This window comes from Mesorhizobium newzealandense, from assembly GCF_042682145.1.
GTDB lineage: Bacteria > Pseudomonadota > Alphaproteobacteria > Rhizobiales > Rhizobiaceae > Mesorhizobium > Mesorhizobium newzealandense.
Window position 1 is genome coordinate 396,094 of record NZ_JBHUGZ010000030.1, and the last position, 219,480, is coordinate 615,573.

234 protein-coding genes, 2 tRNA genes and 1 pseudogene (2 of these 237 cut by a window edge) are annotated in these 219,480 nt (G+C 62.5%); 134 read left to right on the forward strand and 103 right to left on the reverse strand.

Annotated features, from left to right (window positions below):
• From ACFSOZ_RS35920 to ACFSOZ_RS35960, 9 genes are all read left to right on the forward strand, one after another.
• A protein-coding gene (locus ACFSOZ_RS35920; protein ID WP_379106128.1) for a RelA/SpoT family protein crosses the window boundary here: on the forward strand, positions 1-478 show its 3' portion. 1,751 nt of this gene lie to the left of the window's left edge; the window shows 478 of its 2,229 coding nt (coding positions 1,752-2,229); the start codon falls outside the window, past its left edge; its stop codon occupies positions 476-478.
• Between the two features lie 67 nt (positions 479-545).
• Complete coding sequence (gene pyrE, locus ACFSOZ_RS35925; RefSeq protein WP_379106130.1) at positions 546-1,124, forward strand: orotate phosphoribosyltransferase; 579 nt, start codon at positions 546-548, stop codon at positions 1,122-1,124.
• Positions 1,125-1,137: 13 nt separating this feature from the next.
• Positions 1,138-1,518, forward strand: a complete 381-nt coding sequence (locus ACFSOZ_RS35930) for a VOC family protein (RefSeq protein WP_379106132.1) — start codon at positions 1,138-1,140, stop codon at positions 1,516-1,518.
• Positions 1,519-1,778: 260 nt separating this feature from the next.
• Positions 1,779-2,378 (forward strand): DUF2062 domain-containing protein, encoded by a 600-nt coding sequence (locus ACFSOZ_RS35935; protein WP_379106636.1) that lies wholly within the window; start codon positions 1,779-1,781, stop codon positions 2,376-2,378.
• Complete coding sequence (gene acpS, locus ACFSOZ_RS35940; RefSeq protein WP_379106134.1) at positions 2,375-2,788, forward strand: holo-ACP synthase; 414 nt, start codon at positions 2,375-2,377, stop codon at positions 2,786-2,788. The genes ACFSOZ_RS35935 and acpS overlap by 4 nt, the downstream gene beginning before the upstream one ends.
• 77 nt (positions 2,789-2,865) lie before the next feature.
• On the forward strand, positions 2,866-3,615 hold the full coding sequence (lepB, locus tag ACFSOZ_RS35945) for a signal peptidase I (RefSeq protein ID WP_379106136.1): 750 nt from the start codon (positions 2,866-2,868) through the stop codon (positions 3,613-3,615).
• Positions 3,615-4,361 (forward strand): ribonuclease III, encoded by a 747-nt coding sequence (rnc, locus tag ACFSOZ_RS35950; protein WP_379106638.1) that lies wholly within the window; start codon positions 3,615-3,617, stop codon positions 4,359-4,361. Before lepB ends, rnc begins: the two co-directional genes overlap by 1 nt.
• Before the next feature lie 69 nt (positions 4,362-4,430).
• Positions 4,431-5,357 carry a GTPase Era gene (gene era / locus ACFSOZ_RS35955; protein WP_379106138.1) on the forward strand — a complete coding sequence of 309 codons (927 nt, stop codon included), beginning with the start codon at positions 4,431-4,433 and terminating at the stop codon, positions 5,355-5,357.
• A 208-nt stretch (positions 5,358-5,565) separates the two neighbouring features.
• On the forward strand, positions 5,566-6,453 hold the full coding sequence (locus tag ACFSOZ_RS35960) for an aminoglycoside phosphotransferase family protein (protein ID WP_379106140.1): 888 nt from the start codon (positions 5,566-5,568) through the stop codon (positions 6,451-6,453).
• A gap of 24 nt (positions 6,454-6,477) precedes the next feature.
• Here the strand turns inward: ACFSOZ_RS35960 and ACFSOZ_RS35965 are convergent, their stop codons facing one another.
• Both ACFSOZ_RS35965 and ACFSOZ_RS35970 read right to left on the reverse strand, forming a co-directional pair.
• Positions 6,478-6,954: a hypothetical protein gene (locus tag ACFSOZ_RS35965; protein WP_379106142.1), complete on the reverse strand. Its 477-nt coding sequence runs from the start codon at positions 6,952-6,954 to the stop codon at positions 6,478-6,480.
• A gap of 47 nt (positions 6,955-7,001) precedes the next feature.
• A complete protein-coding gene (locus ACFSOZ_RS35970; RefSeq protein WP_379106144.1) occupies positions 7,002-7,805 on the reverse strand; it encodes a CPBP family intramembrane glutamic endopeptidase in 804 nt (267 codons plus the stop codon).
• A gap of 794 nt (positions 7,806-8,599) precedes the next feature.
• On the opposite strand from ACFSOZ_RS35970, the gene ACFSOZ_RS35975 reads away from it, so the two are divergent.
• The 9 genes from ACFSOZ_RS35975 to ACFSOZ_RS36015 all read left to right on the forward strand — a co-directional run bounded on the left by ACFSOZ_RS35975 (position 8,600) and on the right by ACFSOZ_RS36015 (position 18,562).
• Positions 8,600-9,772 (forward strand): porin, encoded by a 1,173-nt coding sequence (locus tag ACFSOZ_RS35975; RefSeq protein ID WP_379106146.1) that lies wholly within the window; start codon positions 8,600-8,602, stop codon positions 9,770-9,772.
• Between the two features lie 133 nt (positions 9,773-9,905).
• Positions 9,906-10,667: a DNA repair protein RecO gene (recO, locus tag ACFSOZ_RS35980; protein ID WP_379106149.1), complete on the forward strand. Its 762-nt coding sequence runs from the start codon at positions 9,906-9,908 to the stop codon at positions 10,665-10,667.
• Positions 10,664-11,182 (forward strand): PaaI family thioesterase, encoded by a 519-nt coding sequence (locus ACFSOZ_RS35985; protein WP_379106152.1) that lies wholly within the window; start codon positions 10,664-10,666, stop codon positions 11,180-11,182. The genes recO and ACFSOZ_RS35985 overlap by 4 nt, the downstream gene beginning before the upstream one ends.
• 83 nt (positions 11,183-11,265) lie before the next feature.
• On the forward strand, positions 11,266-14,034 hold the full coding sequence (locus ACFSOZ_RS35990; protein WP_379106154.1) for a DUF2339 domain-containing protein: 2,769 nt from the start codon (positions 11,266-11,268) through the stop codon (positions 14,032-14,034).
• Between the two features lie 161 nt (positions 14,035-14,195).
• Positions 14,196-14,714 carry an RNA polymerase sigma factor gene (locus ACFSOZ_RS35995; RefSeq protein WP_023812879.1) on the forward strand — a complete coding sequence of 173 codons (519 nt, stop codon included), beginning with the start codon at positions 14,196-14,198 and terminating at the stop codon, positions 14,712-14,714.
• A complete protein-coding gene (locus ACFSOZ_RS36000) occupies positions 14,711-15,502 on the forward strand; it encodes an anti-sigma factor family protein (protein ID WP_379106157.1) in 792 nt (263 codons plus the stop codon). Before ACFSOZ_RS35995 ends, ACFSOZ_RS36000 begins: the two co-directional genes overlap by 4 nt.
• Before the next feature lie 204 nt (positions 15,503-15,706).
• Positions 15,707-16,813, forward strand: a complete 1,107-nt coding sequence (locus tag ACFSOZ_RS36005) for a peptidase C39 family protein (RefSeq protein ID WP_379106159.1) — start codon at positions 15,707-15,709, stop codon at positions 16,811-16,813.
• Positions 16,810-18,273, forward strand: coding sequence for a RimK family protein (locus ACFSOZ_RS36010; protein WP_379106161.1), 1,464 nt, complete (start codon positions 16,810-16,812; stop codon positions 18,271-18,273). The genes ACFSOZ_RS36005 and ACFSOZ_RS36010 overlap by 4 nt, the downstream gene beginning before the upstream one ends.
• A 16-nt stretch (positions 18,274-18,289) precedes the next feature.
• The gene (locus ACFSOZ_RS36015) at positions 18,290-18,562 is read left to right on the forward strand and encodes a DUF3303 domain-containing protein (protein WP_379106163.1); all 273 of its coding nucleotides are present in this window, start codon (positions 18,290-18,292) and stop codon (positions 18,560-18,562) included.
• Positions 18,563-18,569: 7 nt separating this feature from the next.
• On the opposite strand, the gene ACFSOZ_RS36020 is transcribed toward ACFSOZ_RS36015, so the two are convergent.
• Positions 18,570-19,499 carry a LysR substrate-binding domain-containing protein gene (locus ACFSOZ_RS36020; protein ID WP_379106165.1) on the reverse strand — a complete coding sequence of 310 codons (930 nt, stop codon included), beginning with the start codon at positions 19,497-19,499 and terminating at the stop codon, positions 18,570-18,572.
• A 113-nt stretch (positions 19,500-19,612) separates the two neighbouring features.
• Here ACFSOZ_RS36020 and ACFSOZ_RS36025 point away from each other — a divergent pair, with 113 nt between their 5' ends.
• Positions 19,613-20,503 (forward strand): fatty acid desaturase family protein, encoded by an 891-nt coding sequence (locus tag ACFSOZ_RS36025; protein WP_379106167.1) that lies wholly within the window; start codon positions 19,613-19,615, stop codon positions 20,501-20,503.
• 13 nt (positions 20,504-20,516) lie between these two features.
• Here ACFSOZ_RS36025 and ACFSOZ_RS36030 read toward each other — a convergent pair whose 3' ends face one another.
• The 3 genes from ACFSOZ_RS36030 to ygfZ form a co-directional block, all read right to left on the reverse strand.
• A complete protein-coding gene (locus tag ACFSOZ_RS36030; RefSeq protein WP_379106168.1) occupies positions 20,517-22,658 on the reverse strand; it encodes a putative bifunctional diguanylate cyclase/phosphodiesterase in 2,142 nt (713 codons plus the stop codon).
• Between the two features lie 66 nt (positions 22,659-22,724).
• A complete protein-coding gene (locus tag ACFSOZ_RS36035) occupies positions 22,725-23,360 on the reverse strand; it encodes an HD domain-containing protein (protein WP_379106170.1) in 636 nt (211 codons plus the stop codon).
• A complete protein-coding gene (gene ygfZ, locus ACFSOZ_RS36040; protein ID WP_379106172.1) occupies positions 23,360-24,217 on the reverse strand; it encodes a CAF17-like 4Fe-4S cluster assembly/insertion protein YgfZ in 858 nt (285 codons plus the stop codon). Before ygfZ ends, ACFSOZ_RS36035 begins: the two co-directional genes overlap by 1 nt.
• A gap of 73 nt (positions 24,218-24,290) precedes the next feature.
• On the opposite strand from ygfZ, the gene ACFSOZ_RS36045 reads away from it, so the two are divergent.
• Positions 24,291-25,622, forward strand: a complete 1,332-nt coding sequence (locus tag ACFSOZ_RS36045) for a dihydroorotase (RefSeq protein WP_379106174.1) — start codon at positions 24,291-24,293, stop codon at positions 25,620-25,622.
• A gap of 33 nt (positions 25,623-25,655) precedes the next feature.
• Here the strand turns inward: ACFSOZ_RS36045 and ACFSOZ_RS36050 are convergent, their stop codons facing one another.
• The 4 genes from ACFSOZ_RS36050 to ACFSOZ_RS36065 form a co-directional block, all read right to left on the reverse strand.
• Entirely contained in the window at positions 25,656-26,438 is a 783-nt protein-coding gene (locus tag ACFSOZ_RS36050) for a hypothetical protein (RefSeq protein ID WP_379106177.1), read from the reverse strand.
• 70 nt (positions 26,439-26,508) lie between these two features.
• The gene (locus ACFSOZ_RS36055) at positions 26,509-26,766 is read right to left on the reverse strand and encodes a hypothetical protein (RefSeq protein ID WP_008874920.1); all 258 of its coding nucleotides are present in this window, start codon (positions 26,764-26,766) and stop codon (positions 26,509-26,511) included.
• Positions 26,767-27,132: 366 nt separating this feature from the next.
• Complete coding sequence (locus ACFSOZ_RS36060) at positions 27,133-27,510, reverse strand: TIGR02301 family protein (RefSeq protein WP_379106179.1); 378 nt, start codon at positions 27,508-27,510, stop codon at positions 27,133-27,135.
• A 65-nt stretch (positions 27,511-27,575) separates the two neighbouring features.
• Complete coding sequence (locus ACFSOZ_RS36065) at positions 27,576-28,010, reverse strand: NUDIX hydrolase (protein ID WP_379106180.1); 435 nt, start codon at positions 28,008-28,010, stop codon at positions 27,576-27,578.
• Positions 28,011-28,141: 131 nt separating this feature from the next.
• Between ACFSOZ_RS36065 and ACFSOZ_RS36070 the strand changes: the two genes are divergently transcribed.
• Positions 28,142-28,903 carry an SOS response-associated peptidase gene (locus ACFSOZ_RS36070; protein ID WP_379106182.1) on the forward strand — a complete coding sequence of 254 codons (762 nt, stop codon included), beginning with the start codon at positions 28,142-28,144 and terminating at the stop codon, positions 28,901-28,903.
• 72 nt (positions 28,904-28,975) lie between these two features.
• Here the strand turns inward: ACFSOZ_RS36070 and ACFSOZ_RS36075 are convergent, their stop codons facing one another.
• Complete coding sequence (locus ACFSOZ_RS36075; protein ID WP_111549195.1) at positions 28,976-29,131, reverse strand: hypothetical protein; 156 nt, start codon at positions 29,129-29,131, stop codon at positions 28,976-28,978.
• A 440-nt stretch (positions 29,132-29,571) separates the two neighbouring features.
• Between ACFSOZ_RS36075 and cysS the strand changes: the two genes are divergently transcribed.
• The 8 genes from cysS to ACFSOZ_RS36115 all read left to right on the forward strand — a co-directional run bounded on the left by cysS (position 29,572) and on the right by ACFSOZ_RS36115 (position 36,750).
• Complete coding sequence (gene cysS, locus ACFSOZ_RS36080; protein WP_379106184.1) at positions 29,572-31,008, forward strand: cysteine--tRNA ligase; 1,437 nt, start codon at positions 29,572-29,574, stop codon at positions 31,006-31,008.
• The gene (locus tag ACFSOZ_RS36085; protein WP_379106186.1) at positions 31,005-31,391 is read left to right on the forward strand and encodes a VOC family protein; all 387 of its coding nucleotides are present in this window, start codon (positions 31,005-31,007) and stop codon (positions 31,389-31,391) included. The genes cysS and ACFSOZ_RS36085 overlap by 4 nt, the downstream gene beginning before the upstream one ends.
• 6 nt (positions 31,392-31,397) lie before the next feature.
• Positions 31,398-31,889, forward strand: a complete 492-nt coding sequence (locus tag ACFSOZ_RS36090) for a GFA family protein (RefSeq protein ID WP_379106188.1) — start codon at positions 31,398-31,400, stop codon at positions 31,887-31,889.
• Positions 31,886-32,362: a GFA family protein gene (locus ACFSOZ_RS36095; RefSeq protein WP_379106190.1), complete on the forward strand. Its 477-nt coding sequence runs from the start codon at positions 31,886-31,888 to the stop codon at positions 32,360-32,362. Before ACFSOZ_RS36090 ends, ACFSOZ_RS36095 begins: the two co-directional genes overlap by 4 nt.
• A complete protein-coding gene (gene pip / locus ACFSOZ_RS36100; protein ID WP_379106192.1) occupies positions 32,359-33,315 on the forward strand; it encodes a prolyl aminopeptidase in 957 nt (318 codons plus the stop codon). Before ACFSOZ_RS36095 ends, pip begins: the two co-directional genes overlap by 4 nt.
• Positions 33,312-34,934 carry a citramalate synthase gene (gene cimA, locus ACFSOZ_RS36105; protein ID WP_379106194.1) on the forward strand — a complete coding sequence of 541 codons (1,623 nt, stop codon included), beginning with the start codon at positions 33,312-33,314 and terminating at the stop codon, positions 34,932-34,934. Before pip ends, cimA begins: the two co-directional genes overlap by 4 nt.
• 83 nt (positions 34,935-35,017) lie before the next feature.
• The gene (gene rarD / locus ACFSOZ_RS36110; protein WP_379106196.1) at positions 35,018-35,935 is read left to right on the forward strand and encodes an EamA family transporter RarD; all 918 of its coding nucleotides are present in this window, start codon (positions 35,018-35,020) and stop codon (positions 35,933-35,935) included.
• 128 nt (positions 35,936-36,063) lie between these two features.
• Complete coding sequence (locus ACFSOZ_RS36115) at positions 36,064-36,750, forward strand: glutathione S-transferase family protein (RefSeq protein ID WP_379106198.1); 687 nt, start codon at positions 36,064-36,066, stop codon at positions 36,748-36,750.
• 17 nt (positions 36,751-36,767) lie between these two features.
• Here ACFSOZ_RS36115 and ACFSOZ_RS36120 read toward each other — a convergent pair whose 3' ends face one another.
• The 4 genes from ACFSOZ_RS36120 to ACFSOZ_RS36135 all read right to left on the reverse strand — a co-directional run bounded on the left by ACFSOZ_RS36120 (position 36,768) and on the right by ACFSOZ_RS36135 (position 42,443).
• A complete protein-coding gene (locus ACFSOZ_RS36120) occupies positions 36,768-37,766 on the reverse strand; it encodes a transporter (RefSeq protein ID WP_379106200.1) in 999 nt (332 codons plus the stop codon).
• A 174-nt stretch (positions 37,767-37,940) separates the two neighbouring features.
• Positions 37,941-40,835, reverse strand: a complete 2,895-nt coding sequence (locus ACFSOZ_RS36125) for a class I SAM-dependent methyltransferase (RefSeq protein ID WP_379106202.1) — start codon at positions 40,833-40,835, stop codon at positions 37,941-37,943.
• Between the two features lie 65 nt (positions 40,836-40,900).
• Positions 40,901-42,001, reverse strand: a complete 1,101-nt coding sequence (locus tag ACFSOZ_RS36130) for a glycosyltransferase (RefSeq protein ID WP_379106204.1) — start codon at positions 41,999-42,001, stop codon at positions 40,901-40,903.
• Between the two features lie 151 nt (positions 42,002-42,152).
• Positions 42,153-42,443 carry a hypothetical protein gene (locus ACFSOZ_RS36135; RefSeq protein ID WP_379106207.1) on the reverse strand — a complete coding sequence of 97 codons (291 nt, stop codon included), beginning with the start codon at positions 42,441-42,443 and terminating at the stop codon, positions 42,153-42,155.
• Positions 42,444-42,553: 110 nt separating this feature from the next.
• Between ACFSOZ_RS36135 and ACFSOZ_RS36140 the strand changes: the two genes are divergently transcribed.
• Positions 42,554-43,459, forward strand: a complete 906-nt coding sequence (locus tag ACFSOZ_RS36140) for a LysR substrate-binding domain-containing protein (protein ID WP_379106209.1) — start codon at positions 42,554-42,556, stop codon at positions 43,457-43,459.
• 95 nt (positions 43,460-43,554) lie between these two features.
• Here the strand turns inward: ACFSOZ_RS36140 and ACFSOZ_RS36145 are convergent, their stop codons facing one another.
• Entirely contained in the window at positions 43,555-44,166 is a 612-nt protein-coding gene (locus ACFSOZ_RS36145) for an LOG family protein (protein WP_379106211.1), read from the reverse strand.
• Between the two features lie 111 nt (positions 44,167-44,277).
• On the opposite strand from ACFSOZ_RS36145, the gene ACFSOZ_RS36150 reads away from it, so the two are divergent.
• The 8 genes from ACFSOZ_RS36150 (at position 44,278) to ACFSOZ_RS36185 (ending at position 52,270) form a co-directional block, all read left to right on the forward strand.
• Complete coding sequence (locus ACFSOZ_RS36150; protein WP_379106213.1) at positions 44,278-45,738, forward strand: LysM peptidoglycan-binding domain-containing protein; 1,461 nt, start codon at positions 44,278-44,280, stop codon at positions 45,736-45,738.
• Between the two features lie 337 nt (positions 45,739-46,075).
• On the forward strand, positions 46,076-46,969 hold the full coding sequence (locus ACFSOZ_RS36155) for a LysR family transcriptional regulator (RefSeq protein ID WP_379106215.1): 894 nt from the start codon (positions 46,076-46,078) through the stop codon (positions 46,967-46,969).
• Positions 46,970-47,104: 135 nt separating this feature from the next.
• Complete coding sequence (locus tag ACFSOZ_RS36160) at positions 47,105-47,941, forward strand: SDR family oxidoreductase (RefSeq protein WP_379106217.1); 837 nt, start codon at positions 47,105-47,107, stop codon at positions 47,939-47,941.
• Positions 47,942-47,970: 29 nt separating this feature from the next.
• The gene (locus ACFSOZ_RS36165) at positions 47,971-48,354 is read left to right on the forward strand and encodes a DUF1330 domain-containing protein (protein ID WP_379106220.1); all 384 of its coding nucleotides are present in this window, start codon (positions 47,971-47,973) and stop codon (positions 48,352-48,354) included.
• Positions 48,355-48,446: 92 nt separating this feature from the next.
• On the forward strand, positions 48,447-49,511 hold the full coding sequence (locus tag ACFSOZ_RS36170) for an alpha/beta hydrolase family protein (protein WP_379106222.1): 1,065 nt from the start codon (positions 48,447-48,449) through the stop codon (positions 49,509-49,511).
• Positions 49,512-49,579: 68 nt separating this feature from the next.
• Positions 49,580-49,918, forward strand: coding sequence for an ArsR/SmtB family transcription factor (locus tag ACFSOZ_RS36175; protein WP_379106224.1), 339 nt, complete (start codon positions 49,580-49,582; stop codon positions 49,916-49,918).
• 22 nt (positions 49,919-49,940) lie between these two features.
• Positions 49,941-51,821, forward strand: coding sequence for an ABCB family ABC transporter ATP-binding protein/permease (locus ACFSOZ_RS36180; protein ID WP_379106226.1), 1,881 nt, complete (start codon positions 49,941-49,943; stop codon positions 51,819-51,821).
• Positions 51,822-51,922: 101 nt separating this feature from the next.
• Entirely contained in the window at positions 51,923-52,270 is a 348-nt protein-coding gene (locus tag ACFSOZ_RS36185; protein ID WP_379106228.1) for an antibiotic biosynthesis monooxygenase, read from the forward strand.
• A 9-nt stretch (positions 52,271-52,279) separates the two neighbouring features.
• On the opposite strand, the gene ACFSOZ_RS36190 is transcribed toward ACFSOZ_RS36185, so the two are convergent.
• Both ACFSOZ_RS36190 and ACFSOZ_RS36195 read right to left on the reverse strand, forming a co-directional pair.
• The gene (locus tag ACFSOZ_RS36190) at positions 52,280-53,143 is read right to left on the reverse strand and encodes an SMP-30/gluconolactonase/LRE family protein (RefSeq protein ID WP_379106230.1); all 864 of its coding nucleotides are present in this window, start codon (positions 53,141-53,143) and stop codon (positions 52,280-52,282) included.
• A gap of 97 nt (positions 53,144-53,240) precedes the next feature.
• Positions 53,241-53,924: a lysozyme inhibitor LprI family protein gene (locus ACFSOZ_RS36195; RefSeq protein WP_379106232.1), complete on the reverse strand. Its 684-nt coding sequence runs from the start codon at positions 53,922-53,924 to the stop codon at positions 53,241-53,243.
• Between the two features lie 239 nt (positions 53,925-54,163).
• Here ACFSOZ_RS36195 and ACFSOZ_RS36200 point away from each other — a divergent pair, with 239 nt between their 5' ends.
• Together ACFSOZ_RS36200 and ACFSOZ_RS36205 are read left to right on the forward strand one after the other, a co-directional pair.
• Positions 54,164-54,862, forward strand: coding sequence for a phosphatidylserine decarboxylase (locus tag ACFSOZ_RS36200; protein ID WP_027045332.1), 699 nt, complete (start codon positions 54,164-54,166; stop codon positions 54,860-54,862).
• Positions 54,863-54,865: 3 nt separating this feature from the next.
• On the forward strand, positions 54,866-55,684 hold the full coding sequence (locus tag ACFSOZ_RS36205; RefSeq protein ID WP_379106236.1) for a CDP-alcohol phosphatidyltransferase family protein: 819 nt from the start codon (positions 54,866-54,868) through the stop codon (positions 55,682-55,684).
• Between the two features lie 34 nt (positions 55,685-55,718).
• Here the strand turns inward: ACFSOZ_RS36205 and ACFSOZ_RS36210 are convergent, their stop codons facing one another.
• Positions 55,719-57,941, reverse strand: a complete 2,223-nt coding sequence (locus tag ACFSOZ_RS36210; protein WP_379106238.1) for an AMP-binding protein — start codon at positions 57,939-57,941, stop codon at positions 55,719-55,721.
• Positions 57,942-58,285: 344 nt separating this feature from the next.
• A complete protein-coding gene (locus ACFSOZ_RS36215; RefSeq protein WP_379106241.1) occupies positions 58,286-58,693 on the reverse strand; it encodes a tautomerase family protein in 408 nt (135 codons plus the stop codon).
• 113 nt (positions 58,694-58,806) lie between these two features.
• On the opposite strand from ACFSOZ_RS36215, the gene ACFSOZ_RS36220 reads away from it, so the two are divergent.
• Complete coding sequence (locus ACFSOZ_RS36220) at positions 58,807-59,670, forward strand: LysR substrate-binding domain-containing protein (protein WP_379106244.1); 864 nt, start codon at positions 58,807-58,809, stop codon at positions 59,668-59,670.
• 164 nt (positions 59,671-59,834) lie between these two features.
• Here ACFSOZ_RS36220 and ACFSOZ_RS36225 read toward each other — a convergent pair whose 3' ends face one another.
• The 3 genes from ACFSOZ_RS36225 to ACFSOZ_RS36235 form a co-directional block, all read right to left on the reverse strand.
• Complete coding sequence (locus ACFSOZ_RS36225; protein ID WP_379106246.1) at positions 59,835-60,743, reverse strand: DMT family transporter; 909 nt, start codon at positions 60,741-60,743, stop codon at positions 59,835-59,837.
• A gap of 60 nt (positions 60,744-60,803) precedes the next feature.
• A complete protein-coding gene (locus ACFSOZ_RS36230) occupies positions 60,804-61,691 on the reverse strand; it encodes a DMT family transporter (RefSeq protein WP_379106248.1) in 888 nt (295 codons plus the stop codon).
• Positions 61,692-61,863: 172 nt separating this feature from the next.
• Entirely contained in the window at positions 61,864-63,375 is a 1,512-nt protein-coding gene (locus tag ACFSOZ_RS36235) for a S10 family peptidase (protein ID WP_379106250.1), read from the reverse strand.
• 477 nt (positions 63,376-63,852) lie between these two features.
• Here ACFSOZ_RS36235 and ACFSOZ_RS36240 point away from each other — a divergent pair, with 477 nt between their 5' ends.
• Positions 63,853-64,359, forward strand: coding sequence for an OsmC family protein (locus ACFSOZ_RS36240; protein WP_379106252.1), 507 nt, complete (start codon positions 63,853-63,855; stop codon positions 64,357-64,359).
• A gap of 51 nt (positions 64,360-64,410) precedes the next feature.
• Here the strand turns inward: ACFSOZ_RS36240 and ACFSOZ_RS36245 are convergent, their stop codons facing one another.
• From ACFSOZ_RS36245 to rpsF, 12 genes are all read right to left on the reverse strand, one after another.
• Positions 64,411-64,629, reverse strand: coding sequence for a hypothetical protein (locus ACFSOZ_RS36245; RefSeq protein ID WP_111549227.1), 219 nt, complete (start codon positions 64,627-64,629; stop codon positions 64,411-64,413).
• A 171-nt stretch (positions 64,630-64,800) separates the two neighbouring features.
• A complete protein-coding gene (locus ACFSOZ_RS36250; protein ID WP_379106254.1) occupies positions 64,801-65,430 on the reverse strand; it encodes a hypothetical protein in 630 nt (209 codons plus the stop codon).
• A gap of 79 nt (positions 65,431-65,509) precedes the next feature.
• On the reverse strand, positions 65,510-66,250 hold the full coding sequence (locus tag ACFSOZ_RS36255) for an SDR family NAD(P)-dependent oxidoreductase (protein ID WP_379106255.1): 741 nt from the start codon (positions 66,248-66,250) through the stop codon (positions 65,510-65,512).
• A gap of 48 nt (positions 66,251-66,298) precedes the next feature.
• Positions 66,299-67,768 carry an amidophosphoribosyltransferase gene (gene purF, locus ACFSOZ_RS36260; RefSeq protein WP_379106257.1) on the reverse strand — a complete coding sequence of 490 codons (1,470 nt, stop codon included), beginning with the start codon at positions 67,766-67,768 and terminating at the stop codon, positions 66,299-66,301.
• A gap of 105 nt (positions 67,769-67,873) precedes the next feature.
• Entirely contained in the window at positions 67,874-68,545 is a 672-nt protein-coding gene (locus tag ACFSOZ_RS36265) for a CvpA family protein (protein WP_379106259.1), read from the reverse strand.
• Between the two features lie 85 nt (positions 68,546-68,630).
• A complete protein-coding gene (gene radA, locus ACFSOZ_RS36270; RefSeq protein ID WP_379106261.1) occupies positions 68,631-70,034 on the reverse strand; it encodes a DNA repair protein RadA in 1,404 nt (467 codons plus the stop codon).
• 56 nt (positions 70,035-70,090) lie between these two features.
• Positions 70,091-71,581: a replicative DNA helicase gene (locus ACFSOZ_RS36275; RefSeq protein WP_258592706.1), complete on the reverse strand. Its 1,491-nt coding sequence runs from the start codon at positions 71,579-71,581 to the stop codon at positions 70,091-70,093.
• A 213-nt stretch (positions 71,582-71,794) separates the two neighbouring features.
• Positions 71,795-72,766 carry a small ribosomal subunit Rsm22 family protein gene (locus ACFSOZ_RS36280; protein ID WP_379106263.1) on the reverse strand — a complete coding sequence of 324 codons (972 nt, stop codon included), beginning with the start codon at positions 72,764-72,766 and terminating at the stop codon, positions 71,795-71,797.
• Positions 72,767-73,013: 247 nt separating this feature from the next.
• Entirely contained in the window at positions 73,014-74,312 is a 1,299-nt protein-coding gene (locus ACFSOZ_RS36285) for a class I SAM-dependent methyltransferase (RefSeq protein ID WP_379106265.1), read from the reverse strand.
• Between the two features lie 174 nt (positions 74,313-74,486).
• Positions 74,487-75,071: a 50S ribosomal protein L9 gene (gene rplI, locus ACFSOZ_RS36290; protein ID WP_379106268.1), complete on the reverse strand. Its 585-nt coding sequence runs from the start codon at positions 75,069-75,071 to the stop codon at positions 74,487-74,489.
• 220 nt (positions 75,072-75,291) lie between these two features.
• Entirely contained in the window at positions 75,292-75,540 is a 249-nt protein-coding gene (gene rpsR, locus ACFSOZ_RS36295; protein ID WP_006203718.1) for a 30S ribosomal protein S18, read from the reverse strand.
• Positions 75,540-76,031 carry a 30S ribosomal protein S6 gene (gene rpsF / locus ACFSOZ_RS36300; RefSeq protein ID WP_352868182.1) on the reverse strand — a complete coding sequence of 164 codons (492 nt, stop codon included), beginning with the start codon at positions 76,029-76,031 and terminating at the stop codon, positions 75,540-75,542. Before rpsF ends, rpsR begins: the two co-directional genes overlap by 1 nt.
• Positions 76,032-76,489: 458 nt before the next feature.
• Here rpsF and ACFSOZ_RS36305 point away from each other — a divergent pair, with 458 nt between their 5' ends.
• Positions 76,490-78,136 (forward strand): pilus assembly protein TadG-related protein, encoded by a 1,647-nt coding sequence (locus tag ACFSOZ_RS36305; RefSeq protein WP_379106270.1) that lies wholly within the window; start codon positions 76,490-76,492, stop codon positions 78,134-78,136.
• Positions 78,137-78,184: 48 nt separating this feature from the next.
• Here the strand turns inward: ACFSOZ_RS36305 and ACFSOZ_RS36310 are convergent, their stop codons facing one another.
• On the reverse strand, positions 78,185-80,137 hold the full coding sequence (locus ACFSOZ_RS36310; RefSeq protein ID WP_379106640.1) for an LTA synthase family protein: 1,953 nt from the start codon (positions 80,135-80,137) through the stop codon (positions 78,185-78,187).
• A 253-nt stretch (positions 80,138-80,390) separates the two neighbouring features.
• On the opposite strand from ACFSOZ_RS36310, the gene fabD reads away from it, so the two are divergent.
• The 7 genes from fabD (at position 80,391) to gmk (ending at position 86,947) form a co-directional block, all read left to right on the forward strand.
• Positions 80,391-81,332 carry an ACP S-malonyltransferase gene (fabD, locus tag ACFSOZ_RS36315; RefSeq protein ID WP_379106272.1) on the forward strand — a complete coding sequence of 314 codons (942 nt, stop codon included), beginning with the start codon at positions 80,391-80,393 and terminating at the stop codon, positions 81,330-81,332.
• 60 nt (positions 81,333-81,392) lie between these two features.
• Positions 81,393-82,130 carry a 3-oxoacyl-[acyl-carrier-protein] reductase gene (gene fabG / locus ACFSOZ_RS36320; RefSeq protein WP_379106275.1) on the forward strand — a complete coding sequence of 246 codons (738 nt, stop codon included), beginning with the start codon at positions 81,393-81,395 and terminating at the stop codon, positions 82,128-82,130.
• Positions 82,131-82,342: 212 nt separating this feature from the next.
• The gene (locus ACFSOZ_RS36325) at positions 82,343-82,579 is read left to right on the forward strand and encodes an acyl carrier protein (protein ID WP_006203723.1); all 237 of its coding nucleotides are present in this window, start codon (positions 82,343-82,345) and stop codon (positions 82,577-82,579) included.
• 34 nt (positions 82,580-82,613) lie between these two features.
• Positions 82,614-83,876, forward strand: coding sequence for a beta-ketoacyl-ACP synthase II (fabF, locus tag ACFSOZ_RS36330; RefSeq protein ID WP_379106277.1), 1,263 nt, complete (start codon positions 82,614-82,616; stop codon positions 83,874-83,876).
• A 102-nt stretch (positions 83,877-83,978) separates the two neighbouring features.
• Entirely contained in the window at positions 83,979-85,241 is a 1,263-nt protein-coding gene (gene mltG / locus ACFSOZ_RS36335) for an endolytic transglycosylase MltG (protein ID WP_379106278.1), read from the forward strand.
• 155 nt (positions 85,242-85,396) lie between these two features.
• On the forward strand, positions 85,397-86,287 hold the full coding sequence (locus ACFSOZ_RS36340; protein ID WP_379106279.1) for a YicC/YloC family endoribonuclease: 891 nt from the start codon (positions 85,397-85,399) through the stop codon (positions 86,285-86,287).
• 3 nt (positions 86,288-86,290) lie between these two features.
• Entirely contained in the window at positions 86,291-86,947 is a 657-nt protein-coding gene (gmk, locus tag ACFSOZ_RS36345) for a guanylate kinase (RefSeq protein ID WP_095086392.1), read from the forward strand.
• Between the two features lie 6 nt (positions 86,948-86,953).
• On the opposite strand, the gene ACFSOZ_RS36350 is transcribed toward gmk, so the two are convergent.
• The 7 genes from ACFSOZ_RS36350 to lptF all read right to left on the reverse strand — a co-directional run bounded on the left by ACFSOZ_RS36350 (position 86,954) and on the right by lptF (position 94,955).
• The gene (locus ACFSOZ_RS36350) at positions 86,954-87,247 is read right to left on the reverse strand and encodes a DUF1330 domain-containing protein (RefSeq protein ID WP_379106281.1); all 294 of its coding nucleotides are present in this window, start codon (positions 87,245-87,247) and stop codon (positions 86,954-86,956) included.
• Between the two features lie 67 nt (positions 87,248-87,314).
• A complete protein-coding gene (gene rsmA / locus ACFSOZ_RS36355) occupies positions 87,315-88,148 on the reverse strand; it encodes a 16S rRNA (adenine(1518)-N(6)/adenine(1519)-N(6))-dimethyltransferase RsmA (RefSeq protein ID WP_379106283.1) in 834 nt (277 codons plus the stop codon).
• A gap of 25 nt (positions 88,149-88,173) precedes the next feature.
• Positions 88,174-89,193: a 4-hydroxythreonine-4-phosphate dehydrogenase PdxA gene (gene pdxA / locus ACFSOZ_RS36360; RefSeq protein WP_379106285.1), complete on the reverse strand. Its 1,020-nt coding sequence runs from the start codon at positions 89,191-89,193 to the stop codon at positions 88,174-88,176.
• 10 nt (positions 89,194-89,203) lie between these two features.
• Complete coding sequence (locus ACFSOZ_RS36365; protein WP_379106287.1) at positions 89,204-90,130, reverse strand: SurA N-terminal domain-containing protein; 927 nt, start codon at positions 90,128-90,130, stop codon at positions 89,204-89,206.
• Between the two features lie 99 nt (positions 90,131-90,229).
• On the reverse strand, positions 90,230-92,671 hold the full coding sequence (locus ACFSOZ_RS36370; protein WP_379106290.1) for an LPS-assembly protein LptD: 2,442 nt from the start codon (positions 92,669-92,671) through the stop codon (positions 90,230-90,232).
• Complete coding sequence (gene lptG / locus ACFSOZ_RS36375; protein WP_379106642.1) at positions 92,671-93,756, reverse strand: LPS export ABC transporter permease LptG; 1,086 nt, start codon at positions 93,754-93,756, stop codon at positions 92,671-92,673. The genes ACFSOZ_RS36370 and lptG overlap by 1 nt, the downstream gene beginning before the upstream one ends.
• A complete protein-coding gene (gene lptF / locus ACFSOZ_RS36380; RefSeq protein WP_379106292.1) occupies positions 93,753-94,955 on the reverse strand; it encodes an LPS export ABC transporter permease LptF in 1,203 nt (400 codons plus the stop codon). Before lptF ends, lptG begins: the two co-directional genes overlap by 4 nt.
• Before the next feature lie 352 nt (positions 94,956-95,307).
• Here lptF and ACFSOZ_RS36385 point away from each other — a divergent pair, with 352 nt between their 5' ends.
• Positions 95,308-96,798 (forward strand): leucyl aminopeptidase, encoded by a 1,491-nt coding sequence (locus ACFSOZ_RS36385; RefSeq protein WP_379106295.1) that lies wholly within the window; start codon positions 95,308-95,310, stop codon positions 96,796-96,798.
• A 28-nt stretch (positions 96,799-96,826) separates the two neighbouring features.
• The gene (locus ACFSOZ_RS36390) at positions 96,827-97,276 is read left to right on the forward strand and encodes a DNA polymerase III subunit chi (protein WP_379106297.1); all 450 of its coding nucleotides are present in this window, start codon (positions 96,827-96,829) and stop codon (positions 97,274-97,276) included.
• 6 nt (positions 97,277-97,282) lie between these two features.
• Here ACFSOZ_RS36390 and ACFSOZ_RS36395 read toward each other — a convergent pair whose 3' ends face one another.
• The 3 genes from ACFSOZ_RS36395 to ACFSOZ_RS36405 form a co-directional block, all read right to left on the reverse strand.
• Positions 97,283-97,858 (reverse strand): T6SS immunity protein Tdi1 domain-containing protein, encoded by a 576-nt coding sequence (locus ACFSOZ_RS36395; protein ID WP_379106300.1) that lies wholly within the window; start codon positions 97,856-97,858, stop codon positions 97,283-97,285.
• 571 nt (positions 97,859-98,429) lie between these two features.
• Positions 98,430-98,948, reverse strand: coding sequence for a DUF995 domain-containing protein (locus ACFSOZ_RS36400; RefSeq protein WP_379106302.1), 519 nt, complete (start codon positions 98,946-98,948; stop codon positions 98,430-98,432).
• Between the two features lie 59 nt (positions 98,949-99,007).
• Positions 99,008-99,931 carry a glycoside hydrolase family 26 protein gene (locus tag ACFSOZ_RS36405; RefSeq protein ID WP_379106304.1) on the reverse strand — a complete coding sequence of 308 codons (924 nt, stop codon included), beginning with the start codon at positions 99,929-99,931 and terminating at the stop codon, positions 99,008-99,010.
• A gap of 625 nt (positions 99,932-100,556) precedes the next feature.
• Between ACFSOZ_RS36405 and ACFSOZ_RS36410 the strand changes: the two genes are divergently transcribed.
• The 3 genes from ACFSOZ_RS36410 (at position 100,557) to ACFSOZ_RS36420 (ending at position 103,881) form a co-directional block, all read left to right on the forward strand.
• Entirely contained in the window at positions 100,557-102,437 is a 1,881-nt protein-coding gene (locus ACFSOZ_RS36410; RefSeq protein WP_379106307.1) for a glycosyltransferase family 2 protein, read from the forward strand.
• 76 nt (positions 102,438-102,513) lie between these two features.
• Positions 102,514-103,065: a DUF995 domain-containing protein gene (locus tag ACFSOZ_RS36415; RefSeq protein ID WP_379106309.1), complete on the forward strand. Its 552-nt coding sequence runs from the start codon at positions 102,514-102,516 to the stop codon at positions 103,063-103,065.
• 393 nt (positions 103,066-103,458) lie between these two features.
• The gene (locus ACFSOZ_RS36420) at positions 103,459-103,881 is read left to right on the forward strand and encodes a hypothetical protein (protein ID WP_379106311.1); all 423 of its coding nucleotides are present in this window, start codon (positions 103,459-103,461) and stop codon (positions 103,879-103,881) included.
• On the opposite strand, the gene galE is transcribed toward ACFSOZ_RS36420, so the two are convergent.
• Both galE and ACFSOZ_RS36430 read right to left on the reverse strand, forming a co-directional pair.
• Positions 103,835-104,914 carry a UDP-glucose 4-epimerase GalE gene (gene galE / locus ACFSOZ_RS36425; RefSeq protein WP_379106313.1) on the reverse strand — a complete coding sequence of 360 codons (1,080 nt, stop codon included), beginning with the start codon at positions 104,912-104,914 and terminating at the stop codon, positions 103,835-103,837. The genes ACFSOZ_RS36420 and galE overlap by 47 nt on opposite strands.
• A complete protein-coding gene (locus ACFSOZ_RS36430; protein ID WP_379106315.1) occupies positions 104,911-105,951 on the reverse strand; it encodes a UDP-glucuronic acid decarboxylase family protein in 1,041 nt (346 codons plus the stop codon). The genes galE and ACFSOZ_RS36430 overlap by 4 nt, the downstream gene beginning before the upstream one ends.
• Before the next feature lie 795 nt (positions 105,952-106,746).
• Here ACFSOZ_RS36430 and ACFSOZ_RS36435 point away from each other — a divergent pair.
• The 4 genes from ACFSOZ_RS36435 (at position 106,747) to ACFSOZ_RS36450 (ending at position 109,646) form a co-directional block, all read left to right on the forward strand.
• The gene (locus tag ACFSOZ_RS36435; RefSeq protein ID WP_379106318.1) at positions 106,747-107,358 is read left to right on the forward strand and encodes a hypothetical protein; all 612 of its coding nucleotides are present in this window, start codon (positions 106,747-106,749) and stop codon (positions 107,356-107,358) included.
• Positions 107,355-108,203 (forward strand): 23S rRNA (adenine(2030)-N(6))-methyltransferase RlmJ, encoded by an 849-nt coding sequence (locus ACFSOZ_RS36440; protein WP_379106321.1) that lies wholly within the window; start codon positions 107,355-107,357, stop codon positions 108,201-108,203. The genes ACFSOZ_RS36435 and ACFSOZ_RS36440 overlap by 4 nt, the downstream gene beginning before the upstream one ends.
• A 273-nt stretch (positions 108,204-108,476) precedes the next feature.
• Positions 108,477-108,929, forward strand: a complete 453-nt coding sequence (locus ACFSOZ_RS36445) for a hypothetical protein (protein WP_379106323.1) — start codon at positions 108,477-108,479, stop codon at positions 108,927-108,929.
• Between the two features lie 135 nt (positions 108,930-109,064).
• Positions 109,065-109,646 (forward strand): TetR/AcrR family transcriptional regulator, encoded by a 582-nt coding sequence (locus ACFSOZ_RS36450; protein ID WP_379106326.1) that lies wholly within the window; start codon positions 109,065-109,067, stop codon positions 109,644-109,646.
• Here the strand turns inward: ACFSOZ_RS36450 and ACFSOZ_RS36455 are convergent.
• On the reverse strand, positions 109,618-109,749 hold the full coding sequence (locus ACFSOZ_RS36455; protein WP_379106328.1) for a hypothetical protein: 132 nt from the start codon (positions 109,747-109,749) through the stop codon (positions 109,618-109,620). The genes ACFSOZ_RS36450 and ACFSOZ_RS36455 overlap by 29 nt on opposite strands.
• Between ACFSOZ_RS36455 and ACFSOZ_RS36460 the strand changes: the two genes are divergently transcribed.
• Entirely contained in the window at positions 109,709-110,479 is a 771-nt protein-coding gene (locus ACFSOZ_RS36460) for an EamA family transporter (protein ID WP_465264480.1), read from the forward strand. The genes ACFSOZ_RS36455 and ACFSOZ_RS36460 overlap by 41 nt on opposite strands.
• Positions 110,480-110,582: 103 nt before the next feature.
• Positions 110,583-111,197, forward strand: a complete 615-nt coding sequence (locus ACFSOZ_RS36465) for a LysE family translocator (RefSeq protein WP_379106331.1) — start codon at positions 110,583-110,585, stop codon at positions 111,195-111,197.
• Positions 111,198-111,344: 147 nt separating this feature from the next.
• On the opposite strand, the gene ACFSOZ_RS36470 is transcribed toward ACFSOZ_RS36465, so the two are convergent.
• A complete protein-coding gene (locus ACFSOZ_RS36470) occupies positions 111,345-111,656 on the reverse strand; it encodes a transcriptional regulator (RefSeq protein WP_379106333.1) in 312 nt (103 codons plus the stop codon).
• Between the two features lie 607 nt (positions 111,657-112,263).
• On the opposite strand from ACFSOZ_RS36470, the gene ACFSOZ_RS36475 reads away from it, so the two are divergent.
• Both ACFSOZ_RS36475 and ACFSOZ_RS36480 read left to right on the forward strand, forming a co-directional pair.
• Positions 112,264-112,659: a hypothetical protein gene (locus ACFSOZ_RS36475; protein ID WP_379106335.1), complete on the forward strand. Its 396-nt coding sequence runs from the start codon at positions 112,264-112,266 to the stop codon at positions 112,657-112,659.
• A 459-nt stretch (positions 112,660-113,118) separates the two neighbouring features.
• Positions 113,119-113,715, forward strand: a complete 597-nt coding sequence (locus ACFSOZ_RS36480; protein ID WP_379106337.1) for a glutathione S-transferase family protein — start codon at positions 113,119-113,121, stop codon at positions 113,713-113,715.
• Positions 113,716-113,818: 103 nt separating this feature from the next.
• Here the strand turns inward: ACFSOZ_RS36480 and ACFSOZ_RS36485 are convergent, their stop codons facing one another.
• On the reverse strand, positions 113,819-114,478 hold the full coding sequence (locus ACFSOZ_RS36485) for an outer membrane protein (RefSeq protein WP_379106339.1): 660 nt from the start codon (positions 114,476-114,478) through the stop codon (positions 113,819-113,821).
• Positions 114,479-114,890: 412 nt separating this feature from the next.
• On the opposite strand from ACFSOZ_RS36485, the gene ACFSOZ_RS36490 reads away from it, so the two are divergent.
• From ACFSOZ_RS36490 to ACFSOZ_RS36515, 6 genes are all read left to right on the forward strand, one after another.
• On the forward strand, positions 114,891-115,655 hold the full coding sequence (locus ACFSOZ_RS36490) for an SDR family oxidoreductase (RefSeq protein WP_379106341.1): 765 nt from the start codon (positions 114,891-114,893) through the stop codon (positions 115,653-115,655).
• On the forward strand, positions 115,652-117,721 hold the full coding sequence (gene uvrC, locus ACFSOZ_RS36495; protein WP_379106343.1) for an excinuclease ABC subunit UvrC: 2,070 nt from the start codon (positions 115,652-115,654) through the stop codon (positions 117,719-117,721). Before ACFSOZ_RS36490 ends, uvrC begins: the two co-directional genes overlap by 4 nt.
• Before the next feature lie 523 nt (positions 117,722-118,244).
• Positions 118,245-118,841, forward strand: coding sequence for a CDP-diacylglycerol--glycerol-3-phosphate 3-phosphatidyltransferase (gene pgsA, locus ACFSOZ_RS36500; RefSeq protein WP_379106345.1), 597 nt, complete (start codon positions 118,245-118,247; stop codon positions 118,839-118,841).
• A 1-nt stretch (position 118,842) separates the two neighbouring features.
• Complete coding sequence (gene moaD / locus ACFSOZ_RS36505; protein WP_111549274.1) at positions 118,843-119,100, forward strand: molybdopterin converting factor subunit 1; 258 nt, start codon at positions 118,843-118,845, stop codon at positions 119,098-119,100.
• Between the two features lie 3 nt (positions 119,101-119,103).
• Positions 119,104-119,580 (forward strand): molybdenum cofactor biosynthesis protein MoaE, encoded by a 477-nt coding sequence (locus ACFSOZ_RS36510; protein WP_379106346.1) that lies wholly within the window; start codon positions 119,104-119,106, stop codon positions 119,578-119,580.
• 79 nt (positions 119,581-119,659) lie between these two features.
• Positions 119,660-120,424 (forward strand): YbaY family lipoprotein, encoded by a 765-nt coding sequence (locus ACFSOZ_RS36515; protein WP_379106348.1) that lies wholly within the window; start codon positions 119,660-119,662, stop codon positions 120,422-120,424.
• Positions 120,425-120,561: 137 nt separating this feature from the next.
• Here ACFSOZ_RS36515 and ndk read toward each other — a convergent pair whose 3' ends face one another.
• Positions 120,562-120,984 (reverse strand): nucleoside-diphosphate kinase, encoded by a 423-nt coding sequence (gene ndk / locus ACFSOZ_RS36520; protein WP_013532476.1) that lies wholly within the window; start codon positions 120,982-120,984, stop codon positions 120,562-120,564.
• A 300-nt stretch (positions 120,985-121,284) separates the two neighbouring features.
• Here ndk and ACFSOZ_RS36525 point away from each other — a divergent pair, with 300 nt between their 5' ends.
• Positions 121,285-121,539 carry a DUF2934 domain-containing protein gene (locus ACFSOZ_RS36525; RefSeq protein WP_379106350.1) on the forward strand — a complete coding sequence of 85 codons (255 nt, stop codon included), beginning with the start codon at positions 121,285-121,287 and terminating at the stop codon, positions 121,537-121,539.
• 83 nt (positions 121,540-121,622) lie between these two features.
• Here the strand turns inward: ACFSOZ_RS36525 and ACFSOZ_RS36530 are convergent, their stop codons facing one another.
• Positions 121,623-122,315 carry a glutathione S-transferase family protein gene (locus ACFSOZ_RS36530; RefSeq protein ID WP_379106352.1) on the reverse strand — a complete coding sequence of 231 codons (693 nt, stop codon included), beginning with the start codon at positions 122,313-122,315 and terminating at the stop codon, positions 121,623-121,625.
• A gap of 61 nt (positions 122,316-122,376) precedes the next feature.
• Here ACFSOZ_RS36530 and ACFSOZ_RS36535 point away from each other — a divergent pair, with 61 nt between their 5' ends.
• Positions 122,377-122,889 carry a DinB family protein gene (locus ACFSOZ_RS36535; RefSeq protein ID WP_379106355.1) on the forward strand — a complete coding sequence of 171 codons (513 nt, stop codon included), beginning with the start codon at positions 122,377-122,379 and terminating at the stop codon, positions 122,887-122,889.
• A 49-nt stretch (positions 122,890-122,938) separates the two neighbouring features.
• Here ACFSOZ_RS36535 and ACFSOZ_RS36540 read toward each other — a convergent pair whose 3' ends face one another.
• A complete protein-coding gene (locus tag ACFSOZ_RS36540) occupies positions 122,939-123,556 on the reverse strand; it encodes a GNAT family N-acetyltransferase (RefSeq protein WP_379106357.1) in 618 nt (205 codons plus the stop codon).
• A 75-nt stretch (positions 123,557-123,631) separates the two neighbouring features.
• Positions 123,632-124,573: a LysR substrate-binding domain-containing protein gene (locus tag ACFSOZ_RS36545; protein ID WP_379106359.1), complete on the reverse strand. Its 942-nt coding sequence runs from the start codon at positions 124,571-124,573 to the stop codon at positions 123,632-123,634.
• Between the two features lie 110 nt (positions 124,574-124,683).
• Between ACFSOZ_RS36545 and ACFSOZ_RS36550 the strand changes: the two genes are divergently transcribed.
• The 8 genes from ACFSOZ_RS36550 (at position 124,684) to ACFSOZ_RS36585 (ending at position 132,731) form a co-directional block, all read left to right on the forward strand.
• Complete coding sequence (locus ACFSOZ_RS36550) at positions 124,684-125,517, forward strand: hypothetical protein (protein WP_379106360.1); 834 nt, start codon at positions 124,684-124,686, stop codon at positions 125,515-125,517.
• Positions 125,518-125,562: 45 nt separating this feature from the next.
• Complete coding sequence (locus ACFSOZ_RS36555; RefSeq protein WP_379106362.1) at positions 125,563-126,489, forward strand: DMT family transporter; 927 nt, start codon at positions 125,563-125,565, stop codon at positions 126,487-126,489.
• Positions 126,482-126,685 carry a hypothetical protein gene (locus ACFSOZ_RS36560; RefSeq protein ID WP_379106363.1) on the forward strand — a complete coding sequence of 68 codons (204 nt, stop codon included), beginning with the start codon at positions 126,482-126,484 and terminating at the stop codon, positions 126,683-126,685. Before ACFSOZ_RS36555 ends, ACFSOZ_RS36560 begins: the two co-directional genes overlap by 8 nt.
• Positions 126,686-126,847: 162 nt before the next feature.
• The gene (locus ACFSOZ_RS36565; protein WP_379106365.1) at positions 126,848-127,297 is read left to right on the forward strand and encodes a Ros/MucR family transcriptional regulator; all 450 of its coding nucleotides are present in this window, start codon (positions 126,848-126,850) and stop codon (positions 127,295-127,297) included.
• Positions 127,298-127,434: 137 nt separating this feature from the next.
• The gene (locus ACFSOZ_RS36570) at positions 127,435-129,312 is read left to right on the forward strand and encodes an ABC-F family ATP-binding cassette domain-containing protein (protein WP_379106368.1); all 1,878 of its coding nucleotides are present in this window, start codon (positions 127,435-127,437) and stop codon (positions 129,310-129,312) included.
• Positions 129,313-129,411: 99 nt separating this feature from the next.
• Positions 129,412-129,819, forward strand: coding sequence for an SMI1/KNR4 family protein (locus ACFSOZ_RS36575; protein WP_379106370.1), 408 nt, complete (start codon positions 129,412-129,414; stop codon positions 129,817-129,819).
• Positions 129,820-129,911: 92 nt separating this feature from the next.
• Entirely contained in the window at positions 129,912-130,229 is a 318-nt protein-coding gene (locus ACFSOZ_RS36580; RefSeq protein ID WP_379106371.1) for a hypothetical protein, read from the forward strand.
• Between the two features lie 393 nt (positions 130,230-130,622).
• Positions 130,623-132,731, forward strand: a complete 2,109-nt coding sequence (locus tag ACFSOZ_RS36585) for a molybdopterin-containing oxidoreductase family protein (RefSeq protein WP_379106373.1) — start codon at positions 130,623-130,625, stop codon at positions 132,729-132,731.
• 33 nt (positions 132,732-132,764) lie between these two features.
• On the opposite strand, the gene ACFSOZ_RS36590 is transcribed toward ACFSOZ_RS36585, so the two are convergent.
• Together ACFSOZ_RS36590 and ACFSOZ_RS36595 are read right to left on the reverse strand one after the other, a co-directional pair.
• On the reverse strand, positions 132,765-133,976 hold the full coding sequence (locus ACFSOZ_RS36590) for a flavin-containing monooxygenase (protein WP_379106375.1): 1,212 nt from the start codon (positions 133,974-133,976) through the stop codon (positions 132,765-132,767).
• 3 nt (positions 133,977-133,979) lie between these two features.
• On the reverse strand, positions 133,980-134,459 hold the full coding sequence (locus ACFSOZ_RS36595) for an Lrp/AsnC family transcriptional regulator (RefSeq protein ID WP_379106377.1): 480 nt from the start codon (positions 134,457-134,459) through the stop codon (positions 133,980-133,982).
• A gap of 106 nt (positions 134,460-134,565) precedes the next feature.
• On the opposite strand from ACFSOZ_RS36595, the gene ACFSOZ_RS36600 reads away from it, so the two are divergent.
• The 11 genes from ACFSOZ_RS36600 (at position 134,566) to ACFSOZ_RS36650 (ending at position 145,955) form a co-directional block, all read left to right on the forward strand.
• Positions 134,566-135,774, forward strand: a complete 1,209-nt coding sequence (locus ACFSOZ_RS36600) for a diaminopropionate ammonia-lyase (protein WP_379106379.1) — start codon at positions 134,566-134,568, stop codon at positions 135,772-135,774.
• Positions 135,771-136,997 (forward strand): Zn-dependent hydrolase, encoded by a 1,227-nt coding sequence (locus tag ACFSOZ_RS36605; RefSeq protein ID WP_379106381.1) that lies wholly within the window; start codon positions 135,771-135,773, stop codon positions 136,995-136,997. Before ACFSOZ_RS36600 ends, ACFSOZ_RS36605 begins: the two co-directional genes overlap by 4 nt.
• A 19-nt stretch (positions 136,998-137,016) precedes the next feature.
• Positions 137,017-138,189, forward strand: a complete 1,173-nt coding sequence (locus ACFSOZ_RS36610) for a M20 aminoacylase family protein (RefSeq protein ID WP_379106383.1) — start codon at positions 137,017-137,019, stop codon at positions 138,187-138,189.
• A 143-nt stretch (positions 138,190-138,332) separates the two neighbouring features.
• Complete coding sequence (locus ACFSOZ_RS36615) at positions 138,333-139,130, forward strand: agmatinase family protein (RefSeq protein ID WP_379106385.1); 798 nt, start codon at positions 138,333-138,335, stop codon at positions 139,128-139,130.
• A 289-nt stretch (positions 139,131-139,419) separates the two neighbouring features.
• Positions 139,420-139,632 (forward strand): hypothetical protein, encoded by a 213-nt coding sequence (locus tag ACFSOZ_RS36620; protein ID WP_379106387.1) that lies wholly within the window; start codon positions 139,420-139,422, stop codon positions 139,630-139,632.
• A 110-nt stretch (positions 139,633-139,742) separates the two neighbouring features.
• Positions 139,743-139,916 (forward strand): hypothetical protein, encoded by a 174-nt coding sequence (locus ACFSOZ_RS36625; RefSeq protein WP_379106389.1) that lies wholly within the window; start codon positions 139,743-139,745, stop codon positions 139,914-139,916.
• 73 nt (positions 139,917-139,989) lie between these two features.
• Positions 139,990-142,083, forward strand: coding sequence for an ATP-dependent helicase (locus tag ACFSOZ_RS36630; protein WP_379106391.1), 2,094 nt, complete (start codon positions 139,990-139,992; stop codon positions 142,081-142,083).
• Positions 142,084-142,099: 16 nt separating this feature from the next.
• Positions 142,100-142,894, forward strand: a complete 795-nt coding sequence (gene dapB / locus ACFSOZ_RS36635) for a 4-hydroxy-tetrahydrodipicolinate reductase (protein ID WP_379106394.1) — start codon at positions 142,100-142,102, stop codon at positions 142,892-142,894.
• Positions 142,895-143,044: 150 nt separating this feature from the next.
• Complete coding sequence (locus ACFSOZ_RS36640) at positions 143,045-144,052, forward strand: ABC transporter substrate-binding protein (protein ID WP_379106396.1); 1,008 nt, start codon at positions 143,045-143,047, stop codon at positions 144,050-144,052.
• A 155-nt stretch (positions 144,053-144,207) separates the two neighbouring features.
• On the forward strand, positions 144,208-145,062 hold the full coding sequence (locus ACFSOZ_RS36645; RefSeq protein ID WP_379106398.1) for an ABC transporter ATP-binding protein: 855 nt from the start codon (positions 144,208-144,210) through the stop codon (positions 145,060-145,062).
• A 14-nt stretch (positions 145,063-145,076) separates the two neighbouring features.
• Complete coding sequence (locus tag ACFSOZ_RS36650) at positions 145,077-145,955, forward strand: ABC transporter permease (RefSeq protein ID WP_379106400.1); 879 nt, start codon at positions 145,077-145,079, stop codon at positions 145,953-145,955.
• 21 nt (positions 145,956-145,976) lie between these two features.
• Here the strand turns inward: ACFSOZ_RS36650 and ACFSOZ_RS36655 are convergent, their stop codons facing one another.
• Positions 145,977-147,329 carry a sensor histidine kinase gene (locus ACFSOZ_RS36655; RefSeq protein ID WP_379106402.1) on the reverse strand — a complete coding sequence of 451 codons (1,353 nt, stop codon included), beginning with the start codon at positions 147,327-147,329 and terminating at the stop codon, positions 145,977-145,979.
• The gene (locus ACFSOZ_RS36660) at positions 147,319-147,987 is read right to left on the reverse strand and encodes a response regulator (protein ID WP_379106404.1); all 669 of its coding nucleotides are present in this window, start codon (positions 147,985-147,987) and stop codon (positions 147,319-147,321) included. The genes ACFSOZ_RS36655 and ACFSOZ_RS36660 overlap by 11 nt, the downstream gene beginning before the upstream one ends.
• A gap of 489 nt (positions 147,988-148,476) precedes the next feature.
• Here ACFSOZ_RS36660 and ACFSOZ_RS36665 point away from each other — a divergent pair, with 489 nt between their 5' ends.
• From ACFSOZ_RS36665 to ACFSOZ_RS36675, 3 genes are all read left to right on the forward strand, one after another.
• Positions 148,477-148,710 carry a DUF680 domain-containing protein gene (locus ACFSOZ_RS36665; protein ID WP_379106406.1) on the forward strand — a complete coding sequence of 78 codons (234 nt, stop codon included), beginning with the start codon at positions 148,477-148,479 and terminating at the stop codon, positions 148,708-148,710.
• A 516-nt stretch (positions 148,711-149,226) separates the two neighbouring features.
• Complete coding sequence (locus tag ACFSOZ_RS36670; RefSeq protein WP_379106408.1) at positions 149,227-149,454, forward strand: DUF680 domain-containing protein; 228 nt, start codon at positions 149,227-149,229, stop codon at positions 149,452-149,454.
• 228 nt (positions 149,455-149,682) lie between these two features.
• The gene (locus ACFSOZ_RS36675) at positions 149,683-149,922 is read left to right on the forward strand and encodes a DUF680 domain-containing protein (RefSeq protein WP_379106410.1); all 240 of its coding nucleotides are present in this window, start codon (positions 149,683-149,685) and stop codon (positions 149,920-149,922) included.
• Positions 149,923-149,971: 49 nt separating this feature from the next.
• On the opposite strand, the gene ACFSOZ_RS36680 is transcribed toward ACFSOZ_RS36675, so the two are convergent.
• Genes ACFSOZ_RS36680 through ACFSOZ_RS36695 form a run of 4 tightly spaced genes read right to left on the reverse strand, consistent with a single transcriptional unit; the run spans position 149,972 to position 152,538 of the window.
• Positions 149,972-150,481 carry a SixA phosphatase family protein gene (locus ACFSOZ_RS36680; RefSeq protein WP_379106412.1) on the reverse strand — a complete coding sequence of 170 codons (510 nt, stop codon included), beginning with the start codon at positions 150,479-150,481 and terminating at the stop codon, positions 149,972-149,974.
• A gap of 16 nt (positions 150,482-150,497) precedes the next feature.
• Entirely contained in the window at positions 150,498-151,211 is a 714-nt protein-coding gene (purN, locus tag ACFSOZ_RS36685; protein WP_379106414.1) for a phosphoribosylglycinamide formyltransferase, read from the reverse strand.
• Positions 151,208-152,272, reverse strand: coding sequence for a phosphoribosylformylglycinamidine cyclo-ligase (gene purM / locus ACFSOZ_RS36690; RefSeq protein ID WP_379106416.1), 1,065 nt, complete (start codon positions 152,270-152,272; stop codon positions 151,208-151,210). The genes purN and purM overlap by 4 nt, the downstream gene beginning before the upstream one ends.
• On the reverse strand, positions 152,269-152,538 hold the full coding sequence (locus ACFSOZ_RS36695) for a hypothetical protein (protein WP_379106418.1): 270 nt from the start codon (positions 152,536-152,538) through the stop codon (positions 152,269-152,271). Before ACFSOZ_RS36695 ends, purM begins: the two co-directional genes overlap by 4 nt.
• Before the next feature lie 12 nt (positions 152,539-152,550).
• Here ACFSOZ_RS36695 and ACFSOZ_RS36700 point away from each other — a divergent pair, with 12 nt between their 5' ends.
• The 4 genes from ACFSOZ_RS36700 to hdaA all read left to right on the forward strand — a co-directional run bounded on the left by ACFSOZ_RS36700 (position 152,551) and on the right by hdaA (position 156,160).
• Positions 152,551-153,540, forward strand: coding sequence for a methyltransferase (locus ACFSOZ_RS36700; protein ID WP_379106420.1), 990 nt, complete (start codon positions 152,551-152,553; stop codon positions 153,538-153,540).
• Between the two features lie 136 nt (positions 153,541-153,676).
• Positions 153,677-154,234: a CDP-alcohol phosphatidyltransferase family protein gene (locus ACFSOZ_RS36705; RefSeq protein ID WP_379106643.1), complete on the forward strand. Its 558-nt coding sequence runs from the start codon at positions 153,677-153,679 to the stop codon at positions 154,232-154,234.
• Positions 154,206-155,408: an AI-2E family transporter gene (locus tag ACFSOZ_RS36710; protein WP_379106422.1), complete on the forward strand. Its 1,203-nt coding sequence runs from the start codon at positions 154,206-154,208 to the stop codon at positions 155,406-155,408. The genes ACFSOZ_RS36705 and ACFSOZ_RS36710 overlap by 29 nt, the downstream gene beginning before the upstream one ends.
• 47 nt (positions 155,409-155,455) lie before the next feature.
• Positions 155,456-156,160 (forward strand): DnaA regulatory inactivator HdaA, encoded by a 705-nt coding sequence (gene hdaA / locus ACFSOZ_RS36715; RefSeq protein ID WP_379106424.1) that lies wholly within the window; start codon positions 155,456-155,458, stop codon positions 156,158-156,160.
• Positions 156,161-156,213: 53 nt separating this feature from the next.
• Here the strand turns inward: hdaA and ACFSOZ_RS36720 are convergent.
• Positions 156,214-157,116, reverse strand: a pseudogene (locus ACFSOZ_RS36720) (LysR family transcriptional regulator).
• Positions 157,117-157,248: 132 nt separating this feature from the next.
• Here ACFSOZ_RS36720 and ACFSOZ_RS36725 point away from each other — a divergent pair.
• Positions 157,249-158,115, forward strand: a complete 867-nt coding sequence (locus tag ACFSOZ_RS36725) for an NAD(P)H-binding protein (protein ID WP_379106426.1) — start codon at positions 157,249-157,251, stop codon at positions 158,113-158,115.
• A gap of 21 nt (positions 158,116-158,136) precedes the next feature.
• On the opposite strand, the gene ACFSOZ_RS36730 is transcribed toward ACFSOZ_RS36725, so the two are convergent.
• Positions 158,137-158,213, reverse strand: a tRNA-Pro gene (locus ACFSOZ_RS36730).
• Positions 158,214-158,337: 124 nt separating this feature from the next.
• On the opposite strand from ACFSOZ_RS36730, the gene ACFSOZ_RS36735 reads away from it, so the two are divergent.
• Together ACFSOZ_RS36735 and ACFSOZ_RS36740 are read left to right on the forward strand one after the other, a co-directional pair.
• Positions 158,338-158,643, forward strand: a complete 306-nt coding sequence (locus tag ACFSOZ_RS36735; protein ID WP_109662967.1) for an ETC complex I subunit — start codon at positions 158,338-158,340, stop codon at positions 158,641-158,643.
• Positions 158,644-158,689: 46 nt separating this feature from the next.
• Positions 158,690-158,766, forward strand: a tRNA-Arg gene (locus ACFSOZ_RS36740).
• A gap of 138 nt (positions 158,767-158,904) precedes the next feature.
• On the opposite strand, the gene ACFSOZ_RS36745 is transcribed toward ACFSOZ_RS36740, so the two are convergent.
• The 16 genes from ACFSOZ_RS36745 to ACFSOZ_RS36820 all read right to left on the reverse strand — a co-directional run bounded on the left by ACFSOZ_RS36745 (position 158,905) and on the right by ACFSOZ_RS36820 (position 170,343).
• Positions 158,905-159,063: a hypothetical protein gene (locus tag ACFSOZ_RS36745; protein WP_379106428.1), complete on the reverse strand. Its 159-nt coding sequence runs from the start codon at positions 159,061-159,063 to the stop codon at positions 158,905-158,907.
• Between the two features lie 169 nt (positions 159,064-159,232).
• Positions 159,233-159,358: a hypothetical protein gene (locus ACFSOZ_RS36750; protein ID WP_379106429.1), complete on the reverse strand. Its 126-nt coding sequence runs from the start codon at positions 159,356-159,358 to the stop codon at positions 159,233-159,235.
• Positions 159,355-159,960 (reverse strand): hypothetical protein, encoded by a 606-nt coding sequence (locus tag ACFSOZ_RS36755; RefSeq protein ID WP_379106431.1) that lies wholly within the window; start codon positions 159,958-159,960, stop codon positions 159,355-159,357. The genes ACFSOZ_RS36750 and ACFSOZ_RS36755 overlap by 4 nt, the downstream gene beginning before the upstream one ends.
• Before the next feature lie 639 nt (positions 159,961-160,599).
• Positions 160,600-161,457, reverse strand: coding sequence for a hypothetical protein (locus ACFSOZ_RS36760; protein WP_379106433.1), 858 nt, complete (start codon positions 161,455-161,457; stop codon positions 160,600-160,602).
• A gap of 15 nt (positions 161,458-161,472) precedes the next feature.
• Positions 161,473-163,242 (reverse strand): hypothetical protein, encoded by a 1,770-nt coding sequence (locus ACFSOZ_RS36765; RefSeq protein ID WP_379106435.1) that lies wholly within the window; start codon positions 163,240-163,242, stop codon positions 161,473-161,475.
• A gap of 141 nt (positions 163,243-163,383) precedes the next feature.
• Positions 163,384-163,599: a hypothetical protein gene (locus ACFSOZ_RS36770; protein WP_379106437.1), complete on the reverse strand. Its 216-nt coding sequence runs from the start codon at positions 163,597-163,599 to the stop codon at positions 163,384-163,386.
• A 22-nt stretch (positions 163,600-163,621) separates the two neighbouring features.
• Positions 163,622-164,938, reverse strand: a complete 1,317-nt coding sequence (locus ACFSOZ_RS36775; RefSeq protein WP_379106438.1) for an HK97 family phage prohead protease — start codon at positions 164,936-164,938, stop codon at positions 163,622-163,624.
• A gap of 10 nt (positions 164,939-164,948) precedes the next feature.
• Complete coding sequence (locus ACFSOZ_RS36780) at positions 164,949-165,995, reverse strand: phage major capsid protein (protein ID WP_379106440.1); 1,047 nt, start codon at positions 165,993-165,995, stop codon at positions 164,949-164,951.
• A 77-nt stretch (positions 165,996-166,072) separates the two neighbouring features.
• Positions 166,073-166,279 carry a hypothetical protein gene (locus ACFSOZ_RS36785; protein WP_379106442.1) on the reverse strand — a complete coding sequence of 69 codons (207 nt, stop codon included), beginning with the start codon at positions 166,277-166,279 and terminating at the stop codon, positions 166,073-166,075.
• Between the two features lie 73 nt (positions 166,280-166,352).
• On the reverse strand, positions 166,353-166,577 hold the full coding sequence (locus ACFSOZ_RS36790; RefSeq protein ID WP_379106444.1) for a hypothetical protein: 225 nt from the start codon (positions 166,575-166,577) through the stop codon (positions 166,353-166,355).
• A complete protein-coding gene (locus ACFSOZ_RS36795) occupies positions 166,574-167,704 on the reverse strand; it encodes an AAA family ATPase (RefSeq protein WP_379106446.1) in 1,131 nt (376 codons plus the stop codon). Before ACFSOZ_RS36795 ends, ACFSOZ_RS36790 begins: the two co-directional genes overlap by 4 nt.
• On the reverse strand, positions 167,701-168,066 hold the full coding sequence (locus ACFSOZ_RS36800; protein ID WP_379106448.1) for a hypothetical protein: 366 nt from the start codon (positions 168,064-168,066) through the stop codon (positions 167,701-167,703). The genes ACFSOZ_RS36795 and ACFSOZ_RS36800 overlap by 4 nt, the downstream gene beginning before the upstream one ends.
• The gene (locus ACFSOZ_RS36805; RefSeq protein ID WP_379106450.1) at positions 168,047-168,250 is read right to left on the reverse strand and encodes a hypothetical protein; all 204 of its coding nucleotides are present in this window, start codon (positions 168,248-168,250) and stop codon (positions 168,047-168,049) included. The genes ACFSOZ_RS36800 and ACFSOZ_RS36805 overlap by 20 nt, the downstream gene beginning before the upstream one ends.
• Positions 168,247-168,468 carry a DNA-binding protein gene (locus ACFSOZ_RS36810; protein WP_379106452.1) on the reverse strand — a complete coding sequence of 74 codons (222 nt, stop codon included), beginning with the start codon at positions 168,466-168,468 and terminating at the stop codon, positions 168,247-168,249. The genes ACFSOZ_RS36805 and ACFSOZ_RS36810 overlap by 4 nt, the downstream gene beginning before the upstream one ends.
• Positions 168,469-168,550: 82 nt before the next feature.
• Complete coding sequence (locus ACFSOZ_RS36815; protein ID WP_379106455.1) at positions 168,551-169,060, reverse strand: hypothetical protein; 510 nt, start codon at positions 169,058-169,060, stop codon at positions 168,551-168,553.
• Positions 169,057-170,343: a tyrosine-type recombinase/integrase gene (locus ACFSOZ_RS36820; protein WP_379106457.1), complete on the reverse strand. Its 1,287-nt coding sequence runs from the start codon at positions 170,341-170,343 to the stop codon at positions 169,057-169,059. Before ACFSOZ_RS36820 ends, ACFSOZ_RS36815 begins: the two co-directional genes overlap by 4 nt.
• Before the next feature lie 519 nt (positions 170,344-170,862).
• On the opposite strand from ACFSOZ_RS36820, the gene ACFSOZ_RS36825 reads away from it, so the two are divergent.
• The 4 genes from ACFSOZ_RS36825 to ACFSOZ_RS36840 all read left to right on the forward strand — a co-directional run bounded on the left by ACFSOZ_RS36825 (position 170,863) and on the right by ACFSOZ_RS36840 (position 174,608).
• Positions 170,863-171,081 (forward strand): hypothetical protein, encoded by a 219-nt coding sequence (locus ACFSOZ_RS36825; RefSeq protein ID WP_379106460.1) that lies wholly within the window; start codon positions 170,863-170,865, stop codon positions 171,079-171,081.
• Between the two features lie 191 nt (positions 171,082-171,272).
• Positions 171,273-172,061: a GGDEF domain-containing protein gene (locus tag ACFSOZ_RS36830; protein WP_379106461.1), complete on the forward strand. Its 789-nt coding sequence runs from the start codon at positions 171,273-171,275 to the stop codon at positions 172,059-172,061.
• A gap of 156 nt (positions 172,062-172,217) precedes the next feature.
• On the forward strand, positions 172,218-173,225 hold the full coding sequence (locus tag ACFSOZ_RS36835; protein ID WP_379106463.1) for a glycosyltransferase family 4 protein: 1,008 nt from the start codon (positions 172,218-172,220) through the stop codon (positions 173,223-173,225).
• A gap of 156 nt (positions 173,226-173,381) precedes the next feature.
• Complete coding sequence (locus ACFSOZ_RS36840; RefSeq protein WP_379106465.1) at positions 173,382-174,608, forward strand: anion transporter; 1,227 nt, start codon at positions 173,382-173,384, stop codon at positions 174,606-174,608.
• Here ACFSOZ_RS36840 and ACFSOZ_RS36845 read toward each other — a convergent pair.
• Complete coding sequence (locus ACFSOZ_RS36845; RefSeq protein ID WP_379106467.1) at positions 174,605-175,192, reverse strand: TetR/AcrR family transcriptional regulator; 588 nt, start codon at positions 175,190-175,192, stop codon at positions 174,605-174,607. The two genes, ACFSOZ_RS36840 and ACFSOZ_RS36845, sit on opposite strands and share 4 nt — an antisense overlap.
• A gap of 80 nt (positions 175,193-175,272) precedes the next feature.
• Between ACFSOZ_RS36845 and ACFSOZ_RS36850 the strand changes: the two genes are divergently transcribed.
• The 4 genes from ACFSOZ_RS36850 (at position 175,273) to ACFSOZ_RS36865 (ending at position 179,786) form a co-directional block, all read left to right on the forward strand.
• The gene (locus ACFSOZ_RS36850; RefSeq protein ID WP_379106469.1) at positions 175,273-176,199 is read left to right on the forward strand and encodes a crotonase/enoyl-CoA hydratase family protein; all 927 of its coding nucleotides are present in this window, start codon (positions 175,273-175,275) and stop codon (positions 176,197-176,199) included.
• A gap of 130 nt (positions 176,200-176,329) precedes the next feature.
• Positions 176,330-177,652, forward strand: coding sequence for a serine hydroxymethyltransferase (locus ACFSOZ_RS36855; RefSeq protein ID WP_379106471.1), 1,323 nt, complete (start codon positions 176,330-176,332; stop codon positions 177,650-177,652).
• 73 nt (positions 177,653-177,725) lie between these two features.
• Positions 177,726-178,820: a branched-chain amino acid ABC transporter substrate-binding protein gene (locus ACFSOZ_RS36860; RefSeq protein ID WP_379106645.1), complete on the forward strand. Its 1,095-nt coding sequence runs from the start codon at positions 177,726-177,728 to the stop codon at positions 178,818-178,820.
• A gap of 102 nt (positions 178,821-178,922) precedes the next feature.
• Positions 178,923-179,786, forward strand: a complete 864-nt coding sequence (locus tag ACFSOZ_RS36865) for a LysR family transcriptional regulator (RefSeq protein ID WP_379106472.1) — start codon at positions 178,923-178,925, stop codon at positions 179,784-179,786.
• Positions 179,787-179,891: 105 nt separating this feature from the next.
• Here ACFSOZ_RS36865 and ACFSOZ_RS36870 read toward each other — a convergent pair whose 3' ends face one another.
• From ACFSOZ_RS36870 to ACFSOZ_RS36890, 5 genes are all read right to left on the reverse strand, one after another.
• A complete protein-coding gene (locus tag ACFSOZ_RS36870; RefSeq protein ID WP_379106475.1) occupies positions 179,892-180,200 on the reverse strand; it encodes a cupredoxin domain-containing protein in 309 nt (102 codons plus the stop codon).
• An 11-nt stretch (positions 180,201-180,211) separates the two neighbouring features.
• Complete coding sequence (locus ACFSOZ_RS36875) at positions 180,212-180,736, reverse strand: DUF4142 domain-containing protein (RefSeq protein ID WP_379106477.1); 525 nt, start codon at positions 180,734-180,736, stop codon at positions 180,212-180,214.
• 113 nt (positions 180,737-180,849) lie between these two features.
• Positions 180,850-181,524: an RNA polymerase sigma factor gene (locus ACFSOZ_RS36880; protein WP_379106479.1), complete on the reverse strand. Its 675-nt coding sequence runs from the start codon at positions 181,522-181,524 to the stop codon at positions 180,850-180,852.
• A 101-nt stretch (positions 181,525-181,625) separates the two neighbouring features.
• A complete protein-coding gene (locus ACFSOZ_RS36885; protein WP_379106481.1) occupies positions 181,626-182,714 on the reverse strand; it encodes an HPP family protein in 1,089 nt (362 codons plus the stop codon).
• Between the two features lie 253 nt (positions 182,715-182,967).
• Positions 182,968-184,137, reverse strand: a complete 1,170-nt coding sequence (locus ACFSOZ_RS36890) for a cystathionine beta-lyase (RefSeq protein WP_379106483.1) — start codon at positions 184,135-184,137, stop codon at positions 182,968-182,970.
• Between the two features lie 328 nt (positions 184,138-184,465).
• On the opposite strand from ACFSOZ_RS36890, the gene ACFSOZ_RS36895 reads away from it, so the two are divergent.
• The 8 genes from ACFSOZ_RS36895 (at position 184,466) to ACFSOZ_RS36930 (ending at position 191,450) form a co-directional block, all read left to right on the forward strand.
• Complete coding sequence (locus ACFSOZ_RS36895) at positions 184,466-185,101, forward strand: DUF1326 domain-containing protein (protein ID WP_379106484.1); 636 nt, start codon at positions 184,466-184,468, stop codon at positions 185,099-185,101.
• 9 nt (positions 185,102-185,110) lie between these two features.
• Positions 185,111-185,965, forward strand: a complete 855-nt coding sequence (locus ACFSOZ_RS36900) for a DUF2182 domain-containing protein (RefSeq protein ID WP_379106486.1) — start codon at positions 185,111-185,113, stop codon at positions 185,963-185,965.
• A gap of 99 nt (positions 185,966-186,064) precedes the next feature.
• A complete protein-coding gene (locus tag ACFSOZ_RS36905) occupies positions 186,065-186,370 on the forward strand; it encodes a hypothetical protein (RefSeq protein ID WP_379106488.1) in 306 nt (101 codons plus the stop codon).
• 26 nt (positions 186,371-186,396) lie between these two features.
• Positions 186,397-187,425: an amino acid ABC transporter substrate-binding protein gene (locus ACFSOZ_RS36910; RefSeq protein ID WP_379106491.1), complete on the forward strand. Its 1,029-nt coding sequence runs from the start codon at positions 186,397-186,399 to the stop codon at positions 187,423-187,425.
• Positions 187,426-187,488: 63 nt separating this feature from the next.
• Positions 187,489-188,676 carry an amino acid ABC transporter permease gene (locus ACFSOZ_RS36915; RefSeq protein WP_379106496.1) on the forward strand — a complete coding sequence of 396 codons (1,188 nt, stop codon included), beginning with the start codon at positions 187,489-187,491 and terminating at the stop codon, positions 188,674-188,676.
• A gap of 4 nt (positions 188,677-188,680) precedes the next feature.
• Complete coding sequence (locus tag ACFSOZ_RS36920; RefSeq protein ID WP_379106498.1) at positions 188,681-189,838, forward strand: amino acid ABC transporter permease; 1,158 nt, start codon at positions 188,681-188,683, stop codon at positions 189,836-189,838.
• A gap of 78 nt (positions 189,839-189,916) precedes the next feature.
• Entirely contained in the window at positions 189,917-190,666 is a 750-nt protein-coding gene (locus tag ACFSOZ_RS36925) for an amino acid ABC transporter ATP-binding protein (protein WP_031240865.1), read from the forward strand.
• A 115-nt stretch (positions 190,667-190,781) separates the two neighbouring features.
• On the forward strand, positions 190,782-191,450 hold the full coding sequence (locus ACFSOZ_RS36930; protein WP_379106500.1) for a TIGR02117 family protein: 669 nt from the start codon (positions 190,782-190,784) through the stop codon (positions 191,448-191,450).
• A gap of 30 nt (positions 191,451-191,480) precedes the next feature.
• On the opposite strand, the gene ACFSOZ_RS36935 is transcribed toward ACFSOZ_RS36930, so the two are convergent.
• A complete protein-coding gene (locus ACFSOZ_RS36935; RefSeq protein ID WP_379106503.1) occupies positions 191,481-192,719 on the reverse strand; it encodes an FAD-dependent monooxygenase in 1,239 nt (412 codons plus the stop codon).
• A 19-nt stretch (positions 192,720-192,738) separates the two neighbouring features.
• Positions 192,739-192,984: a zinc-finger domain-containing protein gene (locus tag ACFSOZ_RS36940; protein ID WP_378979043.1), complete on the reverse strand. Its 246-nt coding sequence runs from the start codon at positions 192,982-192,984 to the stop codon at positions 192,739-192,741.
• 146 nt (positions 192,985-193,130) lie between these two features.
• Here ACFSOZ_RS36940 and ACFSOZ_RS36945 point away from each other — a divergent pair, with 146 nt between their 5' ends.
• On the forward strand, positions 193,131-195,332 hold the full coding sequence (locus tag ACFSOZ_RS36945; protein ID WP_379106505.1) for an RNA degradosome polyphosphate kinase: 2,202 nt from the start codon (positions 193,131-193,133) through the stop codon (positions 195,330-195,332).
• Positions 195,332-196,867 (forward strand): exopolyphosphatase, encoded by a 1,536-nt coding sequence (gene ppx / locus ACFSOZ_RS36950; RefSeq protein WP_379106507.1) that lies wholly within the window; start codon positions 195,332-195,334, stop codon positions 196,865-196,867. Before ACFSOZ_RS36945 ends, ppx begins: the two co-directional genes overlap by 1 nt.
• Positions 196,868-196,870: 3 nt before the next feature.
• Here the strand turns inward: ppx and ACFSOZ_RS36955 are convergent, their stop codons facing one another.
• The 5 genes from ACFSOZ_RS36955 to betI form a co-directional block, all read right to left on the reverse strand.
• On the reverse strand, positions 196,871-197,275 hold the full coding sequence (locus ACFSOZ_RS36955) for a DoxX family protein (RefSeq protein WP_379106509.1): 405 nt from the start codon (positions 197,273-197,275) through the stop codon (positions 196,871-196,873).
• Between the two features lie 161 nt (positions 197,276-197,436).
• Positions 197,437-197,856 (reverse strand): DoxX family protein, encoded by a 420-nt coding sequence (locus ACFSOZ_RS36960; RefSeq protein ID WP_111549407.1) that lies wholly within the window; start codon positions 197,854-197,856, stop codon positions 197,437-197,439.
• A 178-nt stretch (positions 197,857-198,034) separates the two neighbouring features.
• Positions 198,035-199,432: a class II fumarate hydratase gene (gene fumC, locus ACFSOZ_RS36965; protein ID WP_379106512.1), complete on the reverse strand. Its 1,398-nt coding sequence runs from the start codon at positions 199,430-199,432 to the stop codon at positions 198,035-198,037.
• Positions 199,433-199,558: 126 nt separating this feature from the next.
• Positions 199,559-200,317, reverse strand: coding sequence for an SDR family NAD(P)-dependent oxidoreductase (locus tag ACFSOZ_RS36970; protein ID WP_379106514.1), 759 nt, complete (start codon positions 200,315-200,317; stop codon positions 199,559-199,561).
• Positions 200,318-200,386: 69 nt separating this feature from the next.
• Positions 200,387-201,049 carry a choline-binding transcriptional repressor BetI gene (gene betI, locus ACFSOZ_RS36975; protein ID WP_379106515.1) on the reverse strand — a complete coding sequence of 221 codons (663 nt, stop codon included), beginning with the start codon at positions 201,047-201,049 and terminating at the stop codon, positions 200,387-200,389.
• Between the two features lie 81 nt (positions 201,050-201,130).
• On the opposite strand from betI, the gene choX reads away from it, so the two are divergent.
• Together choX and ACFSOZ_RS36985 are read left to right on the forward strand one after the other, a co-directional pair.
• A complete protein-coding gene (gene choX, locus ACFSOZ_RS36980) occupies positions 201,131-202,069 on the forward strand; it encodes a choline ABC transporter substrate-binding protein (RefSeq protein ID WP_379106517.1) in 939 nt (312 codons plus the stop codon).
• The gene (locus ACFSOZ_RS36985) at positions 202,066-202,905 is read left to right on the forward strand and encodes an alpha/beta fold hydrolase (protein ID WP_379106519.1); all 840 of its coding nucleotides are present in this window, start codon (positions 202,066-202,068) and stop codon (positions 202,903-202,905) included. Before choX ends, ACFSOZ_RS36985 begins: the two co-directional genes overlap by 4 nt.
• 65 nt (positions 202,906-202,970) lie before the next feature.
• Here ACFSOZ_RS36985 and ACFSOZ_RS36990 read toward each other — a convergent pair whose 3' ends face one another.
• Positions 202,971-203,744 carry an NIPSNAP family protein gene (locus ACFSOZ_RS36990; RefSeq protein WP_379106521.1) on the reverse strand — a complete coding sequence of 258 codons (774 nt, stop codon included), beginning with the start codon at positions 203,742-203,744 and terminating at the stop codon, positions 202,971-202,973.
• A 241-nt stretch (positions 203,745-203,985) separates the two neighbouring features.
• Here ACFSOZ_RS36990 and ACFSOZ_RS36995 point away from each other — a divergent pair, with 241 nt between their 5' ends.
• Positions 203,986-204,582 carry a TetR/AcrR family transcriptional regulator gene (locus ACFSOZ_RS36995; protein ID WP_379106523.1) on the forward strand — a complete coding sequence of 199 codons (597 nt, stop codon included), beginning with the start codon at positions 203,986-203,988 and terminating at the stop codon, positions 204,580-204,582.
• 101 nt (positions 204,583-204,683) lie between these two features.
• Positions 204,684-205,817, forward strand: a complete 1,134-nt coding sequence (locus tag ACFSOZ_RS37000; protein ID WP_379106525.1) for a metallophosphoesterase — start codon at positions 204,684-204,686, stop codon at positions 205,815-205,817.
• Between the two features lie 54 nt (positions 205,818-205,871).
• On the opposite strand, the gene ACFSOZ_RS37005 is transcribed toward ACFSOZ_RS37000, so the two are convergent.
• The gene (locus ACFSOZ_RS37005) at positions 205,872-206,060 is read right to left on the reverse strand and encodes a CsbD family protein (protein WP_379106528.1); all 189 of its coding nucleotides are present in this window, start codon (positions 206,058-206,060) and stop codon (positions 205,872-205,874) included.
• A gap of 190 nt (positions 206,061-206,250) precedes the next feature.
• Here ACFSOZ_RS37005 and ACFSOZ_RS37010 point away from each other — a divergent pair, with 190 nt between their 5' ends.
• The 8 genes from ACFSOZ_RS37010 (at position 206,251) to ACFSOZ_RS37045 (ending at position 209,922) form a co-directional block, all read left to right on the forward strand.
• Positions 206,251-206,904: a glutathione S-transferase family protein gene (locus tag ACFSOZ_RS37010; protein WP_379106530.1), complete on the forward strand. Its 654-nt coding sequence runs from the start codon at positions 206,251-206,253 to the stop codon at positions 206,902-206,904.
• 292 nt (positions 206,905-207,196) lie between these two features.
• Positions 207,197-207,340 carry a hypothetical protein gene (locus ACFSOZ_RS37015; protein WP_379106532.1) on the forward strand — a complete coding sequence of 48 codons (144 nt, stop codon included), beginning with the start codon at positions 207,197-207,199 and terminating at the stop codon, positions 207,338-207,340.
• An 86-nt stretch (positions 207,341-207,426) separates the two neighbouring features.
• Positions 207,427-207,636, forward strand: coding sequence for a cold-shock protein (locus ACFSOZ_RS37020; protein WP_010915421.1), 210 nt, complete (start codon positions 207,427-207,429; stop codon positions 207,634-207,636).
• A 345-nt stretch (positions 207,637-207,981) separates the two neighbouring features.
• Positions 207,982-208,209 (forward strand): hypothetical protein, encoded by a 228-nt coding sequence (locus tag ACFSOZ_RS37025; protein WP_379106535.1) that lies wholly within the window; start codon positions 207,982-207,984, stop codon positions 208,207-208,209.
• Entirely contained in the window at positions 208,209-208,616 is a 408-nt protein-coding gene (locus ACFSOZ_RS37030) for a hypothetical protein (protein ID WP_379106536.1), read from the forward strand. The genes ACFSOZ_RS37025 and ACFSOZ_RS37030 overlap by 1 nt, the downstream gene beginning before the upstream one ends.
• A 1-nt stretch (position 208,617) precedes the next feature.
• On the forward strand, positions 208,618-208,782 hold the full coding sequence (locus ACFSOZ_RS37035) for a hypothetical protein (protein ID WP_379106538.1): 165 nt from the start codon (positions 208,618-208,620) through the stop codon (positions 208,780-208,782).
• 4 nt (positions 208,783-208,786) lie between these two features.
• Positions 208,787-209,170 (forward strand): YkgJ family cysteine cluster protein, encoded by a 384-nt coding sequence (locus ACFSOZ_RS37040; RefSeq protein WP_379106540.1) that lies wholly within the window; start codon positions 208,787-208,789, stop codon positions 209,168-209,170.
• 140 nt (positions 209,171-209,310) lie between these two features.
• Positions 209,311-209,922 (forward strand): LysE family translocator, encoded by a 612-nt coding sequence (locus tag ACFSOZ_RS37045; RefSeq protein ID WP_379106542.1) that lies wholly within the window; start codon positions 209,311-209,313, stop codon positions 209,920-209,922.
• Between the two features lie 19 nt (positions 209,923-209,941).
• On the opposite strand, the gene ACFSOZ_RS37050 is transcribed toward ACFSOZ_RS37045, so the two are convergent.
• Genes ACFSOZ_RS37050 through ACFSOZ_RS37060 form a run of 3 tightly spaced genes read right to left on the reverse strand, consistent with a single transcriptional unit; the run spans position 209,942 to position 211,838 of the window.
• Positions 209,942-210,328, reverse strand: a complete 387-nt coding sequence (locus ACFSOZ_RS37050; protein WP_379106545.1) for a nuclear transport factor 2 family protein — start codon at positions 210,326-210,328, stop codon at positions 209,942-209,944.
• 1 nt (position 210,329) lies between these two features.
• Complete coding sequence (locus ACFSOZ_RS37055; RefSeq protein WP_379106546.1) at positions 210,330-210,791, reverse strand: OsmC family protein; 462 nt, start codon at positions 210,789-210,791, stop codon at positions 210,330-210,332.
• 36 nt (positions 210,792-210,827) lie between these two features.
• The gene (locus ACFSOZ_RS37060; protein ID WP_379106548.1) at positions 210,828-211,838 is read right to left on the reverse strand and encodes a zinc-dependent alcohol dehydrogenase family protein; all 1,011 of its coding nucleotides are present in this window, start codon (positions 211,836-211,838) and stop codon (positions 210,828-210,830) included.
• A 101-nt stretch (positions 211,839-211,939) separates the two neighbouring features.
• On the opposite strand from ACFSOZ_RS37060, the gene ACFSOZ_RS37065 reads away from it, so the two are divergent.
• On the forward strand, positions 211,940-212,548 hold the full coding sequence (locus ACFSOZ_RS37065; protein WP_379106550.1) for a TetR/AcrR family transcriptional regulator: 609 nt from the start codon (positions 211,940-211,942) through the stop codon (positions 212,546-212,548).
• A gap of 92 nt (positions 212,549-212,640) precedes the next feature.
• Here ACFSOZ_RS37065 and groL read toward each other — a convergent pair whose 3' ends face one another.
• The 4 genes from groL to ACFSOZ_RS37085 form a co-directional block, all read right to left on the reverse strand.
• Positions 212,641-214,296: a chaperonin GroEL gene (gene groL, locus ACFSOZ_RS37070; RefSeq protein WP_027042159.1), complete on the reverse strand. Its 1,656-nt coding sequence runs from the start codon at positions 214,294-214,296 to the stop codon at positions 212,641-212,643.
• Between the two features lie 62 nt (positions 214,297-214,358).
• Positions 214,359-214,655: a co-chaperone GroES gene (groES, locus tag ACFSOZ_RS37075; protein WP_006203049.1), complete on the reverse strand. Its 297-nt coding sequence runs from the start codon at positions 214,653-214,655 to the stop codon at positions 214,359-214,361.
• 416 nt (positions 214,656-215,071) lie between these two features.
• A complete protein-coding gene (locus ACFSOZ_RS37080) occupies positions 215,072-215,485 on the reverse strand; it encodes a hypothetical protein (RefSeq protein ID WP_379106552.1) in 414 nt (137 codons plus the stop codon).
• A 429-nt stretch (positions 215,486-215,914) separates the two neighbouring features.
• Positions 215,915-216,541, reverse strand: coding sequence for a TetR/AcrR family transcriptional regulator (locus tag ACFSOZ_RS37085; RefSeq protein WP_379106554.1), 627 nt, complete (start codon positions 216,539-216,541; stop codon positions 215,915-215,917).
• 126 nt (positions 216,542-216,667) lie between these two features.
• Here ACFSOZ_RS37085 and ACFSOZ_RS37090 point away from each other — a divergent pair, with 126 nt between their 5' ends.
• The 3 genes in view from ACFSOZ_RS37090 to ACFSOZ_RS37100 are tightly spaced (at most 13 nt apart) and all read left to right on the forward strand, a layout consistent with a single transcriptional unit that may run on beyond the window.
• Positions 216,668-217,852, forward strand: a complete 1,185-nt coding sequence (locus ACFSOZ_RS37090) for an MFS transporter (RefSeq protein WP_379106556.1) — start codon at positions 216,668-216,670, stop codon at positions 217,850-217,852.
• A gap of 13 nt (positions 217,853-217,865) precedes the next feature.
• Positions 217,866-219,146, forward strand: a complete 1,281-nt coding sequence (locus tag ACFSOZ_RS37095; RefSeq protein WP_379106558.1) for a D-arabinono-1,4-lactone oxidase — start codon at positions 217,866-217,868, stop codon at positions 219,144-219,146.
• A protein-coding gene (locus ACFSOZ_RS37100; RefSeq protein WP_379106560.1) for an alanine racemase crosses the window boundary here: on the forward strand, positions 219,143-219,480 show its beginning. It continues 808 nt past the right edge of the window; the window shows 338 of its 1,146 coding nt (coding positions 1-338); it begins with the start codon at positions 219,143-219,145; its stop codon lies beyond the right edge, outside the window. The genes ACFSOZ_RS37095 and ACFSOZ_RS37100 overlap by 4 nt, the downstream gene beginning before the upstream one ends.

Consider the following 219,480-nt stretch of genomic DNA (forward strand, 5'->3'; position numbering starts at 1 on the left):
GCGCAAGGACAAGGACCAGCCACGCGATGGCGCGGTGCCGATCCGCGGTGTGCGTGGCGACCTGCCGGTGCGTTTCGCGCCGGAAGGAGCGGTGCCCGGCGACCGCATCGTCGGCATCGTCCAGCCGGGCACCGGCATCACCATCTATCCGATCCAGTCGCCGGCGCTGCAGGCCTTCGACGACCAGCCCGAACGCTGGATCGACGTGCGCTGGGACATTGACGAGCGCACCAAGGAACGGTTTCCGGCGCGCGTCTCGGTCACCGCCATCAATGCGCCGGGTTCGCTCGCCGATATCGCCCAGGTCGTTGCCTCAAACGACGCCAACATCCATACGCTGTCGATGGTGCGGACCGCGCCCGACTTCACCGAAATGCTGATCGATCTCGAAGTCTGGGATCTGAAGCACCTCAACCGGCTGCTCTCGCAGCTCAAGGACAATTCGAGCGTCAGCGATGCAAGGCGCGTCAACGGCTAGACCATGATCCCGAAAAGTGGGGGCCGGTTTTCGGAAAAGATCATTGGTCAATCAAAAAGAGGCAGAAATGAACACCGATGAAGTGCTGGGCATTTTCCGCGAGGCGGGTGCTGTTCTCGAAGGGCATTTCATTTTGACTTCAGGCCTGAGAAGCCCGGTCTTTCTACAAAAGGCGCGGGTGTTCATGCATGCCGACAAGACCGAGCGGCTATGCAAGGCACTGGCCGAAAAGATCCGCGCTGGCGTGCCGGGCAAGATCGACTATGTCGTCGGTCCGGCGATCGGCGGGCTGATCCCGGCTTACGAGACGTCGCGCCATCTCGGCGTGCCGGCCATCTGGGTCGAGCGGGAAGGGGGCGAGTTCCGCCTGCGCCGCTTCGAGATCGCCAGAGGCGCGCGTGTCGTCATTGTCGAGGACATCGTCACCACCGGCCTGTCGATCCGCGAGACCATCGAGTGCCTGCGCGAGCTTGGCGCCGAAGTGGTTGCCGCCGCCTGCATCATCGACCGTTCAGCCGGCAAGACCCATGTTGGCGTGCCGCTGATCGCGCTCGCCGAATATGAGGTTCCGGCCTATCCGGCCGACCGTTTGCCGCCGGAACTCGCCGCCATCCCGGCGATCAAGCCCGGCAGCCGCAATATCTGACGGGGAGGCGGAAATGATCGCCGGCATCGATCATTTCGTGCTGACGGTGGCTTCACTGCAAGTGACCTGCGCTTTCTATCAGCGCGTGCTGGGTTTTGAACGCATCGATGCGCCGGGCCGGCCGACAGCGCTGGCTTTCGGCACACAGAAGATCAATGTGCATGAGGTCGCCCGTACCTTCGAGCCGAAGGCGAAGGCGCCGACGCCCGGCTCGGGCGACTTCTGCCTGATCACCGACCGGCCACTGAGCGCGGTCTGCGATCGTCTCGCGGCCAATGGCGTGGTCGTGGAACTCGGGCCGGTCGAACGCGTCGGCGCCCGAGGTCCGCTGATGTCGGTCTATTTCCGCGACCCGGACGGCAATCTGGTCGAGGTCAGCGAATATTTGCCGTAGCCGCTGGCGGCGCTGCGTCTTTCGGCGATGCGATAATGCCGGTTCCTTAAATTCGCCGCGATTGTCCAATGTTCGAAGCGAGGAATGCCGCCCCGAAAGGGCGGCAACAAGCGCGCGCCGCGCACGCGGTGTTTGGTTGTTCTTCCGCCACCGCGTCGTTATATCAAGGGTTGCGATTGCCATTGGGCGATCGTCAAGCGCAAGATGTGTTGCCCCGCCCGGCTGAAAGTGCCGGTGCGGGAGCTGTGGACGGGTATAGAGTGCTTTTTCGACGCCGCAAGCCTGATGGCCTTTTCGAGCGGGTGCGTACCTATCTGTGGCCGCGCCGCTCGTTTTCGCGTTCGTTTCAGTATTTGTCCAAGCGCATCCTGCGGCTGAAGGCCACGCCGCACGCGGTGGCTGCCGGCGTCGCGGCCGGTGTCTTTGCCTCGTTTTTTCCCGTTGGGTTCCATTTTGTCATTGCCTTCGTCCTGTGCTGGGTGATCGCCGGCAACCTGGTGGCTGCTGCCCTCGGCGCGGTCTTTTTCGGCAACCCGCTGACCTTTCCGCTGCTGTGGGGCGCCTCCTGGGAAACCGGTAAGCTGATCCTGCATGACCGCCTGCCGGCGCATGGCCCGCCTGCGCATCTGGGCGAGATGCTGCACAATCTTTCCTTCGCGCAATTGTGGAAACCCGTGCTTGAGCCGATGCTGATCGGCGCGGTGCCGCTCGGGCTGATGTTCGGCCTCCTGTTCTACGCCATCACGCGCTGGGGCATGAACGCTTTCCGCGAGCAGCGGCGCAAACGCCTTGCCGAGCGCGCAAGCCGGCATGGGCAATCGTCTCATCCCGGTGGAACCGTCGGTTCCGCCGCACGATGATCATCGGCATCGGCAGCGACCTGATCGATATCAGACGCATCGAGAAGTCGCTGGATCGTCACGGCCAGCGCTTCATCCAGAGAATCTATACGGAGGTCGAACAGGCCCGATCCGAGAACCGCCGCGCGCGCGCGGCGTCCTACGCCAAGCGCTTCGCCGCCAAGGAAGCCTGCGCCAAGGCGCTGGGCACCGGTCTGGCACAAGGTGTGTTCTGGCGCGACATGGGTGTCGTCAACCTGCCCAGCGGCGCGCCGACCATGGCGCTGACGGGAGGGGCACGGGCGCGGCTGGACAAAATCCTGCCAAAGGGCCATCGGGCGGCAATCCACCTCACCATCACCGATGATTTCCCGCTCGCTCAAGCCTTTGTGATCATCGAGGCGTTGCCCGTCGAAGAAGCGCCACATTGATTGCATCTGACGACCGGCACGACGTTGCCCAGCGCGCGCCGAGACTCTATACCATCCAACGCACAATCGAGGACGACATGAGCGTGGCTGAAAAATCTGAGAAGAAATCCGGCGGCCTTGGCGAGACCGTCAGCGTCATCGTCCAGGCGCTTTTGCTCGCCCTGGTCATCCGCACGCTGTTGTTCCAGCCCTTTTCGATCCCGTCGGGATCGATGCGGCCGACGCTTCTGGAAGGCGACTATCTGTTCGTCACCAAATGGTCCTACGGCTATTCCCGCTACTCGCTGCCTTTCGGCCCCGACATCTTTTCGGGTCGTATCTGGGGCTCCGCGCCGAAGCGCGGCGACGTGGTGGTGTTCAAGTTCCCGCCTGATCCGTCGGTCGACTACATCAAGCGCGTGGTCGGCCTGCCGGGCGACAAGATCCAGGTCAAGGACGGCCAGCTGTTCATCAACGGCGTCGGCGTGCCGCGCGTGAAAACCGGCCAGATCGACAATCCCGACATCACCGAGGAATCGCGCCCAATCGATGTCTACCGGGAGACCTTGCCCAATGGCGTCAGCTACGACACGCTCGACCTGAATTCGAACTCGATCGGCGACAACACCCGCGAATTCGACGTGCCGGCCGGCCATTATTTCATGATGGGCGACAACAGGGACAATTCCGCCGACAGCCGTTTCACTGTCGGCTACGTTCCCGAAGAAAATCTGGTTGGCCGCGCCAATCTTGTTTTCTTCTCGATCGCCGGCAAGGCGAGCCCGCTCGAAATCTGGAAATGGCCGTCGCTGATGCGCGCTTCGCGCCTGTTCCACTTCGTCAATTGATGGCTTTGAAGCGCCCGACAGGTGAAACACTGGCCGGTTTGGTGAAGGCCAAGACCGGCCATGTCTTCAAAGATCTCCGCTTGCTTGAGACCGCACTGACGCATTCCAGCGCGGTCAAGGCGGCCAGCAACAATCAGCGTCTCGAATTCCTGGGCGACCGCGTGCTTGGGCTCGTGGTCGCCGATATGCTGTTCGAAAAGTTTCCTGACGCACCGGAGGGTGAAATCGCGCCCCGCTTCAATGCGCTGGTGGATGCGAAAACATGCTCCGAAATCGGTATCGAAATGCAGCTGGAGGATCTGGTCCGGGCCGACGCTGCCTTGAAGACGCGGTCGCGTGGCTCGGGCGGAAACTATCTGGCGGATGCGGTCGAAGCCCTGATCGCGGCAGTTTATGTTGACGGTGGCATCGACGCCGCGCGGCGCTTCGTCCTGCGTTACTGGGAGCCGCGTTCGCGCACGGTTGTGGCAAAGCCGCTCAATCCGAAATCCGATTTGCAGGAGTGGATTGCCAAGTCCAGCGACGCGCGCCCCGAATATGTGATCGAAAAACGTGAAGGGCCTGATCACCAGCCGGTCTTCACGGTGTCCTTGCAAGTCAGCGGCTTTGCGCCTTCTATCGGCACCGGCGGCTCGCGCAGGGCCGCGGAAGAAGCGGCAGCCTCGGCATTTCTTTTGCGCGAAGGCGTCTGGGCCAACGCATCGGCCCAAAAATCGGAGCCGATTTTTGGAAAGCACGATGCGTAGATTTAAAGTTTTAGAGCGTCCTTTGCGCGTCCAAGTGGACGCGCGGCGCACTAATGAAGGGAGCGCGGCATGACCGCCACCGAAGAGCCGGCTACGGAAGCAGTCGTCACGCACTCCGGCTTTGTCGCCCTGATCGGGGCCCCCAATGCGGGCAAGTCGACACTGGTCAACCAACTCGTCGGTGCCAAGGTATCGATCGTCACGCACAAGGTGCAGACGACGCGTGCCATCGTGCGTGGCATCGCCACGCATGACAATGCGCAGATCGTCTTCGTCGACACGCCGGGCATCTTCAAGCCCAAGCGGCGGCTCGACACCGCAATGGTGACCACCGCCTGGGGCGGCGCCAAGGATGCCGATATCGTGCTGCTTTTGATCGACGCCGAGCGCGGCATCCGGGGCGATGCCGACGCTATCCTCGAACGGCTGAAGGATGTCCGCCAGCCGATGGTGCTGATCCTCAACAAGGTCGATCGCGTCAAGCACGAGGCGCTGCTGGCTTTGTCGGCGGCAGCCAACGAAAGGGTGCCGTTCAAGCGCACCTTCATGGTCTCCGCGCTGACCGGTTCCGGCTGCAAGGACGTGCTCGATTATCTCGCCGAAACCCTGCCGGCTGGTCCCTGGTACTATCCGGAAGACCAGATTTCGGACCTGCCGATGCGCCAGCTGGCGGCCGAGATCACCCGCGAAAAGCTTTATCTCAGGCTGCATCAGGAACTGCCCTATTCCTCCCACATCGAGACCGAGAAATGGGAAGAGAAGAAGGACGGCTCGGTGCGCATCGACCAGACCATCTATGTCGAGCGCGACAGCCAGAAGAAGATCGTGCTCGGCCACAAGGGCGAGACCATCCGCGCCATAGGCCAGGCGGCGCGCATCGAGATCGCTGGTATCCTCGAACAGAAGGTGCACCTGTTCCTGTTCGTCAAGGTGCGCGAGAACTGGGGCGACGACCCCGAGCGCTACCGTGAGATGGGGCTCGAATTCCCGCGCTAACGTGTGTCGATATTCAGGTGATGCCGGCCTGCAAACGGCAGCTTCCTGCGCTTCCGGTGCTCACGTACCCTTGAGTTTCCGCGCTAGAGCAATTCCAGGAAAAGTGTGAAGCGGCTTCCGTCCTGAATTGCGTCGAAACAAGAGAGCAATTCCAGGAAAAGTGTGGAAGCGGTTTTCCGCCCGGAATTGCGTCGAAACAATTGGGTCCATGGACAGCAATCCGAACATCGACACAGTGCTTGTCAGCCGGTTGATCGCCACGCAATTTCCGCGGTGGAAAGATCTTGCGGTCAGGCCGGTCGTGTCTGGCGGCTGGGACAACAGGACCTTTCATCTCGGTGACGAGATGACCGTGCGGTTGCCAAGCGCTGCCGCCTATTCCCTGCAGGTGGAAAAGGAGCATCGCTGGCTGCCCAGACTGGCGCCTCTCTTGCCGCTGTCGATCCCCGTGCCGCTGGCGATGGGGGTGCCTGCCGAAAACTATCCCTGGCATTGGTCCGTCTATGGCTGGATCGAAGGCGAGACGGCAAAGCGGCAGCGTATTGCCAGCCTCCCGCAATTTGCATCAGACCTGGCTGCGTTCCTGGTTGCCTTGCAACGGATCGATGCGACCGGCGGGCCGGCGCCGGGACAGCACAACTTCTTTCGCGGCGGACCACTGACTGTTTATGACGGCGAAGCTCGCGACGCCATCGTTGCCCTCAAGGGCAAGATCGATACGGACGCCGCAAGCGCGGTGTGGGAGGCCGCGGTGGCCGCGACATGGCACGGCGCACCAGTTTGGTTCCACGGTGACGTCAGTTGGGGAAACCTGCTGCTCAGGCAGGGCCGGTTGAGCGCCGTGATCGACTTCGGGACTTCGGGGGTGGGCGATCCCGCCTGCGATCTGGCGATAGCCTGGACGCTGTTCGAAGGCAAAAGCCGGGACGCGTTTCGCGGCGGCCTTCCGGCCGATGAGGCCATGTGGGCACGCGGTCGTGGCTGGACGCTATGGAAGGCGCTGATCACGGTCGCCGGCCACATCGGCGTCAACTCAGGTGAGGTTGAAAAATCCCGCCGTGTGATCGATGAAGTGCTTGCCGACGCGCGCGGATGACGTGATGTCGCCCGGATGGTGGGGCTATATCGGCTGTCCGAGCGCCAGCAACACGCCATTGGCGAGATGCTCTGCGTCGGACGTGTTTTCGAATGGAACGACAGACCTCGCATAGTCGACCGGTGAGAAATCGCCGCCGTCGGCGTTGATCAACGCAGCCTGGCGCCTTGCCGCTTTCATGTTGCCGAGTTGCGCATAACAGGCGGCAAGCCGTGTCCGGATCCATGGCGTCGACCGCGTCGCCAGTTCCAGCGCTTCGGCGGCCGGCCGGTACTCGCCCAGCATGTAGAGCGCCAGCGATCGATCGTACTGGTACCAGTACGGATTGAGCGGGTTGATCCTGATCGCGCGTGCCAACCAGGCAAGCGCCTCGAGCGGCCGCCCGCGCATCGTCAGGAGATGCCCCATCTGCTCGATGCATTCGGAGTCGCCTGGATTGAGCTCGAGCGCAATCCGCAAATGATGCTCGGCCGCTTCGTGGTCGCGCAGGCTGAGCCGCACCAGCGACTGGATGCGGTGCGCGGTCGGACACCGCGCTGATTGCGAGCCTAGGCGGCGCCAGCGGCGGCGAGCTGTGTCCTTGGCCGGCGGACGAAGCTTTCGGTGCCGTAATAGGCGACGATGGCGACGGCGATGATCGCCCAGATGGCCACGCCGATCCACTGCTGCTGCCCATAGTCGCCACCGGTGAACGCCTTGCCGAGGAAGCGCACGCTGTTCTGGTGTGTCACGTGCATGATGAAGGCGAGGAGCACGCTGCCGGTGTTCTGATAGAGCCAGGTGAACACAATTCCCGCCAGCACGACGTTGATCGTGCTGTAGAGGCTGAGGTCGCCGACCAGGCCGAGCGGGAAGTGCCAGATGGCCCAGATCACACCGAGGATCAGGCTGCCGGCCAGTGCTGAATGGCTGGCGAGCAGGCGTGGCGTCGCAAAACCCCGCCAGCCGGGCTCTTCACCGAGCGGGCCGCTGAAGACTGCGTATAGCGCGATGATCGGCAACATTTCGGAGAGGGCCGGAACGTTGCTCCAGGCCGGTGCTGCCGCGCCGAACAGCGGATTGATCAGGATCGAGACCAACTGCGTTCCGAAGGGCAGGCCGAATGCCACCAGGTACCAGAACGGGTGCACCCGCCATTTCACCATCGAGGCGAGGATGGCCTTGACCGAACTCCAGCCGCCGGACAGGGCCGCGACGATGAAGCCGGCGACCATCGGGCCGAAGGTGAACCAGGGAATGCTGTCGCCATCCGACAGCCAGAATGGGATGAAGGCCAGCCAAGTGAGGCCAAGCGCAAGCGAAAAGAAGGCGGTCAGCTGGTGCCTTCGCACCAGGCTCGGGACGGAAGTCATGTCAGGTCCTCTCGGCGGGCAGATTGGTCGTGAGAGGTCGCCGGGCTGCCCGATCGGTCGACATGCATCTGGAACGAGCCAGCCGAATTGCTTGGCAGGCCATGTCGACCGCTTCGGCCTACCCGTCCTTATTGGCGCCAGCACGGCCAAAAATCCCGAGCGGTTTCTGAAAGATTTCCGATATTTCCAGAGGGTGGGGCCGATGTCGCTCGGCTGTCGCGTCGTTACGGGATTGGCGCGCCACCAGCTCACATAGAATCGTCTTCAACGGTTGGCTGCTGTCACAATCAGCACCGCGACGGCGCTCCGGTGAGTTCCGATCGCCCCGGCAAAACCAAAACCGGCAGGGCAGGCATCGCCCGGCATTTCGGCGCAACGCCACAACACGATTGGTGGACGGACACCACCGGATGGTTGGCGGATGAAAAAATATCCAGCTGATTTTCACTAAAATTAGGCGGATAGTCCACATATAGGGCACAATTGTAGAAAGTTCCCACGTAAAAAGGTAGTTAGCCGTGAAACTATCTGGATATATATTGAATATATGACGTTGTTCAAATTGTGCCAATTGCGATCGTGGTAAGTGTTATTTGTGCAACACAGCATTAATCTGTTCTTGGAATCGGATTTATTTCTGGAGTCGTCATTGAAGGCAGAAGATCGATGGGTATGTTCGCCGCTGAAAAGGGCGAGCGGTGCTGGCCTTTTTCGTTGTGGGGGTGAGGCGGGAAAACATTGCCGCCAGCCACAAATCCGAAGCCATTTAAAACTATGACTGGAGAGGTCAGAAAATGAACATCAAGAGCCTTCTTCTCGGCTCAGCCGCGGCCCTGATCGCGGTCAGCGGCGCGCGCGCGGCTGACGCTGTCGTCGTCGCCGAACCGGAACCGGCCGAATACGTCAAGATCTGCGACGTCTACGGCGCCGGCTACTTCTACATCCCGGGCACCGAGACCTGCCTGCGCATCGGCGGCTATGTCCGTTATGACATCGGAGTCGGCGATGCCGGCTCGCTCGATGGTGTCAACCATGTCCCTGACCACCAGAGCGCCGGCGACACGCACTCGGCCTACTACAAGAACACCCGCTTCACGCTGAAGACCTGGACCGGTCAGGAGACCGAGCTCGGTACCTTGAAGACCTACACCGAGACTCGCTTCAACTACGGCAACAGCAGCGGCGACTATCTTAATCAAGCCGCCTCCAATGCAGACGACTGGCAAGGCCGTAACAAGTCTCTCTCGCTGCGTTTCGCCTGGATTCAGCTCGGCGGCCTGCGCGTCGGCAAGGACGATACGGCTTTCGATACGTTCATCGGCTATGCCGGCAACGTCATCCAGGATACGCTGGTTCCGTATGGCGGGCAGGAGAGCAACGTCGTTCAGTACTACTTCGACGCAGGCAATGGCTTCACGGGGATGGTCTCTCTCGAAGAAGGCGCCGGCAAGGTCGGCACCATCGACAGCTATGTTCCGCATGTCGTCGGCGGCTTGAAGTACAAGGGCGACTGGGGTGCGGTCACCGGCGTCGTCGCCTATGACAGCAATTACGAGGAAGTAGCCGGGAAGGTCCGTTTGGACGTCAATGTCAGCAAGGAACTGACGTTGTTCATCATGGGCGGCTACGGCACGGACGACAACCTCAACGACAATGCCGGCAACGCCATCGATGCCAGCGGTCGCGGCTTCTACAAGCAGTGGGGCGGCAACTGGGCAGTCTGGGGCGGCGGCACCTACAAGTTCAACGCCAAGACCTCATTCAACGCCCAGGTCTCTTATGACGACTGGAAGAACCTCGGTATCGCCGCGAACGTTGCCTATACCGTTGTGCCCGGCCTTACGGTCACGGCTGAAGTCGATTACCTCAATGCTGGAAAGTTCGGCGACGCCGACTTCAACAACTGGACCAAGGCCAACAAGAAGAGCAGCGTCGGCGGCATTCTCCGCTTCCAGCGCTCGTTCTAACGGATCGACTGACCTTACCAGGCCGCCCGCAGCTGCTGCGGGCGGTTTTTTTATGCACTGTCCCGCTGCCGGTCTGTCAGGTGCCAAAACCCATACCTTGATTTCGCCACCCAACCGGTGAAAAGCTCCGGAAATGGAATGGCGCGACGAGGGAATCATTCTCGGCACCCGCAAGCATGGCGAAACCAGCGCCATTCTCGAGGTGATGACACGGGCGCATGGCCGTCATCTCGGCCTCGTGCGTGGCGGCCGTTCGCGCAAGCAGCAGCCCGTCCTGCAACCCGGCAATCGCGTCGACCTGTTGTGGCGGGCGCGGCTCGACGAGCATCTCGGCACCTTCCAGGCCGAGGCGATCGAGATGAACGCCGCCCGGCTGATGGACAGCGCGGTGGCCGTCTATGGGCTGCAGACCATGGCCGCGCATCTGCGACTGTTGCCCGAGCGTGACGCCCATGAAGGTCTCTACGAAACGCTTGCCGTGATGATCGTCCATCTCGACGATGCCGACGCCGCCGGCGAACTGGTGGCGCGCTTTGAGCTTCTGGTGCTGGACGAACTCGGCTTTGGCCTCGATCTCAGCCAATGCGCCGCAACCGGCACGCGGCAGGACCTAGCCTATGTTTCGCCAAAATCGGGACGTGCGGTATCGCGCGAAGCAGGCGCGCCATGGCGCGACAAGATGCTGGCCTTGCCTGCCTTCCTGCAGCGCGGCTCCGGCCTGCGCGCGGATCCGGCGGCGGTTGACGACGCCTTCCGGCTGACCGGCTTCTTCTTCACCCGCCACGTCTATGAGCCGCGCGGCATCGAGCCGCCAGACGCCCGCACCGGTTTTCTTGCCGCGCTGCGCAAACACCACGCGCGCGGCAAGGCCACAGCGGGAGAGACCGCGGCATGAGCGAGGTCGAACTTTATCCGGGGCGGGTCTCGCCGCTCGGCCTCGGCACCATTCCACATGCCGACATCCTGAAATACACCGGCCTGGGCCTGCTGCAGCGCATCATCGACGGCAAGTATCCAGCGCCGCCGATCTCCTTCCAGCTGAATTTCGCTTTGACCGAAGTGTCGGAAGGTCGTGCGGTATTCCGTGGCGTGCCCAACGAACGCCACCTCAACCCGCTGGGCAGCGTGCATGGCGGCTGGGCGGCGACGCTGCTCGATTCCGCACTGGGCTGCGCCGTGCAGACGCTGCTCGAAAAGGGTGAGGCCTATACGACTGCGGAGTTCAAGGTGAATTTGACCCGGCCCATCACGCCGAAGACCGGTGAGGTGGTCTGCGAAGGCAAGGTCGTCCACAAGGGTCGCACGCTGGCGGTGTCGGAAGCGACGCTGAAGGATGCAGGCGGCAAGCTGCTGGCTTTCGGCACCGAAACATGCTCGATCTTTCCGGCCGCCAATCTGGCGGCGCGTTGAGTTTTGTGGCCGTTTGGCCGCCGCATTTGAATGTCAGTGAGACTGAACGTCAGTGAAAACTGGCCTGGTTTGGGGGAACCGCCATGTTTGAAAGCCTGATCGGCCTTGTCGCCATCATCGCCTTGTTCGTCATCATTTCACGCCAGCAGAGCCGCATAGGGCTTGTCGAGCGCGAGCTCGGCGCGCTGCGCAGCCTTGTCCTTTCGGGCGCCGTGCCGCCTGCGGCCAAACCGTCCGAACAGGCAGCAACCGACAGCGCGCCGCCCACCGATGTGGCTCCAGCCGTTGCTGCAGCGGCCGATATCGTCTTGCCGGCGGTGGGCGAGCCGGTCGCCGCGCAGGCACCGGTGACTGAGGCAGAAGCCCCAACCGGCGAGGCCGTGTCCGGACCATGGGCGCCAAGTGAGGCGGGGCCGGCGGCAGCAGAACCCGCCGAGCCGGCCGCAGCGGCGAAAGCCGCCCGCCAGTCCGATGTCGAAACGGCACTTGGCACCCGCTGGGCGGTCTGGGTCGGCGGCATCGCGCTGGCGCTAGGCGGCCTGTTCCTGATCCGCTACACCATCGAGGCCGGCATTTTCGGCCCCGGCGTGCGGCTGACCATGGCCGCGGTTCTCGGCCTGGTGCTGGTTGCCGGCGGCGAGTTCATCCGCCGCACCGGCTTCAAGGTGCCAGTGCAAGGTGTCGCCGGCGCCTATATTCCGGCGATCCTGACAGCGGCCGGTGCCTTCATCCTGTTCGGCACCGTCTATGCCGCGCATGGCATTTACGGCTTCATCGGCCCGGCGCTCGCCTTCACGCTGCTCGGCGCCATCGGCGTGGCGACGATCGCAGCCGCCCTGGTCCATGGCCAGGCGCTGGCCGGCATCGGCCTCATCGGCGCCATGGTGACGCCAATGCTGGTTGCCTCGCAGGCGCCCAATCCCTGGGCGCTGTTCGGCTACCTCGCCATCGTGCTTGCGGCCACCGCCGTCATCGCCCGCATGCGCGACTGGAAATTGCTGATGGCGGCGGCCTTTTTTGGCACCGGTGTCTGGACCATCCTCTACATGACCGATGCGCCGGGTGCGAACCTCTCCACCATCCTGTTCATTGACGCCGTCACGCTGGCCGTGCTTGCGTTTGTCTGGCTGGCTCGCCGTGACGCCGAAACCGGACCAGCCAGGGCTTTCGACTGGCCGTCCATCGTGCCTGGCCTGTTCGTCGCATTCTCGGCGCTGGGCCTTTCGGTCGACCCGGTCTTCGCCGCCGCCGGCGATGCCTTGCCGGGCGCCGTGCTGATCGCCGCAATGGTGGCGGTCGCGCTCTATCGCCCGTTGGCGTTGCCGCTCCTCTATGCCGCAGGACTGGTGCCGGTCATGATCTATCTCGGCATCATCCCGCCGACCTCGATCGCCTCCGACTTTTCGGGCGGCGCCTTGGGCGTCGATGGCCTGCCTGTGGCCACGTCCAACGCGTTGACATTGCGCATCGGCATCGCGCTTGGCCTGGTCTTCACAGGCGCCGGCTTCTGGGCCGCCCGCGGGTTCGCCGCCGCGACACAGATCCGCGCCGCCTCATGGGCGGCGTGGGGCGTCATCGTGCCGCTGGTCATCATGCTGGCACTCTGGTTCACCTTCGGCAATCTCGACCGCGACCTTGTCTACGCCGCCGTCGCGGCACTGCTGGTTGTGGTTTTCGCTGCCGGCGGCGAGTGGATCGCACGCAGCGAGGAACCGCTGCTCAAGGGCGGCGTGGCGGTGTCATTTGCCCTGGGCGGTGCGGCCATCGCCGGCCTCCTGATGCTGCATATGGCTTTCGATTCCGGCTGGACCACCATCCTGCTCGGTGCGGCGGCCATCGTGCCGGCGCTGGCGACGCGCTGGCGCTCCTATCCGGTGCTCGGCTGGATTTCGGTTGGCGCGGTGATCGCCGTGCTCGGCCGCGTCGCTTTCGACCCGACCATCGTCGGTGCTGAGTTCCTGTCGACGACGCCGGTGTTCAACTGGCTGCTGCCGGGCTATGGCGTGCCGGCGCTGGCCTTCGGTTTCGCCGCCTGGCAGTTCGCCCGCACCACCAACGGCCGGCCGCGCCTCGCCATGGAAGCGGCGGCGGCATTGTTTGCGCTGCTCACGCTCGCCATGCTGGTGCGCCATGCCATGCATGGCGGCGTCATCGACACAGGTGCGATGACGCTCGCCGAGCAGGCGATCTACACGCTGATCGCCATCGGCGCCGGCGCCATCCTGGTCGCCATCGACATGCGCTCGCCAAGCTCGGTGCTGCGCTATGGTTCGATGGCCGCCGGTGTGGCTTCGGTCGCCCTCATCGTTGTCCGGCATTTCGTGGTGCTGAATCCGCTGTTCACCGACGAATCGACTGGTCAGATCCCGGTGTTCAACCTGCTGTTCCTCGCCTATCTCCTGCCGGCGGTCGCCGCCGGGGGGCTGGCGCTCTATGCCAGGGACAAGCGGCCGAAATGGTATGCGCAGATGCTGGCGCTCGTGGCGGCTGTGCTTGCCTTCGCCTATGCCACGCTGTCGGTGAGGCGGCTGTTCAAGGGCGAGTTCATCGGCCTGTGGAGCGGTCTCGGCCAGCTGGAAACCTACACCTATTCGGCGCTCTGGCTGGTCATCGGCGTGGCGCTGCTCACCGCCGGCGTCTGGCTGAAATCGCAGGTGCTACGCATTGCCTCCGCCGCGCTGATCGCGATCGCCGTACTAAAAGTCTTCATCTTCGACATGTCGGAGTTGGAAGGTGTGCTGCGGGCGTTGTCCTTCATCGGCCTCGGTGCTGTGCTGATCGGCATCGGCTTGTTCTACCAGCGTCTCCTGACGCGCGCGGCAAGGGAGAAAGTATCGGTCGGCGAGCAGTGACGACAGGAGTTCAAATTAGCCGGGAATAAAACGGCCGCGCGCGTCGTTATCTCATTGCTTGGGTGACCGGGGCGGCGGACCGCTTCGCGCTGGCCGCTTGCGCCGCGCCGAGAAGGCGCGTTCAATCGGGATCAACAAGGGCGACCTCAGAACCAGCGGTTATGGACGAAAAGAAGGCAGCAATCCTTGGCGAAATACCGCGACTGCGCCGCTACGCACGCTCGCTTTTGCGCGACCGTGATGCTGCCGACGATCTCGTTCAGGATTGCCTCGAGCGGGCGCTTGTTCGGCTCGACAACTGGCAGACAGGAGAAAGCCCCCGGAGGTGGCTGTTTACGATCATGCATCATTTGTTCATCGACCAGATGCGCAAGGTGAACCGTCGCGGCGAGGCGGCGATGCTGCCTCTGGAAGCGGGCGAGGCGGTGGCCCAGCCGGCCGAGCAGATGGAGAGCATCGCTTCGCGCGAGATCATCGACGCATTGCAGGCGATCAGCCCCGACCGTCGCGCGGCTCTGGTCATGGTCGCCATCGAGGGGTTTTCCTATGCCGAAGCCGCCAACATTCTGGGCGTCCCCGCAGGCACGCTGATGTCGCGCATTGCGCGCGGGCGTGAGGAATTGCGCGGGCTGCTGGACGACACGGCGCGCCGCCGCGCGATAAGGATCGTCGAGAAATGATCCGCCGCGATTTTTCCGAACGTGACATCCACATGGCGCTCGATGGCGAGCTGCCCGGCGACGAGCGCGCTGCTTACGACGCCTGGCTCGACGCCAATCCCGAGATGAAAGCCAGGAGCGCCCGCTTCACCGCGGACCGGGTGGCATTGCAGGCCGCCTTCGCCGGCGTGCTCGACGAAGCCGTCCCAGTGCGGTTGCGCAAGATCGTGCTCGGCGAGACGCCGATCAAGGCTGCGGCGTCACGCTCGCGCTGGTGGCTTGCCGCCGCGGCGGCCGTGCTTGTGGTCGCCGGCGGGCTTGGTGGTTACTTTGCCGGCATCGACGGCATCGGGCAGGAGGATCCGGCGGAAGATCGACTGGCCGAACAGGCAATCGCGGCCCATGTCGTCTTCGCTGCCGAAAAGCGGCATGCGGTCGAAGTGCCGGCCAGCGACAAGGATCATCTGCAGACCTGGCTGTCCAACCGGGTGGGGCTGAAGCTGGTTGCGCCGGACCTGACTGCGAACGGTTTCCAACTGATCGGCGGCCGGCTGCTGCCGGCCGGCGACAGCAAGGCCGCGATGCTGCTCTACGAGGACGACAAGGGCGAGCGCATATCCCTCTTCGTCACGGCGGAATCGGCGCAGAATGCCAAGGGAACCTATGCATCGGCGCAAGACGGTCCCCAGGCCGTCTACTGGCTGGACAAGGGCTATGGTTGCGCCGTTGTCGGCTCGCTGCCGCGCGAGCAATTGGCCGTCGTGGCAAAAAGCGCCTATGGCCAGCTTCTGGCCGGCCTGGCCAGTTGAAAGGCGCGCTTTTGATGGCAACGCCAGTCTATAACAGTGATCCTGTTCAGAGCGTTTTTGCATCGCCGAACTGCTGCCGAATCTGTCACAATTCGGCCCTAATCGAGGTGCGATAGCGCTTTATGGCCATCAGTATTTCGGCTGGTGTCCTGAACGTTTTCGCCTAGGCGTTTCCCACCACCAATCGGGGTTTTCTCAAGCCGCATGCCTGCCGAGATCCGCACGGCCCGCGCGTCTGACGTCGATGATCTCGCCGCCATCGAGAAAGCTGTTTTCCAAAGCGACCGCATTTCCCGTCGCTCCTTCCGCCTGTTCATCGAGCGCGAGACCGCCGAGACGCTGGTCGCCGAAATCGATGGCCGCGTGGCCGGCTATGCGATCGTGCTGTTTCGCAAGGGCAGCGGCGTGGCGCGTCTCTACTCGATCGCCACTGGTCCGTTCTTCGGTGGGCTGGGTGTTGGCCGCGTGCTGCTCGAATCCGCTGAGGATACGGCCTTCGAGCATGGCCGCATGATGCTGCGTCTCGAGGTGCGCGAGGACAACAGCAGAGCCATCCACATCTACGAGCACGCCGGCTATCGCAAGATCGGCCGCGAGCCCGGCTACTATGAGGATGGTGAGGCGGCGCTTCGCTATGAAAAGACCTTGCGCGGCGACATTCCCATCGCCACCAAGGTGCCGTTCTACCAGCAGACCTGCGAATTCACCTGCGGTCCATGCTGCCTGATGATGGCCATGGCCAATTTCGATCGCGGCTTCGTGCCGGATCCGGTCATGGAAATCCGGCTGTGGCGCGAGGCGACGACCGTCTTCATGATGTCGGGACCCGGTGGTTGCGAGCCGTTCGGCCTCGCGGTCTCGGGGTACGAAAGCGGGCTTACGGCGGAGATCTATGTTTCCTTCTACGGCGCGCTGTTCCTGCAGTCGGTGCGCAGCGAGGACAAGCGCCGGGTGATGGAACTGGCCCAGGTCGACTTTCGCCGCCGCGCGGAACTTTACGGCATCCCGGTGAATTACCGTCCATTCACCATTGACGACATTCGCACCGCGATCGCGGAGGGAAAACTGGTGCTGGTGCTGATCAGCGGTTTCCTTATGTTCGGCAAGAAGGTGCCACACTGGGTGCTGGCCATCGGTGATGACGGCGACCACATCCTGATCCACGACCCCTGGGTCGAGGACGAAAGGCAGGAGACCATCCTTGATGCCGCCAATATTCCCGTGCCTTACGGCATCTTCATGAACATGGCGCAGTTCGGCCGCGACGGACTGCGCGCCGCCATCACTCTGGGAAAGCGCGACAGACAATGACCTGGGTCATCCTTACCGGCCGGCAGAGCGATCTCGACCAGGTGGCGACACCGCACAAGATCATCACCAACCGTGACTATCTTGCGCATCCGTCGCTGTTTCGCGGCCAGCAGCCGAAGGTCATCAACCTGTCGAACAACTACGCCTACCAGAGCCGCGGCTACTATGCCTCGCTGCTGGCGGGCTCGCGCGGCCACAAGGTGATCCCGACCGTCGAGACTATGATCGACCTGTCGGAACGCAAGCTCTACGAGCACGCATTGCCGGAACTGGAGCTGGCGCTCAACAAATGCCGCAAGGATCTCGGCGGCGCCTTTCCAACCAAGGTCTGTATCTTCTTCGGCATCGGCCCATCGAAAATCTGGGACCGTTTTGCCAAGCTGTTGTTCGACTGGTTTCGGGCGCCGGCGCTGGAGGTTCACATCAAGGACAGCGCCGAATGGGCCTCGATCCGCAAGATCGGCTTCCATCCGCTGGCGCGGATGACCGAGGACGAGGAAAAAAGCTTCATCCAGTGCCTGGAGACCTACACCAACCGTGAGTGGCGCGACACCAAGGGCCGCACGCCGGCGCGCTATACCTTCGCCACGCTGGTCGATCCGCATGAGGAATTGCCGCCGTCGGAGATATCGTCGCTGCGCTACTGGGCCAAGATCGCCGAAAAGATGGGCGTCGAAATCGAGCCTATCACCAAGCGGGATCTCGCCAAGCTCGCCAACTACGACGCGCTGTTCATCCGCGAGACCACGTCGATCTCCAACCACACCTACCGGTTCGCCCGCCGCGCCCAGCAGGAAGGCATGCCGGTGATCGACGATCCGCTGTCGATGATCCGCTGCACCAACAAGGTCTATCTCAACGAGCTGATGGCCTACAACAAGGTGCCGGTGCCGCCGACGGTGATGATCGCCGGCACCTCGGACCTCGAACTGGCGGCGCAGACACTCGGCTTTCCGCTGGTGCTGAAGATCCCCGATTCGTCGTTCTCGCGCGGTGTCAAGAAATGCGCTGACTTCGAGGAGTTGAAGACGCTTGCCACGGAATGGCTGGAGGATTCCGACCTTCTGATCGCGCAGAAATTCATTCCCACCGAATATGACTGGCGCGTCGGCGTGCTCGGCGGCCAGCCACTGTTTGCCGTCCACTATCTGATGGCTAAGAAGCACTGGCAGATCGTCAACCACAAGGCCAACGGCAAGCCCGACCAGGGCGGCATCAAGACCTTCACGCTGAAGGAAACGCCGGCGCATGTCGTCGAGACGGCGGTGAAGGCGGCGCGCTGCATCGGCGATGGGCTCTATGGCGTCGACCTCAAGGAAACCAAGGACGGCGTCTTCGTCATCGAGGTCAACGACAATCCGAACCTCGACCATGGCTGGGAGGATTCCGGCGAAAAGGACGAGGTCTGGGTGCGGTTGACGCAGTGGTTCCTGGAGCGGCTGGACCGGCCGGGGCGGTAATCACCGGGGGAAAAAGATGCTGTTCATCGTCATCGAGGATTTTACCGGCTGCGATCGCAAGGAGATCTATCGCCGCTTCCGCGACCGTGGTCGCCTGAAGCCGGAGGAGCTTCTCGTGCACCACAGCTGGATCGCGGCGGATATGAGCCGCTGTTTCCTGCTGGTGGAGGCCGATGACGTCACGCTGCTGCAGCGCTGGGTCATCGAATGGGCCGATCTGGTGGAGTTCGAGATCGTTCCCGTGGCGACGAGCAAGGACATGGTCGGGGCATTGAGCGGGCACCTCTGAGCGGCCATCACTGGCCGTCACGGCTCTCGACCAGCACCGGCGATTTGACCGCACGCACGCATTCCTCGATCAGCCACTGGCGAAACGCCGCCACCACATCGCGTCGTGCGCTGCGCTCCGGGATTGTCAGGCAATAGGGCTGGCGCAGCTGCAGCGCCTGGGCAAGGGGCCTGACAAGCCGGCCGTCTTCCAGCGCCTCGGCGCAATAGATCCCTTGCGCCAGCGCCACGCCAAGACCGGAAATGGCAAGATCGAGCGCGGCCCGCGACGAGTTCGCCGACAGGCCGCGCTGGACTGCGCGGCCGAGCTCGATGCCCGCTGCCTCGAACCAGTTGCGCCAGGACGGAAAGGAGGCACCCGTTGGGCCCCAGTCCGTATGTATCAGCGGCAGGCCGGCGAGGCCTTCGGGCTTTATCGCATCGGCAAACCCCGGCGCGCAGACGGGATAGACGGCGTCCCTGACGAGGTCTTCCGTGGGGTGATCGCGATAGTGAGGGCCGTAGGACAGCCTGATATCGATCAACTCGCGGTCGAACGGCACCGGATCGTCGTCACCTCGGAGCGATATATCAACCGCACCGTGGCTTGCAACAAAGCCAGCCAGGCGTTGGGAAAGCCAGCCCATCGCCATGGATGGCGGCACCGACACCACCAGCCGGGGGCGGAACGCGTCGCCGGCAAGCTCACGCGACACGCTGCCGATCTCCTGGAAGGCCATGGTCAGCCGGGGCAGCATCTCCACACCGGCCTCGGTCAGCACGACGCGGCGGTTGACCCGATGGAACAGCTTGCGTCCCATCTGGTCCTCGATGGTCCGGATCAGCTGGCTGACCGCCGCAGCCGAGATGGAAAGCTCTTCGGCGGCGGCAGCGATGCTGCCGGCGCGCGCCGCTGCCTCGAAAGCCTGAAGCCCCCGCAAGGATGGAAATGCGATCATGACGGCTCCAATAGATAAGCTAGGCTTATCTAAATCGCAGAATTCCTCGTTTTCAGAAAGCTTTTTTGTTGATTACGATAGGCTTCCGACATTTTCCAGCCTGGATGACGCCAGTGGACCATCGCGACGTAATTGCATCGTTGACGCAAGAAGAGCGCAATCGCCTGACCGCCAAGTCGGACGTCTCAGGTCTCGTCCAACTTGCCGCCCATTGGGGTGCGATCATCATCATTGGATCGCTGATCGCCGCCAAGGTGCCGTTCTGGCCGCTGCTGATGCTGCCGCAAGGCATCCTGATCGTCTTCCTGTTCACACTGCTGCACGAGACGGTTCATCGCACGGCCTTCGAAACGCAGTGGCTGAACGATGCGGTGGCGCGCGTGTGCAGCCTGGCGATTGCACTGCCTGCGGACTGGTTCCGCTACTTCCATTTCGCCCACCACCGGTACACCCAGGACCCGGAGAATGATCCGGAACTGGCTTTCCCCAAACCAGATACATGGCGGCAATACCTCGTCCATGTCTCCGGCATCCCGACGTGGTGGGGCCATCTCAAGACGCTCTATGGCAATGCGATGGACCGCGGCCGGGAAAGCTACGTTCCGCCAAAGGGCCACGACAAGGTGCGCGTCGAGGCGCGCGCCATGATTGCCTTCTATGCCGTGGTGGTTCTGCTGGCCGTCTATTTCCGGCTTACGGTGCTGCTCTATGCCTGGATTGTGCCGGCCTTGCTCGGGCAGCCATTTCTGCGCCTCTATCTCCTGGCCGAGCACGGCCGCTGTCCGTTCGTCGCCAACATGCTGGAGAACACCAGGACCACGCTGACCAACTGGCTGGTCCGCAAGCTGGCGTGGAACATGCCATTCCATGCCGAGCATCATGCCTATCCCGGCGTGCCGTTTCATCAACTGCCGGAGTTTCATGCGCTGATCGAGCGGCATCTGAAGGTGGTCGAACCGGGCTATGTCAGCTTTCACGACAAATATATCGAGACATTGCGCTGACGGCAGGCCGACTTCAGCCCGCCTGGCTGTGCAACGCGCGCAATTGCAACAGACGCTGGATATCCGCTGCCTTTGACGGCACGCCGATCAGATAGCCCTGCGCCTCGACACAACCGTTGTCACGCAGCATGTCGAGCTGCATCTCGGTCTCGACACCCTCCGCGGTGACGGTGATGCCGAGTTCGGCGCCCAGCCCGATGATGGTGCGAACGATCGCCGCCGTATCACGATTGTCGATGTCGCGGATGAACGAACGGTCGATCTTGATCTTGTCGACGGGAAAACGCCTGAGGTAGCCGAGCGAGGAATAGCCGGTGCCGAAATCGTCCAGCGCAATGCGGATGCCCAGCCCGCGCAGCTGGCGCAGCGTCTTCAGCACGGTCTCGCTTTCGTCCATCAGCACGGTTTCGGTGATTTCCAGTTCCAGCCGGCTGGCGGGCACGCCGGAGAAGGCCAGCGCCGAGATGACGCTGCGGGCAAAGCCGCCGCTTTTGAGCTGCACGGCCGAGACATTGACCGCAATGCGCAGGCCGGGAGGCCAGCTTGCCGCCGTCGCGCAGGCTTTCCTCAGCGCCCACTCGCCAAGCGGCACGATCAGTCCGGTTTCTTCGGCGACCGCAATGAAGTTGTCCGGCGCCACCGTGCCACGCGTCGGCGAATGCCAGCGCATCAAGGCTTCCGCGCCGACGATCTCGCCGGATTCTATGTTCATGATGGGCTGGAAATCGAGATCGAATTCCTGGCGCGGCAGCGCTGTGTCGAGGTCGGCCTCAAGCGCGCGGCGCGCCTGCACCGTGGCGTCCATGCCGGGCTCGAAGAAGCGGTACAGGTTGCGCCCTTCGCTCTTCGCCCGATAGAGCGCCGTATCGGCATTTTTCAGCAGCATGTCGGCATCCCTGCCGTCGTCGGGGAAAACGGCGATGCCAAGGCTGATGCCGACATGCATCTCCCGGTTTTTATCGCGAAACGGCTTTGCGATCACCTCGACGATGCGCTTCGCCAGCTTTTCCACTTCGGCCAGGCCTTTGAAATGGAACTGGATAATGACGAATTCGTCGCCACCGAAACGGGCGACGACGTCTGTTTCATTGCGCACGCAACGTTGCAGCCTTTCGGCCACGCTCTTCAACAGCCAGTCGCCGGCCGGATGCCCCCAGGTGTCGTTGACGGCCTTGAAGCGGTCGAGATCGAGCGAAAAGATGGCCAGCGGTGCCTCCGTCGCGTCTTCCAGCGCATGGTCGAGCCGTTCGCGAAACATCGAGCGGTTCGGCAGTCCGGTCAGCGTGTCGTGATGCGCAAGATGGGTCATGCGCTCTTCGACCAGCCTGCTTTCGGTGACGTCGTCGAACGTCGCGACCCAGCCGCCCCCGCTCAGCGGCCGGCGCGCGATCATCAGTGTTCGTCCGTCGGCGAGTTGGCGGGGGGTCGACCGCGTCAAGCCGGCCCGCAGGCGTGCCTCCGTTTTGGCGACCTCGCTATCAATGTCGATCGGTGCATAGATCCCCAGGTACACGAGCCGCTCGAGCAGTTCGCGCAGGCCCATGCCAAGCGGCATGTCCGCCGCGCTGACACCATAGAGTTCCAGAATGCGCTGGTTGCGTACGATCAGCCTGCCGTCGGCATCGTACATCAGCAGGCCTTGCGACATGTTGGCCAGTGCCGCGTCGAAGCGGCGATGCTGCTCCTTGAGGTCCTGTTGGGCGCGCCGCTGTTCGGTGATGTCCTCGTAGATCGAGACCCAGCCGCCCAAAGCCAGCGGGCGATGCGAGATGTTGATGATGCGGCCGTCCGACAGCGTCTCCTCGTAGGTCGAGGGTTTCGCCTGATCGATATAGGGCTTGCGGATGGCGTAGAGTTCGTCGGCGCTTTGCGAGGCGATGCCGATGTCGACGCTGTGCCGCAGGATGTCGAGGAACCGGATGCCGGGCCGCATCATCCTGGCGTCGAGGCAGAAGATGTTGATGTAGTTGCCGTTGCAGATGATCATGCGCTCATCGGCGTCGAACATGCACAGACCGTGCGACATGTTCTCGACCGCGGCTGAAAAGCGTTCGTTCTGTTCGCGCAGCTCGTCTTCTATATGGCGCGGCCGATCCATGCCTTCGGCCCCCGGTTCCGGGACGGCCGAACCATCCTTGGTATCAGCGACGGGCATAAGGCGCGCCTGCGGGCTTGTGATCGAACGGGCTACTGTGGTCGCCGCCGGTTAATTTAGCGTTTTTCAGCCGATCGCTTGTGCCGGGACCTGGCGCCGCGACTTCTCGATCGCCGAGAAACGCTTCAGGAACGCATTCTGTGCCCAGGTAACCGAGCGTGGCGTGAAATCGAAGCGATCGGCGTTGAAGCCGCGCGGACGGCCGAAGAATTCGGTCGCCTCGGCGGTCGAAAAACCGGCAAGCAGCGTTGCTTCGAAATAGGCGGCGATCTGGTCGGCGCGTTTGATCTCCTTGCGCTGGGCCGCAGCCGGTTCCGGCGGCAGCGAGAAGCGCAGGTGGATGGCGCGCTGCAGCCGCAATTCACAGTCCTTGTAGCTGCCGCCCATCACCGATTTGAACGGCGAGATCATGTCGCCGATGACATATTCAGGGGCGTCGTGGAGCAGGGCTGCCAGCCGGGCATCGGCCGAAGCCTCAGGCACCAGGTCGCAGAATAGCGCCTCGACCAGCAGCGAGTGCTGGGCAACCGAAAAGGCGTGCTCGCCGCTGGTCTGGCCGTTCCAGCGGGCGACGCGGGCGAGCCCATGCGCGATGTCCGATATCTCGATGTCCAGCGGCGAGGGGTCGAGCAGGTCGAGCCGGCGGCCGGATAGCATGCGCTGCCAGGCGCGTGCCGGCGCACCGACGCGATCGGCCGCCATCAGGCCTCCTCCGCGCTGACGGCTTCCTGCGGGAAGCTGAATTTCGCCCAGCCGGGAATGGCCACGGTAACCGGCACGTCTCCCGCCATGATCGGCTGGCCGGCGTCGAGCGCCGCCTTGACCCTGTCGATGCGGGCAATGGCGAGCCCGCTCGTGCCGGCGTTCGAGCCAAGCGTGCCGACCGGCCGTCCATCGACAGTGAGTTCCGTGCCCGCGACCGGCAGGGGAAGTTCGGCCTGGACGATCAGCACGCGCCGCCTGGCCGTGCCACGGTGCTGCATGCGCGAGACAACCTCTTGTCCGACATAGCAGCCCTTCTTGAACCCGACGCCGCCGGTTTCGTCCAGCAGCACGTCATGGGGAAAGGCGTCGCCGAGCGCATAGTCGGTCCCACTTTCGGCAATGCCGCTGGCGATGCGGAAGGCTTGCCATGCGGCAAGGTCGCTCCGCTCACCTGTTTGGCCATAGGAACGCGTGACGGCACCGTTCGGAAAGCGCGTGTCGGCCGCCATTGAATCAGATTGTGAGGGCGTTGACTCATCTCCCCATGCGACGGTGACAAGCGCCTGATCCGCTTTGGCAATCTCGACCTTGGCGCGCAGCTTGTAGAGCGTCAGCCGGCGTACAAAATCGTCCGAAATGTCGGCACGGCATTCGAGCCGGAGCGCATTCTCGCCAGCGCGCGCGACCAGGAAATCGAACAGGATCTTGCCTTGCGGCGAGAGCAGCGCACCGGGCTTTGCCTGGCCGGGATGCAACACGTCCAGATCGGTGGTCAGGATGTTTTGCAGAAAATGCTCGGCATCGGGACCCGAGACGGAGATGAGTGCGCGGTCTTTGAGCTGGGCAAAGGGCATTGGCGAAAGCAACCTGATCTTGCAAAACGGTCGGCCTTTACGTAAGCCGCTGGCACTCCCCCCGCAAGAGAGCATGGCCATGACCTACGACCTCATCCTGACAGGCGGCACAGTGGTCAACCATGACGGCGAAGGGGCTCGCGACATCGGCGTGAAGGAAGGCCGAATCGCCGCCATCGGCGATCTCTCGCAAGCGTCGGCCGGCGAGACGATCGATTGCCGTGGCCTGCACATCCTGCCGGGGGTCATCGACAGCCAGGTGCATTTCCGTGAGCCCGGGCTTGAGCACAAGGAAGATCTGGAGACCGGCTCGCGGGCGGCGGTGCTGGGCGGTGTCACCGCCGTGTTCGAGATGCCCAACACCAATCCGCTGACCACCAGCGAGGCAGCGCTTGCCGACAAGGTTCGGCGCGGCCGTGGCCGCATGCATTGCGATTTCGCCTTCTGGGTCGGCGGCACCCGCGAGAACGCGAAAGACGTCGGCGAACTCGAGCGGCTGCCGGGTGCGGCCGGGATCAAGGTGTTCATGGGTTCGTCCACCGGCGACCTGCTGGTCGAGGACGACGAGGGCGTCGCCTCGATCCTGCGGAATACGCGCCGCCGTGCCGCCTTTCACTCCGAGGACGAATTCCGGCTGCGCGAGCGTCTGGGCGAACGCATCGAGGGCGACCCGTCATCGCACCCGGTCTGGCGTGACGCGATCGCCGCCTTGCGCTGTACCGAGCGGCTGGTGCGCATCGCGCGCGATGTCCGCGCCCGCATCCATGTGCTGCACATCTCGACCGCCGAGGAGATCCTGTTCCTCGAACAGCACAAGGATGTCGCGACCTGCGAGGCGACGCCGCATCACCTGACCCTGTCGGCTGACGATTATGCGCGGCTCGGCACGCTGATCCAGATGAATCCGCCGGTGCGCGACATCAGCCATCGCGACGGCGTCTGGCACGGCATCGCGCAAGGCATTGTCGATGTGCTCGGTTCGGATCACGCACCACACACACTGGCCGAGAAGGCAAAACCCTATCCGGCCTCGCCCTCGGGGATGACAGGCGTGCAGACGCTGGTGCCGATCATGCTCGACCATGTCAATTCCGGCCGGCTGACGCTGCAGCGCTTCGTCGACCTGTCCAGTCACGGCCCGCAGCGCATCTTCGGCATGGCGAGAAAAGGCCGCATCGCCGCCGGCTACGACGCCGACTTCACCATTGTCGACATGAAACGGCAGGAAATCATCACCAACGCGCAGGCGGGTTCGAAAGCCGGCTGGACGCCTTATGACGGCAAGCAAGTGACCGGCTGGCCGGTCGGCACCGTCATCCGTGGCCGCCGCGTCATGTGGGAAGGCGAGATCGTCACGCCGAGCCAGGGCAAGGCAGTGGAGTTTTCCGAGGCATTGCCCCGCTAGGGCGCCGACCTCCTGCAAGGGGAGGGTAAAGGCTCAGTCGCCGGCGACGAAGAACGTCCATTGCCCGGCCGGCGTGATGCCGACGCGGTAGAAGATGTAGGCGCCGAACTGCTTCATGCCGTCGAAATCGCCGGCGGTGACGATCTTGAACAGCTCGACCCGCTGCTTGGCATCGAGCTTGTCCAACGGCAGCGCGAAGAAGTACGGCCACACATAGAGCTCTTCCGGCGTGCCGGCATCAAGGTGGACGTAGCCGGCATTGAGCACCTCTTCCAGGATGGCCAGGATCTCCTGGCCCTCCGGATCGCCGGAGAGCCCCTTGAGGAAGGCGATGGCGTCGCCGTCTATGTCGGTCAGCGACAATTGCGTCGTGCTGTCGCCCGTGCCGATCAAGGGCCGCAGCCTTTCGATGTCGCCGCTCTCGCAGGCTTCGACGATCAGGGCGTGCATGCGCCGCACCGGTTCGGGCAGCTTGCCGAGATCGTAGACGACCTCGGGCACCGGCGTGTCCGGATCGACGCGCGGCTTGGTCACGCCGCCGTCCGCCGGGCTGTCCGGCTCGGCTTCTTTAGGGGCAGCCGGCTGGCTGGTTGGAGGTGGCGTCCCGGCGGGATCGGGCATTGGCACGGTGCTTCCCGGCGGCGACATGTCGTCCTCCGTCGACGGCTGGACCGGTGAGGGAAGCTCTTCGCGCTTGATCTCGCTGAGCGCATAGGCGGGGCTGCTGACGAGAACCAGGGCAATCGCGGCACAGCAAGCGGCGAAGCAGATGCAAAGGACCAAGCCACGCGGCTTGCCTGACATCGAAAAACTCACTGCCCGTTTCTCCCTGCTTCCGGGCATGACGCCCGAGCGGCATTCTGTCGTCAAAGAACCGGACGTCGGTTCAGTGCCGCAGCCGTTCAGGTTCGAAGGCGCCAGCAATCACCTTTTCACGCATACGGTCGAGCAGGGCAAGGGCCGAGGTCTCGCCATTGGCACGCAACATCTCGCCGAACGCTGTCTCGAGCGCTGCCTCGGCAATGATCTCGGGCTCTATGCCGGCGGAGAGGCCTTCCGCCCAGGCTTCGCTGTGGCTTTCCACGGCGGTCAGGCGTTTCTCTTCCCTGACCAGCGCGTCGATGTCGTTGACACCATGTTCCATATGCGATGTCCACCCTTTCAAGCGGCGATCCGTCGATGTGGATCAGGCTTGATTTGTTCATTGTCACACGCAAGGTCAATTAAGTATTTGTAAATACGACATTTTTTTGATCGTTTTTTACAAAGCCCGATTGCCTTGTGCGAAGCTGCGTTCAACTCGGGTCAAACTTAGCCGATTAGGGCGGCCTGCGGGGCGAAAACCTTCAGTTTGAGTTAATTCCGCATTCGCGCAGTAACGTTTCATTAATACTGTTGCATAAGTGCCACATCAGAATTGCACCAAGATGTCACTTGGCACAAGCCGGAAATATCGGCCGTCGCCAGTGACGGTCCGGATATCTGTGGATGGATGGACGGTCCCGAGTGCCTAGTTGCCGTAGCGCGAGGCGATGTCGCGCGACAGAGTCTCGCCTTCCCTCATATAACGGCTGATGGCTTCGGTCGCCGAAGGGGTGCATTGCGTGTAGGTGCCGCCGAAAGAGCGGTAGCCGCGATTGAAGCTGGCGATGAAGCGGGCGCGCCGCTCGGCATTGGGATTTTCCGAATCGAGCAGCTTTTCCATCTCGACACGCCACTGGACACCTTTCTCTCCACACAAATTGCGCAGGAAATGCAGCGACCCCAGAACTTCCGCCAGCCGCATCAGCCCGGGCTCGAACGGCGATTCGGCGCTGAGCGCCGGTCGCGTCGAGACGACCGTGCTGACAGCAAGACATACGGCGAGGTACAGGGAACGACGGTTCATAAGCCTTCTCCGCCTAACGGCATAAGCCTTTGTGGCGAAACAATTTGTCGCTCGCAAGGCGATTTTCAGGGGTGCAGCCCGGCGTTTCCGCCGGGATCCAACAAGTCCTCGGCGACGGCAAACACCGAGCCGGCGAGCGGCAGCGCTCTCATTTCGTTCAGCGTATAAAAGGCAGCCGTTTCGGCATCGTCGCTGGCCACCGCCTCGCCGCCGAAATAGGCGGCGCCGAAGACTGTGAGGATGTAATCGACCGGATGGCTGTCGTCCCTGCCGTCGATGTGGATTTCCCGAAGCGGGCGGTAGTCGGTGGCCTGCAAGCCGGTTTCCTCCAGAAGTTCGCGCCTTGCCGCCGCCTCCAGCGTCTCGCCAACCTCGACCTTGCCGCCCGGAAAGGCGTAGAGTCCTTGCGATGGCTGCCGCGCCCGCTTGACCAGGAGCACGGTGTCGCCACGCACGACGGCCACCGAGACCGCCGGAAGTGTCTTGCGCGCTTCGTTCATGGATTCCCGATCAGGCTCATTTGAAGGCGGGTCTGTTGTGGACCGCCCAGCATGAGGAAGCTTTAGCGGTTGCGCAACGCCGGTTCCATCGCCACTTTCAAACCGAACTGTTCGAAGGGTACCAATCGATCATGTGCGGACGCTTTGCCTTGACCGCGACACCGGATCGGACAGCCGCACTGCTCGGCTTGGCTGAACTGGAGGAATTTCCAGCGCGCTACAACATCGCGCCGACGCAACCGATCCTGATGGTGATCGCCGGCCCTCCCAGGGCGCCGGGCTCCAATCTGCCGGACCGCCAGCCGATGTTGGTGCGCTGGGGGCTGATCCCGACCTGGGTGAAGGACACACGCGAGTTTCCGCTGCTGTTCAACGCATGCTCTGAAGGGGCCGCCGAAAAGGCCTCGTTCAAGGCCGCCATGCGCCATCGCCGCGCGCTGGTGCCGGCATCCGGCTTCTATGAGTGGCGGCAAACCGGCGGCAAGAAGGGGCAACCCTATTGGATCCGGCCCAGGCATGGCGGGTTGGTCGCCTTTGCCGGCCTGATCGAGACCTACGCCGAGCCGGGCGGTTCGGAAATGGACACCGGCGCCATCCTGACCGTCAACGCCAACGCCGACATCGCTGATATACACGACCGCATGCCGGTGATGATCGATCCCAGGGATTTCGCCCGTTGGCTGGATTGCCGCACGCTCGAGCCGCGCGATGTCGCTGACCTGTTGCGGCCGGCGCAGCCTGATTTCTTCGAGGCGATTCCGGTTTCCGACCGCGTCAACAAGGTCGCCAACACCGGACCGGAGATTCAGGAGAGGGGGGAGATCGGGCCGGAGCCCGAGAAGGTCAGGCGCCAGAAGCCCGGCGCGGACGACAGTCAGATGACTCTGTTTTAGCAGAATACGATATTACGAGGCGCATATCGGCGCCGTCATGCCCGGCGCCTTTGGCGCCGGCCGCGCATCATTTCAGGCAGCGCGGGGCGATACGATCTTTTGCGCCGGCTTTTTCTTCTTCGCGGTGTGGAGAAGGGCGGCGACGATCGCGGCCGGGCCGATTGCGCGGTAGTGGTTGGCCAGCGCGGGTTGCTTGGCGCGGTTGGATTCCTGCTTGGTTCGGGGCATGTCTCTCTTCCCTGGTAACATTTTCGTGTCTGCGTGTGATGGCCGATTCTGACCAAATCGTGACGCCCGCTGATCTAGCCGGCGAATGTTTCATGACTGTGCTGACATGTTTAATAAAATGTTTCAGTGCATCAATACCTGTGATCCAGCGACGTTTTTGTCGAAACTAGCGACTTGACGGCAACACTGGCCAAGGCGATAAAGCCGCCCATGAAAACGTCTTTCGCCATTTGTGGCATTTGCATTATTGGCTAGCCTCGCGCTGGTCCGGACGTTTTCGCCTCATCTTTCCCCAGATTGGACAAACGCCCCGGCCAGCAGGCTGGAATCCGGTTTGCGCTTGATGCGTCCGGCTCCAGCCCAAGCATGATCCCGAAAAGTGGGAACCGGTTTTCGGACCAGATCATGCTCAAACGAAGTAACGAACCGGGAAGGCACGAATGTCTGACGCATCGCAGGGCTTGCGCCTCTACAACACGCTGACGCGGACGAAAGAGGCTTTCGTCCCGATCGATCCGCTGAACGTGCGCATGTATGTCTGCGGCCCGACGGTCTACGACTTTGCCCATATCGGCAATGCCAGGCCGGTGATCGTCTTCGACGTGCTGTTCCGCTTGTTGCGCCATCTCTACAGCGAGACGCACGTCACCTATGTGCGCAACATCACCGACGTCGACGACAAGATCAACGCCCGTGCGTTGCGGGATTTCGGCGGCGAGATCGCTTCCGGCGCACTTTCGCTCAACGAGGCGATCCGGCGGGTCACCGAAAAGACCGCCGACCAGTTCCACAAGGATGTGGCTGTTCTCGGCTGCCTGGAGCCGACGGTCGAGCCGCGCGCCACGGAATTCGTCGAGCCCCGCGCCGATGGCAAGGCCGACATGATCACCTTGATTCAAAGCCTGATCGCACGCGGCCATGCCTATGTCGCGGCGGGTGAAGTTCTGTTCGACACGGGGTCGATGCCGGACTACGGACAATTGTCGAAGCGCAATCTCGACGAGCAGCAGGCCGGCGCCCGCATCGCCGTCGACGCGCACAAGAAAAACCCGCAAGATTTCGTGCTGTGGAAGCTGTCGTCGCCGGAGGAGCCGGGCTGGAATTCGCCCTGGGGCAGGGGCCGGCCGGGCTGGCACATCGAATGCTCGGCGATGTCGGCCGCCTATCTCGGCAAGGTGTTCGATATCCATGGCGGCGGACTCGACCTGATCTTCCCGCATCATGAGAACGAGATCGCCCAGTCGCGCTGCGCCCATGGCACCGACGTCATGGCCAACATCTGGATGCACAACGGCTTCTTGCAGGTCGAGGGGCAGAAGATGTCGAAGAGCCTGGGCAATTTCTATTCGATCAACGAACTGCTGGAAACGGAGACCTTTGGCGGCCGCAAATGGCCGGGCGAAGTGCTGCGGCTGGCGATGCTGATGACGCATTACCGCGAACCGATCGACTTTTCCGTGCGCAAGCTGGAGGAGGCCGAAAACACGTTGCGCAAATGGAAGCGGGCGGCGGATCTGGCGCCGGTGGCGGAAGGGCAGTTGCCTGTGGAGGTCATCGATGCGTTGTCGGACGATCTCGCCACCTATGCCGCCTTCCAGGTCCTGACGCAGTTGGCCGGCGAGGCTGCTGACGGCAACCAAGCCGCCGCTGCGCTGAAAGCGTCGCTGCTGTTCCTTGGCTTCGACGTCGCATCGGCCGACATCGATGAAGGCGGCGTTGCCAAGGCGATCGCCAATCGCCTTGCGCTCATCGCCGCTAAGAACTGGACTGAGGCCGACCGCATCCGCGACGAGTTGCTGGCACAAGGTGTACAGTTGAAGGACGGCAAGAACCCCGCCACTGGCGAACGCATCACCACCTGGGAGGTAAAAAGATGATCGACCATCTCGGTATCACCGTTGCCGATTTCGATGCTTCGAAGGTTTTCTACGACAAGGCGATGGCGCCGCTTGGCGCCTCGCTCCTTTACATGGTGCCGCAGGAATACACCGGCGGCGCCAAGGTCGGTGGCTATGGCCGCGACCGGCCGGTGTTCTGGCTGCATGCCGGCAAGGACAAGCCGAAAGACCACCAGCACGTCGCCTTCACCGCGCGCAGCCGCGCCGAGGTCGATGCCTTCCATGCCGCCGCACTTGCCGCCGGCGGCAAGGACAATGGCGGGCCGGGCCTGCGCCCGCACTATCACCCCAACTACTACGGCGCCTTCGTCTTCGATCCCGACGGCAACAATGTCGAGGCCGTCTGCCATGCCGCGGAGTGACCCCCGATGAGCCTCGACAACCGGCCGATCTACGCCGGTGGCTGTCAATGCGGCGCCGTGCGCTTTCGCGTCGAAGGCACGCTTGGCGACGCTTCGATCTGCCATTGCCGCATGTGCCAGAAGGCGTTCGGCTCGTTCTACGCGCCGCTCGTGTCGGTGCGCGGCGCCAAGCTCGACTGGACGCGTGGCGAGCCGAAATATTTCCGCTCGTCCAGCCATGTCGATCGTGGCTTCTGCGCCGATTGCGGCACGCCGCTGACCTTCACCGCGCCGGACGGCGTTGGCTTGGCCATCGGTGCGTTCGACAATCCGGCGGAGATCGTGCCGCTGATCCAGTGGGGCACCGAGGCAAAACTGCCCTATGTCGACACGATCCCGCAATTGCCGGCCGAGGAGACGATGGCCGACATGTCGTCGGCCCCCTATCTGGCCGATCTCGTCTCCTACCAGCATCCCGACCACGACACCGAACAATGGCCGCCGAAGGAAAGATCATGACCGAGACAATACGAACCGGCGGCTGCCAGTGCGGCGCCGTGCGTTTCCGCATTCATGGGGCGCTCGGCCGCCCGTCGATCTGCCATTGCCGCATGTGCCAGAAGCAGTTCGGCTCGTTCTTCGGTGCGCTGGTGACGGTGCCCAAGGATGGCGTCGAATGGACCCATGAGGAGCCGAGCTATTTCCAGTCATCGGTCAACATCGATCGCGGTTTCTGCGCCCGCTGCGGGACGCCGCTGACCTACCGGCAGCCCGGCGGGCTGGAGATTGCCATCGGCGCCTTCGACGACCGCTCCGATCTCGCCCCGCAGATCCAGGTCAATTACGCCGCGCGGCTGCCCTGGGTGGAGACCATCTTCGATCAGCCCGTCCACCAGGATCCCGATTTCTACACAAGACAGGAGCAGATCATCTCCTTCCAGCATCCCGACCACGAAACGGCGGACTGGCCGACCAAAGGTTTGCAGTTATGAGCAGTCAATTGCGTACCCTCTATCCCGAGATCGAGGCGTTCGAGTCCGGCATGCTCGATGTCGGCGACGGTCATCAGGTCTATTGGGAACGTTCCGGCACCAGGGGCGCCAAGCCGGCGGTATTCCTGCATGGCGGGCCGGGCGGCACCATCTCGCCAAAGCACCGGCGGCTGTTCGACCCAAAGCTTTACGACGTCATCCTGTTCGACCAGCGCGGCTGCGGAAAATCAACGCCCAACGCCTCGCTCGAAGCCAACACCACCTGGCATCTCGTCGCCGACATCGAACGCCTGCGCGAGATGGCCGGTTTCGACAAATGGCTGGTGTTCGGTGGCTCCTGGGGCTCGACCCTGGCTCTGGCCTATGCCGAAACGCACCCCGATCGCGTCAGCGAACTGGTGGTGCGCGGCATCTACACGCTGACGCGTGCGGAGCTCGAATGGTATTATCAGTTCGGCGTCTCGGAAATGTTCCCGGACAAATGGGAGCACTTCCTGGCGCCAATCCCCGAGGCCGAGCGCGGCGACATGATGGCCGCCTACCGCAAGCGGCTGGTCGGCACGGACCGCACGGCGCAGATCGAGGCGGCGCGCGCCTGGAGCCTGTGGGAAGGCGAAACAATCACACTCTTGCCGGACCCCGAGACCAGCGGCCCGTTCGGGCAGGATGATTATGCCATCGCCTTTGCCCGCATCGAGAACCATTATTTCGTCCATGCCGGTTGGCTGGAGGAAGGACAGTTGCTGCGTGATGCCTTCAAACTCAGGGACATACCGGGCACCATCGTCCATGGCCGCTACGACATGCCGTGTCCGGCGCACTATGCCTGGGCGCTGCACAAGGCTTGGCCGAAGGCGGATTTCCACCTGATCGAAGGTGCCGGTCATGCCTATTCGGAACCGGGTATCCTGGACCAGCTGATCCGGGCGACGGACAGGTTTGCGGGGAAATGACCATGACCCGCGAGCGCCTCTATCTCTTCGACACGACACTGCGCGATGGCCAGCAGACGCCGGGCATCGACTTTTCCGTCGAGGACAAGATCGCCATCGCAAAACTGCTCGATGCGTTCGGCCTCGACTATGTCGAGGGCGGCTATCCCGGCGCCAACCCGACTGACACCGCCTTCTTCCAGCAGAAGCGCACGGCGCGCGCCAAATTCGTCGCCTTCGGCATGACCAAGCGGGCAGGGGTGTCGGCTTCCAACGATCCCGGCCTTGCAGCCCTTGTGCAGTCGAAGTCGGACGCCATCTGCTTCGTCGCCAAGAGCTGGGACTACCACGTCCGCGTCGCGCTTGGTTGCACCAACGAGGAAAACCTCGATGCCATCAAGGCCTCGGTCGAGGCGGCGATCGCCGCCGGCAAGGAGGCATTGGTCGATTGCGAGCATTTCTTCGACGGCTTCAAGGCCAATCCCGATTATGCACTGGCCTGTGCCAGGACGGCCTTTGATGCCGGCGCGCGCTGGATGGTGCTGTGCGACACCAATGGCGGCACACAGCCTTCGGAAGTCCGCGCCATTGTCGAGAGCGTCATCGCCTCCGGTATTCCCGGCGGCAATCTGGGCATCCATGCCCATGACGACACCGGTCAGGCGGTCGCCAATTCGCTGGCCGCGGTCGAGGCCGGCGTGCGCCAGATCCAGGGCACGCTCAACGGCATCGGCGAGCGCTGCGGCAACGCCAATCTGATCTCGATCGTGCCGACATTGGCGCTGAAACCGGCCTTCTCCACCCGCTTCGACACCGGTATTTCGGCGGAGGCTCTGACCGGCGTCTCCAGGCTGTCGCGCGCCTTCGATGAACTCTTGAACCGTGCGCCGGAAGCGCAGGCGCCCTATGTCGGCGCCTCGGCCTTTGCCACCAAGGCCGGCATCCATGCCTCTGCCCTGGCCAAGGAGCCGGCGACCTATGAGCACATTCCGCCGGAAGCGGTCGGCAACCGCCGCCGCGTCATGGTCTCTGACCAGGGCGGCAAGGCCAATTTCCTCGCCGAGCTGAAGCGGCGCGGCATCGATGTGCCGAAGGACGACCACCGGCTCGATGCGCTGATTGCCGTGGTCAAGGAGCGCGAGGCCGAGGGTTACGCCTATGAAGGCGCCGACGCCAGCTTCGAACTGTTGGCGCGCAAGATGCTGCACGGCCTGCCGGAATTCTTCAACGTCACCTCGTTCCGCTGCATGGTCGAGCGCCGCTTCGATGCCAACGGCCAGTTGAAGACGGTGTCCGAAGCGATCGTGAAAGTTCTGGTCGACGGCGAGGAGAAGATGTCGGTGGCCGAGGGACATGGCCCGGTCAACGCACTCGACATCGCGCTGCGCAAGGATCTCGGCAAATTCCAGGGCGAGATCGCCGACATGGAGCTTGCCGACTTCAAGGTGCGTATCCTCAACGGCGGCACCGAAGCGATCACCCGCGTGCTGATCGAATCGCATGACGGCACCGGCGCGCGCTGGTGGACGGTCGGCGTTTCCGAAAACATCATCGACGCTTCGTTCCAGGCGCTGATGGATTCCATCGTCTACAAGCTGATGAAGAACCGCGAGATGGCCGGGCTGGTCGCGGCGGAGTAGGGTTGAACCATCAGCGAAAGTCCATTGATCCATCAGAACTTTGCGATGGTCTTGGCAAGGTGGCTGGGCCATAGCGTTGGCCCATGGCCACTGAAGCACTTGTTCTGGACGCAGATGCAAAGGCCCGCCGCGGCTTCCTGCTGGCGCTGGGCGCCTATCTTCTATGGGGGCTGTTGCCCTTCTACATGAAGGCGGTCGCCCATCTGCCGCTCGCCGAAGTCATTGCCCACCGCATCGTCTGGTCGGTGCCGATTGCCGCCGCCGTTCTCGTCTGGGCCGGCCGCACGGCGGATTTCAAGGCGGCACTTCGCTCACCCCGCACCATCGCCATGGCCGCACTGACGGCGGCATTGATCTCGGTCAACTGGGGCATCTATGTCTGGGCGATCGCCGTCGACCGCACTGTCGAAACCGCGCTCGGCTACTACATCAATCCGCTGGTCAGCGTCGTCGTCGGCGCGCTGTTGCTGGGTGAGCGTCTCGACCGGCTGCAGATCGCGGCGGTGGTGCTGGCGGCGGTCGCCGTCGCGGTGCTGACCATCGAAGGCGGCAAGCTGCCCTGGGTGTCGCTGGCGCTGGCGTTTTCCTTCGCCGCTTACGGCTTCTTCCGCAAGACGCTGCCGATCGGCCCCAGCCAGGGGTTCCTGCTCGAAGTGCTTTTGCTGTCGGTGCCGGCCCTCGGTTACATCGCCTACCTGATCGGCACCGGGCAGGACCACATCGTGTCCGGTAGTGGCGCCGATACGGCGTTGCTGATCGGCTGTGGTCCGGTCACATCGGTTCCGCTGCTGCTGTTCGCTTTCGGCGCCAAGCTGCTGCGCCTCTCGACCATCGGCATCATGCAATATATCGCGCCGACGATGGTGTTCCTGATCGCCGTGCTGATCTTCGACGAGCCTTTCGGCACCACCCAGGCCGTCGCCTTTGCGCTGATCTGGGCGGCATTGGCGATCTATTCCTGGTCGATGCTGACGACGGCGCGCAAGGCATTTGTCCGGTAAGAGGCTGTTTCGAAATTCGCTCTGGCGAGTCATATGGTCGTGGTTTCGAGAACCGTAGCGCAACGGACGTTTGGTCCCATCAGATGGCCGCCGGAGTAGAATTTCCAAACAGTCCCTAAGGAGTTTCGATGTACCTGCTGCACATCGCCAACAAGAATTATTCCTCATGGTCGCTGCGGCCATGGCTCCTCATGCGCGAGCTGGATATTCCGTTCGAGGAGCGGCTGACGCCGTTTCCGACCGGATCGAGCTGGGACCTCTACCGGCCGTTCTCACCGAGCGGCCGGGTGCCCTGCTTGATCGACGATGGCTGGGCAGCCTGGGATTCGCTCGCCATCGCCGAATATCTGGCCGAGCGCCATCATGGCGTCTGGCCTGTCGAGGCCAAGGCGCGCGCCTGGGCGCGCTCGGCCGCCGCCGAAATGCATTCGAGCTTCACCGCGCTGCGCGGCGCATGTCCGATGAATTGCGGTGTGCGGGTGGAACCGTTCCCTATGTCCGATGCGCTGAAGCAGGATCTGTTTCGCCTCGGCGATCTCTGGAACGATGGCCTTGCCCGTTTCGGCGGGCCGTTTCTCGCCGGCGCTCATTTTACCGCCGCCGATGCCTTCTTTGCCCCGGTGGCGTTTCGGGCCCAGTCCTATGGGCTCTCCTTCGAGGGGGCGGCTGCCACCTATCCGGCACAGCTGCTCAATCTGCCGGCGATGCGCGAATGGTACGCGGCGGGCCTTGCCGAGACGTGGCGCGAACCCGATCACGAAGCGGAAGTCCGTGCCGGCGGCACCATCATCGAGGATTTTCGCGCCACGGCGTAAAAGCCGCCCGGCCGGCGCTACAACCCCCGACCAAGCCGCCTGACGAACAGATAAGTGGCTGTCGCGATAACCAGCGAGACCGCCGTCACCACCCAGAAGCCCATCGGCGTGTCGACCAGCGGCAACCCGCCGACATTCATGCCGAACAGGCCAGAGATGATGGTCATCGGCAGCAGCACCGCCGTCATGACGGAGAGAACATAGAGCAGCTGGTTCGACTGCATGGTCAGCTTGGCCATCAGTTCGTCCTGCAACAACCTCGTGCGCGCCTGCAACTGCTCGCCGTCATGGTAGAGCGTATGCGCCCGTTGCGAGAGCCTTGCCGCCATGTCTTTGATCGGGTCAGGCAGCTCGTTGCGATGCGAATGGTCGAGATGCCGGAACGGATTGGTGATCGTCGCCATCTGCCGATGGATTACCACCAGTTGCCGGCGCGCCTCGACCAGTGCTTGTCGCTCATTGTGCCATGCATCGCGCACGACGCGGTCCTCGATGCCATCGAGTGTGTCGCCCAGCTTGCCGAGCTCGGCCGACATGCCGTCGAGCGACTGGCCCGTGACCGCCTCGATCAGGTCCGCCGGCGAGCGGAATTTTCGCGATCCATTCTCCACCGCCTTGCGGACGGCATCGACCGATTCCAGCGGCTGCTTGCGGGCGCCGATCAGCATCGTGTCGTTGAAGGCGAAGCGGAAATGGACGAGCCCGCGCGCCTCCGAAAAGTCGTGCTTCAGATCCGGCAGATCGCCATAGAGCCAGCCATCTTCGAAGTCGATGTGGCAGCCGTGGCTGGGGGCGAGGAAGGCGTCGCGCACCGGCCTCGGCAAAGCCTTTTCGGCGGCGATTTCCTGGCGCGCATGCAGGTCGGTGATCTGATAGCTGCGCCATGTCCAGCACGCCTGTGCCGGGTCCTTGGTGCGCAGGCCCTCAGTGGTGAAATGGTAGATGAAGAACAGCCCGTGCTCGTCGGGCAGGTAAGGCGACAGGTCGGTGCCTTCCAGGGCGAGAGCGATATCCATGGGCACGGTGCCAGATGCAGGTTTCGAACATGGCGTCGCATGGCGGCCGCCTGACGCCAATTCCTAGCACGAGCGAACCCGGTTTCGTGTGACGGTTTCTTGACAGCCGATCGCAGTCTGTCGATCGCACTCCGTCGATCACTGGCGTCGCGCTGGCCGCGTTCGATTTTGCCGTCATCGTCGGCGCACGAACGGGCCTTTCACCCATCGCAACGGTGCGGTCAACCGCCAGCTGCTTGAGGCGAGAAGCGCGTTGCGTTCTGCCCGGAGAGCGTCCCGGTCGCGGACGAGCTCGTCGCGCTCGATCCCGAGGTCATGAATGGCACGGGCGACCGTGTCGCGCTCGAGTCCAAGCGCATGTTGGGCGCGAACGGCTGCATCGCGCTCGAGCCTGAGGTCGTGAAGGACGCCGGCGACCGTATCGCGCTCGAGTCCGACGTCATGAAGGGCACGAACGACCGCATCGTGCTCGAGCCTGAGGTCGTGCTGGGCGCGAATGGCTGCCCCGTACTCCAAATTCCGCGCTCCAAGCTCCCCACGTAGCTGTTCGGTCTCGGCGGCGACCATCATACCCAACACATCGCAGCTTTCGTCGAACCCCATCCGCACCCGATCCAGTTCAGCGCGCAATTCAGGGCTTTCGCCATCGACCGCCATGGCACGGAAAATGTCATAGGTTTTCCGGATCAGCGGTGTGACATCCGGATGGTTCCGCATGTCTTCGATCGAGGCCCTTTCATGATGCAGGTCCGCGGTCAGGAACTGTTCGATCTCGACATCGGAGTGGCTGGAACGAGCCGGCCAGACGACATCAGTTTGTTCGGCCGCACGGTCCATAAGGCGTCGCCAGTCGATGAGGAAATCTTCGTGGCGCAGGAAATATCGTGGCATGCCTCGCGAATGATACTCCGCATCGAGCACGTGCCTCAGCCACAGCATAAGTGATCTTGGCAGCGGCAGACCATCGCGCCGCTTCAGCGACAACGCGACCTCGAGAGGATTGCGGACCGGCAGAAATGCGACCGCGTCGACCGCCATCTCGGCCAGGATCGACGACAAGAACGGGACAAATCGACAAATCCGCGGGTCCTTGACAAAAAACAAGGGCTCGTCGCCGAATTCATTGTCGAGGATTGCCCTGATTTTGTGGCGATGTCGCTCGGCTGTCGGCGATTGCATCCATCGCGGGTCGAGCGCCTGCCAGTCACTCCAGTGGGAATTTGCCGATGCCAGCAGGTCTTCATTGGCGAGATGGAGGCGGGCGCTTTCCCAGAATCCCCTGGGATTGTGGGAATTTGGGGACAGCGGGTTTTTCGGACCGGCCGCTCCAAGTGCATTGATCACGCCGCCAAGCGCGGAGGTGCCGCTGCGGTGCATACCCAGGACGAGGATTGCCTTTCTCCTGGGTGGCTTTGGCAGATCACGCTTCGGCACCGTCGGTTGCGGGTGTTCCTGCAGCGGCAGCCGGGCCAGAAGCCATTCGGAAATTCCCACCGGAAGGTCCAGCGTTCCGTTCAACACCGGATTTGCATCAGCCGATCCGGCGCTGAACAGGTGATGATAGTGGATGTGCACCAAGCGCGCCGGGTCAGGCACCGCCAGCGCAGCCATGCAATTGAGAGGAAAATTGTACGTGTCCGGCAAAAGTCGCACGGAGTGGTTTCCGGCAACTGCCGCCAGCGAGAAGGCGGCCTGGCTCGTGCCCCAATAGGAGGTGGCCTCTCCGTGCAGAATCCCCGTCCCGGTGTTGTGGGTTGGCCCGTCAGCCCACGGCTTCATATCCGCGGCCACCAGTTGCCTGAAAATGTCTTCGGTACGCTGGAAAAGCCCGCATGCCCTCTTTGCTACAAAAAGCCCACCATTGTAGCTCGCTCGCACCGCCTGACCACCGACCGTTGTCTGCACGATGGGCAGGTGTTCATAGTCGACGCCGACAAGGGCGCACAACTTTCTCCAGTAACTGTCGAATGGGTCGCCAGACCCGGTCGTGCACATCCCTTTGACGTCTACCGGGCGCGCGGCGGCCGCACTTGCGCCCAATGAAAAATCGGGCTCGGCGATAAATATCGTATCGCTGTCGAGCTGGACGATGATTGGCGGTCCCGGCCGACGTTCGACGTGAGCGAGCGCATGAATGCGATACGACGTGCCGTATTGCGGGAAGTAACTCTCGATCTCGATCGGCAGGTATTCGACGTCCAGCTGCTCGAGTTTGCGGAGCGTCGACAAGGATGGGCGACGGCTGCTCCTTGGCGATACGACCGTTATCGGGCACCGCGAATAGGCGCCAGTGAAACATCGTATGCTTTCGCACAGCAACAGGGCTTGCGCATCGAGAATACCCGCCTCGGCAATCAGGACAAATTCGACACTCTTTTCGGCGATGTCGCGCGCCTGACCGGCCTCCTGCAACGGTGCCGGCGCGCCCGGCGAGGGCGCCCGTGAAGGCTCGATTTTCGAGGCTTCGATCTTTTGGATGATGATTTGCTCGCCCCGATACAGCTCGCGGTATTGGCCGGCATGCACCGACAGGAATGTATCTACTCCAAGTTTCGGGTGGTCGGTTTCGTCGGCAAAAAATGTCCATTCATAGTCATCGAAAATGACGATCCCGCCATCCCGGACCATCGGCCAGGAAAACACGGCATCGGCAAGGACATCGGTGCTGTGATGGCTGCCATCGATGAAGACGACGTCGAAACTGCGGTCCTCGGCGACAAGGCGAGCCAGCGCCTGCGATGAACGGCTTTTGATCTTTTCGACCCGTCCGCCGAATTCAGCAATATTGAGGTCGAAACGTTGTTCCACATGGGCAAGCTGGTCGGCCCATTTGGCACGAAGCGCGTGTTCGGGACTTCCCATGAACGTATCGATGCATGTCAGCTGGCACTTGCTCAGATACTGCAGAAAGAAGATCGCGGATCGGCCCTCCCAGGAACCGATTTCCAGGACCTTGAGGGGCTCGTCACGGCGCGCTGCGAGCAGCGACGCCCACACGGAGAGGAATCGCGACGTCCAGTCGGTGGAAAGGTACTTGCCTTCAAACCACGCAGAAAAAACAGGGTCCATCATTCTCTCTTTTTACGGACGGGGCAGGGATAGCAGTAATCGCGCCACAAACACCCCGCTCGTGGCTAGTTCGCCCGGGACCGGCTCAGACATTTTCCCGCCGCCCGCAACCGGGAGCGGGCGCCAATTGCCAGCCGCCTGATCGCCGCGCTGGTCGCGGCGCGCCGGTCGAGCGGCCAACACAGGGTGCAGACCTCCAGCGCCTCTCGCAGCCGCACCGGTGGGCTGGCGAGCATGCGCGCGACTGTACCCTGCGCCAGCCGCCGAGCGTCGTCCGCATCCTCGGCGCGCGCAAACGGCTGCGATGCGGTGAGGAAGACGCGTAGCACGCCAAGCAGCTTGCGGTATGCGGCGATGCGCCGCTCGGTTGCGATGTCATTCCCGCGCAGGAAACGCGACAGATCCTGCGCGAAGGCGTCGTCGTAGAGGTCGTAGGTCAGGCCGAGACGGGTCCACAAAGCCTCGCGGATCGGATGTGTCCGGTTGCGTGCATTTTTTGCGTTTATGATCGTCAGTCCGAGCGTATTCACCCGATAGCGCGTCAGCGGCTCGGCGAGGTTTCGCGTGCGGCACGAGGGCAGCATCTCAAACCAGAGATAGTGGTCCTGCGAGACCAACTCCTCGATCCTGTAATGTCCGGCCGCCTCGAAGCAACTGCGGCGATAGGCGACCGCCGAATGGTAGAACGGATTGTGGAACAGGATGGTCCATCGGATCTCGAGATCGGTTTGCGGCATTGCCTGCACATAATGAACCTGATCGGCTTCGTCGATCAGCGTCACGGAACTTCCGACCAGGCCCAGTTGCGGATCGTCGGCCAGTGCCGCGACGAGGCGCCCGACATGCGTCGGCTCGGCGACATCATCCGCGTCCAGGCGAAGAATGATGTCGGCGCGAGCGGCTTCGATGCCGCGGTTGGCGGCGGCGGCGGTGCCTAGATTGGTGGGATTGACGACAATCCGGATGCGCGGGTCGCGACGCGCCAGCGCCTGGAAGACCGCGTCCTGGCCCGTTCCATCATCGACGATGATAAGTTCGAGATCGCTGAACTCCTGCGCGAGTATGCTGTCGACCGCCGCATCGAGGAAGCGCTGGTCGGTATAGACGGTCATGACGACGGATGCGCGAGGAACGCGATCTGTTCCCGCCTCGGGTCTGTTCTCCAAGACTTCTCCCCCTTGCCGATGTTCCCCGATAGCCAACTAGACAGTCAGCCGCAAACGGAAATCGTTACAGGACGAGTTTGCCCGCCGTATCAGGCGAAAGCTTGGAGGCGGCGGCGGGCGTTGCCGACCGCCGCACCTCTCTTGCGCTGGTTCAGCGCTTCGGGCCGAAGCCTGGATAGGGGTTGAGCGGGACAATGGCGGCGATGTCCATCATCCCGGCCTTGACCAGCGGCAAGGTGGCGAGATGGCCGCGCACGTCGGCGTCGCTGCCGGCCTCGAACATCATGCCGCTGCCCGGGATGTCGCCACGGTTCCAGACCTGGCGCACCGCGCCGTCAGCGTAGAGCCTGCGCCGCTGCTCGGCCTCGCCGGGCAGCAGCGGGGCGAAATCGGCATCGGTGAACTTTTCGGTGTTGCGGGTGAGAAGGGCAAAGAACTGCATGGCGGTCTCCTTTGGTTGGGATGGCCGACTATCACTTTGGCTGGTCAGACTGTCCAAGACTGATTAGGCTAAAGTTGAGACCTGAAGTGACTTGCAGCATCGGAGAAAAAATGTTCGACCTGCGCCAGCTGCACTATTTCGTCACCGTCGCCGAAACCGGCAATGTCGGCCGCGCCGCCGAAATGTTGCATATCTCGCAATCGCCGCTCAGCCGGCAGATCATGCAACTCGAGCAGCAGCTTGGCGTTTCCCTGTTTGAAAGGGCAAAGCAAAGGGTCCATCTCAACGCCGAAGGCCGTGCCTTCCTAACCGAGGCCCGCTCGCTGCTGTCCAATGCACGACGATTGGAGGAGTTCGGCCGCAACCTGGCCAGCGGCGCCGTCGGCCGTCTCGCCGTCGGCTATGTCGAAGGCGCCGTGCATGCCGGGCTTGTCGCCGGGATGCTGCGCCAGTTCCGCCGCGAACGGCCCGATTTTCACCTTCAGTTGCGAAGCCTGCGGTCGGCGGCGCAACTGGAGGGGCTGCGGCAGCGGTCGCTCGATCTGGGCTTCGTCTATTCGCCGCCGGCTGACGATGACCCTGATGTCGCAGCCATGGCGCTGCGCCACGAACCGCTGGTGCTTGCGATCCCCGAAGATGATCCGCTTGTCGGGTTGTCGGACATCAGGCCGCACCACCTCGACGGCCGCACCTGGATCACCGTCGTGCGCCAGCCCGACGACACCAACCGCGGCCAGTTCCTCGCGGCCTGCGCCAAGGCCGGCTTCCTGCCCGACATCGCCTACGAGACAGCCGATCCGCTGACCTCGCTCGGTCTGGTCAGCGCCGGTCTTGGCCTGGCGACGGTGCAGGCCAGCCTGCGTGCCGCCGCACCGTCACGGATCGTGTTTCGCGACCTGCCATGGTTCGAACGAACGGTTTCCATTCATCTGGCGTGGCGGCGGCATGATCGCCGTGCGGTCATTGCCGGCTTGCGGCAGGCTGCTGGGGAAGAGGGTAGGGCGGTAGGGCAGTAGGGCAGTAGGGCAGTAGGGCAGTAGGGCAGTAGGGCGAACCATTCCGCGCAAATTCATACTGCCTTCCTGCCTTACTGCCCTACTCCCTTATTCCCCTAGAGTTTGTCGATCACCGACTGCACGCCCTCGGTCGGGGCGTCGACGGACGAGCCTGCCACCATGATGGCGGCGACGATTGCTTCGGGGTCGTTGACCACCAGCGGCTTGACCCGCTGCGCGGTGTGGATGAAGCCCTCGGCGGCCATGTGATCGAGCAGCGCCAGCATCGGATCCCAGAATCCGCCGATGTTGCCGAAGACGATCGGCTTGCGGTGATGGCCGAGCTGCGCCCAGGTCATGACCTCGACGATCTCCTCGACCGTGCCGATGCCGCCCGGCAGCGCCACAAAGGCGTCGGATTTTTCGAACATCCTGTGCTTGCGCTCGTGCATGTTGTCGGTGATCACGAGCTCGTCGAGCCGGTCAAGCGCGGTTTCGGTCGCCTCCTTGTTGATCAGGAAGCGCGGAATGATGCCCGTCACCTTGCCGCCGGCACGCAGGGCGCCCTCGGCGACAGCGCCCATGATGCCTTTGGTGCCGCCGCCATAAATCAGCCTGAGGCCGGAGCGCGCAAGCGAGCGCCCAAGCAGGTGACCGGCCTTGGCATAGGTTTCATCGCGGCCCGGAGACGAGCCGCAATAGACGCAGACGGATCGAATCGTGTTCATACTGATGATTGGTGATTGGGTCTGAAAGCGCGGTCAAGCCCGGGCGGGCTTTTTCTTGTCGGTCTTGGCAAAACAGGCTAGACCGGCATTAGGTGGCTAAGGGGTAGGGAAATGGCAATTAATCCACTGAAGGCGTTCTTGTTCGCGGCGGGTGGGACCGTTGCGGCTGCAGGAACCGCCTATGTATCGGGCGCACTCGACCCGTATCTCAATCACACGCCGCCGGCGGAAGTGGCAGCACTGACGCCGCCCGCGGCGCCGAAACCGGCCGATCCAGGCACGGAAGCGCGGCTGCCGCCAGCGGCGGTCCCGGCCGCTCCCGCCACGGCGCCCCAGGCAACGGCCCCAGCAGCGCCCGCTACGGCCGGTCCGATCGTGCCGTCCTTCGATGTGGTGCGCGTCGAGGGCAATGGCTCTATCGTCATTGCCGGCAATGCGGCGCCTAACTCGAAGGTCGAGATCCTCAACGGCACGACCGTGCTCGGCTCGACGGTCGCCGGCCCTGATGGCGCCTTTGTCATCGTGCTCGACGATCCGTTGAAACCCGGCGACTATACAATTGCACTGCGTTCGACCACGGGCGATGTCGTGACCGCCTCGGCGCAGACCGCCGTCGTTTCGGTTCCCAAGGATGCGGCCGGCCAGGTGCTGGCTATGGTCGAGGAGCCGGGCAAGCCGGCCGAACTGCTCACCGTTCCGGCGCCCGAGACAAAGCCAGCCGCACCGGCCGCCGGCGACCAGGCTGCCGCCCCGGCTGCTCCTGCAGCCGAAGCCCCTGCAACTGCTGCTCCGGCACCAGCCGCCCCGGCGACACCGGTTACGCCGCCCGCGGGATCAGTGGCCGAACCCAAGATCGTCGTCGAAGCGGTCGAGATCGACGGCAACAAGATCTTTGTTGCCGGTCTCGCCGATGCCGGCCGCAAGGTGCGCGCCTATGCCAACGACATCCTGCTCGGTGACGCGCAGACGTCGCCGGACGGCCACTTCCTGGTCGAGGCGACGCGCGACATTCCGGTCGGCAGCTACACCATCCATGTCGACGGTTTCGATGACGACGGGGTGAAAGTGGTGGCCCGCGCCGCCGTACCGTTCGAGCGCGAGCCGGGTGAAACGGTCTCCGCCGTGGCACCCGCCGAAGCAAAGCCCGCCGAGCCGAAGCCGGGCGCGCCGGCTGCCGCCGAAGCGCCTGCCGCTCCAGCACCTGCCGCGCCGGCCACCGCCGCTGCCGAAGCGCCAGCGATGCCGGCAGCGCCCGCCACTGCGGCTCCGGCCGTTGCGGCGGCAACGCCGCCAGGCGATGTGCCCGAGACGGTGGCGCCCAAGCTCGAGCATGCCGGCAGCGCCGTCATCATCCGCCGCAACGATACGCTGTGGCGGATTTCGCGGCGCGTCTACGGCCATGGCGTACGCTATTCGACCATCTACCTCGCCAACCAGGACCAGATCAGCGATCCCGACCGCATCTGGCCCGGGCAGGTGTTCAAGGTCCCGGAAAAGTCGAAGGAAGGTGAAGCCGCCGACCTCAAGTCGCTGGGCGAGCAGGCGACGACAGCGCCGCCCAAGACCAACTGATCGCATTGAGCTATGGCGCTCGCCTCCATCGCGAGGCGAGACGCCCTTTCTCACAAGAAAGTCTGATCCCTTCGGCTGAATGTCTGCACAATCAGCTGAGGAAGGGCGTGGCTCGAGGTTTTGAAGCAGTCGGTGGCGCGCTGCGCGTGCCCGCGACCCAATCCCTTCCCCACTCACGGACCGATCGCCAAGTGACGATCCGTGTTCTCGGTCACTTCGGCCGCGATCAGCCAGGCGTCCAGCACGCTCGGCAGCGGCCGTGGGGGAACAAATAGCTAAGGACGAACATGCCGATTGAGCGCTATAATCGGCGAGCAGTCAGAAGCAAGGCTTATAAATGAGAAAAGGCGATTTCAGCGAGCTGGCCATGTTTATCGCGGTCGCCGAAGAGGGAAGCTTCACACGTGCCGCCGCAAAGCTTGGTCTGTCCCAGTCGGCACTCAGCTATGCCGTCCGCATGCTCGAGGAGCGGCTCAAAGTCAGATTGATCTCACGAACGACACGCAGTCTGTCACTGACCGACGCCGGAGAAAGGCTGCTTCACAGCCTGCGTCCGGCATTCGACCATATAGACAATGAAATCGCTCAGCTCACCGCACTTCGTGACAGGCCTGCGGGTACGATCCGCATCACCACCTTCCGCCATGCGGCAAGAACGGTGCTCTGGCCTGTCCTGCTGAAGCTCCTGCCGGAATATCCGGACATCGCTGTCGAGATCAATGTCGATGAAGGGCTCACCGACATTGTCGCCGGGCGATTCGACGCGGGCATCCGCGTCGGAGAGCAGGTCGAGAAAGACATGGTTGCGGTTCGGGTGAGCGCCGATATCCGCATGGCGGTGGTCGGCTCCCCAACCTACTTTGCCACCCGTGAGGTCCCACAAACGCCGCGTGATTTGAGCAACCACAATTGCGTCAGCTACCGCCAGAGCGCAGGGGGTGGGCTCTATGCCTGGGAGTTCGAGCGCGATGGCGTCGAGCTTGAGGTCCGGGTCAGCGGGTCGCTCGTCATCAACGACAATGAGATGCTGGTAAACGCTGCCCTCGGCGGACTGGGGCTGGTCTACACTTTCGAAACTCAGGTTGCCCGGCACGTTGCCGACGGACGTCTGATCCGTGTGCTGGAGGATTGGTGCCCGCCATTCTCCGGCTATCACCTCTACTATCCAAGCAGACGACAACATACGCCAGCCTTCGCCGTTCTGGTCGAAGCGCTTCGTTACAGAGGTTAGTGCGACTTGGCGATGCGGTTCTGAAACGCGACTTGCCATTTATCTATCCCATTTCTAACTACATGCGGATTGTGCCGGCTAATCGGATAGAGCGGCGTGGCCTACCTTCCTGTTCATCGAAAACAGGAGTTAGAAATGAACAAGGTTTGGTTCATCACAGGTGCCGGCAGCGGCATCGGCGCCGCAACTGTCAGGTCGGCCCTGAAGGCTGGCGATCGGGTCATCGCGACCGGCCGCAATCTCGACAAGGTCCGCAACGCGCTGAGCGACCTGGCAGGAGACAAGCTTGCCTTCGTCCAGCTGGACGTCGCCAACGAGGCTCAGGCGAAGGCCGCGGTCGACGAGGCGATGAAGGCATGCGGCCGCATCGACGTTCTGGTCAACAACGCCGGCTACAGCCTGCTCGGTAATTTCGAAGAGTTGAGCAGCGCCCAGATCGAGGGGCTGATCTCGACCAATCTCTACGGCGTAATTCATGTCATGCGAGCTGTCCTTCCGGTCATGCGCAAACAGCGGTCGGGCCGGATCATCAACATCAGTTCGCTTGCTGGGGTCATGGGCTTCAAGCACTGCGGGGCCTACAGCGCCGCCAAGTTTGCCGTCGAAGGCCTTTCCCTTTCGGTGGCCCAGGAGGTCGAACAGTTCGGCATCAGGATCGTGGTGGTCGCACCGGGCTTCTTCCGGACAGACCTCCTCGCTGCGCGGCACGCCAAGTATAGCGCCAGCACCATCGCGGACTACGCTGACGAAGGCCGCGCCGAAGACATGTGGTCCGGCTACGACGGCAAGCAGCAGGGTGATCCGGCCAGGCTCGGCGACGTCTTCGTGAGGCTCGCTGGGATGGAAAATCCGCCAAGGCAGTTCCTGGCCGGCAGCGATGCGCTTGCGGCATTCAAACCGGTGCTCGAAGGGCGCCTCGAGGAACTGCGCGTCTACGCGGATCTGTCCACGTCGACAGACGGTTCGTTCTGATCTCTCCAACTCAAGAAGGAAATCAAACCATGAAGCAGCTTGTCATCGGCGCGGCCGCAGCGGCGGCCGTCACTATCGCTCTTGCCGCAACCGGCAATGCCCAGAATTCGCAGGCGCCCGGCTACATGATCGCCAACTACACGATCAACGATCAGGCCGGGTTTAAGAAATACATGGAGGAGGCGGGTCCGCTGGCTCCGAAATTCGGTGGCAAGATCATCGTCTTCAACCTCAACACGACCGCTGTGGAAGGCCAGCCGAAAAAGGTCATGGCCATCGCCGAGTTCCCGAGCCTGGCTGACGCCCAGCGCTTCTACAACTCGCCGGAATATACGGCTGCGCGGAAGTTCCGCGTCGCCTCGACCGACGGCTCGGTCATCATCACCGAAGGCTTTGCCGCCCCCAAGCAGTGACCACGGACTAGGGCGCGGTGCGACGATCATCGCACCCTACTGCTCAAATTACCGCCGATATCGACGCTTCAACAACAGTCTAGGAGACCCACATGGGCAACCAGCGCGACACTACCGTTCAGCAGGAAGGCGCCCCCTCGAATAGCCGCCGACAGCTTCTGAAGGCCGGCGCGGCGCTCGCCGCTCTTCCCATCATCGCCGCCTCATCTGCAGTTGCAACGGCTGCAGACAACCAAACGACAACAGGTGCAACCATGACCGACGCAAAATCCCAAGAGTTCATCAATGGCATGGCTGACTTGATGGCGCATTCGACCCGCACGCCAATTCTGCGGTGGCCGCACGAATACGGCCTGGAGTACGAGGAGATTTTCTTCCCGGCGATTGACGGTGTGACGATCGAGGGCTGGTTCATTCCCGCCGACTCCGACAAATTGCTCATCTTCAATCACCCCATGCCCTGCAATCGCTACGGCTATCCGGGCCATCTGGAGCCCTGGACAAATTTCGGCGGCTTCGAGGTGAACTTCCTGCCGGAATACAAGATCCTGCATGATGCCGGCTACAACATCATCACCTACGACATGCGCAACCACGGCCGCAGTGGAACGGGCAGCGGCGGCATCAATGGCCACGGTGTGCTGGAATATCGTGACGTGATCGGATCATTGCACTACGCCAAATCCCGGCCCGATACCAAGGACATGAAGACGGCCCTTTACAGCCGCTGCCTGGGCGCCAATGCGACGATCGTGGGCATGAAGAAGCACCCGGAAGAATTCGCCCACATCAAGGCGATGATCGCCCTGCAGCCGGTGTCGCCGGCAGTGTTCGTCCAGACGGCGATGGAGAACCAGAAAATCGCAAATGGTGTCGAACTGTTCGACGTGGCTTTTCACAAGCAGACGGGCTTCCACCTCGCTGACGTCTGGCCGATGGAGTATGCCAACGCGGTGACGGTTCCGACACTCGTCGCGCAGGTCCACGATGATTTCCTGACCAAGCCCTCTAACGTGCAGGAGATCTACGACACCATCTCGTCCAGGGACAAGAAACTGTTCTGGATCGAAGGGACGGACCAGCGTTTCGAAGGTTACAACTACTTCGGGAAGAACCCACAACTGGTGCTGGATTGGTTCGACACCCGCGTTTCATGACATCGCAGCCAATCTGCCCATAAGGGGAGCTTGCCGCAGACCCGGTCATCGTTTATCGCCGATGGACGATGACCGAATCCCCCTTCGAAACAGACCCTGCGCTGCGCAACTGCGCCCCGGACAGCCGCACCGTTGCCGCCCGGCTTGCCGCTCTTTCGCACCCGGCACGCATCGAAATCATAAAGCATCTTTCGGCCAGCAACTCCTGTTGCTGCCGCGAAGTCGTCGATCGTTTCGATCTGGCGCAGTCCACCGTGTCACAACATCTGAAGATACTGGTCGAGGCTGGGCTGGTCCGCTTCGAGCCTGATCGCCAGCGCTCGCGCTATGCGGTCGACCACGCCGCGCTCGCTGACGTTTCCGCATCGGTCGCCGCGCTCGTCAATTCCTGCTGCTCCGGCCGCTGAAAATAAGAAGAAGGCACAAGAAATGGCCGATAAAACCGTCTCCGACTCCTCGACCTTCAAGACGTTGCTCAACCTGTGGCCTTACATGTGGCCGGCGGACCGCGCCGATCTCAGGGCACGGGTCACCTGGGCGACGCTTCTGCTGGTCGTCGCCAAGCTGACGCTGGTCGCCGGCCCCTACTTCTTCAAATGGGCGACCGACGCACTGGCCGGCGACGCCAAGTCCGTGCCGCCGTTGCCGACCTTCCTTTTGGCGCCCGTCATGCTGGTCGTCGCCTACAATGTCGTGCGCCTGGTGCAGCTTGGCTTCAATCAGCTGCGCGACGCGCTGTTTGCCCGCGTTGGCCAATACGCGGTGCGCCAACTCGCCTTCCGCACTTTCGTCCACATGCACGAACTGTCGCTGCGCTTCCATCTCGAGCGGCGCACCGGCGGCCTGTCGCGGATCATCGAGCGCGGCACCAAGGGCATCGAGACGATCGTGCGCTTCATCATGCTCAACACTGCGCCGACCATCCTCGAATTCGGACTGACCACCGGCATCTTCGCCTACACCTATGGCTGGAAATATGTCGTCGTCGTCGCGGTCACCGTCTGGGTCTATGTCTGGTTCACGGTGCGCGCCAGCGACTGGCGCATCTCGATCCGCCGCGACATGAACGACAGCGACACCGACGCCAACACCAAGGCGATCGACTCGCTGCTCAACTACGAGACCGTCAAATATTTCAACAACGAAGGCATGGAGGCCGAGCGCTTCGACCGCTCGATGGCGCGCTACGAGATCGCCGCGACCAGGATCTGGACCTCGCTCGGCTGGCTGAATTTTGGCCAGGGTATCATCTTCGGTCTCGGCACCGTCATCGTCATGTGCATGTCGGCGCTGGAGGTGCAGGCCGGCACGCAAACGGTCGGCGACTTCGTCTTCATCAACGCCATGCTGATGCAACTGTCGGTGCCGCTCAATTTCATCGGCTTCATTTACCGCGAAATCCGCCAGGGGCTGACCGATATCGAGCAGATGTTCGACCTTTTGGATGTGCCGAAGGAGATCGTCGACAAGCTGGACGCCAGCCCGCTCGCCGTCAGCGCCGGGAAGGTCGAGTTCCGCGACGTGCATTTCTCATATGACCCGAACCGCAAGATCCTGAAGGGCATCAGCTTCGAGGTGCCGGCCGGCAAGACGGTCGCCATTGTCGGGCCGTCGGGCGCCGGCAAGTCGACGATCTCGCGGCTTCTGTTCCGCTTCTACGACGTCCAGGCCGGCCAGGTGCTGATCGACGGTCAGGATATCAGGGACGTAACCCAGGAGAGCCTGCGCGGAGCGATCGGCATGGTGCCGCAGGACACGGTGCTGTTCAACGACACCATCGCCTACAACATCCGCTATGGCCGCATCGGCGCCAGCGAGGAGGACATGCGCAAGGCGGCCGAACTTGCCCAGATCGGCCCGTTCATCGAGCGGCTGCCCGACGGCTACAAGTCGATGGTCGGCGAACGCGGCCTGAAGCTCTCCGGCGGCGAGAAGCAGCGCGTGGCGATCGCCCGCACCATTTTGAAAGCGCCGCCGATCCTGATGCTCGATGAAGCGACATCGGCGCTCGACAGCCACACCGAACAGGAGATCCAGGCCGCGCTCGATCTGGTCAGCCGTGGCCGCACCACCATCGTCATCGCCCACCGGCTGTCGACGGTGATTTCGGCCGACGAGATCATCGTGCTGCAGGACGGCCAGATCGCCGAGCGCGGCACCCATGCCGAACTGATGCGCAAGCATGGCCTCTACGCCTCGATGTGGGACCGCCAGCGCGAAGCGACCGAGGCCGAGGAGCGGCTGCGCATCGCCCGCGAGGGCGACGAGCTTGGCGTCATCGTCCGCCGCCGCACGTCGGAGGTGAATTGAAGGCAAACTGATTTTCTGCGCTTGACCTCAACTTAAGTTGAGATCGTAGACCGATCTTGGAGCCCGATAACAAGAGCATTCAAGAACGGAACAAATCGAAAATGAGCAAGACAAATCAGAGTGTTAACGGCGGCAGCGTGTTCCGAGTGGACAAGTTCGTGGTCCCGGCCGCCGCCCGCGAGGAGATACTCGCCAAGGTCAGGACGACGCATGAACTGCTGCGCCGGCAGGATGGCTTCGTGCAGGATTTCCTGCTCGAGCAATTCTCGGGGCCGGGCGAATTCAACCTCGTCACGATCGTCGAATGGGAAAGCCAGGCGGCCGTCGACCGGGTCGTTCCGATCGTCAAGGCCGCGCACGAGCGCATTGCCTTCAACCCGCAGGAGACGATCGCCCGGCTCGGCGTTCGGGCCGACATCGCCAACTATCAGCGGATACCCAGCGTGTAAGTAAGGCTTCTACGGCCAGCCGACGCCAGGTGCCGGCGCTTCAACGCTGAGCACCTGGCCGGTGCGGGCGTCGCTGACCATACGCTCGAAGCCGCGCCATTCGGCGGCGGCGATGAACAGCGTTTTCCCGATCGCACCGCCCAGCATGCAGGCAAAGCAGCCGCGATCGATAGTGACGGTCTGCAGCACCTGGCCGCCTTCGCGTACCCGCACACAGTGCTTGTTGGGCACGTCCGCATACCAGACGGCGCCTTCGGCATCGAGGCAAATGCCGTCGGGAAAACCATCGAGATCGGCCCAGACGCGGCGGTTGGACAAGGTACCGTCCGCGGCGATGTCGAAGGCGGTCAGCCGGTTGGCGTGCGATTCGGCGACGATCAGCGTCCTGTTGTCCGGGGTCACCGCCATGCCATTGGCAAAGGCGATATTTTCAGCCACTTGCCGGACCGCGCCGTCCGGTGTGATCAGCACGACGGTGCCGGGTCCGAAATGCTGGCCGGGAGCCGGCGCCGGTCCGCCGCCATTGACGTAGATGTTGCCGCGCCCGTCGACGACGATCTCATTCCACGGGCTTTTCGACAGGCCCCGCAAATCGGCATGGGTGACGAGCCTCCCATCGGCCTCCTGCCGCAGCAACAATCCCTCGCGACCTGAGACGACGAGCAGGCGGCCATCCGGCAGCCAGTCGATGGAATAGGGCAGGACGGCCGGCACGGTGAGCACGATCTCGCGGTTGCCGTCGGCATCGATGGCGATGATCTCGCCGGTTCCCCAATTGCAGACCCACAGCCGTCCGTCATGCCAGCGCGGCGATTCGCCAAAGGCGAGGCCAGCAGTAACGAGATGCGCTTGGAGGATCGGTTGTTGCTGCATTTGCGGGATCTCCTGGTTGCGCGTCATCGCGCCGAAAGGCCATGAATGACGCTGTCTCACCAAGGACGGGCGAGGGGGCGGATCCCCTACAGCAGCCCTACTGTTTTTCGCCCAGGAAAAAAATGCCATCGGCATGGCCGTTGGCGCCGCATGAAGGAGGTTCCGACATACCGTCCTTGCCGCCGCTCTGTTCGACGACGAGCGCATCGCCATCGCGACGGAATGTGAAAACAAAACCAGTCGGCTTGTCGTTGTCGTCGGTGTCGACAAGCCGCAAATCCTTGCGGACCTTGACCGTGCCGCCGATTTCGCACGAACCACTGCCGGAGACGGGATTGGCGACCTCTTGCGATACTTCGAGCTTGCCGGCGCCGGCCGCCTTGATCTCGACCGTGCCGCGAACGCTGCTCCATGTGCCGATGAAACCGCTGTCGGCCGGTTTGCGGATGCCGGCGAGGAAGGCCGCGCGGTCGCGCAGGAATTCGCCAAGATCGAAATTCTGCTTGTCCTTGGGCGTGTTCTCGTTGAAGCCGGCGATCTGGTCGCGATACAAGATGAAATCGCTTTGGTCGTCCCGCAAGGCCTTGCCGGCATGAGGATCGAGCATCTTCATCACCGCCGCGTAGTTCTTCGCGACATCGGCATCGGCCTGCGCCAGGGTAGGGTCGGCACAGATGGCCTTTTCCGCCGCGCTGGCGGCCTTGGCGCAGTCGAAGGATGGCTTGGCTTGCGCCATTGCGCTGCCATTCGATGCCAGCAATGCGGCCAGAACCGTATTCACGGCTGCCCATCGCCTGGCATCAAGGTTCGCCCCGTTCAGGTGTCGGATCATGGGCAGTCGGTCTTTTCTCCGGGCTACTACCTGGCGGTAGCCTGAATTCTGGCGGCAATGATGCAGGCAGGCAAGCGCATCGCCCCCATGCCAGTTGCGGCCAATGCCGCCTTGCCGATTGTTGCGTTGCGGCGAAGTGGGCTTTCGGCTATTGAGGCCGGACTTGAAACGGAGCCTGCCCCAGCCCGATGAGCCTAGTCGATACGGTCAAGAACGCGTTCGTACCGATTCATCGCGAGGGCTATCCCTTTATCGCGGCCTTTGGCGCGGCTACGCTCTTCCTCGGCTATTTCTCCTCGATCCTGTTCTGGATCGGCCTCATCCTGACGGCCTGGTGCGTCTATTTCTTCCGCGATCCCGAGCGTGTCACGCCGGTCGACGACCGCCTTGTGGTGAGCCCGGCCGATGGCATCATCTCGGCGGTTGGACCGGCGGTGCCGCCGCGCGAACTCGGCCTCGGCAATGTCGAGATGACCCGCATCTCGGTGTTCATGAACGTGTTTTCCTGCCATGTGAACCGCGCCCCGGTGCGCGGCCGTATCGCCAAGATCGAACATCGGCCGGGGAAATTCCTCAACGCCGAACTCGACAAGGCGAGCACCGAGAACGAGCGCAACGGCCTGGTCATCGAGAGCCCCAACGGCACCGTCGCCGCTGTGCAGATCGCTGGCCTGGTGGCGCGGCGCATCGTCTGCTGGGCCGAGGCCGGCGGCTCGATCGCCATTGGCGAGCGTTTCGGCCTGATCCGCTTCGGCTCGCGCGTCGACGTGTTCCTGCCCCTGACCGCTACGCCGCGCGTTGCCGTTGGCCAGACGGCGGTCGGCGGTGAAACCGTGCTGGCCGAATTCGGCGGGGTCGCCGGCACCCCCCTTGTGCGGATTTCCTGACCGGTGGGCACGCAATATAAAAAATTCGAAGCGCATGCCAGCGGCGGCCCGCGCATCCGCGAAATCCCGATGCGCATGGTGCTGCCCAACCTCGTCACCGTGCTTGCCATCTGTGCCGGCCTGTCCGGCATCCGCTTCGGCTTCGAAGGCCGCTTCGAACCGGCGGTGGTGATGGTGCTGCTCGCGGCGTTCCTCGACGGCATTGACGGGCGGCTGGCGCGGATGCTGAAGGCGACTTCCAAATTCGGCGCGCAGATGGATTCGCTGGCCGACATCGTCAACTTCGGTGTTGCGCCCGCCCTGGTGCTCTATGCCTTCCTGCTCGACCGCGCGGGATCGCCGGGCTGGATCGCAGCACTTCTGTTCGCCATCGCCTGCGGGCTCAGGCTTGCCCGCTTCAACGTGCTCGATGACGAGAAGGCCGAACGCCCCATGTGGCAGTCCGAATATTTCGTCGGCGTGCCGGCGCCGGCCGGCGCCGTGCTGGTGATGCTGCCGCTCTATCTCTATTTCCTGCGCACGGGTCTGGAGCCCAGTCGCCCGGCTGCCTTCGTCGCCACCGGCTTCACTGTCCTGGTTGCCTTCCTGCTGGTCAGCCGGCTGCCGGTCTATTCCGGCAAAAGCCTGAGAATTCCGGGCGACAAGGTGCTACCGATCATCCTGGCTGTCGTGCTCTACGTGCTGTTGCTGATGACCTATCCCTGGTACACGCTGACCGCCTCGGTCGCCGGTTATCTGCTCTTCCTGCCGTTCAGCGTGCGCGCCTATTCGAAGCGCGCCAAGCGGGAGGGCGAGAAGGTGCCGCCTTCGGACATCGGGTAGCGGTTCTCGAATTCTCGATCAGGTCTTTGGAGTTTCAGGCCGCGACGCCGAGCCCCAGCCTGTCGATCGCCAGCTTTCTCGTCGACACATAGTCGGTCTTGCCGGAACCCAGCACCGGAATTTCTTCCACTTTCACGATGTCGTTCGGCACCATCAGTTCGGCGGCACCCGCCTGTTTGCCGAATTTGCGCAACTCGTCGGGATTGGCATCGTCGGCGGTGGTGACCAGCACGATGCGTTCGCCACGCCTCTTGTCCGGCACCGCCACCGCCGCATGGCGTTCTTCCGGCCACAGCGACTGCACCAGCATCTCGACCGCGCCCAGCGACACCATCTCGCCAGCGATCTTGGCGAAGCGCTTGGCGCGGCCGCGAATGGTGATGAAGCCTTCGCGGTCGACGTTAACGATGTCGCCGGTGTCGTGCCAGCCGGTCAGCGGCTGCAATTCACCGGGGCGGTCCGATGTCATGTAGCCCATCATCAGGTTGGGTCCGTCGAGCCACAATTGACCGGCGTCGGAAATGCCCTCGACCGGCTCCAGCTTCATGCGCATCGCCGGCAGCAGCCGCCCGACCGTGCCGTCACGGCCATGGATGGCGGTGTTGACGGCAACCACGGGTGCGGCCTCGGTCAGCCCGAAACCTTCGATGATCTCGGCCTGGAAGCGCTCGCGATAGACGCGGCGGGTTTCCGGCTTCACCGCCTCGGCGCCGGCGACGACGAAGCGCAGGCTGGAAAAATCGCCGTCCTTGGCGGTGCGCGCATAATTGGCGAGGAAGGTGTCGGTACCGAACATGATCGTCGGCTTCACCTTGCGCGCCACCTCGGGGATGATCTTGTAGTGCAGCGGCGAGGGGTAGAGGAACAGTTTTACCCCGGTGACCAGCGGCAGGATGGTACCGCCTGTCAGGCCGAAGGAGTGGAACACCGGCAGCACGTTGAGCAGGATGTCGGCAGGCGAGATGGTGATGCGCGCCTCGGCCTGCATGGCATTGGCGAGCAGGTTCTTGTGCGACAGCACCACCGCCTTGGGCGTGCCTTCCGAACCCGAGGTGAACAGAATCACCGCCGGCCTGGCCGCATCCTGCCGCTGCAGGGGCAATCGCCACAGCAAGGCGGCGGCAAGCTTCTCCAGCGCGGTGACGCCTTCGCGCACATCCTCCAGCCAAAGCAGCCTGGCGCCGCCCTTTTCGACCGCCGCGACGATGTCGGCGAGGTCGGCCTTCTCGACGAAGGCGCGGGAGGAGACAACCGTGCGGATCACCGCCGTGCGCACCGCGGCGGTCACGCTGGCCGGGCCGGCGGTGTAGTTGATCATTGCCGCCACCCGGCCGGCCGACAGCAGGCCGACAAATGACAGCACCACGCCATTGGCGTTGGGCAGCAGCAGGCCGACCGCCTCGCCCGGCGCCGTCACCGCCTCGAACCGGCGACCTAGGACGCGGGCGCCGATGAACATCTTGCGGTAGCTCAGCGCGCCGGAGATGACATCCTCGATGATCGGGTGCGAGGCGCCGACACGGGCTGCGGCGTCGCGCATGGCCAGGAACAGGCCACGATCGAGGTCGGTGCCGAAAAGCCGGGCCTCGGCGACGCGGTCGAATAGCGTGTTGGTGTTCGAAGCCTGGTCGGGGTTGCGTGCCATCAATTCGGCGATGGTCATCGGCTCCAGCACGCTGATCGACAGCTGCGGAAACCAGTGCCGCGGCGCCTTGTCCGCCGGCGTCAGCGACACCGGCAGGCTGCGCGCACCGCCGACAAAGATCGGCACAATGCTGGCGTCGGCCTGCATGGCAATGCGGGTGACAGCACGAAACAGCCGAAATGTCTTGACGTCAGGCTCGACCGCGTCCGGCAAATAGACGGCAAGCCGCCCCTTACCCTTCAGAACGCGCACCAGACGGCGGCTGACAAAGACATGTTCGGCGTTGAAGGCGATGGTGCGGCCAAGCTCGCGCCACGGTTCGAGCCACGGCGACCGTGCCGAGACATCGTCGAGTATATGCAGTGTGTCGTCCGGCAGCAGCGACAGCATCAGCGCCGGCTCGAAACGCGATTGATGCGAGATGACGTAGATGACGGGAACCTGCGCCTTGCGGGCGATCCTGATGCGGTTGTCCTCGATCCGGTAGGCGAGCTTGAACGGCACATAGAGCAGTGCCTGGGTGAAACGCAGGCCGAGGCGGAATTTCTCCACCACGCCGATCAGCAGCCAGGCCAGAACGAGACCCGCAAGCAGCGCCAGTGTCAGGATCATGCCGCTTCTCTCCCAACGATTTTAGCATCGCGGCTCTTTTGCGGCCGCTTCGGCCAGAACCTAGACGATGTGGGAGCAACGTCAATGCGGATGAATACGCCACTTGCCTTCCCCCTTGTGGGGTGAGAAGTGGTCCGCGCGGCGAACGAAAAGCCAATTGCTTGGCTTTTCGAACTTCGAACGCCCTGAGCCTGCGAAGGGCCGGGTGGTGGACGGCCACCTGCCGGGTCCCCGCTGCTTTGCAGCGACCCAGCGTTCGCAGGCCTTTCATCGTGCCACCGGCACGATGAATTCGCTCCGCGAACCGGCCGCTCACCCCACAGGGGGAGAAGGGAAACCGCAGCTCACGCCGCCTTCAACCGCCCGCTGATGAAACGAAACTCCTGCGTCTTGCCGCCATAGCCATAGGCGGCTGCCGGCACTTCATGCACGAAGGCATAGCTTTCCTCGTGCACGCCGCCCAGCAGGCGGCCGAAGGCGTCGAAGATCGCCTTCAGATAGGCTTCCAACTCGAGCTTGGTGTTGGTGCCGTCGACCACCTTGATGTCGAGCCAGAACGTCTTGGTGCCGTGCTCGGCAAGTGACTTGCCGCCGGCGAACCAGTGCTGCGGATCGATGTAGAATACGGCAACCGCGGTAATTGTCGGATCCTTGCGCAACTGCGTGGCGGTGATCTCGGTGATTTCCCTGGCGATGCTGGCGGACAGGGCGGCGTCGGGCTTGCCGGTGACGCTGATGTTGATGATGGGCATTTTTGTTCTCCTTGGTTTGAGCGGCATCCGATCGCCGTTGGAAGGAGCATGTCACCATCATTGAATCAAAAAAATCGAATTGTTTTTAACTGAAGATTCGATATTATCGAATTATGGAAACGCTCGATCCCGATCTGCTCAAGACTTTTCTCGCTTTCGTCGACAGCGGCTCGCTGGCGCAGGCGGCTTCAAGCGTCGGCCGTTCACCCTCGGCGGTCACCGCGCAGATGCAGCGGCTGGAGGAAATCGTCGGCGAGCCACTTCTGGCGCCGCAAGGCCGGGGCCGGGGCTTGACCAAGGCAGGCGAGGATCTCGTCGGCCATGCAAGACGTATCCTGGCGGCGCATCGCGAGGCGTGGCTGGCGCTGAAGGGGGCACGGGCTGCCGGGCGCGTTGCCATCGGCACGACGCAGGATTTCGCCGACAGCGGTTTGCCGGATCTGCTGCGCGCCTTCGCCGTCAGTCATCCGCGCGTCAGGATCGAATTGCGTGTCGGCCGCTCCGCCGAACTGGCGCAAGCGCTGCAGTCCGGTGGGCTCGATCTGGCGATCGTCATGCGTCAGGCCGCTACGCCGGACGAAGTCGGCGTGCTGCGCGAGCCGATGATATGGCTGTGTTCGCAGATGGGGCTGGCCTCGCGGCAGGAAGAATTGCCGCTGGCGCTGCTCGATCCCTATTGCGGCTTTCGCGAAGCCGCGCTTGCCGCACTCGATACGGCCGGGCGCCGTTACCGCATCGCCGCCGGCAGCGCCAGCCTGGCCGGCCTGCGCACGGCGGTGAATGCGGGTGTTGCGCTGACGCTGCGAACGGCGCGCTTCGCCCATTCCGGCATTGTCGAAGCCCCGCGCGAACTTGGCCTGCCACAGGTGCCGATGGCTGAGTTCGCCATTCGGCTGCGCGCCGGTGCCGGTGGTCCGGCAGCCGATCTGGCGGCACTGCTCAGCGGTGACCTGGCTCTGCCCGGGCTCCGCGGCTGAATCGACGAGTTCCGGTCTTGCGGAGGATTAAACGACAAAGAAAAGCCGACCTTGCGGTCGGCTTCGAAGTGGGACGGGCCGAGGGGTTTGGGGGGACTTGGGGGTGGCCCGTCGCAGCAACAATGCATGACCCGGATGATGGTTCCGTGACTGTGTCACTTTTTTTAAGAAATATTTGACGCCATGCGTTGCGAGCGGGCCATCAGCCAATCCCGCCCCGCATGGGCAAACACTGCGCACAGCACAATGGCGCCGCCGATCATGCTGGCGGCTGGTGCGACCTCGCCGAGGAACAGGAAGGCAAACAGGATCGCGAACGGCACTTCAGCCGAGCCGAGCAGCCCGGATTCGGCGGCTGGAATGAGCCGCGCGCCTTCCGTCCACAGGATTGAGGACAGCGCGAAGGAGGCACCAAAGGTGACGAGCAGAACGGCGTCCCTTGTTGAAACCGCCAGTGGATCGGTGACGAACCAGCCGAGCACGAACAACAGGAAGGCTGAGACCGCGCCGGCCCAGACCACGGGCGTGTCGCGGAAGGCGCGCACCATGATCATGTAGAGGCCGCTGCCGATGGTCATAAGCAGCGCCAGTCCGTCACCGAACAGATTGCCGGTGCCGAAGCCGGACCAGATCATGATGGCCACGCCACACAGCGACACGGCGGCGGCGACCATCGTCTGCAATCGGAACGGTTCACGCGTCAGAACCCAGGCCAGCAGCGCGGTGACGAAAGGCGCAGTGGCGTAGATGACCGCGACGTTGGCGACGAAGGTGAACTTGAAGGCCGAGATGAAGGCGATGCTGGCCAGCGCCCCTTCCACCGCCAGCAGCCAGCCACGCCAGCCCAATCGCAGGGTCTCGCGTCCGCCGGAGCGGTGGCGCCGCCACAAGACATAGAGAGCGACCAGGATCGAGCCGACAAAGCCACGCCAGCAGATGATGGTTAGCGGGTCGGCATGGATCGACTTGGTCAGCACCCCGGTCAGGCCGAACACCGCCGCCGATGACGACACCAGCAGGATGCCCAGCGTGCGTTCGGCGGTGCTGTCGGTCGGGGCTGCAATGTCAGTCATGCTGCCAGTCTATGCCGTTGCGTCCTGACATCGTAGCGTCAGCAGTGACGGCGATCCCCTTCATAGCCGTTTGCGGAAATGCTCGGTGCCGACAATCAGCAGCCCGGCGGAGATGATGAGGGCAGCACCCAGAAACACCTCGCGACGCGGCACGTCGCCCCAGATCGCGAAGCCGAGCGCGAACGCCCACAACAGCGATGTGTATTCGAGCGGTGCAAGGATCGAAGCCGGCGTTCGCTTCATGCCTTCGAAGAGAAGATATTGTGCAAACCCGCCGAGCGCGCCGACGCTGGCAAGGAGCAGCAACTGGGTCCAGTCCGGCGTCTGCCACCAGAGCAGCGCCGGCCCCGCCGAAAACACCAGGAAATAGAAGTTGTTGAGCAGGAGCTGGATCATCGAGCGCTCGGACAGCGCGGTCCTGCGCAAGAGCACGATGGCTATACCCCATAAGAAAGCGGCTGCCAGCACCAGCAGCACCGGGACAGACAGGCCGAGATGGGTCGGATCGCAAGCGACGAAGACGCCGGCAAAGCCGATCAGCACCGCCAGCCAGCGCAGAATCGGCACCTTTTCGCCGAGCATCACCACCGAAAGCACGGTGACGATGATCGGGGCCGCGTAATAGACGGTGGTCAGTTCGGCAAGCTGCAGGCTGCGGGCGGCGTTGTAGTAACAGAGCCAGGCTGCGAGCGTGAAGGCGCTGCGCACCAGCATCGGCCGCACGATCGGCGAGTGCACCGTGTCGGCAAACAGCTGCCGCCCGCCGATCGCCGCGCAGGCACTTAGGATGGCGATGCTGCGGAAGAACATGATCTGCCAGACCGTCATGCCGGTGACCAGCAGCTTGATCGAGGCATCCTGCGTCGAAAACAGGAGATAGGCAGCGCCAGTCAGCAGGATTCCGGCAAGAACCCTTTCGCGTGTTTCGAGAATGGCGATATCGGCCATAAGGCGCGGGACCAAAGGTGCGGAAGGCGACAGAAATGCTGCGAGGAGCGATGTAAGAGCCTGGGAAGTCAGCGCTCTGGCAGCAAGCTATACGGGCGAAAGCCAGCGCAGCGCTACGCCAGCCTCATGCTTGCGTTGGGGCAGGGGTTCCTCGGCGAGCTGCGTTGCGACCTTACTGCGTCGCCCGGTAGAGTTCCGAAGCGGCCTCTTTCAGCGCGCGACGACCGTCGGGTCTGAAATACATCATGTGCCCGCCCTCGACGACATCGAGACGGATGGGCTTGGCATTGGCGAGTGACGGGATCTGGCTCACCAGGTAGCGCGAAGCCAGGTAAGGCGTGACAAGGTCGGTGTAGCCATTGACGATGACCACGCCGAGCGCAGGGTTCAGCGAGCGCGCTCGCTGCAGATCATCCATCACGCCGGCATAGCCTTGCCGCGAGATGCCGTAATCCCAATTGTGGCTGATATCGCTGTTGAGCAACCGGTAGCTGATATCGGTGTGGAAATTCAGTTCTTCACGGGCGTAGCCGACGAAAGCCGAGGTCAGTGCCGGGACGCTGCGGTCGAGCACCGGATCCGGACCGGCAATGCCGGCGCTCTCCGGCGCGATATCGGCAGTCGCGATCGTGCCGTCATAAGGACTGAGCACATTGCCGCTGGCGCGGGCGAACTCCCTTGCGAACAGGCCGGTCGGGATGCGGGCGAAGTTCCGCTGGACGAGGTCGAGCGGCAGGCCGGTGATCTCCGCCACGCGCCGGCTCGCCAGCCGCCCGCCTTGCTCCAGCCCGCTGGCGAGAGCCGCAAGGTAATCGCCCAACGCATAATGCTCGACCTCGGCGAGCTTCTCCCGCAGCGCATCGCCACCAATGCCTTCGGCGTGCAGGCGCACCGCCGCCAGCGAGGGGAGTTCGAGCGCCCAATGCAGCGGCTCGAATTCGTCGGGCTGGACAAGCATGAATTCGAGCGCTGGCGAGATCAAAACGATGCCGCTTGGACTGATGCCGATATCCTCTTGCAGTGTCCTGGCGAGCAGCGCCGCCCGGAACCCGCCATAGCTTTCCCCGGCGAGGAAGAACGGAGATCCGGTGCGGCTGTTCTGAGCAAGATAGAGCCGGATGAAAGCCCCCATTGAACTGGCATCCTGGTTGACACCCCAGAAGTCGTGCGTGTCCTGGCCCGGTGCCTCGCGGCTGTAGCCGGCTCCGACCGGATCGACGAAGACGAGGTCGGTCATGTCGAGCCAACTGTCCGGATTGTCGATGAGTTTTTGCGGCGAAGGCAGAAATTCCCCCTCAGTTCCGGTGGCTATCACGCGCGGCCCGAGCGCGCCGATATGCAGATAGGCGGACGCCGCTCCCGGGCCACCGTTGAACACGAAGGTGATCGGGCGCCGCGAGTCTTTCACCGCGCCCGCCGGCGATCGCAGCGTGTAGGCGACATAGAAGATCTCCGCCGTGACCTCGCCCTTGCCGGAAAGCAGCGACAGCGTGCCGGCCGTAGCCTGATATTGCAGGCTGCGCCCGGCGACGTTGATCGAATGGTCCGTGGTCTGCGCGGGCGGCAGCAACGACAGCACGCCATCCGTCGGCGCAGGGCGCTCGGCTGTTTCGGCCAAGACGGGTTGCACGAGAGCGGTGAGTATCAGCAGGATGGCGGGAATGAGTTTCAGCCTGGTACGCATGACGCCTCCGGGAACGACTGTCGCATAGGTATGGCCGAGGCGATCGAAGTCAAAGGAAATGCAGCGTCCTCCTTCCTGCCTGTCAGCGGTCGAAGCATGCTCCGGTTTCACAAAGTCCGACGACGCAGGATGCCGGCGCAGGAAAGTCAAAACATCGAGCTGATCTTGGGCGGTGCTTCACGAGCGCCGCGACCATAGTCAAGAAGGGCGCGCTCCCAAAGCACGCTGCTCTCATAAGACCGTTAGCGCTCCGAGCGCAGCCGACAGCGCATGCAACAGCCCTTTTCCAATCAATGCCGCCCCCTCCAAACAAACTCGACGGCGACTTTAGTTGGCGGTTGTGGCAAGAATCCATTTCTGGAACGTTATCTGTCGAATTGCTCTTTGGCGGCTCTGTGGCGGGCTGCCGAGCTTGTTGTAGACAACCGCCCTGTCTCGATCGCGGTGTGAAACCAACTGACGAAAAAGGGTAGAAACATGGATGCCACCGAACTGAAGGCCATGCAGGCGCCGCTGAAGCAGGCCTATCGCGACGACGCTTCGCAGGCGCTGATCACGCTGAAGGCAAGGGGCTCGATCGACGACCAGTCGGTTGCCTGCAAGGTGGAGACGGGCAGGGCGATTGCTATTGCTGGACTGCATCCGGCAACCGGCGGCTCGGGGCTTGAACTCTGCTCGGGCGACATGCTGCTGGAGGCGCTGGTGGCCTGCGCCGGGGTGACGCTGAAGGCGGTGGCGACGGCGCTGGAGTTCAAGCTCGGCGCGGCTACGGTGGAGGCCGAAGGCGACCTCGATTTTCGTGGCACGCTCGGCGTCGCCAAGGATGCGCCGGTCGGCTTTCGCGCCATCCGGCTCAAATTCAGTCTCGACACCGATGAGCCGCAGGAGCGGATAGATTCGCTGCTGAAGCTGACCGAACGCTATTGCGTGGTGTTCCAGACCATCAACCAGAAGCCGGAGCTTACGGTGAGCGCGGGGCGCTGAAACGCCACGAGATCCACGGCCGCCGGGCCGCGGATCTCGTGCGCCTGATGCTTACTGTGCCGCCGGCTCTTCCGCATCGCCCTCGTCGGTGAAGGGCGAGGCGCTCGGCACGCATTGCACCGACCAGCCGGTCGGTGTCGGCTGCTTCTGATATTCGGTGATGGCGGCGGTGCATTGTTCGCGCTTGTCGAAGGTGCTGGGCAGCACGACCATGCCGCCCTGCGGGCCGGCGATTACCAGATACCAGACCAACGCTACGGTCGAAGCCATGGGGGATTTCCTTGTTCTGCCCAGCCAGGGCGTTTGTTGCGGGAGTCGTTGGGATCCTATCAACTCCGCCGAAATGACGAAAGCATGACCGCCGCGCAACCTTCCGCCGTCGCATCACAGCCGCGTGATGTGACGGTGCGTCTTAGCCCCGATTTTCGAAACCCAGTCGGCTCAGTTGGTGGCAAAACAATAGAAAAGGCCGTCGCCGCCGGTGCCCTTCAGCGCCTCCTGGCTGCAGCCGCCACGCGAGGCATGCGACGAGTTCCAGGATTTGGCGGCCGCTGAATCGTCGAGGCCGGTACGGTCGTGATGGCCCATCATGGCCGCGCCTTCGGCGCCGCTCATCGTCCAGTCACCGCAGGTCTGGTCGGCGATCCTCGTGCCGTCGGGCTTGGAGCCGGTCAGCACGTCGTGCCGGTTTGGCGTGTCGCCGCGGCCGTTGACCACCTCGCCCTTTTCGTTCATCGCCGTCTGCTTGGTGATGCCGTTTGTGTCGCTGTGCAGGGAGGCGACGTCGTCGGCGATCTTCATGCCCTTGGCGTTCACCCACGGCCCCTTGCCGATGCGGTCGCGCGCGTCGGTGTCGCTGGTCGACAGATAGGCGGCCCAGGTCTTGCCGGTGACGCCTGCGGCTTCCGCCAGTGAGGCGCAATGCGCGTCGGCACCCTTGAGGCCGCCGAGGTCGGCACCCTTGTCTGAACCGACGCTGGTGACGAAGAAGCTCATAGTTGCACCTTGCGAATAGGCGGCGCCCGCGGCTGCGATCAGGGCGGCGGCGGTGGTGAGAAGCAGTCTGCGCATGATGGTCCTCCGTTCAAGGTTCGAATGTCTGACATTCGAAGAACGTCGGCGGTGCCGAAAATCTTCCGGCAAAAAGCAGCTATTCCGGTTGGCGATAGGCGACGAAGCGGTTGTGCTTGGCCTGGAAGATCAGTCCGGTCTCTTTCAGGTCGGGGCTGGCCAGCGGCACGATGCGTTTGGCGATCTCCGAAGGGTGCGGCAGCGTCGCCGGATCCTCGCCAGGCATCGCCTGCGCCCGCATCGCGGTACGGGTGGCGCCGGGGTCGGCGGCGTTGACCCTGAGCGGCAGGCTTTCCGTCTCATGCGCCCAGGAGCGCATCATCGTCTCGACCGCAGCCTTTGATGCAGCGTAGGGCGCCCAAAAAGCACGCGCCGAGTGGGCCGAGTTGGCAGATAGCAAAATGGCGCGGCCGGCGTCGGAGAGCCGCAGCAACGGGTCGACCGAGCGGATCAGCCGCCATGTCGAGGTGACGTTGATGGTCATCACCTTCTCGAAGGTCTTGGCCTCGACATGGCCGATCGGCGAGATGACGCCGAGCACGGCGGCATTGGCGACGAGAATGTCGAGCTTGCCCCAGCGCTCGTGGATGGCCCCGCCCAGCCGGTCGATGCCGGCCATGTCGGCGAGGTCGAGCGGCACCAGCGTCGCCTGGCCGCCGGCCGCCTTGATCTGGTCGTCGAGCTCTTCCAGGCCGCCGACGGTGCGCGCCACCGCGATGACATGCGCGCCGGCTGCAGCCAGTTCCTTGGCGATGAAATAGCCGATGCCGCGCGAGGCGCCGGTGACGACCGCAACGCGGCCGGTAAGGTCGAGGGTCATGCGATGGATTCCGGAAATCTGGCTAGGGAAAGGGACGGTCCGGCAATCCTACAACCCGCTCGTCGCCAGCAGCGACAGCGTGCGCACATTGTCGTGGCCTTCGAAGTCGAGCAGGCGGGTCGGGTACTGGCCGGTGAAGCAGGCATCGCAGAATTGCGGCTGGTCGTTGTCGCGGCCGGCCTCGCCGACGGCGCGATAAAGGCCGTCGATGGTGAGGAAGCCGAGCGAATCGACCCGGATGAACTCGGCCATTTCTTCCACCGACATGCGCGATGCCAGAAGCTTCGATTTTTCCGGCGTATCGACGCCATAGAAGCAGGAGGCGCGCGTCGGCGGCGAAGCGATGCGCATATGCACTTCCTTGGCGCCGGCGTCGCGCACCATCTGCACGATCTTCTGGCTGGTGGTGCCGCGCACGATGCTGTCGTCGACCAGCACCACGCGCTTACCCTCGATCATGCGGCGGTTGGCGTTGTGCTTGAGCTTGACGCCCATGTGGCGGATCGAATCGCCGGGCTGGATGAAGGTCCGGCCGACATAGTGGTTGCGGATGATGCCGAGCTCGAAGGGAATACCGGCTGCCTGGGAAAAGCCGATCGCCGCCGGGGTGCCCGAATCCGGCACCGGCACGACGATGTCGGCCTCGACCGGGCTTTCCTGCGCCAGTTCGGCGCCGATGCGCTTGCGCACTTCGTAGACGTTGCGGCCCTCGACCGAGGAATCCGGCCGGGCGAAATAGACATATTCGAAGATGCAGAAGCGGGTCTTCTGCGGTTCGAACGGAAACAGGCTCTCGATGCCCTTGGCGGTGACGACGACCATCTCGCCGGGCTTGAGATCGCGCACGAAGCGCGCGCCGATGATGTCGAGCGCGCAGGTTTCGGACGCCAGGATCCAGGCGCCGTCGAGGTCGCCGAGCACCAGCGGCCGGATGCCGAGCGGATCGCGGCAGCCGATCATCTTCTTCGATGTCATCGCCACCAGCGAGAAGGCTCCCTCGACCTGGCGCACCGCGTCGATGAAGCGCGAGTTCAAATCGCGCTCCTTGCTGGTGGCGACGAGGTGCAAAAGCGTCTCGGTATCGGAGGTGGAGGAGAAGATCGCGCCCTGCTTCTGCAGCGCGCGCTGCACGGTCATGGCGTTGGTCAGGTTGCCGTTGTGGGCGACGGCAAAGCCGCCATCGGCCAACTCGGCGAAGAAGGGCTGGATGTTGCGCATGCCGGCGCCGCCCGTCGTGGCGTAGCGCGTATGGCCGATGGCGCGGTTGCCTTGCAGGCTGTCGATGACGCGCTGCTTGGTGAAGGTGTCGCCGATCAGGCCGACATGGCGTTCGACGTGGAACTGGCTGCCGTCATAGGAAACGATACCGGCCGCTTCCTGGCCGCGATGCTGCAGCGCATGCAGGCCCAGCGTGACGATGGCTGCCGCGTCCTGCCGGCCGAAAATGCCGAACACGCCGCATTCGTCGTGGAAATGGTCGTCGGCCTCGGCGGAAAGCACGTCGTCTGCGTCTGCCATCTTAAGCTCCGCTAAAATCGCCATATAGTGCGGGTTCGCGTCGAAAGCAACGCGCACCGTGCAGCCGTTCACACCATCGTCAGTTCTCGACGCCCTTTTCCGGCGTCAGTTCGCCGGTGCCGCCGGTGCTGGATTGGCCGGGGCGTTGTCCGCGGGCGGCGTTGCGGCGTCATTGTCGTCGGGCGCCGGCGTATTGGCATCGTCGCCACCCGCTGGAGCGTCCGCCGCCGGTGCGTCGGGGGCCGCGGGGGTCTCGGTAGCCGGCTGATTCGGGTTGAGCTTCTTGAGGATGGCGTTTTCGGGATCCTCGGGCAGCAGGCTTTCGAGCTTGGCGCCGATCTGCTCCAGCAACGGCCGCGACTTGGCATCCGTGACCCAGGCCGGTGCCTTGGCCCCAGCCAGCCAGTTGAAGAACAGCAGCGCGACGGCAACGACCAGAATGCCGCGCGCAGCGCCGTAGAGAAAGCCCAGCGTGCGGTCGAGTGCGCCGATCCTGGAATCGATGATCCAGTCGGCGAGCTTCATGGTGATGACCGAGACGACGATCAGCGCGATGACGAAGACGATGCCGGCGGCGGCCGCCATGGCGATCTTTTCGTTGTCGATGTACGGCTTGAGGTAGGGCAGGACCGGCTTGTAGAAGAAGAACGCCGCCGCTGCCGCCGCTGCCCAGGAGACGACGGACAGGATTTCGCGCGAGAAGCCGCGAACCATGGCGAGCATCGCCGAGACCAGGGTGAAGCCGACGAGAATTCCGTCAAGCAGCGTAATCGGCATGTCTTTCGCCCCACTCCATGAGCCGCGTTATAGCGCGGAGCATCGGGTTTTCCCAAAACCGGTTCCCACTTTTGGGTCCGATGCCCTAGTCTTGCTCGTCCACGCGGCTTCGGCGTGAGCCGGCGATGCGTGCCACAAGGTCGGCAAGCTCGGTCGGCTGGAAAGCACCGGCCCCAATCCCCCCGGCAAGTTCCTCGCTGCCCAAGGGCAGAACCGCGCTTCCAAAACCCAGCTTTTCGGCTTCCTTGAGGCGCTGTTGCGCGTGCGCAACCGGCCTCACGGCGCCCGAAAGGCTGATTTCGCCGAAATAGACGCAATCGGCGGGAAGGGCAAGACCGGTGAGCGAGGAAACCAGTGCCGCAGCCACCGCCAGATCGGCCGCGGGCTCGGAGATACGATAGCCGCCGGCGACGTTGAGATAGACATCATGGCTGCCGAAGCGCACACCGCAATGAGCCTCGAGAACCGCCAGGATCATCGACAGCCGCGCGCCATCCCAGCCGACGACCGCGCGGCGCGGCGTGCCGAGCGAGGAGGGTGCGACCAGCGCCTGGATCTCGACCAGCACCGGCCTTGTCCCTTCCATGCCGGCGAAAACCGCCGCACCTGGCGATTTCGCATGGCGTTCGCCAAGGAAAAGCTCGGACGGGTTGGCAACCTCGCGCAAACCCTTGTCCGACATTTCGAAGACGCCGATCTCGTCGGTCGGCCCAAAACGGTTCTTCACCGTGCGCAGGATGCGGAAATGATGGCCTCCTTCGCCTTCGAAGTAGAGCACGGCGTCCACCATATGCTCGACGACGCGCGGCCCGGCGATCTGGCCTTCCTTGGTGACATGGCCGACCAGGACGATCGCCGCCCCTGTGGATTTCGCATAGCGGATCATCGCCTGGGCGGCGGCGCGCACCTGGGTGACAGTGCCCGGCGCCGAATCGGCGAGGTCGGTCCACAGCGTCTGGATCGAATCCAGGATCACCAGGTCCGGCCGCTTGCCGTCGGCGATGGTGGCGAGAATGTCCTCGACATTGGTCTCGGCGGCAAGTTCCACGGGTGCCGAGGCAACACCGAGCCGCTGCGCGCGCAGCCTGATCTGCGCGACGGCCTCTTCGCCCGAGACATAGACGACGCGGTGGCCCTTTGACGCGAGTGCAGCTGCCGCCTGGGTCAAAAGCGTCGACTTGCCGATGCCGGGGTCGCCGCCGACCAGAAGCGCCGAGCCGCGCACGAAACCGCCACCGGTGGCGCGGTCGAGTTCGCCGATGCCCGAGATGATGCGCGGCGCGTCCTCGATGTCGCCCGACAGCGTGGTCAGCACCACCGCGCGGCCCTTGCGGGCGTTGCGCGTGTTGGCCGGCCCCGAGCCGATGCCGCCGGACGTGCCTTCCTCGACCAGCGTGTTCCACTCGCCGCAGGCATCGCATTTGCCGGCCCAGCGCTGGTGCACCGATCCGCAATTCTGGCAGATGAACTGAACGCGCGATTTGGCCATCAGTTGGATACCGCTTGAAAATGGCCTGGGCGCGGTGCGCGAGGGTAGGTCAAAAACTACTCGAACCTTTCCGGCAAATGATGCTCTTCGGCAAGGTCGGAGAAGCGCGTAAACTCGCCCTGGAAGGCAAGGCTGACAGTGCCGGTCGGTCCATGGCGCTGCTTGGCAATGATCACTTCGGCTTTGCCCTGGACCTCGACCATCTTTGTTTCCCAGGCGAGATGCTCGGGCGTGCCTTTCTCAGGCTCCTTGTTCTTGATGTAATATTCCTCGCGGTACACAAACAGCACCACGTCGGCGTCCTGCTCGATCGAGCCCGATTCGCGCAAGTCGGACAGCTGAGGATGCTTGTCGTCTCGGCTTTCGACCTGACGTGAGAGCTGTGAAAGGGCAATGATCGGCACGCCAAGCTCCTTGCCGAGCGCCTTCAGTCCAGTGGTGATCTCGGTGATTTCCTGGACGCGGTTCTGCGACGCTTTGGCGGACGACCCCTGCATGAGCTGGATATAGTCGATGACCATCAGATCCAGCCCGCGCTGGCGCTTGAGGCGGCGCGCGCGGGCCGCCAGCTGGGCAATCGAAATACCACCCGTCTGGTCGATGTAGAGCGGGCGCTTGTGGTTCTCCTGCGTGTACGCGACAAGCTTGCCGAAATCGGCTTCCGTCAAATCGCCACGCCTGATCTTCGACGACGGGATTTCCGTCTGCTCGGAGATGATGCGGGTGGCCAGCTGCTCCGACGACATTTCGAGCGAGAAGAAGCCGACGACGCCGCCATTGGCCGCCTTGACCGAGCCGTCGGCCTGCTGGGCAGGCTCATAGGCGGCGGCGATGTTATAGGCGATGTTGGTGGCCAGCGATGTCTTGCCCATGCCGGGGCGGCCGGCGATGATGATCAAATCCGAGGGCTGCAAGCCGCCCATGCGGTGGTCGAGATCGCGCAGGCCGGTGGCAATGCCGGACAGGTGGCCATCGCGCATATAGGCGGCACTGGCCATGTCGACGGCGTTCTTCAACGCATCGGAAAAACTCTCGAAACCGCCATCGTAGCGGCCGTTCTCGGCCAGCTCGAACAGCCGCCGCTCGGCATCCTCGATCTGTTCGGTGGGCGCCATGTCAACCGGCGCGTCATAGGCGATGTTGACCATGTCCTCGCCGACGGTGATCAGCGCGCGGCGCGTCGCAAGGTCATAGATGGCGCGGCCATAGTCAGTGGCGTTGACGACGGTGACGGCTTCCACCGCCAGGCGCACGACATATTGCGCCATCGTCATATCGCCGACCTTCTCGTCGGCCGGCAGGAAGGTTTTCAGCGTGATCGGCGTCGCCACCTTGCCCATGCGGATGAACTCGGACGCCACCTCATATATCTTGCGGTGCAGCGGCTCGTAGAAATGGCTGGCCTTCAGGAAATCCGAGACGCGGTAGAAGGCGTCGTTGTTGACAAGGATGGCGCCGAGCAACGCCTGCTCGGCCTCGATGTTGTTTGGCGCCTCACGATAAAGCGGTGTTTCCGCGACGCCGAATTTTCGCGCTGCTTCTGCCATGATGTCCCCGATTCCGATCCCGGCTTCTCGATATCAGAACCCGACAATTTGATGCTGACTTATATGCATCAGTGCCCGCCCAACCGTCTTTGATGCCCGCGATTCACAGCCAAGATTTTTCGGTGGAAAGAATCCTGGTTGACTCGAATCGAAGTGGCGAGCCTAGCGGTTCTTAAAAAAGAACAAAACAGGAAAATTGTGGGTGTTGCGGTCTTATCGCCTGCCCAGCCTGTCGCCCCAGTCCAGCCGCCGGGCCAGCTTGAAGTCCGCGCCGTCGCGCTTGGTGAACAATCGCTCGGTGGCAGTGCCGTCCTGCTGGCAAAGCTTGAGCAGAGCCTTGCCGGAGCCGGATTTCGGTGGCGCTAGAACCCGTGCCTGGCTGGACATGGGCCCGTCTCGGGAAGCGGCGACATAGATGAACTTCTCGTCCTCCCACGGCACGTCGGCATCCTTGGCCAGCCGGTGCAGGCGCGAGCGGGCGACGCGGCGGGAAAAATGGCACCAGTCGGGCGGGGCGAGCGGGCAGGGCGCCTGATGCGGGCATGGCGCAAGCACATGCGCGCCCGCCTCGATCAGCTGCCGGCGCGCGGCAAGGATGCGCTGCCATCCGGCCGGCGTGCCCGGTTCGACGACCAGCAGCGTATCACCAGTGAGTTGCCACAATCGATCGATGAGCTTCGGCAGTGAAGCGGGGACGATTTCGTCGAGCACATAGGCGCAAGTGACCAGGTCGGCTGGCTCGAGGTCGGCAAGGTCGATGGTGGCGTCGCCGGCCAGCCATCTGGTTCGGGCGCCAATCGCATCAGTGGCAAGCGTCTCGCCGACCTTGCGCACCGCGGCGCTGGCTTCGAACAACACCGCCTGTTCGAGATCGGGCCACAGGTCGATCGTGGCCCAAAGCACCGTACCAGGGCCGGCACCGACGTCTAGCAGGCTCTTGGGTTGAAAGCCGGGCCTGGCATCGCTCAGCGCGTCGAGGCTGGCGCGGACGGCGGCGTAGGTCGCCGGCAGCCGCGTCGCCAGATAGGCTTGCACGGCCATGCCCTCGGCCATATGCAGCCGGCCGTCGCGCAGCTCGGCGCGATAGCGGTCGGACAGCGTTTTTGCCGCTTGCTTCAGTGTCGCCAGCGGAACGTTTTCGAGCAGGCGCTCGACACCCTGGCGAAGTGGGGCCGGCAATTCCATGCTCAGGCTCCGTGTGGCGCGCTGCAGAATGAAAAGCAGTCGCCGATCTCGGCCAGAGCGGCAGCGACATAGAGGACATAGGTCATGAAAAAAGTCCCGTGGCGATCACGGGACCTTTTTCAGTGCAGGGGCAGGCAATGGCAAGCGGCAATACTATTTCCAATACATGTCGCCCAACAGTGGCCCCAGTTTTGGCAGAACGACACCTGAAGCGCGTCGCCGGGATCCGTTCAAACGCGACGCGCTTTTAGTCCGCAACCTTGCGGCGGCGAGCTGGCTTGGCAGCCGGGCTCTTCTTGATGGGAGCCGTTTCACGGTGGCCCATGTCGCGCATCTCAAGCGCCTTCTCGCATTTGGCCATGTAGTCGCGCGTCATCGGCAAGGTGTCGTTCTTCTTGGCGATCTGGATCTGGAAGATGACAAGATCCTGCCAGCGGAAAGCAGCTTCCGAGGCGGCCAGATAGAACTCCCACATGCGGCAGAAGCGCTCGTCGTAGATTGCCTTGGCCTTGTCGCGGTTGGCGGCGAAGCGCTCGCCCCAGTGCTTCAGCGTGTCGGCATAGTGCAGCCGCAGGATTTCGATGTCGGTGACGACCAGGCCCGACTTCTCGATCGCCGGCATGATTTCGGAGAGCGCGGGGATATAGCCGCCGGGGAAGATGTATTTGCGGACGAAGGCACTGGTCGCCCACGGCACGCCGGAGCGGCCGATCGTGTGCAACAGCATGACGCCATCCGGCTTGAGCAGCGTCGCGCTCTTGTCGAAGAAGGTACGGAAGTGGTTGACGCCGACATGTTCGAACATGCCGACCGAGACGATGCGGTCGAAACGCTCGTTGAGCTCGCGGTAGTCCTTGAGCTCGAAATGCACGCGGCTTTCCAACCCTTGCGCATGCGCCCGGTCGGTCGCGACGCCATGCTGCTCGGTCGACAGCGTCACGCCTTGCACGTCGACGTCGAACGCCTTGGCGAGATAGATGCCGAGCCCACCCCAGCCGGAGCCGATGTCGAGCACGGTCTGGCCGGCCTTCAGCCTGAGCTTGGCGGCGATGTGGCGCTTCTTGGCGGCCTGGGCCTCGTCGAGCGTCATGTCAGGCTGCTCGAAATAGGCGCAGGAATACTGCATGTCGTCGTCGAGGAAGAGCCGGTAGAGGTCGCCCGACAGGTCGTAGTGGCGCTGCACGTTGCGGCGCGAGCGCGAGGCGGTGTTGATCTGTTGCAGGCGGCGGAAGGCGTGACGCAGACCTTCGATGGCTTTCGACCAGGTGGCGTCGATGCCGCCGCTGCCCATGTTCTGGAAGGCGATGCGCATCACACCCAGCACGCCACCTTCGAGAATGTCGAGTTCGCCGTCCATGTAGGATTCCGGCACCGCCAGCATAGGATCGAAGGTGATGGCGCGCTCGGCATGCGCGGTCTTGATGTGCATGTGCACCGGCTCGCCGCTACCGTCGCCGAAAACCACTGTCGCGCCCTTGGGGCCGGTTACCTTGAGATTGCCGGTGCGCACCAGGCGGTCGAGAACGCGCTTCAACAGAATATTCATGACCAAATGTCCCCTCTCGGTCAGACAGGCTGTCTCATTCTGCATCAATATATAGGGGTTCGAAAAGTTCCGTTTGGCACAAAAATGCCCGGGCAAGGGGCCCGGGCATTGGTCCAGTGGGTAGGATGCCGACAAAGTGATTAGAGCGTAGCTCCAATCCCTTGAGACGTATGATTAGGCGTTGTCTTCGCCGCCTTCGAACTCGGTGTTCGGATCGAAGAAGTTTTCCGGCCGGGCGTTGTCGTTGATGTCGTCGCCGTAGATGGCTTCGGCGGTGGTCAGCGTCTCGCCCTTGGCCTGGCGTTCGGCCTCGTCGGCCGTGCGCGCGATGTTGAGCGTGATCGTGACTTCGACTTCCGGATGCAGCGCGATCGCCACATTGGTGAGGCCGATGGTCTTGATCGGCTGGTTGAGCAGGATCTGGTTGCGATTGACCGTGAAACCTCCCGCCGTCAGCAGCTCGGCGATGTCGCGGGTCGAAACGGAACCGTAGAGCTGACCGGTCTCACCAGCGGAGCGAACGGCGATGAAGCTCTTGCCGTCGAGCTTTTCGGCGATCTCGGTGGCTTCCGACTTGCGCTCGAGGTTGCGGGCTTCGAGCTGGGCGCGCTGGCCTTCGAACTTCTTCTTGTTGGCTTCGTTGGCGCGCAGCGCCTTGCCCTGCGGCAGCAGGAAGTTACGGGCAAAGCCGTCCTTGACCTTGACGGTATCGCCCATCTGGCCGAGGCGGGAAACGCGTTCGAGAAGAATGACTTCCATGGTTTTGTTCCTTCGGTTGGGCGCCAATCACCGGGATCGACGCCGAATGTTTTGGGAACAGGTCAGGAAGCTTGGGCGCATTGGCGCCGGTGTCGCTGTCCTGCCTGTTCAGGCAGTTAGGATCTCTTTTTGAAATCCAACCCGGGATTTGATGTTCGACCCGGTCACGCCCGTCGTGGCCGGTGAAAAAAGCGGGCGGCAAGCCGCCCGCTCGAAAGTCCTAGCGAACCACGTAGGGCAGCAGGCCGAGGAAGCGGGCGCGCTTGATCGCCTTGGCGAGTTCGCGCTGCTTCTTCTGGCTGACGGCGGTGATGCGCGACGGCACGATCTTGCCGCGCTCGGAAATGTAGCGCTGCAGGAGACGCACGTCCTTGTAGTCGATCTTGGGCGCGTTGGCGCCGGAGAACGGGCAGGTCTTGCGGCGGCGATGGAACGGGCGCCGGGTCGGGATCTGGTTGATGTCGACCATTATTCTGCACCCCCTTCAAAGCCTTCGCGCGGACGGCGCGGACCACGATCGGCACCGGCGTCGCCAAACGAGCGCGGCGGACGATCGCCACGATCACGGTCGCCGAACGAGCGCGGGCCACGATCGCCACGGTCGCGGTCGCCGAAGCCGCCGCGTTCAGAGCGCTCTTCGCGCTTCTGCATCATGGCCGACGGGCCTTCCTCATGCGCCTCGACCTTGATGGTCAGGAAACGCAGCACGTCTTCGGACAGGCCCATCTGGCGCTCCATCTCGTTGAGGGCGGCCGGCGGGCAGTTCAGGTCCATCAGCGTGTAGTAAGCCTTCCGGTTCTTGTTGACCCGGTAGGTGAGGGACTTCAGTCCCCAATTCTCGACCCGGCCGACGGACCCGCCATTCGCGGAGATGACGCCCTTGTACTGTTCGACAAGCGCATCGACCTGCTGCTGCGAGAGGTCCTGCCGGGCAAGAAACACATGTTCGTAAAGAGCCATTATGATTCAGTGCCTTTCTTCGTTTCTCTCCCGGTTCCCGGCGGCAAAAGCCTCTGCAACTTCTCTGACCCGCAAACCCTCGAAGGGCACGGGGAAGAAAGGAGCATCACGAGACGGTCGAGAGCGGAGACACGGGAGGCGGAAGCACTTCTGGCTTCACACGAAGGGTTTTCGAAAAAAACCTCCGGCCCTCCGTTCAGCCCCCAGCTAGGACCGGCAGATTGGGGGCGTCTATACAGCAATCCGCCCACAACGCAAGCGCAAGCGGCCTTCCCTTGTGTCGCAGGGGCTGAAAAATCAAGCAGCATCAACGGTCAGGCTTTGTGATTCCTGCAACCAGGCCTTAACCACACTGTCAGGTTGTGTGCAGTTGAGCCGTCGCCGTCAACGGCCGATTCATCATGGGAGGCGCAAAAGCCGGACAACCGCGCACAAAGCGGGGAGCATTTGGGGGTAAGATGCTTTTCAACAAGTTCTGGCGCTCGACGAGCGGCAATTTTACGCTTGTGCTGGGCTTGGGGTTGCCGGCCATCATCACGGCTATCGCCTTCGCAACCGATGTCTCCACCCTCATGCGGGCTAGGAGCAATCTGCGGAATGCCCTCGATGCGGCAAACCTTGCCTCTTCGCATCTTGGCGATCTCGACATCACCCGCAATGACGCTTTTGACCGCTATTTCCAGGCCAACATCGCCGGCCACGGCGAACTCGGCAATGCGAAGGCGACGTTGACCGTCGACAGGGGTATCAACTTCGTCAAGACGAAGGCGGTGGCCTCAGCCGACGTCAATCTGAACTTTGCCTTCCTGTTCGGCAACACCAAGCACATCGAGGTCGATGCCGCCGCCGTCGAATCGAACAACCAGCTCGAAGTCGTGCTGGTGCTGGACAATACCGGCTCCATGGCCGGCGCGCGCATGACGGCGCTGAGGACGGCGACGAATTCGTTGCTCAACACTCTCGAAGCGGAAAAATCGCCGACGCGCGATATCCGGGCCTCGCTGGTCCCGTTCGTCACGGCCGTCAACGTCGATGGCGACGAATTCGACCCGTCCTGGATCGACATGGACGGCAAGCCTTCCATCAACGGTGTCAATTTCCCGGTCATCGACGGCAAGCGTCCCCATCATATGGCGCTTTTCAAGCAGCTCAAGGAGACCGGATGGACTGAATCCGGATGGAACGGCACCGGCTGGAAAGGCTGCGTCGAGGCGCGGCCGGGCGCCTACAACATTTCCGACAGCCCGCCTGACCCGGCAAAGCCCGACACGCTGTTCGTTCCGTATTTCGCGCCGGACGATCCGGAAGATGCTCAGATGCCGTCTGGCTCCTACGGCAATTCGAGCAAGTACTACAACAATTCCTATCTCGACGACGTCAGCGACAAGGTCAAACTCGCCAAGAACAAGGACAACCTTCTCGGCATCGATCTTAGTGATCTCGTCGGCGATTTGTTGACGCCCGGCAAGTCCGCCAAGGAAAAGATCGCCAAATATGTTGCGCCCGCCAAGGAGCTCATCACCGAGACGGGCTCCCCCATCACCGTTGGCCCGAACCGCGCTTGCCCGACACCGGTCGTCCCCCTGACCGACGATTTCGACAAGCTGCGCAAGGCAGCAAGCCAGATGACCGAGTGGAACGGTTCGGGGACCAATGTCTCCGAAGGCCTCTCGTGGGGCATGCGGGTGCTGTCGCCCGGCGCGCCCTACACCGATGGAGCGCCGTGGAAGACGCCTGGCGTCAGCAAGATCGTGCTGTTGCTGACCGACGGGGAGAACGTCGTCTATGGCGCCAGCGAACAGCCGACGAAGTCCGACTACACGTCCTATGGCTATCTGGCGGGTGGCCGTTTCGGGTCGGACAACCAGACGACCGCGGCGCGCAATGTCGACGGCTGGACCAAAAGCGTTTGTACGCAATTGAAGAACGAGGGCGTACAGATCTACACGATGGTGCTGCAATCCGACACCGCCGCCAACCGCGCGCTTTACAGTGCCTGTGCCTCGGACCCCAGCGGCTATTATGCCGTCAACGATCCAACCAAATTGCCGGACGTATTCCAGCAGATCGCCAACAAGTTCTCGAAACTGCAATTGACGAATTGAACGCGTGACCCGAGGGCGCCGGGCGGGATCCTGACGGGATCGAGTGGCTCAACTCGTGTGAGCGACGACCTTGTCGACCGTTTCGGGGAAGAAATCCGGTGCCGCGAGGCGTTTGCCGAACATCATGTCGTATTGCAACAGGCGGAAATCGCGGATCTGCGGGTCGATCTCCTTCTGCCGCGCCCAGTCGGGCGTTGCCTCACCCGCCGGCGTCAGCAACAGGTTGCGGTCGACGACGCGGTAGCGCTCGCGCATCTCGCCGAGGAAGCCCGTGTAGTAGGGGTGGGTGATGCCGGCGGTGGTGAGGATATGGTAGGGCAGGAACGCCGGGCTCACCGCGCCCAGATTCTCGACCGGACCGGAGCGGTTCGACCAGATGATCAGCGGCGTCTGGTGATGCTCAAGTGCGGCTTCCGGTGTCGGTTCCTTGCGCGGCGCGACATTGTCCTTCAGGAAACCGGTCTCGACATAGACCGGCCCCAGCGGCGGCAGATGGTCGCCGAAGAAGGCAATCACGGTGGGACGGGAGCGTTTCTTCGCCCATTCGACAAGGCGCTCAAGGCCGCGATCGGCGTCGGCTGAGCCCTCGGCATAGCTGAGCAGCGATTCGCGCGCCCACTGGCTGATCGGTGCCTGCACCTTGTGTGTCGGATTGTAATAGCGGTTCGGCTCGTAGGGACCGTGGTTCTGCAGGCTGACCGCAAAGAAGAACACCGGTTCGTCGCTGGCGTCGGCCTCGCTGATGATCTCGTCGGTCATCGCCGCGTCGGAGGCCAGCGGCCCGCGCTTTTGCATGGGCGGCAGCGTCTCTTCGGATTTGAAATCGTTGAAGCCGAAATCGGCATAGACCGCGCCGCGGTTCCAGAACCAATTGGTGCCGGGATGGATGGCGCGCGCCCGGTAACCCTCGCTCTTGAGAAAAGTCGCGAGCGAAGGCGTCGGTGTGCGCACATATTGCTGATAGGGAATGCTGCCGGCCGGCAGGAATGCGTTGGAGAAACCGGTCAGCGCCTCGAACTCGATGTTGGCGGTCATGCCGCCGAATTCGGGCGAGAACATCGAGCCGGAGCGCAGCGCCCGCACATTGGGGATAGGGTCGGGCGTGATGGTGACGCCGGGCAGCTTGGTCGGATCCCAGAAGGATTCGCTCATGACGATGATGATGTCGGGCTTCTCGGCCGGCACCGAGGCGGTCACATCCGTCCGGTCGATCGCTGCGACTGCCTTGTCGGAATAGCCCGGCGGTGCCGAGACATGCGCCATCGGCACGTTGAGGGCAAAGGCCAGAGCAAAACCGTTGGAGGCATAGTTTTCCTTCTGGTCCCACATGATCGGGATGATCTGCAGCCGGTCCCTGGTCCAGGAGAAGGTGGCGTAGTCCATGATCGAAACGAAGAAGGCAAGCAGCGGCACCGCCAGCGTCAGCCGCGCAAGGCGGCCCTTGCGGCTGAGCGCCGGAACCTTGCGGCGCCACAGCCGCCAGCCATAGACGAGCAGCGACAGGCCGGCGACGATACCGACGACCATGGCGAGCGCGGTCATCGGCCGGTCGCGGACGAGGAGCGGCAGCAGCGCGAAGATCTGGCGGGCATAGAGGAAATCGGTGGGATAGAGCGGATCGCCGAGATAGTGTGACTTCTGGTGGCCGACGAAGGCAAGGGAAAGGGTCAGCGGCGCGACGATCATCAGGCTCTGGTGGCTGCGGCCGAGCACGGCATCGAGGCCGATCAGGATCAGCGCAAACACGACGATCGTGGTCCAGCCCGGCTTGAGCGGCTGCAGGAAGAAGGAGACCGTGCCGGCAAAGTCGCCACGCACGATCAATTCGATGGCAAACACCAGGACGGCCGCGATTGCCAGGCTGATCAGTCCATAGCGTACGACCGGCCATGTCCTGCCCGGCAGATAGCCGGTGGACGGATCGTCTTCCAGGAACTGTGGCGCGGCCTTGGCGGCGCGTTTCGAACTCTTTGTCACCTTAACTTCCCCACCCAGCGACAAACATGTCACTCGATTGTCATATTATTGTCACCGAAAGCTAGCGCCTGTGGCGGAAATAAGAAGAGCCAGCAAACGATTCGTGAGCGGTTTTCATCAGGAGTGATCGCCAGGAAGCCTTTTGGAACAGGCATTCGGCCGGCGATGGTGCCGCCGGGTAGGGTCGAACTGGGCTTGACTTGGCGGCCTGCCTTGCGTCACAGGCAAGAAAAACTCGACTATCAGGCAAGCAAAACCAGCCCTTGGGAGCCCACGCATGGCCGTTGCATTCACTTTCCCCGGACAAGGCAGCCAGGCTGTAGGCATGGGCAAGGATCTCGCCGAGGCCTTTCCCGAGGCGCGCAGGGTCTTCCAGGAAGTTGACGACGCGCTCGGCGAGAACCTGTCGAAGCTGATCTGGGAAGGGCCGGAGGAGACGTTGACGCTGACCGCCAATGCGCAGCCGGCCCTGATGGCGGTGTCGCTGGCCGCGATCAGGGCGCTGGAATCGCGCGGCTTCTCGCTGAAGGACAAGGTTACCTATGTCGCCGGCCATTCGCTGGGTGAGTATTCGGCGCTCGCGGCCGCCGGCTTCGTCTCGGTTGCCGATGCCGCCCGGCTGTTGCGCATCCGGGGCAATGCCATGCAGGCGGCAGTGCCGGCCGGCGAGGGCGCCATGGCGGCGATCATCGGACTGGAACAGGCTGACGTCGAGGCCGCTTGCGCCGAAGCCGGCAAGGGCTCTGTCTGCCAGATCGCCAACGACAATGGCGGCGGCCAACTTGTGATTTCCGGTGCCAAGGCAGCGGTCGAACTGGCGGCAAGGCTCTGCACGGACAAGGGCGCCAAGCGCGCGCTGATGCTGCAGGTCTCTGCGCCTTTCCATTCGGCGCTGATGGCGCCGGCCGCGAACGTCATGCGGGATGCCCTGGCTGGCGTGGCCAAGAATGTGCCGGTCGTCCCAGTCGTCTCCAACGTGTCGGTCACGCCTTCGATCGACCCCGACGAGATCGCGCGGCGTCTGGTTGAACAGATTACTGGCCGGGTTCGCTGGCGCGAGACGGTGGAATGGTTCGGCGCAAACGGCATCACCACGCTTTACGAGATTGGCGCCGGTAAGGTGCTTTCAGGCCTGGCGCGGCGCATCAACCGCGACATCGCCACCGCGTCGGTCGGCTCCGCGGCCGATGTCGAGGCGGCACTGGCGACGCCTGCTTAATCGAATGCCATTTGACCCCACCCGTGCGAAGGGTGTTCTCTTCTCAATCAGGAGACAAAAATGTTCGAATTGACTGGCCGCAAGGCACTCGTCACCGGCGCATCGGGGGGCATTGGCGAGGCGATCGCCAGGGTGCTGCATGCGCAAGGCGCCATCGTCGGCCTGCATGGCACCCGCGTCGAGAAGCTGGAGACGCTGGCCGCCGAGCTTGGCGACCGGGTCAAGCTGTTCCCGGCCAACCTGTCGAACCGCGAGGAGGTCAAGGCGCTCGGCCAGAAGGCGGAGGCCGATCTGGAAGGTGTCGACATCCTGGTCAACAACGCCGGCATCACCAAGGACGGCCTGTTCGTGCGCATGTCTGACGCCGACTGGGACACCGTGATCGAGGTCAATCTGACCGCCGTGTTCAGGCTGACGCGCGAACTCACCCATCCAATGATGCGCCGCCGCCACGGCCGCATCATCAACATCACCTCGGTGGTCGGCGTCACCGGCAATCCCGGCCAGACCAACTACTGCGCCTCCAAGGCCGGCATGATCGGTTTTTCCAAATCGCTGGCGCAGGAGATCGCCACCCGCAACATCACCGTCAACTGCGTCGCCCCGGGCTTCATCGAATCGGCGATGACCGGCAAGCTCAACGACAAGCAGAAGGAGGCGATCATGGCGGCGATCCCGACGCGCCGCATGGGCACCAGCGCTGAAGTCGCGTCCGCCGTTGCCTATCTTGCCTCCAACGAAGCCGGCTACGTCACCGGCCAGACCATCCATGTGAATGGCGGCATGGCGATGATTTGAACGAGGTCCGGCGGAGTTGTTGCCGGCTTGTGAAAAGAGACCATTTCGGCTTGGACCTCGGCTATTTTTCGTGTAATGCGGCCCGCAACCCGGCGGTTCGGGCAAAAACCGGTCCGTGGCCGTTGCGTTTCCGGCAGGACCATCTTTCAGCTTGATTAGCGGCATTCTGCCCGCTAACGAAGACAGACAAACAAAAGACGAGGATGCCCCAAATGAGTGACACCGCAGAGCGCGTCAAGAAGATCGTCATCGAGCACCTTGGCGTCGATGCCGACAAAGTGACGGAGCAGGCGAGCTTCATCGATGATCTGGGCGCCGACAGCCTCGACACGGTCGAACTCGTCATGGCGTTCGAAGAAGAATTCGGCGTCGAGATCCCCGACGACGCGGCCGAGACCATCCTGACCGTTGGCGATGCTGTGAAGTATATCGACAAGGCATCGGCCTGACGCTTTCCGCAGTCATCACCGGGGAGGACCTGCGATGAGGCGTGTCGTCGTCACGGGCCTTGGTTTGCTGTCGCCGTTCGGCATGGGCTTCGAGCACAGCTGGAAGGAACTTCTGACCGGCCGCAGCGCAGCAAAGCGCATCACCGAGTTCGAGGTGGAGGATCTTGCCTGCAAGATCGCCCACGTCATTCCGCGAGGTGACGGCAGCAATGCCACCTTCAATCCCGAGGCTGTGCTCGAGCCAAAGGAATTGCGCAAGATCGGTGACTTCATCCTGTACGGGATTGCCGCCGCCGACGAGGCGCTGAAGGATTCCGGCTGGGAACCCAAGAGCCATGCCGAGCAGTGCGCCACCGGCGTGCTGATCGGCTCCGGCATCGGTGGCATCGAGGGCATCGCCGAGAACGCGATGATCCTCAAGGAGCGCGGCCCGCGCCGCATCAGCCCTTTCTTCATCCCGGGCCAGATCATCAATCTCGTCTCCGGTCAGGTTTCGATCCGGCACGGGCTGAAAGGCCCGAACCATGCCGTCGTCACTGCCTGTTCGACCGGCGCGCACGCCATTGGCGATGCTGCCCGGCTGATCATGTGGGGCGATGCCGACGTGATGGTCGCCGGTGGCGCCGAGGCGCCGGTAACGCGGCTGTCGATTGCCGGCTTCGCCGCATGCCGGGCGCTGTCGACTGACCGCAACGATGTGCCCCAAACAGCGTCGCGCCCCTATGACCGCGACCGCGACGGCTTCGTCATGGGCGAGGGCGCCGGTGTCGTCGTGCTTGAGGAACTCGAGCATGCCAAGGCGCGTGGCGCGAAGATTTACGCGGAGGTGACCGGTTACGGTCTCACCGGTGACGCCTATCACATCACCGCGCCCGCTGAAGACGGCGACGGCGCCTTCCGCTGCATGACGGCGGCGTTGAACCGGGCCAAGCTGACGCCCGCCGATGTCGACTACATCAACGCGCACGGCACCTCGACCATGGCCGATACCATTGAGCTCGGCGCCGTCGAGCGGCTTGTCGGCAATGCCGCGTCCAAGATTTCGATGTCGTCGACCAAGTCGTCGATCGGCCATCTGCTGGGGGCGGCGGGTGCTGCCGAAGCGATCTTTTCGATCCTTGCCATTCGCGACAATGTCGCGCCGGCGACCATCAACCTCGACAACCCGGAGCGGGAAACCGCGATCGACCTGGTGCCCAACAAGCCGCGTGCCCGCCAGATCGATGTGGCGTTGTCCAATTCCTTCGGCTTTGGCGGCACCAACGCTTCGCTGGTCTTCCAGCGCTACAATGGCTGACCGCCCGGCTGCCGGGCGACGCTTCGGTATGTCGTCAATTTTGCCATATTCGCGCCTACTCTGCCGCAGGGGATTCGTTGAGCGATCAAACGGCAGGGCGAAATGAACACTAATCCGGCCGGCAACGGAGAATTCGGGCAACGGCCGGCGACATCAGGTCCGATCATGCCGAAGACTGCAAACGAAGCGCTGCGGCCCGAGGCCGGCACGCCACCGCCGAAGCGCTCGCGGGCCTCGCGCAGCCAGATCGTCGTGTTCATGAACTTCGTCATCTCCTTGGTGATGCTGATGGTTCTGACGGCGGGCGTCGCGCTCTATTTTGGCAAGCAGGAATTCACTGAAGCTGGCCCCTCGGCCAATGGCGACACCTTCCTCGTCAAGCCGAACACCGGCGTCCAGGATATTGCCGACCAGCTCGAACGCCGCGGACTGATCAGCGACGCCCGGATCTTCCGCCTTGGCGTGCGCGCTTTCGGCAATGATTCGGCACTGAAGGCCGGCGAGTACGAGATCAAGCCCAGGGCTTCCATGCGCGACATCATGGAGCTTTTGAAAAGTGGCAAGTCGGTGATGTATTCGCTGACCGTTCCAGAAGGGCTGACGGTCGAGCAGGCGCTGCAGCGCATCGCCGACGAGCCTGCCCTGAGCGGCGATATGCCGGCGACCACTCCTCCCGAGGGCAGCCTCGCCACCGACACGCTGCGCTTCACCCGCGGCGCGACGCGCCAGCAGATGGTGGACAAGCTGCTGGCGGATCAGAAGAAGCTGGTCGAGGATGTCTGGCAGCGGCGCGCGCCGGACCTGCCGTTGGCCAATGTCGAAGAGTTCGTTACGCTGGCCTCGATCGTCGAGAAGGAAACCGGCAAGGGCGACGAGCGTTCGCGTGTTGCCGCCGTCTTCCTGAACCGGCTTGCCAAGGGTATGCGCCTGCAATCCGACCCGACCATCATCTACGGTCTGTTCGGCGGCAAGGGCAAGCCGACGGATCGGCCGATCTACCAGTCGGACATCCAGAAGCAGACGCCCTACAACACCTATGTGATCAACGGCCTGCCACCGACGCCGATTGCCAATCCGGGTCGTGCGGCGCTGGAGGCGGTGGCCAATCCGTCGAAGACCGACGACCTTTACTTCGTCGCCGATGGCACCGGCGGTCACGTCTTTGCCGCGACGCTGGAAGAGCACAATGAGAACGTCGCCCGCTATCGCGCGTTGCAGAAGAAGCAGGTCGATGACGCGGCCAAGGCCACCGGCGCCGGTGACACCAATGCCGACAAGCCGGTTGACGGCAGCAATGCCGACAAGCCGGCTGACGCTGGCGACGACAGCGGTGATGGCGGCGGCGATGCGGGCGCTGCACAGTAGGATGAAAAAAGGCGTTGCCCACCAGGCGACGCCCTGACATTTGGAAGAGCCGCGCGTCCGATTTCGACGCACCTGCGGCGCAGTCATTTTCAAGCCGCACGTGCTCCTCTCCGGACAACCGGTTTCGGGCTGATGCGCCAGGGACTTGTGGCGATATGAATTTGCAGAGCATGACCGGTTTTGCACGAGCCGTCGCCGAGCATGAAGGCACCGCGATCGCCTGGGAGGTCAAGTCCGTCAACGGCAAGAGCGTCGAGGTGCGGCTGCGGCTGCCGCAAGGCTTCGAACGGCTGGAACCGGCCGTCAGGCAGACGCTTCAGAAGCGCTTTGCGCGCGGTAACTTCCAGGCGACGCTGACCATCGGCCGTGCCGCCGGCGCGCAGGCGCAGCCAGTCGTCAACGAAGCCTTCCTGAAGGACCTGGCGGGGCTTGCCAAGCGGTTGCAGGAGCAGTTCGGCGTTGCCCCCGCGACGGCAGATGGATTGCTTTCGCTGCGCGGCGTGCTTGATATTCCCGAAACTGTCGAAACCGAAGAAGTGCGCGCCGCGCTCGACATCGCGATCATGGCCGCGCTCGAGGTGGCCCTCAAAGGGCTGGAACAGGCACGACAGGGCGAAGGTGCCGCACTGGCCTTGCTGCTGGCGGGCCACATCGATGCAATCGAGGCGCTGACGCAGCAAGCCGAGGCGGATCCGTCACGCGAGACGGTAGCAATCCGCGAACGCCTCGCCGAGCAGGTCAGGCTGCTGATGGATGCTTCCGCCAATCTGGACGTCACCCGGTTGCACATGGAGGCGGCTTTCCTTGCCACCAAAGCCGATATCCGCGAAGAGATCGACCGCCTGAAAACGCATGTTGCGTCTGGCCGGGCACTGCTTGAGGGTGGCGGTGCGGTCGGCCGCAAGCTCGATTTTCTGGCACAGGAATTTAACCGCGAATCGAATACGCTGTGCTCGAAGTCGAACGCCGCTACGGTCACCGCGATCGGGCTGGAGCTGAAGGCCGTGGTCGACCAGTTTCGTGAACAGATCCAGAATCTGGAGTAGCCAATGGTTGCCAAGGATTTAGGGTCCCGCATTCGCCGCCGGGGCCTGATGCTCGTCTTGTCGTCGCCATCAGGCGCTGGCAAGTCGACGATCGCGCGCAACCTTCTGGAGAGCGATTCCAGCCTCGAACTGTCGGTGTCGGTCACCACCAGACCGCGACGCGGCAGCGAGATCGAAGGTGTTCACTACCATTTCCGGACGATGCGCGATTTCGAGCGGCTGCGCGATTCCGACGCGTTGCTGGAATGGGCCGAGGTGCACGGCAATTGCTACGCGACACCGCGCGAGCCGGCCGAACTGGCACTGGCTGAAGGACGCGACATGCTGTTCGACATCGACTGGCAAGGCGCACAGCAGCTCAAGGAGAAGATGCGCGCCGACATTGTCTCGATCTTCATCCTGCCGCCGTCGATGAAGGAATTGAAAGCGCGGCTGAAGCGCCGCGCCGAAGACCAGGAGGCGGTGATCGAGACGCGGCTGAAGAATGCCCGCAACGAGATCGAGCACTGGAAGGAATATGATTTCGTGATCGTCAATGACGACCTCGACCGCGCCTTCGCCGAAGTGCGCGGCATCGTCGTCGCCGAGCGGCTAAGACGCGACCGCCGGCCCGGCCTGTTCGATTTCGTCTCGGGATTGTTGGACGAGAAGACGGGCTGACTGGCTTCAGGGCGCCATGCCGTCGACCAGGATCAGATTGCGGCTGAGCGCGGCATCGCGCACGTCCAGCGCCGCCGCGTACTCAGCGGAGGCGTACCAACGCCTGGCTCGTTCCATGTCAGGAAATTCGACGACGATCAGCGGTCCGGGATGCCAGTTGCCTTCCAGCGTCTCCACTTGGCCGCCACGCACCAGATAGCGCCCGCCATGCTGGGCGATGGAGGCTGCGGCGCGGGATCGGTAGGTCTCGATCGCCTCTTCGTCGCGGATCGTGACATCGGAAATGACATAGGCAGGCATTTTGGTTCTCCGGCATGTTCGCCAGATTATCTACGCTTTGACCGAGGCGATTCCAGGCCTGCCGGCGCTACACCGTGTTGGTCAGGCGCACGAACTCCTCGACGCTGAGCGTTTCGGCGCGGCGTGTCGGATCGATGCCGGCACGTTCGAGCAAGGCCTCGCCGCCGAGGCTTTTCACGCTCTGCCGCAGCATCTTGCGGCGTTGGCCGAAGGCGGCTTCGGTGACGCGGCCGAGTTTTTTCACATCGGTGGGCAGGGGTGTCGCACGCGGCTCCAGATGCACCACTGAAGAGGTGACCTTGGGCGGCGGTGTGAACGCCTGCGGCGGCACGTCGAAGGCGATTCTGGCCTGCGTGCGCCAGCCGGCCAGCACGCCAAGCCTGCCATAGGCATCGCTACCGGGTGCGGCGACGATGCGTTGGGCCACCTCGCGCTGGAACATCAGCGTCATCGATGCGTAGAAGGGCGGCCATTCGCTGACCGTCAACCAGCGCACCAGCAGCTCCGTGCCGATGTTGTAGGGCAGGTTGGCGATGATCTTCACCGGGCCACCGCCTCCCTCACTGGCCAGTGCTGCGAAATCCGTCTTTAGCGCATCGCCGGATACAATCTCCAGCCGGCCGGGATAATGATCCGATACTTCGGCGAGCGCAGCCAGACAGCGTTCGTCGCGCTCGACGGCAATGACCTGACGCGCGCCGTTGGAGAGCAATGCGCGAGTGAGCCCGCCTGGGCCGGGCCCGACCTCGATCACGGTCGCATCGGACAAGTCGCCGGCGGTGCGGGCGATCTTGCCGGTGAGGTTGAGGTCGAACAGGAAATTCTGGCCGAGCGCCTTCTTTGCCTGCAGCCCATGACGCTCAATCACCTCGCGCAGCGGCGGCAGCCCGTCGATGCTCATGCGCGCAGGCTCAGGCAGGAGGCGCTCATGCGGCGGCAGCCTTTGTGCCGGTGTCGGCCAATCGTCTGGCAAGCTTCAGCGCCGCCATCAGGCTGTCGGGCCGCGCCACGCCTTTGCCGGCTATGTCGAAGGCGGTGCCGTGGTCGGGCGATGTGCGGATGAAGGGCAGGCCGAGCGTGACATTGACCGCCTCGTCGAAGGCCAGTGCCTTGGCCGGGATCAGCGCCTGGTCGTGATACATGCACAGGGCCGCGTCGTAGCCGGCCCTTGCCCGGGCGTGGAACAACGTGTCGGCGGGCAAGGGCCCGAAGGCGTCGATGCCTTCTGCCCGCAGGATGTCGATTGCCGGGCGCACGATACGCTCGTCCTCGAGGCCCATGGCGCCGCCTTCACCTGCATGCGGATTGAGTCCGGCAATGGCCAGCCGTGGCCTGGCGATGCCGAAGCGGTGGGTGAGATCGGCGGCGGTGATGCGCGCGGTCGCGACGATCAATGCGGTGGTCAGCGTCTTCGGCACCTCCGCCAGGGCGATGTGGATGGTGACGGGCACGGTGCGCAGGTCGGGGCCGGCCAGCATCATCACCGGCATCGCCTCGACGCCGCTGTGTCGGGCCGCCAGATGCGCCAGATACTCGGTGTGGCCGGGAAAGCGGAAGCCGGCATCGTAGAGCGGCTTTTTGGCGATCGGGCAGGTGACGACGGCTGCGGCTTTCCCGGCAAGGCAGTCGGCGACGGCACGATCGATGGCCTCGATGGTGGCGGCCGCGTTGGCCGGATCCGGTCGGCCGGGGCTGTCGATGCAGCGAGCGGCCAGTGGAACGATCGGCAGGGCGCGTGCAAACACTTGCGCCGCTTGCGCGGGCGTCGTTTCGACGATCGGCAGCGAAATGCCAAGGAGGCGCGCCCGGGAGACGATCAGCGCCGGATCGGCGAGCAGATAGAAGGGCGGCAAGGCGGCAGCCTCGCGCGCCATGAAGGCTGCAATCGCGATCTCCGGCCCGATGCCGGACGGATCGCCGGCGCTCAACGCGAGCGCAATCACCATGCTGCCCACGTCAGCGCTTGACGATGCGGGCTTTCGCCTTCAACTCGTCGACATATTTCTTGCTGAGCTCGTCGGCATTCTTGTCACCGGAGCTTTCGCCCTGGAACACCATCTGGGCGACCTTGTCGTCGGACACTTCGCGCGACGAGCAGATGCCGATGAATTCGACGCCGCGGTCGGTCTCGCGCGTGGCGGTGGCGCCGCCGACCTTGGTAGCCTTGACCTGTTCGGCCCAGTCCGCCGGCAGTTGCGGCGCCAGCACGCGGCCCAGATCACGAACGGTGACGTCGATCAGGCCCTTGGCGAATTCGCGCGTCGTGTTGCAACCGTTGAAGCGGGCACGCATGGCGTCGGCCTCGCGCTTGCGCTTGGCCAGCGTCGCGCTGCGCTCTGCCGCCGGCACCACGAAGATGACCTGCTGCAGCATGTACTCGGTGGCGCTCGGCTTGGCGCCGCCTTTTTCGAGCATCTTCCTGACAAGGTCCTGTTCGCTGACAGCGCCGGTGCCGTCGCCGGAACGGTAACGCGCACTCAAGGCCTGGTTCCAGGCCATCTGGGCGCGAATGAATTCCTTGAAGTGGCCCTTGCTGACGCCTGACTTCTCCATGACGCCGTCGAGCTGGCTGAGCTGCATCTTGTTGCTCGAGGCAAAGCGCTGGTAGGCGGCCTCGACCTGAGCGTCGCTGATGCGGATACCAAGCCGCTTGGCCTCGGCCATGCGCAGCGTCTGGTCGATCATTTCCTGGGCCGCGTCGCCCTTCTTGCGCTGCAGCTTCAGAAAGGCGGCGCGATGTGCGATGTCGCCGGTGGTGACCGGAATGTCGTTGACGACATATTTGATCTCGCTGGCGAAAGCCGGCGGCGTCATCACGGCGATCGACAGGGACGTCGCCGCCACAAGCAATGCGAACCCGGCTGAAAAGAGGTATTTCCTCATCGTTGGTATCCCAATTCTATCCCGGTCCCGCCCAATTTTATCTTTTCCGGTGCGCGAAATCCGTGCCAGCCCTATGCGGCGAAACGATGTCGCCGATTGTTACTGGATCGTGCCGAGGGCATTGCTCGACGAGCCAAAGTCGCCGAGGGTGCGGAACGACAGGTTGAAGCCGATGCTCTGCGTCACCTCCCTGGTGTTCAGGTCGCGCGACTGCGAGTACGACATCAGATAGGTAAAGCAGGAATCGTTGTAGGCGAAGCCGACGCCGTCCTTGACCAGCAGGGCTTCCTGCAGATCGTAGGTTCCGGTTCCGAAGACGCGCCAGTTCTCGGCAAGATGCGTCGATGCACCGAGCGTGACCTCGTGGCGGTCGGTCGTGAAACCATACAGTGGCTGGGCCTGGATGAAGGCATATTTGGCACTCAGCGACACCGGTAGGCCGGAGTAGGCGGCTTTCACCTCGGCGCGGCGAACTTCAAAGCTCTGTTCGTCGAAACGGCCGCTGAGCGAGGCCGCGAAGCCATTGGGGCTGTTGAAGCCAACCAGGCCGACATAGTCCGACTTTGTGTTTTCGAGGCCCGAATAGGCGCCGACATTGACCAGATCCGGCGCGGCGAAGGAGTTCTCGCCGCCAATCTGATAGGATTGGCCGAAAATGGCATTGGTGCCCCAACCGTTGTTGTAGGAGCCGGAATAGCGCAGGCCGACATTGGCGCGCGAACCGCCTTCGACACGGTCGTAGCCGGAGAACTTGTCGCGTTCGAACAGGGTGGTCGCGTCGAAGACCATGCTTTGGGCGTCTTCGTTGGGAATGGCGAGACCGCCGACATACTGCTCGTTCGGGCGCATGAAGACCTGCGCCATCGGCTCGAACACGTGGCTTGAATTGGTCGCCGAAAACAGCACAGGCCAACGCATTTCGAGCCCGGCGGTCGCCATGTAGCGGGCAAACGACGAGCGCATATCGGCGCTGGTATTTATTTCAGGGTTCATCGCCATCTCGTTGATGGCGGCAAGCGAGGCCGACGAGGCGTTCAGGTAGTCGGCGTCCGCCTGCAGGGCGAGCAATGGCGTCAGCACCAGCCCGCCATCCGTGACGAAAGTCCGCTTCCACTCGGCCTCGGCGGTGAGACGTCCGGATTCGCCTTCGATGCCACGGACACGTTCGGTTGGAGTGGCCGAGTTATACGGGGTCGAAAAGGCTTGATCGAGATCGTCGCGGCGGATGATGCGGGAGTTGACATTGAGCGACAGCTGGCCGCCCGCCACCGACATGTCGGGAATATAGGCATAGTCGAGCGACGGCAGCACCCAGGGCTGCTGGTTGGCGCGCGCCGCGATATTGCCGTTGGGCGTATCTTCCTGCACCTCGAAATGCATGGCGCGCAGGTCGAAATAATTGCGGTCGTTGAGACCAGTCAGGTAGACCGATGACTGGTGGACGCTGGCGCTATACTTGTCGATATTATAGGTGTTCGAGAAGTTCTTGTCGGTCTGCAGCAACACGTCCCAGCCGAAATTCCAGCGCGGATTGATGGCGAACTGGCCTTGGGTGCCCATCATGCCGCGGAATTTGTTCGGATCGCCAACTTCGCCCGAATCGACATTGTGGCCAGAGGTGGCGGGAAAGCCAGACTCGTCGAGGAAGGCATCGGGATCTTGCTGATGAATCCCGGCGATCTTCAAACTGTACTGGCCATTGTTGAAGCGCTGGCGCCACTCGGCCTCACCGAGAAAGCCCTGCTTGGTGTAGCCGGTGCCGGTGACGGTCAGGTCGTAGGTCGGTGACAATGCGAAATAATAGGGAACTTTTACGCCGACGCCGAGATCGCTCTTGTAGACGATGCTGGGGATCAGGAAGCCGCTCTTGCGCTTCACTGTCGGGTCGGCAATCTCGAACGCAGGCAGATAGGCGAGGGGGAAGCCGAAGAATTCGAAATTCGCGTTCTCGAAGCGAACCGTCTTCTTCTCGCCGTTCCAGATGATCTTCCTGGCTTTGACGCGCCATGTCGGCGCCTTGTCGGGCTTGTCCTCGCACGGTTCGCAGGCGGTGTAGACACCGTTGTGGAACGTCGTCAGCACGCCGCCCATACGCTCGGCGCTTTCGGCGGCGAAATAGGCCTTGTCGATGGTTTCGACCCGCAATGCGTTGACGAAGCCGTCGGCGAAGTCATCGGTGATGTCGATGTGGTCCGAATTGATCTTGGTGCCGTCGCTGTTGACGACTTCGACATTGCCGCTCGCGACCATCCGCTTGGTATTGCGGTTGTACTCGACCCGCTGGGCGACAAGGCGATTGCCGCCATAGTCGATCTGCACGCCACCGACGGCAGTCACCGTCTGGTTGTCGTTGTTATAGACCAGCGTGTCGGCCGCCAGCAGCATCTGCGAGCCGGACGGAACCGTCGTCGCCATGTCGCCGACGTCCTGCGCAAGCGCGGGCATCGGCACGGCGCAGGCAAGCAGGTACGCCAAGGCGCTGGCCGCATAGAGGCGCGCCAAACCGGCCTGCCTGTTGCTGGGCAAAAACGCCTCCCTCACTAGCCGTCTTCCTTGTATAGCAGGAAAGTCACCCCGAAGAACATAGCCACCACGACCGGTACCCAGGCGGCTATGACAGTCGGCACGAACCCCGCCACGCCGAATGCCTTCACCAGCACCGAAACGACATAAAGCAGAAACCCGGCGACGATGCCACCCAGAATCATCGTTGCCGACTGCCCCATCCTAGCAAATCGCATTGAAACTGTTGCCGCAATCAGCGTCATGGCGACGAGAAGGAACGGCAACGCCACCAGCGAATCAAACTGCATGGCAAAGGCATTTGCCTTGAGGCCGAAGGAGCGGGCAACCTCGATTTTTCCGGGCAGGTCATAGAAGGGGATGGTTTCGGGCCGCGCCAACCGCTCCTGCACGAATTCAGGCTTCAGATTGGTCGGAACGCGATCGCTTTCCGATGCCTGGATCGTGCCGTTCTGGAATGTCTTGACGTCCCGCAATTCCCAATAGCCGTCGCGCAGGAAGGCGCGCGCGGCGTCCTTGCGCTCGACGATGTTGCCTTGCGGATCGAGAATGAAAAAGACGACATCGGCCATCTCGAGGCCTTGGTCGAGGATGGCCCGTGCGCCGATGATGGTGTCCCCGGAACTGGTTTTCTGCCGGATCCAGGGTGCTGCATCGGCAGAAACCGTGTTCGATTTGCCGCTGCGGAGCTGGGTTTCGATCTGCTCGGACCAGGAAAAGGCGTGCGCGGCGAGCGGATTGATGACGCCGACCGACAGGACGCCGAACAGCAACGCTCCGATGCAGCACGGCAACAGGAATTGCCAGGCGGAAACGCCGGCGGAACGCGCGATGACCAGCTCGTAGCGCCGGTTGAGCGACACCAGCGTCGCCATAGCCGAGAAGAGGCCGACAAACGGCACCGTCTGCAGCATGATCATCGGCATCCGCAGCCCGGAAATGGCCACTGCCGTCCCATAGGTGAAGCCCGGCAGGCCGGTGGTGCGACCGGAAAGCTCGGTGAAATCGATCAGGAACACCAGCGCCAGGAGGCCGATGAAGAACCAGAAGGTGATCGTCACGTAACGAAAGAAGAAATAGCGGCCCAGCGTCCAGCCCATCAGCTGACCCCTTGCCCGGAAGCGCCGCGCCCGGACAGACGCAGCTTCAGCCCGTTCCAGCTGTCACCGATGCGAGTGGCGAAGTTCGTCATCCAGTCCGCCCAGGCTATCGGCAGTTCCATGGTCCGGTTGGAGACGATGAACCAGATCGCCACCGCCGAAGCCACAATGGGCACGCCATAGACCATATAGGCGTATTGCGGGATCTCATCGGCCTTGCTGGCGGCAAAGAAGCCCAGCCAACGCACGAACAGCGATATCGAAATCGCCGTGATCAGCGGATTGACACGCGCCTCGCGGTGCGAGCGCGCGTCCCCCGCGACCGCGAGCGCGATCAGCGCAAAGACAATGGAATAGGTCCATTCCGAAAACCGCTGGTTGAGCTCGGCCCGGTATTCAAGGGGAATTTGCTGGTAGTTCTTATCGTTGGGGTTTGGATTGAGCAGGTACTGGGTCGTCTGGTCCTTCGGCAGCAGGTTCACCTCCGAAGCCGCCGCCATGAAGGCCGACATATCGAAGGCATAGGATGTGAACCGGATGACCGACAGGTCGCCGGTCAGCGTTTTGCGATGGATGACGCCGTCATTCATCATCAGCACCTTTTCGCCGCCGCGTTCGATGATGTTGCCGGTCTTGGCGTAGTAGACGAGGTTGACGCCTTCTTCGCGTGAATCCGCGACGAAGATGCCGCCCAGCCGATTGTCGGGAAGCCGCTCGCCGATCTGCAGGAACAGCCCGTCCTCGATCTTGCGGAAGGTGCCTTCCTGGATGATCAGCGACAACAGATCCGCGTGCGACGCCGCCACCAGGGCGCGGTTTTTCTGCCGTGCATAGGGGTCGATGCCGTTATCGACGGCAAAGGAAAAGACGCTTGCCGCGAGCGCCAGAAGCATGATCGGCCGCACGATCGTCCAACGCGAGGCGCCGGCGGCGTTGACGACGGCAAGCTCGGAATCCGAATTCATGACGGAGAGTGTCTGTGCCACCGCCACCACCAGCGCAAAGGGCACGACAATCGGGATGATGGAGGGAAGGATGAGAGCGGCGACCTCGAAGAAGGTCAGCGACGACTGGCCGCTATCGGTGACCAGATCGATCTTGGCCAGCACCTGCGTCGTCCACACAATGGCCAGCGTCCACACAAGCGCGGCCAGGAAGACCACGAAAGCGCGGCGCATGATGTAGCGTTCAATGACCTTCATGAAGGCTTTTCTCGATCTTTTCGAACGGCATCATGCCACCACGCAAGGGTAGCGGTCCGGCGGCGCCTGCACAACTGGCTCCATCAGGTGATCGGCCCAGTCCCGTCCCAAGTCACCCGCCCCGGTGTGCCGGAGTGTCGTTGCGAATGGATAAGAAAGGGCGAACATCGATGGTTAACAACAGGTTGCGGCAAAAAGCGGGGCCGTGCCGCGAAGAATCACCATCGATTCCGTTGGTCATATGGGATGCGAATTCGGCAAAGTCTTGCCAAATGCCGGAAAACGACCAAATGTCGCGCATCGCTTCGAACCGCTTCCCCAAAAGCTACGCATTTTCCGAAAGCAGGACATGATGACTCAACGACCGTCGATCGCCTTCGCCAAATTTTCCGCACCCAGGAATGGCACAGTCTTCGTGCTGTCGGCGGATGAGGGCGGCCTGAGCGATGCCGCAAAGGCTTGCGATCCGGGCAAGACATTGGGACGGGCCTTTCCTGTGGCCGAGTTCACCGGCAAGTTCGCCAGCACCGTCGAAATTCTGGCGCCGGAAGGAACGTCGCTCGACAGGCTGGTGGCGATCGGTGTCGGCAAGGTGTCGGGGCTCGACGAATATGCCTGGCTTAGGCTTGGCGGCACCATTGCCGCGTCGCTGCGCAAGGCGACCGACGTGGCCGTGGTGCTCGACGTGGTTGGCGCCTCGCCGAGTGGCAAGGACGCGGCAAGCCTTGCGGCAGGCATTCTTCTGCGCAGCTATTCCTTCGACAAATACAAGACCCGCAAGGACAAGGATGACGCCGAGCCGAAAAAGCCGGTCAAGGTCACCATCCACACCTCCGCTCCGGCCGCTGCGAAAAAGGCCTTCACTGACGCGGAGGCGGTGATCGACGGCGTGCTTCTGGCGCGCGACCTTGTCAACGAACCGGCAAACGTGCTTGGGCCGGTTGAGTTCGCTGCCCGCGCCAAGGAACTCGAGGCGCTCGGCGTCAAGGTCGAGATCCTCGCCGAGAAGGAGATGAAGAAGCTCGGCATGGGTTCGCTGCTCGGTGTCGCCCAGGGCTCGCCGCGCGGCGCCCGCATGGCGATCATGCAGTGGAACGGCGGCAAGCCAAAGGACAGCCCGGTTGCCTTCGTCGGCAAGGGCGTCACGTTCGACACCGGCGGCAATTCGATGAAGCCGGCCTCCGGCATGGAGGACATGAAGGGCGACATGGGAGGTGCCGCCGCCGTCACCGGTCTGATGCATGCGCTGGCCGCGCGCAAGGCGAAAGCCAATGTCGTCGGCATCATCGGTCTGGTCGAAAACGCCGTCGACGGTCATGCCCAGCGCCCCGGCGACATCGTCACCTCGATGTCCGGCCAGACCATCGAGATCCTCAACACCGACGCCGAGGGCCGCCTCGTGCTCGCCGATGCTCTGTGGTATTGCAACGACCGCTTCCAGCCGAAATTCATGGTCAATTTGGCGACGCTGACCGGCGCCATCATGGTCGCGCTCGGCCAGCACCATGCCGGCCTCTTTTCCAACAATGACGAATTGGCCGAAAGGTTGACGGCGGCGGGGCAGGCGACGCAGGAGCGGCTGTGGCGCATGCCGCTCGGCGCCGAGTACGACAAGCTGATCGATTCCAAGAACGCCGACATGAAGAACATCGGCGGCCGCTATGGCGGCGCCATCATCGCGGCGCAATTCCTGCAGCGCTTCGTCAAGGAGACGCCTTGGGCGCATCTCGACATTGCCGGCACGGCAATGGGCTCGCCGTCGAACGAGATCAACCAGTCCTGGGGTTCCGGTTTCGGCGTCAGGCTGCTCGATCGGTTGGTAAGAGACAATTACGAGCAGTGAGCGGGTTCATCCGGTATAGGCTGAAGCGATGGCCGACGTCCTGTTCTACCACCTGACCGAATCGACGCTGGAGGATGCCCTGCCTGGCCTCCTGGAGCGCAGCGTCGACCGCGGCTGGCGCGCCGTGGTGCAGACCGGCACCGAGGAGCGCCGCGATGCGCTCGACCAGCATCTGTGGACCTTCCGTGACGATTCGTTCCTGGCGCACGCGACCGACCGTGAGGCCTATTCCGGCGAACAGCCGATCCTGTTGACCACCGGCGACGGCAATCCCAACGAGGCAAAGATCCGCTTCCTGGTCGATGGCGCCATGCCGCCCGAGCTCGGCGGCTACGAGCGTGCCGTGTTCCTGTTCGACGGCCACGATGCCGCCCAGGTCGAGGCGGCCCGGGGGCACTGGAAGACGATGAAGGATGCCGGCCACGCCGTCACCTACTGGCAGCAGACGTCAGACCGGCGCTGGGAGCGCAAGGCGTAGGCGGCGTTAGCCGTTGCCGATCGTCACCTTGTTGATTTTCGTGCCGGGAGGAAGGTCTTTTATCTGCCCGTGGATCTGCCCCGCGATATGCACCTTCACCACGAAGAAGGTTGTCTGCATCTGCTCGACGCTCATTTTGCCCCCAAGCACTGGCGGCGTTTGAAAGTCGTAGCATTGGCCGGCCTTCAGGATCAGTCCGTTCTTGCGCGCCGCTCTAACCAGACCGGCGAGCAGCAAGTCGTCCTGGCCATCGGCATCCTGCACCAACGCCGAAAATTCATCCCAGTTTGTGGACACCGGCCTCAGTCGGCCCTTGATCGTGTCGAGGAGATGGATCGATCCGTCTGAGGCGCGGAAGAAGATATCGCCGAAGGCCGAAACAGCGGTTGGCTCACGGCCGTCCAACCCGATCCATTTCCAGCCATCCAGCGCCTCCGCCACATCCTTGCCAGAGGGCTCGATGAAAAGGAATTTGAGGTCGGAAGGCCAATCGGCGTTGATCGAGCCACCGTCAGGTCCATCCCGTGCTGTGCGAAAACCTCCAAAAATCGAAGAAATAAGGCGCGAGAGAGGATTGCCCATAAACCACCATAAAGCAGGAACAGGAAAGTTGATTGACTATAATCGCGGACACAAAGAGCAATCTACCGCAAGCCAGATCCTTAGTCGGCGCCGGCATCCCATAGATACCAAAAGAAAGTCGCCCCACTTGTCCCAAGCGGGGCAAGTATACTTGCAATCTGCAAGGGCGGCAAAGCCTTCTTGTAGATGCGATGCACATTTTCCCGTTCCGGTTGTGGATAAGCGGTGCCTGCTATCATCTGGCCAACCGTTTCATAGGTTAAATAGGCACCAACTCACGCGGCGGGGCTGAGAATGCGGATCAAGATCACTGTGACTTGGCGCGCCCGTGCCGGCTGCATGCGTGACGTCGCGTCTGCTCGACGAAAGGTTGGGCTCGGCCATGGTCGTTGGAAGCCGCTACCGGCGTCATCGAGCGCTATGTCTATGGCGGGGCAGGCGACCGCAGGAGCGCGGCTGTGGCGCACCGCTCGGCGCCCATGCAAGCGGATCGATTCCAAGAACGCCGACAGGAAGAATATCGGCGACCGTTATGGCGACGCCACTACCGGCTTGTCGCAGGTGACACTGTCTACGGCTTTGCCTTGATCCGGTTTTGTTTGCGGGTGGCGTAGTCGCCGTATTTTATTTTCATGAACTCGTCCGCCATGTTGCGATGCGAACTCCTGAAAACGTACCAGTCGCCATCCGGAATCTTGCGTTGGTAAACCACGTTGCCGGCCTGGCGATGCTCGAAACAGGTGAGGGCGTCGGCGTCGCCTCCTGCTCCGTGCCATTTTGCGCGGAAGCAAAGCTTTCCGCCTCCAGGGATGAACCAGATGCCGTCACCGTAACCCAGCTTGCCCTTGTCCGAGGTCCAGGCGCTGAACTGACGGCGCTGCACGGCAAAATATCCAGCGCCGTTTCCACCCCAGAGCCACGAACGGTTCTGGTACATCTGGTAGAGACCCTCATCGGGCACCGCCTCGGCCTGCTTGGCCAGTTCGGCGACCTGCGCCGCAGTCTTGGCTGTCGCGGGAAGCTGGAAGGCAAGGACACCAATGGAACAGGCAAGCGCCGTTCCGACACAATTCCCCAATACTCGTTTCACAACCCTACCCCACTATTTTACGCCACGCCCACTTCTGCACCTCACCCGGTACAGCACCCCTAGGGCAAGATATGCTGGGTAATCCTCCAATCAGGCAGCCCATAGCCACCCAACCACGGCCACACTTCCTTCTGGTTGAAGTAGACGACCGAGGTCAGAGCCGGAAACTCCGAATAGGACTTGCGGGTATCGATTTCCCATTTCGAAACATATTCCTGCTTCCCGACATAGCCGAGCTCCGCCACCACGACCGGCTTGTTGAAGCCAGCGACGCGGTCATAGCCTGGCTTCAGCGCTTCGGCGAACGTACGGTCATGACCCGTCTCGTCATTGTCCTTTTTCTGCAGACCGAATACCGACAGACCGATGACGTCGACATAGTCGTCGCCAGGGTAATATTTTTCCAGACCCGCTTCGCCCTTGGGTGACCACATGTATTTGGCGGCGGGGGCAGCCTTGCGGCAGATATCGACCTCGCGCTTGTAAGCGGCGATCCAGTCCTTGGGAGCCCAGTTGGCCCAGGTGAAGCGGCCGTTATTGTCCTCCATTTCCTGCGCCCAGCGAATGGTTACAGGGCTCTTCATGGCCCCCACCAGGTTGCAGATTGCCTGCATGTTGGCGTCATACTTGCCGCTCAATATGCCATTGCGCAGTTCGGTCGGGGTGACGCGCCAGTCCTTCGACCAGGTCCACGGCTCGACGGTGATCAACAGCGACCTGCCTCGCTGAAGGGCATAGGCGTCGGCCAAGGGAAGGCTCGCCAGATCGACGTCTTCCCAGGGCAGGAAGAGCTCCTCGATGCTGGCACTCTTGTCGGCACTGAAGTCCCCGTATGGATCATAGGATCCGAACGCCGAAGCGGCACTGCTCGTCTGAACGGGGTCCGTCGCGGCAACCGAGCCGGCGCTTCCCGCAGTGGGGAACGCGGCGCTTCCGCCCAATACCAGCGCGATTGCAAGTGCATTTGCTGCGGAGTGTTTCATGTTTGATCTCCCATGGCTTCAACATCCTGCGGAAATTGAAGCTTCGCCCGTGCGCGTCGATGCTTGATCGACACGATTGCCCAAAACCAATCGGCTCTATTGGTGGAATCTGCGGGATTTCTGAGCGACCATTGGCGGGCGTGCGAACCTTCGCACAGACCCCACCAAACGATTATCTATCTCTCTCAAGGCGCCAGCACAAAGGAGCTACAGAGAGAGAAGGTTCGCCGCGATACTCACAAATTCGCGCCAATATCCCGATATATCATCCCTCGCTAAATTAAGAGCCGGTCGCGGCCAGGAGTCAAGTACAATTAACGGTTGCTTAACCCTGTCATTCGAAACATGGTTAACGCTGCTTTCGAGCTGGATCCCCACCGAACAGCCTCGACCCGTCAGCGAACTTCCAACGCTGAAAGATTTGCCGGCTTGTCATTTCGAGGTTGGTCGGGGGCGGTTATTCCTCTCCCGATTCAAGGCGTTAGGTTAACCAGATCTCAAGAATCATGGTTAGCGAACGCTTAATTTAGTTGACTCTAAGAAAGCGTGGACCGATTCTATCGCCGGGATTTGAGAGCTTTCAGCCATCTGTCGGCGGAAGCCCAAAGTGGCGGCGAGTAAGTGTATGAGTGCTTCTGTGTGGGCAGGCATAGTCGGCTATGCGAGCAGACGGACGCGTCGGTCCGATACGGCTCTGGCCGCCGCTGTGCGGAAGGGGCCCTTTCTGGTGCCCGTGCTGTCGACCATGCAGCAATGGGTCTTGAGACTGGCCCTGGCATTCTGGTTCGTCACGCTCGGATTTTTCTGGTTCTGGTGGCTGAAGCCCGAGCATGTCGAGCATGTCGGGCCATACGCATTCGCGACGCTCATTCTGGTATGGCTTACGCTCATGCCGTTGTATTTCCTCTTGAACGTGCACGCGTCGAAAAGGCCGTCCAAGCTTTACATGATCCCGGCGGGTTCGCGGGTCGCGATGGTGGTCACCAAGGCCCCGTCCGAACCATTTGCCGTGGTTGCGCGCACGCTTGAAGCGATGCTGGCGCAGGATTATCCGCACGATACCTGGCTGGCAGACGAGGACCCGTCCGAGGAGACGATCGCCTGGTGCCATGCCCGCAACGTCATGATTTCCACACGGCGTGGCCGGGAAGATTATCATCGCAAGGTGTGGCCGCGCCGGACGCGCTGCAAAGAGGGGAACCTGGCATTTTTCTACGATCACTATGGCTATGAGCGCTATGATTTCGTCGCTCAGATGGATGCGGACCACGTACCGACGCCAACCTATCTCAGGGAAATCCTGGTTCCCTTCGCCGATCCCTCGGTCGGCTACGTCTCGGCGCCGAGCATTTGCGACAACAACGCCGCCGAGAGCTGGTCGGCGCGTGGCAGGCTGTTTCCGGAAGGGATGTTTCACGGGCCGTTGCAGTCCGGCCATACCGGCGGCGGGGCTCCACTTTGCATCGGCTCGCACTATGCCGTGCGAACCATCGCGCTGAGGCAAGCCGGTGGTCTTGGCCCGGAACTGGCCGAGGACCATTCAACGTCGATGCTGATCAATGCGGCCGGATGGCGCGGCGTACATGCCATCGACGCCATCGCGCATGGCGATGGCCCGCAAACCTTTGCCGATCTTGTCACGCAGGAATTCCAGTGGTCGCGGAGCCTGATGACGATCTTGCTCGAATACTCGCCCAGCTACCTTCCCAAGTTACCGCGACGGTTGCAATTTCAGTTCCTGTTTTGCCAGCTTTGGTATCCGCTGTTCGCCGTGTTTGCGCTTCTGATGTTCGTCATGCCGATCTACGCGCTTTGTTCGGGCCAGAACTTCGCCAACGTGATGTATGCCGACTTCCTGTTCTACTACGCGCCGAACTCGATTGCCCTGGTTCTCCTCGTGATGATGCTGAAGGCGTTCGGTCTTTCGCGCCCAATCACCGCCAAGACGCTCAGCTGGGAAGGGACGCTGTTCCTGTTCTTCGCGCGTTGGCCGTGGGTGCTCGCCGGCACGCTGTCGTCGATCCGCGATTATCTGACCAAATCGTTCGTCGATTTTCGCGTTACTCCCAAGGGCAGCGGCCCCAAAGACCTTCTGCCCGCCCGCGTCATCGTTCCCTATGTGGTGCTTGCGATTGGTGCGTCTTTGCCGGTTCTTCTCGTAGATCGTCCTTCGAACGCCACCGGCTTCTACTGGCTGGCCGCATTCAATGCGCTGCTCTACGGGCTGCTTGTGGTTGTGATCGTCACCAGGCACCTCATCGAGAACAGGATTTCGCTGCGAGCCAATGTTGTGAAACTCGCCTGGCAGGCATCGCTCGCCTGTGTCGCGCTCTCGGTTCCGGTGGCGGGATTTTACGACCGCGGGCTGGAAGGTATATACGGGCTGCAGCAGGGCGCCGGTCGCGTCCGCATCGTCAGGATCGCCTATGTGGTTTCCGGCGCTGGTCAGGGCGAGGCAGGCGACCGCAAATTCTACTTCGATCCTGGCTGGTACGAGAGTCGGTGACAAGCAGAAGAGAGGGATGGTACGCTGGCCGGCCCTGTCTCACCCTCAGCCAGTTGTCATTTGGAGGATCACTTCTGTGGTTGGTATCCTGTCGATCCGCTGCTTTCTGTTGTCGATGATTGTTGCGCAGCCGCTGTTGGTCAGCGGCCCTAACGCCGCGACGGCCGAGGAGGTCGACATGTCGTCGGTCGCCGCGGCCACGCCGCTCACCCCGGCGGATCTGTTTCACCTCTATGCCGGCCGCACATGGGTCTGGGAAAATGGCGCTGCCTATTTTGCCAGGGATGGACGCCAATTTCGCGCCTGGACCGGCGGCGCGAATGCGTCGATCGGCCAGGGCAGGTGGTTGGTCACCAAGGATGGCAAATTATGCATGGATGCAACGTGGAAGACGCTTGGCGGCAGCACGCAGGGGCGAGCCTGCTTCAGCCATCACCGATTGGGCGGCACGATATACCAGATGAAGGATCCCAGCGGTTCCTGGTATGTTTTCCAGGCTTCGCCGGCGCAGCCCGGGCAGGAGTACGACAAGTTCAAATCCGGCGATACGACCGCTGCGACCTTCGATAAGATGCGTCAGATGATCAGCCCTGGCGGGCAGCCAGCACCAGTCAAAAGCGGCGGTTGAGCGGGCCTGCCGTCTGGCATGAGCCGTGACGCAGCAGTCATTTTCGCAATCCCGCGCCGGACCCCTTCCTGACAGGTTGAGCAGACAAGCCGCGGATCCATCTCTGTTTGAGCAGGCTGCTCTTGCCGGGCGCCTGTCAAGACATTGGCGAATCGCTTATCGTGAAGCCTGAAGCGGTCCGGCGAGTGTGGTCGGCTCGCCTGCCGCTGATCGATTGCATCTTAATAATATCCGACAGAACGACCAGACGGTAAGCTCACCATACGGTTTTCAAGAATATTAATAAGTGATGTCTAATGTTCCTGCGTGATGTGGTAGCGAGCGGTTGCTCATGCGGCGTGAAAGCGGCGAAAGCAAAGTATGTCGCAACTCGCCTTTGGCAGGGGACACAAGATGAAAAATTCCGCAATGGGCGCGTTTCGCTCGGGCAAAAATAGCGCGTTTATTATTGTGGCTGCGCTGGTGATCGCGACGGTTTCAGGTTGTCAGAGTGTGGATGCAACCAAAACCAATTCGGTCTTCGCCAAGCCTGTGGCCTACTCGCTTCGCAGCAAATCCGCGGTCCAGCCGGTCCGCGCCTGGTCCATGGTTCATTCGCTCAGAAGCGAACCTCTGATCCGGATGACGAGCGCGGTGCGCACGACTGAAAGAGCTTACGCTTTTGCATCGCCAAGGCGGATCACTGTCCGCACGCCGGCGCCGGTGAAAGCCTCTTACAATCCGGGCAATGGCGGCACGTTCCTGGGGAATTCGCCTTATATCTGCACCCCTAGCGGATTTGGCCAACGCGCGAGCTGCCGCCCCCGCTATTCCTGAGCCATCGAGCGGCGACAGGCGCTGCCGTCCTGGTTGGCGGCCGTTTCATCGGTTTCGTCTCCAGCCCAAAAAATGGGGCAGCCGTCCTGACGATCGTGTCGACGTCGGAAAGCTCCGGCACAAAGCCAAGATGTTCGCGGGCGCTTCCCGGATCGGCGTAGAGCTCAGCCGGGTCTCCCGGGCGCCGGGTCCTGAAGACGACCGGAACCGGTCTTGACGTCATTCGGCTGACCGCCTCGACAATCTCCTTGATGGACACGCCCCGCCCTGTGCCGAGGTTGACCGCCAGGTTTTGTCCCCCGCCCTCGAGGTGCATGAGAGCTTTCAGATGGGCGCGGGCCAGATCGCTGACGTGGATATAGTCGCGCACGCACGTGCCGTCCGACGTGTCGTAGTCCGTGCCGAAAACCTCGATCTCGTCTATGATGCCTGATGCCGCCATGAGCACCCTGGGAATCAGGTGCGTTTCCGGCGAATGCCACTCGCCAAGCTCGCCGTCGGGATCGGCGCCGCAAGCGTTGAAATAGCGCAGGATCGCAAACTTCATTCCGTATGCGGACGCATAGTCGCCGATGATCTGTTCGCCCATCAGCTTGGTGCGCCCGTAGGGGCTGATCGGATTTTGCGACGATGTCTCGCGAACGGGCAATGCTTCCGGCACGCCGTAGGTTGCGCAGCTGCTGGAGAAGATGATGTTCTCGATGGAGTTCGCATGCGCCGCGTCGAGCACCGCGATGGTGCCCGTCACATTGGTCGAATAATATTCAGCCGGCTCGCGAACGGACTCACCGACATAGGCCAGCGCCGCAAAGTGGATAACCGACGCCGGCCGGTACGTCTTCATCGCCCCCTGCAGCGCATCCCGGTCCCGGATGTCGCCGACGACAAGTGGACCCCAGGCGACGGATTTCTCGTTGCCGCGGCTCAGATTGTCGAAAACCACCGGCAGATAGCCAGCGGCGGCCAACTGCTTGCAGGTATGGCTGCCGATGAAGCCGGCCCCACCCGTCACCAGGATTGCCGGGCGAGTCATGACGCCGCGGCTCCTTTCACCAGTTTGCTTCCGTAGAGCAGGGTGTCAAAATAGTCGACGGTATGCGCGAGCCCCTGGCTCAGGCTGATTTTCGGCTCCCAACCGAGATTGTTCCTGGCAAAGGAAATGTCCGGCTTGCGCTGTCTGGGATCGTCGACGGGCAGCGGCCGATGCACGATCTTGGATCGGGAATTGGTGTAATTGACAACCAATGTCGCCAGTTCCATGATGGTGAATTCGCCCGGATTGCCGAGGTTGACCGGATGCGCGGGCGCATCAGGCGCATTCATCAGCCGAACAAAGCCCTCGATCAAGTCGTCGGCATAGCAGAAGGAACGCGTCTGCAGGCCGCTGCCATAGACGGTCAGGTCTTGGCCGCGCAGCGCCTGGACGATGAAGTTCGAAACCACGCGCCCATCATCGGGCTGCATGCGGCGGCCGTAGGTGTTGAAAATGCGGGCGACGCGGATATCGAGGCCGTATGTTCTCGAATAGTCGAAGAACAGGGTCTCGGCCGAGCGCTTGCCCTCGTCGTAGCAGGACCGCGGTCCGTGCGTATTGACGTTGCCGAAGTAGCTCTCGGGCTGTGGGTGTACGAAGGGATCGCCATAGACTTCGGACGTCGAAGCCTGGAATATCTTGGCGTTGTTCTGTCGCGCCAGTTCCAGAAGGTTCAGCGAACCAAGCACGTTTGTCTTGAAGGTATGGATCGGGTCTTCCTGGTAGTGCGGCGGAGAGGCTGGGCAGGCGAGATTGTAGATCTCATCGAACTGAAGACCCAAAGGCAGTGCATTGACGATGTCGTGCTCGATGCACGTGAACCTCGGATTACGCAGAAGGGCATTGAGGTTGTATCTCTTGCCGGTGTGGAAATTGTCCAGCGCGACAACGTCATATCCGTCCCGCAAAAGACGTTCACACAGATGCGATCCCAAAAATCCCGCACCTCCGGCGACAAGGGCGCGGCTCCGGTTTTGGTTGGCGCCCCTTTGACTGTGCCCGGGTTCCAGTTTCAGAATCTTGGTAAGCTTACCCATGCTTTCCTCTCACGCACTGCACACGCTACCGCCGGGCCGTGACAAAGCGTTGCCCGGCCACGTCCTTGAGAACGTGACAACCCTCCGCGTCTGCGGAATCGCCATCATCGATGTGCGTTAAATTGTTCTCTGGGTTCGCGGAGCTGGTGCTACTACACGACCTGTATGCTGCCGTTCAGCATTCTCTGCGCCCCAAAAATCGCGATCACACGCCCAGTGCCATCATCGTCGATTTACTCGCCCAAATTGCACATCCCAACGCATTGAAAATATACCTGTGGAAATCCTAGTCAACTAAATTAGCGAAACCTTAACCATCGCTGTTTGCGAATGGTTAATCATGACGCCGGCGTTGGCTTCGCGGCCAGACCTTTGGATATACAGGGCATATCCTCGTTGTGAATGAGCGGATATGAGCGTAACAGATGCGATTGGTCGTGACATGCCGGCGACAGTGATGGCCCGCATCTGCGGGCCATCACTGTCAGGGGTCAGCGACGAAACAAGGCGACCGCGCTCTCACAGATTGGTCTGGAATCGCCCTGTTCGAAGCAGGTGGCTTCGGTGCGATCCTCGACGAGACTGCGGCCACGCCAAAGGCCCTTCGGCGGTGACCACGGCCGGTGACGAGCAACTGGCGAGGGACTTTCCCAGTGTCAAGACAGCCGGGCCTATGTCGGTAGCGCCGGTTTCGACAAGACCTTCGAGTTCGGCCTCGACATGCTACTGGACGAGATGGAGCGTATCCGCGACAGTGCCAATGCAGGATAGTCGCATCAAGGGGGCATTATTCGCATGCGCTTTCTGTTTGTCCTGATCCTGCTCGCCGGCAGCGGCATCGGTGTCATCTATCCCTGGGCGATGGGCAATTTCTCGGGCCATGAGATCGGCACCTGGCGCGTCTATGAGCAGGGCCGCTTCAAGCCGCTGACGGTTCCGCTCGGCAGCCGCGACGCGCCGGTGCGGGTGCTTGTCGACCTGACCGCGCGGGCCGAGCGCATCGTCTCGCAGCAGCGCACGGTGCTGACGCTGACCGCCGCCACCAATGGCCGCACGGTGCTCGCCTCGACGCTGCAGTTCAACCATTCCGACAACCCGCGCCAGGCCAGCCCGCAACTACCCGACAAGATCTTTCGCGATGAGGCCGGCCTCATCGCGACCGTCAGGCCCGGCGCCTACCTCTTCACCGTCGGCCCGGGCGACGCGGAGGATATCCCGATGCGGGCGGTCGATCTCATCCTGCGCTCCGGTGTCGGCGAGATCGACAGCCGCGCGCGGCCGGTCGGCTACTCGCTGATGGCGATCGGTCTGATCGGGTTCTTGCTGACCTTGCGCACTGGTGGCGGCAGGCCGGAAAATCCGAATTCGCAGCCGCCACCGCCGCGCTGGGGCAGGGGTTCCAAGTGAATTATCGCCACGCCTATCACGCCGGAAACTTTGCCGACGTCGTCAAGCATGTCGTGCTGACGCGACTGCTCGAATATCTCAAGCAGAAGGACAAGGCGTTTCGCGTCATCGACACCCATGCCGGCATCGGCCGCTACGATCTGTCCTCGGTCGAGGCGCAGAAGACCGGCGAGTGGCAAGGCGGTATCGGCCGGTTGATCGATGCCTCGTTCGCCGCGCCGGTGGCGGCACTTCTGGCCCCCTATCTCGACGCGGTGCGTGCGCTCAATCCCGAGGCCGGCATCCAGAAATATCCGGGCTCGCCGCTGATCACGCGTCATCTCATGCGCAAGCAGGATCGGCTGTCGGCGATCGAGCTGCATCCCAAGGATGCAGGCAAGCTGAGGACACTCTTTGCCGGTGATTTCCAGGCCCGCATCATCGAGCTCGACGGCTGGCTGGCGCTCGGCGCGCATCTGCCGCCGAAGGAAAAGCGCGGCCTGGTGCTCATCGATCCGCCGTTCGAGGAAGCGGGCGAGTTCGAGCGCCTCGTCGATGGGCTCATAAGGGCGCACAAGCGCTGGCCTGGCGGCATCTATGCGCTGTGGTATCCGATCAAGGATCGCAAGGCGATCATCGCTTTCAGGAAGGCGCTGAGGCAATCCGGCATTCCTAAGCTGCTCGACATAGAATTCGAGATCAGGCCCGCCTCTTCGGAACCCAGCCTCGACGGCAGCGGCCTGCTGGTGGTCAACCCGCCTTTCACGCTCGAGGGTGAACTGCGGACACTGTTGCCGGCTTTGCACAGAGTGCTCGCCGTGGAAAAGCCGGCGCACTGGTCGCTGGAATGGCTGGCCAGCGAGTAGCGCCGCGGCGGCCCCTTATCGAAGCGACCCAATGGAACGCCGGCAGGCGCGAAAAAGCCCGCATTCCGGAGGGGTCAGGAAGGCGGGCTCTTTAACGACCCCGGGGCTTGCGCTCTCTTGGGTCTAGGGATCAACGTGGCGGAGCCATTCCGGTTCCATGCAAATCCGGCTTTGGCCAACGCAGTTTCAAACTGGAAACCATTGTTTCTGCAACCGCTTGACCGCCGCCAAGCGAATCCGCACAGTGCGCGCAATCGACCTTGAGAGGCTGTCATGACTCGCTTTGCCAAATCCGCACTTGCTGCCCTGATTTCGCTCTGCACTCCGCTCGCGACGCCTCTCGGCGTCACCCAGGCCGTGCAGGCGGCCGACCTTGGCGTCTATTCCGACGATGATGGCGGCGTCTGCGGCCAGCCATGGGTGCTGAACAAGATCACCAGCCGCTTCTCCTACCAGGTGCATCACGTGCCGCATCTGCCGAACGTGCAGATCACCGATTTCCGGCGCATTCACCAGCATCGTTATCTGGCGGCCAACGAAACCTGGCCGATCGGCCGCCGCTACTGCGGCGCCACCGTCAGCCTGTCGGACGGCCGTGATCGCACCATCTGGTACCTGATCGAAGAAGGCCAGGGCTTCGCTTCGATCGGCGACAATGTCGAATTCTGCGTCTCGGGCTTCGACCGCTGGATGGTCTACAACGGCCGCTGCCGCATCCTGCGCTGAACGCGGCTTTCCGTTTCTCAATTCCTTGGCGTCTGCGGCTCGGTCAGCTGCAGGCGCTTTTTCGTGCTGTGTTGACTGTAGGCGCGAACTATCACATAGATATGAGACAGACCTGTCTCATCACCGGTAAGCGCCATGACCTCGTCGCCTGTTTCCGACAAACGCCAGCACGTCGTCGAAACGGCCTATGCGCTGTTCAAGCGCGCCGGTTTCCATGCCACGGGCATCGACCGGATCATCGCCGAGGCCGATGTGGCCAAGATGACGATGTATCGTCACTTTCCCAGCAAGGACGAGCTGATCGTCGAGGTGCTCGACTATCGCGCCAGGCGTTTTGACCGTCAGTTGGACCGCCTCGCCGAAGAGGTGGCCGCGCCCGAGCAGAAGATTGAAAAGATTTTCGACTGGCACGAGCGCTGGTTCCGCAGCCCGGATTTCCACGGCTGTCTGTTTGCGCACGCGCTGGCCGAGTTCGGCGATCCCGAGCATCCGGTGTTCAAGGCTGTGGCCAGGCAGAAGAACGGCCTCAAGCGGCGCTTGCAGTCAATCCTCGAGAAGGAGATGCCGCGTGGCCGCGCTGGCAGTGTGGCTGCGGCGCTGTTGATGCTGATCGAAGGTGCCACCCTGCTGGCGCAGATGGGGCAGGCGGACACCGCCGTACGCGACGCCCGCAAGGCGGCCTTGAGCATCATCGCGGCTTCGCGCCGTCCGCAATGAGCCCGTTGGTCATCGGGCTCGCGCTGTTTGCAGCGATCTTGCACGCAACCTGGAACGCCTTCTTGCGAACGGGGGCCGACAGGTTGTGGACCGTCACCGTCATGAGCTTTTCCAGTACGGCGCTCGCCATTCCCTTCGCCATCTTTCATGCCCTTCCGGCCACGCCGGCCTGGCCCTATGTCGTGCTCTCGGCTTGCCTTCAGGTCGGCTACAGCGGCTTTCTGGTCGCCGCCTACAGATATGGCGAACTGGGACAGGTCTATCCGATCGTTCGTGGCAGCGTGCCGCTGCTTGTCACGCTCGGCGGGTTTTTCCTCGCCAACCAGCAGCTCACCGCGCCGCAGACCGTCGGCGTCGCGCTGGTCGCCGGCGGCATCATGGGCCTTTCGCTCGGAAGAGGCAGGGCCGCCACGACATCGATACTCTATGCACTGGCAACGGGAGCGATCATCGCCGCCTATGCGACGGTCGATGCGATCGGCGTTCGTGCGGCGGGAAATGCCGGCGCCTACACCGCCTGGGTTCTCGTGATCTACGGCGCGTTGCTGCCGGCGACCTTCGTTGCCTGCCGTGGCCGGCTCATCGTCGACCTGCGGGCGCCGGAAACCTGGAAGGCGCTGGGCGGCGGCCTGTTCGCGCTTTTGGCCTATGGCGTCGTGGTCGCCGCCTTCGCGCTCGGGCCGGCCGGTCCCATCACAGCGATCCGTGAAACCAGCGTCGTCTTCGCCGCTTTCATCGGGCGCCTGTTTCTCGGCGAGATGCTGACACCGCGGCGGGTCGGAGCCTGCGCCATTGTCGCGCTGGGCGCCATCTGCCTCGGCTATCAGCCGTGACGACAATGCGCGTCGCGCCTAACCCGATATTTCCTGATGTCGCTGACAGGCAAATCGGCTAGCCTGAACGCCCGAGAGCGACAGATCACTTTCGGGAGTCTTCATGGACCTTGCCACCATCCTTGCCTTCACGGCTGCCTTCTTCGTGTTCGCCGCCAGTCCTGGTCCGGACAACATGACGATCGTCGCCCGTACGATCTCCAGCGGTGCCGCGTCGGGCATTGCCTATGGCGCAGGCACGGTGGTCGGCATCCTCATCTTCCTGGTCCTCGCCGCCTTCGGCCTGTCGATCATCGCCGCCAAGATGGCGATCGTCATGACGGTGCTTCGCTATGGCGGTGCGGCCTATCTGATCTGGATGGGCATCAGGTTGTGGACTGCCGTGCCCGTGGTACCGGAACTGCAACCCATCTCCGGGCGGCGCGGGCTGCTGACGATCTTCGCCACGGGTATTGCGCTCAATCTCGGCAATCCGAAAATGCCGCTGTTCTATGTGGCGCTGCTGCCGAACGTCGTCGGCGCGTCGCTCGATGTTGGCCATCTCAGTGTGCTAACAATGGTGATCCTGGCTGTCGAATTCGTGGTGATCGGCGGCCATGTCATCCTCGCCGGCCGCGCCCGCACCCTGCTGCGCACGCCGAGGATCGTGCGCCGCGTCAACCGTGCGGCTGGCGGAGTGATGATCGGCGCCGGCGTCGTCGTGGTCGCCACGCGTTAGAGCAATTCCAGGAAAAGTGCGAAGCGGTTTTCCGTCCGGAATAGCGTCAAAGCAAGAGATTTAGAGCAATTCCAGGAAAAGTGCGAAACGGTTTTCCGTCCGCAATTGCGTCAAAACAAGAATAGAGAGATTCGCCCAATCGCGGCACTATTTTCTGCGCTGCGTCGCCTCGGCCTGATCGAGAATTTTGCGCAGGAAGGCGGCGTGACCGCGGAACGCGCGCCGTCCGCTCGTCGTTGCCCTGACCCGCGTCTGCGGCCGGCGTCCGACGAACAGCTTTTCGATCTCGACATAACCGGCCCTGGCCAGCGTATCGAGATGCGCGCCGAGATTGCCGTCGGTGACGTCCACGATGGCCTTCAGCCGGGTGAATTCCAGCACCTCCCGCCTTTCCAGCATGTTCAGGGCGACCATGATCCTGAGCCGCGTGCTCTGGTGGATGATTTCGTCGGCGCTCATCGATTGGCTCCGGCGCAGCGAAGCCGGAGACCATCACCGACGAGGCCGCTGCCATGGGGCGCCATCTCGGTGATCCGGTACAGCAACAGCGCCGCTTGCTCCTGTGCGATAGACATCGAAGCACTCCTACATCTAATGCAGAATACTCTGTGATGTAGAGCTATCTGTCAATTCGCGACAAGCGGTCATGGGATCGCCTTGACAAGGTGATGCAGTGATCGGTGATCGCATTGCTCATGTGATCCGTGTAGATCGTCGGCTTGCACGAGATGATCGCACCGATCATGCCGCAGATCATGCTCGCTGACCTTCGGAGCTTGACGGCGGGGCGGTCTCACACGGTGCGAAGAATGTCGGCGGCGAACTTCCGGCAATGGTCAAAGATCAGCGGAGGATTTTTGCGATGATCAGCATGATCGTGTGCCATCAGTAACCAAAATCTAAGCTGCGAAAATCAGTCTTATGCTTCGCTGGCTAGAGAGCCGCGAGTCAGATATGCATTGCCCGTCGAGGTCATTCACGGCCGTCGGCGTAACGCAAGGGGCATGACATGGCGAAGCAGTCGTCTAAGGCGCCGGCATCCAAGACACCGGCAAAGAAAGCACCTGTGAAAGCAGCAACGGCGAAGGTCGCGGCAGCAGTGAAGAAAGCAGCACCTGCGGCCAAGCCGAAGGCAGCACCGGCAAAGGCAAAAGCAGCACCGGCCAAGAAGCCGGCAGCAGCCAAGGCCGTTGCAAAACCGGCAGTGAAGAAGGCAGCGCCGGCGAAGGCAGCGGCAAAGCCGGCCGCAAAGGCAGCACCGGCCAAGAAGCCTGCAGCCAAGGCAGCGGCGAAACCCGCAGCCAAGAAGGCAGCGCCCGCGAAGGCCGCGGCCAAGCCCGCCGCAAAGGCAGCACCGGCCAAGAAAGCGGCGGCTGCGGCAACAAAGCCTGCCGTGAAGAAAGCCGCGGCCCCCAAGGCCAAGGCAGCGCCGGCAAAGGCGAAGGCCCCGGCCAAGAAGTAGTCTGGGTCTTGTTGGAGCACCGTGTGTCCTGGCGGATGCGCGGAGAACGCTTTGACACTTGCGATCGGCGCATGATCATCCCGGAAACCGACGCTGGTTTTCGGGCCGTGCGCAGGACCGTCGGAGAGGGGGCCAGGGCAGCAAAGCGAGGCGCCGGACAGGCTGCCTCGCTTGCTCGCGCGGTTTGGCTTTCTTTCGTGCCGGTTATGAGACGAATGCCCCGCCGCGAAGCCGGGGTTGCGGAGGATTGAAAAGCAGATCGGATGTTCCGCTCTGCGGAGATTTTCTTGCTCCATCTCGATCGCGGATCCGTCTGTAGCCATGTCACTTTAGCCATGCCGCAATGGTCATGGCAGGAAACCATCACCGGTTTTCTGGCAGTTGGTTTTTTGTCGCCTGGCCATTGCCGGGCAGCCACTCCCGGTCAAAAGTGCCGGTCCGGCAAACAGGAAACCGATCATGCCCAGACTGCTCTATGCCTCCACTTCTCCCTACAGCTCCAAGGTGCGTATGGCTGCGGCCTATGCCGGCATCGCCATCGATCTCGTGCCGATCAAGACCGAGGACAAACCGGCCGAACTGGTCGGCGCCAATCCACTGGGCAAGATCCCGGTGCTGGTGCTCGACGACGGCCGCTCGATCCATGACAGCCGCGCCATTACCCAGCACCTCAACCGTGTTTCGAAGAGCGCGCTGTTTCCGCGCAATCCTGACAAGCGCCTCGAGGTGGAGGTGCTGGAGGCGTTGGCGGACGGCATTTGCGATTGCGCGCTGTCGATGGTCTATGAGCGGCGCACGCGGCCTGACGCGATGGTCTATGAGCCATGGCTCGACCGGCAGTGGGCGAAGATCACCGCAGCGCTCGATCTGCTCAACGCCAACCCGCCAAAGCTGCCCAAGAAAATCACCGCCGGCCACATGGCGCTGCGCGCCTGCCTTGGCTATCTCGCACTGCGCTTTGCCGGAAAATGGGAAAAGGGTCGCGCTCGGCTGGTACGCTGGGCGGCACGCTTCGATGAAAAATTCCCGGAGCTGAAAGGCTGTATTCCCGGGTGATCGAGTGATCACCCCGCGTTATCGATCGATCGCTCAACCGACCATCGGACACAAAAAAAGCCGGGCACGAGGCCCGGCTTTTTCGTGTCGTGGCTTGAACGACTTAGAACTTCATACCGACGCCGAAGGTGACGCGGTTGTCGGTTGCCTTGACGTTGCCGATGCCACCACCGAAGTCCTTGCTGCCGAAATCGGTGTAGCGGTACTCGACGCGGCCGAACACGTTGTCGGTCAGCTTGATGTCGGTGCCGAGACCGGCGGTCCAGCCGAGCATGGTTGCGCTATCGCTGCTGCCAAGGACACTGTCTTCCACCTTAAGGCTTCTGCCGGCGAGACCGCCGGTGCCATAGAGCAGAATTTCCGGGGTCACGGCGTAGCCAAGACGGGCACGCAGCGAGCCTTCGAAGCCGCCCTTGGAATCGATGCCGTTGTCGTCACCCTTGACGCCGTTGTAGCCGAGTTCGGCTTCAGCACCGTAGACGAAGTTCTCCTGCTGCCATTGGTAGCCGCCGAAGGCACTGCCGACGAAACCCTTGGTATCAGTTTCAACGCCGAAATCTCTCTCCTTGGTACGGCCGCTAAAGCCATAGCCAACGTTGAGACCGGCATAGGGGCCTGCCCACGAAGCGACCGGAAGTTCGGCAACCGGCGCGGGTGCCGGCGGCTCTTCCTGGACGACGTCCGCGGCATAGGCAGTTCCGCTGAGGGCGAAGAGCCCGAGCGCCACGGCCAGCGGCCGTGCGAATTTGAGATTGGCTTGCATTGTTCTTTACTCCTTAAGCCACAGGACACAGGCTTGTTTCTCACGATCGCCATCGACCCGTCCGGGGGGTGAAACGGATCTGGCGTTCGTCGGTTCCAAATGTCGTGTCAAAATGCGGCTGAAGCGAACCTGAACTTGGGTCATTCCCCGGCGCGATTGAGGCGGAACCTTGACGTTGCATCTTCGCAACAGCGAAATGGCAGGAGCCGCTGCATGCTGCACTGCACACCGCTTGGTGCAAGGAGTCCAGCGTCCTATATTGCGATCGGGCGGCTCCAAGTTCAGGACAAGTCGGAATGCCAATTGGTCGTTTCGCCACAATGCTGCCCAAGGTGCGAACGCCATTTGACGCCTGCCGGGCCATATTTGGCCGGCATCGTTTTTTCGGGCCGAAATTGAGGATTGACACCCTATGAGCAAAGCCACTGCCACGGCGCTGGTGACGGGCGGGGCGAAACGGATCGGCAGGGCGATCGTCGAGGATCTCGCCGCCCACGGTTTTGCCGTGGCCATCCACTGCAATCGGTCGCGCGACGAAGCGGATGCATTGGCCGGCCTGATCAACCGGACCGGCGGCCGCGCCGCCGTGGTCGCCGCCGACCTCACCGATATGGACGCCGTCGGCGACCTCGTCGGCCAGGCGGAAGCCGCGCTCGGACCGCTCTCGCTGCTGGTCAACAATGCGTCGCTGTTCGAGGACGATTCGGTTCTGGACTTCGACTGGCGGGCCTGGGATCGGCACTTTGCCGTGCATGTGAAGGCGCCGGCATTGCTGGCGCAGAACTTCGTCCTGGCGTTGCCGCAAGGCCAGGAGGGGCTGATCGTCAACATCATCGATCAGCGCGTCTGGCGGCCGACGCCGCGCTATTTCTCCTATGCGCTGTCCAAGTCGACGCTGTGGACGGCCACGCAGATGATGGCACAAGCGCTGGGTCCCCGCATCCGCGTCAATGCCATCGGCCCGGGGCCGACCCTGAAGAATGCTCGCCAGGATGACAGCGATTTCGCCGCGCAGCTCGATGGCTTGATCCTCAAGCGCGGCCCGGAATTGCCGGAATTCGGCGCCACCATCCGCTATCTCTGGGAAGCGCGCTCTGTCACCGGCCAGATGATCGCGCTCGATGGCGGCCAGCATCTTGCGTGGCAGACACCCGATGTGACAGGCATGGCGGAATGAGTCCTGTAGATCAGAAAAGCAAGCCACGTAGTGGCGGCGACGACATGCCTCCCGAAGTCGAACTCGACCTCGAGGACGAGGCGCTGGAGGAGATCGTCGAACCCGCCGGGCCCGACATAGCCTTCACCGCCATCGACTGGACGCCGCATGCCGGCGACGCCGAAGGCATGGTCGGCGCCGAGGTCATCCAGACACTGGTCAAGCGGCTGCCCAACGCGCCCGGCGTCTACCGCATGATGAACGCCACCGGCGACGTGCTCTATGTCGGCAAGGCGCGCAGCCTCAAGAAGCGCGTCACAAACTATGCGCAAGGCCGGTTCCACACCAACCGCATCGGCCGCATGGTGCGCGAGACGTCGACGATGGAGTTCGTCGTCACCCGCACCGAGATCGAAGCGCTGCTGCTCGAAGCCAACCTCATCAAGCGCTTGCGGCCGCGATTCAATGTGCTGATGCGCGACGACAAGTCGTTTCCCTATATCCTTCTGACCGGCGACCATGTCTCGCCCGGCATCTACAAGCATCGCGGCGCCCGTTCCCGCAAAGGCGATTATTACGGACCCTTCGCTTCGGCTGGCGCCGTCGGCCGCACCATCAATTCGCTGCAGCGCGCCTTCCTGCTGCGCAGCTGCACCAACTCCTTCTACGAGAACCGTACGCGGCCGTGCCTGCTCTACCAGATCAAGCGCTGCGCCGGACCTTGTACCGGAGAGGTTTCGCACGAGGACTACGCCGAGCTTGTTGGCGAGGCGAAGGACTTCTTGTCGGGCCGCAGCCAGAAGGTGAAGACGGAAATCTCGGCTGCCATGCAGCAGGCCTCGGAAGACCTCGATTTCGAGCGCGCCGCGATCTATCGCGACCGGCTGGCGGCCCTGTCGCATGTACAGAGCCATCAGGGCATCAATCCGGCCACCGTCGATGAGGCTGATGTCTTCGCCATCCATCAGGAAGGCGGCCAGGTCTGCATCCAGGTGTTCTTCTTCCGCACCGGCCAGAACTGGGGCAATCGCGCCTATTTCCCCAAGGCCGACCCGGCGCTGGAGGGATCGGAAGTGCTGGGCTCGTTCCTGGCTCAGTTCTATGACGACAAGCCGACGCCGCGCACCATCCTTCTGTCGCAAACCGTCGAGGACCAGGAACTGCTGGCCGAGGCGCTGTCGACCCGCGCTGGCCGAAAGGTCTCGATCTCGGTGCCGCAGCGCGGCGAGAAGAAGGACCTGATCGACAACGCCCTGCAGAACGCCCGTGAGGCGCTCGGCCGCCGGCTGGCTGAAACCTCGACGCAAGGCCGCCTGCTTGCCGGTATGGCCGAGACGTTTGGTCTCGCCAAGCCTCCGGTGCGCATCGAAGTCTACGACAACTCGCACATCATGGGCACCAATGCCGTCGGCGCCATGGTCGTCGCCGGGCCGGAAGGCTTCGTCAAGAACCAGTATCGCAAGTTCAACATCCGCTCGACCGAGATCACGCCGGGCGACGATTTCGGCATGATGCGCGAGGTTATGGAGCGGCGTTTTTCGCGGTTGCTCAAGGAGCATGGCGATGTCGTCGTGGCCGACGCGGCTGCAGGCGAGGCGGCGGATATCGAGGACGACATCTCCGGCAGTTTCCCGGCCTGGCCCGACGTCATCCTGATCGACGGCGGCCAGGGCCAGATGACGGCGGTGCGAAAGATTCTCTCTGATCTCGGCATCGAGGATCGTGTCGTGGCCATTGGCATCGCCAAGGGCCAGGACCGCGACGCCGGCCGCGAGCGCTTCTTCGTCAGGGGCAGAGATTCGTTCTCGTTGCCGGTTCGCGATCCCGTCCTCTACTTTGTCCAGCGGCTGCGCGACGAGGTCCACCGTTTCGCCATCGGTTCGCACCGTGCGCGCCGTAAGAAGGAGATGGTCAAGAGCCCGCTCGACGAGATCAGCGGCATCGGTCCCGGCCGCAAACGCGCCCTGCTGATGCATTTCGGCACCGCCAAAGCGGTCAGCCGTGCCGCCATCGAGGATCTGAGGAAAGTCGACGGCATTTCCGAACAGGTGGCGAAACTGGTCTACAATCATTTTCATGAGAGCTGAAAATGTATGGGAGTGTCTGCTGGGAAGGGTCGCACGGCCTGTGCTGTCTGGGCGTGTCGGGATCGGCATCTAATGGTATATGGCGCCTATGTCGCACCAAAGCGTGCTAAAGCGGCATAGATGCCTAGGAAGCCGAAGCCGCCGAGACCACCCTTGTCATGCGTGATCTGTGACAAGCGCATGAAGCGAACGCGCCACAATGGCCAGAAGCTATATTGCGGAAAGCGATGCACGAAACGTGCTGCCGAGTTGCGCGCAGCGGCGCGGTTGCAGGCTTCGGGACATTGCGACGTTCGCAGGTATCCGCCGATGTTTTAGCGAGGGGGCGGGAAAGTTGCGCAATTTGTCGTGAATAATTATTTCGATGAGAGCCGATGCATGTCGCCCAAAAATGCGCAGCGATTTTGGGGCGACGACATGCATCACACTTTCAGCACTTTTCGGCTGGCCAATCGATTTTGGCCTGTTGACCCCCTACAACAGCTTCTGATTTGAGTAGGCAGGCAGAAAGAGTTCCCTAGACATGGCCAAGCGCGCGTTCAACTTGCCCAACATGCTCACCTACGCCCGCATCGTCGCGGTGCCGCTGGTGGTGCTGTGCTTTTTTCTCGAAGGACATCTGAAGTCGAGCGAATTCGCCCGCTGGTCGGCGCTGATCATCTTCCTGCTCGCCTCGATCACCGATTATCTGGACGGTTACCTGGCGCGCGCCTGGCAGCAGACCTCCAACATCGGCAAGATGCTCGATCCGATCGCCGACAAATTGCTGGTCGCCACGTGCCTGTTGCTGCTGGCGGCCGACACCGATCGCCACGCCGGCATCGCCGGCTGGTCGCTGTGGGCGGCGATCATCATCCTGTGCCGCGAAATCCTCGTCTCGGGCCTGCGCGAATATCTGGCGGCGCTCAAGGTCTCGGTGCCGGTGACGCAGCTGGCAAAATGGAAGACGGCGATCCAGATGGTCGCCATCGCCTTCCTGCTGGCTGGGCCGGCCGGCGACAAGATCTTCCCGCTGACCACGCAGACCGGGCTGGTGCTGCTGTGGATCGCGGCGCTAGTCACGCTCTACACCGGCTACGACTATTTCCGCGCCGGCCTCAAGCACATCATGGACGAGTGAGATGACGACCCGGCTCATCTATTTTGCCTGGGTGCGCGAGCGGATCGGCCTGCCTGAGGAAGACGTCGACTTGCCTGCCGGCATCGAGACGGTCGCCGACCTCCTGCGCTGGCTGAAATCACGTGGCGAGGGCTACGAGCACGCGCTGCAATATCCCGACGTGATCCGCGTCGCCATCAACCAGGAACATGTCGAGCATCGCGAAAAGATCGCCGGTGCGCGCGAGATTGCGCTGTTCCCGCCGATGACCGGGGGCTGACCCATGTCAGCCGCCGTGGTGCCGACAGTGCGCATCCAGGCACAGGATTTCGACGTCGCCGCCGAGATCTCCAGACTGACGCAGGGCCGCGCCGACATCGGCGCCGTAGTATCATTCTCGGGCCTTTGCCGCGACGAGCAAGGTGCGCTCTCGGCACTCGAACTCGAGCATTATCCGGGCATGGCGGAAGCCGAGATCAGCCGCATCGCCACCGAAGCGCTTCAGCGTTGGCCGCTGCAAGGCCTCACCGCCATTCACCGCCATGGCAAGATTGCGCCTGGCGAGAACATCGTTCTGGTGGTGGCCGCCTCAGTGCATCGCCAGGCGGCGTTCGAGGCCGCGAACTTTCTCATGGACTACCTGAAATCGCGCGCCCCGTTCTGGAAGAAGGAGCATCGCACCGACGGCTCCGAGGGCGGCTGGGTCGAGGCCAAGGAAGCCGACGCCAGGGCCGCGCAACGCTGGAAACCGTCCGAATAAAACCTGCTGCAGCCATGCATTGACCGCAATCCTTTGGCCAATTGACCGCGGTTGGTCAGCCTGGGCAAGGGAGATGGTCATGCTGGACAGGATCGCCGAATTTTTCGTCTTCGGTTTCGTGCCTCTGGTCGTCGGCATGTTGGCCGTGCCGGAATTGTCCGTCGCCGCCGAAAATTCCGTGCGCGGCGAGGTGATCTATCGCGAGCGCATCGCCTTGCCGCCCAGTGCAGTGCTCTCCGTCCAGCTTGCCGACGTGTCGCTGGCTGACGCGCCTGCCGCGATCATCGGCAAGCAGACCGTGAAGCCGACCGGTCAGGTGCCGATCAGCTTCGAGATCAAATTCGACCCTTCCATTATCCGGCCGCAGATGACCTACGCGTTGCAGGCCCGGATCACTGTCGACGACAAGCTCCTGTTCGTCTCCGATATGCGCCATCAGATTGATCCGCTGACCGACGTGCCGCAGACCATTGTGCTGAAGATGGTCGCACCGAACGCCGAGTCGGCGGATGCTGTCTTTGGTCAGGTTTGGCTGGTCGACTATGTCGACGGCGTTGGCGCCATCACCGCGCCGCAAGCGACATTCAGGGTCAGCGAGGCCGGCAAGGCAGGCGGCAGCGGCCCCTGCAACACCTATTTCGCCACCGCCAAGGTCGATGGCCAGACGATCGCCATCAGCGACATCGGCTCGACCTACAAGGCCTGTGCGCCCGAGGTGATGGCCGAGGAAAAGGCGCTGTTCCATGCACTGACCAAGGCCGCGTCATACAGTGTCGATGCCGGCAGGCTCGTCATATCAGACAAGGATGGCCGCGAGATCCTGCGCTTCAGTGCCGCAAGCTGATTTCCCGGTTCGGCGTCATGGACCGGCTGCATGCCGACATGCTGCAGTTCGTGCGCGAGACCTGATTGTTGCGCCAATGAAAAAGGCCGGCGAGACGCCGGCCTTTTTTTGCGTGATCCAAGCTCGGGATTGTCGGCTCAGCCGACGATCTCGGTGTCCGAGAACCAGTACTTGATCTCTTCCGCCGCGGTCTCCGGCGCATCGGAGCCGTGCACCGAGTTTTCGCCGATCGACAGCGCATGCACCTTGCGGATGGTGCCTTCGGCGGCGTTGGCCGGGTTGGTGGCGCCCATCACTTCGCGGTTCCTGGCAATGGCGTTCTCGCCTTCCAGCACCTGCACGACGGTCGGTGCCGACGACATGAACTCGACCAGTTCGCCGAAGAACGGACGGTCCTTGTGGACGGCATAAAAGCCTTCCGCCTCACGGCGGCTCATCCAGACCCGGCGCGAAGCGATGACGCGCAGGCCGGCCTCTTCCAGCATTCTGGTGATGGCGCCGGTGAGGTTGCGCCGGGTCGCGTCCGGCTTGATCATGGAAAAGGTGCGTTCGAGCGCCATGGGTCGTCCTTCTGATGAGAATGGAATTGAGAGTGGCGGGCTCTATACAAGTCGCCCGGCCCATTGCCAAGGGGTGAGGAACGGTCCGCCAAGCGGACGGAAAGCCAATTGCTTGGCTTTCCGAGTGACGAACGCCCGGAGCGGGAGCGAAGGACTGGAACGCTGCGCGTTTCTGCGCCAGGCCGGCGCCGATGGGACAGACCAGCAGGCGAGATCGGATGGCTGTAATGCGATGCTTTGCTTGCTATAGTCGCGTGTCGGCGCCGCGCTGAAGTCGGCCCGAATGGAGACAATATGACCATGGCAGACGATCGTCAGGAACGCATTCGCAACCGCGCGCATCAGATCTGGCTGCAAGAGGGACAACCGGCTGGCCAGCATGATCGCCATTGGCACCAGGCGGCAGCCGACGTCGACCAGCAGGACGCCGCGGGCAAGCCGGCAGCCAAAAAGCCCGTCAAGAAGGCAGCCGTCGCCGCCAAGCCAAAAGCCGCCCCCAAGGAGGCGAAGGCTGCCCCAAAGACCAGCAAGCCCAAAAAGGCTGCGGCCAAGTAAGGCCTGGCTATCTCGCTGCTGACCTTGCTCGCAAGGGATTGACGGCGCTCGTGCTGCCTGGCGGCAGGGCAGGCGTTACACCGTCACGCCGCTGCGGCAGCCTTCCGCCCCAGCCCGCCATGCAGGTCGAGGCAGCGGGCGAACCATTGCGCCACCACGTCGCTGTCGTCGAGCAGCTGGTAGGGCGTGGCTATGCGCGCCCACTGCAGCGCACCGAAGACGATATAATCGGCAAACAGTGGCGAAGCACCGCCAATGTACGGCTGGTAGCCGAGCATTGAACGCAGCGGCTCCAGTGCGGCGCGGAATGTTGCCAGCCCGGCGTCGCGCGCGGTGACGACATCCTCCAGCTTCTTGCCGAGGCGCTGCTCACGGCTCCGGCGGAAATAAGCGGCGTTCTCTTCGTCCTGCATGGCATGGAGGTCGATGATCGCGGCGGTGGTGACATAGGGATGAATGGTCAGTTGCGACCAGCGTTCGATGAAGCGTGCCATCGCCTTGCCGCCTTCACCGCCAAACAGCGTCGGCCGATCCGGATAGGCTTCGTCGAGATAGAGCGCGATGGCGAAGGAATCCGCGACGACCGTCTCACCGTCGCGGATCACCGGAACGGTTTTCGAAACGCCGCTCTCGACAGCGGGCACCTCCAGAAAACGCGTCGGCGCGGTTGAGATGGCGAGCCCCTTGTGCGCAAGCGCCATCGCCACCTTCCAGCAATGCGGGCTGAACGGGCGTGTGGTGTCGCGTCCGACGAGGTCGTAGAGCAGAATGGTCATTGGCGTCGGCGTTCCTGCGGGGTAGGTAGGCCTCCGTGTCGACGCGAGCCGAGAGGAAACCATGAGACAGCATTTCATGATGTTTGCGGCCTACAATCAATGGGCCAACAACCGCATCTATGATGCCGCCGCGGAGCTCGACGAAGAGGAATTCAACCGCGACGTCGGGGCTTTTTTCGGCTCCATGATGGGCACGCTCAACCACCTGCTGACAGCCGACCGCATCTGGATGAAGCGCTTCACCGGCGAGGGCGACGCGCCAACGACGCTGGACGCCGTCCTGCACCGGGGCTTGCCCGGCCTGCGGAAGGCGCGTGAAGCCGAGGACAAGAGGATCATCGATTGGGTCGGCGGGCTCGGCGACAAGGCGCTGACGGGCCGCTTCACCTACATGACTGTCTCGGACATGCGCACGGTGTCGCAAAGGCTGGCGCCGGCGTTGGATCATGTCTTCAACCACCAGACCCATCACCGCGGCCAGGCGCATACGATTCTCACCATCCTGGGACGGCCAAGCCTGGGGTTGGACCTGATGCTCTTCCAGCGCACCGAGGAGGGCAGGGCTTTCGCCTGATCCCATGACGTTTTTCGTTGAAAGTCCAAGGTTGAACGGCCCGCGCTGACTATCGCTGCATTTTGTGCTTCAGCATTGCCTTTACGTCCGGCCACTCGGAATCGATGATGCTGAACCGGACGGAATTGCGCTTCCTGCCGTCCGGCATGATCCGCTCGTTGCGAACGATCCCCTCCTGCTTTGCCCCTATTCGCAGAATGGCTGCCCTTGACGCGTCGTTCAGTTCGTCCGTGGTGAATTGCACGCGGACACATCCCATGACCTCGAATGCATGGGTCAGGAGAAGATACTTCGCCTCGGTATTGATTCCTGATCGCTGAGCCGAGCTGCTGAGCCATGTGTGCCCAATCTCCAGCGTTCTATTGGTGCGATCGATCTTCCAGAACCGGGTGCTGCCGCAGATCAGCCCCGTGCTGCGCATCACGATCGCGTAAGGCATGACAGTGCCGGCCTGTCGTCCAGCCAGGGCGTTGGCAATATACCCATCGATCGAACCCGGTCCCGGGACCACGGTGGCCTTCAGGTTCCACAGCTCGCCATCCGCAGCCGCGCTCAGAAGCGCCGACGAATGGTCCTGCTCAAGCGGCGTGAGCTCAACGATCTTGCCGACCAGGCTGGGTTGCATGGATTGGCCGTCTATTGACCGATGGTTCTCAACTTCGGACATTGCTTCTGATCGGTCGACTCTCGTCGGTGGACAATCAATCCGACACTTGCGTAACAGATTTCCGGGGGTCGAAGCTCAGCCGCCGATCTCTGCGTCCAACTGGCTCTGCGTCAAAGCGGCTTCCGCCGTGATCCACTGCTTGAACAGGGATACCTTGCGCGCCGGCAGCGTCTTGTCGGGACAGACGAAATACCATCCCGCCGTGTTCGGGTGGTGCACCGCGAAAGGAGCCACCAGCCTTTCTGCACGGATATCGCTGGCCATATAGGCACGATTGGCCACAGCAAATCCCAATCCGGCACCGGCCGCCTCGTAGGACATCAAGCAAGAATCGAAATAGATGCTCTTGGTCTCGTGGAGCACGGAGCCGGCGCCGGCGAAGTCGAGCCATGATTGCCAGTTCTGGGTGCAGGTGTCGGAATGCAGCAGCGTGAAGTGGCGCAGATCTTCGGGCTTCACCTTCGACAGCGGCTTGTCGCCCAGGATTTCATGGAAGAGTTTCCTGCTGCACACCGGCGTCAGGTCCTCCTTGAACAGAAGGTCGGCGCTGAGCTCGGGGAACCGGCCGTCGCCATAGCGGATCTCGACATCGAATTCCGATGTCGAGAATTCATGCGTCGCGTAGGAGGTCGAGACGCGCATCTCGATGTCCGGGTATTGCCTTTGGAACAGCGGCAGGCGCGGAAACAGCCAGCGCGCGGCAAAGGTCGGCAACACTGAAATCTTCAACACATGCTCCTGCGATTGCCCGGTCGCTTCCATGCTGGCGGCAACGATTCGCTCCAGCGCCTCGCGAACCCGCGAAACATAGGTCTCGCCTTCCGGCGTCAGCGAGACGGCATTGCCGCCACGCAGGAATATCTTGAAGCGAAGCTGGTCCTCCAGGCTTTTGACGCGCTGGCTCACCGCGGAAGCGGTGATGAACTGTTCTTCACCGGCGCGCGTGAAATTCCTATGCCTCGCAGCACTCTCCACGATTTTCAGCGAGTTGAGGTTGACCTGACTGAGCAGACGCACGGTTTCGACCTTAAGCTGCGCTTACGCTAGCACTAGCATTCCTAATTTTACAGGGGTGGGTGAATTAATCGACTGTTTATCAAGTGTTGCCCCCATCCTGGAGAAGTACAATGAACGCCCATACCATTCCCGAACTGCGTTATGCGATGAGCCGCGAAGCCATCATCGGCCACGAAACCGCCTGGAAAGTGTCGAGTTTCGGCGTCGCGCAATATCTGCACGGCTATGACCCGGCACTGCTTGCCGCAATCGAGGAGGCCGCACTGAAGCTCAAGGCCAGCCATGCCGTGCACAAGCACCTCGACTTGACCTTCATCACCGGCGCCGACCGTTTCATCCCCGAGATCAAGGAGTTGCTGCATGACAAGCTGCGGCTGGAGCGGCTGTCCGACATGATGGGCACCAAGCTGGAGCCCTATCCGCTGTCGATCGTCGGCTCGACAGTGACCTTCATGAATCCCAAGGACGGCGCCGTGGAATGGCATTGCGATGGCGTTCCGGTCACCGAGCTCATTCCGCTGTCGATCAGCAATCCGCTGGTCGGCGGCCACCTCGAAATCTACTGCGACGACTCGGAAACCGGCCGCGCCATCCTCGAAGCCGGCCGCGAGATTCCGCGCAACCGTGTCATGCGCATCGATCACAAGATGAACTACGCGACGCTTGGGCAGTTTCTCGGCGTCCTGCACCGCACCGCGCCGATCCGATTCGGCGAGCGCGTCACGCTGGTGCTCAACCAGCGCTCGGTGGCCAAGCCCTATGTCGACGACAATCGCATGTTCTATCTCGCTGCCGACAACGACCATGACCGCGAATGGGTCAACGAGTTGGCCGAAGACGTCTGGACCAACCAGTTGCCGGCCTATCGCCGGTTCGAGGAAGAGCGTCTCGTTCCGGCGTCGCCCGAGGCACCGGTTCCGGGCGGAGCCAGGGAATCATGGTAATGAACCATGATCCCGAAAAGTGGGAACCGGTTTTCGGACAGGATCATGGTCGAAGACAGAGATAGAACCCCATACGGTTTCTTTAGGCATGGATCAGGCTCGATATCCGCGCTGGTCTTCGCTGCGGGCGCGGTGGCGTTGTGGTCGACCAATGCGCTGGTCGGCAAATCCCTGCTGGCCAGTCATCCGGTGTCGAAGGTGCAGTTCCTGCAATTTACGGGAGCTGCACTCGTCTTCGCCGCCATCCGGTTGATGAGCAGGGATAGTGCCGCGCCCGTCACGGCGAGGGCAGCATTCGTGCCTCTCGCGGTGGGCTTCATCGGTCTGGTCGGCACCATGGTGCTGCAATACATCGCCTTCGCCTCGATGCCGGTGATCGAGGCCAATCTGGTGGCCTACACCTGGCCGTTGATGGTCGCGGCGGCGGTCATCGCCTTGGAGAGCCCGCGGCGCCCGGCATTGCTGGGCGGCGCCGCGATCGTGGGCTTCATCGGCGTTGCACTGGTGGTTTCGGGAGGGCGCAACCAATCCTGGCTCCAGGGGGATCTCGTCGGCTATCTCGCCGCATTCGGGTCCGCACTGTGCATGGCCTTCTATTCGGTCATGGTGGGACGGCTTGCCACCTCGCCGGATCGTCTGTTGCTGCCATCGTCGCTGATCGGTGTCGCCTTGACGTTCTTGTGGTGCGCTCGCGACGGTTTCGCCTGGCCCGTTGGCACGGACCTGGTTCTCGGCCTCTATCTCGGCGCTGGTCCGATGGGGTTGGGCTACTACTTCTGGTCGCGCGCCTTGAAGCTCGAAGGCAGCGGCAAGGTCGCGGTCGTCGCCTATCTCACGCCGATCGCTTCGACGCTGCTGCTGACCTTGTCGGGCGAAACGCTGACGTTGACGGCCATCGTCGGAGCTATCCTCGTCATCGGCAGTTGTGTCGCGGTCGGCTTGGAGCGTTCGGAGGCCGAAAATCATGTTTGACGAAAATGAACGTCTCGCCAGGCAGGAAGCGTATTGGCTGATCAAGGAATTCGGCGCCGAGGCCCCGCTTTACGCCGCGATGAAGGCCGAAAAGGCGATAGAACAGAAGGATTTCGGGCGTTGCGCCCGCTGGAAGCGTATTCTAGAGATATTGGCCGACGGCCATGCTGCGAAGTCTGCCAGTTCCAAGTATTAGATTTTCTAATTTGCGCGACGTCGATTTCCGATGAAAAATACTTGTTGCGAGTCCTAATTCCTTTTTGAGACTTCGTGGTCCGTTGGGGGACGCGCCTAAAGAGATACATCGACATAAGTCTTCGCTGGGGTGGATGACTTTGTCGCAAATAGGGTGAAAGAATTGTCAAATATCGATGATAAGACCGTTATCGAACTGACGGCCGATATTGTCTCGGCCTATATCGGCAACAATCCGCTTCCGGCTTCCGGTCTGCCTGAGTTGATTGCCAGCGTCAGCGCTTCGGTTCGCAAGCTGGCTGGTGCGCCTGTCGTGGAAAGCCCGACCCTGGTTCCGGCTGTGAACCCGAAGAAGTCGGTGTTTCCCGACTACATCATCTGCCTTGAGGACGGAAAGAAGTTCAAGTCGCTGAAGCGGCACCTCAGGACGGATTACGGCCTGAGCCCGGACGACTACCGGGCCAAATGGGGTCTGCCGCCGGACTATCCGATGGTTGCGCCAAACTATTCGGCGACACGGTCGGCACTGGCAAAGTCGACAGGACTTGGCCGCAAACCGGCAGCAGCGCCGGCCGCCGTGGCCAAGGCGACGAAGCGCAAGGCCGCTACCTGAAAGCTGCCTGGCCGGGTAGGCCAGCCGCTGATCGGCTGCTTTGACGGCGCCCTCGCGGGCGTCGTTTTCAGGCCTTGTGCGGCCAACAGGCCCGCAAGGTCTTGCGAAGCGTTGATGTCCGGTGCAAAAGCGCGGCCATGCTGATCATCAACGACCTTTCGCTCCGCATGGCCGGACGCCTGCTTCTCGACCACGCCTCGCTGACCTTGCCGGCTGGCACCAAGGCCGGTCTTGTCGGCCGCAATGGCACCGGCAAGACGACGCTGTTCAAGGCCATCACCGGTGACCTGGCTTCCGAGACCGGCTCGATCAGCCTGCCCAAGAACACGCGCATCGGCCAGGTGGCGCAGGAAGCGCCAGGCACCGAGGATCCGCTGATCGAGATCGTGCTCAAAGCCGATCTCGAGCGGACGGCACTGCTCGAAGAGGAAAAGACCGCAACGGACCCGCACCGCATCGCCGACATCCACATGCGGCTGGCCGACATCGACGCGCACTCAGCCGAGTCTCGCGCGGCCACCATTCTTGCAGGTCTCGGCTTCGATGATGCCGCGCAGCGCCGCCCGGCCTCGTCCTTCTCCGGCGGCTGGCGCATGCGGGTGGCGCTTGCGGCGGTGCTGTTTGCCGAGCCCGACCTTTTGCTGCTCGACGAGCCGACCAATTATCTCGACCTCGAAGGCACGCTGTGGCTGGAAAACTATGTGTCGAAATATCCGCACACCGTGCTTCTGATCTCGCACGATCGCGACCTGCTCAACCGCGCCGTCAATTCGATCGTTCATCTCGACCAGAAGAAGCTGACCTTCTGGCGTGGCGGCTACGACCAGTTCGAGCGCCAGTACACCGAGCAGAAGGAACTGCAGGAGAAGGGCCGGGTCAAGCAGGAAGCCGCCCGCAAGCATATGGAATCCTTCGTCGAGCGCTTCCGCGCCAAGGCCTCCAAGGCGAGACAGGCGCAGTCGCGGATCAAGGCGCTGGAGAGGATGAAGCCGATCGCCGCGATCGTGAACGATACGGTGCGGCCATTCTCCTTCCCGGAACCGGTCAAGACGGTGGCCTCGCCGATCGTGGCGCTGAACAACGTCAATGTCGGCTACACCGAGGGGCAGCCGATCCTGAAGAAGATGACGCTGCGCATCGACGCCGACGACCGCATCGCGCTGCTTGGCGCCAACGGCAACGGCAAGTCGACCTTCGCCAAATTGCTGTCCGGCCGGCTGAAGCAGGAGAGCGGCACGATGACGGTGGCGCCCGGGCTGAAGGTGGCGATCTTCGCCCAGCACCAGCTCGACGATCTCAGGCCTGAGGAAAATGCCTACGAGCATGTGCGCCGGCTGATGCCGGAGGCGCCGGAATCGAAAGTGCGCGGCCGCGTCGCCCAGTTCGGCCTCACCACCGAGAAGATGAACACCGCCGCCAAGGATCTGTCCGGCGGCGAGAAGGCACGGCTGTTGATGGGCCTGTCGGCCTTCGAGGGACCGAACCTGTTCATCCTCGACGAACCGACCAACCATCTCGACATCGACAGCCGCGAATCGCTGATCCATGCGCTGAACGAATTTCCCGGTGCGGTGATCCTGATCTCGCACGATCGCCATCTGCTGGAGGCGACCGCCGACCGGCTGTGGCTGGTCAAGGACGGCGCCGTCAACCCGTATGACGGCGACCTCGAAGACTACAAGACGCTGGTCACCGGTGTGTCGGGCGACCGCCGCGGCAAGCGCGAGGCGGACAAGGCGTCAAAGGCCGACCGCCGTCGCGATGCGGCAGCGCGCCGCGCTGCCTTCGAGCCGCTGGCCAAGGAAATCCGCGCCACCGAAGCGCTGATGGACCGCATCCGCAAGCGCATCGACGGCATCGAGGACGAGCTGTCCAATCCGGCCGTCTACGAGAAGGATCCCTCGACGGCCACCCGATTGGCCAAGGAGCGCTCACAACTGGCCCAGACGCTGGCTGGCCACGAGGAAAAATGGCTGACCATGTCGGCCGAATACGAGGAAGGCACGGCGGAGTAGGGTGCGCAGTTCTTGCCTTCTCCCCCTGTGGGAGAAGGTGTCGTCGCAGGCGACAGATGAGGGGTGCTTCGCGGAGTGAGGTGCTGAAGGGGTGATGAGATGCTTGAAGGTCGGGAGTGGCGCAAGAACGGTGGAGCATCAGACGAGGCGATCCAGAAACTCAGAGATGTTGCGCCTGTTGTCCTGCCTGAAAGCTATTTTGCCCTTCTCTCTCTCACCAACGGTGGAGAAGGCCCATTGCCAACCCAGCCGCTATGGCTGGCCTTGGATGCCGCGGAAGAGGTGATCGAAACAGAACAGCAGGGGACCTTCAAGGAGTTCTTTCCGGGTTTTTTCGTCATCGGCAGCAACGGGGGCGGCGAGGCGATCGCGTTCGATCTACGCACCGCCGGGCCTTATCCGCTCGTTGCTTTCGACATCACAAATAGTGATCTGATCGAAAGCGTTTGGCCCATTGCACTGGACTTTGACGAATTCTTGGGCTTGATCGGCCTTTCGGACGAATAGCACAGCGGGGGTTGTTGGGCCTCGCCCATCTGCCCCTACACGCAGCCCTCACACCCCGCTAATCTCATTCCTCAGGTAACGGAGGAGTCCCGATGGCGGCAGCCGATGATTTCATGGACGAGTTTACGCGCGAGGATGGCTTTTTCCTCGGCCTTCACCAACGACAATTCGATCCAGTTGCGGCCGAAAGAGCACTGCAGATTCTGAGACTGATTGAGATCGGCACCGATCACGGGACGAACTACTTGCTTGCGGACCACATGTTCCAGGCTGACTTCGAGCTTCGCGTCCAGGAGCCCTACAATCGAGACAACAAGCAGTTTGAGCGCTATCACCGCCTGTTCTTTGATGAGATTGCCATGAGATTTGTTGCCCTCGGCAGCTTGGGCGAAACGCTGCGCAAAGAATAGTGTCTGGAGGGGCAACTGATGTCCAAGGAGTTGTGGATCAAGGAGGCCTTCTAGCGAACGACCCCAAGACAAGCGTCAAATGCTCTGAATGCGGCGAGGCAGATTTGGACGTCTTCGACACCAAGGCGGGTAAGGATCATGTCGAGCGGCACATGCACTGCCCGAAATGTGGTGCCTACAACGCGCTCCACAAGAACGTCAGCTTCGACCGGCGATGAGGCCCTGCGGCGACGGCACACCTCCCTTTGTGGGGAGGGTCGATCCGCGAAGCGGAGCGGGGTGGGGCAGCGAGACGGTTCACCCCACCCCGGCGCTGCGCGCCGACCCTCCCCATCAAGGGGAGGGTAAGAGCTGGCCCTACACGCCGCGCCTGAAAGCCGTTAGACAGGTGCCATGAACCAGCACGCCAAGCTCAGAATCGGCCATTCGGCCTGTCCGCATGATTGCCCGTCGACCTGCGCGCTCGAGGTCGAGCTGCTTGATGGCAACCGTATCGGCCGCGTCCATGGCGCCAAGGCCAACAGCTATACGGCAGGCGTCATCTGCGCCAAGGTCGCCCGCTATGCCGACCGTGTCCATCATCCCGACCGTTTGCTGAAACCGCTTATCCGGGCCGGCGCCAAGGGCGACGGCGTCTGGAAGGACGCGAGCTGGGAGGCCGCACTCGACCTCGTCGCCGAAAAATTCATCGCGGCCGAGGAGAAATACGGTTCGGAGACGGTCTGGCCGTACTACTATGCCGGCACGATGGGATTGGTGCAGCGCGACGGCATCGACCGGCTGCGCCACGCCAAGAAATACTCCGGCTTTTTCGGTTCGATCTGCACCAATCTGGCCTGGACCGGCTGGATGATGGGAGCCGGCGCCTTGCGCGGGCCCGATCCGCGCGAGATGGCGAAATCCGACTGCGTGGTGATCTGGGGCACCAATGCGGTGGTCACCCAAGTCAACGTCATGACCCACGCGATCAAGGCGCGCAAGACGCGCGGCGCCAGGATCGTCGTCATCGACGTCTATGAGAACGCGACGATGAAGCAGGCCGATCTCGCCCTGGTGCTGAAGCCGGGCACCGACGGCGCGCTGGCTTGCGCGGTCATGCATGTGCTCTTCAGGGAAGGCATGGCCGACCGCACCTATCTCGAAAAGTACACCGACGATCCCAAGGGGCTGGAAGAGCATCTGAGGACTCGCACACCGGAATGGGCAGCGGCCATTACCGGTTTGACGGTTGCCGAGATCGAGACCTTCGCCCGCCTCGTCGGCACGACGAAGAAGACCTATTTCCGTCTCGGTTATGGCTTTGCGCGCCAGCGCAACGGCTCGGTCAACATGCACGCGGCCGCCTCCATCGCCGCGGTCACCGGCTGCTGGCAATATGAGGGCGGCGGCGCCTTCCACTCCAATTCCGGCATCTTCAAGCTCAACCAGGATGTGCTGGAAGGCACGAAGATGCGCGATCCCAGTATCCGCTACCTCGACCATTCGCGCATCGGCCCGGTGCTGACCGGGGCGAAGGATGCGCTCTATGGCGGCCCGCCGGTGACGGCGATGCTGATCCAGAACACCAATCCGGCCAATGTCGCGCCCGAACAGCGGCTGGTGAAGCAGGGTTTTCTGCGCGACGACCTGTTCACCTGCGTGCACGAGCAGTTTATGACCGACACCGCAAAACTCGCCGATGTCGTGCTGCCGGCGACGATGTTCCTCGAGCACGACGACATCTACAAGGGCGGCGGCAACCAGCACATCACGCTCGGCCCCAAGCTGATCGACCCGCCGGAAGGGCCACGCACCAACCATTTCGTCATCGAGGAACTGGCGCAGCGCCTCGGCGTCGCCGACCGTCCGGGCTTCGGCATGACCGAGCAACAGCATATCGACATCATCCTTGGCAAGCGCGGGCTGGGCAGTTTCGACAGCTTGAAGGAAGACAAGTGGGTCGACCTGCAGCCGGATTTCGACACCGCGCATTTCATCAAGGGATTTGGCCATGCGGACGGGAAATTCCGCTTCCGCGCCGACTGGACCGGGCAGGCGGCCCCCAACCGGCCGCCGAAGAGCATGGGCCTGTTCGGCCCGGTGGAGCGGCTGCCGGAATTCCCCGACCATGTCGATCTGATCGAGGTCGCCGATGAGGCGCATCCGTTCCGGCTGACGACATCGCCGGCGCGCAACTTTCTCAACTCGACATTTTCGGAAACACCGGTGTCGAAGGCCAGGGAAGTGCGGCCGGAACTGCTTCTGCATCCCGACGATGCGGCAGCTCATGGGCTCGCCGACGGCGACCGCGTCGAGGTCGGCAACGAGCGCGGCGAAGTCGTGCTGCACGCAAAACTGTTCAACGGCATCAAGCGCGGCGTCGTCATCGCCGAAGGCATCTGGCCAAACAGCGCGCATGAGCGCGGCGAAGGCATCAACGTGCTGACCGGCGCCGATGCGCCCGCACCCTATGGCGGCGCTGCCTTCCACGACAACAAGGTGTGGCTGCGCGCGGCAAGTTGAGGCTGAAGAGAACTCCGCTCATCTGGCGCCAAATCATACCGGCAGTATTTCGGCCGCCTTTTTTCGGTCTCGCCGCAGGCGGATGTCATCAGCGATCTGCTCTGCCTCGATCGAGATTTCGCGCAGCAATCCGGTGACCGGATTGTGAAAGCCGATGAGATAAAGGCCGAGCTCCGAAGCCCGCGCATTGACGCCGCTGCGGCTCGGCTGGACGTCGGGCTCCAGCAATCTGGCAAAGCCCGGCCGGAAGCCCGTGGCGAAGATAATCGCATCGAACTCGCCCTGCTTGCCGTCGGCAAAACGGGCGCCTTGTTCGGTGATCTCGGCAATGTCGGGTGCGACCTTGATCGCGCCTTCGCGGATCTTGCTGACCGTGCCGACATCGATCACCGGGATGCGCGCCGCCACGGCGATCTGCTGCAACATCCCTTGGCTCGGCCGCTTGAGCCCATATTTCTCCAGTCGGCCGAGCGCCAGATCGAGAATGAGAGGGAATAACGCATCATTGATGCGTTGCGGCATCAGGCGCGCCGCCATGCCGATCATCTGGATGGGCACGCCAAGCAACTCGCGCGGCACGATATGAACGCCGCCGCGCACCGAAATCGTTGGTCGCGCGCCGCCTTCCACCAGATCGAGCGCAATCTCGGCGCCGGTGTTGCCCATACCGATGATCAGCACCGATTGGCCGGCAAAAGGCGTGGCGTTGAGATAGTCGGCGCTATGCAGCCTCATACCCCTGAAGGCATCGGCGCCGGCAAATCCGGGCATCAGTGGCTCGGCGTTGTTACCCGATGCGATCACCACGTGGGAGGCATGCACGATGCCGGATGTCGCTTCGACATGCCAGCTTCTGCCTTGCCGGGAAATCGCCCGCACCGTCTCTCCAAATCGGGGCCGCAGATCGAAGCGTTGCGCGTAGGCATCGAGATAGTCGGCGAAGAGATCGCGCGGCACGTAGCGCGGATAATTCTTGGGAAAGGGTACGAAGGGCAGCGAGGAATAGCGTTTGGTCGTGTGCAGGTGGACGCGCTCATAGTGGCGTCGCCAGGCCGGTGCGGTCTGCTCCTCTTTTTCGAGGATGACGAAGTCGACACCTGTCTGTCGCAGGCATGCAGCAATCGCCAGGCCTGCCGGCCCGGCACCGATGATTGCAACTGAAGTGATGTCGTCCAACCGCGCCTCCGCCGCCGAATTCGTGACGCCGAGAATGTCAGAAACATGGCGGTCAGGCGAGGGCGGCAATTCTCATCCTGGCAAGGGCACCGTCAGCCCGACCTTGACGCGATCCATGGCAACGAAGGTGCGGAACTTCCGCACATTGTTGCTGTCGAAGAACAGTTTTCGCGTCAGCGCCTCGTAAGCACCCATGTCGGCCACGGTGATGACCAGAATGAAGTCGGCCTCGCCGGTGACGTAGTAGCATTGCTGCACTTCCGGCGCGGCCGAGAACTGCCGCTTGGCCGCGTCGATGAGCTCGGCGCGTTCGCTCTCGAGCTCCACCTCGACGAAGATGGTGATGGGTTGGCCGACCGCCGCCGGCTCGACGATGGCGACATTGCCGGCAATGACGCCGCTCTGTTCCATGCGCTTGATGCGGCGCTGCACCGCCGGCGCCGACAGGTTCACCGCTTCGCCGATCAGCCGCTGCGGCGTCGCGTTGTCCCGCTGCAGGATGGCAAGGATGGCGAGATCGAAACTGTCGAGTGGAGGCAGCGATTCAGGCAATAGACATGTCCCTGACGAAACAAACTTGCAATTCAAAGGCCATATTACAGCGCTCTTTGCATCGGTCCTGCAATATGTTCTCGCTGGACGCCAAGGAGGGCCGCCAGTGTTCCTGCTCAATCACAACGTCTTGCACCGCCAGCCGCTCGACCAGGCCGATGCCGAAACGCTTGGAATTGCCGGTTCCGATACGGTCGAGCGTTTCCTTGCCCGTCGCGACAATCACCGGGAAACGCCATTGCATACGCTGCCGGCGCTCGCTGCCGAACTCGGCCTCGGTGCGTTGCATGTCAAGGATGAGGGGTTTCGCCTCGGCCTCGGCAGCTTCAAGGCGCTTGGCGGTGCCTATGCTGTCTTCCGTCTGGTGCTGGAAGAGGCAAGCCGGTCGCTTGGCCGGCCTGTCGATGTGGCCGATCTCCACCAGCCGGATGTGCGGGCGATCGCTGCGACGATGACTGTTGCCTGTGCGACCGACGGCAACCACGGCCGCTCGGTCGCGCAAGGTGCGCAACTCGTCGGTGCGCGTGCGGCGATCTTCGTTCACGCCGGCGTCAGCGAAGAGCGTGTCGCCGCCATCGCTCGCTATGGCGCCGAGATGATCCGCGTCGACGGCAATTATGACGACTCGGTCAGGCAAGCCGCTCAAGTTTCGGATGAGAATGGCTGGACCGTGGTCTCAGACACCTCGTGGCCGGGCTATGAGCGCATTCCCGGCCTCGTCATGCAGGGCTATACGGCAATCGTGCGCGAGGCGCTGCGCCAGCTCCGGGAGCCGCCGACCCATGTCTTCGTGCAGGCCGGTGTCGGCGGCATTGCCGCCGCGGTGGCAGGCCATCTGGCCATCGTGCTCGGTGACGCCAGACCGACCTTTGTCGTGGTCGAGCCGGCTCGTGCCGCTTGCGTTTTTGCAGCCGCCCAGGCCGGGCGCCCGGTCAAGGTCGCGCATGACCAGTCGACCGTGATGGCCATGCTCGAATGCTACGAGGCCTCTCCGGTCGCCTGGCGGGTGCTGGCGCGTGCCGCTGATGCCTTCATGACAGTGGATGAGGACGAGGCCATCGCGGGGATGCGGCGGCTTGCGCGGCCGGCCGCCGGCGATCCGGTGATCATCGCCGGCGAAAGCGGCGGCGTCGGCCTTGCCGGGCTGATCCGGGCGGTGGCTGACAACCAAGCCGATCTCGGACCGGACGGAAAATCCCGCGTGCTGGTGATCAACACCGAAGGCGCCACCGACCCGCATCGTTATGCCGAACTGGTTGGCATGAGCCCGGCCGATGTGCTGGCCGGCAAGATGCTTGCAGGAGCAAATTTGTGATCGCGGTCGACGCGCAGCGCCTGCTTGGCCGTATCCGCGAACTCGGTGCCGCCGGTCGCGACGGCGAGGGCAGGCTGGTGCGCCTTGCCGCCTCCGATGCCGACAGGCTGGGCCGCGACCTCTTCGTCGGCTGGCTCAGGCAGGCAGGCCTCGATATCGCCGTCGACCGGGTCGGCAATATTTTCGGCATCTGGCAAAGCGCGGACAATGCAGCGCAGGCGCCGCTGCTCATCGGCTCGCACATCGACACCGTCATCGATGCCGGCATCTATGATGGCTGCTACGGCGTGCTTGCCGGGCTGGAGGTGATCGAGACGCTCAAGGCATCAGGCTTTTCGCCATCGCGCCCGGTCGCGGTCGCTGCCTTCACCAACGAGGAGGGCGTGCGCTATACGCCCGACATGATGGGCTCGCTGGTCCATGCCGGCGGCATCGGCGTCGAGACGGTGCTGGCGGCCGTCGGCACCGATGGCAGCGTGCTCGGGCAGGAGCTTGCCCGCATCGGCTATGCCGGCGACCAGGAGCCCGGCTTCCTCAAGCCGCACGCCTATCTGGAACTGCATATCGAGCAAGGGCCGGTGCTGGAGCGCGAAGGCGTACCGATCGGCGCCGTGGAAAATCTGCAAGGCATCTCCTGGCAACGCATCACCATCGACGGCGTCGCCAACCATGCCGGCACCACGCCGATGTCTATGCGCAGCGACGCCGGCCACGCTGCCGCCAGGGTCATCACCTTCCTGCACGATAGGGCCAAAGCCTCAAACAAGCCGACGGTCGCCACCGTCGGTACGATGCGCTTCGAGCCGAATGCCATCAACGTCATTCCCTCCCGAGCCATCTTCACCGTCGATCTGCGCGATCCCGACGAGCAGCGCCTGCAGGCGGAGGAGGCCGCACTTGCTGCCTATCTCGAGCACCTTGCCGCCGCCGAGAACGTGGCGATCTCTGTGGAGCGGCTGGCCCGCTTCGAGCCGGTGATCTTCGACATCCGCATTGTCGAACTGATCGAAGCCGCCGCGAAAAACCACGGCCTTGGCGTCAAACGCATGACGTCCGGCGCCGGCCACGATGCACAGATGATGGCGCGCATTGCGCCGGCAGCGATGATCTTCGTGCCGAGTGCCGGCGGCATCAGTCACAATCCGCGCGAACACACTGAAGATGCCGAGCTTGTTGCCGGCGCCAACATCCTGCTTGATGTGGTCACAGAGCTTGCAAAGTAGGTCAGGAGGGGCAGAAGAAATGTCTGAACTCGATCGTGACGCGCTGAAGCAGGAGATGATTTTCTGGCGGCGCGATTTGCACGCGCATCCGGAGTTCGGCTTCGAGGAAAAGCGCACCGCGGCCTTCGTCGCCGCCAAGCTGCGCGAATTCGGGTTGGACGATGTCGCCGAAGGTGTCGGCGGCACCGGCGTAGTCGGCACGCTGAAGCGCGGCAGCGGCAACCGGGCGATTGCGCTCAGGGCCGACATGGATGCGCTGCGCATCACCGAGCAGTCAGCCGCGCCCTACCGTTCCGGCAATCCCGGCATCATGCATGCCTGCGGCCATGACGGCCACACAGCGATGCTGCTCGGTGCTGCAAAACTGCTGGCCGGTGAGGGCGGTTTCGACGGCACCGTTCGCTTCGTCTTCCAGCCAGCCGAGGAATGGGGCAAGGGCGCACTCTCCATGCTCGACGATGGGTTGATGCGGCGCTTCCCCTTCGACGAGATCTTTGGTCTGCACAACATGCCCGGCCTGCCCATCGGGCATTTCGAGACACGCGCCGGGCCGATCATGTCGGCCGAGGACAATTTCGAGATCGTGCTGAAAGGGCTCGGCGGCCATGCCGCGCGCCCGCATTCGGGCAATGAAACGCTGGTCGCCGCCTGCGCGCTGGTCACCAATCTGCAAACCATCGTCTCACGCCGGTTGAGCCCGGCCGACATCTCAGTGGTTTCGGTGACCGAGCTGATCACCGACGGCACCCGCAACGCGCTGCCCGGTCTTGCCCGCATCCTCGGCGATGCGCGCAGCTTCCGCCCCGAGGTCAGCGCCGAGATCGAGCGGCAGATGTGCATCATCGCGGAGGGCACCGCCGCCGCCTACAATGTCAGCGCCGAGGTCAATTACAGCCGCGAGTTCGTGCCGCTGCGCAATGATGCCGAACTGGTCGATGCGGCGTTTGCCGCCGCCGGAAGCGTTTTCGAGCCCGCCAACATCGCCGTCGCCCGCCAACCGATGACCGCCTCGGAGGATTTCGCCCGCTTCCTCGATCATGTGCCGGGCTGTTTCGTCTTCCTCGGCAATGGCGAGACCTCGGCGCCGCTGCACAATTCCAGCTACGACTTCAACGATGACGGGCTGCTGTTCGGCACGAATTTTCATGTCGCCGTGGTCAGGCAACGACTGAGCGGCGAAACTGGAAGATGATCGCGGCTTGATTGCCAGGCTGCGCTCGCCGCTGGCCCAAACACCATCGCTATCGGCAGCCAGCTCCCGAGATTATTGATCTCTCCCAGTCTTTGTTGAACTCCCCAATTCTTGTTGGACTCATTGCCGGAGATCGGACGCTGATGACCAGGATTTCACTTCTGGGAATTCCCCATGACGACAACTCGTCCTTCTTTAAAGGCCCGGCGCAAGCGCCCGCCCACATCCGTCCCGAATTGTTCTCCGATGCCTACAGCATGTGGAGCGAAACCGGTTTCGATCTGACCGACAGGCTTGTCGATCATGGCGACGTCCGCTTCGACGCCGCCACCGATCCATGGGACCTGATCGAAAGCGAGGTTGGACGAGCGTTGGAGCCGGGCGATCCGCTGATCTGCCTCGGCGGCGACCACGCCATCTCCTGGCCCATACTGCGCGCGGTGCGCCGCCGGCATCCCAGCCTGACCATTCTGCACATCGACGCGCACCCCGACATGTATGATGCCTATCAGGGCAATCCGCGCTCCCACACCTCGCCCTTCGCCCGCATCATGGAAGAGCGGCTTGCCGATCGCCTCATCCAGGTTGGCCTGCGGACCGTCAACGATCATCATCGCGACCAGTTCAAGCGGTTCGGTGCCGAGGTGATCGAGGCGGCGCGGTTCAGCGACAATCTCCAGCTCGATCTCAACACGCCGGTCTATATCTCGATGGACCTCGATGGGCTCGACCCGGCTTTTGCGCCAGGTGTCTCGCACCGCGAACCCGGTGGTTTGACCACGCGTCAGGTCATCAACCTGATTCAATCGGTCAACCAGCCGATCGTGGCAGCTGATATCGTTGAATTAAACTCGCCTCGCGACATCGCCAATCTGACCGCCATCGTGGCGGCAAAACTCCTCAAGGAAATTGCCGGAATGATGATCAAGACACGCGCGTAACGGGCCGGCGACCAGCAACTCGTGTAAATCGGTACGCTTTTAACGAAGACAATCGCCCGATGACGCGAGGGAAAGACTCAGCTAGCCTCTGCTTTGCGGCGGACCTATTATCCGCTTGGCCGGCGCTTCATTCTTCCTCCCAAGCGGCGCCGGCCTTCTTCCTCAAAAGTCCTCCCTGCTGCTGATGCTAAATTAGCGAAAATAAATTTAGAGCATTTCGGCTTGCCGGAAATTAGCGTCATTCGGTCATAAGTTTGGCATGCCTTTGGGGTGGCTGGCAGGAAGATCGATGCGCGGGCGTGGATGGATCAAGGCGTTGCGTCAGGACGAGGCTCGGCAGGTGCGTGCGCGCATCGCCGAACTGGAGCGCGATCTGATGTCGACGTCACCTCAGGGGCGCCATAAGCGGCACGAGGCAGGACACGAACTTCGCAACGCGAAGTTCCGCCTCCAGCGTCTCGAGGAATGCATCACCGAAATACCGGAGAAATGTGCGCGTTAGCGGAAGCGATCGTCGCCCCTCGATCTCTTTGCCGCGCTGTCAAGACAGTCGGCGGAAGGAACCAAATGCCGTCTCCTCGGTTGGTCCTGCTCCAATGGAGTATTGCAACCATGTTCCGTCTGCTTGTCGCCAGCGCTTTGGCCTATGTCACCTATCGCATCGCCAGGAAGATGGTCGAGGACGTCCCCGATACAATCGACCCGCTGCTGGTGCCGCCGTCGCAATATGATCGTGAGGCCTTGCGCCGGCAGTCAGTGGCGATGGGGATCGACCCGCAACGCTAGGGTGTTCCTCACGCGCGCCAAGACATCCTCGCATCGACGTTGCGAACAAAGCAGAAACGATGCTTGATGGGCGATGAACCTCGCCACCCCTGATTCGATCTTTCGGGAACCGACCCTCCAGCCTGCCTATCTCGCCCGGCTGAACGACGCCCAGCGTCGGGCCGTCGAGCATGGCGACGGGCAGATCGCCGGGCCACTGCTGGTCATCGCTGGCGCCGGCTCCGGCAAGACCAACACGCTGGCGCACCGCGTCGCCCATCTGATCGTCAAGGGGGCCGACCCGCGCCGCATCCTGCTGATGACATTTTCGCGCCGCGCCGCGTCCGAAATGGCCAGGCGCGTCGAGCGCATCGCTGGCGAGGTGCTCGGCCGCGACGCCGCGGTGATCACCGATGCGCTGACCTGGGCCGGCACCTTTCACGGCATCGGTGCCCGGCTGCTGCGCGACTATGCGCTGGAGATCGGCCTCGACCCGGCCTTCACCATTCACGACCGCGAGGATTCCGCCGACCTGATGAATCTGGTCCGGCATGAGCTCGGCTTCTCGAAGACGGAAGCGCGTTTTCCGACCAAAGGCACCTGCCTTGCCATTTATTCGCGTGCCGTCAACGCGCAGGCGCCGCTGGACGAAGTGCTGGGCTCCGCCTTCCCCTGGTGCGCCGGCTGGGCCGAGCAGTTGAAGCAGTTGTTCGCTGGTTATGTTGAGGCCAAGCAGGCGCAGAACGTGCTCGATTACGACGACCTGCTGCTCTACTGGGCGCAGATGGCAGCCGAACCTGAAATAGCGGCGCATCTGGGTGGGCGTTTCGACCATGTGCTGGTCGATGAATACCAGGACACCAATCGCCTGCAGGCCTCGATCCTGATGGCGCTCAAACCCGACGGCGCCGGGCTGACCGTGGTGGGCGACGATGCGCAGTCGATCTATTCGTTTCGCGCCGCCGAAGTACGCAACATCCTCGATTTTCCAAAACAGTTCGCGCAGGCCGCCGATGTGGTGATGCTGGAGCGCAATTACCGCTCGACCGAGACCATTCTGGCAGCCGCCAATGCGGTGATCGGCGAGGCCTCGGAGCGCTTCACCAAAAACCTGTGGTCGGAGCGCAAATCAACCGACAAGCCAAGACTGGTGAGCGTGCGCGACGAGGTCGAGCAGGCCAATTTCGTCTGCGACACCATTTTGGCCGAACGGGAAGCTGGCACGGCGCTGAAATCGCAGGCGGTGCTGTTTCGCGCCTCGCACCACAGCGGTCCGCTGGAGATCGAGCTGACGCGGCGCAACATTCCCTTCGTCAAGTTCGGCGGCCTGAAGTTCCTCGATGCCGCCCACGTCAAGGATGTGCTGGCGGTGCTGCGCTTTGCCGAGAACCCGCGCGACCGTGTCGCCGGCTTCCGCGTGCTGCAGCTGATGCCGGGCATCGGGCCTTCGGCCGCTGCGCAGATCGTCGAGACGATGACGACGGCGCTGGATGAGGCGATGGGCTTGGCCGGCTGGCGCCCGCCGCAACGCGCGGCGGATGACTGGCCGGGCTTCGTCGCGCTCTATTCCGGCCTGCGGGCCGGCGCCAAATGGCCGGCCGACCTCGAACAGGTCAGGCTCTGGTACGAGCCGCATCTGGAGCGCATCCACGAGGATGCGATCACGCGCCGGGCCGACCTGTTGCAGCTTGAACAGATCGGCTCGGGCTATGCCTCGCGCGAACGCTTCCTCACCGAGTTGACGCTCGATCCGCCGGACGCCACCAGCGACCAGGCCGGACCGCCGCATCGCGACGAGGACTATCTGATCCTGTCGACCATCCACTCGGCCAAGGGCCAGGAGTGGAAGAATGTGTTCGTGCTCAACACGGTCGACGGCTGCATCCCGGCCGATCTCGGCGTCGGCACCAAGGAGGACATCGAGGAGGAACGCCGGCTGCTCTACGTGGCGATGACACGGGCCAAGGACAATCTCAACCTGGTCATGCCGCAGCGGTTCTTTCCGCATGGCCAGGCGGCGCGCGGCGACCGCCACCTCTATGCCTCTCGCACCCGCTTCATTCCGGCCTCGATCCTCGCTGCCTTCCAGCAGGTTTCGTGGCCGACCGCGCAGGCGGCACAGGGCAGGACACCCCGGCCGGAGGTGCGCGTCGACATCGGCGCGCGCATGCGCGGCATGTGGAAATAGTCGCGGGGATAGCGCCATGTCCCAACCGCCAATCAGGATTGCCATCGCGGGTGCACAGGGCCGCATGGGCCGCCAGATGGCGGACGCCGTGCTGGCCGATGCCCGACTGGCGCTTGCCGCCCGTTTCCACCGGCCGGGCATCGTCGGCGACGGGCTGGTGAGCCGTGACGAGGCACTTGCCATGGCCGACGTGGTCATCGATTTCACCACGCCGGCTGCCTCGGCCGATCTGGCCAGGTTTTGCGCCGACCGTGGCGGGCCCGCCCTTGTCATCGGCTCGACAGGCTTCGATTCCGCTGAGTTGGTGACCATCGCAGATGCCGCGAAAAGCGTCGCCATCGTCCGCTCCGGCAGCTTTTCGCTCGGGCTCAACATGCTGGTCGGATTGGTCGAGCAGGCGGCGCGAGCGCTCGATCCCGACGACTGGGATATCGAGATTGTCGAGGCGCATCATCGTCACAAGATCGATGCGCCGTCCGGGACGGCACTGATGCTGGGACAGGCCGCAGCCGGCGGACGCGATATGGAACTGGACACGGTCGCAAGGCGCGTCCGCGATGGCGTTGTTGGTGCGCGGCCGGCCGGCGAGATCGGCTTTGCGGTGATGCGTGGTGGCAGCATCGTCGGCGAGCACAGCGTCAGCTTTTGCGCCGAGGGCGAGACCGTGACCCTGTCGCATTCGGCCGGCGACCGCATCATGTTCGCCCGTGGCGCCATCGCCGCCGCACTCTGGGTGGCGGCGCGCCCGCCCGGTGAATATGACATGCGCGACGTGCTGGGACTGAGCGCCCCGGTACGGCATTGCGGCTGATCCTTTTCGTCAGCCGGCTGAAAGCCAGCTGAAAGCTTGGGCGTGCCATGACAGGGTCGCGGTGTCACCGCATGACCGGTCCTTGAGCGGCCGGCGAGGAGGAGAATGCGGCGCAGCTTCACGGCGCGTCGCCCAAGTGGAGGAAGTTTCGTGACCGGTTTCATCTCGAAGTGCGCCTTGCGCGCGCTAACCCTTGCCATCGTCGCCACGGGCGCGAGCGCGGCATCGGCGGCCGACAAGATCACCATCATCGTCGGCGGCATGGAAAAGCAGATCTACCTGCCGGCCATGCTCACCCAGCAGCTCGGCTACTTCAAGGACCAGGGGCTCGATGTCGAACTGGTCAATTCGCGCGCCGGCGTCGAAGCCGAAAATGAACTGCTGGCCGGCGCCGTGCAGGGCGTCGTCGGCTTCTACGACCATACCGTCGACCTGCAGTCGAAGGGCAAGTACATCCAGTCGATCGTCCAGTTCAGCCAGGCGCCGGGCGAGGTCGAGCTGGTCTCCGCCAAGCACCCCGAGATCAAGTCGCCGGCCGACTTCAAGGGAGCCACGCTTGGCGTCACCGGCCTCGGCTCCTCGACCGATTTCCTCACCCAATACCTTGCCGTGCGCAACGGCCTGAAACCCGGCGACTACACACTGCTGCCGGTCGGCGCCGGCAACACCTTCATCGCCGCCATCAAGCAGGACCAGATCCAGGCTGGCATGACCACCGAGCCGACCATTGCGCAGTTGCTGAAGACCGGCGAGGCCAGCGTCCTGGTCGACATGCGTACCCCTGAAAAGACCAAGGAAGCGCTGGGTGGGCCCTATCCGGCAGCCTCCTTCTACGTCCAATCGAGCTGGCTCGAAAGCCACAAGGACGAGGCGCAGAAGCTCGCCAATGCCTTCGTCATGACGATGAAGTTCATCGCCAGCCATTCGGCCGAGGAGATCGCCGACAAGATGCCGAAGGACTATTACGCCGGCAACAGGGATCTCTACGTACAGGGTTTGGCCGGCGGCAAGGCGATGTTCACGCCCGACGGCCGCATGCCGGCCGATGGCCCGCCGACCGTTCTCAAGGTTCTCTCGACATTTTCGAAGAGCCTGCAGGGCAAGCAGATCGATCTGTCGAAGACCTACACGACGGAATTCGTCGACGCCGCCAAATAGCAGCACGCTGAAGGGCCACGTACCGCCCGCCAGAGAACAAGGGCTTGCGCTGTTCGCTTGATTCAAATCGGCAGCAGCGCGGCCGTTCCCAAAACACTTGAGAGACCCGCGGCAGTGTTGCGGGGCTCCTTGCCCCATAGCGACAGGAGTATGCCATGCAACTGCAACCCATGGCGGCCGAGAAGCTGTCTCAGGCCGCGCTGCCAGCCGATGCGGCGATCGCCATCGACGACGTGACGCTGCGCTTCGTCACGCCGGACGGCCACATGATGACGGCGATCCGCGATTTCACCATGACGGTGGCGCGCGGCGAATTCGCCTGCGTGGTCGGGCCGACCGGCTGCGGCAAGTCGACGACGCTCAATCTCGTCACCGGCCTGCTGCGGCCGACGACCGGCAATGTCCGTGTCATGGGCAACCCGGTCACCGACATCAGCCGCGACATCGGTTTTGTCTTCCAGGCTGACGCGTTGTTTCCGTGGCGCAGCGTCATCGACAATGTCGCTGCCGGCCCGCTCTATCGCGGCACGCCCAAGGCGCAGGCCTATGAGCGGGCGCGCGACTGGATCGCCCGTGTCGGCCTCGGCCGCTTCGAAAAGCACTATCCGCACCAGCTTTCGGGCGGCATGCGCAAGCGCGTCGCGCTCGCCCAGACCTTCATCAACCAGCCCAAGATCCTGCTGATGGACGAGCCATTCAGCGCGCTCGATATGCAGACGCGCACCGCCATGCAGGACGAGCTGCTGGGTCTGTGGTCGGAGCAGAAATCCTCTGTCGTCTTCGTCACCCATGACCTCGAGGAGGCGGTGGCGCTGGCCGACAAGGTCTATGTGCTGACGGCGGGACCGGGAACGGTCAAGAGCGTCTACCGCATCGACCTGCCGCGCCCGCGCGTCATGGCCGACATCCGCTACGACCCCAAATTCGTCGAGATCGCCAAGGTGATCTGGAACGACCTGCGCGAGGAAGTGCAGCTCGGCCAGAGCCGCACCTTGCAGACCGGCCATTGAGAGGAGACGCCGCCATGACCGCCATCTCTGCCACCACCTCTCAGGCTGCCGTCCGCGACGCCTCCATCGCCGTTGCCGAAGGCCGGGCCAGGGCACGGCTGCGCCGCCGCCATGCGCTGGTCATCGGCCTGCGCTTGGCTATCCTGGTCGCCTTTCTTGGCCTGTGGGAACTCGGCGCCGACTACAACATCATCGACCCGTTCTTCTTCGCCAGTCCGTCCGGCATCTGGCAGCAGATCTGGGTGTGGATCACCGAAGGCACATCGCAAGGTCCGCTCTGGGTGCAGATCTACGTCACGCTGGAGGAAACCTTTCTCGGCTTCGTCATCGGCGCCGTTGGCGGCATCGCCGCCGGCATCGTCCTCGGCCGCAACCGGCTGCTCGCCGATGTCTTTTCGATCTACATCAAGATCGCCAATTCGGTGCCGCGTGTCGTGCTCGGCTCGGTGTTCATCATCGCGCTCGGCCTCGGCATGGCCTCCAAGGTGGCGCTGGCCGTGGTGATGGTGTTCTTCGTCGTCTTCGCCAACGCCTTCCAGGGCGTCCGCGAGGCTGACAGGGCGATGATCGCCAACGCCCAGATCCTTGGCGCCTCGCCGTTCCAGATCACCCGCACCGTCATCATTCCCTCGGCGATGAGCTGGATCCTGGCCAGCCTGCATGTCAGTTTCGGCTTTGCCCTGGTCGGCGCGGTGGTTGGCGAATTCCTCGGCGCCAAGCAAGGCATGGGCCTGCTGATCTCGACCGCGCAGGGCGCCTTCAACGCCAACGGCGTCTTTGCCGCCATGATCATCCTGGCGGTGATGGCGCTGGTGGTGGAGTTCATCATCACCCGCTTCGAGAACTATGTCGTCAAATGGCGGCCGGCGCCGTTCAGCGAGCAGGGGACATGATCCGCGTCTGATCTGCTGCGATCAGGCCAAAGGCAGCCTGACCTCAACCACCAGGCCGCCGGTCGCGCCATCCCCGAGGGTGACGCGGCCGCCGGCATTTTCGACAACCTCGCGCACAATGGCGAGGCCAAGCCCGCTGCCGTCCTCGGTGGAGCCGGCAATGCGGTAGAAGCGCTCGAACACATGGTCTCGCTCTTCCACTGGGATGCCGGGCCCGTCATCGGCGACCGTCAGTACGGCCTCGCCGTCGACGGCCGCCAGCTTCACTGTGACGCTGCCGCCGGCCAGGGAGTAGCGCAGCGCGTTGTCGACAAGGTTGACGATCATCTCGCGTAGCATGGTGCCGTCGCCGATGACCGGCACAGGTCCGGCCTCCTCGAGGCCGAGATCGATGTTGCGATCGATTGCTGTCGGCGCATGCGTTTCCAGCACGTGCCGGGCGGCTTCGGTGAGGTCGACGCGGTCGGCGCGCGGCCGCCGGCTGCCCGGCTCGGCGCGCGACAGGGTCAGGAGCTGTTCAGCCAGCCGCGCCAGTCTGCCGGAGCTTGCCTGCAGCGCAACCAGGGCTTCCTGGCGCGACTCGGCGGCACTTTCGCGCAGCGCGTAGCTCGCCTGTGTCGACAGCAACGCCAATGGCGTGCGCAACTGATGCGCCGCATTGGCGATGAAGCGGCGCTGCGCAGCCATCTGCGCCCGCACCCGCTCCATATAGCCATTCAGCGCATCGATCAGCGGCCGGATTTCGCTTTGCGCACCTGGCACTTCGACGGGGTCGAGGTCACTGCGGCTCGGCGACTGCACCGCGTCGCGCAGCCGGATCAGCGGTGCCAGGCCGCGACGCAGGCCGAGCAGCACGAAGATGCCGGCGATCGCCACCAGCGCCAGTTGCTGGGCAAAGGCGCTGAGCCACAGCCGTTTCACCATCGCATCATGTCCGGCCAGCGTGACGCCCACGGTGACGGATATTGGCGAGTCAGCGCCAGCGCCGACCACTGCATGACTGAATGTCAGCAGCCGCAGCACGTGGTCGCGATAGGCCGCTTCCATGCTGGGGTGCTTCGGATCCTCGGGCAGGTCGGGATAGCCGGTCAGCAGCCGCCCGCCGGCCGTCTCAACACGATAGTAGACGCTGTCGCGGTCGCCGGTATCGAACATCTCGATCGCCGCCGGCGGCACCGTGGCATCGAGCACGCCGTCCACTATGGCGACCTGTTCGGCAATCGCGCGTGCCGAACCGAGCAGCATCCGGTCCGTGACCAGATCGGCGGTCGCCAGCGCACTGCGGTGGCTGGTCCACAGATTGATCGTGGCGAGCCCGGCGAGCGGCAACACCACCCAGGCCAACAACTGCAAACGGAGGCTGCTACTCCTCATGACGCAAGAGATAGCCGAGGCCACGCAAGGTGGCGATCTGGACGCGCGATCCTTCGAGCTTCTTGCGCAGACGATGCACATAGATCTCGATGGCGCTGGGGTCGGCATCGGTCTCGAAATCATATATCGCCGCCGACAGCGCCGCCTTGCTCACCGTGCGCCCGGCCTTGACCATCAATTGTTCAAGCACGGCATGCTCGCGCGGTGTCAGCGCCAGCGTTTCGCCGGCCAGCGAAAACAGCCGTGTGTTGGTGTCGAAGACGAGATCGCCGCAAGCAACGACAGGCGCGGTGCGGTCGTTGGCGCGACGTAGCTGCACGCGGATGCGCGCCTCCAGTTCCTCGATCTGGAACGGCTTCGCCAGATAGTCGTCGGCGCCTTCATTGAGGCCCTTGACCCGGCCGTCGAGGCTGGCATTGGCGGTCAATACGATCACCGGTACGGGGTTGCCGCGTGCTCGCAGCATGCGCAGCACTTCCAGGCCGCCCATGCGGGGCAATGCCAGGTCGAGGATGACAAGCGCGTGGTCACCGGCGGCCAGCGCGTGCTCGACATCCTCGCCGTCATGGACGATATCGACGACATAGTTCGCCTGGCGCAAGGTCTTGCCCAGCCAGTCGGCAAGTTCGCGATTGTCTTCGACGAGCAGCAGCCGCATTTCTATCGCTGTCCTGGGAGGCAGGTCATCCGAATTCCGTCTGTTCTTCGACCGGCGCGGCGAGGTCGCGTCCGATTGATGATCCTGCACAAGCGATAATATCGATCGACCGGCAAGGCAAATGCGCGGACCGACGGACACCGTCAACCGCCGCCTCCACCTGCGACAGGTTGGAATCCCCAAAAGCAATCGAACCAGTCGGTTCAATTTATTTTGACGGACCGTGATGAGATGGTGAACGCCGGCTCAGCGAGCGACCGTACAATTTGCCGAGTAAATCTGATAACTATCTGATATTACAGAAGAAAATTTTGATCGCTTCAGCTGCTGGCCCCGTTTCAAGGTCTGGATTCGGAGCGCGCTGGAACATCTTCGTGATTGGAAGTCGGCGAACGAAAAACCCATTTCGGTGTGGTCCGGGCGACGCGAAATTCCTCCCAAGGGCACGCCACTAGACGGACTGAACCAAGAACTATTGGATTAAAGAAAATGACCAAGATCGCTCTTACCGCCGCCGCCATCCTCGTTGCTACGGGCACTGCTTTTGCCAGCAGCGACCACTATGGTTCCGACAATGTCAACCAGCCGGCCGTGGCCGTGCCCGCTGGCAAAATCGACCACAGCTTCACGGCTTCGATCCGCAAGCCGGTCGAGTACCACGGCTTCAAGCTGACGCCCAATTCGGACCAGCCGGAATCCGGCCAGGGCATCTGGGGCCGCTAATTCGTTCAAATCCTGGACGACAACAAAGAGCGGTGGGCCTGGCCCGCCGCTCTTGTTTTTGCGCACAGGGATAGGCGCCGGCCGGCGCCTCGGCGGACAATGCGTCAGCAGGGCAGGCCGGGGCAGTCGCCCCGCGCGAACCAGGCGAGGCGCCGATCTGCTCCCTCGCGGATTGTGGCCTCTGAAAAGACGTGGTCGGTCTCCCGAATCCGAAAATCGAACCGATCGGTTCGTTTTCCGTTGACGGACCGTGCAGCAGTGGTGAACGCCGGCTCAGTGAATGGCCGCGTCATGCGGTGGGTGATTTATGCTAACAATCTGATTTTGATAAATAAAATTCTGACCGCCCAGGCCCTGTGCGAAATTTCAAGGCCTGGAATCGGGTTGCGGCGGAACATCTTCGTGATTGGTATCCGCGACAGGGCAAACCCATTTCGGGGTGGTCCGAGCGACGCGAAATTCCTCCCAAGGGCACGCCACTAGACGGACAGGACAAAGAATACTGGAGTAAATAAAATGACCAAGATCGCTCTTACCGCCGCCGCCATCCTCGTCGCCACGGGCACCGCTTTTGCCGGCAGCGACCACTATGGCTCCAACGATGTCAACCAGCCGGTTGCCAGCCAGTCGGTTTCCAACATCGACACCACGCACACCGGCTCGATCCTGAAGTCCGAAAAGGCGCAGGCTGACGCCAATGCCAACGTGCCGGCTCCGTCTGGCCGTGGCATCTGGGGCCGCTAATTCGTTCAAATCCTGAACGACGACAAAGAGCGGTGGGCTTGCCCCGCCGCTCTTGTTTTTTGCGCAACAGGGATAGGCACCAGCTGCGGCGAGGGCCGGGCCTGCCATCTTCGCAGTCGGCAAAAAAGTTCAGCGCCCAGGAATAAAACCGGACTGCCTGAAGTCTTGTCCTCAGCGGAACCGTCCTCCCAAGACACCGCCCAACGGAAAGAACCAGGAGACTTGAAAATGAACAGGATTGCTCTTGCCGCCGCCATCATCCTCGTTGCCACGGGCAGCGCTTTTGCCGGCAGCGATCACTATGGCTCAGACAATGCCAATCAACCAGTTGCGCCGGTTGCCAGCGTCGATCATGCCGTCACCGGCTCGGTCAAGATCATGGATATGGCTGAGCACAAGGCTGCGGATGCCAAGATGAAGACCACAACCAGTTGGCCCGAACCCGGTCAGGGTATCTGGGGCAACTGATGTCTCGAGCAGGTGCGCGGCGGGCCGCCGTCACATCTGCCTTCGCACCCTAGCCCAGATCTTTCGGCCGCAGACAATGTGTCAGGCGGGCGGAGGACAGGCCGGACCAATCTCCTTCGAAGATGAAGCGCGCAAGGGCTGCAGTCGGGTATTTTTCCTCGAGCCGCTTGCGCGCCTTGGCCTCTGAGCCTGATCCGGCAAGCTGTTTGGCCAGATCTTCCAGACCCGGATTGTGGCCGACTACCAGCAAGCTGCCGCTCGAAGCGTCGGCCTGATGGATCTGGCTCAGAATATCGGCCGCTGAAGCATCATAGAGCGCGTCAGTGAACGCGACCCGGGGCTGCGCGGGCAACTCCGCCGCCACCAGCCGCCACGTATCGCGGGTTCGCAGCGCCGCCGACACCAGCGCCAGGTCCGGCAGCCAGTCGCGCGCCACAAGCTCGCGCCCCATCGACTTGGCGGCCTGCAATCCGCGCCCGGCGAGCGGCCGGTCGAAGTCACCGAGGTCAGGGTCGTCCCAGCTCGATTTTGCGTGGCGAAGCAGGAGAAGCTGTTTCATCACCACATGTCTGGGCTCAGGGGGTTATGCGCGCCAACTGCTCGAGGTCGGCTTCCTCGCGCAGCGGGTCGGGCGCCATCACCAGCGAGGTGCCGTTGTCGGCATCGTCGGCAAAGTGGGCAAGCACTGTGCGTCCGGTCTCCATGCGCGCCTTGCCTTCGGCGACCAGCCCCAGCGCCAGCGGATAGAGCCGATGCTCGGCCTTCAGCACACGGGCAGCCAGCGCATCCGCATTGTCGCCGACCATCACCGGCACGGCCGCCTGCGCGATGATCGGGCCATCATCCATCTCGGAGGTGACGAAATGCACCGTGCAGCCATGGATGCGCATACCGGCGGCCAGTGCGCGCGCATGGGTGTCGAGCCCCTTGAACGCCGGTAGCAGGGCAGGGTGGATGTTGATCATGCGGCCCTGCCATTTCTGGACGAAGCTTGGGGTGAGGATGCGCATGTAGCCGGCCAGCGCGACGATCTCGGCATTGAGTGCCGCAAGCGCGGCGTCGATCGCCGCGTCATGCGCCTGCTTGCTGCCGTGGTCGGCGCGGGAGATGACCTGTGTGGCGATGCCGCGCGCCTTGGCGATGCCGAGGCCGGCGGCGTCGGCCTTGTCGGAAATGACGCCGACGATTTCGGCCGGGAAGGCCGGGTCGCTGGCGGCCGCGATCAGCGCTGTCATGTTGGAGCCGCGCCCCGAGATCAGGACAACGGTGCGTTTCCTCTGCGCGCTCATAGGCCGATCGAGCCCCGATAGATGACGCCGGCATCGCGGCGCGGCACGATGCGGCCGATCGGCGTCACCGTCTCGCCGGCTTCCTGCAGCACGGCGGCGACCTGCGCCGCTTGGCCCGAAGCGACCGCCAAAATCATGCCGATGCCGCAATTGAAGGTGCGCATCATCTCCTCCGGCGCAACGCCGCCGGTCTTGGCCAGCCACGAGAACACCGCCGGGACGTCGATCGCCTCGAGGTCGAGTTCGGCCGAAAAGTCCTTGGGCAGCACGCGCGGAATGTTTTCCGGGAAGCCGCCGCCGGTGATGTGGGCGAGCGCCTTGATGCCATGCGTGCCGCGTATGGCCTTGAGGATCGACTTGACGTAGATGCGGGTCGGCTCGAGCAGCGCCTCGGCCAGAGGGGCCTCGTCGTTGAACGGCGCCGGATCGCTCCATGCCAGGCCGCTGGTGGCGACGATGCGGCGCACCAGCGAAAATCCGTTCGAATGCAGGCCGGAGGAAGCGAGGCCCAGCAGCACATCGCCTTCGACGATGTCGTCGGTGGGCAACAGTTGCCCGCGTTCGGCCGCGCCCACCGCAAAGCCGGCGAGGTCGTAGTCGTTGCCGTGGTACATGCCGGGCATTTCGGCCGTCTCGCCGCCGATCAGCGCGCAGCCCGCCTGCCGGCAGCCCTCGGCAATGCCGCCGACGATCGCGGCACCCTGGTCGGGATCGAGCTTGCCGGTGGCGAAATAGTCGAGGAAGAACAGCGGTTCCGCCCCTTGTACGACGATGTCGTTGACGCACATGGCGACGAGATCGATGCCGATCGTGTCGTGCTTGCCGGCATCGATGGCGATCTTCAGCTTGGTGCCGACGCCGTCATTGGCAGCCACGAGCACCGGATCGGTGAAGCCGGCCGCCTTGAGGTCGAACAGGCCGCCGAAGCCGCCGATCTCGCCATCGGCACCCGGCCGGCGTGTGGCACGCACCAGCGGCTTGATCTTCTCGACCATGAGATTGCCGGCATCGATATCGACGCCGGCCTCGGCATAGGTGAGCCCGTTCTTGCGCTTGCTCATTTCTGGCGCTTGCTCATCGTTGTTTCGTTTGCGGGCTCTTCGCATGAACGGCTTCGCCCCGCAAGGATGACGGTGGGATGCCGAAGTTTTGCCCCGATAAAAAGCGTGGAGAACGGGTTTTTCGGCAGCGGTAGCGCCCCTTGAGTGAAATCCCCCTGTCCTTGCTTTTTATCGGAGGCAAAACCCCGTACCTGCGTCTGCGCCTTCACCCCTTTGCATCCTTGTGTCTGGCTGTTGTTGGTGCTCTGTTGCTTCGCATCAGGCATCGGGGGCAGGCCATGCTCAATCCGTCGCAACAGATCATGAGGCTAGGCTTTGGATTCGCCGTGTCACAGGCGTTGCGCGTAATTATCGAACTCGGCATCCCCGATCTCCTGGCTGTCAGCGAGCAGTCGGTGGATGAACTAGCGGCTGCCACTCAGTCGGATGCTGACGCGCTTTATCGTGTAATGCGACTTCTCGCACCGGAAGGCGTCTTCAGGGAAATACTGCCCCGTCATTTCGAGTTGACGGAGGTTGGCGCCGTGCTGCGCTCCGATCAGCCGGGTCCCCGTGACTTCGTCCGCATGATCAACAGTGAGGCCTATCTTGCCTTCGAGCAGCTCCTGCATTCTGTCCGCACCGGAAAGCCAGCTTTCGACAAGGTGTTTGGGAGCCCAAGGTTTGACTGGCTGTCGGAACACTCGGAGCAGGCTGCCTTGTTTCAGCGTGCCATGGTCGCCTTGAGCCAAGGCAGTAACGAGGCCGTTGCCGAAGCTTGTGACTTCAGGCCGTTCACAAGGATCGTCGACGTTGGCGGCGGACATGGTCAGCTTCTCTCGGCGATCCTGGCCCGCAACCCCCATTTGAGCGGCGTGCTTTTCGATCTGCCTTCGGGCGTCGCGGCAGCACGCCAGGGTACCGGAGGCGACCTGCCGCGCACCGAATTTATCGCAGGTGATTTCTTTGAAAGCGTTCCCACCGGTGACGTCTACGTCATAAAGAAGGTCGTTCACGATTGGGATGATGGGCGTGCCGCGGAGATCCTGCGAAATTGCCGCAAGGCAATGTTGCCGAACGGAAAGGTGCTTGTGGCCGAGACCCTCGTGCCGCCAGGTGACGAACCGAACCAGATCAAGGGTATCGACGTGGTCATGCTCGCCGTCACTGGTGGCCTGGAGAGGACGCAGGCCCAATATGCAAGCTTGTTCGACGCCGCTGGGCTACGCCTTGAGCGAGTGATCCAGACCCGAGGACCCATTTCCGTCCTTGAGGCGTCTGCAGCCTAACCAGAGAATATCTCAATGTGAGCCTAGGTCGCGGTGCCTCGCCGTCCAGCTACCTTTGCTATGTGTGGCGGCTTCTCCCTTGCACCCACCCGGCGTCGCCATCATCTATCAGCAAGCGAACCCGACAGGCACGCATTTGACCATCCCCAACCTGATCACCATCCTGCGCCTTGTTCTGGTGCCAGCGGTGGTGCTGGCGATGCTGCAGGCGCGCTGGGACTGGGCCTTTGCCGGGTTCCTCATTGCCGGCATTTCCGATGGCGTCGACGGCTTCATCGCCCGCCGTTTCAACCAGCAGTCCGAGCTCGGCGCCTATCTCGACCCGATGGCCGACAAGCTGCTGCTGGTTTCGGTCTTCGTCGTGATGGGCTTCATCGGTCAATTGCCGCTGTGGCTGGTCGTCACCATGGTGTCGCGCGACGCGCTGATCGTCTGCGCGGTGCTGTTGTCCTCCGTCATGGCCCATCCGGTCGAGATGAAGCCGCTTCTCGTGTCGAAGGCCAACACCGCGATCCAGATCGTGCTGGCGGCGGTTGTGCTGGGCGAACTTGCCATTGCCGTTCACCTCGACCCGATGCGGCCAGCCCTCATATTGCTGTCCGGGGTCTTGACCGTGGCTTCGGCCGCGGCCTATCTCGTGGCTTGGCTGAGGCATATGAGCGGCTATGGCGAAAGCTCCAATCCGGACATCTGAGAGAGAAGCGGCAGTTGAGAGAGAAGCGGCAGTGATCGAGGCTGCGGCTGCCGATCTTGCTGCGTCCTCCGCCTTCCGCCGGCAGATCTTCTTCTGGCTGGCCGGTGCCGCGGTGCTCGCGCTTTTCCTCTATGTCTTCAGCAACATCCTGCTGCCCTTCGTTGCAGGCATGGTGCTTGCCTATTTCCTCGATCCGGTCGCCGACCGGCTGCAGCGGCTCGGCCTGTCCCGCATCATGGCGACGGTGGTCATCCTCATCACCTTCCTCATCGTGCTGGTGCTGGCCTTCGTCATCCTCATTCCCGTGCTGGCGACGCAGATGGCCGATTTCGCCGGCAAATTGCCGGAATATCTGACCCGGCTGCAGAGTCTGATCACGTCGTTTGACCCGAAATGGCTGGAACAGAAATTCGGCGTCAACGCCAATAGTTTGCGCGATGGGCTGAACTCTCTGCTGACCTCCGGCTTTGGCCTGCTCACCACGGTCTTTACCTCGATCTGGAGTTCTGGAGTGGCGCTGGTCTCGGTTGTCAGCCTGTTCGTGGTGACGCCGGTCGTCGCTTTCTACATGCTGCTCGACTGGGACCGCATGGTCGCGGTCATCGACAGCTGGGTACCGCGCGACCATGTGGCGACGGTGCGCGGCATCGCCAAGGACATCAACACCGCCACCGCCGGCTTCGTGCGCGGCCAGGGCACGCTGTGCCTGATTCTTGGCGCAATATATGCCACCGGGCTGACGCTGACCGGGCTGAATTTCGGCATCCTCATCGGCCTGTTCGCCGGGCTGATCTCCTTCATCCCCTATGTTGGCTCGCTGACCGGGCTGGTGCTGGCCGTCGGCGTTGCCTTCGTCCAGTTCTGGCCGGACTGGACCATGATCGTCGCCGTTGCGGTGGTGTTCTTCATCGGCCAGTTCATCGAAGGCAACATCCTGCAGCCGCGGCTGGTCGGCAAGAGCGTCGGACTGCATCCGGTATGGCTGATGTTCTCGCTGTTTGCCTTCGGTGCGCTGTTCGGCTTCGTCGGCCTGCTGATTGCCGTGCCGGCTTCGGCGGCAGTTGCAGTGCTGGTGCGGTTTGCCATAGCCCGCTATCTCGAATCGCCGCTCTACAGGGGCCATGGAACCGCGCCGGAGCTCCCGGCCGATCGGCGCAAGGCCATCAAGCCATGATCCGGCCGGCGACCAGGTGTCTTGCCGGCCAGCAGGGCTGAGCCCGCATGAGTGACCAGAAAACCGACCCGCCGCGTCAGTTGCCGCTCGATCTCGGCCATGGCACCGGCTATTCGCGTGACGACCTCGTCGTCTCCGGCACCAACAACCAGGCAGTGGCCTTGGTTGATCGCTGGCCGGACTGGCCTTCGCCGGTGGTGGTGCTGGCCGGTCCCGCGGGTTCGGGCAAGACGCATCTCGCCTGGATCTGGCGTGCGCGCGCCAACGCGGTGGCGGTCGACGCCAGCCGCATCGGCGACAGCATCGCCAGTCTCGGTGCCCGGCCGGCGCTGATCGACGATGTCGATACCGGGGCGGTCGACGAGCAAGGCCTGTTCCACCTGATCAATGCGGTGCGTGGTGCCGGATCGACACTGCTCCTGACAGCGCGGCGCTTCCCGTCGGCCTGGGGTATCAGGCTGCCGGATCTCGCCTCACGGCTGAAAGCGGCGGCGACGGTCGAGATCCATGAGCCCGACGATCACTTGCTCGCCGGCGTCATCACCAAGTTGTTCGCCGATCGCCAGATCGAGGTCGAGCCGCATGTCGTGCAGTATCTGGTCCGCCGCATCGAGCGCTCGCTGGCGACAGCGATGCGCGTGGTGGAGCGGCTGGACCGCACCGCGCTCGAGCGCAAGACGCCGATCACGCGGGCACTGGCGGCCGAAACCGTCAGCGCCATGGACGAGGGGCAGGGCGAGTTCGAGATCTAGGCCGGATTGGCCAAAACGGTGCGTCAGCGGGCTGACGTCAGACCGGGCGTCGTTCAACCCAGATGCGATTGCACAAAGTCGATGAAGGCGCGCACCTTGGCCGGCGGCAGATGGCGCGATGGGTAGAGCGCATAGAGCGGAAAGCTCTCGCCATGCCAGTCCGGCAGGACTTCGACCAGCACACCCTGCCGGATGAGGTGCTGCACGCCGATTGCCTTGATCCTGGCGATGCCGACGCCGTCGAGGCAGGCGCCGAGCATGGTGCCAAACTCGGTGACCATGAGACGGCCGGTGGTCTTGATGTCGACAACCTCGTCGGCGCGTCGAAACCGCCACTCCTCGATCGGCTAACCGGTCAGCGAATCCCGAACCTGGATGCAGGCATGATCCACGAGGTCGGAGGGAGCGACCGGACACCCATGCGCCTTCAGATAGGTCGGCGCCGCAACCGTTACCGTGCGCGTCTCGACGAGCTTCCTCGCCACCAGGGAAGACACAGGCGGTGTCCCGAAGCGGATGGCGATGTCAAATCCTTCGCCCACCAGGTCTCCCAACTGGTCCCGCGCGACCAGTTCGAGCGATAGGTCGGGATAGAGCGACAGGAATTCACGGATATGCGGCGTGAACAACTGGCGCGAGAAGAAGGCATCGACGTTGACGCGCAGCCGGCCGCGCACGGCGACAGACGTGCCGAAGGTGACGGTTACCGCATCTTCGATCCCTGTCAGCAGCGGTGCGACCTCGGCGTAAAGCCGGCGGCCCTCGTCGGTCAGCGACACCGCTCGTGTCGTCCGGTCGAGCAAGCGCACGCCAACGCGGGCCTCGAGGCGCGAGAGAGCGCGGCTGACGCCTGATCGCGACAGGCCGAGCGCGTCCGCCGCCCGGGCAAAGCTGCCGCCTTCGGCAATCGCGGCCAGCACGCCGACATTGGAGATCACGCGTCCATCAAACGTCATTTTGCTATCCGATGATTTTAGATCAACAATACTATGACTTAATGGCACTCACCGCAACAGTGAGTGCCGGGCTAGAGATCCAGCATCGCACGCCGTAGAGGCGTGGCCCCGAGAGATGAATGGAGACGGATCATGTATGCAATCACCGGCATTACCGGCAAAGTTGGTGGCGCGTTGGCGCGTAGCTTGCTTGCCGCTGGCCAGCCAGTCCGCGCTGTTGTGCGTGACGCCACAAAGGGCCCGCAATGGGCTGCACTCGGTTGTGAAGTCGCGGTCGCTGCCATGGAGGATGCCGAAGCGCTGACCGAAGCCTTCACTGGCGCAAAGGCCGTATTCATCCTGCCGCCGCCGGTGTTCGATCCCGAGCCCGGCTATCCCGAAGCGCAAGCGGTGATCGACAGCGTCGTAGCGGCGTTGGAAACCGCAAGACCCGCCCGAGTCGTCTGCCTGTCGACCATCGGCGCCGATGCGGTTCAGGACAATCTGCTGTCACAGCGCACGATGATGGAGGCCGCGCTGAGCGCACTCCCCTTGACACTCACCTTCCTGCGGCCCGCCTGGTTCCTCGACAATGCCGCCTGGGACGTAACGTCGGCACGCGAAACGGGCTTGATCCAAAGCTTCCTGTTGCCGACGGACAGGGCGCTGCCGATGGTTGCCGCCGAGGATGTCGGGCGAGCGGCGGCGGAACTCATCCAGCAGGACTGGACCGGCACGCGCATTGTCGAACTGGAAGGCCCGACCCGTGTATCGCCTGACGACCTTGCCGCAGCCTTCGCCACAATACTTGGCAGGCCGGTGCGCGCCGTGCCGGTGCCGCGCGAAACCTGGGAAACGCTTTTCCGTTCGCAAGGCATGAAGAACCCGCAGCCCCGCCTGCGCATGCTCGACGGCTTCAACGAGGGCTGGATTGCATTCTCCGACCAAACGAAGACGATCAAGGGGATGACAGATGCGACGGCCGTGGTTGCCGCTCTCGTCGCGGGCACAAACGCTTAGATCTCGTGGAATATGAGAGGATGGTCGGAGTGGAGAGATTCGAACTCCCGACCCTCTGGTCCCAAACCAGATGCGCTACCAGGCTGCGCTACACTCCGAACGGTCTGTTGCCTATTCATTTCAGTGTTGCATGGCAAGTGCAAAAACCTTGCCGCCGTGCGCATTGCGCAGTAATGACGGGCGAAGGGTGGCGATGCTGCCTTGCACAATAACGAGGTGGCCATGTCCGCGCGCATTTTCAGCCCAGCCAAAACCGCGATGCAGTCCGGCAAGGCCAAGACCGGCCACTGGGTGCTCGAATTCGATCCCGAGATGCGCAAGAAGATCGATCCCCTGATGGGTTACACGACGTCGGGAGACATGAGGAGCCAGATCAGGCTCACCTTCGACACCAGGGAAGAGGCGGTGGCCTACGCCGAAAAGGAAGCGCTGGCCTACCGCGTCGAGGAGCCGAAAGAGACGAAGCGTCGCCAGATTTCCTATGCGGAGAATTTCCGCTATGACCGCCGGACGCCCTGGACGCATTGACCGGCGGCCAGCGCCAAATATCCAGCCGGCCCAGCGGCCGGCCAGCGGTCCCGTAGCTCAGCTGGATAGAGCACCGGCCTTCTAAGCCGATGGTCACAGGTTCGAATCCTGTCGGGATCGCCAATAACTACCAGAAATCACTAAGCTTTTCGGCTTACCGAAAAACGAGTTTTCGCCGGTCTGTTGCCGTGTCAGCACCATGTCAGAATGAAAAAGGCCCGGAAGCGAGCCGCCGGGCCAATGTCGTCAACCAGTTTCCGGTTAATGCCGCGTCGGCAGCGCCGTCTCGTCCCCAGCATCATCCGATGGAAAGCCGCTCCGGTCTTCCCGCATGGCGTCAAGCAGCGCCCGGTTGTTGTGGTCTAGGATGGCGTTTGCCTGCTTGACGCCGCGCCGATCGCCGATCAGGAAGCCCATCACGAAAGCGGCGACAAATCAGCGCGGCCGCACTCATGGCTCGCCCCCGCCGCCGTCCGTCGCGTAGTAAGCCTTGCGCAGCTTTAGGGAAAGCTCGGCGGCCTTGTAGCCGATATAGAGCAAGCGCTGGGCTTCTTCACTGGTCAAGACGACGTTCGCGCCTTCGTTGAAGTCAGCGAAATGATAGCTCCAGCATGTGGGCCATGACGCCAAGCATGTCGTCGGCGTCGCAGACAAGAGGTTCAAGGTCGTTGAAGCGTTCCTTGAACGTTGGCTTTTCGGCGGTCGCGGTATTCATGCTGCACCGCCTTCCGTCGCCGTGCGGAGGAACGAGCCCGCAAAGTCAGAGCCCCACGTCAGCGCGCCGGGATAGGACATATTCCAGAGCGCATCCGCGTAGCGACCCCATGCGGCCAGCGCCTGCGCCTTGACCATGACGCCAGCCATGCCCGTTGCCGGCAAGGCCACAGCTTCGCTCACCAGATCGCCGAGATTGCGCATCGCGATTTCGCGAGCGGTCTTCGCCGCCTTATAGCCGGATTGCTTCATGGCTCGCGCGCGGCGGGTTTCGTGGCGTTTGGCAATTGGGAGCAGCCGGCGAACCTCTGCAAGTTCCTGCTCCCATTCGGCGCGGCCGCCGCCATGGATATTGCGCTTATCGATGGTGCGGCCTCGCACAATGCGGCGGGCATTGTCGACGCGCCAGTCGATGTCGCGCGGTAGTGCGTACTTCTGATGCCGCAGCGGCTTGCCGGGCTCGTTGATAGCATAGCCTTGGAAGTCGCGGTCTATCTCGTCGCCCTCCCCGAGCAGGGCCGTAGGCGTCTTCGGCCAGCGCGGACCCCACTCGGCTTCGATCGCATAGACCTTATCCCTCGCCATGAGGCAGGCGGCTTCCAAGGCATGAAGGCTATCGCCAAGTTCAATCAGGCGTGGATTTTCGGAAGGGACGGGGTTTACAGCCGCGGCGGCTGTCGAAGCCGCTACAGCGCCTCCTATGGCCGGTAGCGAGGCTATTGCGCCTAGTGCGGCGCGTCGTGTGAGTGCATGAGACATAGAAACTTCCTCTCCATTGTTTGGTGAGGAAGCCAGGCAACGCCTAGCGAATCGTGATCGGAATGATAAAACTGGTGTCGGTCACTTCGAGGCCCTGCAAGGCTTCCGGTGGCAAGTGCCGGTCGACAGTTTACGCTGCCGACCGGTGCGCCTACGATGTTCTCAAATCGCAGAATCGTCAAGCCGGGGGGGTATCCCGGCAAATTTGCCGACTTATCTCGGCTACCGCTCGCCCAGCGCAACGCTAGTTTCCGCGAAACTCCGAGGTTTTTTGTCAGGACGCGCAAAACTCGCGATTCTGGGCCAAAAAGGCCGAAAACAGGCCCGATTTCAAGGCCTATATCGGCATATTGTTATGTTATAACAAACACTTGGCTTAGCCAGATTGGACATTCTAGGATTTTAATCTGCTTTTGTGCCTTTTTTTGATCCGCGAGCGGTCGCTGCTTATTGGGGCGATTTGTCGTTTCGGCCCCCCGGAGGTCAGGCCGGTGGCGGGCTGGACTTGTAGGGATGAGCCGCGTCGAGATTGCCCTGAAGCGCCCATCTAGCAGTCGCGGCCAGATAACCTTCGACATTCTGCTGATTGGCGGTAGAGAGTTTGCCGTCGATCAAGAGAATTTCAGCGGCCCATCCTTCCATGTATTTGAACACCGGAGTTCCTGCGGGGTCTCTGACGGAACGACCGAATTTAGGAGATGAATCGAACCCTACAGTATTGGTCCCCGTCGAGAAGAACGGCGCGGCAACGCCTGCTGTGTAGACACCACCATCGATGAAGATGCCATAATCAGATGCCACGCTGTGGATGCTGATGATCCGCCATGAGGCCAGGGAGGGCGTCGGGTTGCCGGCTGACTTTCTGACGGTCGTTCCAAACTCGGAATAGATATTCCCGTCTGTGTACGTCATGTGCCCACTGGAGCCGGTGCCGGTCACTGAGCCAAAGCGGTGAATGCCAGAGTATTGGTCGGCGTTCGCTCCGCCAGAGCCAGACGGATCGGCGTTCTTTTTAATCACCATGTAAATCGAGCCGGCCGATTTGCCGTTGAAGATGTTCGGCACGTCGAAATATTGATTGGCAACCGGAGCGTTGAACCGAACGACGTTCTTGCCATTGAGGTTGGCAGCGGCCAGCGTGGGGCGAGACCCACTTGTCCCCTGGGTCATATCGTTGCCGTTGCCCGATGCATCCACAAAGCCTGACTGAGGATCGGTATCAGATCCCGTTATCTCGTCGGCTTTGTACCATCCAAGCAAAGCGGCACCGAGTGACAGTGGGGACCATGTCGCGGGCGGCGGCGCAGCATTCCCAAACATCTGACCTGTCCACAGCAACATTTTCAGAGATCCTTTCTAAGCGCTCGCTGCTGCGTTGATCAGTTCGTCATACATTTCGCGAGCCCGCTGTTTTGCCGTATCGGTGCTTTCGCCGGCAGCGGCATGGTAATTCAGAGTGAACGAATTGCCCGGTTGAGCGACTGAAACGTCGGTGTTGCTGCTGCCGTCACTCGCCGTGCTCGGGAATTGAAGACTAGGCCGCTCGACCGAACCAACGCCCCAGCTGGAAATGTAACTGCCAATGCTCGGGTCGAAGGCATCGCCGAATGCATAGGCACCTGGACCGATGCCGCCAGCTTTTCCAGGGCCGCCACCGGCAACGAGCGCCGCCAGGATAGAGCTGGACAGGCCGCCGATATTCCCCCTGACGACATCGCTCAACTTGCTGATAGTTATCTGCTCTTGCTGAACTTGCTGCTGCGAATACTGGCCCATGTCGTTGCTAAGATCGCGGAGATAGCCCTTGGTGTTGCGGTCGAGCTTGGAAACGTTGTCGGCGGTCGTGCTGGTATTGTCGGCGGTCTCGCTGCTGTATTTCGTGACGTTGACGCCGGAGCTGTTGGCATTGTTCTGAACTACCGGGGCACCCTTGCCGGGCAAGGTGATGCTGTTCGGATCGCCGCCATACCGGGTGACATTTGGAAGGGCGCCCGTTGTCGTTCCGCGCATCGACGCCAGCGCTTCCATCGAGGCATTCTCGGCGGCTCGGAAGGCCTCGGCAAAGCCGGCGCTGATTTCATTCGCCGCCGACACGCCAACGCCCTGAACTTCGAGCAATCTGGCTTTAAGATCATTGAGGCTGGAGGTAGCGTCATCGATCTCGACTTTCACATTCGCGCCCTGCTCGGCCTGAGCCTTCAGTTCGGCCAGCTTTTGCTCCAGGAAGTCGATGCCCTTGGTCAACTCGCTAACATCTGCCGAGCCAGGAGCCACCAGATTGCCTTTGGCCAGTCTGTCCAAGACGCTGCCTTCACGGATCGGCGCGCTACCCAAGGCAACCAGAAGTTCATTGAAGCTCGCCCAGCTAGGATCGTTTATGAACTTATCAACCGCGGCGGAACCGTTGTTGATCTCTTTCGAAAGGTTCGCAAAGCCGGCAGCGGCGTCGACCAGCAAGGGCGCCAGATTGATCAGCGCTTCTCCCAGTTGGACGTGGGTAACCTTGGCGAGGACATCGAGCTTGTCATCGAGTTCGCCGGCACGCTGAAGCAAATCGTCAGGAATGATAATGCCCAGATCCCGAGCCGACTTTTTCATCGCGTCGATCGAGGCACGGCCTTGATCGAGGAATCGCGCCATCTCGACGCCGCCCTTGCCAAACACCACCGCGGCAAGCGCAGCCTTCTGGGTGGCATCGGTGGTCTGAGCCATCGCATCGGCGACGAGCTTAAGACGTTCCTCCTGGTCCTTGGCGTTGATGATGTTCTGTAGCAGTTGCGGGTTTAAATTCTTCAGGCCGGCGTACAATGCGCCTGTTCCATGCTCTGCCAGCCCGGCATTCTTGGCAAAGATTGTCAGCGCTGAATTGAAGCTCTCCTGCTCAACGTTGGCTTGCTTGGCCGCGAAACCAAGCGCCTGATAAGTCTCTGGCTTAAGTCCGGTCTGCTTGGCGTTGGTGGCTATCTCGTCATATTCGGAAATGGTCTCCTTCAGTTTGTCGAAGGCGCCGCCAAGAGAAGCCAGCGCCGTTAGACCGACACCGGCCGCGAGACCACCGACGAACGTCTTCAGCGTGCCTGCCGCCAGTGCGGTGTGTTTTTCTATCGCCGCAATGCTCTTGGACATGCGCTGGCTTTGCGTCTCGGCTCTTGGACATGCGCTGGCTTTGCGTCTCGACAGTCGCCGCGCTCTTGCGAAACCCGTCCGCGAACTTCTGCGAATTTGTCGACAAATCGATCGAAATTGAACCGACTGTTGCAACCACGATCAGGCACTCCCTTCGGTCTTGATGCGGCCGATCTCTGCGGCAAACTGGGGATTGTGCGCGGCCAGGAAGGCACTCATTGCGGCCTCAGTCTCCGCCAGCGCTGCCATGCCGGAGCCGCTGACCAGAAAGGCCATTTCGATGCCTGACAGGATGACGTTGCGGGCAATGTGAAGCCGCTGTTCGTCCGGTGAATTGTGGCGAGGTTTCTGTGTCATCGAAAACTTTTTTTGTTACCGTTTATGACAACAAATCTCCGGGGACCGGTCGGCGAGTTGTCGCTGCTTTTTCCTCAGATACACGGAGCCGTGCGCCTTCGGGTCCAGAGCGAAGCGCTTGAACTCCTCGATGCTGTCGGTCTTCCACTGCGCAAGCTCTGCCTTGCGTTTCGTGAGATATGCCGCCAACTCGTGTGTGTGCCTTTCCAAGTTTCGGAGGATTGGTTGTGCCTTTCGCGGCGAGTTGCCACGATGTCGGGTTGGTGCCTGGCAACGTGCCTTCCTGCACGTCTTGCAGGGCAGCCCAGAGCGAACCGTCGTGCGTGACCATTGCGCCTTTGCCGTATGGCAGCGCGCGCTGGTAGACCCCTTTGTAGGCGTCCTGCCGGCCGGTCGCTTCGATGGCCTCGATACGCTCGCGGACACGATTGAAGGCCTGCGTGATCTCTACGAAGAAAATTGCATGCTCGCCGAGCGTGAAGGGTACGTTCCTCGCTTCATGGGACATGCCGAGCGCCTTCATCGCGGCAACCTCGGCGGCCAGATATTCCTTGGAGGCGCCTACCTCACGTGCCGATTGATGAGCAATTGCCGGCTTAGGCTTCTCGGCCTCGCCGATCTCGACGGCAAAGCGCTTCTCGTGCAGCTTCTCGACGGTTTGGGAAAGCGTGGATATCTGCGCGTTGAGGCGGCGCTGCATGCCTTCGTCCTGGTCGAGCGCGTGCTTCGATGTGTCGGCCTTTACCTGTGCCTGCTTGTCGGCAATCTGGCGCTGAAGCCGGGTAAGTTCGCCATCCACCTTGGCAAGCGCGGCAGCGCGTAGATCGAGGACCGGCTCATTGGTGATGACGGCCATATCTTTGCTGCCGCCGAATTCGAAGCGCTTGACGTTTTCAATCGTCGCTTCGTGGTTTGCCGGAATTGCGCAAAGGCTTAATTCCATCACTTCAATCGACTTATAGTGCAGCCCGCCAGACGGAAGGCGCTCGACACCATCTTCCAGTGCCCGGAAGCCGATGGAAACAGCCCGGATGACGCCGCTTTCGACGGATTGCCAAGCCTCTTGGGTCCGGTCTTGAAGCACGCCTGGCTCGTCAATCTTCGGGATATCGGCATCGAACTTGATGCCTGCTTTCGTCGGTTTGTTGAACCTGGCGCGGCCCACCGGGAGACGCGCGTCGTGGTGAAGCAGCAACGGCAAATCTGGCGCGTACTTCACGCCGAGCGGGGAAATTATATCTCCAACCCTGTCAACAGCCGGAGTCGTAGCCCAGCCCGAGAATGTACGCTTCTTCGGGTCAAAGGACTTGACGGAAATGACGGCGTAAGCGCGTTCCATCAGCTTATCCTCACGGGCTATTCGCGCTGCCCCAATCGACCCCGGTCAGCTTGTAGACGCTGTTTGCACGAACGACTTTCGCGCCGGCATACGTGCTTGCCTGAATGGCCGTGAGGCCGCGCTGAAACAGATTGATCAGCGTCGTGTTCGCCGTAGCGGGTGAATCGGGACTGTCGTCCAATTGAATCGAGGCGTGCCGGAAATTGTCGACCTGGATAACGTCGGCATTGCCGGCGATGCCGCTTGCGTCGACCACATAGAAGGCGTCGGATGCGCAGGCATCGCAGGGAAGCAGAGGCGTCTTCAGCAGCAAACCGCCGCTCACAGGATTGATGTCGGCAAAGGCGTAGCCGCCGTCGATGGTCATCGTGGCGAGTAGTTTCACGCGGTCTGGATGCGCAATGAAAAACAGCTTGGACATCGCGCCAAGGTCGGTGGCAGCGAGTGCGACCTTCAGATCCTGCTGAACCGCGTCGACCGTGCTGCCAATGCTGACAGACGTATTTGCGCCGGCATCGAGGATCGTGAGGAACTGCTGGTCGGCCGTATAGGAAACGGCGCCGCGCAATTCCTGAGAAATGATCGGGTCCGCGAGCGCTCCGAGCTTCAGCAATTCGTTCGAAACGACAACGAAAGCGGTTGCTCGGAAGGCATCCACGTATTCGTTCTCAAAGGACATGCGCGTCATGCGCTTGGCGCTGCCTTCGCCGACGACATAGCCGCTCGCATTCGCAGTGAAGGCCACAAGCTGGCTGCGAAGCGGCACCTTCAGCATCGCGTCGAGGATGCGGAAGAAACAGCCGACGTTCCTCAAGCTTTCCATGAAGGCGTCGGAGACGACCCGATAGGGCGCCAATTCGGAGCCCCAGGTGCCGTTGCCGATGCTGCCGCCGACAACGGCGGATTTCATGGCCTTGATGGCGTCGAGGATACGGGGCGGCGCGTCGGCATATTCCAGTTCGCCGGCATCTTTGTAGTAAGCCATGACACGGGCAACACGGGCGAAATCCATGCCCTTGTCGATGTCGGCGTTGGCGACGTGGATTGAACCGCGCATTTTCGTCTCCTTCAAATCAGTCGCCTTGAGATTCGCACGTATCGCAAACGCGTGACGCAACGTGTTGCGCAGGGGCTTCAGACGTCGAACAGCGCGGCCTCGCCAGCGGCGATGTACGCTTCGAGCGCCCTGGCTATCGCCTCTTTGTCGTCGGCCAGATGTGCAGGGAGGAAGCCCGCGCCGACGAGCAACGCCGATACATGGGCTTCGTCGTGCCATGTGCGCAAACAGACCAAACCGGCCTTTGCCTTTTGCCGGGAGACCGTCGAGCGCGCCGTCGTCATGGCAGCGCCCCGAGAATGAGGGCGCCTATGACGGCAACGGAAACGAGCATCATGAGATAGGTTGCGGCGGGGCTCATGCCGGAAAAGCTCCGTCATGATCAGTCGCTTCCATATGTGCCAGGATAGCGGTCTCGATCAGTTTCTTCGCAGCGGCGACGGCATCACCCCGCGATGGAAAGACGGCCTTTGCGCGCCATCCTCCCTGCTCGAATTGTTGAACCTCGAACGCACCTGCAAGCCGCCGACACGGAACCGTGCGAACGATAGGGCGCCGGTTGTCATTGTCCGCCGCCGTCATGACAGACCTCCGAACTCAGGCTGTTCTGCGAGGGGTGCTAACCTCGCTACCTCGCTAACTTTGGTGTTGATGTCCTTGGTTTCCGGGCCTTCGCGGTCCAAAGTTAGTGAGTTAGCTAGGTTAGCGGGGGTCTGGGGTTTGCGTTTGCGCGGGTGAAGATAGCGGCCACGGGCTTCCTTCTCGACTTCACCGGCCTCCATCATCTTATGCAGGAGGAACTTGATATTGGTCACCGGCTGCCTGGTGGCTGCGGCGATGTCCTGGGGGCCCATCGGCTCATCCGAGCTTTCCAGCGCCGCCAGGATAGCGCCACGCTGTTCAGAGCGGTGAACTTCGGCAGCGGCGCCGACGATCGCCCAGCGGCAACTTGCCTTGTCGAAAGTTAGGGCGTGTTCGGCTTCCTCGACATCGCGACCGCGAATATAGAGCGTCGTGCCTTGGGAGTTCCTGGCGATCACCATGATGGTGTCCGCGCAGCCGGCCAGACCTAGCGTCCCGGAAACCGTGTCGAGCGGATCCTCCGCTTCCATCTTGCGCGTGTGGTGCAAAACCACGATGGCCATGCCGATATCGTTGGCTAGGCGGTGCAACCCTTCGAGAGCCGCATAGTCGAGTTCATAGCCCTGCTGCGTCCTGATAGGCTTTACGCCGGCCAGGGTGTCGAGGATGACAAGCCGGGGATTGCCAGCATTGCGCGCCCACTCTGCGATGTCGTCTACGCCGCCCTTATCTAGCCGGCGCCACGATGTCGTAAGCGTCAGGCGATCGGGCCAGGCGCCATTGAGCGCCGGCAAGATCTTGTCGAGACGGCGCTGAAGGCGGCGCGGATTGTCTTCCATCGCCGCGTAGAGGACATCTCCCTGCTCAGGCTCATAGCTGCCCAGACATATCCTATTGGCAGAGATGGCTGCGGCGATCTCGAATGCCATCCACGACTTGCCAAGCTTCGGACGACCGGCGAGGATCGTCAGGCCCTCGGGGATCAAGCCGGGGACGGCGTATTTCGCTTCGGGAAAGCGCATCTGCTGCAACGCAGCGGCTGTAAATGTGCCTGCGCGCCAGTCGTGCTGCTTGCCCTCTCGGCGCAGATCGGCTTTGCCGGCGAACACGTCATCGATGTCGATCATGCCCGCCTCCGATCTCGCAACGCGCGCCATTCGATTGCGGCTTGGACGAAGTAGTCGGGAACTTCCTCGATGCTTGGACGGCGCCGGCCATGCCATTCTGCGAGCAGCGTGGCGGTTCCATCGTTGAGGCTGTTGAGCAGGCGGCAGGAATAGCCCTCGTCGTCCAAACGAAACACGGCGTTCATGAGATGGCCGCGAGCCATGCGGACGGACGAAAGGACGGGAGCCGGCACCGCTTGCTGGTCGGGGTGTTCTGCGGTATCTTGATACCGTCGATTAGAGCCCCCGCCCGTCGACCACTGTCCAAAGGCCTGGCCGCTTGCCGCGGCTGGGCTTTTGACTTTAGGAGGCGCCGTTGTCATTCGCGCCTCCCCAGTACTGCCTCTCGGTCACCATCCGCACAGCGACAATCGCGTCCGCTGCCCGGAGCCCGAAGCGCTCGCGAAGTTCGACAACCGCAGGTCTTGGGCGAAGATTTTTCGGCGTTTCGGCCAGCCAGGTCGCCGCCGCCAAAATCAATTCAATTTCGCGCTCGGGGGTCATCATGCGGCCTCCGACGTGCTGAAACGCGGCGCCGAGAGCTTGCCATCTGCGTAGATGTCGAGATCTTGATCAGTGTAGACCGCAAGTCGGCCATAGATGCGGTACTGAGGACCGCCGCCGATGCAGGCCAATTTTTGCAGAGTGCGCCAACTGGTCCGAAGACCCTTGGCCGTGAGATAGGCCGCTGCTTCGCGGCGATCCCGGTAAGCGTCTGGTTGCATTTCCGTCTCCTTCGCTTGTGGTTGCTTGCGAAGGGAAGGAATTCCAGCTTTAGGGCCTTAAAGTTATGGCCAGAATTCCGAGCTAATTCTGGCGGTTTTTCCCACGTTCCATATTTTCGCGCGTGGTGTCCGTATTGGCCTGGAGGCGAGACACGTATTCATCAGCGACGAAACGTGCTGCCTCATCTTTCATCTGATCTGATTTTCCATGGTCGCGAATACCGAGCCGGCGATTGAGGTCTTTCCATTCCCTGTAAAACTTAGTTGCAATCGTTGCCGCCTCGTTCTCGGCTCCTTTTGGCCGACCCCGGCGCTTTTTGGGTCCAGCAAACCCGCCTTGAAGATAGAACGCCAACGCTTGGCGATCATCCGGCGTAATTTCGTAATCCGACCGAAGGATCTCTATAATTGGCCCGTTATTTCCTCTGTGCGCTTGAATGACGCAATTTAGGAATGGAGCGTCTTCGGCAAGGGAGCGCTCCAGCGCCTTTATTTGGGCAGGAGCGTCACCGACAAAATTGGCCATCACAGTAAGCCAATACTTCTGCAAATTCTGGCCGGAAACCTTCCACCCATCGTCATCTCGTTTCATAGCGCACCGCCTTTCAGCGGCACAACATCGGCCTTCGGTTCGCCCTTGGACGAGGCGAGCCCTGCCAATGCGACCGACGCGCCTTTCTCGGCAATGGCCTGCCGAGCGTCTTCAGCCCAATGCACGTATTTTTGCGAGGTAGCTAAGTCGCGATGGCCGAGCGCGGTCATGATCTCGCTGGCCTGAGCGCCAGCCATAGCCATGTGCGAGGCGAGGGAATGACGCAAGCCGTGCAGGCCGATGCGATCGGGCAGTTTCGCCTCGACGCGAACCTTGTTCCATATCTTGGACAAGACCACAGGCCCTTCACCTTTCGCGGGTGAAAAAACGAAGTCGTCAGGATCGCCGGCCGGCTGTCGAGCAATCAGAGCCTGCGCTGCGGTCGGCAAGCCGATGATCCGCGGCTTCCCTGTCTTGCCACCCGTCTTGTGGGAGGCCGGCGGCAGCGTCAACATTCCGGTTTTGAGATTTACGTGCGTCCATTTCAAACCTGCCACTTCGCCACGACGAGCGCCCGTCAAGGCAATGACCCTGATGGCGTCGGCTACAGGCTGACGGACACGCTTCTCCGCGTCCATGACGTCGAGCGTCTTGAATAGGCGTCCATAGGCGGCGGCATCATCAAGGATGACCTCCCGGACTCCATCGACGCTGGTCTTGAAGTCTTTTGCGGGGTTGCTGCCGATAAGCTTTTCGGTCACGGCCCAGGCAAAGGTGCTGCGAAGGAGCCGGAGCGATTTCCTTGCGGCGCCTTCGCCGCCCCTGACCCTCGCCAAACCACGCTTTCCCATCTTCTCCCGGATAGCGGTCTTGCCGTCGCGGATTGAGGCGTAGGCCTTTGAGAGATCACCAGGGCGCAAAGCGTCTACATGGAGTTTGCCGAGCAGCGGCTTTAGATGCCTGTTGATCCTGCCCTTGTCGGTAGCGCGTGTTCCAACGGCCTTGGCTTTGAATGCCTCCGATTCGAGATAGATATCGAGGACGTCATTGACCGTCGCGGCCTTCCGCCGCTGTTGCTTTTCATCGAGTGGATCTCGCCCAGCCTTAACGGCGCCGCGCATCTCGTCGGCTTTGTCCCTGGCCTCCTCAGCCGTCAATGATCCATGCTTGCCGATCGTGGCCCGGCGCTCGCGGGCCTCAGGGGTTCGATACTGGAAGATGTAGCTCTTGACCCCGGTCGGCAGCACAAGGAGGCCGAAGCCTTTGATCTGGTCATCCCAGACATAGAACCGGCGATCTGTAGGAGCTGCGGCATCGACAACGCGCTTGCTGATTTTTGGCACTTGCCTACCTCCGATTTTTGCTGACACAAACTGGCGCGTGTCAGCACCATGTCAGCAAAACGCGGTAAGTCAGGGGAAGCGTTAGGCGTGACAATAGGCGCGAAAGTAAGCGCAAAACCCTTTGAATGCAAGGCTTTGGTGTGGAAAAGTAAGCGTTGTGTCAGCACGAGGAAGCGCTATGGAACCGGCCTTCTAAGCCGATGGTCACAGGTTCGAATCCTGTCGGGATCGCCAAATATTTTCAAAGGTTTGCGCCAGTCGGTCTGATCAAGGCCGCAAGATCCGCCGTCCCGCGACTGCCGGTGCCCGCAACCTTATGCAACAGGACGTTGAGCCTTGGACATGCCGCCCATTCGTGCAGCGATCCGGAATTATTTCGTGATCCGGTAGGATCGGAACCTTAGCTCCCATCACGCGTTCCGGGCCTTGTATTCGCGGTGCCTCATAAAAAGACAATGTGCGGGCCTACGAATTGGGTGGGGTAAAACAAGCGCGGTTGGGGGGAGGAGAAACCAGATTATGTCGAATCGTGAAAATGGAACGTCCCCCGCATTGGGGCGGCGTATCGCTGAACTCAAAGCCAGAATGCGGGATGCCGAAATCTCCGATCATGAGATGAAAACGTTTCACAAGGTCGCCGCCATCATGGGGGCAGGCGACGGCGCCCTACGACTGGACGCCGACGACCTGATCGCGGCATCCTTCGTTGTCGGGAGTGGACCGGCGCCCAACCGCTGACATTTAGGATTTCCCCGCATTAGCCCGAAGTCCAGCAAAGGGACTGTCTCACTCTCACCGGCGAGCCCGGCTGCCATCGGTGCCGTTGATCTTCGGCTGCCGTGTCTCCCGATATCGAATTGGAAGGAAAGTCTTATCAATTTGTTTGCGTTGGTGCGTCATAGTAGCGGCGGCTAACGGAGTGGAATGCGATGAAGCTCGATCTGTCGCCGACGAGCTGGGGCAGAGTGATCGTTGTCACGGCAGCCGGTACGGCGTTCTTCATTGCCGTGGCGTTCTTCGTCGATTCCTTCAATTTCCCCTATCTCTCACCTGAGGCGGTGTGGCGGGCGCAAGTGACCGATCTGATGCTGCCTTTGGTGCTGGGCGGCTCGTTTCTGTCTTTCCTCATGTGGAAGATCCGCCAACTGGCCATCGCCCAGCGCGATCTCAGCATCGTAGCCGCCACCGACAGCCTGACGGCGGTGCTGAACCGCGGCGCCTTCTCGATGCTGGTCGAGGCCTATCTCGAGCAGACCCGCAGGCAGGAGCACGCCAATTCAGGGGCACTGCTGATCATCGACGCCGACCATTTCAAGTTGATCAACGACCGGCTCGGGCATGACTGCGGCGACCAGGCGCTCAAGCTGATAGCGCAGGCGATCAAAGGGCAGCTGCGCGGCGGCGATATCGTTGGCCGCATCGGTGGCGAGGAATTCGGCGTGTTTCTTCCCGGCGTGGATCCCGCGCAATCCTGGGTGGTTGCCGAAAGCATCCGCCGGCGGATCCGTGAAATGGACTTTTCTCCAGGCGGGCGGCCATGCCCGTTGTCCGTCAGCATCGGCGGCACAAGCTTTACCGGCCCGACCACCTTTGAAGAGATTTTCGTGGCGGCCGACAGACGGCTTTATACGGCCAAGTCGAACGGGCGCGATCAAGTCAGCTTCGATCCGGCAGGTGCCTCTCCGGTGCCTCTGCCCAGCATCGCCACGGTGCATTGACAACTGAGAAGGAAGCTGGCGTGGACCGCTTCCTTGACGTCCCCATGTCGCCGTGCTTCCTCCGCGTCGGTGATGTATGGATCACCGCTGAAAACGGTCCTGCGCTCCTGAGTTCCCCAAGCGTCCGGGCTGGCGGTCCAGTCACCGCTTGTCTCGATGCCGGCGAACGAATGGCGGGACGGCAAGATCAGCGCGGCAACTATGATTCATCTGTTCAATGGCTTTCAGAACCCCTTTGGCGGCAGTGACCTCGAAACCCTGGAGCTGTACCGGCTGCTGAGCGCCGACTCCGAGGTGCGTCTGTGGGCAACGTCCTCAAAAGTATCCCGCGAGTTGATGTGGCAACTTCCGATTCGCCGCATCTCACTGGCAAAGTGGAATGTGCCGGACGGCGGGACCTACGTCTTCCTCGGCGCGCATTGGCGCAACAAGATATGGCCTTACCTGATCCCCCGGCCGCGCCGGCTGATCTATGTCTTCAATACCTTTCACCCGAAAGTCATCGCGCTGACGACGCGCATGCCCCGCATGCTGAACTGGCCCGATGCCGAGCTGGTGCTGATTTCCGATTTTCAAAAACGCATGCTGGGGGTCGAGGGCGTCGTGCATCCGTCGCCGATCGATATCGAGCGTTTCCTACCGCAACCGGCCAAGCCGGGTCGTCCGTTCACGCTGGGACGATTGAGCCGCGACACCCCTGACAAACATCATGCGGACGATGTGCCGCTCTACGAAGCATTGCTAGCGGGTGGCGTCGCGCTGCGGATTCAGGGCGGGATGGTGCTCAAGGACAGGCTCAAGCCGCATTCGCAACTCGAACTCCTGCCGCAAGGCCGGTTTGCGGCTGAAGAGTTCCTGCCGACGCTCGACGTGTTCTACTATCGCAGCGGCTCGCATGTGGAGACGTTCGGCCGGGTGGTGTTCGAAGCGATGGCCTGTGGTCTGCCCGTGGTCTGCCATTCGCATGGCGGCTACGCCGACCATATCAGGCATGGCGAAAACGGTTTTCTGTTCGAGACGGCTCAACAGGCGGGGCAGATCCTGGCCAACCTCAAAGCCGATCCGGGGCTGCGGGCGACAGTGGGCCGCGAGGCGCGGCGGACCGTCGAGCAGCTGTTTTCCTCGCAGGCGCTTCGACAGCGGCTGGATTTCTATCTGCGTTAGCGGCACGTCAGCTGCTGGGCTTTGCGGACACCCTCGGCGCAACAACATGCCGGCCCGTTTGTCATCGATCTCGACATCGCGCTAAAGCTGGCATGCGAGCGAATCACCGGGCGGACGGGCCGCGGCGCGCCACAGACCGAGCAGGACTTCCTACCGATGACATTGATGGGCGCGGCGGCACTGCTGATCCTGGTCCTGACCTACGCTGGTGTCGCCATTGGCCGCATACCGGGCCTGCGTCTCGACCGGGCAGGGATCGCGCTGCTCGGCGGGGCCGCGATGATCGCCATCGGCGCGCTCAGCATGGAGGATGCCTACCGCGCGATCAATTTCGACACCATCACGCTTCTGCTCGGCATGATGATCGTGGTGGCGCATCTGAAGGTCTCCGGCGCCTTTCGCGGCCTCGGCGCCGTCGCCATCGAACACGCGCATGCGCCCTTCATGCTCCTCGTGATGGTGACGCTGCTGACTGGCGTGCTGTCGGCCTTCCTGGTCAACGACGCCATCTGCCTTGTCATGGCGCCGATCGTCGTCCACGTCACCCGCGTCATCAAGCGCAACCCGATCCCCTATCTGATCGCCACCGCCACTGCGTCGAATTGCGGCAGCGTCGCCACCATCACCGGCAATCCGCAAAACATGGTCATCGGCGCGCTGTCGGGTATTTCCTATCCTGCCTTTTCGGCCGCACTCGCGCCGGTCGCCCTGTTTGGCCTCGTCGCCGTCATTGTCATCATCCGCATCGTCTACCGGACCGAATTCGCCCGCACGGTCACACTGACGCCCGAGGTCTCGCGTGGCCGCATGCACAAGGGACAGGTGCTGAAGGCGGTGGTGGTCTGCATCGGATTGGCCGTCGCCTTCTTCGCCGGCGTGCCCGTCGCCAAGGCGGCACTCGTCGGCGGTGCCATCCTGTTGCTCACCCGTGCCATCAAACCGGAACGCATCTACCGCGAGATCGACGGTCCGCTGCTGTTCATGTTCGCCGGTCTGTTCGTGGTCGTCGCCGGTGCGGAAAAGACGCTGCTGACGCCCGACATCATCGCCTCGGCAAAGGATCTCGGGCTGGACGATGTCTGGCGCCTGTCCGGCTTCACCGCGGTGCTCTCCAACATCATGAGCAATGTGCCGGCCGTGCTTGCGCTCAGGCCCTTCATACCCGGCCTCGAAAACCCCGAACGTGCCTGGCTGGTCGTCGCCATGAGTTCGACGCTGGCCGGCAATTTCACGCTGCTCGGTTCGGTCGCCAACCTGATTGTCGCCGAGCAGGCAAGGGCTGCCGGCACACAGCTGTCGTTCGGCGCCTTCTTCAAGGTCGGCTTGCCGCTGACGCTGATAACGCTTGCCGTGGGCACGGCATGGCTGGCGTTGGGATTCTAGACCCGGTTGCTTGAAATTCGCGCCCGCACAAGCGTCGCCGCGGCGCGGCCGGCTGCCTCGATATAATCGGGGTTGCGGTGGATCAGCATGATCGAAAACGAGCCGTCTATCAGCAGCACGATCTCGCGTGCCAGGGCCTGCGGCTCCTCGACGCCGCGGTCAGAGAATTCGCCGGCCAGCCATGTTTCAAAATTTGACTTGTGCCGCGACCCGACCTTGATCGCCGGGTGTCCGGGCATCGAGGCTAATTCTGCAGCCGTGCGCAGGAAACCGCATCCCTTCCATTTCGGATGGCGCGCGGCCCTCGCCAGATTGGTGAAGATCGCCTCGACCTTGCGATCCGCCCCGCCTTCGGCGGCATCGAACCAGATGGCCATCCGCTTCAGATTGGGTTGGTCGCGGCCATCGAGATAGGCGGCGATCAGATCGTCCTTGCTCTTGAAGTGGTAGTAAAGCGTCCGCTTGGTGAGCCCTGCCTTTTCGGCGATGGCATCGACGCTGACACGGCCGATTCCCTCCGCATAGAAGAGCTTCGTCGCGGCTTCGACAATGCGTTTGCGGGTAGGACTCGACGCTTCAGGCATGGAGTGATGTATACCGACTAGTAAATATACAAGCAATCGAAAGCGTGATCCTTTCCAGAGGTATCTGGAAAGGAAGAACAATGACCGATCTTGTCCTGAGCGAGACCCGCGACGGGGTAACCATCCTCACCCTCAACCGGCCGGAGAAACTCAACGCGCTGAATTATGCCCTGATCGATCGCCTGCTTGCGATCCTTGACGACATCGAAGTCGATGACGGCGTCCGCGCGGTCATTCTGACTGGCGCAGGGGAGCGGGCGTTTTCGGCGGGAGGCGACATTCACGAGTTCTCGGCCAGCGTGGCGCTTGGGACCGATGTCGCGATGCGCGACTTCGTCATGCGCGGGCAGCGGCTGACGGCAAGGCTGGAGGCATTCCGCAAACCGGTCATCGCCGCCGTCAACGGCATTGCCTTTGGCGGTGGCTGCGAGATCACCGAGGCCGTGCCGCTCGCCATCGCCAGCGAACGCGCCCTGTTCGCCAAGCCGGAAATCAACCTCGCAATGCCACCGACCTTTGGCGGAACGCAGCGCTTGCCCAGACTCGCCGGGCGCAAGCGTGCGCTCGAACTGCTTTTGACCGGCGATTGGTTTCCGCCGCAGCGCGCCCTTGAACTTGGCCTCGTCAACCAGGTGGTGCCGCATGGCGATTTGATGCCGGCCGCAATCGGCCTGGCCAGGCGTATCCTGCGGCATTCAGATCTGGCGGTCGCGAGCATCCTCACGGCGGTGGCGCGCGGTCTCAACCAGAGCATCGCCGAAGGCCTGCTGGTCGAGGCCGAGCAGTTCGCCCGCATGGCTCCGACCGCCGACCTGCGCGAGGGGCTCGATGCCTGGCTTGCGCGCCGCGAGCCCCGCTATGACGGCTCACGGACGCATGTCGCGCGGCCGGACGAGGCCAGGCGGGCCTCGTTGGCGCTGGATCAGCTTGCGGAACAACATCAAGACACTGCCTCATGGCCTTTGATATCTGGATGGAAGCGGCAGAAACCACCAACCTCCAAATAGGGCAAAGTCGATAGACCTAGTTTTCCTAAGCCTAGGCGCTAGAACTACTTGTTTGCGCCAAGCCAACAACCAGCGTCATTCTGGACACCATTCGCAGCCGGATCATCGGCGAATGGCAATGGAGGCATCGTTGGTCGCTCTCGCTCGCAGGCCCTGGATTTCATCGCATTGCGATGAGTTCGCCCAGCAACTGGCGCAGACAATCAGCCATCAAACGACCGACGCCGTCATGGCGGCAATCGACAGGGGCATCGAGCTGAACCGTTCGATACACGAGGCCGATTGCATCAACCTCAACCCTGCGACCAATGTAATGAACCCGAAGGCCGAGGCGGCGCTTGCATCCGGCCTGGGATCGCGCCCGTCGCTCGGCTATCCCGGCGACAAGTATGAAATGGGGTTGGAAGGTGTCGAACAGATCGAGGTGATCGCGGCGGAACTCGCAGCTGAAGTCTTCGGCGCCAGATACGCCGAGATCCGGGTGCCGTCCGGCGCGATCGCCAATCTCTACGCCTTCATGGTCGCTGCTCGACCAGGCGACAGGATCATTGTCCCTTCGCCGGCGATCGGGGGCCATGTCACCCACCATATGGCCGGCTGCGCTGGTCTCTATGGGCTGGATATCCACACCGCACCGGTCGATGCCGACGGCTACACCGTCGATGTCGGGAAATTGCGCGACCTGGCCAGGTCGATAAAGCCGAAGATGATAACGATAGGCAGCAGCCTCAACCTGCTGCCCCATCCCATTCGCGAGATCCGGGCGATAGCCGACGAGGTCGACGCGCTTGTTCTCTTCGATGCCGCACATCTGTGCGGCATGATTGCCGGGCATGCCTGGCAGCAGCCGTTGCAGGAAGGTGCTCATCTGATGACGATGAGCACCTACAAGAGCCTTGGCGGTCCAGCGTCAGGGTTGATCGTCACCAACGACGCCGCTGTCGCCGAAAGACTGGACAGGATCGCCTTTCCCGGCATGACGGCCAATTTCGATGCCGCCAAGTCGGCTGCTCTTGCTATCACCCTTCTTGACTGGAAAGACCACGGCAAGGCTTACGCCGCGATGATGGCACGGACAGCAAAAGCACTGGCCAACAGCCTTGCCGATCGCGGTCTGCCGGTGTTCTCGACGAACAAGGGCTACACGACATCGCACCAGTTTGCCATCAAGGGGGCCGAGTTCGGCGGTGGCCAGGCAGCGGCAAGAAAGTTGCGGTCGGCCAATATTCTGAGCTGCGGCATCGGCTTACCGATCGACGCGGTTGACGGCGACATGAATGGGCTGCGCCTTGGCACCCCCGAGATCGTCCGCTGGGGCATGACCGAAGACGACATGCCGGAACTTGCGGCTCTCATTGCCAGGGGACTGTGCGGCAATGACGCCAGCGAACAGGTTGCTGCGGACGTCACGACATTCCGGCGCCGGTTCAACAAACTTCATTTTGTGAACTGACGGCCAGAACCCGCGGGCAAATGCCCGCCACTCAAAAAACAGGGGAATAAAAATGCGCATGATCGTGCAGATGATGACTGCTGTCCTTATGACTACCGCTGCTGTAGGCGCTGCGAGGGCGGATATCGTATTCGGCGTCGCGGGTCCGATGTCAGGGCCGAACGCGGCTTATGGAGAACAGTACCGCGTCGGTGTCGAAACCGCGGTCGAACACATCAACGCCAATGGCGGCATCCTCGGACAAAAGCTTGTCGTTTCGGTCGGTGACGACGTCTCTGACCCGAAGCAGGGCGTTTCGGTCGCCAACAAATTCGTCGCCGATGGCGTTCACTATGTCGTCGGGCACTATAATTCCGGCGTCACCATTCCAGCTTCCGAGGTCTATTCGGAAAATGGCGTGCTGTTCGTAACGCCGACAGCCACCAACCCGACAGTGACGGAGCGCGGCCTCTGGAACGCCTTCAGGGCATGCGGCCGTGACGATCAGCAAGGCTCCATCGCCGCCAAATTCATCCTCGATCGCTTCAAGGACAAGAAGATCGCGATTGTCGACGACAAGTCGACGGCAGGCAAAGGTCTCGCCGATGAAATGACCGAGGCCTACAATGCCGGCGGCGGCAAGGAAGTTCTCCACGAGGAGGTAAACCCGGGCGAGAAGGACTACAGCCCGCTGGCAACAAAGATCAAGCAATCGGGTGCCGACCTCCTCTATTACGGCGGCCAGCATACGGAGGCTGGCCTCATCGTCCGTCAAATGCACGATCAGGGCGTCACCGCGATCCTGATGGGCGGCGACGGTATCAGCAACAGCGAATTCGGTGCCATAGGTGGTGACGGTGCGGTTGGCACCCTGATGACCTCGTTCCCCGATCCTGCGACCTTTTCGGAAGCCAAGGACGCCGTCGCCGATCTGAAGGCCAGGAACGTGCCCACCGAGGCGGTGACCCTCTACGCTTACGCGGCAACGCAGATACTTGCCGAGGCTATCGTCAAGGCCAAGGCCGACGATCCCAAGGCCGCCGCCGACTATCTCCATTCCGGCGCCAGCATCCCGACGGTGCTCGGTTCGATTTCTTATGACGAGAAGGGGGATATCAAGCAGCCGGGGTTCGTCGTATTTGAGTGGCGGAAGGTCGACGGCAAGCTGACCCCGGTCGCCCTCAAATAGAAACATCGCGTCGGCGGCCCCGCATCGGTCGCCGACGCGATTTTGGAACGTCGGACGATGGCCGTAAATCCGCCACGACCTCGAATGCCGCCTCTCAACACCTTGCGTGCCTTCGAGGCCGCCGCTCGCCATGAGAGTTTCGCCAAGGCCGCGGATGAACTGGGCGTTACTCCGGCGGCCGTGTCGCATCAGGTCAAATCCCTCGAAGCGTGGCTTGGCTCGTCGCTTTTTGTCCGGCACGCTCAGGGGCTTCATCTGACCGAGGCTGGACGCGCGGCCGTTCCGGTCTTCTCCACCGCCTTTGACGCCTTGGGCCTTGCTGTTCAGGAGCTGCGCATCTGGGCTCCGAAATCGCAAGTAAGCATTGCCGCGTTGCCGTCCATTGCGCAGCTCTGGCTGGCCCCGCGTCTGCCGCTGCTTCGTGCTGCCTTGCCCGCCCTTCGGCCTTCCATCCATGCATTGGAGGAGCCGCCGGATTTCAGACGGGAACCGTTTGACCTCGCTATCTTCCTGACAAGCCACAGGGCCAGCGGCAGCCGCTCGTTCAAGCTGTGCGATGATGTCATATTTCCGGTCTGCACCCCTGCTTTGGCGGAGCAGTTGAAGACACCCACGGATCTCGCCTCGCAGCTTCTTCTGTGGGACACCACATGGACCGGCGATTGGAACCTGTGGTTCGACAGTGTCGGTGTGAAAGGACCGTCGATCGATGCCGGATCGGAATTCTCACTCTACAGCCTGGCGCTTCAGGCTGCCACCGATGGTGCCGGCGTTCTGATGGGGCACGAGGTTCTGGTCTCTCGCGCCTTGGCGTCCGGCGCGCTTGTGGCGCCGTTTTCCCAACGCGTCCTGAGTGGCCTCAGCCTCGAAGTGCTCGCTCCAGACCGGCCGCCTGCCCAGGCGGCGCAAATGATTGAGTGGCTGCTTTCGCAAGCAGAGCTGAATAGCGTGGAAACAAAGGTTTGAGTGCCAGCAGCAGGTCTTCGAATGGCGCCCAGGCGCTGTTGGCTTCAGCCATCTCGAAGCAGCAATCGACGGCGAGGTGGTCGTTTCGCCGTCGATCCGCCAGCCTCAGGGCGCCACCACTAAACGGCCTTTCATGTTGGGGTGGAAGCGGCAGAAATAATCGACCGTTTCCGCCGTCTCCAGGGTGAGGCTCGCGGACTTTTTCGGCGGAATCATCACCTCCCAACCGCCCTTGACGGTGGCCGTGTGGGCGAACACGTCCTTGTTCACCCACTCGATCGTATCGCCGACCTTCGCCTCGACGGTGGCTGGCGAGAACACCAGCTTGTCGATGGTGACCTGGATGGTTTCAGCCTGTGCCGGAACGATACCGATGGCCAGCGTCGACGCAATCCACAGATGGCGTTTCGACATGATCGCTGTCCTCACTTCAGCATGCCGGCGACATGTTCGGCATGCTGCTCATGGCCCTGGAATATCTTCAGGCCGGTTTCCAGCAGGCTCTTCAGTTCGGCATTGCTGGCCGATGGGATGAGCAGTGTTTCGAGAGCGCCGTTGACCTGCTTGTGGTAGGCGACCTCGTTGTCGACATAGGCCTTGTCGAAGGCGGCACCCTCGAGCGGGGCGAGCTTGGTCCTTTCTTCGGCGGCAGCCTTGCTCAGCGCCTGGCTGGTGGCGTTGTCTTCCGGCGTGACCTTCAGCTTCTTGACCAGGTCGAGCGCCTGCACGTTCACGGCTTCGTGGTCGCGGACCATGTCTTTGGCGAAGTCCACGACGTCCTTGTTCTTCGATTTCTCGATCGCCAGCTTGGCCGCTTCAACGTCGATGACCCCGGCCGTGTAGGCGATGTGGGCGATCTGCGGGTCGGTCGGCTTGTCGGCGGCTTGTGCGAACGGTGCAGTGCCAAGCAGCAGCATGGCGGCCAGGGCAGCGGTGTGACGAATAAGCATGGCATCTCCTTCGCCCGGAGCGGGAATCGCGCCGGACAGCTTTTTTCAGTTGACGGTCATTGGATGCAGGGCAGCGGCAAACGTTCCCGCCAAATGAGCCAACACGACGAGGGTCAGCTTTCCAGGTCGAGCCGCCGCATCACCGCGCTGGTCAGCCTTTCGCAACGCCGGCCGGCGAAGGGAAAAGCATCGAGCAGCACCGGCCCGATCTGGTCGTCCAGGGCCTTGCGCACCAGGGCGCGGGCGCGGTGCAGCCTTGTCTTGACGGTTTGTGGCCGTACGCCGAGAAGATCGGCGGTCTCTTCGATGCTCAGCCCTTCGATCACCCGCGCCACGAACACTGTCCGGTAGACATCGGGAAGGCTGTCGGTGGCCTGTTCGACCAGCTGGAGGATCTGCCGTTGCGCCATCGTCCGCTCCGGATCGTCGCTGGGGTTGAGGGGGAACCGGATGATCTCGGCTTGCGGATTTTCCGGCATTGCCACCGTTCTGCGCCTTTTGCGCAGGCGGCCGAGCGCCTCGTTGATGACGATGCGCGACAGCCATGTGGCGAGCGAGGAGTCGCCGCGAAAGGCATCGAGATGGGCGAAGGCCCTGACATAGGCCTCCTGCACGATGTCCTCGGCCTCGCTGTCATTGCGCACCACGCCGCGGGCGATGCGGTAGAGCCTCTGATTGTGCGTCTTGATGATGGTGCGGAAAGCATCGCCCTCGCGCGCCAGGGCGCGGCGTACGAGCTGCATGTCGCCTGAAGCAACAGAAGGCATCGCCGTCAAGACAGCAGGCATGGCCAGTTCCTCGACCCAATCTCGGACCAGAACCCGATTGAGAGATTGGATGACATTGCCGGCAAAAGGTTCCCGGCCGTTTTCGCCGGGTCCGGCGGTGGCTACCGTAGCGCTTCCGGCGAAGGCTTGTCAGCAACCTGCAGGCGTGCCGTGGCCGCCAGCAGATCGGTCTGGGTGATCAGCCCGAGAATCCGCCTGTCGTCGTCGACGATGATGACCGCATGGCTGCGGCCGTCGGTGAGCACGGGCAGCAGACCCATGGCGGTGAAACCGGCGGCGGCTGTCGCCGCGGGTGATATGACGGACCCGAGCGTGCCGGAGGCCAGCGCCAGTTCCCGCAACCCCACGGTGCCTGCCAGCCTTGCCTCTGCGTCGACGACAGGCAAGGTACGGATGTTGTGGTCGAGCAGCAATTGGCGTGCCGCTTCGGCGGAGGTGTGTGCGTCGACCGAGATCACATCGCGCGACATGATGTCCTCGCACAGAAGGTTCTGGTGCGCGCGCACCATCGCCTGCAATTCGACTTGCCGCAACAGCCGGTCGAGATCGTTGCGATCGATATCGAACGTCTCATCAAGCGCACCAAGCGCGGCATCGATGTCCTCGGGCTGGAAGCCGACGCGCAACTGCGCTGGTAGATCGACGGTGCCGTGGCTGTTCGTTGGTGCTGAAACCGGCACGTGCGGGTAATTGCGTCGGGCCAGCCTGTGGAAGCCATAGCCGAGCGCCACTAGCAGGATCGAGTTCAGTGCCACCGGCACGAATGGAAACAGGAAGCCGGCGCTGATGACGGCGGGCCCTCCCAGCACGGCGGTCAGGGCGGCCGCACCGCCCGGCGGATGCAGGCAGCGCGTGAACGACATGGCGGCGATTGCCAGCGCCACAGCGATGCCGGAGGCAAGGGCGGTTTCGTGGATGAAATGCGCGACGATCACGCCGACCAGGGCCGATATCGTGTTGCCGCCGATGATCGACCATGGCTGCGCCAGCGGACTGGCCGGCACCGCGAACAGGAGCACGGCCGATGCTCCCATCGGTGCCACCAGCAGCGGCACGTGCGGGCCGTTGCCGAGCACCAGACCACCGATCGCCCCGGTCAGTGCAATGCCGATCGTCGCGCCGATGCAGGCGATGATGCGCTCGCGCAGCGTCGCGCCGGCAAGAATGGGAACAAAGAGGCGAAAGGCCATGGGGTCGGGAACTCAGCCGGTATTCCAGAGGAAGTCGAAACCGCGATGATCGCACCGCAATGACGCGGCAATGTCGAAGTTGAAAGCCAAATTGATCCGCGAAGTCGCGGTTTGGAGAAATAGAATTCCGTGACGTTGTTGCCGCATCCGCCGCGGTGCCGATTTGGCGCGGCAGGGCGAAGCGGCGGTTCACCAGTCTTTCGAGCTGCTTGCACTGACCCGTTGAATCAGTTTGGCCGAGTGCCCTGATCGCTCAGGCAGCCGCCGCGGCGGTCAGGCCGCGCAAGATGTCGGCCTTCAGGTCCTCGACATCCTCGAGGCCGATCTGCAGGCGGATCAACGGACCTTCATACGGACCTTTCGCAACAACGCGGTCGCCGAGCCAGACCGGCACGGCAAGGCTCTCATAGCCGCCCCAGGAATAGCCGAGGCCGAAGATCTGCAACGCATCGAGGAAGGCGTGCTGCTGCTTCTGGCCGCCGCCGGCAAGCACGATGGAAAAGATGCCGCTCGAGCCCGAGAAGTCCCGCTTCCACAGGCCGTGGTCCGGATGGCTGGGAAGGGCAGGGTGGAGCACGCGCGCCACGCCCTTCTGCCCCTCGAGCCAGGAGGCGATGGCGAGCGCGCTGCGCTGATGGTGCTCGAGGCGCACGCCCATGGTGCGCAGGCCGCGCAGCACCTGATAGACATCGTCGGGCCCGGCGCAGCAGCCAAGCGTGCAGAAGCTTTCGTAGAGATGCTTCCAGCAGCCTTCGTCGGCCGAGACCGTGCCAAGCAGCACGTCGGAATGGCCGGCCGGGTATTTCGTCGCCGCATGGATCGAGATGTCGACGCCGTGGTCGAGCGGACGGAAATACAGCGGCGTCGCCCAGGTGTTGTCCGTCATGACGAGGGCGCCTGCGGCGTGCGCCGCCTTGACGATGGCCGGGATGTCTTGCAGCTCGAACGTGTTGGAGGCTGGCGATTCGGTGAACACCACCTTGGTGTTGGGCTTGATCAACGCCGCGATGCCGGCGCCGGCATCGGGGGCGTAGTACTCGACCTCGACGCCCAGCCGCCTCAGCATCGTGTCGGCGAAATTGCGCGTCGGGTGATAGACGGAATCGACGATCAGCAGATGGTCGCCCGCCGACAAGAAGGCCAGCAGCGGTATCGTCACCGCCGCAAGGCCCGAAGGCACCACGATCGTGCCGGCCGAGCCTTCCAATGCATCTATGGCGTGGGCAAGGGCATCGGTCGTCGGCGTGCCGCGCGTGCCATAGGTGTATTTCTGGCTGCGTGCCGCCATCGACGCCGCGTCACGATAAAGCACGGTCGAAGCATGCACCACCGGCGGATTGACGAACCCGAAATAGTCATGCGGATTGTTGCCCGAATGGGCAAGCCGCGTGTTGATACCCAGTCCGTCGCCGTCTTTCGCCATTCTTCTTCGCCTTGTTTGATAAGGCGCTAGCCATAGTGCGGCGGCAATGGCCGTGCAACCGGCCCGCACCCGCCAGGGAACCGACTTCGGATGTACCAAGTCGTCTCTGGTGAAAGTCGCGCAGTCTTAATCCGGTCCGAGCGCATTGCGCCCTGGGCCTATCGGCTATTGAAGACGGCCGGGAAAGATATATGATTGAATCCTAATACTTTTGTCGGACTGCCTCGATCAGACGCTGCCGGATGATCATTCCCGGTTGCCCTCCTGATCCCCTGCGATCCGGGCATCTCGCTTGCAGAGAACGAATGCAGCCAAGAAGAGGAATGCCATGACCGACGTCAAGTGGATGATCAAGGCGCGCGAGTTCGTCAACTGCAACTGCGCCTATGGCTGCCCGTGCCAGTTCAACGCTTTGCCGACGCATGGATCCTGCCGGGCGGTGGTCGGCGTGGAAATCGAAAGCGGCTATCATGGCGACACCAGGCTGGATGGCTTGCGGTTTGCCGGTGTCTTCCGCTGGCCTGGCGCAATCCACCACGGCAGGGGCGAGGCGGCGGTGGTCATCGACGAGCGGGCGACCGAGGCGCAGCGCGGAGCGCTGCTTCGTATTCTCAGCGGTGAGGACACCGAACCCGGCGCGACCATATTCCAGGTCTTTTCGACCACGCTGGAGACAGTCCACGATCCGATCTTCGCGGCAATAGACTTCGAAGTCGACGTCGATGCCCGAGCGGCTCGCCTGAACGTGCCGGGCGTAACCTCGGGGCACGGCGAGCCGATCAAGAATCCCGTCACCGGCGCGGAGCATCGGGCGCGCATCGACCTCACGCATGGTTTCGAATATTCGCTTGCCGAGGTCGGGCGCGGCTGGACCAAGGCAACCGGCCCGATCAAGTTCGAACTGGCGGACTCGCACAGCCATTTCGCCAATTTGCACCTCTCGCAGAGTGGCATCGTGCATTGACCTGATCCAATGAGCGACACGGCCCTTGAGGCGGTGCTGCGGCGCGACCGCACAGTCGTGACGGTTGCGCTCGTCATCATTGCCGTGCTCGCATGGGCCTATGTGCTGTGGCTCGCCGCCGACATGACCATGCCGGATGCTACCACGCCGAGCGCCACAAGTGGCGACATGGATGGCATGGACATGTCGGGCATGCGTGGCATGGACATGGGCGCTGCGGTGACGCCCGGTTTCCGGGCCTGGGCGCTAGCCGACTTCGCTTTCATCTTCGCCATGTGGGCCGTCATGATGGTTGGCATGATGACGCCGTCGGTCGCGCCGATGGTGCTGCTCTATGCCGGGGTCGGCCGCAAGGCGCGGGCGGGCGGGCGGCCCATCGCATCGACTGCATGGTTTTTTACCGGCTATCTGCTCGTCTGGGTTGCCTTCAGCGCGGCGGCGACCGGCACACAATGGCTGCTGGCCAGCCTCACCTTGCTGAGCCCGATGATGGCAACCAACAGTACGGTTCTCGGCGGCCTCGTCCTGATTGCCGCTGGCCTCTATCAATGGACGCCGATGAAGGGCGTCTGCCTGCAGCAATGCCAGGCACCGATCGCATTTCTGGCCAGTCATGGCGGGTTCCGCTCCGATCCGCCTGGTGCGCTTCGATTCGGGATCCATCACGGCGCCTATTGCCTCGGCTGTTGCTGGGCGTTGATGGCGCTCCTGTTCGTCGGCGGCGTCATGAACGTGCTGTGGATCGCCGGCATCGCCATCCTTGTTCTCCTGGAGAAGAGGGTCCCGACCGGGCAACTGGTCCCGCGCATCTCTGGCGCGCTGATGGCGGCAATGGGCGCCTGGCTGCTCGTTCGAGCACTTTGAGCATGTGCTCCTCCCGTTTCCGGGCGGCACGACCATGCGACCCTGTCGCTCGCCATGTGACAGTCTTTGGATACGCCAATTCATCCCGGGATAAAATCAGTGACGCAGGGTAAATCCGGGAGACGGATTTCGCTGGCAAATTCCGGATCTGCGGCTGACCGGCCTTTGCCAATTTTGTTTGCGCGGCTTGCTAATTTCCTGGTGCCCTTGGCTGCAATTCAGGCATTTGCGGCGGTTGGTTTTCAAACTCTTTGGAATTCGGTCATTTTCCTTGACCTCACGGGAATTATCGCCTTCGATGCCATTCGTGAATGGGAGGCGGCGCGTCGGTTGCGATGCGGGTTTTCCGGGTATGGGCCGGAATGGGAGCTGCGTTCACGAGGGAAAAGATCAGGGTTTGCCTGAAAAACAGAGAAAAGGGTCTGTGGGTCATGAAAAATATTGCTATCAGCATTCTTGGCGCCGCCACGCTTGGGTTGATGGCGTCGGCCGCCTCGGCAACGACGCTCGATACCGTCAAGGCAAAGGGCTTCATCCAGTGCGGTGTCTCGACCGGCCTGGCTGGCTTCTCGGCGCCGGACGACAAGGGTGACTGGCAAGGCATCGATGCGGATTTCTGCCGCGCTGTCGCGGCCGCCGTCTTTGGTGACGGCACCAAGGTCAAGTTCACCCCGCTCAGCGCCAAGGAACGGTTCACCGCGCTCCAATCCGGCGAGGTCGACATCCTGTCGCGCAACACCACCTGGACCATCAATCGCGATACCGCGCTCGGCCTGAACTTCATCGGCGTCACCTATTATGACGGCCAGGGCTTCATGATCAATGCCAAGAAGCTGCCCGGCGTCAATTCGGCGCTGCAGCTTTCCGGCGCCGCTGTCTGCGTGCAGAGCGGCACGACCACCGAGCTCAATCTCGCCGACTATTTCAAGGCCAACAAGATGGAGTACAACCCGGTCGTCTTCGAGAAACTGGAAGAAGTCAACGCCGCCTATGACGCCGGCCGCTGCGACGTCTACACCACCGATCAGTCGGGCCTCTACGGCATCCGCCTGACGCTCGGGGCGCCGGCCGACCACGTCGTGCTGCCCGAGATCATCTCCAAGGAGCCGCTCGGACCGGCCGTTCGCCAGGGCGACGACCAGTGGTACCACATCGTCAAGTGGACCTATTTCGCGCTGCTGCAGGCAGAAGAACTCGGCATCACCAAGGCCAATGTCGATGAGATGAAGAACTCGCCCAGCCCGGAGATCAAGCGCGTGCTCGGCCAGGAAGCCGATACCAAGATCGGTACCGATCTCGGTGTCTCCAACGACTGGGTCGTCAACATCGTCAAGGCCGTCGGCAACTACGGCGAAATGTTCGACCGCAATGTCGGTTCGGGCAGCCCGCTGAAGATCGCCCGCGGCATCAATGCGCTGTGGACCAAGGGCGGCCTGCAATACGCTCCGCCGATCCGCTGATCGAAATGTGATCCGGAAGGCAGATCCTCTGCCTTCCGGTTTCTCTTTCCAGGGGACTGTCGAATGGCATCGCAGGAAGTTATTCGAGAGGAGCCAAGTCGCGCTTCTCTCATCAACGATCCGAAAGTCCGCAGCATTTTCTATCAATGCCTGGTCGTTGCTTTGCTGGTGTCCGGTGTCTGGTGGATCGTCCACAACACGATCGTGAACCTTACGAACCTGCACATTGCCTCCGGGTTTACCTTTCTGAAGGGCCGCGCCGGCTTCGATATTTCCGATTCGGCGATCGCCTATACGTCGGACTCCACTTATGGCCGCGCCATCATCGTCGGCTTGATCAACACGTTGATCGTCGCGTTTGTAGGCATCATCACCGCCACCATCATCGGTTTCATCGTCGGTGTCGGCCGGCTGTCGAAAAACTGGCTGATCCAGAAGATCTGCACCGTCTATGTCGAGGTGTTTCGCAACATTCCGCCGCTGCTGGTCATCTTCTTCTGGTATTCCGGCGTGCTGGCCGTGCTGCCGGCGCCGCGCGACAGCATCAACCTGCCGTTCGGCTCCTTCCTCAACCAGCGCGGCTTCTATTTTCCGCGCGCCATCTGGGGCGACGGCTCCTGGCTGATCCTGGTGGGACTGTTTGCCGGCATCGCCATGGCGTGGTTCGTCGCCCGCAAGGCGCATCAGCGGCAGATGGCTACCGGCCAGCAATTCCCGGTATTCTGGACATCGCTGGCGCTGATTGTCGGGCTGCCGCTGCTCGCCTATGCGCTGAGCGGCTTTCCGCTAACCTTCGACTTTCCCAAACAGTCGACCTTCAACCTGACCGGCGGTTTCGCCGTCAAGCCGGAGTTTCTGTCGCTCTATCTGGCGCTGTCGTTCTATACCGCGGCCTTCATCGCCGAGATCGTGCGCGCCGGCATTCGCGGCGTCGCCAGGGGCCAGAGCGAGGCGTCTGAGGCGCTTGGCCTGCGCTCCGGCCAGCTGTTGCGGCTGGTGGTTGTGCCGCAGGCCATGCGCATCGTCATTCCGCCGCTGGCCAGCCAGTATCTCAACCTGACCAAGAATTCCTCGCTCGCCATCGCCATCGGCTATCCCGACCTGACGGCGACGACCGGCACGGTGCTCAACCAGACCGGCCAGGCGGTGGAATGCGTGGTCATCATGATGGTGATCTATCTGGCCATCAGCCTTCTGACCTCGCTGTTGATGAACTGGTTCAACGCCAAAATGGCGTTGGTGGAGAGGTAGGGACATGCAAGAACATGATATGTCCTGGGTGCGCACCGAAATGGCGCTGGCGCAGCCGGCGCCAGCCAGCGTCACGGGTTTCGGTGCCTGGGTGCGCAAGAACCTGATCGCCTCAGCAGGCGATGCCATCCTGACCATTGTCGGCATCGCGCTGGTGGCGATAATCCTGCCGCAAATCATCAACTGGGCGTTCATCAACGCTGTGTGGACCGGACCGGACCGGACCGTGTGCGCCACGGTGGCGCAGGGCGGTATCCAGCCGGATGGCTGGTCGGGTGCCTGCTGGGCCTTCATCAACGCCAAGTTCGGCCAGGTCATGTTCGGCACCTATACGATCGAGGAGCGCTGGCGGCCGATCCTGACCGGCATATTGTTTGTGGTGCTTCTGGTGCCGATGCTGATGCCGAGTGTGCCACGCAAGGGCCTCAACGCCCTGCTGCTGTTCGTCTTTTTCCCCATCGTGTCCTATTTCCTTTTGGTCGGAGGGTCCTTCGGTCTGGAACATGTCGAAACCGCGCGCTGGGGCGGCCTGCTGGTGACGCTGTCGCTGTCTTTCGTGGCCATCGTCGCGTCGTTGCCGCTTGGCATCGTGCTGGCGCTCGGCCGGCGCTCCAGGATGCCGGTCGTCAAGATGCTGTGCGTCATCTTCATCGAAGCTGTACGCGGCATTCCGCTGATCACCGTTCTGTTCATGGCCAGTGTCATGCTGCCGCTGTTCCTGCCGCCGGGCGTCACCTTCGACAAGTACCTGCGCGCGCTGATCGGCGTGTCGCTGTTTTCCGCCGCCTATATGGCCGAGGTGGTGCGCGGCGGCCTGCAGGCCATCCCCAAGGGCCAATATGAAGGCGCCGATTCGCTCGGTCTCGGCTATTGGCAGAAGATGTATTTCATCGTCATGCCGCAGGCGTTGAAGCTGGTCATTCCGGGCATCGTCAACACCTTCATCGGCATGTTCAAGGACACCACCCTGGTCCTCATCATCTCGATGTTCGACCTGCTCGGCATCATCAAGCAGAACTTCGCCGATCCCAACTGGGCGACGGCGCAGACAGCCAAGTCGGGTCTGGTCTTCGCGGCCTTCGTCTTCTGGCTGTTCTGCTTCGGCATGTCGCGCTATTCAATGTACACCGAACGCCGGCTCGACACCGGCCACAAACGCTAAACAAAAGAACAAGGGGACCCTGTCATGGCCACCGAAAATGCCGTCAGCGCGGAAGAGATCAAGGTCAACGCCGCCAAGATGCACATCTCGACCACCGATGTCGCGATCGACATCATCGCCATGCACAAATGGTACGGCGAGTTCCATGTGCTGAAGGACATCAACCTGAAAGTGATGCGCGGCGAGCGTATCGTCATCTGCGGCCCGTCGGGCTCCGGCAAATCGACGATGATCCGCTGCATCAACCGGCTGGAAGAGCACCAGAAGGGCAAGATCATCGTCGACGGCAAGGAACTGACCAACGATCTGAAGAAGATCGACGAGGTCCGCCGGGAGGTCGGCATGGTGTTCCAGCACTTCAACCTGTTCCCGCATCTGACCATCCTGGAGAACTGCACTCTGGCGCCGATCTGGGTGCGCAAGACGCCGAAGAAGCAGGCGGAAGAAATCGCCATGCATTTCCTCAAGCGCGTCAAGATTCCGGAACAGGCCAACAAATATCCCGGCCAGTTGTCCGGCGGCCAGCAGCAGCGCGTGGCGATCGCCCGCTCGCTGTGCATGAACCCGCGCATCATGCTGTTCGACGAGCCGACCTCGGCGCTCGATCCGGAAATGATCAAGGAAGTGCTGGAGACGATGGTTGGCCTTGCCGAAGAAGGCATGACCATGCTGTGCGTCACCCACGAGATGGGCTTTGCCCGCAAGGTCGCCAACCGGGTGATCTTCATGGATCAGGGCCAGATCGTCGAGCAGAACACGCCGGCCGAGTTCTTCGACCATCCGCGCCACGAGCGCACAAAACTGTTCCTGTCGCAGATCCTGCACTAGGCCTTTGATAACCAGAAAGAGCCCGGCTGAAACAGTGCCGGGCTCTTTTGCGTATGGATGAGCAGGAGGCGGGCGGCTTGTGTCGCGCCGGGGTGCGTTTGCAGGGCCGCCATTCATGAAAAAGCTGGGACGTTTTCTAGGCCTTCTGTTGATCGTCGTTGCGCTCGCGGTGACGCTGGGCACGCTCGTGCCGCGACCACTCTGGCAAACAGCCGCCGCTCATCCCGCCGCCACGCACCATATCCTGGTGCTGACCAACCCGATCCACACCGACATCGCCATTCCGGTCGATGATGCCGTGCGCCAGCGCTTCCATTTCCTGGTCGATGCCGGCATCCCGGCCGATAGTCCGGAGGTTCGCTACATCGTCTTCGGCTGGGGCGGCCGCGCCTTCTATCTGGAAACGCCGACCTGGTCTGAGTTGAAGGCGGTGCCGGTGATGAAGGCACTGACTGTCGACGCGTCGGTCATGCATGTCGATGTCGCCGGTGACATCGCCGAACCGCATCCGGATGTCGCCGGCTTCAATATCGGCGAGGAGCGTTTTGCGGCGCTGCTCGATTTCATCGATGCGAGTTTCCAGCGAGGGCCGAACGGTCCGCTTCTTGTTCCGGACGCGGCCTACTCCAGGTTCGACCGCTTCTATGAAGCCAACGGCAATTTCAACGCGCTGGTCGGCTGCAACACCTGGACGGCGGCGGCCTTGCGCACCGCCGGGCTGCGCACCGGCTGGTGGAATCCGCTGCCGATATCGCTCGGCGTGTCGATGCGGCTTTACAATTAGCTCTGTTCCACGGGCCGGCATCCAGGCCTTTCAGCGTCGGATGATTTTCTGCGGTTGCCAGCCATAAAGCCAATCCAGATCGGCGGCGAGTTTGTCCGACGAGCGCATTTTCAGGAACAGATTGCGCGCGATAGCCACTGGACCCGCGGCATGCCAGGCAAGGCGATTGACGGCGCCACGACGGGCGACCTTTGCGACGCGCGGCCGCCGCAGGTTCTCCCAGATTTGAAGGCTTTGTGCCGGGTCGGTGGGGAAGTCGGCAAGGACATCCGCAAGCGTCGCCGCATCTTCGATCGCCATGGCGGCACCTTGCGCCGCGAACGGCGTCATCGCATGCGCGGCATCGCCGATCAGCGCCATGCCATCGGTCGTCCAAGGTTGTTTGCTGTCGACCGTATGGATCGGCCATGCCGTCCACGGGCCGGATTCCCCAACCAGACGGGCGAGCGCTGCCGCCGTACCGCGCAGCGCACCGGCCAGAATCCCTGCGTCGGCGTTGCCGGACCAGCCCTCGGCAATGCGTTCGCCCTTGGTGAAGGCGGCAAGATTGAAGGCATCACCTTGGCTGACGGGATAGGCGACCATGTGGAAGCCGGGATGCAGGAAGGTGGTGACGCAATTGGTGGCACCGATCGCGGCAAAGGCTTGTCCAGCAGCGCTGTCGGCGGGAATGGTGGCGCGCCACGCCAGTTCGCCCGAAAAATGGCTTCTTGGCGACGCCGCCCCCTTGGTTGTGTCGACAAGGCCGCGCAGCGATGACCAGACGCCATCGGCGCCGACCAGCAGGAAGCCTCCGGCCTCGACCGTCTCGCCGGCTATCTCGGCAGCCACGGTGACACCATGGCTGCCTTTGGCAACACTGCTGACCTGCGCACCGGTGGTCAGAAGAATGTTCGGCATCTCGGCAACGCGCGCAGTCAGGGCACTCTGCAGGTCGGCCCTGTGGGCGACGAGATAGGGTGCCTGCCAGCGGGCTTCGGCGGCTTGTCCGAGCGGCACACGTGCCAGTTCGCGCAACGTCGCGGCGTCCTTCAGCACCACGGCTTCCGGCCGCACCGTTGCCGGCAGCAGTCGGTCGAGCACCCCAAGCTGGCGAAGGATGCGTGTTGCGTTGGGAGAAAGCTGGATGCCGGCGCCGGCGGCTTCCAGGCGCTGCGCCTGTTCGAACACCTGCACAAGGTAGCCGCGTTCGGCGAAAGCAACGGCCGCGGTCAGCCCGGCAACGCCGGCCCCGGCGATAACGACTTGCCGGGACCGCCTGTCGTCCATCGGGCTTGTCGCGAAAGAATCAGGCAGCCTGGTCGATGTAGATGCAGCCGGCGGGCAGCGTTTCCGTCGCCTTCAGCTTTGGCGAATAGCGGTAGAGCGTCGAGCAATAGGGGCAGACTTTTTCATTGTCGTCGCCCATGTCGAGAAACACGTGGGGATGGTCGAAAGGCGGGTTGGCGCCCGTGCACATGAATTCCTTGACGCCGATGTCGATTGCCGGGTGGCCCGCATCGTTCTGAAAATGGGGAATGGAACCGCCTGCCATCGTCGTCTCCTTAACGCAGTCTCCTCTGCATCTGGATCATAACCCGTCTCTTTGCAAGTTCGATGAAATCAAACTGTCGCAAAAGCCTGTCAGAGGATAAGTTAAGCCGGTTAACCGGCGAGCGGTTGCGGGGAAGAGCGGGAATCATGAACGAACTGAAGCCGGTGCAGAGCGAATTCGTGAATATCGAGGTGGTTCGCCCGGAGGGCGGCAACCCGGATCGCTTTGTCAACCGGGAGTTTTCCTGGCTGCAGTTCAACCGGCGCGTTCTCGAGGAATCGCTGAATCTCAATCATCCGCTGCTCGAGCGCGTCCGCTTCCTGTCGATCTCGGCGGCCAATCTGGACGAGTTCTTCATGGTCCGCGTCGCCGGTCTTGCCGGCCAGGTGCGCGAGGGCATCACGCTGAAGAGCCCTGACGGCCGAACCCCCGAACAGCAGCTCGAACAGCTGCTGCGGGAGGTCGAGCGGCTGCAGGAAGACCAGCAGAAGAGCCTTTCGGCGCTTACCGTGCTGCTCAACAAGGAAGGCATCGAGAGCATCACCCGCGATGCCCTGACCAAGGACGAAAAGGTCTGGCTGGAAGACCATTTTCAGGAGCAGGTGTTTCCGGTGCTCACCCCGTTGTCGATCGACCCGGCGCATCCGTTCCCGTTCATTCCCAATCTCGGCTTCTCGATGGCGCTGCAATTGCGCCACCGCAAGAATGGCGAGGAGATGAGCGCGCTGCTGCGCCTGCCGGTGGCGCTGAAGCGCTTCATCCGTCTGCCGGACCGCAAGCACCATGTCCGCTTCATCCCGCTGGAAGAGGCGGTCGGCCTCTATATCGGCAAGCTGTTTCCCGGCTACGAGGTCAAGGGCTCCGGCACATTCCGCATCATCCGGGACAGCGATATCGAGGTCGAGGAGGAATCCGAGGATCTGGTGCGCCTGTTCGAGACGGCGCTGAAGCGCCGCCGCCGCGGTTCGGTGATCCGCATCGAATTCGACAGACTGATGCCCGGCGAATTGCGTGAGTTCGTTGCCGGCGAGCTTGGCGTGTCGTCGAGCCGCATCAGCGTCCTGACCGGGCCGCTGGCGCTCAGCCAGATTTCCGAGATCGTCGCCGTCCCCCGCGACGACCTCAAATTCACGCCTTACAATCCGCGCTTCCCCGAGCGCATCCGCGAGCATGGCGGCGACTGTTTTGCCGCCATCCGCGAGAAGGACATCGTCGTCCATCATCCCTACGAATCCTTCGACGTGGTGGTGCAGTTCCTGCGCCAGGCGATGGCCGATCCCGAAGTGGTGGCGATCAAGCAGACGCTTTACCGCACGTCAAACGACAGCCCGATCGTGCGCGCGCTGGTCGACGCGGCCGAGGCCGGCAAGTCGGTCACCGCGCTGGTCGAGCTCAAGGCGCGTTTCGACGAGGAAGCCAACATCCGCTGGGCGCGCGACCTGGAGCGCGCCGGCGTGCAGGTCGTGTTCGGCTTCCTTGAGCTGAAAACCCATGCGAAAATGTCGCTGGTGGTGCGGCGCGAGGACGGCAAGCTGCGCAACTACGTGCATCTCGGCACCGGTAACTACCATCCGGTCACCGCGCGCATCTACACCGATCTGTCCTTCTTCACCACCGATCCGACGATTGCCCGCGATGTCGCCCAGCTGTTCAATTTCATCACCGGCTATGCCGAGCCGACGGATGAAATGCGGTTGGCGATCTCGCCGTTCACGCTGAGAAGCCGCATCTTGAAGCATATTGCCGACGAGATCGCCCATGCGGTGGAGGGGAGGCCGGCACGCATCTGGATGAAGATGAACGCGCTTGTCGATCCGATCATCATCGATGCGCTCTATGACGCCGGCCGCGCCGGCGTCGAGATCGACCTCGTCGTGCGCGGCATCTGCTGCCTGCGGCCGCAAGTGCCGGGCCTGTCGGAAAACATCAGGGTCAAGTCGATCGTCGGACGTTTTCTCGAACACAGCCGCATCTATTGCTTCGGCAACGGCCATGGGCTGCCCTCGGACGGGGCGATCGTCTACATCTCTTCGGCCGACCTCATGCCGCGCAATCTCGACCGCCGCGTCGAGACCATGGTGCCGATCACCAATCCAACTGTGCATGAACAGATCCTGGGCCAGATCATGCTGGGCAACATCATGGACAATCAGCAAAGTTTCGACGTATTGGCTGATGGAACCTCCCGGCGCGTCGTGCTGGAGGAGGGCGAGGAACCGTTCAACGCGCAGGAATATTTCATGACCAATCCGAGCCTGTCGGGACGGGGTGACGCGCTGAAGTCGCATGCACCCAAGCGCATCGCGCAGTTCAAGCGCCGCAAGAAGAACGCCGCAGCGTCCAGCTGATGCTGTCTGATTCCCAGGGCCGGTTGCAGGACCGCCGACCGCTGTCCATCATCGACATCGGGTCGAACTCGATCCGTCTCGTCGTCTATGAGGGGCTGGCGCGCTCGCCGACTATGCTGTTCAACGAAAAGATGCTGGCCGGCCTTGGCCGTGGCATCGTGTCGACCGGCAAGCTCGACCCCGAGGCGGTGACACGCTCGATGGAGGAGTTCCGCCGCTTTCGCGCGCTCTCCGACCAGGCCGGCGCCGAGCACATGTATGTGCTGGCCACCGCCGCGGCCCGCGAGGCAATCAACGGTCCCGATTTCATCCACCGGGCCGAGGACGTGCTCAAGACCGAGATCCGCGTGATAAGCGGTCGCCAGGAAGCCTATTATTCGGCGCTCGGCGTCATTTCAGGCTTCCACCCGGCCAATGGCATCGCTGGCGATCTGGGTGGCGGCAGCCTCGAACTGGTCGACGTCAACGGCGAAGCGATCGGCGACGGCATAACGCTGCCGCTGGGCGGCCTGCGCCTGCAGGACATGGCGAAGAATTCGCTGACCCAGGCGGCGAAGATCACGCGCGACGAACTGGCGAAAGCGAAGCTATTGAAAGGCGGGCAGGGCAGGCCCTTCTACGCCGTTGGCGGCACCTGGCGAAATCTCGCCCGGCTGCACATGGAAATGACCAATTATCCGCTTGGCGTCATGCACCACTACGAGATCAGCGCCGACAGTGCGACGAACTTCCTCAAGCAGGTCGCCAAAGCCGAGATCGAGAAGGTCAAGGGTATCGAAGGCGTTTCGAAGAATCGCCGTTCGCTGCTGCCCTATGGCGCCATCGTGCTGCAGGAGATCATGGCGGCGATGCAGCCGTCGAAGATCATCGTCTCGGCGCTCGGCGTGCGCGAAGGCTTTCTCTATTCGCTGCTCGACGAGGCCGAGCAGAAGGCGGACCCACTGATTTCGGCCTCGGAGGAACTCGCCCGTCTGCGCTCACGCTCCGTCACCCATGCGCATGAACTTGTCGACTGGACCGCCAGGACCTTTGCCGCCTTCGGCATCGACGAGACCGAGGACGAGGCGCGCTACCGCCACGCTGCCGCATTGCTGGCCGACATCGGCTGGCGCGCGCATCCCGAATATCGCGGCAAGCAGTCGCTCAACATCATCGCGCACGCGTCCTTCTTCGGTGTCGACCATCCCGGCCGTGCCTTCCTGGCGATGGCCAATGCCTATCGCCACGATGGCATCTTCAACGAAGCCATCGCCCCCGAGATCAAGGCGCTGGCTTCGCCGCGTTATCTGGAGCGGGCACGGGTGCTGGCGGCGATGATGCGCGTCGTCTACCTGCTGACGGCGTCGATGCCCGGCATCATGCCCAGGCTGAAATGGGAACAGCGTGGCAATGGCGTATTGGCGCTGGTCTTGCCCGCATCGCTGGCCGACCTCTATGGCGAACGGCCGGCCGGGCGCCTGGCGCAACTGGCAAGGATAACCAACCGCCGCCTGGTGCTGGCCGTCGAGGGCGGACCGAGTGTGTCGGTGAAGTAGGCCTTACGCCGAAACACGCCCGTCGGCTGACCACACGCCGGCCCCGGCCATCGCCAGCGCCAGAAAACCACCCGATATGGCGATGTCCTTCATCAGCATCTGCTGGTGCAGGAAGGTGAGCATCGCGTCGCCGCCGCCCTGGCCGTAATGGCCGATGAAACCGGCGACGATGCAGAAGGCGGCAAGCAGCAGCGCCGTGATCCGGGTCTGGAAGCCGACCAGGACGAGCAATCCGGCGATCAGTTCGAACAAGCCTGTGCCCCAGGCGGCAAGTGTCGGCAGCGGCACGCCGAGGCCGGCGAAATAGCCTGTCGTGCCGGCAATGTCGGAAAGCGCGTGGAAGCCGGAGGGCACGAACAGGGCGGCAAGAAGCAGCCGGGAAAGCAGAAGCAGTGCGTTGCGGGGCATGCTTGTCACCTCCGATGTCGATCGGGCAGGGGTGGCTGAGACCGTTCCCCATCCCGACGCCACGATCCTAGCAGGAATTGGTCAGCTGGGACGCTCGGATAGACAACGAAAGAGGGGCGCGGAAAATTCCGCGCCCCTTTTTTCTTTGATTGTTGGTGGCTTCAGCCGCGCTTGGCGTCGACCGAATAGGCGCCTGCGCCCGAGGTGGCCAGCACGATGAAGCCGCCGGCAATCCCCAGGTTCTTGAGGAAGTTGATCATCTGCATCTGATCGGCCCAGCCGGTATGGGCGACCAGCGCGGTGGCGACGGTGAAGATCGCGAGCACCCAGGCGGCAATCCGGGTCTGGAAGCCAATGAGGATGGCGATGCCGCCGAGAAGCTCGATCAGGCCGACGATGATAGCCGTCGCGGTCGGCAGGGGCAGGCCGAGGCTGCCGAAATAGCCGGCTGTGCCGGCGATCGCGGTGAGCTTGCCGAAACCTGAAAGCAGGAAGATGACGGCGAGCAGGACGCGACCGAGGAGGATGGTGGCTGAGGCATTGGAAGCGCCGGAACCGGCGACGGAAGTGTTGATGGACATGGTGACTCTCTCCAGGAAGGGGTTGATCCCGCTGAGATAGAGCACGCGGACTGTTCACCAAAGCCGCCAGACTGGCGACACATTGTTCACAGCGCTTACATTTCCGTGATCGGGCAACTTACGCAAAATTCGCGTCGAGTCAGGCTGCGGCGAGAGGAAATTCTCCCGCCGAAAAACCTTACCCCGGATGCGTCATATCCTCGGGCCGCACCAGCCGGTCGTAGTCGGCTTCGCTGACCAGCCCGGTGGCCAGCGCTTCCTCGCGCAGCGTGGTGCCGTTCTTGTGCGCGGTCTTGGCGATCTTGGCGGCGTTGTCGTAACCGATGGTCGGCGCCAGTGCCGTCACAAGCATCAGCGAGCGGTCGAGTGCCGCCTTGATATTGTCTTCCCGCGCCTCGATGCCGACGACGCAATTGTCGGTGAAGGAGACTGAAGCGTCGGAAAGCAACTGCACCGACTGCAGGAAATTGTAGGCCATCAGCGGGTTGTAGACGTTGAGCTCGAAATGGCCCTGGCTGCCGGCGAAGGTGAGGGCGGCATTGTTGCCGAACACCTGCACGCAGACCTGCGTCATCGCCTCGCACTGGGTCGGATTGACCTTGCCCGGCATGATCGAGGAGCCCGGCTCGTTTTCCGGCAGCGACAGTTCGCCGAGGCCCGAGCGTGGGCCGGAGCCGAGGAAGCGGATGTCGTTGGCGATCTTGAACAACGCCGCGGCCGCCGCGTTGATGGCGCCGTGCGAGAACACCATCGAATCGTGGGCCGCCAGCGCCTCGAACTTGTTCGGCGCGGTGACGAAGGCGATGCCGGTGATGGCGGCGATGCGGTCCGCCACCCTTTCGGCGAAGCCGACGGGCGCATTGAGGCCGGTGCCGACGGCGGTGCCGCCCTGCGCCAGCTCCTGCAGGCCGGGCAGCGTCAGCTCGATGCGCTTGATCGACGAGGCGACCTGTGCGGCATAGCCCGAAAATTCCTGGCCGAGGGTAAGGGGGGTGGCATCCTGCGTGTGCGTGCGGCCGATCTTGATGATGTGGGCGAATGCCCGGCTCTTGGCGTCCAGCGCCTTGTGCAGGTGCTTCAGCGCCGGCAGCAGGTCGTGCACAATGCGCTCGGCGCAGGCGATGTGCATGGCCGTCGGATAGGTGTCGTTCGACGACTGGCTCATGTTGACGTGGTCGTTGGGATGCACCGGCTTCTTCGAGCCCATGACGCCGCCCAGCATCTCGATCGCCCGGTTGGAGATCACCTCATTGGCGTTCATGTTGGACTGGGTGCCGGAGCCGGTCTGCCAGACGACCAGCGGAAAATGGTCGTTGAGCTTGCCGTCGATAACTTCTTGCGCCGCCTCGATGATCGCCTTGCCGATCGCCGGATCGAGCCGGTTCAGTTCCATGTTGGCTTCCGCCGCCGCCCGCTTGACGACGCCGAGCGCACGCACGATCGACGCCGGCTGCTTTTCCCAGCCGATCTTGAAGTTGCCCAGGGAGCGCTGCGCCTGCGCGCCCCAATAGCGGTCGGCGGCGACTTCGATCGGCCCGAACGTATCGGTTTCGGTTCTGATCTTTGCAGCGGTCACGGGTCTCTCCTTGTCGAAGTCGGCAACGGCGTATCGCGTTGCACAAACGGCTTCAAGCGGAGATTGCGGGCGGCGAGGATGCAAATCGGTTGAAGCCCTTGCCCCTCGACGGGAAAGCCGGGCGGGTCACCCGGCTGTGTATCCGCCGTCCACTGCAAAGATGCCACCGCTGGTCCAGGCCGCCTCGTCGCTCGCGAGATAGACCGCGATGCCGGCCAGGTCGTCGGGGCGGCCGATTCTGCCGAGCGGATAGCTGCGCTCGACATAGGCCTTCAGCTCCGCCTTCGCCTCGGCCGGCAAATTGTCGACTGTCATGCGCCGCATGGCCGTGTCCACCGTGCCGGGCGCGATGGCGTTGACGCGGATGCCGCGCGGGCCGAGTTCGAAGGCCAGCGATTTGGTCAGCGAGTTCAACGCGCCCTTCGACAGGGAATAGAGGCTCGACGGCCGCTTTGGGATCATCTTGTTGGCGAAGTAGGACGAGATGTTGATCACCGACGCGCCGGCTGGCAGATGCGGCAGCAGCCCCTGGGTGAGGAAGAACACCGCCGTCACATTGAGCGCGAAGGATTGCTGGAACTGCGCCTCGCTGACGGTTTCGAACGGCACCAGGAAAGCCACCCCGGCATTGTTGACGAGGATATCGAGCGGCCTGCCGGATTGTTTCACATGCTCGACAACGGCTGCGATGCCGGCCGATGTGGCAAGATCGGCCGACAGCGCCTCGACGCTGCCGCCGAGGTGCTTGCGGGCGGCGTCGAGCTTTTCGGTGTCGCGGCCGACGATCAGGACGTCCGCACCCTCGCGCGAAAAGGCCTCGGCGATCGCAAGGCCGATCCCGTCCGACCCGCCGGTAACCAGCGCGCGCTTGTTATGAAGGCTCATTCGACGCTCCGAGGCAGCTTTGGCCACTTCGAGAGCAGCGTATATAGCGGCCGCGGTCAAGCCATCGGTCTATCCCACGGTATGAACTTCGACCGCCGCCGGCTCTCGCATGGGCTCCCGGGTGGCGAGCCGCCCCGCGACAAAATTCTTGACCTGGCGGACCGCCTGTTCGCGCGAGACGCTGCCCGGCTGCAGGCCGAGCCGCAGCCAAAGCCCGTCGATCAACGCGGTGACGCCAAGCGCGATGTCGTCGGCATCCGCCGGCGAGGCAAGGCCGCGCAGGCCGGACAACAGGTTCGACCGCATGCGCGCGTGAATCACCCTCTGGATACGCGCCATCTTCTCGTCGCGCGGCACCTCGGCGCAAAGCGAAAGCCAGGCGTGGCAGAGAGGAGGCTGAAAAAGATGCGGTTCGAAATTGCCCTCGATCACGGCATCCATGCGCTCCATCGGAGTTTTGGCCCGGCGCAGCCGCGCGATCACCGCGTGGCACAGGACGGCGTTGGCTTCGCGCATCGCGTGCTCGAACAATTCCTGCTTGTTGCGGAAATAGTGCAGCACGATTCCCTTGGAGGCGCCGGCCTGGGCCGCCACCTTTTCCAGCGTCGCGCCGGCAATCCCCTCGCGCTCCAGCACCGCGAACGCCGCCTGCCGCAGCTCCTTGCGGCGTATGTCGCTGAGACGCTTGAGTTTCACCGGATCGATCCATGCATTGCGAATCCACATTGACATTTTCGCCCACTCAGATCAACAATTGACCAATGGGACAATAAAAAGACTAGTCGGTCAATTTTGACAATGAGGAGAACCGGAATGTTTCGCATCCTTGCAAATGGCGTCTGTCTCGCCACCCTGGCGCTGGCCTCTCATGCGGCTCAAGCAACTGAGCCCGAGCAGTGCAGGGCCGTCCGCATGGCCGAACCCGGCTGGAACGATCTGGCCTTCACGACCGGGGTTGCCGATGTTCTGTTCGAAGCCCTTGGCTATCAGCCGCAGAGTTCGGTGCTCGGTATCAACGTCATCTACGAAGGCATGAAGAACAACGATCTCGACCTGTTCCTGGGTTACTGGAACCCGGCCATGGTCACCTATTACGAGCCCTACAAGAAGGACGGCTCGGTCGAGAACGTGCGCGTCAATCTCGAAGGCGCCAAATACACCTTCGCTGTTCCGACCTATATCTGGGACGCCGGCGTCAAGGACTTCGCCGACTTGCACAAATTCGCCGACAAGTTCGGTAAGAAGATGTACGGCATCGAACCTGGCTCGAACCAGTTGATGATGGATGCCATCGCCGATCCGTCGCTTGGCCTCAATGGTTGGCAGGTCGTCGAGTCGAGCGAAGCCGGCATGCTGTCCGAGGTCGGCTACGAGATAAAGGAAAAGCAGTTCATCGTCTTCCAGGGCTGGGCCCCGCATCCGATGAACACCATGTACGACTTCAAGTATCTCACTGGCGGCGACAAGTTTTATGGCCCTAACCTCGGCGCGGCGACGGTGACCACGCAAGCGCGCAAGGGCTATCTCGAACAGTGCCCGAATGCCGGGCAACTGCTGAAGAACCTGGCCTTCGACATCGATTTCGAGAATGTCGGCATGGGCTACCTGATCAATGACGGTATGAAGCCGGAAGAGGCGGGGCTGAAGGCGATCACGCTGAACAAGGATCGGCTCGACACCTGGCTCGCCGGCGTCACCACATTCGACGGCAAGCCAGGCCTTGCCGCGGTCAAGGAAAAGCTCGGCCTGTGAGACCGGCAGCACTTGATGCCTTGCCGAATGCCTGTGCGCAACAGGACGCCTGGGCCGCCCGCAAGCAATCCGTCGACAGTGGCGATCTCGACATCGCCTATGTCGAAATCGCTGGTGCCGAGCCGGCGCTGCTGTTGGTGCACGGCTTCACCGACACCAGCCGCAGCTTTTCGCTCTTGGCGCCGCATCTTGCCGGCCGCCGGCTGGTCATCCCGGATCTACGCGGCCATGGCGGTACGCAAGCCGGCAAGGGCTGCCGCATCGCCGATTTCGCAAGTGACATTGCCGGATTGATCAGCCGCTTGCGGCTTGACCGGCCGGTGGTCGTCGGCCATTCGCTGGGCGCCATGGTGGCTATCGCGCTGGCCGCGCGGCACAACGAGCTCATCAGCGGGCTGGTGCTACTGGCTGGCACATTGAAGCCCGATCTGGCGCAGGACCATCCACTGGTCGTGGGCGTTCAGGCTCTGCGCGACCCGATATCGACGGCCGACCCGTTCTATGCCTGGTGGCATGCCTGCCGGCCTGGCGTGCCCCAGGCCTTTCTCGCCGGTCTGGCGAAAGACGCCTCGGCGATGCCGGCGTCGCGCTGGCGAGCGATCCTGAAGGAAATCCGCCGCGCCGATCTGAGTGGCGCGGCGCGGGCCGTGCAGGCTCGAACGCTGATCATCGCCGGCGCGCGCGACCCGCTGTTTGGCGAGGCGCATCAGCAGGCACTGTCGCATTCCCTTGTGGGGGCAAGTCTCGTGCACGCCGAGGCGTGTGGCCACAATCCTCATTGGGAGGATCCGGCCTTTGTTGCCAACGCCATAGGCAAGACATTCGGGTTCGGCTAGCGCCCGAACAATGCGCGAGGCCGTCGCAAATCCTGCAGGGGCTTCAACTCCATAATCGCCGCTGATCAAGCGGACTGTTGCCCAAGCCGCGAACGCGAGGTCGGCGATAGACGCAATGTCTCCGTCAGTCTGGTGAGATCCTGCCGGGCAGCCTGCCAAAACGGTTGCCATGCGGGCGAGCCGACAAGCGTGGCCTCATGGCCGTCGTATGTTTCCGCGCTGTCGCAGCCGGTGACACTGATGAAGACGTTTTCGCTGGCTCGTACCGGCAGGCGCGGAAAGCTGTTTTCGGCATGCTCCGTAACGAACGCGGCGAGCAGGCGTGCGCCGGGTGCCGTCATCAGTGGTGCTATTTCGGCCTCAAAACGATTGGCGAAAATGGTTTCGGCGCCGGGCCGCAAATGATGAATCTGGATGACAACAATGCCCGACAGCAACCTGTTCGCCGTCAAGCCCGCCCGTGGTGTGCCCGAGAGGTCGAAGCCGGCGCCTGCCCATGCCGGCTTGAGCAGCAAGACATCGTCGGAATCGATCATTGCTGCGTTGGCCGCATTGCTGTGTGCCGCCCAGACCGGTCCGCCATAAAAGGCTGCCAGTGCATTCTTGCGCGCGTCCATGCCGTCGAAGCCGCGCATCCAGACGAACATGTCGGGACGATCGAGATCCCGGAACTGGCCAATGATGGTCATCCCGGCGTCCTCCTGGCCCTCGATCAGTCTGCTGTCGAAGATGTCGATGAGCGTGTCGCGCTTGCCGGGCTTCAGCGTGTACTGCCGCAACTCGACGACAGGCGAGGCGGGCACCGCGGGGTCCGATGGGGCATTCAGGGGCAAGGTCATCCATCAATCTCCTAAACAGGGTGATCATCCTGTTTATAAACAGACCGGTTGTCCTGTTTTGTCAATATGGTATCTTCTTCTGCCTCCTCCCCTTGTGGGAGAAGGTGGATTGGCGCGCAGCGCCAAGACGGATGAGGGTGCTGGACGGAGCGCCGTCTATGCCAAGCTGGAGCACCCCTCATTCGCCTTCACTTCGTTCAGGCACCTTCTCCCCCACAAGGGGTGAAGGGGGAGATTCGCGATGGCACGGCTTGCCTGCAAACGCATCAACGACCCCGAAGGCATGCGCAACAAAGTGCTCGATGTTGCCGAGGAATCGTTTCAGGCGCGCGGCTATCATGCCACCAGCCTCGGCGACCTGATGGCGGCGGCAGGCGTCAGCGGCGGCGCGCTGCATCATCATTTCCCGACCAAGAAGGCACTGGCACTGGCAGTGATCGACGAGCGTGTGGCGGCAGCAGTCGAAGAGACATGGATCGCGCCGGTACTGGCGGCGGCATCCGTGCGCGAGGGCGTGCGCGCGGTGTTCGAGGCCGTTGCGGCGGAACTGGAACAACAGGGTTTCGTGCGCGGCTGCCCGCTCAACAATCTGGCGCATGAACTGTCGCTCGCCGATCCCGATTTCCGGATTGCCCTTGCCGCAATCTTTTCGGCGTGGCGCCAGGCGATCGCCGACAAGGCCAGGGCCGACCAGCGGGCGGGCAGGGAGCAAGGCACCGATCCGCAGCGTTTCGCGGCACTAACCGTGGCCACCTATTCCGGCGCCATGTCGATGGCCAAGACGGCGCAGGATGCCACCGTGCTGCGGGACTGTCTGGCGGCGCTGGGCGAGGCCTAGAGCATGATCCCAAACGTTATCGAGTTGCTCTTTCACGCTGTTGTCGCGATACCGCGCGGTGAACTGGACGGCCGGCCGCTCTCTATGCTGAAATTCACCGCATGATGAATCGCCGTTCGCCTGGTTTGTTTTCTCGACGCAGCTTTCTGACCCAGGCCGCGGGATTTGCCGCGGCCGGCGCGCTGTCACATCAGGCGTTTGGCCAGACCGGGCAGCGCATCCAGCCGATCGACGCCACTTTCCTGTTCATCGCCGATGCCCATGCCTGCCGCATGGCGAGCGGCTTGAGCCCCAACTGCCAGCTGGAGGGCAAGACCGACGCCGCCCTGCTGCGCAACGTGGCAGCGCTGAACGGTCTCGGCGACAAGGACTGGCCCGCCGAGATCAACGGCGCCGCCACCGGCCTGCGCTCGGCCGGCAGCCGTATCGGCTCGCCGCTTGGCCTTGTCGTCGGCGGCGACATCACCGACGATGGCGGCGGCCAGATCACCCAGCCAAGCGAGGGCACCCAACTGCTCCAGTTCAGCCAGCGTTACCAGCAAGGCGTCGGCTCCGATCGGGTGCACATGCCGGTGTATGTCGGGCTCGGCAACCACGATCTCGACCAGAACGGCCCGCCGCACCATGTCGACTGGTATCGGCGCGAATTGCGTGACTATGTCGAGGTCAATCACCGCGCCGGCGTGTTCTTCAAGCCACCGGTGCCGGCCACCGACTACGACGTCGACACCGACTGCTATTCCTGGGACTGGGGCGGCCTGCATCTTGTCCAGACGCATCGTTTCGCCGGTGATACCGGCCACGGCGCCGACAGCAGCCTGCCATGGCTGAAGCAGGATCTGGCGACCTACGCGGCGGATGGCCGCCCGGTCATCCTGTTCCAGCACTATGGCTGGGACACCTTCTCGATAGAACGGTGGGATGCCGCCAAAAAGACCTACGACGATGACGGTGCCGGTGCACCGCACTGGTGGAGCGAGACAGACCGGCAGGCATTGCTGGCGGTGCTGAAAGGCTACAATGTCGTCGCCATCTTCCATGGCCACCAGCATGATACGCCGCTGATCTACCGCCGTGACGGGCTCGACCTCATCAAGCCAAAGGCTGCCTATATGGGTGGCTTTGCACTGGCCAGGGTGACCAGCGACGGCATGGACGTGGTGCTGGGCGAGGCGACCGGTGATCACGGCGAGGTCGCCTTCACCAATGCTTTCAGCAAGGACTGGAGCACATGAAAAAGGCGGCCGTGGCGACCGCCTTTTTCAGACAAGAGCGATACCCGGTGGGGATCAGAGCGCTTTCTTGCCCTTTTCCTTCACGTCGCCATAGGCCTTCTGCACCTTGCCGGCGATCTTGTCGGCCGTGCCTTCGGCCTGGGTCTGCCTGTTGCCGGTTGCCTTGCCGGCGGCTTCCTTGACCGAGCCCTTGACCTGCTTGGCCACGCCCGCGACCTGATCCTTGTTCACCATTTTTCGCATCTCCTGGAAGTTTTGAATTCGGGGGAATTCAACCGCGGGAGGCTAACGAGCCGGTGTCGTTTCGGTTCCAGGCCTCCTCCGCAAGCGGATCAAGTCGCGCGCCGCTTTCGGCGGCAAGGCTGGCAGGCTATAGGCTGCGATGACGCACAGGCCAAAGGGTTTGACGGCAATCGTGCGAGCGGGGAGAAAAATGGCTGAATTCACACTCCATATCGGCAACAAATGCTTCTCCTCATGGTCGCTGCGGCCCTGGGTGGCGATGAAGCATCTGGAGATCCCGTTCGAGGAAGGGTTCGTGCGGCTGCGCACGCCTGAGACCGCTGCCAATCTCGGCAAGATCTCGCCGACCGGGCTGGTGCCGGTCTTGAATCACGACGGCAGGATCATCTGGGAAACCCTTGCCATCCTTGAATATCTCGCCGACCTGTTTCCGGAGAAAAATCTCTGGCCGGCCGATATCGGTGCCCGCGCGCTGGCGCGGTCCGTGGCGACCGAGATGCATTCCGGTTTTCGCGAGGTCCGCTATGGCTGGCCGATGAATTTGCGTCGGCCAAAAGGCCACAAGCCGCTCGACGCCGAGGGCGAGGCGCAGCGGGAGCGCATCGAGGCACTATGGCGCGAGTGCCGGGAAAAACACGGCAAGGGCGGCCCATTCCTGTTCGGCCATTTCACCGCAGCCGACGCCATGTATGCGCCGGTTGTCACTCGTTTCGACACCTATGGCGGCACACTGGCGCCAGATACGCGTGCCTATGTCGATGCGGTGCTTTCGACCCCGGCAATGCGCCATTGGTACGCGGAAGCGGCCAAGGAGACTTGGCCCGAGCCCGGCCCAGACGAATGAGAGGCTGCAAGGCGCGGGTCTCGGCGCTCGGCCCTTGGGCATCAAAATGATCCGGGAAAGGGTGTAGGCAAGGCCACGACGGCTCATGCGGCCGGAAAGCCCGCCACCATACAAGAACGCCCCTCGCACCTTTTATCGTACGGGAGGCGTCCTTTGTGTCAGCCTTCCTGAGATTGCTCTCTAAAACTGCTGACAACACCCAAATGCACGGGCGCGGAATTGGTTCCCGGCATGCTGCAATTTTTTTGAGGGAACAGGAACGCCTTGTTTCTGCGCCCGGAATCGCAAGCTGATGTCCCTTGCGCCGGACAACCTTGCGTTGAATCCTGATAGTGGAAAACCAGAAATTGACACGACGCTAAAAGAAGCCTACAAGAAATTTGTCGATGTTTGTTTGACTGACTTTTGTTATCCGCGCTTTGCAGCGCGCCTTTGACGAACTTCCAACATCAAAAATCGGGACAAACGACGTTGTGCATCCGCATGACGTCGAACGAATATTTGCCATGGAAAGGGTTCGTCATGAGCACCGGCACAGTTAAATGGTTCAACGCCACCAAAGGTTTTGGTTTTATTCAGCCTGACGACGGCTCCGCCGACGTTTTTGTCCACATCTCGGCCGTAGAGCGCGCCGGCATGCGCGACATCGTCGAGGGCCAGAAGCTCGGCTACGAGATGGTCCGCGACAACAAGTCGGGCAAGATGTCCGCCGACCAGTTGAAGGCGGCCTGAAGACAGAATTCAGCCTTCCCGGTGACCACGGATGTACTGGCACCGGTGAATGGCGAATTCGAGCGCGTGGCCGCGGAGACCTGAGTTTCCACGGCATGTCATGCGCATGAGAAGGGCGTTCCCTGTGCATCCATCTGGATGCGCGGCGCTCTCATGGAAGGTCAGGCGGTGCCTGGCCTTTTTCATTTTGCGCGTCTTGCCGCCGAAAATGCGCTGCGCGTCGGCCCGAACGTGCTAAGGGACGCTCCAGCAATTTGAATCCGCTGCCGTATTGCTTTGTGCGTGGTCCTGACCGAAGACCCGGTCTCGCCCTATCGGCACCAGGCTCCTGACAGGAGAAAGATTTTGACCGCCAATCCGAAGACAGCTCCTGATCAGGCTGTGTCCCTGTTCAGCAAGACGCAGACCCAGTCGATGTCGCTCAACCGCATCATTTCCGAGCGCGATGCCGTAAGCGAAGCGCGGGAAGCCAAGACCGCGCGCTTGCGCGAACAGCGCCTCGAGAAGGAGGCTGACGAGATGGCAGCGGCTGCGGCGCTCTCCGCTTTGCCGAAACGAGCCGGAAGACGCTGATGGCCACCAAGCGCGTGCCTCCGAAACTGATCGCCGCCGACTCGACCATCGCCGACGTGGTCGATGGCCTCAACAAGCCGGTCGAATATGTCCGGCGCGTACTTGAGAAGCTCGAGCGCTGCAAGCGCGCCCATGGCGATGCCCAGGTGCGGGTCGGTGTGCGCGGTCGCGCCGAATGCCCGAACTACCTGATCGAATATGTCCGCGAAGATGCCAAGACACATGAGCGGGTGACCCATCAGGACGCTGCCTACAGCGGCAGCACGCATCGCGAACTGGCGCCCCACCACATCGAGGCGGTGAAGAACTGGTCGCCCGAGGAAATGAACATCACGGCGGTTTCGGCGCTGATCGGCCGCTTGCGCAATCCGCGCGCACCATCATCGCGCTTCGCCGACGAGGACTGACATGGCCATAAAATTCTCCGCCAAGGACCAGCCTGCAACGCCAGCTGCCGCTGCAAAACCGGTCAAGCCGGTTGCCGCGAAAGCCGGCGAAGCCGCCGAGGCTGCGACCGACCTGTTCAAGTCGCCGGTCGATGCGCCAAAAGGCAAGACAGGCAAGAAGAAATAACGCCTTGCCGCAAGACGCCGATCGCAATCCTGCCGCGCCGGGGCTGCTCGCCCTGGTAGCCGCCACAAACCTTTCGTCGCCGCAACACGGCACCGCTCCTGTCTTCGACTGCCAGAGCTGCGGCGCCTGCTGTTCCTATTCGGCGGAGTGGCCGCGCTTTTCCACCGAGGATGATGCGCAGCTCGACCGCATCCCGGAAAAATATGTGGCGGCCAACTTGTCCGGCATGCGCTGCGAGGGCGTGCGCTGCTCGGCCCTCTCCGGCGAGATCGGCAAGTCGACCGCTTGCGGCATCTATGAAGTCCGCCCGGATGTCTGCCGCGCCTGCATGCCTGGTGACGACGATTGCCTGATGGCCCGCCGGGCGCACGGATTGCCAACCTCTTAAAGTCCTTGTCTCGTGCACGTCGTTGTCCCAGAACCGCTGCGCAGTTTGGGCAACATGCACTGGCAACGACTGTCGGCGGCTTGTGCGCATCCTCCTTGCTGGCTACGCTGCGACAGGGCAGGGCGCCGGAGGAAACCATTGTGAGCATCGAATTTCTGTTGACGTCGCTGATCGTCGTGGCTTCGCCCGGCACCGGCGTTCTCTACACGCTGAGCGCCGGCCTTTCGCGCGGCGCGCGCGCCAGCATCATCGCCGCCTTCGGCTGCACGCTCGGCATCATTCCGCATATGGCGGCCGCCATCACCGGCCTTGCGGCGCTGCTCCACACCAGTGCGGTTGCCTTCGAGACGCTGAAATATCTTGGTGTCGCCTACCTGCTCTACATGGCCTGGAACACGCTGAAGGAGAAGGGTGGCCTGAGCGTCGAGCAGGATGTGACGCCGCGCTCGGCCGGCAAGGTGATTGGCACCGGCATCCTCGTCAACGTGCTCAATCCGAAACTGTCGATCTTCTTCTTCGCCTTCCTGCCGCAATTCGTCAGCACGACCGAACCCAACGCGCTGTCGAAGATGCTGGAACTCAGCTCCGTCTTCATGCTTTTGACCTTCGTGGTTTTCGTCGGCTACGGCATTTTCGCCGCGTCGATCCGCAGCCATGTCGTGTCGCGGCCGATGGTGCTGACCTGGATGCGCCGGACCTTCGCCGGCGCCTTCGTCATGCTCGGCGCAAAGCTGGCATTGGCCGACCGGTAGCGGCGAGCGGGCGAGGGGACTATCCCTTGACGTATCCCATGGCTTCGACGATCAGCCCGTCCTCGACGCGCATCAGATTGACGCCACGGATGGAGTTGCCGTCGGCGAACCAGTAGCGCCAACGGATCGTTGCCCGTTCGCCGGCAACGAATGTCTCCTCAAGGTCGAAACGCGTGCCGGGCTGGGTGGCGATCGCCGACCACAGCTGGACGCAGGCCGCCCGGCCGGCATGACGGGCGCCGTCCGGTGCCGGGACGGTGTTTTCGATCACGCAGTGCTCGGCGACCAGGCCAGGCAGCGCCGACGGATCGTGCAGCTGGAACACGTCGTTGAAGCGCTGCATGATTTCGGCTGTGCGCCTGGAGTGTTCGTCCGGATGAAGCGTCACGGTGCTGTCCTGTTTCATCTCATCTCCTGATTTCATGTTCCGTGGTGGCGGCCGCGACGAGCCCGGCCTTGAGCGTGATGGTTGCCACGCCGGCCAGGGCGCGCGAGACAAGGCATGTCGCTTTCGCCGTTTCTGCGAGGGCCTGGAATTCGTCCGGAGCAAGGCCCGGGATCTCGGCTTGCGTCTCGATCTCGATGCGGACGATCGTCGGCCCGGCAGCGCTAACGCCGAGATGCACCTTGGCGACGGTGCTGATGTTTGTCGGGATGTGATTGGCTCTGCCCAGTATGGCGCTCAAGGCCATCGAGAAGCAGCCGGCATGTGCTGCCGCAATCAGTTCCTCCGGATTCGTGCCCGGACCGTTTTCGAAACGCGAGGGGAAGGAATAGGCGCCTTCGAACACGCCGCTGCCGAGCCGGAGCCGGCCTGAACCTTCCCGCAGCGTGCCCTGCCACTCGGCCGAGGCTTCACGAATTGTCATTGTCTGCTCCTCCGTTGATTGTGAGAAATCGAGTGGTCAGGCGCCGTCGATGACCACCTTCCCGAAGACGTCGCCCTGTTGGAAATAGCGGTACGCAGCGCCGGCCTCGCTGAAGGCAAAGACCTTGTCGATGACGGGCCGCAGCCGGTGCTGCGAAACAGCGCGCAACATGGCTTCGAGGTTGGTCCGGCTGCCGACGAAAAGGCGGCTGATGGTGGCGAGGCTGCGCTGGTAGAGCGCTGCCGGCATCTCGATTGACCTGCCTTGCAGGTCCTGCAGCGTCAGCAGCACGATGTGCCCGTAGAGTGTGCTGGCGATCAGCGACTGCGCGAATGTCGCCGGGCCACCGGTCTCGACGATGAGGTCGATGCCGCCGGTCTGGTCGCGGACAGTCGCACCCCATTCGGGCATCTCCGATGTCGAGATCACAAGGTCGGCGCCTAGCGCTCGCAGCCTGTCGGCCTTCTCGCCCCGTGAGGTGACGGCGACGACGCGGCAACCGAGCAGCTTGGCGAACTGCAGCGCAAACAGCGAGACGCCACCCGAGCCGATGACCAGAACCCATTGGCCAGGCTTCGGAATTCCGGCGTCCGTCACCGCATTCCAGGCGGTCAGACCGGCGCAGGTCAGCGTTGCCGCCTCATGCCAGTCGAGATGATCGGGCAATCGCACCGCCCATTGCTCGTCGAGATCGACATATTCGGCCAGCATGCCGTCCAGCGTGCAGCCGAGCTGGTCGATGAGCCCGGCGTTGATGCGGCCGTCGATCCAGCGGGCGAAATAGCTGCCGGTCACGCGATCGCCAACGGCAAAGCGGGTGACGGCATCGCCAATGGCGACGATCTCGCCAGCCCCGTCGCTCACGGGAACGACGCCTTGGCGCGGCGTCAGCGGATAGGTTCCGTTGAGGATCATCGTGTCACGCCGGTTGAGCGAGGTGGCACGAACGCGCACCACGATCTCATGCGGTTTCGGTTCAGCTTGCGCCTCGTCGCGCATCACCAGGCATTCGGTCCCGCCGAACCCTTCAAGACGATAGGCCTGCATGGCGGCTCTCCCTTAAATATGTAGACTGATCTACATATTATGTAGACCGATTGTCATATTCGACGCAAGGCCTATAATGATTGCTGCTGACAGAGGTTGACATGGCGAACGACACCCGCACCCGCATACTCGAGACGACGGCGCTGCTGCTCAGGCAACGCGGCTATCACGGCACCTCGCTGAACGACATATTGAGCGCCAGCGGCGCGCCGCGCGGCTCGCTCTACTTCCATTTTCCCGGCGGCAAGGACCAGCTCGTCATCGAGGTGACGCGGGACAGCGTCGACCAGGTGACGGAAAGGCTGGGCGCGGCACTGGCCGCCGAGCGGGATCCGGCAGTGGCCGTCCACCATATCTACCAGGCGGTTGGACGCATGCTTGAGGAGAACCAATTCACGCTCGGCTGCCCGATCGCACCCGTGGTGCTGGATTCACCGACCGACGTGCCGGAACTGGCGGAATTGTGCCGGTCGGCCTTCGAGCAATGGATCGGCCTTCTGCAACAGGCTTTCGTCAGGGCAGGGGTGCCCGAGCGCCGCGCGCATGCTCTGGCGCTGTTGGTCGAATCGTCGCTGGAAGGGCTGATGGTGATCGCCCGCGCCACCCGCGACCGCGCCCCGCTGCTGGCGGTGGCGGACGAAGTCGCGGCGCTGATTGAAGGCGCGGTGCTGTCTGGGGTGGCACGGCAACGTGCTGATGCCGCCGTCTGAGGCCGATCAAGGCGCGGCGATCAAGGTGCATGCCTAACAAAAAGGGCGCCTTTCGGCGCCCTTTCCGTATCTGAAGGCTGATAGGGGCTGGATTAGAAGTCCATGCCACCCATGCCGCCCATGCCGCCGCCGCCCATGCCGCCAGGCATGCCGCCGCCAGCCGACTCCTTCTTCGGAGCCTCCGCGATCATGGCTTCGGTGGTGACGAGCAGGCCGGCGACCGAGGCCGCGTCCTGGAGAGCCGTACGGACAACCTTGACCGGATCGACGATACCCATGGCGATCATGTCGCCATATTCGCCGGTCTGGGCGTTGTAGCCGAAGGTCGCGCCCTTGTTCTCGAGGATCTTGCCGGCAACGATCGATGCTTCCGCACCAGCGTTCGCCGCGATCTGGCGGGCCGGAGCCTGCAGCGCGCGGCGCACGATGTTGATGCCAGCAGCCTGGTCGGCATTGGCGCCGGTGGCCTTGATGTTGGCCGAAGCGCGCAGCAGGGCGACGCCGCCGCCAGCAACGATGCCTTCTTCCACGGCCGCGCGGGTCGCGTTGAGGGCGTCATCGACGCGGTCCTTCTTTTCCTTGACTTCGACTTCCGTCGCACCGCCGACGCGGATCACCGCAACGCCGCCCGCCAGCTTGGCGAGACGTTCCTGCAGCTTCTCCTTGTCGTAGTCCGACGTGGTCTCTTCGATCTGCTGCTTGATCTGGGCAACGCGGCCCTGGATCTCGGCCTTCTTGCCGGCGCCGTCGACGATGGTGGTGTTCTCCTTGGAGATCGACACCTTCTTGGCGCGGCCGAGCATGTTGAGGCCGACGTTCTCGAGCTTGATGCCGAGGTCTTCCGAGATGACCTGGCCACCGGTGAGGATGGCGATGTCTTCCAGCATTGCCTTGCGGCGATCGCCGAAGCCCGGCGCCTTGACGGCGGCGATCTTCAGGCCGCCACGCAGCTTGTTGACGACCAGCGTGGCCAGGGCCTCGCCTTCGACGTCTTCCGAGATGATCAGCAGCGGCTTCGAGGTCTGCACTACGGCTTCGAGAACCGGCAGCATGGCCTGGAGGTTGGAGAGCTTCTTCTCGTGCAGGAGGATGTAGACGTCCTCGAGTTCGGCAACCATCTTGTCGGCGTTGGTGACGAAGTAGGGCGAGAGGTAGCCGCGGTCGAACTGCATGCCTTCGACGACTTCCAGTTCGGTCTCGGCGGTCTTGGCTTCCTCAACCGTGATGACGCCTTCGTTGCCGACCTTCTGCATCGCTTCCGCGATCATCTTGCCGACCGACTCGTCGCCATTGGCCGAGATCGTGCCGACCTGGGCAACTTCCTCGGAGGTCTTGATCTTCTTGGCAGCCTTGCCGAGCGCCGCGACGACTTCGGTCACGGCCAGATCGATGCCGCGCTTCAGGTCCATCGGGTTCATGCCGGCGGCAACCGCCTTGTGGCCTTCCTGGACGATCGACTGCGCCAGAACGGTCGCGGTCGTGGTGCCGTCGCCGGCGATGTCGTTGGTCTTCGAAGCAACTTCGCGGACCATCTGCGCGCCCATGTTTTCGAACTTGTCCTCAAGCTCGATTTCCTTGGCGACGGTGACGCCGTCCTTGGTGATGCGCGGGGCGCCGAACGACTTGTCGATGACGACGTTGCGGCCCTTGGGGCCGAGCGTGACCTTCACCGCGTCGGCGAGGATGTTGACGCCGCGCAGCATGCGCTCACGGGCATCACGGGAGAATTTTACGTCTTTGGCAGCCATTTTTAACTCCTGGCAAGGGCTTGGATTGAGCCCGGGAATTCAGTTGACGGAAAGGCCTGATATCAGCCGATGATGCCCATGATGTCGGATTCCTTCATGATCAGAAGGTCTTCGCCATTGAGCTTGACTTCGGTGCCCGACCACTTGCCGAACAGGATGCGGTCGCCGGCCTTGACGTCCAGCGGGACGAGCTTGCCGGCTTCGTCACGAGCGCCGGAGCCGACAGCGATGATCTCGCCTTCCTGCGGCTTTTCCTTTGCCGTATCGGGGATGATGATCCCGCCGGCGGTCTTGGATTCGGATTCGACCCGGCGAACGACCACGCGGTCATGAAGCGGGCGGAACTTCGACTTTGCCATTTTTTCTTCCTCGATGAGAACGGTGAGAACAGTTCCTCAGCCCGGCGGCGCCGGACATATGGTTAGCACTCACCAATGGCGAGTGCTAACGTGGCGGTGAAATAGGCTCGCGGCTGGCGAGAGTCAAGGCGTTCGGAACTGCCCATGCGCGTGAAATTTTGTTTTCCGCAACCGCTCGTTTCCGGAATGTGCCGGTTGCCGCGGGGCCAACGTGGAATTTGCCCATCGCGTCTGTGGGGACCGTCGCGCGGTCTCTTAGTCAACGCCCTAAGCGGAACCCAATTTCTTGTGTCTCAAAGGTCAAACAGCAAACCATTCGCGCCAATACCGACGAGGACGATGCTCGGTATGCGGTTCTGCCTATGAACCCCGTCGGCGATTATGATTACGGCGAGTTGGGAGGCGCGCCCGTCGTCCTACTTGGCGAGACGATGAAGTGCAGCTTTATCTATCTTGCCCTCCAAGCTCGAAATCAATGTGTATGAATCTGCTTTTATCGCGTTTATCAAGGGGATAGATTTGTCGCGATAGAGAGCGTTGGCTTCGTCGATCTTGCCGTCCACAATCAGGTCATGCACGTCAATTGCCACCGCGCATAGAGTCTCGACATTATGGTAGATATCTGAAAACCGTTTCAGTTCGTCCTCGGACACGCTTTTGTTTCGCTGTACTGCCGTCATTGCATGGACCAGGTTCGGCTTTAGTCCCCCCACCATTTCCTGTAGTTTAAGGGTTTCTATCCGCTTCGTCCCCATCGATGCCGCGGTTGCTGGGTCATAGCGCGACCAGCCGCCATAGGCTGCGAGCAGCGCAAGAGTTTCCAGATACATGACCCCCCTCGCCGTACCTTTCCAGTTTGTATGTTTGACTGATCACTTTCTGCTGCTGAGCAATGACCTGGATCGTGTCGGGCGCCGTGGTTTGCGAACTGACCGGGCGGGCAAATGTAAGAGCCAGCAGTAGGAGTGCGAGCGTTCGTGCAGTCCGCAGAGCGAATTGAGAGAATAAGCGCATTTGCCACCTCCCAACGTTCAAACCATCATCCGTCAGCATAATGCAATGACGGGTCATAAATAATAACCCTCCGACGTGGAGGAAAAGACAATATCAGATTTTCTGCTTGTTGTATGGCCCGCGAGCGGCCTGACCCACTACCATCACGTCACCAACCTTGCTGCCGACAGATTTGGACTAGATGCTCATTCCGCCCGACACCTCGATGCGTTGGGCGTTGAGTTCCGCCGCCGCGCCGCGCTCGACTAGAGAAAGAGCCGCAGCTGGGTGTGGATGATCGACCGGTAATCCTCGATGGTCTGGTGACTTTCCGCTTTGCCCTCGGCAAGCGCCAGGCGCACCACACCACCGGCTAGCTGGAAGATCAGAAGAACCATGCGTTCGAACTGCTCGCGCTTCTCGGGCTCGAGCAGGGCGATGACATGGTCGCAGAACATCTTGGCTTGATGTCGGGTTTCGGCGATGTCGAGATTCTTGAGTGCCTTGTCGGCCTGGATGGCGTTTTGCAGATCTTGGATGGCCGGATCACCGGCGACACGGCTGAGATAGTCGTCAAGCAACCGGTCCGCAGCCATGATCACGTCCTTGGCCTCGCGGACGTCGGTGATGATCGCTGTCAATCGTGCACGGCTGACCTCGGAAAACCGCTCGTAGAGCATCGCCAGGATCGCCGACTTGTTGGGGAAGTAATGATAAACGGTGGCGATCGGTCCGCCCGCCAGCATGCCGACTTCCTTCATGGTGACGGCGTCGATGCCCTTTTCTCCGATCAGCCGCATGGTTGTCGACAGGATCGCGTCGATGCGCTCGCGGCTGCGCTCCTGCTTGGGTTTTCGCCTGAGCCTCGTCACCGTCCGCCTTGCTTCCGTCATTCACCGATCTTCCGCGACAATTCCGGGTCCATGGTTGACAAAGTAATATGATCAAGTATCAGTTTTCTAAATGCTGACAGATTGTCAGCTTTTTTGCGGTACGGCAAGGGACGTTGGGAGGCGGCTTTGGCATCTGGCAACGCGCATATCGGAAGCGGCGACTGGCTGGTCGGCAATCCGACCGGCGGACAGCTTGCCTCGGCCCTGTGGATCGGGTCGGTCGGCCTGCTCATCCTCGGGCTGCAGCCGGTACTGCTCGGCGCCCTTTACACCGAGGGCCATGTCAGCGGCGATGAACTGGCGCTGGTCGCCACCGCCGAGATGATCGCCATCGCCATCGGCTCGGCTGTTGTGGCGATGCTGCTGTCGGCCAACAAAATGCGCTGGAAAAGTGCGGCTCTTCTGCTCCTGCTGGCACTGGCGAACCTGTGGACGGCCTATGCCGCAAGCGCCAACACGCTGATTGCGGCCCGCGCCATGGCCGGCCTCGCCGAGGGCGGCCTGGTGGCGGTCGCGACCGAACTGATTGCGCGTTCGCGGCGTGCCGAGCGCATCGGCGGCTATTTCGTCACCATGCAGACACTGGCGCAATGCGCGCTTGCCCTGCTGCTGGCGCTCTATGTCATCCCGGCCACTGGGTCGGCGGGCGGCTTCATCGTTCTTGCGGTCGTCTGCGTCGCGTCACTGGCGGTCGCCTTCAGCGTCCCCGCTGACTATGCCGACCTGCCGAAGGACGAGAATTTGGCCAATGTGCTGACGGTCCCTTCGATGACCGCGCTGCTGTCAGTCTTCTGCTACTTCATGTTCTTCGGCGCGGTCTGGGCCTTTCTGGAGCCACTTGGCGCACAATACGGCATCGATGGCCGCACCGTTGGCCTGATCGTCTCGGCCAGCCTCGCGGTGCAGGTCCTGGGCGCGATGACGGCGACCGTGTTCGAGGCGCGCATCGATTACCGCCTTGCCATCGCGGCGATCGGTGTCGTCGCGTTTGTCTGCTCCCTGGTCCTCGCCAGCGGACCAGGCCTCACCACATTCTGGGTTGCCGCCTTGGTCATGGGCTTCATCCTCTTGTTCATCGTCCCCTACCAGATCCGGCTGGCGATCACCGCCGACGGGACGCGCACCGCCGTGCTGCTGGTGCCGGCCGCGCAGCTTTTTGGCCTGGCGATCGGGCCGATCGCGGCGTCGGCGCTCATCGACGGCAAGGATTTTCGCCCGGTGCCGGAATTCGCCGCCGCCAGCGCCGTTGCCAGCGTGGCACTGCTCGGCCTGTTTGTCTTCGTGGCGCGGCGTCGCCGCGCCGTTGCCTGAGCACGGGGGCAGCATGTCGAACATCTGGAGCAATTGGTCGGGCTATGTAAGCGCTGAGCCGAAGTTGATTGCCAGCCCCACCGATGCCGGCGAACTCGGTGATCTCGTTCGCACCGCACCCGGCCCGGTCCGCGTCGTCGGCGCTGGCCATTCCTTCACGCCGCTGGTGAAATCCGAGGGCACGATCCTGTCCCTGGAGAAGCTGGAAGGGCTGGTCTCGCACGACGCCGAAAAACATCAGGCACGCGTGCGGGCAGGGACCCGGCTCGGCCCGCTCATGCACATCCTGCAAGGCATTGGCCAGGGCCTGCCCAATATGGGCGACATCGACCGCCAGGCGATCGGTGGCGCGCTCGGCACCGCCACGCATGGCTCGGGGCCGACGCTCGGCGCCTATCACACGCAGCTCGAGACGGTGCAGATCGTCGACGGGCTGGGCAAGTTGCGCGACTTCAAGCGGGCAGGGGATCAGGAGACGATTCACGCCATCGGCGTCGCGCTCGGTGCCTTCGGCGTGATGACCGAGGTGACGCTGAACAACATTGCGACCTACCGGCTGCGCCGCCGCAAATGGGTGCTGCCGATCACCGACATGCTGCGCGATTTCGAAACGATGATGGCCGCGCATCGTTCGGCCGAATTCTACTACATTCCGTTTTCCGGCTATGCGCAGTTCATCGCCAGCGACTTCAGCACGACGGCGACCACCACGCGTCCGACCGAGGATGACGAGGGTGGGTTGAGGACGCTGCGCCGGCTGCGCACCGGGCTCGCCTGGCTGCCATCGCTCCGCCGCCGGCTGATCCGCGACGCGGTCGCGAAAGTGCCGGCCGAGGACTATGTGCAGGACTGGCTCAACGTCTATGCCAGCGACCGGCAGACCAAATTCAACGAAATGGAATATCATCTGCCGTTCGAGGAGGGGCCGAAGGCGCTGGCCGAGATCATCGAACTGACCGAAAAGCGCTTTCCCGAAGTCTATTTCCCGATGGAGGTGCGCTCGGTCGCACCGGACCAGTTCTGGCTTTCGCCGTTCTACAACAGGCAGACCTGTTCGATCGCCATCCATCACGATGCGGCGAGCGATCCGTTGCCGTTCATGCGGGCGGCCGAGCCGATCTTCCGCAGATATGGCGGCAGGCCGCATTGGGGCAAGTTGCACAGCCTGAAAGCGGCGGACCTGAAAAAACTCTATCCGCGTTGGGACGACGCCATGGCGGTGCGCCGCGACATCGATCCGCAGAACCGCTTCATCTCGCCCTATTTGGCCGGCCTGTTCGGCATCGAACGATGAGCGCGTATTTCGCCACGCTTTCGGATGGACTGGAGGAAGCCGGCATCTTCCAGCCCTGCCTGTTGCTCGATCTCGACCGGTTGGATCGCAACATTGCGCTGGCGAAAGAGCGGCTTGACCCCGGCCTTGCCGTGCGGCTGGTCGACAAGTCGCTCGCCTGTCTGCCGCTGCTGTCGCACATCGGCAAGGCTCTGGGCACCAATCGCTTCATGACTTTCCATCCCCCGATCAGCGCGGCGGTGTTGAAGGCATTTCCGGATGCGGATCTGCTTTATGGCAAGCCGATGCCGGTCCACGCGGCAAGGGCAGCACTGGTGAAAGGTGGCGCCGACTG

What these genes read in the sequence shown, in the direction of transcription:
- pyrE (WP_379106130.1), top strand. Translation starts at nt 546, where the DNA reads ATGAACACCGATGAAGTGCTGGGCATTTTCCGCGAGGCGGGTGCTGTT.
- ACFSOZ_RS35930 (WP_379106132.1), top strand. Translation starts at nt 1,138, where the DNA reads ATGATCGCCGGCATCGATCATTTCGTGCTGACGGTGGCTTCACTGCAA.
- acpS (WP_379106134.1), top strand. Translation starts at nt 2,375, where the DNA reads ATGATCATCGGCATCGGCAGCGACCTGATCGATATCAGACGCATCGAG.
- lepB (WP_379106136.1), top strand. Translation starts at nt 2,866, where the DNA reads ATGAGCGTGGCTGAAAAATCTGAGAAGAAATCCGGCGGCCTTGGCGAG.
- rnc (WP_379106638.1), top strand. Translation starts at nt 3,615, where the DNA reads ATGGCTTTGAAGCGCCCGACAGGTGAAACACTGGCCGGTTTGGTGAAG.
- era (WP_379106138.1), top strand. Translation starts at nt 4,431, where the DNA reads ATGACCGCCACCGAAGAGCCGGCTACGGAAGCAGTCGTCACGCACTCC.
- ACFSOZ_RS35960 (WP_379106140.1), top strand. Translation starts at nt 5,566, where the DNA reads ATGGACAGCAATCCGAACATCGACACAGTGCTTGTCAGCCGGTTGATC.
- ACFSOZ_RS35970 (WP_379106144.1), bottom strand. Translation starts at nt 7,805, where the DNA reads ATGACTTCCGTCCCGAGCCTGGTGCGAAGGCACCAGCTGACCGCCTTC.
- ACFSOZ_RS35975 (WP_379106146.1), top strand. Translation starts at nt 8,600, where the DNA reads ATGAACATCAAGAGCCTTCTTCTCGGCTCAGCCGCGGCCCTGATCGCG.
- recO (WP_379106149.1), top strand. Translation starts at nt 9,906, where the DNA reads ATGGAATGGCGCGACGAGGGAATCATTCTCGGCACCCGCAAGCATGGC.
- ACFSOZ_RS35985 (WP_379106152.1), top strand. Translation starts at nt 10,664, where the DNA reads ATGAGCGAGGTCGAACTTTATCCGGGGCGGGTCTCGCCGCTCGGCCTC.
- ACFSOZ_RS35990 (WP_379106154.1), top strand. Translation starts at nt 11,266, where the DNA reads ATGTTTGAAAGCCTGATCGGCCTTGTCGCCATCATCGCCTTGTTCGTC.
- ACFSOZ_RS35995 (WP_023812879.1), top strand. Translation starts at nt 14,196, where the DNA reads ATGGACGAAAAGAAGGCAGCAATCCTTGGCGAAATACCGCGACTGCGC.
- ACFSOZ_RS36000 (WP_379106157.1), top strand. Translation starts at nt 14,711, where the DNA reads ATGATCCGCCGCGATTTTTCCGAACGTGACATCCACATGGCGCTCGAT.
- ACFSOZ_RS36005 (WP_379106159.1), top strand. Translation starts at nt 15,707, where the DNA reads ATGCCTGCCGAGATCCGCACGGCCCGCGCGTCTGACGTCGATGATCTC.
- ACFSOZ_RS36010 (WP_379106161.1), top strand. Translation starts at nt 16,810, where the DNA reads ATGACCTGGGTCATCCTTACCGGCCGGCAGAGCGATCTCGACCAGGTG.
- ACFSOZ_RS36015 (WP_379106163.1), top strand. Translation starts at nt 18,290, where the DNA reads ATGCTGTTCATCGTCATCGAGGATTTTACCGGCTGCGATCGCAAGGAG.
- ACFSOZ_RS36020 (WP_379106165.1), bottom strand. Translation starts at nt 19,499, where the DNA reads ATGATCGCATTTCCATCCTTGCGGGGGCTTCAGGCTTTCGAGGCAGCG.
- ACFSOZ_RS36030 (WP_379106168.1), bottom strand. Translation starts at nt 22,658, where the DNA reads ATGCCCGTCGCTGATACCAAGGATGGTTCGGCCGTCCCGGAACCGGGG.
- ACFSOZ_RS36035 (WP_379106170.1), bottom strand. Translation starts at nt 23,360, where the DNA reads ATGGCGGCCGATCGCGTCGGTGCGCCGGCACGCGCCTGGCAGCGCATG.
- ygfZ (WP_379106172.1), bottom strand. Translation starts at nt 24,217, where the DNA reads ATGCCCTTTGCCCAGCTCAAAGACCGCGCACTCATCTCCGTCTCGGGT.
- ACFSOZ_RS36045 (WP_379106174.1), top strand. Translation starts at nt 24,291, where the DNA reads ATGGCCATGACCTACGACCTCATCCTGACAGGCGGCACAGTGGTCAAC.
- ACFSOZ_RS36055 (WP_008874920.1), bottom strand. Translation starts at nt 26,766, where the DNA reads ATGGAACATGGTGTCAACGACATCGACGCGCTGGTCAGGGAAGAGAAA.
- ACFSOZ_RS36060 (WP_379106179.1), bottom strand. Translation starts at nt 27,510, where the DNA reads ATGAACCGTCGTTCCCTGTACCTCGCCGTATGTCTTGCTGTCAGCACG.
- ACFSOZ_RS36065 (WP_379106180.1), bottom strand. Translation starts at nt 28,010, where the DNA reads ATGAACGAAGCGCGCAAGACACTTCCGGCGGTCTCGGTGGCCGTCGTG.
- ACFSOZ_RS36070 (WP_379106182.1), top strand. Translation starts at nt 28,142, where the DNA reads ATGTGCGGACGCTTTGCCTTGACCGCGACACCGGATCGGACAGCCGCA.
- ACFSOZ_RS36075 (WP_111549195.1), bottom strand. Translation starts at nt 29,131, where the DNA reads ATGCCCCGAACCAAGCAGGAATCCAACCGCGCCAAGCAACCCGCGCTG.
- cysS (WP_379106184.1), top strand. Translation starts at nt 29,572, where the DNA reads ATGTCTGACGCATCGCAGGGCTTGCGCCTCTACAACACGCTGACGCGG.
- ACFSOZ_RS36085 (WP_379106186.1), top strand. Translation starts at nt 31,005, where the DNA reads ATGATCGACCATCTCGGTATCACCGTTGCCGATTTCGATGCTTCGAAG.
- ACFSOZ_RS36090 (WP_379106188.1), top strand. Translation starts at nt 31,398, where the DNA reads ATGAGCCTCGACAACCGGCCGATCTACGCCGGTGGCTGTCAATGCGGC.
- ACFSOZ_RS36095 (WP_379106190.1), top strand. Translation starts at nt 31,886, where the DNA reads ATGACCGAGACAATACGAACCGGCGGCTGCCAGTGCGGCGCCGTGCGT.
- pip (WP_379106192.1), top strand. Translation starts at nt 32,359, where the DNA reads ATGAGCAGTCAATTGCGTACCCTCTATCCCGAGATCGAGGCGTTCGAG.
- cimA (WP_379106194.1), top strand. Translation starts at nt 33,312, where the DNA reads ATGACCATGACCCGCGAGCGCCTCTATCTCTTCGACACGACACTGCGC.
- rarD (WP_379106196.1), top strand. Translation starts at nt 35,018, where the DNA reads ATGGCCACTGAAGCACTTGTTCTGGACGCAGATGCAAAGGCCCGCCGC.
- ACFSOZ_RS36115 (WP_379106198.1), top strand. Translation starts at nt 36,064, where the DNA reads ATGTACCTGCTGCACATCGCCAACAAGAATTATTCCTCATGGTCGCTG.
- ACFSOZ_RS36120 (WP_379106200.1), bottom strand. Translation starts at nt 37,766, where the DNA reads ATGGATATCGCTCTCGCCCTGGAAGGCACCGACCTGTCGCCTTACCTG.
- ACFSOZ_RS36125 (WP_379106202.1), bottom strand. Translation starts at nt 40,835, where the DNA reads ATGGACCCTGTTTTTTCTGCGTGGTTTGAAGGCAAGTACCTTTCCACC.
- ACFSOZ_RS36135 (WP_379106207.1), bottom strand. Translation starts at nt 42,443, where the DNA reads ATGCAGTTCTTTGCCCTTCTCACCCGCAACACCGAAAAGTTCACCGAT.
- ACFSOZ_RS36140 (WP_379106209.1), top strand. Translation starts at nt 42,554, where the DNA reads ATGTTCGACCTGCGCCAGCTGCACTATTTCGTCACCGTCGCCGAAACC.
- ACFSOZ_RS36145 (WP_379106211.1), bottom strand. Translation starts at nt 44,166, where the DNA reads ATGAACACGATTCGATCCGTCTGCGTCTATTGCGGCTCGTCTCCGGGC.
- ACFSOZ_RS36150 (WP_379106213.1), top strand. Translation starts at nt 44,278, where the DNA reads ATGGCAATTAATCCACTGAAGGCGTTCTTGTTCGCGGCGGGTGGGACC.
- ACFSOZ_RS36155 (WP_379106215.1), top strand. Translation starts at nt 46,076, where the DNA reads ATGAGAAAAGGCGATTTCAGCGAGCTGGCCATGTTTATCGCGGTCGCC.
- ACFSOZ_RS36160 (WP_379106217.1), top strand. Translation starts at nt 47,105, where the DNA reads ATGAACAAGGTTTGGTTCATCACAGGTGCCGGCAGCGGCATCGGCGCC.
- ACFSOZ_RS36165 (WP_379106220.1), top strand. Translation starts at nt 47,971, where the DNA reads ATGAAGCAGCTTGTCATCGGCGCGGCCGCAGCGGCGGCCGTCACTATC.
- ACFSOZ_RS36170 (WP_379106222.1), top strand. Translation starts at nt 48,447, where the DNA reads ATGGGCAACCAGCGCGACACTACCGTTCAGCAGGAAGGCGCCCCCTCG.
- ACFSOZ_RS36175 (WP_379106224.1), top strand. Translation starts at nt 49,580, where the DNA reads ATGACCGAATCCCCCTTCGAAACAGACCCTGCGCTGCGCAACTGCGCC.
- ACFSOZ_RS36180 (WP_379106226.1), top strand. Translation starts at nt 49,941, where the DNA reads ATGGCCGATAAAACCGTCTCCGACTCCTCGACCTTCAAGACGTTGCTC.
- ACFSOZ_RS36185 (WP_379106228.1), top strand. Translation starts at nt 51,923, where the DNA reads ATGAGCAAGACAAATCAGAGTGTTAACGGCGGCAGCGTGTTCCGAGTG.
- ACFSOZ_RS36190 (WP_379106230.1), bottom strand. Translation starts at nt 53,143, where the DNA reads ATGCAGCAACAACCGATCCTCCAAGCGCATCTCGTTACTGCTGGCCTC.
- ACFSOZ_RS36200 (WP_027045332.1), top strand. Translation starts at nt 54,164, where the DNA reads ATGAGCCTAGTCGATACGGTCAAGAACGCGTTCGTACCGATTCATCGC.
- ACFSOZ_RS36210 (WP_379106238.1), bottom strand. Translation starts at nt 57,941, where the DNA reads ATGATCCTGACACTGGCGCTGCTTGCGGGTCTCGTTCTGGCCTGGCTG.
- ACFSOZ_RS36215 (WP_379106241.1), bottom strand. Translation starts at nt 58,693, where the DNA reads ATGCCCATCATCAACATCAGCGTCACCGGCAAGCCCGACGCCGCCCTG.
- ACFSOZ_RS36220 (WP_379106244.1), top strand. Translation starts at nt 58,807, where the DNA reads ATGGAAACGCTCGATCCCGATCTGCTCAAGACTTTTCTCGCTTTCGTC.
- ACFSOZ_RS36225 (WP_379106246.1), bottom strand. Translation starts at nt 60,743, where the DNA reads ATGACTGACATTGCAGCCCCGACCGACAGCACCGCCGAACGCACGCTG.
- ACFSOZ_RS36230 (WP_379106248.1), bottom strand. Translation starts at nt 61,691, where the DNA reads ATGGCCGATATCGCCATTCTCGAAACACGCGAAAGGGTTCTTGCCGGA.
- ACFSOZ_RS36235 (WP_379106250.1), bottom strand. Translation starts at nt 63,375, where the DNA reads ATGCGTACCAGGCTGAAACTCATTCCCGCCATCCTGCTGATACTCACC.
- ACFSOZ_RS36240 (WP_379106252.1), top strand. Translation starts at nt 63,853, where the DNA reads ATGGATGCCACCGAACTGAAGGCCATGCAGGCGCCGCTGAAGCAGGCC.
- ACFSOZ_RS36245 (WP_111549227.1), bottom strand. Translation starts at nt 64,629, where the DNA reads ATGGCTTCGACCGTAGCGTTGGTCTGGTATCTGGTAATCGCCGGCCCG.
- ACFSOZ_RS36250 (WP_379106254.1), bottom strand. Translation starts at nt 65,430, where the DNA reads ATGCGCAGACTGCTTCTCACCACCGCCGCCGCCCTGATCGCAGCCGCG.
- ACFSOZ_RS36255 (WP_379106255.1), bottom strand. Translation starts at nt 66,250, where the DNA reads ATGACCCTCGACCTTACCGGCCGCGTTGCGGTCGTCACCGGCGCCTCG.
- purF (WP_379106257.1), bottom strand. Translation starts at nt 67,768, where the DNA reads ATGGCAGACGCAGACGACGTGCTTTCCGCCGAGGCCGACGACCATTTC.
- ACFSOZ_RS36265 (WP_379106259.1), bottom strand. Translation starts at nt 68,545, where the DNA reads ATGCCGATTACGCTGCTTGACGGAATTCTCGTCGGCTTCACCCTGGTC.
- radA (WP_379106261.1), bottom strand. Translation starts at nt 70,034, where the DNA reads ATGGCCAAATCGCGCGTTCAGTTCATCTGCCAGAATTGCGGATCGGTG.
- ACFSOZ_RS36275 (WP_258592706.1), bottom strand. Translation starts at nt 71,581, where the DNA reads ATGGCAGAAGCAGCGCGAAAATTCGGCGTCGCGGAAACACCGCTTTAT.
- ACFSOZ_RS36280 (WP_379106263.1), bottom strand. Translation starts at nt 72,766, where the DNA reads ATGGAATTGCCGGCCCCACTTCGCCAGGGTGTCGAGCGCCTGCTCGAA.
- ACFSOZ_RS36285 (WP_379106265.1), bottom strand. Translation starts at nt 74,312, where the DNA reads ATGAATATTCTGTTGAAGCGCGTTCTCGACCGCCTGGTGCGCACCGGC.
- rplI (WP_379106268.1), bottom strand. Translation starts at nt 75,071, where the DNA reads ATGGAAGTCATTCTTCTCGAACGCGTTTCCCGCCTCGGCCAGATGGGC.
- rpsR (WP_006203718.1), bottom strand. Translation starts at nt 75,540, where the DNA reads ATGGTCGACATCAACCAGATCCCGACCCGGCGCCCGTTCCATCGCCGC.
- rpsF (WP_352868182.1), bottom strand. Translation starts at nt 76,031, where the DNA reads ATGGCTCTTTACGAACATGTGTTTCTTGCCCGGCAGGACCTCTCGCAG.
- ACFSOZ_RS36305 (WP_379106270.1), top strand. Translation starts at nt 76,490, where the DNA reads ATGCTTTTCAACAAGTTCTGGCGCTCGACGAGCGGCAATTTTACGCTT.
- fabD (WP_379106272.1), top strand. Translation starts at nt 80,391, where the DNA reads ATGGCCGTTGCATTCACTTTCCCCGGACAAGGCAGCCAGGCTGTAGGC.
- fabG (WP_379106275.1), top strand. Translation starts at nt 81,393, where the DNA reads ATGTTCGAATTGACTGGCCGCAAGGCACTCGTCACCGGCGCATCGGGG.
- ACFSOZ_RS36325 (WP_006203723.1), top strand. Translation starts at nt 82,343, where the DNA reads ATGAGTGACACCGCAGAGCGCGTCAAGAAGATCGTCATCGAGCACCTT.
- fabF (WP_379106277.1), top strand. Translation starts at nt 82,614, where the DNA reads ATGAGGCGTGTCGTCGTCACGGGCCTTGGTTTGCTGTCGCCGTTCGGC.
- mltG (WP_379106278.1), top strand. Translation starts at nt 83,979, where the DNA reads ATGAACACTAATCCGGCCGGCAACGGAGAATTCGGGCAACGGCCGGCG.
- ACFSOZ_RS36340 (WP_379106279.1), top strand. Translation starts at nt 85,397, where the DNA reads ATGAATTTGCAGAGCATGACCGGTTTTGCACGAGCCGTCGCCGAGCAT.
- gmk (WP_095086392.1), top strand. Translation starts at nt 86,291, where the DNA reads ATGGTTGCCAAGGATTTAGGGTCCCGCATTCGCCGCCGGGGCCTGATG.
- ACFSOZ_RS36350 (WP_379106281.1), bottom strand. Translation starts at nt 87,247, where the DNA reads ATGCCTGCCTATGTCATTTCCGATGTCACGATCCGCGACGAAGAGGCG.
- rsmA (WP_379106283.1), bottom strand. Translation starts at nt 88,148, where the DNA reads ATGAGCATCGACGGGCTGCCGCCGCTGCGCGAGGTGATTGAGCGTCAT.
- pdxA (WP_379106285.1), bottom strand. Translation starts at nt 89,193, where the DNA reads ATGGTGATTGCGCTCGCGTTGAGCGCCGGCGATCCGTCCGGCATCGGG.
- ACFSOZ_RS36365 (WP_379106287.1), bottom strand. Translation starts at nt 90,130, where the DNA reads ATGAGGAAATACCTCTTTTCAGCCGGGTTCGCATTGCTTGTGGCGGCG.
- lptF (WP_379106292.1), bottom strand. Translation starts at nt 94,955, where the DNA reads ATGAAGGTCATTGAACGCTACATCATGCGCCGCGCTTTCGTGGTCTTC.
- ACFSOZ_RS36385 (WP_379106295.1), top strand. Translation starts at nt 95,308, where the DNA reads ATGACTCAACGACCGTCGATCGCCTTCGCCAAATTTTCCGCACCCAGG.
- ACFSOZ_RS36390 (WP_379106297.1), top strand. Translation starts at nt 96,827, where the DNA reads ATGGCCGACGTCCTGTTCTACCACCTGACCGAATCGACGCTGGAGGAT.
- ACFSOZ_RS36395 (WP_379106300.1), bottom strand. Translation starts at nt 97,858, where the DNA reads ATGGGCAATCCTCTCTCGCGCCTTATTTCTTCGATTTTTGGAGGTTTT.
- ACFSOZ_RS36405 (WP_379106304.1), bottom strand. Translation starts at nt 99,931, where the DNA reads ATGAAACACTCCGCAGCAAATGCACTTGCAATCGCGCTGGTATTGGGC.
- ACFSOZ_RS36410 (WP_379106307.1), top strand. Translation starts at nt 100,557, where the DNA reads ATGAGTGCTTCTGTGTGGGCAGGCATAGTCGGCTATGCGAGCAGACGG.
- ACFSOZ_RS36420 (WP_379106311.1), top strand. Translation starts at nt 103,459, where the DNA reads ATGAAAAATTCCGCAATGGGCGCGTTTCGCTCGGGCAAAAATAGCGCG.
- galE (WP_379106313.1), bottom strand. Translation starts at nt 104,914, where the DNA reads ATGACTCGCCCGGCAATCCTGGTGACGGGTGGGGCCGGCTTCATCGGC.
- ACFSOZ_RS36430 (WP_379106315.1), bottom strand. Translation starts at nt 105,951, where the DNA reads ATGGGTAAGCTTACCAAGATTCTGAAACTGGAACCCGGGCACAGTCAA.
- ACFSOZ_RS36435 (WP_379106318.1), top strand. Translation starts at nt 106,747, where the DNA reads ATGCGCTTTCTGTTTGTCCTGATCCTGCTCGCCGGCAGCGGCATCGGT.
- ACFSOZ_RS36445 (WP_379106323.1), top strand. Translation starts at nt 108,477, where the DNA reads ATGACTCGCTTTGCCAAATCCGCACTTGCTGCCCTGATTTCGCTCTGC.
- ACFSOZ_RS36450 (WP_379106326.1), top strand. Translation starts at nt 109,065, where the DNA reads ATGACCTCGTCGCCTGTTTCCGACAAACGCCAGCACGTCGTCGAAACG.
- ACFSOZ_RS36455 (WP_379106328.1), bottom strand. Translation starts at nt 109,749, where the DNA reads ATGACGGTGACGGTCCACAACCTGTCGGCCCCCGTTCGCAAGAAGGCG.
- ACFSOZ_RS36465 (WP_379106331.1), top strand. Translation starts at nt 110,583, where the DNA reads ATGGACCTTGCCACCATCCTTGCCTTCACGGCTGCCTTCTTCGTGTTC.
- ACFSOZ_RS36470 (WP_379106333.1), bottom strand. Translation starts at nt 111,656, where the DNA reads ATGAGCGCCGACGAAATCATCCACCAGAGCACGCGGCTCAGGATCATG.
- ACFSOZ_RS36480 (WP_379106337.1), top strand. Translation starts at nt 113,119, where the DNA reads ATGCCCAGACTGCTCTATGCCTCCACTTCTCCCTACAGCTCCAAGGTG.
- ACFSOZ_RS36485 (WP_379106339.1), bottom strand. Translation starts at nt 114,478, where the DNA reads ATGCAAGCCAATCTCAAATTCGCACGGCCGCTGGCCGTGGCGCTCGGG.
- ACFSOZ_RS36490 (WP_379106341.1), top strand. Translation starts at nt 114,891, where the DNA reads ATGAGCAAAGCCACTGCCACGGCGCTGGTGACGGGCGGGGCGAAACGG.
- uvrC (WP_379106343.1), top strand. Translation starts at nt 115,652, where the DNA reads ATGAGTCCTGTAGATCAGAAAAGCAAGCCACGTAGTGGCGGCGACGAC.
- pgsA (WP_379106345.1), top strand. Translation starts at nt 118,245, where the DNA reads ATGGCCAAGCGCGCGTTCAACTTGCCCAACATGCTCACCTACGCCCGC.
- moaD (WP_111549274.1), top strand. Translation starts at nt 118,843, where the DNA reads ATGACGACCCGGCTCATCTATTTTGCCTGGGTGCGCGAGCGGATCGGC.
- ACFSOZ_RS36510 (WP_379106346.1), top strand. Translation starts at nt 119,104, where the DNA reads ATGTCAGCCGCCGTGGTGCCGACAGTGCGCATCCAGGCACAGGATTTC.
- ACFSOZ_RS36515 (WP_379106348.1), top strand. Translation starts at nt 119,660, where the DNA reads ATGCTGGACAGGATCGCCGAATTTTTCGTCTTCGGTTTCGTGCCTCTG.
- ndk (WP_013532476.1), bottom strand. Translation starts at nt 120,984, where the DNA reads ATGGCGCTCGAACGCACCTTTTCCATGATCAAGCCGGACGCGACCCGG.
- ACFSOZ_RS36525 (WP_379106350.1), top strand. Translation starts at nt 121,285, where the DNA reads ATGGCAGACGATCGTCAGGAACGCATTCGCAACCGCGCGCATCAGATC.
- ACFSOZ_RS36530 (WP_379106352.1), bottom strand. Translation starts at nt 122,315, where the DNA reads ATGACCATTCTGCTCTACGACCTCGTCGGACGCGACACCACACGCCCG.
- ACFSOZ_RS36535 (WP_379106355.1), top strand. Translation starts at nt 122,377, where the DNA reads ATGAGACAGCATTTCATGATGTTTGCGGCCTACAATCAATGGGCCAAC.
- ACFSOZ_RS36540 (WP_379106357.1), bottom strand. Translation starts at nt 123,556, where the DNA reads ATGTCCGAAGTTGAGAACCATCGGTCAATAGACGGCCAATCCATGCAA.
- ACFSOZ_RS36550 (WP_379106360.1), top strand. Translation starts at nt 124,684, where the DNA reads ATGAACGCCCATACCATTCCCGAACTGCGTTATGCGATGAGCCGCGAA.
- ACFSOZ_RS36555 (WP_379106362.1), top strand. Translation starts at nt 125,563, where the DNA reads ATGGTCGAAGACAGAGATAGAACCCCATACGGTTTCTTTAGGCATGGA.
- ACFSOZ_RS36560 (WP_379106363.1), top strand. Translation starts at nt 126,482, where the DNA reads ATGTTTGACGAAAATGAACGTCTCGCCAGGCAGGAAGCGTATTGGCTG.
- ACFSOZ_RS36570 (WP_379106368.1), top strand. Translation starts at nt 127,435, where the DNA reads ATGCTGATCATCAACGACCTTTCGCTCCGCATGGCCGGACGCCTGCTT.
- ACFSOZ_RS36575 (WP_379106370.1), top strand. Translation starts at nt 129,412, where the DNA reads ATGCTTGAAGGTCGGGAGTGGCGCAAGAACGGTGGAGCATCAGACGAG.
- ACFSOZ_RS36580 (WP_379106371.1), top strand. Translation starts at nt 129,912, where the DNA reads ATGGCGGCAGCCGATGATTTCATGGACGAGTTTACGCGCGAGGATGGC.
- ACFSOZ_RS36585 (WP_379106373.1), top strand. Translation starts at nt 130,623, where the DNA reads ATGAACCAGCACGCCAAGCTCAGAATCGGCCATTCGGCCTGTCCGCAT.
- ACFSOZ_RS36610 (WP_379106383.1), top strand. Translation starts at nt 137,017, where the DNA reads ATGTCTGAACTCGATCGTGACGCGCTGAAGCAGGAGATGATTTTCTGG.
- ACFSOZ_RS36615 (WP_379106385.1), top strand. Translation starts at nt 138,333, where the DNA reads ATGACCAGGATTTCACTTCTGGGAATTCCCCATGACGACAACTCGTCC.
- ACFSOZ_RS36620 (WP_379106387.1), top strand. Translation starts at nt 139,420, where the DNA reads ATGCGCGGGCGTGGATGGATCAAGGCGTTGCGTCAGGACGAGGCTCGG.
- ACFSOZ_RS36625 (WP_379106389.1), top strand. Translation starts at nt 139,743, where the DNA reads ATGTTCCGTCTGCTTGTCGCCAGCGCTTTGGCCTATGTCACCTATCGC.
- ACFSOZ_RS36630 (WP_379106391.1), top strand. Translation starts at nt 139,990, where the DNA reads ATGAACCTCGCCACCCCTGATTCGATCTTTCGGGAACCGACCCTCCAG.
- dapB (WP_379106394.1), top strand. Translation starts at nt 142,100, where the DNA reads ATGTCCCAACCGCCAATCAGGATTGCCATCGCGGGTGCACAGGGCCGC.
- ACFSOZ_RS36645 (WP_379106398.1), top strand. Translation starts at nt 144,208, where the DNA reads ATGCAACTGCAACCCATGGCGGCCGAGAAGCTGTCTCAGGCCGCGCTG.
- ACFSOZ_RS36650 (WP_379106400.1), top strand. Translation starts at nt 145,077, where the DNA reads ATGACCGCCATCTCTGCCACCACCTCTCAGGCTGCCGTCCGCGACGCC.
- ACFSOZ_RS36655 (WP_379106402.1), bottom strand. Translation starts at nt 147,329, where the DNA reads ATGAGGAGTAGCAGCCTCCGTTTGCAGTTGTTGGCCTGGGTGGTGTTG.
- ACFSOZ_RS36660 (WP_379106404.1), bottom strand. Translation starts at nt 147,987, where the DNA reads ATGCGGCTGCTGCTCGTCGAAGACAATCGCGAACTTGCCGACTGGCTG.
- ACFSOZ_RS36665 (WP_379106406.1), top strand. Translation starts at nt 148,477, where the DNA reads ATGACCAAGATCGCTCTTACCGCCGCCGCCATCCTCGTTGCTACGGGC.
- ACFSOZ_RS36670 (WP_379106408.1), top strand. Translation starts at nt 149,227, where the DNA reads ATGACCAAGATCGCTCTTACCGCCGCCGCCATCCTCGTCGCCACGGGC.
- ACFSOZ_RS36675 (WP_379106410.1), top strand. Translation starts at nt 149,683, where the DNA reads ATGAACAGGATTGCTCTTGCCGCCGCCATCATCCTCGTTGCCACGGGC.
- ACFSOZ_RS36680 (WP_379106412.1), bottom strand. Translation starts at nt 150,481, where the DNA reads ATGAAACAGCTTCTCCTGCTTCGCCACGCAAAATCGAGCTGGGACGAC.
- purN (WP_379106414.1), bottom strand. Translation starts at nt 151,211, where the DNA reads ATGAGCGCGCAGAGGAAACGCACCGTTGTCCTGATCTCGGGGCGCGGC.
- purM (WP_379106416.1), bottom strand. Translation starts at nt 152,272, where the DNA reads ATGAGCAAGCGCAAGAACGGGCTCACCTATGCCGAGGCCGGCGTCGAT.
- ACFSOZ_RS36695 (WP_379106418.1), bottom strand. Translation starts at nt 152,538, where the DNA reads ATGCCTGATGCGAAGCAACAGAGCACCAACAACAGCCAGACACAAGGA.
- ACFSOZ_RS36700 (WP_379106420.1), top strand. Translation starts at nt 152,551, where the DNA reads ATGCTCAATCCGTCGCAACAGATCATGAGGCTAGGCTTTGGATTCGCC.
- ACFSOZ_RS36710 (WP_379106422.1), top strand. Translation starts at nt 154,206, where the DNA reads ATGGCGAAAGCTCCAATCCGGACATCTGAGAGAGAAGCGGCAGTTGAG.
- hdaA (WP_379106424.1), top strand. Translation starts at nt 155,456, where the DNA reads ATGAGTGACCAGAAAACCGACCCGCCGCGTCAGTTGCCGCTCGATCTC.
- ACFSOZ_RS36725 (WP_379106426.1), top strand. Translation starts at nt 157,249, where the DNA reads ATGTATGCAATCACCGGCATTACCGGCAAAGTTGGTGGCGCGTTGGCG.
- ACFSOZ_RS36735 (WP_109662967.1), top strand. Translation starts at nt 158,338, where the DNA reads ATGTCCGCGCGCATTTTCAGCCCAGCCAAAACCGCGATGCAGTCCGGC.
- ACFSOZ_RS36750 (WP_379106429.1), bottom strand. Translation starts at nt 159,358, where the DNA reads ATGAATACCGCGACCGCCGAAAAGCCAACGTTCAAGGAACGCTTCAAC.
- ACFSOZ_RS36760 (WP_379106433.1), bottom strand. Translation starts at nt 161,457, where the DNA reads ATGTTGCTGTGGACAGGTCAGATGTTTGGGAATGCTGCGCCGCCGCCC.
- ACFSOZ_RS36765 (WP_379106435.1), bottom strand. Translation starts at nt 163,242, where the DNA reads ATGTCCAAGAGCATTGCGGCGATAGAAAAACACACCGCACTGGCGGCA.
- ACFSOZ_RS36770 (WP_379106437.1), bottom strand. Translation starts at nt 163,599, where the DNA reads ATGACACAGAAACCTCGCCACAATTCACCGGACGAACAGCGGCTTCAC.
- ACFSOZ_RS36775 (WP_379106438.1), bottom strand. Translation starts at nt 164,938, where the DNA reads ATGGAACGCGCTTACGCCGTCATTTCCGTCAAGTCCTTTGACCCGAAG.
- ACFSOZ_RS36780 (WP_379106440.1), bottom strand. Translation starts at nt 165,995, where the DNA reads ATGCGCGGTTCAATCCACGTCGCCAACGCCGACATCGACAAGGGCATG.
- ACFSOZ_RS36785 (WP_379106442.1), bottom strand. Translation starts at nt 166,279, where the DNA reads ATGACGACGGCGCGCTCGACGGTCTCCCGGCAAAAGGCAAAGGCCGGT.
- ACFSOZ_RS36790 (WP_379106444.1), bottom strand. Translation starts at nt 166,577, where the DNA reads ATGACGGCGGCGGACAATGACAACCGGCGCCCTATCGTTCGCACGGTT.
- ACFSOZ_RS36795 (WP_379106446.1), bottom strand. Translation starts at nt 167,704, where the DNA reads ATGATCGACATCGATGACGTGTTCGCCGGCAAAGCCGATCTGCGCCGA.
- ACFSOZ_RS36800 (WP_379106448.1), bottom strand. Translation starts at nt 168,066, where the DNA reads ATGACAACGGCGCCTCCTAAAGTCAAAAGCCCAGCCGCGGCAAGCGGC.
- ACFSOZ_RS36805 (WP_379106450.1), bottom strand. Translation starts at nt 168,250, where the DNA reads ATGATGACCCCCGAGCGCGAAATTGAATTGATTTTGGCGGCGGCGACC.
- ACFSOZ_RS36810 (WP_379106452.1), bottom strand. Translation starts at nt 168,468, where the DNA reads ATGCAACCAGACGCTTACCGGGATCGCCGCGAAGCAGCGGCCTATCTC.
- ACFSOZ_RS36815 (WP_379106455.1), bottom strand. Translation starts at nt 169,060, where the DNA reads ATGAAACGAGATGACGATGGGTGGAAGGTTTCCGGCCAGAATTTGCAG.
- ACFSOZ_RS36825 (WP_379106460.1), top strand. Translation starts at nt 170,863, where the DNA reads ATGTCGAATCGTGAAAATGGAACGTCCCCCGCATTGGGGCGGCGTATC.
- ACFSOZ_RS36830 (WP_379106461.1), top strand. Translation starts at nt 171,273, where the DNA reads ATGAAGCTCGATCTGTCGCCGACGAGCTGGGGCAGAGTGATCGTTGTC.
- ACFSOZ_RS36835 (WP_379106463.1), top strand. Translation starts at nt 172,218, where the DNA reads ATGCCGGCGAACGAATGGCGGGACGGCAAGATCAGCGCGGCAACTATG.
- ACFSOZ_RS36840 (WP_379106465.1), top strand. Translation starts at nt 173,382, where the DNA reads ATGACATTGATGGGCGCGGCGGCACTGCTGATCCTGGTCCTGACCTAC.
- ACFSOZ_RS36845 (WP_379106467.1), bottom strand. Translation starts at nt 175,192, where the DNA reads ATGCCTGAAGCGTCGAGTCCTACCCGCAAACGCATTGTCGAAGCCGCG.
- ACFSOZ_RS36850 (WP_379106469.1), top strand. Translation starts at nt 175,273, where the DNA reads ATGACCGATCTTGTCCTGAGCGAGACCCGCGACGGGGTAACCATCCTC.
- ACFSOZ_RS36860 (WP_379106645.1), top strand. Translation starts at nt 177,726, where the DNA reads ATGACTGCTGTCCTTATGACTACCGCTGCTGTAGGCGCTGCGAGGGCG.
- ACFSOZ_RS36870 (WP_379106475.1), bottom strand. Translation starts at nt 180,200, where the DNA reads ATGTCGAAACGCCATCTGTGGATTGCGTCGACGCTGGCCATCGGTATC.
- ACFSOZ_RS36875 (WP_379106477.1), bottom strand. Translation starts at nt 180,736, where the DNA reads ATGCTTATTCGTCACACCGCTGCCCTGGCCGCCATGCTGCTGCTTGGC.
- ACFSOZ_RS36880 (WP_379106479.1), bottom strand. Translation starts at nt 181,524, where the DNA reads ATGCCTGCTGTCTTGACGGCGATGCCTTCTGTTGCTTCAGGCGACATG.
- ACFSOZ_RS36885 (WP_379106481.1), bottom strand. Translation starts at nt 182,714, where the DNA reads ATGGCCTTTCGCCTCTTTGTTCCCATTCTTGCCGGCGCGACGCTGCGC.
- ACFSOZ_RS36890 (WP_379106483.1), bottom strand. Translation starts at nt 184,137, where the DNA reads ATGGCGAAAGACGGCGACGGACTGGGTATCAACACGCGGCTTGCCCAT.
- ACFSOZ_RS36895 (WP_379106484.1), top strand. Translation starts at nt 184,466, where the DNA reads ATGACCGACGTCAAGTGGATGATCAAGGCGCGCGAGTTCGTCAACTGC.
- ACFSOZ_RS36900 (WP_379106486.1), top strand. Translation starts at nt 185,111, where the DNA reads ATGAGCGACACGGCCCTTGAGGCGGTGCTGCGGCGCGACCGCACAGTC.
- ACFSOZ_RS36910 (WP_379106491.1), top strand. Translation starts at nt 186,397, where the DNA reads ATGAAAAATATTGCTATCAGCATTCTTGGCGCCGCCACGCTTGGGTTG.
- ACFSOZ_RS36915 (WP_379106496.1), top strand. Translation starts at nt 187,489, where the DNA reads ATGGCATCGCAGGAAGTTATTCGAGAGGAGCCAAGTCGCGCTTCTCTC.
- ACFSOZ_RS36920 (WP_379106498.1), top strand. Translation starts at nt 188,681, where the DNA reads ATGCAAGAACATGATATGTCCTGGGTGCGCACCGAAATGGCGCTGGCG.
- ACFSOZ_RS36925 (WP_031240865.1), top strand. Translation starts at nt 189,917, where the DNA reads ATGCACATCTCGACCACCGATGTCGCGATCGACATCATCGCCATGCAC.
- ACFSOZ_RS36930 (WP_379106500.1), top strand. Translation starts at nt 190,782, where the DNA reads ATGAAAAAGCTGGGACGTTTTCTAGGCCTTCTGTTGATCGTCGTTGCG.
- ACFSOZ_RS36935 (WP_379106503.1), bottom strand. Translation starts at nt 192,719, where the DNA reads ATGGACGACAGGCGGTCCCGGCAAGTCGTTATCGCCGGGGCCGGCGTT.
- ACFSOZ_RS36940 (WP_378979043.1), bottom strand. Translation starts at nt 192,984, where the DNA reads ATGGCAGGCGGTTCCATTCCCCATTTTCAGAACGATGCGGGCCACCCG.
- ACFSOZ_RS36945 (WP_379106505.1), top strand. Translation starts at nt 193,131, where the DNA reads ATGAACGAACTGAAGCCGGTGCAGAGCGAATTCGTGAATATCGAGGTG.
- ppx (WP_379106507.1), top strand. Translation starts at nt 195,332, where the DNA reads ATGCTGTCTGATTCCCAGGGCCGGTTGCAGGACCGCCGACCGCTGTCC.
- ACFSOZ_RS36955 (WP_379106509.1), bottom strand. Translation starts at nt 197,275, where the DNA reads ATGCCCCGCAACGCACTGCTTCTGCTTTCCCGGCTGCTTCTTGCCGCC.
- ACFSOZ_RS36960 (WP_111549407.1), bottom strand. Translation starts at nt 197,856, where the DNA reads ATGTCCATCAACACTTCCGTCGCCGGTTCCGGCGCTTCCAATGCCTCA.
- ACFSOZ_RS36970 (WP_379106514.1), bottom strand. Translation starts at nt 200,317, where the DNA reads ATGAGCCTTCATAACAAGCGCGCGCTGGTTACCGGCGGGTCGGACGGG.
- betI (WP_379106515.1), bottom strand. Translation starts at nt 201,049, where the DNA reads ATGTCAATGTGGATTCGCAATGCATGGATCGATCCGGTGAAACTCAAG.
- choX (WP_379106517.1), top strand. Translation starts at nt 201,131, where the DNA reads ATGTTTCGCATCCTTGCAAATGGCGTCTGTCTCGCCACCCTGGCGCTG.
- ACFSOZ_RS36990 (WP_379106521.1), bottom strand. Translation starts at nt 203,744, where the DNA reads ATGACCTTGCCCCTGAATGCCCCATCGGACCCCGCGGTGCCCGCCTCG.
- ACFSOZ_RS36995 (WP_379106523.1), top strand. Translation starts at nt 203,986, where the DNA reads ATGGCACGGCTTGCCTGCAAACGCATCAACGACCCCGAAGGCATGCGC.
- ACFSOZ_RS37000 (WP_379106525.1), top strand. Translation starts at nt 204,684, where the DNA reads ATGATGAATCGCCGTTCGCCTGGTTTGTTTTCTCGACGCAGCTTTCTG.
- ACFSOZ_RS37005 (WP_379106528.1), bottom strand. Translation starts at nt 206,060, where the DNA reads ATGCGAAAAATGGTGAACAAGGATCAGGTCGCGGGCGTGGCCAAGCAG.
- ACFSOZ_RS37010 (WP_379106530.1), top strand. Translation starts at nt 206,251, where the DNA reads ATGGCTGAATTCACACTCCATATCGGCAACAAATGCTTCTCCTCATGG.
- ACFSOZ_RS37015 (WP_379106532.1), top strand. Translation starts at nt 207,197, where the DNA reads ATGTCCCTTGCGCCGGACAACCTTGCGTTGAATCCTGATAGTGGAAAA.
- ACFSOZ_RS37020 (WP_010915421.1), top strand. Translation starts at nt 207,427, where the DNA reads ATGAGCACCGGCACAGTTAAATGGTTCAACGCCACCAAAGGTTTTGGT.
- ACFSOZ_RS37030 (WP_379106536.1), top strand. Translation starts at nt 208,209, where the DNA reads ATGGCCACCAAGCGCGTGCCTCCGAAACTGATCGCCGCCGACTCGACC.
- ACFSOZ_RS37035 (WP_379106538.1), top strand. Translation starts at nt 208,618, where the DNA reads ATGGCCATAAAATTCTCCGCCAAGGACCAGCCTGCAACGCCAGCTGCC.
- ACFSOZ_RS37050 (WP_379106545.1), bottom strand. Translation starts at nt 210,328, where the DNA reads ATGAAACAGGACAGCACCGTGACGCTTCATCCGGACGAACACTCCAGG.
- ACFSOZ_RS37055 (WP_379106546.1), bottom strand. Translation starts at nt 210,791, where the DNA reads ATGACAATTCGTGAAGCCTCGGCCGAGTGGCAGGGCACGCTGCGGGAA.
- ACFSOZ_RS37060 (WP_379106548.1), bottom strand. Translation starts at nt 211,838, where the DNA reads ATGCAGGCCTATCGTCTTGAAGGGTTCGGCGGGACCGAATGCCTGGTG.
- ACFSOZ_RS37065 (WP_379106550.1), top strand. Translation starts at nt 211,940, where the DNA reads ATGGCGAACGACACCCGCACCCGCATACTCGAGACGACGGCGCTGCTG.
- groL (WP_027042159.1), bottom strand. Translation starts at nt 214,296, where the DNA reads ATGGCTGCCAAAGACGTAAAATTCTCCCGTGATGCCCGTGAGCGCATG.
- groES (WP_006203049.1), bottom strand. Translation starts at nt 214,655, where the DNA reads ATGGCAAAGTCGAAGTTCCGCCCGCTTCATGACCGCGTGGTCGTTCGC.
- ACFSOZ_RS37080 (WP_379106552.1), bottom strand. Translation starts at nt 215,485, where the DNA reads ATGTATCTGGAAACTCTTGCGCTGCTCGCAGCCTATGGCGGCTGGTCG.
- ACFSOZ_RS37085 (WP_379106554.1), bottom strand. Translation starts at nt 216,541, where the DNA reads ATGACGGAAGCAAGGCGGACGGTGACGAGGCTCAGGCGAAAACCCAAG.
- ACFSOZ_RS37095 (WP_379106558.1), top strand. Translation starts at nt 217,866, where the DNA reads ATGTCGAACATCTGGAGCAATTGGTCGGGCTATGTAAGCGCTGAGCCG.